183 protein-coding genes, 1 tRNA gene and 1 pseudogene (1 of these 185 only partly in view) are annotated in these 202,447 nt (G+C 72.0%); 100 read left to right on the top strand and 85 right to left on the bottom strand.

Annotated elements, in window-relative coordinates:
• Together IO20_RS0123095 and IO20_RS0123090 are read right to left on the bottom strand one after the other, a co-directional pair.
• Positions 1-460 (bottom strand): 6-phosphogluconolactonase (locus IO20_RS0123095; RefSeq protein ID WP_030553373.1); only part of this gene is annotated, 460 nt, incomplete at its 3' end.
• A gap of 242 nt (positions 461-702) precedes the next feature.
• A complete protein-coding gene (locus IO20_RS0123090) occupies positions 703-1,464 on the bottom strand; it encodes an SDR family oxidoreductase (protein ID WP_030553375.1) in 762 nt (253 codons plus the stop codon).
• Between the two features lie 84 nt (positions 1,465-1,548).
• On the opposite strand from IO20_RS0123090, the gene IO20_RS0123085 reads away from it, so the two are divergent.
• The gene (locus tag IO20_RS0123085) at positions 1,549-2,178 is read left to right on the top strand and encodes a TetR/AcrR family transcriptional regulator (protein WP_030553377.1); all 630 of its coding nucleotides are present in this window, start codon (positions 1,549-1,551) and stop codon (positions 2,176-2,178) included.
• A gap of 379 nt (positions 2,179-2,557) precedes the next feature.
• The gene (locus IO20_RS0123080; RefSeq protein ID WP_030553379.1) at positions 2,558-4,024 is read left to right on the top strand and encodes a sensor histidine kinase; all 1,467 of its coding nucleotides are present in this window, start codon (positions 2,558-2,560) and stop codon (positions 4,022-4,024) included.
• 148 nt (positions 4,025-4,172) lie between these two features.
• Here the strand turns inward: IO20_RS0123080 and IO20_RS0123075 are convergent, their stop codons facing one another.
• Together IO20_RS0123075 and IO20_RS0123070 are read right to left on the bottom strand one after the other, a co-directional pair.
• Positions 4,173-4,430, bottom strand: a complete 258-nt coding sequence (locus IO20_RS0123075; RefSeq protein WP_003953983.1) for a WhiB family transcriptional regulator — start codon at positions 4,428-4,430, stop codon at positions 4,173-4,175.
• A gap of 318 nt (positions 4,431-4,748) precedes the next feature.
• Positions 4,749-5,717 carry a diacylglycerol/lipid kinase family protein gene (locus IO20_RS0123070; protein ID WP_030553382.1) on the bottom strand — a complete coding sequence of 323 codons (969 nt, stop codon included), beginning with the start codon at positions 5,715-5,717 and terminating at the stop codon, positions 4,749-4,751.
• A gap of 87 nt (positions 5,718-5,804) precedes the next feature.
• Between IO20_RS0123070 and IO20_RS0123065 the strand changes: the two genes are divergently transcribed.
• A complete protein-coding gene (locus IO20_RS0123065) occupies positions 5,805-6,224 on the top strand; it encodes a hypothetical protein (protein ID WP_030553384.1) in 420 nt (139 codons plus the stop codon).
• A gap of 6 nt (positions 6,225-6,230) precedes the next feature.
• On the opposite strand, the gene IO20_RS0123060 is transcribed toward IO20_RS0123065, so the two are convergent.
• From IO20_RS0123060 to IO20_RS0123050, 3 genes are all read right to left on the bottom strand, one after another.
• The gene (locus IO20_RS0123060) at positions 6,231-7,241 is read right to left on the bottom strand and encodes an RNA polymerase sigma factor SigF (protein WP_030553386.1); all 1,011 of its coding nucleotides are present in this window, start codon (positions 7,239-7,241) and stop codon (positions 6,231-6,233) included.
• Positions 7,238-7,651, bottom strand: a complete 414-nt coding sequence (locus tag IO20_RS0123055) for an ATP-binding protein (RefSeq protein WP_019889334.1) — start codon at positions 7,649-7,651, stop codon at positions 7,238-7,240. The genes IO20_RS0123060 and IO20_RS0123055 overlap by 4 nt, the downstream gene beginning before the upstream one ends.
• Before the next feature lie 424 nt (positions 7,652-8,075).
• Positions 8,076-8,336, bottom strand: coding sequence for a UBP-type zinc finger domain-containing protein (locus IO20_RS0123050; RefSeq protein ID WP_030553388.1), 261 nt, complete (start codon positions 8,334-8,336; stop codon positions 8,076-8,078).
• A 39-nt stretch (positions 8,337-8,375) separates the two neighbouring features.
• On the opposite strand from IO20_RS0123050, the gene IO20_RS0123045 reads away from it, so the two are divergent.
• Positions 8,376-9,974, top strand: a complete 1,599-nt coding sequence (locus IO20_RS0123045; RefSeq protein WP_030553390.1) for a Na+/H+ antiporter — start codon at positions 8,376-8,378, stop codon at positions 9,972-9,974.
• Positions 9,975-10,010: 36 nt separating this feature from the next.
• Here IO20_RS0123045 and IO20_RS0123040 read toward each other — a convergent pair whose 3' ends face one another.
• Together IO20_RS0123040 and IO20_RS0123035 are read right to left on the bottom strand one after the other, a co-directional pair.
• A complete protein-coding gene (locus tag IO20_RS0123040; protein ID WP_030553392.1) occupies positions 10,011-10,910 on the bottom strand; it encodes a 1-aminocyclopropane-1-carboxylate deaminase/D-cysteine desulfhydrase in 900 nt (299 codons plus the stop codon).
• 58 nt (positions 10,911-10,968) lie between these two features.
• On the bottom strand, positions 10,969-11,559 hold the full coding sequence (locus tag IO20_RS0123035) for an N-acetylmuramoyl-L-alanine amidase (protein ID WP_030553394.1): 591 nt from the start codon (positions 11,557-11,559) through the stop codon (positions 10,969-10,971).
• Between the two features lie 254 nt (positions 11,560-11,813).
• On the opposite strand from IO20_RS0123035, the gene IO20_RS0123030 reads away from it, so the two are divergent.
• Both IO20_RS0123030 and IO20_RS0123025 read left to right on the top strand, forming a co-directional pair.
• The gene (locus IO20_RS0123030) at positions 11,814-13,229 is read left to right on the top strand and encodes a family 2B encapsulin nanocompartment shell protein (protein ID WP_030207318.1); all 1,416 of its coding nucleotides are present in this window, start codon (positions 11,814-11,816) and stop codon (positions 13,227-13,229) included.
• Positions 13,230-13,338: 109 nt separating this feature from the next.
• Positions 13,339-14,388 carry a family 2 encapsulin nanocompartment cargo protein polyprenyl transferase gene (locus IO20_RS0123025; RefSeq protein ID WP_030553396.1) on the top strand — a complete coding sequence of 350 codons (1,050 nt, stop codon included), beginning with the start codon at positions 13,339-13,341 and terminating at the stop codon, positions 14,386-14,388.
• Positions 14,389-14,431: 43 nt separating this feature from the next.
• Here the strand turns inward: IO20_RS0123025 and IO20_RS0123020 are convergent, their stop codons facing one another.
• Positions 14,432-15,007: a TetR/AcrR family transcriptional regulator gene (locus tag IO20_RS0123020; protein WP_030553398.1), complete on the bottom strand. Its 576-nt coding sequence runs from the start codon at positions 15,005-15,007 to the stop codon at positions 14,432-14,434.
• 102 nt (positions 15,008-15,109) lie between these two features.
• Between IO20_RS0123020 and IO20_RS0123015 the strand changes: the two genes are divergently transcribed.
• From IO20_RS0123015 to IO20_RS0123005, 3 genes are all read left to right on the top strand, one after another.
• Entirely contained in the window at positions 15,110-15,691 is a 582-nt protein-coding gene (locus IO20_RS0123015; protein ID WP_030553400.1) for a dihydrofolate reductase family protein, read from the top strand.
• Between the two features lie 79 nt (positions 15,692-15,770).
• Positions 15,771-16,010, top strand: coding sequence for a hypothetical protein (locus IO20_RS36810; protein ID WP_037636065.1), 240 nt, complete (start codon positions 15,771-15,773; stop codon positions 16,008-16,010).
• A 42-nt stretch (positions 16,011-16,052) separates the two neighbouring features.
• Positions 16,053-16,472, top strand: coding sequence for a DUF6304 family protein (locus tag IO20_RS0123005; RefSeq protein ID WP_030207306.1), 420 nt, complete (start codon positions 16,053-16,055; stop codon positions 16,470-16,472).
• Positions 16,473-16,580: 108 nt separating this feature from the next.
• On the opposite strand, the gene snpA is transcribed toward IO20_RS0123005, so the two are convergent.
• Positions 16,581-17,225: a snapalysin gene (gene snpA, locus IO20_RS0123000; RefSeq protein ID WP_030553401.1), complete on the bottom strand. Its 645-nt coding sequence runs from the start codon at positions 17,223-17,225 to the stop codon at positions 16,581-16,583.
• A gap of 186 nt (positions 17,226-17,411) precedes the next feature.
• Between snpA and IO20_RS0122995 the strand changes: the two genes are divergently transcribed.
• From IO20_RS0122995 to IO20_RS0122985, 3 genes are all read left to right on the top strand, one after another.
• Entirely contained in the window at positions 17,412-18,380 is a 969-nt protein-coding gene (locus IO20_RS0122995; protein ID WP_030553402.1) for a LysR family transcriptional regulator, read from the top strand.
• 92 nt (positions 18,381-18,472) lie between these two features.
• Positions 18,473-18,910: a GNAT family N-acetyltransferase gene (locus tag IO20_RS0122990; RefSeq protein ID WP_051874640.1), complete on the top strand. Its 438-nt coding sequence runs from the start codon at positions 18,473-18,475 to the stop codon at positions 18,908-18,910.
• A 134-nt stretch (positions 18,911-19,044) separates the two neighbouring features.
• The gene (locus IO20_RS0122985; protein ID WP_030553404.1) at positions 19,045-19,863 is read left to right on the top strand and encodes a class I SAM-dependent methyltransferase; all 819 of its coding nucleotides are present in this window, start codon (positions 19,045-19,047) and stop codon (positions 19,861-19,863) included.
• 4 nt (positions 19,864-19,867) lie between these two features.
• On the opposite strand, the gene IO20_RS38775 is transcribed toward IO20_RS0122985, so the two are convergent.
• Together IO20_RS38775 and sodN are read right to left on the bottom strand one after the other, a co-directional pair.
• Entirely contained in the window at positions 19,868-20,125 is a 258-nt protein-coding gene (locus tag IO20_RS38775; protein ID WP_211270407.1) for a hypothetical protein, read from the bottom strand.
• 139 nt (positions 20,126-20,264) lie between these two features.
• On the bottom strand, positions 20,265-20,660 hold the full coding sequence (gene sodN / locus IO20_RS0122975; protein ID WP_015036129.1) for a superoxide dismutase, Ni: 396 nt from the start codon (positions 20,658-20,660) through the stop codon (positions 20,265-20,267).
• Between the two features lie 173 nt (positions 20,661-20,833).
• Here sodN and sodX point away from each other — a divergent pair, with 173 nt between their 5' ends.
• Complete coding sequence (sodX, locus tag IO20_RS38770) at positions 20,834-21,268, top strand: nickel-type superoxide dismutase maturation protease (RefSeq protein ID WP_030553406.1); 435 nt, start codon at positions 20,834-20,836, stop codon at positions 21,266-21,268.
• Here sodX and IO20_RS0122970 read toward each other — a convergent pair.
• The gene (locus tag IO20_RS0122970) at positions 21,172-21,801 is read right to left on the bottom strand and encodes a CGNR zinc finger domain-containing protein (RefSeq protein WP_030553407.1); all 630 of its coding nucleotides are present in this window, start codon (positions 21,799-21,801) and stop codon (positions 21,172-21,174) included. The genes sodX and IO20_RS0122970 overlap by 97 nt on opposite strands.
• Positions 21,802-21,894: 93 nt before the next feature.
• Here IO20_RS0122970 and IO20_RS0122965 point away from each other — a divergent pair, with 93 nt between their 5' ends.
• Complete coding sequence (locus IO20_RS0122965) at positions 21,895-22,644, top strand: class I SAM-dependent methyltransferase (RefSeq protein ID WP_030553408.1); 750 nt, start codon at positions 21,895-21,897, stop codon at positions 22,642-22,644.
• 60 nt (positions 22,645-22,704) lie between these two features.
• Here the strand turns inward: IO20_RS0122965 and IO20_RS0122960 are convergent, their stop codons facing one another.
• The 3 genes from IO20_RS0122960 to IO20_RS0122950 are packed head-to-tail and all read right to left on the bottom strand — an operon-like array spanning position 22,705 to position 25,437.
• Positions 22,705-23,472: an amino acid ABC transporter ATP-binding protein gene (locus IO20_RS0122960; protein ID WP_030553409.1), complete on the bottom strand. Its 768-nt coding sequence runs from the start codon at positions 23,470-23,472 to the stop codon at positions 22,705-22,707.
• Positions 23,469-24,419 (bottom strand): amino acid ABC transporter permease, encoded by a 951-nt coding sequence (locus tag IO20_RS0122955; RefSeq protein WP_030207207.1) that lies wholly within the window; start codon positions 24,417-24,419, stop codon positions 23,469-23,471. The genes IO20_RS0122960 and IO20_RS0122955 overlap by 4 nt, the downstream gene beginning before the upstream one ends.
• Before the next feature lie 49 nt (positions 24,420-24,468).
• The gene (locus IO20_RS0122950; protein ID WP_030553411.1) at positions 24,469-25,437 is read right to left on the bottom strand and encodes an ABC transporter substrate-binding protein; all 969 of its coding nucleotides are present in this window, start codon (positions 25,435-25,437) and stop codon (positions 24,469-24,471) included.
• Between the two features lie 538 nt (positions 25,438-25,975).
• On the opposite strand from IO20_RS0122950, the gene IO20_RS0122945 reads away from it, so the two are divergent.
• From IO20_RS0122945 to IO20_RS0122935, 3 genes are all read left to right on the top strand, one after another.
• Entirely contained in the window at positions 25,976-27,187 is a 1,212-nt protein-coding gene (locus IO20_RS0122945) for an NAD(P)-dependent malic enzyme (protein WP_030207205.1), read from the top strand.
• A 140-nt stretch (positions 27,188-27,327) separates the two neighbouring features.
• Positions 27,328-28,293 (top strand): zinc-binding dehydrogenase, encoded by a 966-nt coding sequence (locus IO20_RS0122940; RefSeq protein ID WP_030553412.1) that lies wholly within the window; start codon positions 27,328-27,330, stop codon positions 28,291-28,293.
• Between the two features lie 121 nt (positions 28,294-28,414).
• On the top strand, positions 28,415-29,782 hold the full coding sequence (locus IO20_RS0122935; protein WP_030553414.1) for a cellulase family glycosylhydrolase: 1,368 nt from the start codon (positions 28,415-28,417) through the stop codon (positions 29,780-29,782).
• A gap of 125 nt (positions 29,783-29,907) precedes the next feature.
• Here the strand turns inward: IO20_RS0122935 and IO20_RS0122930 are convergent, their stop codons facing one another.
• Together IO20_RS0122930 and IO20_RS0122925 are read right to left on the bottom strand one after the other, a co-directional pair.
• Entirely contained in the window at positions 29,908-30,807 is a 900-nt protein-coding gene (locus tag IO20_RS0122930; RefSeq protein WP_030553417.1) for a PadR family transcriptional regulator, read from the bottom strand.
• Position 30,808: 1 nt separating this feature from the next.
• A complete protein-coding gene (locus tag IO20_RS0122925) occupies positions 30,809-31,684 on the bottom strand; it encodes a DUF4097 family beta strand repeat-containing protein (RefSeq protein ID WP_030553419.1) in 876 nt (291 codons plus the stop codon).
• Between the two features lie 147 nt (positions 31,685-31,831).
• On the opposite strand from IO20_RS0122925, the gene IO20_RS0122920 reads away from it, so the two are divergent.
• The gene (locus IO20_RS0122920; protein WP_030553421.1) at positions 31,832-32,647 is read left to right on the top strand and encodes a hypothetical protein; all 816 of its coding nucleotides are present in this window, start codon (positions 31,832-31,834) and stop codon (positions 32,645-32,647) included.
• A gap of 105 nt (positions 32,648-32,752) precedes the next feature.
• Here IO20_RS0122920 and IO20_RS0122915 read toward each other — a convergent pair whose 3' ends face one another.
• Positions 32,753-32,938: a DUF6104 family protein gene (locus IO20_RS0122915; RefSeq protein WP_030207192.1), complete on the bottom strand. Its 186-nt coding sequence runs from the start codon at positions 32,936-32,938 to the stop codon at positions 32,753-32,755.
• A gap of 139 nt (positions 32,939-33,077) precedes the next feature.
• Between IO20_RS0122915 and IO20_RS0122910 the strand changes: the two genes are divergently transcribed.
• The 7 genes from IO20_RS0122910 (at position 33,078) to fxsT (ending at position 44,809) form a co-directional block, all read left to right on the top strand.
• Positions 33,078-33,527, top strand: coding sequence for a CU044_2847 family protein (locus IO20_RS0122910; RefSeq protein WP_245685012.1), 450 nt, complete (start codon positions 33,078-33,080; stop codon positions 33,525-33,527).
• Complete coding sequence (locus IO20_RS0122905) at positions 33,524-35,572, top strand: VMAP-C domain-containing protein (RefSeq protein ID WP_030553425.1); 2,049 nt, start codon at positions 33,524-33,526, stop codon at positions 35,570-35,572. The genes IO20_RS0122910 and IO20_RS0122905 overlap by 4 nt, the downstream gene beginning before the upstream one ends.
• Positions 35,573-35,693: 121 nt before the next feature.
• Complete coding sequence (locus IO20_RS0122900) at positions 35,694-36,710, top strand: AAA family ATPase (RefSeq protein ID WP_030207184.1); 1,017 nt, start codon at positions 35,694-35,696, stop codon at positions 36,708-36,710.
• A gap of 7 nt (positions 36,711-36,717) precedes the next feature.
• Positions 36,718-39,948, top strand: a complete 3,231-nt coding sequence (locus IO20_RS0122895; protein ID WP_030553426.1) for an SAV_2336 N-terminal domain-related protein — start codon at positions 36,718-36,720, stop codon at positions 39,946-39,948.
• Positions 39,949-40,086: 138 nt separating this feature from the next.
• Complete coding sequence (locus tag IO20_RS0122890; protein ID WP_030207171.1) at positions 40,087-40,284, top strand: hypothetical protein; 198 nt, start codon at positions 40,087-40,089, stop codon at positions 40,282-40,284.
• A gap of 105 nt (positions 40,285-40,389) precedes the next feature.
• A complete protein-coding gene (locus IO20_RS42025) occupies positions 40,390-41,727 on the top strand; it encodes an HEXXH motif domain-containing protein (protein ID WP_051874629.1) in 1,338 nt (445 codons plus the stop codon).
• Positions 41,728-41,785: 58 nt separating this feature from the next.
• Positions 41,786-44,809 carry an FxSxx-COOH system tetratricopeptide repeat protein gene (fxsT, locus tag IO20_RS0122880; RefSeq protein ID WP_030553430.1) on the top strand — a complete coding sequence of 1,008 codons (3,024 nt, stop codon included), beginning with the start codon at positions 41,786-41,788 and terminating at the stop codon, positions 44,807-44,809.
• A 78-nt stretch (positions 44,810-44,887) separates the two neighbouring features.
• Here the strand turns inward: fxsT and IO20_RS0122875 are convergent, their stop codons facing one another.
• The 11 genes from IO20_RS0122875 to IO20_RS0122825 all read right to left on the bottom strand — a co-directional run bounded on the left by IO20_RS0122875 (position 44,888) and on the right by IO20_RS0122825 (position 57,429).
• Positions 44,888-48,697: a multifunctional oxoglutarate decarboxylase/oxoglutarate dehydrogenase thiamine pyrophosphate-binding subunit/dihydrolipoyllysine-residue succinyltransferase subunit gene (locus IO20_RS0122875; RefSeq protein ID WP_030553432.1), complete on the bottom strand. Its 3,810-nt coding sequence runs from the start codon at positions 48,695-48,697 to the stop codon at positions 44,888-44,890.
• A 290-nt stretch (positions 48,698-48,987) separates the two neighbouring features.
• Positions 48,988-50,040, bottom strand: coding sequence for a HAMP domain-containing sensor histidine kinase (locus IO20_RS0122870; RefSeq protein ID WP_030553433.1), 1,053 nt, complete (start codon positions 50,038-50,040; stop codon positions 48,988-48,990).
• A gap of 77 nt (positions 50,041-50,117) precedes the next feature.
• The gene (locus IO20_RS0122865) at positions 50,118-50,855 is read right to left on the bottom strand and encodes a response regulator transcription factor (protein WP_030207163.1); all 738 of its coding nucleotides are present in this window, start codon (positions 50,853-50,855) and stop codon (positions 50,118-50,120) included.
• An 82-nt stretch (positions 50,856-50,937) separates the two neighbouring features.
• Positions 50,938-51,609, bottom strand: a complete 672-nt coding sequence (locus IO20_RS0122860) for a spermidine synthase family protein (RefSeq protein WP_030553435.1) — start codon at positions 51,607-51,609, stop codon at positions 50,938-50,940.
• An 84-nt stretch (positions 51,610-51,693) separates the two neighbouring features.
• Positions 51,694-52,293, bottom strand: coding sequence for a hypothetical protein (locus IO20_RS0122855; RefSeq protein WP_245685011.1), 600 nt, complete (start codon positions 52,291-52,293; stop codon positions 51,694-51,696).
• The gene (locus tag IO20_RS0122850; RefSeq protein ID WP_030553439.1) at positions 52,290-53,618 is read right to left on the bottom strand and encodes a hypothetical protein; all 1,329 of its coding nucleotides are present in this window, start codon (positions 53,616-53,618) and stop codon (positions 52,290-52,292) included. The genes IO20_RS0122855 and IO20_RS0122850 overlap by 4 nt, the downstream gene beginning before the upstream one ends.
• On the bottom strand, positions 53,615-54,430 hold the full coding sequence (locus IO20_RS0122845; RefSeq protein ID WP_030553441.1) for an ABC transporter ATP-binding protein: 816 nt from the start codon (positions 54,428-54,430) through the stop codon (positions 53,615-53,617). The genes IO20_RS0122850 and IO20_RS0122845 overlap by 4 nt, the downstream gene beginning before the upstream one ends.
• Positions 54,427-55,422 carry a zf-HC2 domain-containing protein gene (locus IO20_RS0122840; RefSeq protein WP_245685010.1) on the bottom strand — a complete coding sequence of 332 codons (996 nt, stop codon included), beginning with the start codon at positions 55,420-55,422 and terminating at the stop codon, positions 54,427-54,429. The genes IO20_RS0122845 and IO20_RS0122840 overlap by 4 nt, the downstream gene beginning before the upstream one ends.
• Positions 55,419-56,114, bottom strand: coding sequence for an RNA polymerase sigma factor (locus tag IO20_RS0122835; RefSeq protein WP_051874630.1), 696 nt, complete (start codon positions 56,112-56,114; stop codon positions 55,419-55,421). Before IO20_RS0122835 ends, IO20_RS0122840 begins: the two co-directional genes overlap by 4 nt.
• 33 nt (positions 56,115-56,147) lie before the next feature.
• On the bottom strand, positions 56,148-56,723 hold the full coding sequence (locus IO20_RS37700) for a hypothetical protein (protein WP_157850797.1): 576 nt from the start codon (positions 56,721-56,723) through the stop codon (positions 56,148-56,150).
• A gap of 64 nt (positions 56,724-56,787) precedes the next feature.
• Positions 56,788-57,429: a GNAT family N-acetyltransferase gene (locus IO20_RS0122825; RefSeq protein ID WP_030553449.1), complete on the bottom strand. Its 642-nt coding sequence runs from the start codon at positions 57,427-57,429 to the stop codon at positions 56,788-56,790.
• 130 nt (positions 57,430-57,559) lie between these two features.
• On the opposite strand from IO20_RS0122825, the gene lon reads away from it, so the two are divergent.
• Both lon and IO20_RS0122815 read left to right on the top strand, forming a co-directional pair.
• On the top strand, positions 57,560-59,971 hold the full coding sequence (gene lon, locus IO20_RS0122820; protein ID WP_030553452.1) for an endopeptidase La: 2,412 nt from the start codon (positions 57,560-57,562) through the stop codon (positions 59,969-59,971).
• A gap of 119 nt (positions 59,972-60,090) precedes the next feature.
• Entirely contained in the window at positions 60,091-60,684 is a 594-nt protein-coding gene (locus IO20_RS0122815; RefSeq protein ID WP_030553454.1) for a DUF4240 domain-containing protein, read from the top strand.
• 17 nt (positions 60,685-60,701) lie between these two features.
• Here IO20_RS0122815 and IO20_RS0122810 read toward each other — a convergent pair whose 3' ends face one another.
• Together IO20_RS0122810 and IO20_RS0122805 are read right to left on the bottom strand one after the other, a co-directional pair.
• Positions 60,702-61,574 (bottom strand): lytic polysaccharide monooxygenase auxiliary activity family 9 protein, encoded by an 873-nt coding sequence (locus tag IO20_RS0122810; protein ID WP_030553456.1) that lies wholly within the window; start codon positions 61,572-61,574, stop codon positions 60,702-60,704.
• 192 nt (positions 61,575-61,766) lie between these two features.
• The gene (locus IO20_RS0122805) at positions 61,767-62,597 is read right to left on the bottom strand and encodes a lysozyme (protein ID WP_030553458.1); all 831 of its coding nucleotides are present in this window, start codon (positions 62,595-62,597) and stop codon (positions 61,767-61,769) included.
• Between the two features lie 295 nt (positions 62,598-62,892).
• Here IO20_RS0122805 and IO20_RS0122800 point away from each other — a divergent pair, with 295 nt between their 5' ends.
• Positions 62,893-63,396, top strand: coding sequence for a MarR family winged helix-turn-helix transcriptional regulator (locus IO20_RS0122800; protein WP_030553460.1), 504 nt, complete (start codon positions 62,893-62,895; stop codon positions 63,394-63,396).
• A 4-nt stretch (positions 63,397-63,400) separates the two neighbouring features.
• Here the strand turns inward: IO20_RS0122800 and IO20_RS0122795 are convergent, their stop codons facing one another.
• Positions 63,401-64,192, bottom strand: coding sequence for a protein phosphatase 2C domain-containing protein (locus tag IO20_RS0122795; protein WP_030553462.1), 792 nt, complete (start codon positions 64,190-64,192; stop codon positions 63,401-63,403).
• A 359-nt stretch (positions 64,193-64,551) separates the two neighbouring features.
• Here IO20_RS0122795 and IO20_RS0122790 point away from each other — a divergent pair, with 359 nt between their 5' ends.
• From IO20_RS0122790 to IO20_RS39830, 6 genes are all read left to right on the top strand, one after another.
• On the top strand, positions 64,552-67,593 hold the full coding sequence (locus tag IO20_RS0122790) for a sensor histidine kinase (RefSeq protein ID WP_030553464.1): 3,042 nt from the start codon (positions 64,552-64,554) through the stop codon (positions 67,591-67,593).
• Positions 67,590-68,081, top strand: a complete 492-nt coding sequence (locus IO20_RS0122785; RefSeq protein ID WP_078946129.1) for a roadblock/LC7 domain-containing protein — start codon at positions 67,590-67,592, stop codon at positions 68,079-68,081. Before IO20_RS0122790 ends, IO20_RS0122785 begins: the two co-directional genes overlap by 4 nt.
• The gene (locus tag IO20_RS0122780) at positions 68,078-68,509 is read left to right on the top strand and encodes a DUF742 domain-containing protein (protein WP_030553468.1); all 432 of its coding nucleotides are present in this window, start codon (positions 68,078-68,080) and stop codon (positions 68,507-68,509) included. The genes IO20_RS0122785 and IO20_RS0122780 overlap by 4 nt, the downstream gene beginning before the upstream one ends.
• On the top strand, positions 68,490-69,221 hold the full coding sequence (locus tag IO20_RS0122775; RefSeq protein ID WP_078946130.1) for a GTP-binding protein: 732 nt from the start codon (positions 68,490-68,492) through the stop codon (positions 69,219-69,221). Before IO20_RS0122780 ends, IO20_RS0122775 begins: the two co-directional genes overlap by 20 nt.
• Before the next feature lie 47 nt (positions 69,222-69,268).
• On the top strand, positions 69,269-70,504 hold the full coding sequence (locus IO20_RS0122770) for a styrene monooxygenase/indole monooxygenase family protein (RefSeq protein ID WP_030553472.1): 1,236 nt from the start codon (positions 69,269-69,271) through the stop codon (positions 70,502-70,504).
• A gap of 317 nt (positions 70,505-70,821) precedes the next feature.
• Positions 70,822-71,349, top strand: coding sequence for a DUF6584 family protein (locus IO20_RS39830; RefSeq protein WP_030553474.1), 528 nt, complete (start codon positions 70,822-70,824; stop codon positions 71,347-71,349).
• 17 nt (positions 71,350-71,366) lie between these two features.
• Here the strand turns inward: IO20_RS39830 and IO20_RS0122760 are convergent.
• The 5 genes and pseudogenes from IO20_RS0122760 to IO20_RS0122740 form a co-directional block, all read right to left on the bottom strand.
• Positions 71,367-72,557 (bottom strand): annotated as a pseudogene (locus tag IO20_RS0122760) (MFS transporter); the annotation flags it as partial.
• A gap of 112 nt (positions 72,558-72,669) precedes the next feature.
• Positions 72,670-74,088 (bottom strand): C40 family peptidase, encoded by a 1,419-nt coding sequence (locus tag IO20_RS0122755; RefSeq protein ID WP_030553482.1) that lies wholly within the window; start codon positions 74,086-74,088, stop codon positions 72,670-72,672.
• A 74-nt stretch (positions 74,089-74,162) separates the two neighbouring features.
• A complete protein-coding gene (locus IO20_RS0122750) occupies positions 74,163-74,465 on the bottom strand; it encodes a hypothetical protein (RefSeq protein WP_030553485.1) in 303 nt (100 codons plus the stop codon).
• A gap of 37 nt (positions 74,466-74,502) precedes the next feature.
• Complete coding sequence (locus IO20_RS0122745) at positions 74,503-75,225, bottom strand: TetR/AcrR family transcriptional regulator (RefSeq protein ID WP_030553486.1); 723 nt, start codon at positions 75,223-75,225, stop codon at positions 74,503-74,505.
• A gap of 168 nt (positions 75,226-75,393) precedes the next feature.
• Positions 75,394-76,329: an AurF N-oxygenase family protein gene (locus IO20_RS0122740; RefSeq protein ID WP_030553487.1), complete on the bottom strand. Its 936-nt coding sequence runs from the start codon at positions 76,327-76,329 to the stop codon at positions 75,394-75,396.
• A gap of 205 nt (positions 76,330-76,534) precedes the next feature.
• Here IO20_RS0122740 and IO20_RS0122735 point away from each other — a divergent pair, with 205 nt between their 5' ends.
• Positions 76,535-77,644, top strand: coding sequence for a ferritin-like domain-containing protein (locus tag IO20_RS0122735; RefSeq protein ID WP_030553488.1), 1,110 nt, complete (start codon positions 76,535-76,537; stop codon positions 77,642-77,644).
• 130 nt (positions 77,645-77,774) lie between these two features.
• Here IO20_RS0122735 and IO20_RS0122730 read toward each other — a convergent pair whose 3' ends face one another.
• The 7 genes from IO20_RS0122730 to ligD all read right to left on the bottom strand — a co-directional run bounded on the left by IO20_RS0122730 (position 77,775) and on the right by ligD (position 87,223).
• On the bottom strand, positions 77,775-79,253 hold the full coding sequence (locus IO20_RS0122730) for a penicillin-binding transpeptidase domain-containing protein (protein ID WP_030553489.1): 1,479 nt from the start codon (positions 79,251-79,253) through the stop codon (positions 77,775-77,777).
• 72 nt (positions 79,254-79,325) lie between these two features.
• Positions 79,326-80,705: an FtsW/RodA/SpoVE family cell cycle protein gene (locus tag IO20_RS0122725; RefSeq protein ID WP_030553490.1), complete on the bottom strand. Its 1,380-nt coding sequence runs from the start codon at positions 80,703-80,705 to the stop codon at positions 79,326-79,328.
• A 60-nt stretch (positions 80,706-80,765) separates the two neighbouring features.
• On the bottom strand, positions 80,766-82,037 hold the full coding sequence (locus IO20_RS0122720; RefSeq protein ID WP_030553491.1) for a sensor histidine kinase: 1,272 nt from the start codon (positions 82,035-82,037) through the stop codon (positions 80,766-80,768).
• Entirely contained in the window at positions 82,034-82,756 is a 723-nt protein-coding gene (locus IO20_RS0122715; protein WP_051874631.1) for a hypothetical protein, read from the bottom strand. The genes IO20_RS0122720 and IO20_RS0122715 overlap by 4 nt, the downstream gene beginning before the upstream one ends.
• A gap of 274 nt (positions 82,757-83,030) precedes the next feature.
• Positions 83,031-85,163: a hypothetical protein gene (locus tag IO20_RS0122710; protein ID WP_030553495.1), complete on the bottom strand. Its 2,133-nt coding sequence runs from the start codon at positions 85,161-85,163 to the stop codon at positions 83,031-83,033.
• A 201-nt stretch (positions 85,164-85,364) separates the two neighbouring features.
• Positions 85,365-86,330, bottom strand: a complete 966-nt coding sequence (locus IO20_RS0122705; protein ID WP_245685009.1) for an ATP-dependent DNA ligase — start codon at positions 86,328-86,330, stop codon at positions 85,365-85,367.
• Positions 86,327-87,223 (bottom strand): non-homologous end-joining DNA ligase, encoded by an 897-nt coding sequence (gene ligD, locus IO20_RS0122700; protein ID WP_030553499.1) that lies wholly within the window; start codon positions 87,221-87,223, stop codon positions 86,327-86,329. Before ligD ends, IO20_RS0122705 begins: the two co-directional genes overlap by 4 nt.
• Before the next feature lie 50 nt (positions 87,224-87,273).
• On the opposite strand from ligD, the gene ku reads away from it, so the two are divergent.
• From ku to IO20_RS0122685, 3 genes are all read left to right on the top strand, one after another.
• Positions 87,274-88,356 carry a non-homologous end joining protein Ku gene (gene ku, locus IO20_RS0122695; protein WP_030553500.1) on the top strand — a complete coding sequence of 361 codons (1,083 nt, stop codon included), beginning with the start codon at positions 87,274-87,276 and terminating at the stop codon, positions 88,354-88,356.
• Between the two features lie 288 nt (positions 88,357-88,644).
• On the top strand, positions 88,645-90,255 hold the full coding sequence (locus IO20_RS0122690) for a M4 family metallopeptidase (protein ID WP_030553502.1): 1,611 nt from the start codon (positions 88,645-88,647) through the stop codon (positions 90,253-90,255).
• A 270-nt stretch (positions 90,256-90,525) separates the two neighbouring features.
• Positions 90,526-91,326: a bestrophin-like domain gene (locus IO20_RS0122685; RefSeq protein WP_030553504.1), complete on the top strand. Its 801-nt coding sequence runs from the start codon at positions 90,526-90,528 to the stop codon at positions 91,324-91,326.
• 638 nt (positions 91,327-91,964) lie between these two features.
• Here IO20_RS0122685 and IO20_RS0122680 read toward each other — a convergent pair.
• Together IO20_RS0122680 and IO20_RS0122675 are read right to left on the bottom strand one after the other, a co-directional pair.
• Positions 91,965-93,092: a beta propeller repeat protein gene (locus IO20_RS0122680; RefSeq protein ID WP_030553505.1), complete on the bottom strand. Its 1,128-nt coding sequence runs from the start codon at positions 93,090-93,092 to the stop codon at positions 91,965-91,967.
• Between the two features lie 768 nt (positions 93,093-93,860).
• Positions 93,861-93,932: transfer RNA gene (locus IO20_RS0122675), tRNA-Arg, on the bottom strand.
• Positions 93,933-94,091: 159 nt separating this feature from the next.
• Here IO20_RS0122675 and IO20_RS0122670 point away from each other — a divergent pair.
• The 25 genes from IO20_RS0122670 (at position 94,092) to IO20_RS0122550 (ending at position 120,134) form a co-directional block, all read left to right on the top strand.
• A complete protein-coding gene (locus IO20_RS0122670; RefSeq protein ID WP_030553507.1) occupies positions 94,092-94,592 on the top strand; it encodes a response regulator in 501 nt (166 codons plus the stop codon).
• A 163-nt stretch (positions 94,593-94,755) separates the two neighbouring features.
• Positions 94,756-95,736: an ArgS-related anticodon-binding protein NrtL gene (gene nrtL / locus IO20_RS0122665; RefSeq protein WP_030553509.1), complete on the top strand. Its 981-nt coding sequence runs from the start codon at positions 94,756-94,758 to the stop codon at positions 95,734-95,736.
• 18 nt (positions 95,737-95,754) lie between these two features.
• Positions 95,755-97,146, top strand: coding sequence for a diaminopimelate decarboxylase (gene lysA / locus IO20_RS0122660; protein ID WP_030553511.1), 1,392 nt, complete (start codon positions 95,755-95,757; stop codon positions 97,144-97,146).
• A 170-nt stretch (positions 97,147-97,316) separates the two neighbouring features.
• Entirely contained in the window at positions 97,317-98,615 is a 1,299-nt protein-coding gene (locus tag IO20_RS0122655; RefSeq protein ID WP_030553513.1) for a homoserine dehydrogenase, read from the top strand.
• A 6-nt stretch (positions 98,616-98,621) separates the two neighbouring features.
• Positions 98,622-99,692 carry a threonine synthase gene (thrC, locus tag IO20_RS0122650; protein ID WP_030210655.1) on the top strand — a complete coding sequence of 357 codons (1,071 nt, stop codon included), beginning with the start codon at positions 98,622-98,624 and terminating at the stop codon, positions 99,690-99,692.
• Positions 99,693-99,993: 301 nt separating this feature from the next.
• Positions 99,994-100,911 (top strand): homoserine kinase, encoded by a 918-nt coding sequence (gene thrB, locus IO20_RS0122645; protein WP_030210653.1) that lies wholly within the window; start codon positions 99,994-99,996, stop codon positions 100,909-100,911.
• A 418-nt stretch (positions 100,912-101,329) separates the two neighbouring features.
• Positions 101,330-103,405, top strand: a complete 2,076-nt coding sequence (gene rho / locus IO20_RS0122640) for a transcription termination factor Rho (RefSeq protein ID WP_030553515.1) — start codon at positions 101,330-101,332, stop codon at positions 103,403-103,405.
• Between the two features lie 204 nt (positions 103,406-103,609).
• Positions 103,610-104,707, top strand: coding sequence for an LCP family glycopolymer transferase (locus IO20_RS0122635; protein WP_030553517.1), 1,098 nt, complete (start codon positions 103,610-103,612; stop codon positions 104,705-104,707).
• 134 nt (positions 104,708-104,841) lie between these two features.
• Positions 104,842-105,063, top strand: coding sequence for a 50S ribosomal protein L31 (gene rpmE, locus IO20_RS0122630; RefSeq protein WP_030210647.1), 222 nt, complete (start codon positions 104,842-104,844; stop codon positions 105,061-105,063).
• Positions 105,064-105,161: 98 nt separating this feature from the next.
• Positions 105,162-106,238: a peptide chain release factor 1 gene (prfA, locus tag IO20_RS0122625; protein WP_030553519.1), complete on the top strand. Its 1,077-nt coding sequence runs from the start codon at positions 105,162-105,164 to the stop codon at positions 106,236-106,238.
• A gap of 49 nt (positions 106,239-106,287) precedes the next feature.
• A complete protein-coding gene (gene prmC, locus IO20_RS0122620; RefSeq protein WP_211270406.1) occupies positions 106,288-107,169 on the top strand; it encodes a peptide chain release factor N(5)-glutamine methyltransferase in 882 nt (293 codons plus the stop codon).
• Between the two features lie 76 nt (positions 107,170-107,245).
• Positions 107,246-107,893 (top strand): L-threonylcarbamoyladenylate synthase, encoded by a 648-nt coding sequence (locus IO20_RS0122615; protein ID WP_030553520.1) that lies wholly within the window; start codon positions 107,246-107,248, stop codon positions 107,891-107,893.
• Positions 107,890-108,537, top strand: a complete 648-nt coding sequence (locus IO20_RS0122610; RefSeq protein ID WP_030553522.1) for an arsenate reductase/protein-tyrosine-phosphatase family protein — start codon at positions 107,890-107,892, stop codon at positions 108,535-108,537. The genes IO20_RS0122615 and IO20_RS0122610 overlap by 4 nt, the downstream gene beginning before the upstream one ends.
• Positions 108,538-108,830: 293 nt before the next feature.
• Positions 108,831-110,078, top strand: coding sequence for a serine hydroxymethyltransferase (locus tag IO20_RS0122605; protein ID WP_030553524.1), 1,248 nt, complete (start codon positions 108,831-108,833; stop codon positions 110,076-110,078).
• Positions 110,079-110,196: 118 nt separating this feature from the next.
• Positions 110,197-111,510: an MraY family glycosyltransferase gene (locus IO20_RS0122600; RefSeq protein ID WP_030553526.1), complete on the top strand. Its 1,314-nt coding sequence runs from the start codon at positions 110,197-110,199 to the stop codon at positions 111,508-111,510.
• Positions 111,511-111,772: 262 nt separating this feature from the next.
• Complete coding sequence (locus tag IO20_RS0122595; RefSeq protein WP_030553528.1) at positions 111,773-112,186, top strand: Cg1360 family ATP-synthase-associated protein; 414 nt, start codon at positions 111,773-111,775, stop codon at positions 112,184-112,186.
• 222 nt (positions 112,187-112,408) lie between these two features.
• Positions 112,409-113,218: a F0F1 ATP synthase subunit A gene (atpB, locus tag IO20_RS0122590; RefSeq protein WP_030553529.1), complete on the top strand. Its 810-nt coding sequence runs from the start codon at positions 112,409-112,411 to the stop codon at positions 113,216-113,218.
• 89 nt (positions 113,219-113,307) lie between these two features.
• Positions 113,308-113,541 (top strand): ATP synthase F0 subunit C, encoded by a 234-nt coding sequence (gene atpE, locus IO20_RS0122585; RefSeq protein ID WP_030553531.1) that lies wholly within the window; start codon positions 113,308-113,310, stop codon positions 113,539-113,541.
• 41 nt (positions 113,542-113,582) lie between these two features.
• Entirely contained in the window at positions 113,583-114,128 is a 546-nt protein-coding gene (locus IO20_RS0122580; protein WP_030553533.1) for a F0F1 ATP synthase subunit B, read from the top strand.
• Positions 114,125-114,940: a F0F1 ATP synthase subunit delta gene (locus IO20_RS0122575; RefSeq protein ID WP_030210626.1), complete on the top strand. Its 816-nt coding sequence runs from the start codon at positions 114,125-114,127 to the stop codon at positions 114,938-114,940. The genes IO20_RS0122580 and IO20_RS0122575 overlap by 4 nt, the downstream gene beginning before the upstream one ends.
• A gap of 137 nt (positions 114,941-115,077) precedes the next feature.
• Positions 115,078-116,676: a F0F1 ATP synthase subunit alpha gene (gene atpA / locus IO20_RS0122570; protein WP_031127583.1), complete on the top strand. Its 1,599-nt coding sequence runs from the start codon at positions 115,078-115,080 to the stop codon at positions 116,674-116,676.
• Positions 116,677-116,696: 20 nt separating this feature from the next.
• Complete coding sequence (locus IO20_RS0122565) at positions 116,697-117,614, top strand: F0F1 ATP synthase subunit gamma (protein ID WP_030553535.1); 918 nt, start codon at positions 116,697-116,699, stop codon at positions 117,612-117,614.
• A complete protein-coding gene (gene atpD, locus IO20_RS0122560; protein WP_030210618.1) occupies positions 117,614-119,056 on the top strand; it encodes a F0F1 ATP synthase subunit beta in 1,443 nt (480 codons plus the stop codon). Before IO20_RS0122565 ends, atpD begins: the two co-directional genes overlap by 1 nt.
• Positions 119,057-119,167: 111 nt before the next feature.
• Positions 119,168-119,542, top strand: coding sequence for a F0F1 ATP synthase subunit epsilon (locus IO20_RS0122555; protein WP_030210616.1), 375 nt, complete (start codon positions 119,168-119,170; stop codon positions 119,540-119,542).
• A 145-nt stretch (positions 119,543-119,687) separates the two neighbouring features.
• On the top strand, positions 119,688-120,134 hold the full coding sequence (locus tag IO20_RS0122550; RefSeq protein ID WP_030553537.1) for a DUF2550 domain-containing protein: 447 nt from the start codon (positions 119,688-119,690) through the stop codon (positions 120,132-120,134).
• A 136-nt stretch (positions 120,135-120,270) separates the two neighbouring features.
• Here IO20_RS0122550 and IO20_RS0122545 read toward each other — a convergent pair whose 3' ends face one another.
• From IO20_RS0122545 to IO20_RS0122535, 3 genes are all read right to left on the bottom strand, one after another.
• Positions 120,271-122,118, bottom strand: coding sequence for a glycosyl hydrolase family 18 protein (locus IO20_RS0122545; protein ID WP_397787417.1), 1,848 nt, complete (start codon positions 122,116-122,118; stop codon positions 120,271-120,273).
• Between the two features lie 124 nt (positions 122,119-122,242).
• On the bottom strand, positions 122,243-122,887 hold the full coding sequence (locus tag IO20_RS0122540; protein WP_030553541.1) for a response regulator: 645 nt from the start codon (positions 122,885-122,887) through the stop codon (positions 122,243-122,245).
• Positions 122,884-124,107, bottom strand: a complete 1,224-nt coding sequence (locus IO20_RS0122535) for a sensor histidine kinase (RefSeq protein WP_425423741.1) — start codon at positions 124,105-124,107, stop codon at positions 122,884-122,886. Before IO20_RS0122535 ends, IO20_RS0122540 begins: the two co-directional genes overlap by 4 nt.
• Before the next feature lie 140 nt (positions 124,108-124,247).
• Here IO20_RS0122535 and IO20_RS36800 point away from each other — a divergent pair, with 140 nt between their 5' ends.
• A complete protein-coding gene (locus tag IO20_RS36800; protein WP_037636052.1) occupies positions 124,248-124,976 on the top strand; it encodes a hypothetical protein in 729 nt (242 codons plus the stop codon).
• On the opposite strand, the gene IO20_RS0122525 is transcribed toward IO20_RS36800, so the two are convergent.
• The 3 genes from IO20_RS0122525 to IO20_RS0122515 form a co-directional block, all read right to left on the bottom strand.
• On the bottom strand, positions 124,896-125,468 hold the full coding sequence (locus tag IO20_RS0122525) for a cob(I)yrinic acid a,c-diamide adenosyltransferase (RefSeq protein WP_030210599.1): 573 nt from the start codon (positions 125,466-125,468) through the stop codon (positions 124,896-124,898). The genes IO20_RS36800 and IO20_RS0122525 overlap by 81 nt on opposite strands.
• A 68-nt stretch (positions 125,469-125,536) precedes the next feature.
• Complete coding sequence (locus IO20_RS0122520; protein ID WP_030553544.1) at positions 125,537-126,295, bottom strand: ABC transporter permease; 759 nt, start codon at positions 126,293-126,295, stop codon at positions 125,537-125,539.
• A 34-nt stretch (positions 126,296-126,329) separates the two neighbouring features.
• On the bottom strand, positions 126,330-127,103 hold the full coding sequence (locus IO20_RS0122515) for an ABC transporter ATP-binding protein (protein ID WP_030553545.1): 774 nt from the start codon (positions 127,101-127,103) through the stop codon (positions 126,330-126,332).
• An 88-nt stretch (positions 127,104-127,191) separates the two neighbouring features.
• On the opposite strand from IO20_RS0122515, the gene IO20_RS0122510 reads away from it, so the two are divergent.
• From IO20_RS0122510 to IO20_RS0122490, 4 genes are all read left to right on the top strand, one after another.
• Positions 127,192-127,830, top strand: coding sequence for a TetR/AcrR family transcriptional regulator (locus tag IO20_RS0122510; RefSeq protein WP_030553546.1), 639 nt, complete (start codon positions 127,192-127,194; stop codon positions 127,828-127,830).
• A 334-nt stretch (positions 127,831-128,164) separates the two neighbouring features.
• Positions 128,165-129,013, top strand: coding sequence for a 3-hydroxyacyl-CoA dehydrogenase family protein (locus tag IO20_RS0122500; protein ID WP_030553548.1), 849 nt, complete (start codon positions 128,165-128,167; stop codon positions 129,011-129,013).
• A gap of 126 nt (positions 129,014-129,139) precedes the next feature.
• On the top strand, positions 129,140-129,463 hold the full coding sequence (locus tag IO20_RS0122495; protein WP_030210572.1) for an STAS domain-containing protein: 324 nt from the start codon (positions 129,140-129,142) through the stop codon (positions 129,461-129,463).
• Between the two features lie 276 nt (positions 129,464-129,739).
• Positions 129,740-132,406 carry an ATPase AAA gene (locus IO20_RS0122490; RefSeq protein ID WP_030553550.1) on the top strand — a complete coding sequence of 889 codons (2,667 nt, stop codon included), beginning with the start codon at positions 129,740-129,742 and terminating at the stop codon, positions 132,404-132,406.
• Between the two features lie 88 nt (positions 132,407-132,494).
• On the opposite strand, the gene nucS is transcribed toward IO20_RS0122490, so the two are convergent.
• Complete coding sequence (nucS, locus tag IO20_RS0122485) at positions 132,495-133,166, bottom strand: endonuclease NucS (protein WP_030553552.1); 672 nt, start codon at positions 133,164-133,166, stop codon at positions 132,495-132,497.
• A 249-nt stretch (positions 133,167-133,415) separates the two neighbouring features.
• Here nucS and IO20_RS0122480 point away from each other — a divergent pair, with 249 nt between their 5' ends.
• A complete protein-coding gene (locus IO20_RS0122480; RefSeq protein WP_030210566.1) occupies positions 133,416-133,808 on the top strand; it encodes an SCO5389 family protein in 393 nt (130 codons plus the stop codon).
• Between the two features lie 160 nt (positions 133,809-133,968).
• Here the strand turns inward: IO20_RS0122480 and IO20_RS0122475 are convergent, their stop codons facing one another.
• Positions 133,969-135,003 carry an LLM class flavin-dependent oxidoreductase gene (locus tag IO20_RS0122475; RefSeq protein WP_030553554.1) on the bottom strand — a complete coding sequence of 345 codons (1,035 nt, stop codon included), beginning with the start codon at positions 135,001-135,003 and terminating at the stop codon, positions 133,969-133,971.
• Between the two features lie 198 nt (positions 135,004-135,201).
• Here IO20_RS0122475 and IO20_RS0122470 point away from each other — a divergent pair, with 198 nt between their 5' ends.
• On the top strand, positions 135,202-135,534 hold the full coding sequence (locus IO20_RS0122470; protein WP_030553555.1) for a hypothetical protein: 333 nt from the start codon (positions 135,202-135,204) through the stop codon (positions 135,532-135,534).
• Between the two features lie 6 nt (positions 135,535-135,540).
• Here the strand turns inward: IO20_RS0122470 and IO20_RS0122465 are convergent, their stop codons facing one another.
• The 8 genes from IO20_RS0122465 to mce all read right to left on the bottom strand — a co-directional run bounded on the left by IO20_RS0122465 (position 135,541) and on the right by mce (position 145,598).
• Positions 135,541-136,371, bottom strand: coding sequence for a DUF2705 family protein (locus IO20_RS0122465; protein ID WP_030553557.1), 831 nt, complete (start codon positions 136,369-136,371; stop codon positions 135,541-135,543).
• The gene (locus IO20_RS0122460) at positions 136,368-137,483 is read right to left on the bottom strand and encodes an ATP-binding cassette domain-containing protein (protein ID WP_030553558.1); all 1,116 of its coding nucleotides are present in this window, start codon (positions 137,481-137,483) and stop codon (positions 136,368-136,370) included. The genes IO20_RS0122465 and IO20_RS0122460 overlap by 4 nt, the downstream gene beginning before the upstream one ends.
• A 256-nt stretch (positions 137,484-137,739) precedes the next feature.
• The gene (locus tag IO20_RS0122455) at positions 137,740-138,519 is read right to left on the bottom strand and encodes an ABC transporter permease (RefSeq protein WP_030553560.1); all 780 of its coding nucleotides are present in this window, start codon (positions 138,517-138,519) and stop codon (positions 137,740-137,742) included.
• A 2-nt stretch (positions 138,520-138,521) separates the two neighbouring features.
• Complete coding sequence (locus IO20_RS0122450; protein WP_030553562.1) at positions 138,522-139,526, bottom strand: ABC transporter ATP-binding protein; 1,005 nt, start codon at positions 139,524-139,526, stop codon at positions 138,522-138,524.
• An 84-nt stretch (positions 139,527-139,610) separates the two neighbouring features.
• Positions 139,611-140,546 (bottom strand): coiled-coil domain-containing protein, encoded by a 936-nt coding sequence (locus IO20_RS0122445; protein ID WP_030210548.1) that lies wholly within the window; start codon positions 140,544-140,546, stop codon positions 139,611-139,613.
• A 114-nt stretch (positions 140,547-140,660) separates the two neighbouring features.
• Complete coding sequence (locus tag IO20_RS42390; RefSeq protein ID WP_281181670.1) at positions 140,661-141,515, bottom strand: hypothetical protein; 855 nt, start codon at positions 141,513-141,515, stop codon at positions 140,661-140,663.
• A gap of 142 nt (positions 141,516-141,657) precedes the next feature.
• The gene (gene scy / locus IO20_RS36795; protein WP_281181671.1) at positions 141,658-144,960 is read right to left on the bottom strand and encodes a polarized growth protein Scy; all 3,303 of its coding nucleotides are present in this window, start codon (positions 144,958-144,960) and stop codon (positions 141,658-141,660) included.
• A gap of 185 nt (positions 144,961-145,145) precedes the next feature.
• Complete coding sequence (gene mce / locus IO20_RS0122430) at positions 145,146-145,598, bottom strand: methylmalonyl-CoA epimerase (RefSeq protein ID WP_030210541.1); 453 nt, start codon at positions 145,596-145,598, stop codon at positions 145,146-145,148.
• Between the two features lie 137 nt (positions 145,599-145,735).
• Between mce and IO20_RS0122425 the strand changes: the two genes are divergently transcribed.
• Together IO20_RS0122425 and meaB are read left to right on the top strand one after the other, a co-directional pair.
• Positions 145,736-146,938, top strand: a complete 1,203-nt coding sequence (locus IO20_RS0122425; protein WP_030553565.1) for an acetyl-CoA C-acetyltransferase — start codon at positions 145,736-145,738, stop codon at positions 146,936-146,938.
• 25 nt (positions 146,939-146,963) lie between these two features.
• The gene (gene meaB, locus IO20_RS0122420) at positions 146,964-147,920 is read left to right on the top strand and encodes a methylmalonyl Co-A mutase-associated GTPase MeaB (protein WP_030553566.1); all 957 of its coding nucleotides are present in this window, start codon (positions 146,964-146,966) and stop codon (positions 147,918-147,920) included.
• A gap of 64 nt (positions 147,921-147,984) precedes the next feature.
• On the opposite strand, the gene IO20_RS0122415 is transcribed toward meaB, so the two are convergent.
• The 4 genes from IO20_RS0122415 to IO20_RS0122400 all read right to left on the bottom strand — a co-directional run bounded on the left by IO20_RS0122415 (position 147,985) and on the right by IO20_RS0122400 (position 150,615).
• Positions 147,985-148,467, bottom strand: coding sequence for a MarR family winged helix-turn-helix transcriptional regulator (locus tag IO20_RS0122415; protein ID WP_030553568.1), 483 nt, complete (start codon positions 148,465-148,467; stop codon positions 147,985-147,987).
• A gap of 83 nt (positions 148,468-148,550) precedes the next feature.
• Complete coding sequence (locus tag IO20_RS0122410; protein WP_030553570.1) at positions 148,551-149,336, bottom strand: AIM24 family protein; 786 nt, start codon at positions 149,334-149,336, stop codon at positions 148,551-148,553.
• Positions 149,333-149,983 carry an AIM24 family protein gene (locus IO20_RS0122405; protein WP_030553572.1) on the bottom strand — a complete coding sequence of 217 codons (651 nt, stop codon included), beginning with the start codon at positions 149,981-149,983 and terminating at the stop codon, positions 149,333-149,335. The genes IO20_RS0122410 and IO20_RS0122405 overlap by 4 nt, the downstream gene beginning before the upstream one ends.
• A complete protein-coding gene (locus IO20_RS0122400) occupies positions 149,983-150,615 on the bottom strand; it encodes an AIM24 family protein (RefSeq protein ID WP_030553574.1) in 633 nt (210 codons plus the stop codon). The genes IO20_RS0122405 and IO20_RS0122400 overlap by 1 nt, the downstream gene beginning before the upstream one ends.
• 138 nt (positions 150,616-150,753) lie before the next feature.
• Between IO20_RS0122400 and IO20_RS0122395 the strand changes: the two genes are divergently transcribed.
• The 7 genes from IO20_RS0122395 (at position 150,754) to glxA (ending at position 157,518) form a co-directional block, all read left to right on the top strand.
• Positions 150,754-151,095 (top strand): DUF3817 domain-containing protein, encoded by a 342-nt coding sequence (locus IO20_RS0122395; RefSeq protein ID WP_030553576.1) that lies wholly within the window; start codon positions 150,754-150,756, stop codon positions 151,093-151,095.
• A complete protein-coding gene (locus tag IO20_RS0122390) occupies positions 151,092-151,385 on the top strand; it encodes an MTH1187 family thiamine-binding protein (RefSeq protein ID WP_030553578.1) in 294 nt (97 codons plus the stop codon). The genes IO20_RS0122395 and IO20_RS0122390 overlap by 4 nt, the downstream gene beginning before the upstream one ends.
• A gap of 168 nt (positions 151,386-151,553) precedes the next feature.
• Positions 151,554-152,276, top strand: a complete 723-nt coding sequence (locus IO20_RS0122385) for a hypothetical protein (RefSeq protein ID WP_030553579.1) — start codon at positions 151,554-151,556, stop codon at positions 152,274-152,276.
• The gene (locus IO20_RS0122380; RefSeq protein ID WP_030553580.1) at positions 152,273-152,956 is read left to right on the top strand and encodes a DUF4166 domain-containing protein; all 684 of its coding nucleotides are present in this window, start codon (positions 152,273-152,275) and stop codon (positions 152,954-152,956) included. The genes IO20_RS0122385 and IO20_RS0122380 overlap by 4 nt, the downstream gene beginning before the upstream one ends.
• A gap of 20 nt (positions 152,957-152,976) precedes the next feature.
• Positions 152,977-153,648 (top strand): TetR/AcrR family transcriptional regulator, encoded by a 672-nt coding sequence (locus IO20_RS0122375; protein ID WP_051874645.1) that lies wholly within the window; start codon positions 152,977-152,979, stop codon positions 153,646-153,648.
• 90 nt (positions 153,649-153,738) lie between these two features.
• Positions 153,739-155,553 (top strand): glycosyltransferase family 2 protein, encoded by a 1,815-nt coding sequence (locus IO20_RS0122370; protein WP_030553587.1) that lies wholly within the window; start codon positions 153,739-153,741, stop codon positions 155,551-155,553.
• 3 nt (positions 155,554-155,556) lie between these two features.
• A complete protein-coding gene (gene glxA / locus IO20_RS0122365) occupies positions 155,557-157,518 on the top strand; it encodes a radical copper oxidase GlxA (RefSeq protein ID WP_030553589.1) in 1,962 nt (653 codons plus the stop codon).
• A gap of 11 nt (positions 157,519-157,529) precedes the next feature.
• Here glxA and IO20_RS0122360 read toward each other — a convergent pair whose 3' ends face one another.
• Positions 157,530-158,546, bottom strand: a complete 1,017-nt coding sequence (locus IO20_RS0122360; RefSeq protein WP_030553591.1) for a glycoside hydrolase family 6 protein — start codon at positions 158,544-158,546, stop codon at positions 157,530-157,532.
• 205 nt (positions 158,547-158,751) lie between these two features.
• Between IO20_RS0122360 and IO20_RS0122355 the strand changes: the two genes are divergently transcribed.
• From IO20_RS0122355 to icmA, 3 genes are all read left to right on the top strand, one after another.
• Positions 158,752-159,261 (top strand): MarR family winged helix-turn-helix transcriptional regulator, encoded by a 510-nt coding sequence (locus tag IO20_RS0122355; protein WP_030553593.1) that lies wholly within the window; start codon positions 158,752-158,754, stop codon positions 159,259-159,261.
• Positions 159,262-159,304: 43 nt separating this feature from the next.
• Positions 159,305-159,637: a DUF3817 domain-containing protein gene (locus IO20_RS0122350; protein ID WP_030210502.1), complete on the top strand. Its 333-nt coding sequence runs from the start codon at positions 159,305-159,307 to the stop codon at positions 159,635-159,637.
• A gap of 71 nt (positions 159,638-159,708) precedes the next feature.
• Complete coding sequence (gene icmA / locus IO20_RS0122345) at positions 159,709-161,409, top strand: coenzyme B12-dependent isobutyryl-CoA mutase large subunit (protein WP_030553595.1); 1,701 nt, start codon at positions 159,709-159,711, stop codon at positions 161,407-161,409.
• A 78-nt stretch (positions 161,410-161,487) separates the two neighbouring features.
• Here the strand turns inward: icmA and IO20_RS0122340 are convergent, their stop codons facing one another.
• Together IO20_RS0122340 and IO20_RS0122335 are read right to left on the bottom strand one after the other, a co-directional pair.
• Complete coding sequence (locus tag IO20_RS0122340; protein WP_030553597.1) at positions 161,488-161,898, bottom strand: PPOX class F420-dependent oxidoreductase; 411 nt, start codon at positions 161,896-161,898, stop codon at positions 161,488-161,490.
• A 34-nt stretch (positions 161,899-161,932) separates the two neighbouring features.
• Complete coding sequence (locus IO20_RS0122335) at positions 161,933-162,565, bottom strand: TetR/AcrR family transcriptional regulator (protein ID WP_030553599.1); 633 nt, start codon at positions 162,563-162,565, stop codon at positions 161,933-161,935.
• Between the two features lie 298 nt (positions 162,566-162,863).
• Here IO20_RS0122335 and IO20_RS0122330 point away from each other — a divergent pair, with 298 nt between their 5' ends.
• The 4 genes from IO20_RS0122330 to IO20_RS0122315 all read left to right on the top strand — a co-directional run bounded on the left by IO20_RS0122330 (position 162,864) and on the right by IO20_RS0122315 (position 167,012).
• Positions 162,864-163,835, top strand: coding sequence for a tetratricopeptide repeat protein (locus IO20_RS0122330; protein WP_030553601.1), 972 nt, complete (start codon positions 162,864-162,866; stop codon positions 163,833-163,835).
• Positions 163,836-164,396: 561 nt separating this feature from the next.
• Entirely contained in the window at positions 164,397-165,089 is a 693-nt protein-coding gene (locus IO20_RS0122325) for a DUF6230 family protein (RefSeq protein WP_030553603.1), read from the top strand.
• A 110-nt stretch (positions 165,090-165,199) separates the two neighbouring features.
• The gene (locus tag IO20_RS0122320) at positions 165,200-165,748 is read left to right on the top strand and encodes a DUF6114 domain-containing protein (RefSeq protein WP_030553605.1); all 549 of its coding nucleotides are present in this window, start codon (positions 165,200-165,202) and stop codon (positions 165,746-165,748) included.
• A complete protein-coding gene (locus tag IO20_RS0122315; RefSeq protein ID WP_030553607.1) occupies positions 165,738-167,012 on the top strand; it encodes a hypothetical protein in 1,275 nt (424 codons plus the stop codon). Before IO20_RS0122320 ends, IO20_RS0122315 begins: the two co-directional genes overlap by 11 nt.
• An 83-nt stretch (positions 167,013-167,095) precedes the next feature.
• Here the strand turns inward: IO20_RS0122315 and pyk are convergent, their stop codons facing one another.
• The 3 genes from pyk to pta all read right to left on the bottom strand — a co-directional run bounded on the left by pyk (position 167,096) and on the right by pta (position 171,910).
• Positions 167,096-168,526 carry a pyruvate kinase gene (pyk, locus tag IO20_RS0122310; RefSeq protein ID WP_030553609.1) on the bottom strand — a complete coding sequence of 477 codons (1,431 nt, stop codon included), beginning with the start codon at positions 168,524-168,526 and terminating at the stop codon, positions 167,096-167,098.
• Between the two features lie 82 nt (positions 168,527-168,608).
• The gene (locus IO20_RS0122305; protein WP_030553610.1) at positions 168,609-169,832 is read right to left on the bottom strand and encodes an acetate kinase; all 1,224 of its coding nucleotides are present in this window, start codon (positions 169,830-169,832) and stop codon (positions 168,609-168,611) included.
• A complete protein-coding gene (gene pta / locus IO20_RS0122300; RefSeq protein ID WP_030553611.1) occupies positions 169,829-171,910 on the bottom strand; it encodes a phosphate acetyltransferase in 2,082 nt (693 codons plus the stop codon). The genes IO20_RS0122305 and pta overlap by 4 nt, the downstream gene beginning before the upstream one ends.
• Positions 171,911-172,289: 379 nt before the next feature.
• Between pta and IO20_RS0122295 the strand changes: the two genes are divergently transcribed.
• Together IO20_RS0122295 and IO20_RS39825 are read left to right on the top strand one after the other, a co-directional pair.
• Positions 172,290-173,315, top strand: coding sequence for an ATP-dependent 6-phosphofructokinase (locus tag IO20_RS0122295; protein ID WP_030553613.1), 1,026 nt, complete (start codon positions 172,290-172,292; stop codon positions 173,313-173,315).
• Between the two features lie 174 nt (positions 173,316-173,489).
• Complete coding sequence (locus IO20_RS39825) at positions 173,490-174,569, top strand: helix-turn-helix domain-containing protein (protein WP_037636045.1); 1,080 nt, start codon at positions 173,490-173,492, stop codon at positions 174,567-174,569.
• Here IO20_RS39825 and IO20_RS0122285 read toward each other — a convergent pair.
• The 4 genes from IO20_RS0122285 to IO20_RS0122270 all read right to left on the bottom strand — a co-directional run bounded on the left by IO20_RS0122285 (position 174,566) and on the right by IO20_RS0122270 (position 178,533).
• Positions 174,566-175,309, bottom strand: a complete 744-nt coding sequence (locus IO20_RS0122285) for a tyrosine-protein phosphatase (RefSeq protein ID WP_030553615.1) — start codon at positions 175,307-175,309, stop codon at positions 174,566-174,568. The genes IO20_RS39825 and IO20_RS0122285 overlap by 4 nt on opposite strands.
• Before the next feature lie 64 nt (positions 175,310-175,373).
• Positions 175,374-175,982, bottom strand: coding sequence for a helix-turn-helix transcriptional regulator (locus IO20_RS0122280; RefSeq protein ID WP_037629574.1), 609 nt, complete (start codon positions 175,980-175,982; stop codon positions 175,374-175,376).
• Positions 175,983-176,191: 209 nt separating this feature from the next.
• Positions 176,192-176,887 (bottom strand): response regulator, encoded by a 696-nt coding sequence (locus IO20_RS0122275; protein WP_030553617.1) that lies wholly within the window; start codon positions 176,885-176,887, stop codon positions 176,192-176,194.
• Positions 176,884-178,533 (bottom strand): sensor histidine kinase, encoded by a 1,650-nt coding sequence (locus IO20_RS0122270; protein ID WP_030553619.1) that lies wholly within the window; start codon positions 178,531-178,533, stop codon positions 176,884-176,886. The genes IO20_RS0122275 and IO20_RS0122270 overlap by 4 nt, the downstream gene beginning before the upstream one ends.
• Before the next feature lie 131 nt (positions 178,534-178,664).
• Here IO20_RS0122270 and IO20_RS0122265 point away from each other — a divergent pair, with 131 nt between their 5' ends.
• Entirely contained in the window at positions 178,665-180,074 is a 1,410-nt protein-coding gene (locus IO20_RS0122265) for a cation:dicarboxylate symporter family transporter (RefSeq protein WP_051874632.1), read from the top strand.
• Between the two features lie 263 nt (positions 180,075-180,337).
• Here the strand turns inward: IO20_RS0122265 and IO20_RS0122260 are convergent, their stop codons facing one another.
• Together IO20_RS0122260 and IO20_RS0122255 are read right to left on the bottom strand one after the other, a co-directional pair.
• Positions 180,338-181,219 (bottom strand): aldo/keto reductase, encoded by an 882-nt coding sequence (locus tag IO20_RS0122260; protein WP_030553622.1) that lies wholly within the window; start codon positions 181,217-181,219, stop codon positions 180,338-180,340.
• The gene (locus tag IO20_RS0122255) at positions 181,219-182,115 is read right to left on the bottom strand and encodes an NAD-dependent epimerase/dehydratase family protein (RefSeq protein ID WP_030553624.1); all 897 of its coding nucleotides are present in this window, start codon (positions 182,113-182,115) and stop codon (positions 181,219-181,221) included. The genes IO20_RS0122260 and IO20_RS0122255 overlap by 1 nt, the downstream gene beginning before the upstream one ends.
• A gap of 67 nt (positions 182,116-182,182) precedes the next feature.
• Between IO20_RS0122255 and IO20_RS0122250 the strand changes: the two genes are divergently transcribed.
• From IO20_RS0122250 to IO20_RS0122230, 5 genes are all read left to right on the top strand, one after another.
• Positions 182,183-182,707: an Lrp/AsnC family transcriptional regulator gene (locus tag IO20_RS0122250; protein WP_030553626.1), complete on the top strand. Its 525-nt coding sequence runs from the start codon at positions 182,183-182,185 to the stop codon at positions 182,705-182,707.
• A gap of 69 nt (positions 182,708-182,776) precedes the next feature.
• Positions 182,777-183,193, top strand: coding sequence for a MerR family transcriptional regulator (locus IO20_RS0122245; RefSeq protein WP_030553628.1), 417 nt, complete (start codon positions 182,777-182,779; stop codon positions 183,191-183,193).
• 5 nt (positions 183,194-183,198) lie between these two features.
• A complete protein-coding gene (locus IO20_RS0122240; protein ID WP_030553630.1) occupies positions 183,199-183,540 on the top strand; it encodes a thioredoxin family protein in 342 nt (113 codons plus the stop codon).
• Positions 183,541-183,598: 58 nt separating this feature from the next.
• Positions 183,599-184,027, top strand: coding sequence for a hypothetical protein (locus IO20_RS0122235; RefSeq protein WP_030553632.1), 429 nt, complete (start codon positions 183,599-183,601; stop codon positions 184,025-184,027).
• Positions 184,028-184,170: 143 nt separating this feature from the next.
• The gene (locus tag IO20_RS0122230) at positions 184,171-186,414 is read left to right on the top strand and encodes a HelD family protein (RefSeq protein WP_030553633.1); all 2,244 of its coding nucleotides are present in this window, start codon (positions 184,171-184,173) and stop codon (positions 186,412-186,414) included.
• 70 nt (positions 186,415-186,484) lie between these two features.
• Here IO20_RS0122230 and glgB read toward each other — a convergent pair whose 3' ends face one another.
• The 5 genes from glgB to IO20_RS0122205 all read right to left on the bottom strand — a co-directional run bounded on the left by glgB (position 186,485) and on the right by IO20_RS0122205 (position 195,517).
• Positions 186,485-188,740, bottom strand: coding sequence for a 1,4-alpha-glucan branching enzyme (glgB, locus tag IO20_RS0122225; RefSeq protein WP_051874633.1), 2,256 nt, complete (start codon positions 188,738-188,740; stop codon positions 186,485-186,487).
• Positions 188,741-188,956: 216 nt separating this feature from the next.
• Positions 188,957-190,306, bottom strand: coding sequence for a maltokinase N-terminal cap-like domain-containing protein (locus IO20_RS0122220; RefSeq protein ID WP_030553637.1), 1,350 nt, complete (start codon positions 190,304-190,306; stop codon positions 188,957-188,959).
• A 246-nt stretch (positions 190,307-190,552) separates the two neighbouring features.
• The gene (gene treS, locus IO20_RS0122215; RefSeq protein ID WP_030553639.1) at positions 190,553-192,247 is read right to left on the bottom strand and encodes a maltose alpha-D-glucosyltransferase; all 1,695 of its coding nucleotides are present in this window, start codon (positions 192,245-192,247) and stop codon (positions 190,553-190,555) included.
• The gene (locus tag IO20_RS0122210; RefSeq protein ID WP_030553641.1) at positions 192,244-194,238 is read right to left on the bottom strand and encodes an alpha-1,4-glucan--maltose-1-phosphate maltosyltransferase; all 1,995 of its coding nucleotides are present in this window, start codon (positions 194,236-194,238) and stop codon (positions 192,244-192,246) included. Before IO20_RS0122210 ends, treS begins: the two co-directional genes overlap by 4 nt.
• A 337-nt stretch (positions 194,239-194,575) precedes the next feature.
• Positions 194,576-195,517 (bottom strand): SDR family oxidoreductase, encoded by a 942-nt coding sequence (locus tag IO20_RS0122205; RefSeq protein WP_030553643.1) that lies wholly within the window; start codon positions 195,515-195,517, stop codon positions 194,576-194,578.
• A gap of 118 nt (positions 195,518-195,635) precedes the next feature.
• Between IO20_RS0122205 and IO20_RS0122200 the strand changes: the two genes are divergently transcribed.
• The 6 genes from IO20_RS0122200 to glgP all read left to right on the top strand — a co-directional run.
• On the top strand, positions 195,636-196,616 hold the full coding sequence (locus tag IO20_RS0122200; protein ID WP_030553644.1) for an AraC family transcriptional regulator: 981 nt from the start codon (positions 195,636-195,638) through the stop codon (positions 196,614-196,616).
• A 148-nt stretch (positions 196,617-196,764) separates the two neighbouring features.
• A complete protein-coding gene (locus IO20_RS0122195; protein ID WP_030553646.1) occupies positions 196,765-198,195 on the top strand; it encodes a 4-hydroxyphenylacetate 3-hydroxylase family protein in 1,431 nt (476 codons plus the stop codon).
• Positions 198,192-199,604, top strand: coding sequence for an MFS transporter (locus IO20_RS0122190; RefSeq protein ID WP_245685007.1), 1,413 nt, complete (start codon positions 198,192-198,194; stop codon positions 199,602-199,604). Before IO20_RS0122195 ends, IO20_RS0122190 begins: the two co-directional genes overlap by 4 nt.
• 40 nt (positions 199,605-199,644) lie before the next feature.
• Complete coding sequence (locus IO20_RS0122185) at positions 199,645-200,751, top strand: monodechloroaminopyrrolnitrin synthase PrnB family protein (RefSeq protein ID WP_030553650.1); 1,107 nt, start codon at positions 199,645-199,647, stop codon at positions 200,749-200,751.
• A 22-nt stretch (positions 200,752-200,773) separates the two neighbouring features.
• Positions 200,774-202,099, top strand: coding sequence for an FAD-dependent monooxygenase (locus IO20_RS0122180; RefSeq protein WP_030553652.1), 1,326 nt, complete (start codon positions 200,774-200,776; stop codon positions 202,097-202,099).
• Positions 202,100-202,226: 127 nt separating this feature from the next.
• Positions 202,227-202,447 carry the start of an alpha-glucan family phosphorylase gene (gene glgP / locus IO20_RS0122175; protein WP_030553653.1) on the top strand. The gene runs 2,332 nt beyond the window's last position, so only the first 221 of its 2,553 coding nucleotides appear in the window; its start codon is at positions 202,227-202,229; its stop codon lies off the right edge, out of view.

The raw sequence follows: 202,447 nt of genomic DNA, 5'->3' as shown, positions 1-202,447 counted from the left end.
TCCGGGTGCGGGAGGCGAGCGAGGAGCACGGCTCGTTGAAGCCGATGTGCCCGTCGGTGCCGATGCCGAGGATCTGCAGGTCCACGCCACCGGCCTCGGTCAGCGCCCTGTCGTACGCCTCGCAGGCGGCCAGGACGTCCTCGGCGGAGCCGTCCGGGCCCATGAACGCCTCGGGGGAGAGCCCCAGCGGCTCGACGACCTGGCGGAGCACGGTCGAGCGGTACGACTCCGGGTGCCCGGCCGGCAGTCCGACGTACTCGTCGAGCTGGGCGATCCGGGCCCGGGAGGCGTCCACGCCGCCGGCCTGGACCTGGGCGATCAGGGCGTCGTAGATCGGGATCGGAGTCGATCCGGTGGCCACGCCGAGCAGCGCGTCGGGCTTGCGGCGCAGGAGGTCGGCGATGCCGTCCGCGATGAGTTCGCCGCCCGCCTTGGCGTCCTTGACGATGACAACTTCCACGCTGTGCCTGCCGATCTGGTGAGGGGCTGGTGAGGGGCCGTGTGGTATAGACCAATCTAAGGCCAAATCTAGCAGAGGAGAGGCCCTCTCCTCATGCCGTTCCACCCCACGGACGGCCACCGCCTCCATCGTCGGCCGCCCCCGCCCCACCAGCCACTCGGAGCCCTCCCGCCCCGCCGGTCGAGCCCCTCTCGACCCCTCCTCGCAACCCCTCCCTGAGGCGCCTCCCGCCCTCTTGCCGTTCAGGCGAGCGAGCCGCCCGTGGCGTCGATCCAGTGGCCCGTCACCCAGCGCGCGTCCTCGGAGGCGAGGAAGGCCACCACGTCCGCTATCTCCGCCGGGGTGCCGACCCCGCCGAGCGCCGACATCGCCGCCGCCCCGGCCCAGGCCTGCTCGTCGGCCCGCAGCCAGTCCGCGTTGATGTCCGTGTCGATGATTCCCGGCGCCACCGCGTTGACCGTGATCCGCCGGGGGCCGAGGACCTTGGACAGGTCGCGGGTGAATACGTCGAGCGCGGCTTTCGACATCGAGTACGCGATCAGGTCCGGCATGAGCGCCGTCTTGGTCAGGCCGGTCGAGATGTTGATGATCCGGCCGCCGTCCCGCAGTCGCCCCGCCCCCAGCTGGGCGAGGAAGAACGGCGCCCGGGCGTTGACGGCGAAGACCCGGTCGTACTCCTCCTCGTCGAGCGTCGCGAACGGCTTCGATGCCGCGATCCCCGCGTTGTTCACCAGGATGTCCAGGCCGCCCTCGCCGCCGACGGCCGCGTCGAACGACTCCCACAGGGCCGCCGCGTCCCCCGGCACCCCCAGCTCCTGGCCGAGCGCGAAGGCCTCCCCGCCGGCCTCCTCGATCGCCGCGACCGTCTCCTTGGCCGCCGTCTCGTTGCTCCCGTAGTGCACCGCGACCCGCGCCCCTTCGCGGCCCAGCCGCTCGGCGATCCCCCGCCCGATGCCCCGGCTTCCGCCCGTGACCAGTGCCGTCTTCCCCGCGAGCACGCCCATGACGACGCCCCCCTCACTTGTGTAGTGGTCGTTACGAAAAGACCGTACCCCACCTTTCGTATCGAGCGCTATAGAATTCACTCCATGGTGACGAGACAGCGCGGCCGCCCCCGCTCCTTCGACCGGCTCACGGCCCTCGAACAGGCCACGATGACCTTCTGGGAGCACGGCTACGAGACGACCTCCGTCTCCGACCTCACGCGCGCCATGGGCATCAGCGCACCCAGCCTCTACGCCGCCTTCGGCGACAAGAAGACCCTGTTCGAGGAGGTCGTCGAGACCTACGCCGTGTCCTACGGCGCCTACGGCGGCCGGGCCCTCGCGGAGGAGAGGAGTGCGCGCGAGGCCATCGGGCGCCTGCTGCGCGAGGCCGCCACGCTCTTCACGGAACCGGGCCACCCCCGCGGCTGCCTGATGATCTCGGCGGCGACCAACTGCTCGACCCCCGAGGTCGAGGAGGCCCTCAGGACGCGTCGGAACGAGAACCTGGCGACCTTCGAGGCCAGGATCCGCCGGGACGTCGAATCGGGCGACCTGCCCCCCGACGTGGACGCCCGGGCGCTCGCCCGCTTCAGCGGCGCCGTCCTCCAGGGCCTGTCGCAGCAGGCCAGGGACGGCGCGACGGCGGAGGAGCTCACGGTCGTGGCCGAGACGGCGATGCGGGCCTGGCCGTCGGCCGCCGCGCCGACGGCACCGCGGGAAGAGGCCCGGTAAGCACCCGCAAGGCACCAGTGCCATCCGCAAAGGCCCCGGAACTACCCGAAAAGGCCCCGGAAACACCCGCGGGCCGCGGCGCCTGACGGGACCCTCAGCCCGCCCGGCACCGCAGCCCGGAGTTTCTCCGGCCGGGGGTGTGCGGTCCCTCGGCCGTTGTGGGAGGTCTCGACGCAGTCAGGGCAGAGAGCGTCGGGTACCTCGGTCCATCCTCCTGTGCGGGGAGGATGGAGGTCTATTGCGTCATTGTGGACTAGACCATTCTTGTCTGTCCATCCACAGGAACGCGGTGCTTCCTGGCCCATCCTCCAGCACGGAGCCGGATAGATCCAGGTTCACCGCCCCTTTATTCCGCGGGTACGCTCGCACCGTGCCCTCCATGAACGACCTCGTGCGCCAGCACACCGCCCTGAGCGACTCGGACCTCGAGTGGCTCCACCTGCTGGTGTCGGAGTGGCAGCTGCTCTCCGACCTCTCCTTCGCCGACCTCGTCCTCTGGGTCCCGACCCTCGACGGCACGCGGTACGTGTCCGTCGCCCAGATGCGGCCCAACACCGGCCCCACCTCCTACCAGGACGACATGGTCGGCCACCTCGTGCCGCGCGGGCGCCGCCCGCTGCTCGACGCCGCGCTCGACGAGGGCAGGATCGTCCGCGAGGGCGACCCGGAGTGGCGCGAGGAGGTCCCGGTACGGGTCGAGTCCATCCCCGTGCGCCGCGAGGGCCGGGTCCTCGGCGTCATCGCGCGCAACACCAACCTGCTCACCGTCCGCACCCCCTCCCGACTGGAGCTCACCTACCTCCAGTCGGCGTCGGACCTGGCCCAGATGATCGCCGCCGGAACGTTCCCCTTCCCCGGCGAGCAGGTCGACATGGACTCCTCGCCCCGGGCCGGCGACGGCCTCGTCCGCCTGGACGCCGAGGGTGTCGTCCAGTACGCCTCGCCCAACGCCCTCTCCGCGTACCACCGGCTCGGCCTCGCCGCCGACCTCGTGGGCCAGCACCTCGGCCAGATCACCGCCGAACTGGCCCCCTCCCGCGGCCCGGTGGACGAGGCCCTGGTCACGCTGGCCTCCGGCTACGCGCCGCGCGAGTTCGAGGTCGAGGGCAACAGCGGGGTGATCCAGCTGCGGGCCATCCCGCTCAAGCCCAAGGGCACCCGCATCGGTTCGCTGGTCCTGCTCAGGGACGTCACCGAACTGCGTCGCCGCGAGCGCGAGTTGATCACCAAGGACGCCACCATCCGGGAGATCCACCACCGGGTGAAGAACAACCTCCAGACGGTGGCCGCCCTGTTGCGCCTCCAGGCCCGCCGGATGGATTCCGACCAGGGTCGCGAGGCGCTCAACGAGGCCGTCCGGCGCGTCGGTTCGATCGCCATCGTCCATGAGACGCTGTCCCAGAACCTGGACGAGCGGGTGGAGTTCGACGAGATCGCCGACCGGGTGATCGCGATGGTCGCCGAGATCTCCCCGGGCAAGGTCACCTGCCGGCGCAACGGCCGTTTCGGCATTCTCGACGCCCAGGTCGCGACCCCGCTCTCCATGGTCCTCACCGAAGTCCTGCAGAACGCGCTGGAGCACGCGTTCGCCCCGGGCGACGAGGGCGCCGTCGAGGTCACCGCCGTACGCGGCGAGCCGAGGGCGGATGCCCGGCTCCTGATCACGGTCCAGGACGACGGTCGTGGTCTGCCCGAGGGCTTCGACCCGCAGCGGGCCGGCAACCTCGGGCTCCAGATCGTACGGACCCTGGTGGAGGGGGAGTTGGGCGGTTCCTTCGACATGCTTCCCGGCGCCGAGCGCGGTACGAAGGTGGTTCTCGACATCCCCGTGCAGCCGCAGAAGTAGGACACGACGGAAGAACAGCAGCGAGCCCCGGACCGAAGGGAATCGGTCCGGGGCTCGAATGCTGTGGGTTACTGCTGCGCGCTGCGGCTCAAGGGCGGTGATTGCATACGCGATGTATGCGCCGTCGGCCTCAGGCTGTCGGTGGGCGTCAGGCGCTGGCGTTACGCGCCCGGTTGCGAGCGGCGCGGCGCTTCATCGCGCGGCGCTCGTCCTCGCTGAGGCCACCCCAGACGCCGGAGTCCTGGCCGGACTCGAGCGCCCACTGCAGGCACTGCTCCATGACGGGGCAGCGGCGGCAGACGGCCTTGGCTTCCTCGATCTGCAGCAGCGCAGGACCGGTGTTGCCGATGGGGAAGAACAGCTCGGGGTCTTCCTCACGACAAACGGCGTTGTGACGCCAGTCCATGGCTGCTACCTCTCTCAGTGTTTCGTGCGAGTTGCTTGTGAATGTGAACGCTTTCACGAATCCCCCCGCAAGGGAAGGGCCGACTGCCAGGTGAACTGGTGTGGTCCTTGTTACTGAGGAGGGGTTCTGGCTCTCAGTGGAGGCCGGTGTTGCGGGCCGTCCCGATCGCCAAGAAGAGACTCCCAAACCCCAGCAACGGATACAACCCCTTCCGGAAAGTTTTTTTTGATTCCTCGGTGTCGGCTAGGTCACAGCCGTACTTCGTAGGGGTGGATGCGCGCCTAAACGTTCGAGTGAAAGGACTTTGGGCCCTTCCACTCACACAATCACACGCAGTGCACGGCGTACGCCTGTGAACGCGACGCTCGTACGCAGTCCAAGGTGGTCTCCGTCCATCTGCAGGGGGAGGGGAACCTTCGAATGCAAGGTGAAGTCGGTCAGGTCGTGCAGAGTCGTCGCATGCTTGCCGCGCGGGCCCCGCTCGGGGGTCGAGGTGAGCAGCTGAGTGGCGTAACGGGCCACCGCCGGAGTGGAGAGACGACGCAGTCCGAGCACGTCGAGCGCGGTCTCGAAGGAAGCCTCCGGGGACGCGTACACCGGACGATTGCCCAGGTAGGTCCAGGGGGAGGTGTTGCAGATTATGGAGAGGACGAGGTCCTCGACCGGCTCGGCGCCGGGGCGCTCCAGGGTGATCGTGCCGTGCCGGCGGTTCGGTTCCTCCAGGAACTGGCGGAACACCTGGCGCAGATAGAGGGCGTGCGTGGACCTCTTCCCGCGTTCCCTCTGCTGTTCGACCCGGCCGATGACGCTGGCGTCGAAACCGAGCCCGGCGCAGAAGGTGAACCAGCGCGACGGCACCGATTCGTCCTCCGTGCCCGGCGCTCCCGAGGCCAGCCCGAGGCTCACCGTGCGTGTCCGGCGCTCACGCAGTGCGTCGAGCAGGGCGCCGGTCGCCTCCACCGCGTCGTTCGGCAGCCCGAGGGCGCGGGCGAACACGTTCGTCGACCCGCCGGGGACCATCGCGAGGCTGGGCAGCCGGTCGGGGTCGGGCCCGTCGTGCAGCAGTCCGTTGACGACCTCGTTCACCGTGCCGTCGCCGCCGAGGGCCACGACGAGGTCGATGTTGCCGGCATCGGCGGCGCGCCGGCCCAGGTCCCGGGCGTGCCCGCGGTACTCGGTGGTGACCGCTTCGAGCTTCATCTCGCTCGCGAGCGCGTGGATGAGCACGTCGCGGGTGCGGGCACTGGTGGTGGTGGCTGCCGGATTGACCACGAGAAGTGCGCGCATGGGCGCCAGCGTACCTACCCGGCGGTACCGGAGCCCAGCCCAGGGCGCCTCGGCGGGCCTGGCCGAGCCCCCGATACCCTGCCTTGTATGAGCAGTACGGAGCAGACCCCCCGCCCCGCCCGCCTCGCCGCCGCCGCGGCCGTGGCCGGTATCGAGGCCCTCGGGCTCGTCGCCGGGGGCGTCTACATGCTGGTGGACGCCCTGACCGGAAAGTCCGGCGATCTCACCGGTGCCGTGACCGGCGCCGTGACGCTCGTCGCACTCGGTCTGATTCCGCTCGCCGCCGCCCGGGGCCTGTGGCTGCGCCGCTCCTGGAGCCGCGGCCCGGCGGTGATCACCCAGATCCTGGCCCTGCCGGTCGCCTGGCAGATGCTCCAGGCGAACAGCGTGATGATCCCGGCCGGTGTCGTCCTCGGCGTCCTGGCCGTCACCGGGCTCGTCCTGCTGGTGAACCCGGCCACGACCGAGGCGCTCGGCATCCGGCGCCCCGGTCAGGACACCGCGTAACCGGTCCTACTCCTCCACCAGGAGCTTCTCCCGCAGCTGCGCGAGCGTCCGGGCGAGCAGTCGGGAGACGTGCATCTGCGAGATGCCCACCTCCTGCGCGATCTGCGACTGGGTCATGTTCCCGAAGAAGCGAAGCAGCAGAATCCGCTTCTCCCGGGGCGGCAGGTCCTCCAGGAGCGGTTTGAGCGACTCGCGGTACTCGACCCCCTCCAGGGCCTCGTCCTCCGCGCCCAGCGTGTCCGCCACCGCGGGAGACTCGTCGTCCGTGTCCGGGACGTCGAGGGAGAGCGTCGAGTAGGCGTTCGCCGACTCCAGACCCTCCAGGACCTCCTCCTCCGAGATCCCGAGCCGCTCGGCCAGCTCGTGCACCGTCGGTGAACGGCCGTGCTGCTGGGACAGCTCCGCCGTCGCCGTGGTCAGCGAGAGCCGCAGCTCCTGGAGCCGGCGCGGAACCCGTACCGCCCACCCCTTGTCACGGAAGTGGCGCTTGATCTCGCCGACCACCGTCGGGGTCGCGTACGTCGAGAACTCGACACCGCGCTCCGGGTCGAACCGGTCCACCGACTTGATCAGGCCGATCGTCGCCACCTGGGTCAGGTCGTCCAGCGGCTCGCCGCGATTGCGGAAGCGCCGGGCCAGGTGCTCCACCAGCGGCAGGTGCATCCGCACCAGCCGGTTGCGCAGCTCCGCCTTTTCCGGGGAGCCCTCGGGCAGCTCGCGCAGCGTGACGAAGAGAGCGCGGGCGGCGCTCCGGTCGTGCGGATCCGGAACGGTGGGGGCGACGTCCGGAGCCTCGTCGGCTCCTTCGCCGTCGCGGTCACCGTCCTCGGCCTTGACCGCTGAGGCCTCCGCCTCGGGCTCGGGCTCCTGCGCCGCCTCGGAGACCCCTGGTGTCCCCGGAACATCGTGGTGCTGCTCGTGCTCGCTCATCTGGTCCGCCTGCTCCGTAGCGACCTCGACCTCGTGCGGCCGCGCCTGCTGCTCAGGGATGCCGGCCGTCGCGTCCCCGCTCCTCACGCCGGGCCTGGCCCCGCGCCGCGCTGTTTGTACAGGCTGATCGAGACCGTACGGTCGTCGGCCACCGACGATTCCACCTTCCCGGCCAGTGCCGACAGCACCGTCCAGGCGAAGGTGTCCCGCTCGGGCGCCCGGCCGTCGGTCGTCGGGGCGGAGACGGTCACGTCGAGGGAGTCGTCGACCAGCCGGAACACGCAGCTGAGGACGGATCCGGGCACGGCCTGCTGGAGCAGGATGGCGCAGGCCTCGTCGACCGCGATCCGCAAGTCCTCGATCTCGTCGAGGGTGAAGTCCAAGCGCGCCGCGAGGCCGGCCGTGGCCGTACGCAGCACGGACAGATAGGCACCCGCAGCGGGCAGCCGGACTTCCACGAAGTCCTGGGTCCCGGGCTCGCCTGCGATCTGGGACACCCTCACCTCCAAGGTGGCACAAGCTCATTCGGGGTTCGGGGGGAGAGACCCCGAACCGGGCGGTGCGCAGGGGGCTGCGCGGTCCGCCGTGACGCTATCGCGATCCGTCCCGCCGTGTCGCCGCGAGTTCCCCGCCCCTGTCGACCCCCCGGCCACTGATCATCACCCATGGTAGGGCCATGGACGCGGACGGTGGTCAGGGGTCTGCGGGGGCCGGAAGCGCGCGACCGGCGGAGGGGTGACGTACCCAACCGGAGAGCGGGCGAATCACCGGACGGCCGAATCGCCGGACGGTCGTACGGTCGGAGGATCGAACCGGTCCCGCAAAGGGGGTGAAGGGGGGCTTTTCGGTCGCCCCTGGCCCAGCCCCCGGCCCAGCCCCCGGCCCAGCCTCCGGCCCAGCCTCCGGCCCAGCCTCCGGAGCTCAGACGATCGAGCCGTCCACGAAGCACCAGCGCCAGGCCTCGCCCGGCTCGAACGTCCGCATCACCGGGTGCCCGGTCGAGGTGAAGTGCCCCGTCGCGTGCCGCCCCGCCGAGGAGTCGCAGCAGCCGACGTGGCCACACGTCAGGCACAGGCGCAGCTGGACGGGGTGCGTGCCGTCCGCCAGGCACTCGGGGCAGGTGTCGGCCGCCGGCGCCGGTTCGGGGCGCGGCATTTCGGCAACGTGCGGGCACTCACTCATGATGGCCAGGTTACGTTGCGGATCAGGACAGGGACGGGCATGAACGCACTGCAGCTGGTGGCACTGGTGGCGGCGAGCGCCGCCATCGCGGGACTCGCCCGCAGGACCCCGGTGCCCGCTCCGCTGCTCCTGGTCGCCGTGGGCCTCGTCGCCTCGTACGTCCCCGGGGTGCCCGACTACACCCTCGACCCGCACATCGTGCTGCCGCTGATCCTGCCGCCGCTCCTCTACACGGCGGCGGTCGACTCCTCGTACCTCGATCTGCGGGCCAACATCCGGCCCGTGGCCCTGCTCTCCGTCGGCTACGTCCTCTTCGCCACCGTGGCCGTGGGCTGGCTCGCGTACGTCCTCGTGCCCGACCTCCCGCTGACCGCGGCGCTCGTGCTCGGCGCGGTCGTCGCCCCGCCGGACGCGGTCGCCGCCACCGCCATCGCCCGCAAGCTCGGCCTGCCCCACCGGATCACCACGATCCTCCAGGGCGAGTCCCTCGTGAACGACGCCACCGCCATCACCGCCTACAAGGTGGCCCTCGCCGCGGCCGTCGGCGAGGGCGTGAGCTGGGCCGGCGGCATCGGGGAGTTCGCGCTCGCGGCGCTCGGCGGCATCGGCGTCGGCCTGGTCCTCATGGTTCCCATCCACTGGCTGCGCCGGTGCCTCGGCGACTCCCTCCTCCAGAACACGCTCTCCCTCCTGATCCCCTTCGTCGCCTACGCGGCGGCCGAGGAGGTCCATGCCTCAGGAGTCCTCGCCGTCGTCGTGGTCGGCCTCTTCCTCGGGCACCGGGCCTGGCAGGTCGACTTCGCGACCAGGCTCCAGGAGGAGGCCGTCTGGAAGATGGTCGCCTTCATCCTGGAATCCGCCGTCTTCGCCCTGATCGGTCTTCAGCTGCCGTACGTCGTCCAGGGCCTCGGGCGGTACGGCGTCGGCGAGGCGATCTGGTACGCGGTCGGGGTGTTCGTCGCCGTGGTCGTCGTCCGGTTCGTCTGGGTCTATCCGGCGACCTTCCTGCCACGGTGGCTCTCCGCCGGCGTCAGGGAACGGGAGCCCGGAGTCGACTGGAAGGCGCCGCTCGTCGTCGGCTGGGCCGGCATGCGCGGTGTGGTCTCCCTCGCCATCGCCTTCTCCATCCCCGTCGTCACCGACGGCGAGGAGTTCCCCGCCCGCAACCTCGTCCTGTTCCTCACCTTCACCACGGTCATCGGCACCCTGGTGGTCCAGGGCCTCACCCTGCCGCCCCTCATCCGGTTCCTGAAGCTCCCCGGGCGGGACAGGTACGCCGAGACCCTGGCCGAGGCGCAGGCACAGAGCGAGGCCTCACGGGCCGCCGAGGAACGCCTCGACGCCCTCCTCGCCGACGACCGCAACGCGCTGCCGCAGCCCCTCGCCGACCGGCTGCGCACGGTCCTGGAACGGCGGCGCAACGCGGTCTGGGAGCGGCTCGGGGCCGTCAACGAGGCCACGGGGGAGAACGCCGACGACACCTATCGGCGTCTCTCCCGCGAGTTGATCGAGGCCGAGCGGGAGGTCTTCGTGCGACTGCGCGACGCCCGCCGGATCGACGACGAGATGATGCGGACCCTGCTCCGCCGGCTCGACCTGGAGGAGGCCGCCGCCTTCCGCGAGGAGGCGGACGGCTGAGCGGCCGCGGCCTCCGCCGGGTCGTCTCCCGGGACGTCACGGTCCGGCGGGAGCGCCCGTCACCACCGCCACGAGCCGGGTGCCCGCCGGGAACGCGCCCTCCTCCGCCAGGGTCGTGAGGCCGAGGAGCATTTTGGCCACATACAGTCGCTCGATGGCGAGTCCGTGCCGTTCCTCGAAGTCGCGTGCGAACGCCTCCAGAACGGGGGACACGCGCGCGTACCCCCCGAGGTGAAAACGCTCGTCCAGCGTCCAGTCGCCCCGCGGCCCGCCGAACGCCGCCTCCTGGAGGGCGTGGACGTCCCCGCCCAGGAAACCGCCCTTGAGGACCGGGACGCCGAGCGCGCGCTGCCCGGGGGAGAGACCGGCCGCGAGGCCCGCGAGGGTGCCACCCGTGCCGCAGGCGACGGCCACCGTGTCCGCCGCACCGGCGAGCTCGCGGCCCAGCTCCACGCACCCCCGGACGGCGAGTGTGTTGCTGCCGCCCTCAGGGACCACGTACGCGCCCGCGGGGGCCCGTTCCAGGAGCGCCGCGAGGACCGCCGGGTCGTTCTTCGCGCGGTACGTGGCCCGGTCCACGAACTCCAGACGCATGCCGTCCGCCGCGCACCGCGCGAGGGAGGGGTTGAGCGGGCGCCCGGCCAGCTCGTCGCCGCGGACGACGCCGACCGTGGGGAAGCCGAGCAGCCGCCCGGCGGCCGCCGTGGCCCGCAGGTGGTTGGAGTACGCGCCGCCGAAGGTGAGCACGGGACGCCCTTCCGCCGCCGCCAGGTTGAGGGCGAGCTTGCGCCACTTGTTGCCCGGCAGGTCGGGGTGGATGAGGTCCTCGCGCTTGAGCAGCAGCGTGAGCCCGCGCCGGGCGAAGCGCTCGTCCTCCACCGGTTCCAGGGGCGAGGGGAGCCGGGGCCGCAGGTGGGAGAGGTCGAACGCGTTCACCCGGCCATTGTCCCGGCCACGCGCGCGCGTGGCGCGGCCGGTCCGGCGCCGTCGGCGGTCAGCGCAGCAGGTCGGCCACCCGGTCCCGCATCGAGGCCATCGTGAAGCCGCGCGGGTCGACCTTCCCGGGCTGCCACTCCCGGTGCCCGATGACCGAGCGGTGGGTCCAGCCGTGCACGCGGCACAGCGCGGCCGCCGCCTTCGCGATGGCGTCCAGCTGGACCTTGGGCCACGGGTCCACGCCGTCCCCGAGGTTCTCGCACTCGAAGCCGTAGAAGTGCCGGTTGCCGTCCGTGGTGGCCTCGTCGTCCGGCGGCAGGCCCCGCTCGGCGATGACCGCCCGGAGCACCTCGTCGTCGCCGAGCCCGGCGTGGTTCGCGCGCCCGTAGCCGACGAGGTGGACCGTGCCGTCCTTGGCGATGACGCCGTGACAGAGCGGCCCCGGCAGGCCCTGGTAGCCGTCCCGGCAGATCCGGACGGTGTTCGCGGTGCCGCGGGTCACGGTGTGGTGGACCATCACGCCGTGCACCGGGCCCCAGGGGCCCTTGTGGTTGCGGTTGTGGGTGGACCAGTCGCCGACCTGGACCACCGTGAGGCCCTCGTCGCGCAGCGCGTCGAGGAACCTGCTCGCCGACATGGGTGTGGACATGACCGACTCCCTTCGGGGGACGGGGTGAGCTTCCGGAGTACCGGAGTCCGCTACTCCGCCGCCATCCCCTCGAACCGTGTGCGAGTCGATCCGGACAGGGGCCGCCGGGACGGGTGGGGCTCCGCTGTTCGGATGGAAATCACGTGACATGCCCCGAAGATCGTCGAACAGTCCCACTCGAATGTGTAATGGCGTCGACACGCTCCGTGCTGAAAGGCTTGGTGTCGCAAGTCAGTCATACGAGAGGGAGTTCCATGTCCGTTGGTTCGGTTGGCGACGACGTACGCGCGGAGCAGCAGGCGCCGCAGCAGAGTCTCGGCACCGCCGCCGCGCGGAACCTCGCCACGACCACCAAGTCGGCACCGCAGATGCAGGAGATCACCTCACGGTGGCTGCTGCGGGCGCTGCCGTGGGTCCAGGTGCAGGGCGGTACGTACCGGGTGAACCGGAGGCTCAGCTACTCCGTCGGTGACGGCAAGGTCACCTTCGTCCAGACCGGAGAGCGCGTCGCGGTCATCCCCGCCGAACTCGGCGAACTCTCCGTCCTGCGCGGCTACGAGGACGAGGAGGCCCTGGCCGAGCTGGCGTCCCGCTGCCGCCAGCGGGAGTACGCGGCCGGCGAGGTGATCGCCGTCGCTGGCGAGCCGACCGACCGGGTCCACCTCCTCGCACACGGCAGGATCGAGCAGGTCGGTGAGGGACCGTACGGCGACGAGGCCGTCCTCGGCGTCCTCGCCGACGGCGCCCACTTCGGCGACGTCGCCCTCGTCGACCCGGAGGCCACCTGGGAGTGGAGCGCCCGCGCCGCCACCGCCTGTACGGTCCTCGAACTCACCCGGGACGACGTGCGCAACCTCGCGGAGCGGGCCGGTTCGCTCGCCGCCCACCTCGCGAGCGTGGCGGCGCTGCCCCACCAGCGGACCAACAAGTACGGCGAGGCCGAGATCGACCTCTCCGCCGGTCACGTCGGCGAGGCCGTCGTCCCGCACACGTACGTCGACTACGACGCCTCGCCCCGAGAGTACGAGCTGAGCGTCGCCCAGACCGTGCTGAAGGTGCACAGCCGGGTCGCCGACCTCTACAACCAGCCGATGAACCAGACCGAGCAGCAGTTGCGGCTCACGGTCGAGGCGCTCCGCGAGCGCCAGGAGTACGAGCTCGTCAACAACAAGGAGTTCGGCCTCCTCTCCAACTGCGACTACGGGCAGCGGCTCCAGCCCCACGACGGCGCTCCCAGCCCCGACGACATGGACGAGCTGCTCTCACGCCGCCGGGGCTCCAAGCTGTTCCTCGCCCACCCGCGGGCCATCGCCGCCTTCGGCCGCGAGCTCAACAAGCGCGGCCTCGTGCCCGAGACGATCGACGTCAACGGCAACCGCATCCCGACCTGGCGCGGCGTCCCGATCTACCCGTGCAACAAGATCCCGGTCTCGGACGCCCGCACCACGTCCATCATCTGCATGCGTACCGGCGAGGCCGACCAGGGCGTCATCGGTCTGCACCAGACCGGGATCCCCGACGAGATCGAGCCCAGCCTCTCCGTCCGCTTCATGGGCATCGACGAGCAGGCGATCATCTCGTACCTCGTCACGGCCTACTACTCGGCGGCGATCCTCGTCCCGGACGCGCTCGGCGTCCTGGAGAACGTCGAGGTCAGCCGCTGGCGCTGAGCCGACGGCGCGCCCGGGTGCGGGAACCGAACCCTCCCGCCCCCGGGCGTTCCCGGCTCGCCGCCGCAGCCCGGACACGACTGCCACGGAGGATACGAAGGAAGTGACCGTGACCATAGCCAGCGCGGATGCCGTCGCCGACGGCCAGGGGGCCGTGATGCTCCTGGAGCGGACGCGCACCGCTGTCGACCCACAACTGCGCTCGACCGTCGAGACCCTGCCCGGTTCCATGCGGCGGGTCGCGATGTACCACTTCGGCTGGGAGCACGCCGACGGCAGCCCGGCCGCCGAGCAGGCGGGCAAGGCGATCCGGCCCGCCCTCGTCCTCGCGGCGGCCCGTGCTCTGGGCGCCGAGGAGGCGGGGGCCGTGAAGGCCGCGGCGGCGGTGGAGCTGGCGCACAACTTCACCCTGCTCCACGACGACATCGTCGACGAGGACGTGACCCGCAGGCACCGGCCCACCGCCTGGACCGTCTTCGGAATCCCGGACGCGCTGATCGCCGGGGACGCGATGTGCGCGCTCGCCCTGCGGATGCTCGCCGAGGACCCGCATCCCGTCTCGGCGGCGGCCTCCGCGCGCCTGGCGGCCTGCATCATCGAGCTGTGCGCCGGGCAGCAGGCGGACTGCGCCTTCGAGGGGCGCGGCCCCCGGGACGTCTCCCTCGACGAGTGCGTGGCCATGGCCACCGCCAAGACCGGCGCCCTGCTGGGGTGTTCCTGCGCCCTCGGCGCGCTCTACGCGGGCGCGGGGGAGGAGGAGGTCGCGGCGCTGGACGCGTTCGGCCGGGAGGCCGGCCTCGCCTTCCAGCTGATCGACGACCTCATCGGGATCTGGGGTGACCCCGACCGTACGGGCAAGCCGGCCGGAGCTGATCTCGTCGCCCACAAGAAGTCGCTCCCGGTCGTGGCGGCGCTCGCCTCGGGCACCCCCGCGGGCGAGGAGCTGGCCGAGTTGTACGCGCTTCCGGCGCTCGACGCGGCGGCGGTACGGGCGGCGGCGGACGCGGTCGAGCGGGCCGGCGGGCGCGACTGGGCCCAGGCCCAGGCGGCCGAGCGCATGGGGCGCGCCGTCGAGCACCTGGCACAGGCGGTTCCCGACCTGGCGGCGGCGGGCGACCTGCTCGCCCTCGCGGAGTTCGTCACGCGGCGCTCGCGCTGAGACCGAGGCCGTCACCCGGCGTCCGTGCCGACGGCCCCGGGTCTCACCGCTCGGGCACGATGCGGTTGACCACCGTCTCGATCAGCTCGTCCAGATCCCGGTCGCCGTGCAGACCGGGGACGGTGAAGTGGTCGAACAGCAGCCCGGTGAGGGCGAAGTAGAGCAGCCGGACCGTGTCCGCGTCCCCAGGCATCCCGGAGTCGAGGTGCAACCGGACGTTCTCGTCCAGGTCGGCGCGGAGCACCTTGGTGAGCTGGGTCCGCAGCTCCGGGCGGCGTGCGGCCTCCAGCCGCAGCTCGAAGAGGCCGAGGTAGCAGGTGCGTTCGGCCGCGAGCCGCTGGGCGAGCTGCTTCATCAGCTCGACGACCAGGGAGCGGCTCGGCGGTGGCAGCAGGGCGGTGTCGATGACGCCGGGCTCCGGGGTGAGGCGTACGAAGATCCGGTCGGCGACCTGCGAGAGCACCTGGTCCCGGTCGCGGAAGTAGTTGGACGAGGTGCCCGTGGGGACCCCCGCCCGGGCGTCGACCGCCCGGAAGGTCAGCCCACGGGCGCCTTCGTCCGCCAGGACCTCGATCGCGGCGTCGAGCAGTGCCGTACGCCGCTCCGGATTTCTCGCCATGTCGATCCCTTTCGGAAGAGGGCTTGCGTAACCACTACAAGTGAAGCACTATAGCCGTCGTGGTTGCGGCAGCGGCCACGTACCCAGTGGAAGAGGACCGGCTTGCGCAAGCTCACGTACTACATCGCCTGCACCATCGACGGATTCATCGGTGACCCCGACGGCGATGCCAGCTCCATGTTCAAGTACACGGAGGGCTCGTACGCGGCGACCATGGCCGCCGAGTACCCCGAGACCTTCCCGACGCACGCCCGGGAGATCCTCGGGGTCGACGGCGAGAACAGGCACTTCGACACGGTCGTCCAGGGAGTGGCCTCGTACCGGCTGGCTCTGGACATCGGCATCACCAGCCCGTACAACCACCTGCGCGAGTTCGTCGCCACGCGCTCGCTCACCGAGTCGCCCCACCCGAACGTCGAGCTGATCGCCGACGACCTCGTCGGCCGCATCCGCGAGCTCAAGGCCGAGGACAGCCCTCTGGGCGTCTGGCTCTGCGGCGGCTCCACCATCGCGGGTGAGCTCATCGAGGAGATCGACGAGCTGATCATCAAGACGTATCCGCAGGTCTATGGCTCCGGCATGCCGATGTTCGGCGCCGGCTTCGAGCCCCGCGACTTCGAGCTCGGCGCGGTGCGCACCTTCGACAACGGCGTGCTCGTCCGTACGTACACCCGGAAGCGGTAGTCGTACGCCGGTGGGACGGGGGGCGGGGCGGCGCCCGTGGCGGGAAGCGCTCCCGTGCGGGGCGTCCTACCCTGGACGTATGGGTGACGAGGCGCATCACACGACGCGGGACCCCCTGGGCGAGCACAAGTGCCCGGCCTGCGGGCGTCCGCTTGCCACGCTGGCCACCCGGCACAAGGTCCTCGGGGCCTGGGTGCCGGAGTGGGAAGTGCAGCCCTGCCGCAACCGCGCGTGCCCGCTCTACGAGAGCGCGGAAGCCCCGAGCACGCACGTGACCGGCAAGAACGACGAGATCGGGAGAAGTCCGGCCTCTGGGTGACCGGACGCGCGCCGGAGCCGGTCATACCGCTACAGTCCGCGCATGTCATCGGAGTCGACAGAAGTCTGGACCGGCTGGTACCGGGACCGCAGCGGCGCGGAAGCGATCGTCATCACGGCCGACGGGCGGCACGTCGCCACCCGGATCAGGGGGATCGAGTACACGGGCGAGAGCTTCGCCGCGCTCAGCGCGGCCGACGAGGGCGGGCAGGCCCTCACCGGCTGCGTCCTGGAGTGGGACCTGCCGCTCCCGGTCGTCGTGGACGGCGCCACCCAGCCGGCCACCCTGGGCTGCCTGCTGACGCTCGGCGAGCGCGCGGACCTCAGCCTGACGCTGCACTACGGGGGCGCGGCCTTCGAATCGTGCGTCGCCGGAGGTGACTTCGACGGGGCTCTGGAGCGGGTCCGGCGGCAGCTCCCGCCGGGGGCGGACTTCGCCCGCCGCCTGCTCCAGACGGCCTGAGAACGAGGACGGCGGCCGCTGTCGGCTTCCGGGAACGAGGACGGCGGCGCCCCCAAGGGGGCGCCGCCGCCGTGTTTCCCGGGCGGGCCGCTCGGCTCCGGCCGCTCGTCAGCTCTTGAAGGCGGACGCGAGACCGTAGCGCCACAGCTGGTCGACGCGGGAACGCTCCTGGCTGTTCGGCTGGGCGTTCTGGCAGGACGTACCGGGTCCGCCGCCCGACATCAGCTCGCTGCACGGACCGCTGTAGTGGTCCGGGAGCCCCAGGACGTGCCCGGTCTCGTGGGCGGTCACCCGGGTGGAGTTGTACTGCTGGTTCTGCCGGTAGTCGAGGAAGATGTAACCGCTGCCGTGACCGTCGGTGCTCGCGTACGAGCCACGGGAGTCGTTGCCCTCGTAGTACCGGAAGTCGGGGTTGCTGCCCTCGACGAGCCGGACGTTCACCACCGAGCTGTTCCATATCTGGGTGGAGCGGGCGATCTGGGTGCGGAAGGTCGGCGCGTTGGCGGTGCTGTAGACGACGGTGACGGCCAGCGCGCCGGGGTTGGCGGCCCGCTTCTTCGCGACCGACTTCACGACGGCCTCGAAGAAGGCCTGATTGGCCTTGGCCTCCTCGGCCGAACCGGCGTACGCCACAGCGGCGTCGACCTGGCGGTCGGTGCTCACGGCCGCCGCAGGCGCCGTACCGAGCGAGACGGCGAGACCGAGACCGAGGGTGGCGGTCAGGACGGAGGTGAGGACCTTGGGGTGACGCATGGGGGGGCTCCTCCTCTAGGGGACTGGAGAGAGTCTCGGGGGAGGCGGGGCGCGCGGGGATGATGTCAACCGCCGATAACCCCACGACATCACCGCGGTGACCTGGCCCAACTGCCTTGCGATCAAAGGCGATTGACGTGCTCACGGCATCTGGTGCGACCCGGGGAGCCGCCCTACCCTCGGGGCATGGAGCTGGAGGTCAGACACCTGCGCGTGCTCTGCGCCATCGCGGACACGGGCAGCCTGCACAAGGCGGCGCGCCAACTGGGCATGAGCCAGCCCTCGCTGACCACCCAGCTGCGGCGCATAGAGAACTCCCTGGGCGCGGAGCTCTTCTCCCGCGGCCGCACCGGCTGCCGCCCCACCCCGCTCGGCCGCTCGCTGCTCAGCCGGGCCCGCCCGCTCGTCGCCGACATGGCCGCACTCGTCACCGAGACCCGCGCCGCGGCCGCCCGCACCGAAGGGCCGGGGCTCCGCGTCGGCTCCACCGCGAGCCGGGCCCTCCCCGGCTGGCTCCGCCGGCTCCGCGAGCGCCTGCCCGGCACCGACATCGCCCTCCGGATGGACGTCTCCGCGAACGCACTGCTGCGCACCGTCGCAGCGGGCCGGCTCGACGTGGCCTTCGTGCACGAGGTGGAGGGCTGCCCCTTACGGGTCCCCGAAGGCCTGGAGCGGCGGGTCCTGGTCGCCAGGGAACCGCAGTTCGTCTCGATGGCCCGCGACCACCCGGCGGCCGGCAGGCCCGTGGTCGACCTCGCCGACCTGGCCGATGACCACTGGATGGTCGACCCGACCGTGGACGGCGAATGGGACGGCCTCCGCCGCGTCCTGGCCGCCGCCGGCATCGACCCGCCCCTGCTGCACGGCGACTACCACACGGCCGCCTCGCTCATCGTCCTCGGCGAGGCCGTGGCGCCCTGCCAGCCCACCTCGGTCCCGCGCGAGGACATGGCCGTCCGCCCCCTGCGCGGCGACCCCCTGGCGGTCCGGCTCCTCCTGTACGCGCGGCCCGGGGCGCCCCTGGACACCCTGTACGCGGAACTCGCCACGGCGTACCGGGAGGTGGCCCTACGGGCGGCCCCGTACCGGGAGTGGCTCCACCGCCAGGGGACGGCGGCGGCGCTGTCGGTGGGGCCGTGCATGATGACGGCATGAACGAACGCGAGGTCGGCACAGTCCGGACCAGGGCAGGGGGCGGGCCGAGGGGCGCCGGCCAGGCGGTGGTACGTCACGCGCGCCCCGAGGACATGACCCGGATCGTCGAACTCATCGCCGAGCACGCGGCGTACGAGAAGGCGTCACCCCCGGCCCCGGGCCTCGCGGACCGTCTGAGCCGCCTCCTCTTCGGCCCCGGGCAGCCCCGCCTCCGCTGCCTCGTCGCGGCCCTTCCCGACGGCATCCTGGCGGGCTACGCCACCTGCGCCCCGGAACTCTCCACCTGGGACGGCACGGAGTACCTCCACATGGACTGCCTCTACCTCACGGAAACCTCCCGCGGCCACGGCCTGGGTCCCCTCCTGATGGCCGAGGTCGCGGCCGAGGCCCGCGCCCTGGGCCTCTCCGAGATCCAGTGGCAGACGCCGGCGTGGAACGAGAACGCGATCCGCTTCTACGACCGCCTCGGTGCCACCTCCAAGGCGAAGCGCCGCTACACCCTCCCCGTGGATCCGGCCACCGGCCCCTGATCGTGTGACGGGCCGTCGTGGACGGGGTGCCCGCAGTACGGTGGGTCCGCGCGGGCGGTGCGTCCGCGTGAACGACTCCCGTACAAGGCCGTCCGTGCGTCCCCGCCCGCTGCCGACCCTCCGGAGTTGCCGACATGACCGACCTGTCCGCCGCCCACGACGCCGCCGCCACCGACCGGGCCCGCCTGGCGGGGAGCGCGTACAACGGAGAGCGGGACCTCGCGGCCCGGCAGTCGCTCTACCGGTGGCAGACGCCCCGGTACGACCTCCCCGGCCTCGTCGCCGAGCGGCTGGGCGATGTACGCGGCCGGGTCGTCGACATCGGCTGCGGCAACGGCACGTTCATCCAGCGGCTCCGCCAGGACCGTCCGGACCTGTCCCTGCTCGGCCTCGACATCGCTCCCGGCATCCTCGCCCATGTCCCCGGGCCGGTCGCCGTGGCGGACGCCACGAGCCTGCCGCTGGCGGCGGGGAGCGTCGACGGCGCTCTCGCACTCCACATGCTCTACCACGTGCCCGACATCCCCCAGGCGGTCAGGGAACTGGCGCGGGTCGTGACCCGGGACGGGGTGGTCGTGGCCTCCACCAACAGCGACCGCGACAAGGCCGAGCTCGACGAGCTGTGGCGGCTGGCCGCCGGCGACGTCCTCGGCGTCGGTCGTGGCCCGGCCCGGATCTCGCTCGGTTCCCGCTTCACCCTGGAGGGGGCTCCGGCCCTCCTCGGCGAGGAGTTCGGCCGCGTGGAGGTCGTCGAACTGCCCGCGACCGTCACGGTCCGCGACCCCGAACCCGTCATCGCCCACATGGCCTCGTACCGCGCCTGGGCGGACCAGCAGGACGTCCCCTTCGACGCGACCATCGACCGGGCCCGCACACGCGTCGCCGACCACATCGCCCGCCACGGCGCCTTCGAGATCACCTCCCGGGCGGGCGTCCTCGTCTGCCGCCGGTGAGAGATCAGCCGAGCGGCGGCCAGGGCCCGGCGAGCAGACGTCCTGCCTCCGTGACGATCGAGTCCGCCAAGGGCTTCCGGTCGCCGCGTCGGGTCGCCGCCCGGTCGTTGTAGGCCTCGGTCTTGTCGACCAGCGGCCTGAGCGTCTGCGGTCGGGCCAGAGCGCCCCACCCTTCGTACGTGATCAGGTCACCGCCGGTGCAGGTGGGTGGTGTCGGCCGGAAGGTCCTGTGCCGGGCCGAGTTCGTCGGCGGCGCCCCCACGGCCTGCGGCCTGTGGCCCCGCCGAAAGCAGAACGCACCCGGGCCGTCATGGACGCCGTGTTCGGCGGCCCGCGGACCGGGTGCGGACTGGTGGGCGGAGTGACCTGCGAGAGTGCGGATCACGTCACCCGGAGGGAGATCAGGCCTTCTTGGTCTCCCAGAAGATGCGGTCGATCTCGGCGATGAGTTCCAGCGCCTTCTCGCCCGTCTTCGGGTCAGTCGACGCCTTCGCGGCCGAGAGGGCCTTCAGGGTGTCGTTGACCAGCTGGTTGAGCTCGGGGTACTTCTCGAAGTGCGGGGCCTTGAAGTAGTCGCTCCAGAGCACCGACACGTGGTGCTTGGCGAGCTCCGCGCGCTGCTCCTTGATGACCGTGGCGCGGGCGCGGAAGTGCGCGTCCTCGTTCGCCAGGTACTTCTCCTGGACAGCCTTGACCGACTCGGCCTCGATGCGGGCCTGGGCGGGGTCGTACACGCCGCACGGGAGGTCGCAGTGGGCGCTGACCTTCACCTTGGGGGCAAACAGGCGGGAGAGCATTGTGCCGTCCTTCCTCGTGATCGTCTTCTCAGGTGGGACATTACTCGGTGAGAAGGGCGATTTCGCGGGCGCCCCCTGGGGCTTAGGTCAAAAGTCCAGGGTCACCATGGGACTCGTGTACGAGTGGACGAGCGGACGCGCGAGCGGACCGGGAGCGGATCGGGAGGTGCCGGATGAGGGGATCGGGGTCGGAGCGGGTGGCGGAGGCCGGGGCTCCGTTCGGGATCGCCGAGGTGACGGGGGTGTCGATGGTGCCCACGCTGTTGCACGGCGATCAGCTGCTGGTGCACTACGGGGCGCGGCTGCGGGCCGGTTGTGTGGCCGTGCTGCGGCATCCGCTCCAGCAGGATCTGCTCATCGTGAAGCGGCTGATCGAGCGACGCGACGGCGGCTGGTGGGTGCTGGGGGACAACCCCGACGCCGAGGGTGACAGCCGGGTCTTCGGGGCCGTACCGCCCGAGCTGGTTCTCGGGCGGGTGCGGGCGCGCTACCGGCCGGTGACGCCGGGGCGTCAGTGGTCGGCCGGTGTGGTGCTCTCCTGGCTGTTCTCTGCGGTCAGGCCCGTGTCGTCCGGCCGGTCGGCCTCCAGGCGTTTGCGGGCCCGGTAGGCGGCGACGTTGGCGCGGGTCGCGCAGCGGTCCGAGCAGTAGCGGCGGGAGCGGTTGGTGGAGGTGTCCAGGTAGGCGTTGCGGCAGGGCGGGGCCTGGCACAGGCCGAGCCGGTCGGCGCCGAACTCCGTCAGGTGGAAGGCGAGGCCCATCGCCGCGATGGCCGCGTAACCCGCGGTCGCGTTCGACGGGTGGTCGGCGAGGTGCATGTGCCACCGCGGCCGGCCGTCCTCGTCGAGGGTGTCGTGGCCGGAGATCTGGGGGCTGACCGGGAACTCCAGGAGCAGGGAGTTCAGCAGGTCCACCGCACCCGTGTGGTCGCCCTCGTCGGCCGCGGTGAAGACCGCCCGCAGCCGGGCGCGGACCGCGCGGAAGCGGGTCACGTCGGAGTCGGTGGCCCGGCGGGCCATCTGGGTGGCGGGCCCGAAGAGTTCGCGGATGACCTCGACGGAGGTGAGGGCGTCCTTGTTGCGGACCGGCTCCTCGGTGTTGACCAGACGCACGGCGTAATCCGAGTAATAGGCCAGTTCCACTTGTAGTCCTTACTCTGGCGGTCTAGTGTCTTGGTCGGAAGGGGTAACGAGTGTTTCCCCTGTCAGGGTATTACGCGAGCGGGAGGATCGGCGATGACCGGGACCGACTGGGCGGGCTGGCAGCAGAGCTGGGACCGTCAGCAGGAGTGGTACATGCCGGACCGTGAGGAGCGGTTCCGGGTGATGCTCGACATGGTCGAGGCCTTGGTGGGACCGAAGCCCCGCATCCTCGACCTCGCGTGCGGTACGGGAAGTATCACGGATCGCGTCCTCAAGAGGTTCCCCGAGGCGACAAGCGTCGGCGTCGACCTCGACCCCGCCCTGCTCGCCATCGCCGAGGGGTACTTCGCCGGCGACGAGCGCGTCACCTTCGTGACCGCCGACCTCAAGGACCCCGCCTGGACCGCGCGGCTGCCCCACGGCCCGTACGACGCCGTCCTCACCGCCACCGCCCTCCACTGGCTCCACAGCGAGCCCCTGACCGCCCTCTACGGTCAGCTCGCCGGTCTCGTCCGGGACGGCGGCGTCTTCATGAACGCCGACCACATGATCGACGGGACCACTCCCCGTATCAACGCCGCCGAGCGCGCCCAGCGGCACGCACGCATGGACCTGGAGAAGGCCGCCGGGGTCCTCGACTGGGCGGACTGGTGGGCGCTCGCCGCCAAGGACCCCGTCCTCGCCGAACCCACCGCCCGCCGCTTCGAGATCTACGGCGAGCACGCCGACGGCGACATGCCGTCCCCGGCCTGGCACGCCGACACCCTCCGTGCCGCCGGCTTCGGCGAGGCCAGGGCCGTCTGGGCCTCGCCCTCCGACACACTCCTCCTCGCCGTGAAGTAGCCAGGACAGGGAAAGGGGCGGTACGGGTCACCCGTACCGCCCCTTCCTCCGTTCCGCGCCTTACAGCACCTTCGACAGGAACGCCTTCGTCCGGTCGTGCTGCGGGTTGCCCAGGACGTCCCGCGGGTTGCCCGACTCGACCACCACGCCGCCGTCCATGAAGACCAGCGAATCGCCGACCTCGCGGGCGAAGCCCATCTCGTGGGTGACGACGATCATCGTCATGCCCGACTCGGCGAGGTCCCGCATGACGTCGAGGACGTCACCGACCAGCTCCGGGTCGAGCGCCGAGGTCGGCTCGTCGAAGAGCATCAGCTTCGGCTCCATCGCCAGCGCGCGGGCGATGGCGACGCGCTGCTGCTGGCCGCCGGAGAGCTGCGACGGGTAGTTGCCCATCTTGTCCCGCAGGCCGACCCGGTCGAGCAGACGCTCGGCGCGCTCGCGCGCCACCGCCTTGGACTCGCCCTTCACCTGGATCGGGGCCTCCATGACGTTGCCCAGGGCCGTCATGTGCGGGAAGAGGTTGAAGCGCTGGAAGACCATGCCGATGTCACGGCGCTGGACCGCGACCTCGCTGTCCTTCAGCTCGTAGAGCTTGTCGCCCTTCTGCCGGTAGCCGACCAGGTGGCCGTCGACCGACAGCCGGCCGCCGTCGATCCGCTCCAGGTGGTTGATGCAGCGGAGGAAGGTCGACTTGCCGGAGCCGGAGGGGCCGACGAGGCAGAAGACCTCGCCGTTCTGCACCTCCAGGTCGATGCCGCGGAGGATGTGGGCGGCGCCGTACGACTTGTGGACGCCCTCCGCCTTGACCATGGGCTGACCGGTCATGCCGATGCCTCCGGGGAACGCTTGAACGTGGTGAGGTTCGCCTTGACCCGCTGCAGGGGGGTGGGCGGCAGGTTACGGGTCGAACCGCGGGCGAAACGGCGCTCCAGGTAGTACTGGCCGACGCTGAAGACGCTGGTCAGCGCGAGGTACCAGATGGAGGCGACGAAGAGCATCTCCATCACGGCGCCGGCCGTGTTGCCGATGTTCGAGGAGGCCCGCAGCAACTCGGTGTACTGCACCGCCGAGACCAGCGACGAGGTCTTCAGCATGTTGATGAACTCGTTGCCCGTCGGCGGCACGATCACCCGCATGGCCTGGGGAAGAACGATGCGACCCATGGTCTTCGTCTGGGACATGCCGAGCGCGTGCGCCGCCTCGGTCTGGCCCTCGTCGACGGACTGGATGCCCGCGCGGACGATCTCCGCCATGTAGGCGCCCTCGTTGAGGCCGAGGCCGAGCAGCGCCACCATGAACGGCGTCATGACGTCCACGGTCTCGTTCTTGTAGATCGGCCCGAGGTCGATGTACTGGAAGATCAGCGACAGGTTGAACCAGACGAGGAGCTGGACGTAGACCGGGGTGCCGCGGAAGAACCAGATGTAGAGCCAGGCGACCGCGCCTGTCACCGGGTTCTTGGACAGGCGCATCACCGCGAAGACGATGCCCAGGACCAGGCCCAGGGCCATCGAGGCGACGCTGATGAGGATCGTGTTCCACAGGCCGCTGATGACCGAGGGGTCGAACACCTTGTCCCACACCGTGTCCCAGAGGATGTTGCCCTGGGAGAAGGCGTAGACGAGCCAGCCGAGCAGCGCGACGACCACGACGGCGCTGATCCAGCGCCCGTAGTGCCGCACGGGGATGGCCTTGATCGCCTCGTACGGATTGCCCGAGGCGCCGGACCCGGCCGGAGCGGCGGCCGGGTCCTTGCTGATCTTGTCAGTCACGACGACTGCCCTTCAGTGGAGCGGGGAGGTTCTGCCGGCGTCGGGGAGGTCACTTGCCGGCGTTGATGGTGGCCGACTTGACGGCGCTGCCCTCGACGTTCCACTTCTTCAGAGCCTCGGCGTAGGTGCCGTCCTTGATGATCGCGTCGAGCGCTTCCTTGACGGCGTCGCGCAGCTGGGTGTTCTCCTTCGAGACACCGATGCCGAAGAGGCCGACGTCGCTCTGGCTGCCGACGACCTCGAAGTCGTTGCCGCCGCCCGAGGTCTTCGCGATGTACGCGGCCACCGGGTAGTCGTTCAGGTCGGCCACGGCGCCGCCGGCCTTGACGCGGGTCTGCGCCTCGGCGTCGCTGTCGAAGGCCTGGATCGTCAGCTTGTTGGCGCCGCACTTCGTGGCCTGGGCCTTGAAGGTGTCCTCGTAGATCGTGCCGCGCTGGACGGCCACGGTCTTGCCGCACAGGTCGTCGAGGGAGTTGATGCCCTGCGGGTTGCCCTTCTTGACCAGGAGGGAGACGCCGGAGCTGAAGTAGTCGACGAAGTCGATGCCCTTGCCGATCTTCTTCCCGCTGTCGTCCAGGCCCTCCTGGCGCTTCTTGTTGTCCGTCATCGAGGACATGATCAGATCCTGGCGGCCGGTGTAGATCGAGGTGATCAGACCGTCGAAGGTGCCGGACGTGAACTTGAACTCGACGCCGAGCTGCTTGCTCAGGGCCGCGGCGATGTCGGGGTCGACGCCGACGATCTTGCCGCCCTCGGTGAACTCCATCGGAGCGTACGAGGCGTCGGTGCCGACCTTGATGACACCGGCCTTCTGGATGTCGGCGGGGAGCTTCGAGAAGAGCGGCGCGGCGTTGGTCGACGGCGAGCCGCCTTCCTTCGTCGGCGTCGCGGAGCCGCCTTCGGTCTGGTCACCGCAGGCGGTCAGCAGCACGGAGCCGGCGACCGCGATGGCGGCGACCGCGGCAAGACGGGAGGTGCGGGTCTTGGCGGTCGTACAGCGCGTGGTGCGTGCGGTCATGATCGGGTTCCTCCGGCGTGTGAGGGAGTTGCCAGGCGGCCACGTACATCTCTTCGAGTGTCGCGACCTCGTGTGATTACGGCATCTTGCCATTCGGACCGCCTCAAACCGACGGCCACGGATGTCAAAATCGGGTAACGGGTGACGGCCGAATGCCGACAGGCCGGTACATCCGGGCCGGATCATCTTCTGAATCTCTTCCCCGCTGCCGGAAAATCTCCTGTTGATCTCGCCATTCGGACGAGCGGAACGCGGCCAATCGGGTGGGGGCGAGATCTATCGGGACATGGGGTGACGTGTCGCTCTCCGTCCATGTCCGGATGCACTCGGTATGAGTCGCGTCACCGAGGGGTTATGGACTCGTCTGCGGTGCCGTCCGTCCGGTAAGAAGGATCCTTACACCCCTCATCCGGGGCTCAGGGCGCGTTGTGCGGCGCGCCCGCGCGGCTGCCAGACACGGCGGGCGCGGTGCCTCCCCACCCCTCCTCAACCGGGAGTGGACCACCCTCAAATGAAGAAGACTTAAGGGGTCAACCCAATGGCAGCGGAGATCGTCAATCCTCGCAATGACAGCGGTACGGAAGGAGCTCCGGAGGAGCTCTTCGATCCTGTCTTCGCCCTCCACAGGGGCGGCAAGATGGCCGTGCAGGCCACCGTCCCCCTGCGGGACAAGGACGACCTGTCCCTCGCGTACACGCCCGGCGTCGCCAAGGTGTGCACCGCGATCGCCGAGCAGCCCGAGCTGGTCAACGACTACACCTGGAAGTCCCAGGTCGTCGCGGTCGTGACCGACGGTACGGCAGTGCTCGGCCTCGGCGACATCGGCCCGGAGGCCTCCCTCCCGGTCATGGAGGGGAAGGCCATCCTCTTCAAGCAGTTCGGCGGCGTGGACGCGGTCCCGATCGCCCTCGCCACCACCGACACCGACGAGATCGTCGAGACCGTCGTCCGGCTCGCCCCGTCCTTCGGCGGCGTGAACCTGGAGGACATCTCGGCGCCGCGGTGCTTCGAGATCGAGCGCAAGCTCCAGGAGCGCCTCGACATCCCCGTCTTCCACGACGACCAGCACGGCACCGCGATCGTCACCCTCGCCGCCCTCCGTAACGCGGCGAAGCTGACCGGCCGGACCCTCGGCGAGCTGCGCGCGGTCATCTCCGGCGCGGGTGCCGCCGGCGTCGCCATCGCGAAGTTCCTCCTGGAGGCGGGCCTCGGAGACGTCGCCGTCGCCGACCGCAAGGGCATCGTCAGCCGCGACCGCGAGGACCTCACGGACGTCAAGCGCGAGATCGCCGAGCTCACCAACAAGGCCGGTCTCTCCGGCTCCCTGGAGAGCGCCCTGGCCGGCGCGGACGTCTTCATCGGCGTCTCCGGCGGTACGGTCCCCGAGGCCGCCGTCGCGGCCATGGCTCCGAACGCCTTCGTGTTCGCCATGGCCAACCCGAACCCCGAGGTCCACCCCGACGTCGCGCACAAGTACGCGGCCGTCGTGGCGACCGGCCGTTCGGACTACCCGAACCAGATCAACAACGTGCTCGCGTTCCCCGGCATCTTCGCCGGCGCGCTCCAGGTCCGGGCCTCCCGGATCACCGAGGGCATGAAGATCGCCGCGGCCAACGCGATCGCGGACGTGGTGAAGGACGAGCTCGCCGCCGACTGCGTCATCCCGTCGCCGTTCGACGAGCGGGTCGCCCCGGCCGTCGCGGCCGCGGTCGCCGCCGCCGCCCGCGCCGAGGGCGTCGCCCGCCGCTGACGCGCGCACCTGGCGTCGTGCCCACGGGTACGCGAAGGGCCCCGTTCCGTACGCCGGGACGGGGCCCTTCCGTGTGGGCGACACGGGTCACACCGGGGCGTGGTTCCCCTCGCCGTCCGCGGCGGCCTAGGGTCGGGGCCATGTTCGCTGCCTACGCTGCCCGAATCGACCGCGACCAGCCCCTGAACGGCCTCGAATTGGGTGAACGCCCCGAGCCGGTGGAGCGGCCCGGCTGGACCACCGTCACCGTCAAGGCCGCCTCGCTCAACCACCACGACCTGTGGTCGCTGCGCGGGGTCGGGCTGCCCGAGGAGAAGCTGCCGATGATCCTCGGCTGCGACGCCGCCGGCATCGACGAGGACGGCAACGAGGTCGTCCTGCACTCCGTGATCGGCCAGACGGGGCACGGTGTCGGGCCCGACGAGCCCCGGTCCATCCTCACCGAGCGCTACCAGGGCACCTTCGCCGAGCGGGTCAGCGTGCCCCGCTGGAACGTGCTGCCCAAGCCGAAGGAACTCTCCTTCGAGGAGGCCGCCTGCCTGCCCACCGCCTGGCTGACCGCCTACCGGATGCTCTTCACCAACGCCGGGGTACGGCCCGGGGACTCGGTGCTCGTGCAGGGCGCGGGCGGCGGTGTCGCCACCGCCGCCATCGCTCTCGGCAAGGCGGCCGGCCTCCGGGTCTTCGCCACCAGCCGCGACGAGGCCAAGCGCAAGCGGGCCGTGGAGCTGGGTGCCGTCGAGGCCTTCGAGCCGGGCGCCCGGCTCCCGCAGCGGGTGGACGCGGTCATCGAGACCGTCGGCGCCGCCACCTGGTCCCACTCGGTCAAGTCGCTGCGGCCGGGCGGCACGCTCGTCATCTCGGGCGCCACGAGCGGCGACCGGCCCGCACACGCCGAGCTGACCCGGATCTTCTTCCTGGAGCTGAAGGTCGTCGGCTCGACGATGGGTTCCAAGGACGAACTGGAGGACCTGCTGTCCTTCTGCGCGGCCACGGGCGTCCGTCCGGTGATCGACGAGGTCCTGCCGCTGGACCGGGCGCGGGAGGGCTTCGAGAAGATCGCCTCCGGCGAACTCTTCGGCAAGATCGTCCTCACGACCTCGTGAATCCCCGGGCGACTTCGTGAATACCTCCTGACGACCTCTTGATGACTCGTCAGGACTGCTGATGGTATCTCCGGCACGCGAAACATGAACAATCCTCACCTCGTCGTGCCGGAGGTCTCCCTTGCTGCGCACCATCCTGACGGCCGGTGCCGTCGTCGCCGCACTGCTCGCCCCGACCGCCGCCCACGCGGAACCGGTCCCGGCCGGCATCCCCGCACTCACCGACGAACACGGCCGCACCCTCACCCTGCGCGGCTGGAACGTCGAGGACAAGGCGAACCGTGGCGCCGCCGCCCTCTCCGCGATCACCGAACGGCACTTCCGCGACATGCGGGCCAAGGGCTTCAACTTCGCCCGCCTCCTGGTCTTCTGGGACGACCTGGAACCCCGGCCGGGCGAGTACAGCCAGGACTACCTGCGGAAGATCGAACGGATCCTGGACTGGGCCAGGAAACATGACGTCAAGGTCCTCATCGACGCCCACCAGGACGTGTTCGGCCCCGCGTTCGGCCACCGGGGCGTGCCCGCGTGGGCGACCAGGACCGACGGGCTGCCCTTCACCCCGCATCCGGACGACTGGTTCTCCGAGTACTTCGAACCCGCCGTCCAGCGTGCCTTCACCCACCTCTACCAGGACGAGGACCTGCGGCGCGCCCAGGCCCGCATGTGGCGGGTGCTCGCGGACCGCTTCGAGGACCACCCGGCCGTCCTCGGCTACGACCTGATCAACGAGCCGATGGGCGAGATACGGGAGGGCGAGGACCTGGCGACGGCGGCCCGCCGCGTCGAACGGGACCACCTCACCCCGATGTACAACCGCCTCGCGGACGCCGTCCGTTCGGTCGACCCCTCCACCTGGGTCTTCGTCGAGCCGACCCCGATCGTCGGCGAGGGGGTGCCCACCGGGCTCGGGCGGATCGACGACCCGAAGGTCGTCTACGCCCCCCACTTCTACAACACCGCCATGGAGGCGGGTGCCGACTACGACCCGGCCGCCGGCTGGATCGAGAACTACGAGCGGGCCGTCACCCGGTACCCCGAGGAGTACAAGGTGCCCGTCGTGGTGGGCGAATGGGGTCCGCTCAACAACTCCCTTCCGAACATGAACCGCTTCTACCGAGAGGCGATGGCCTCCCTGGGCCGCTACGGCTCCGGCTGGGCCGGCTACGTCTGGTGCTACGGCGGCGGCTACTGCGCGGTGGACGGCGCCGGGACCTTCCGTACGAACAAGGAGCTCACCGCCGAGCCGTACGCGGAGGCGGTCGCGGGCACGGTCCGCTCCGCCGCCTACGACGGCGCGGCAGGCGTCTACCGCCTCTCGTACGACTCCGCCCGGCGCGGCCCCCGGGTCACCGAACTCTCCCTGCCGCCCGGCACCTGGCGGGTGACGGCCGGCGGAGGGGCGATGGTGCTCCGCACGTCGCCGGGCAGGGCCTGGATCCTCGCGGCCCCGGGCACCCGGGTGACGGTGACCGCCGACCGGGGCTGAGGCCCGCTGTCGGCCGGACGGGGCGGTGACGCCGACCGGGGCTGAGGCTCGCTGTCGGCCGGACCGGGCGGGGCCGCCGGGCCCGATCCCGGCCCGGCCCCGGCCCTGGCTCCCGCCCCGTCCGGCTACGGCGTGGGGCGGGACCGCAGCATGCCCGTGATCCGGATCGCCGCCGCCGACAGCTGGTCGCGGGCCTCGGCCAGTTGGTCCTGGCTCACGCCGTGGTCACGGGCCGCGTCGCGGATCTCGTCGCGGAAACGGTCGAGGAGCCGGTCGAGGTCACGGGCCGGGTCGCCCGAGCCCTCCGTGTCCCGCGCCCACTCCGGCACCTCGTCGACCGGGGCCGTCATGAACGACGGCTCCTGGGCGGCCGCCTTCGGGTGGGTCGTACCCGCCACCAGGCCGCCGAGCTGGGCCGTGATGTCCGAGAGGCCCTCCCAGACCCCCTTCGGCCAGTCGCCCCGCGAGAAGCGGTCCTGGACCTCCTCCTGCACCTGCTGGGCGATCCGCTGGAACTCCTTCGCTTGGTGGCGGGCGGACTTCGCCTCGGCGCGGGCCTGGCGGGCCTGCTCCTTCCACTCCTGCCCGACCCGGCGCAGCTCCTCCCTGGCGTCGGCGAACGAGGAGGGCTCCGCCGTGCGGGTCCGGCCCGCCGCCGCGCGCATCTCGCTGCGCACCCGGCCGGCCGCGCCGCGCACGTCGTCCCGCATCTCCGCAGCGAGTTCCGACACCGACTCGCGGATCTCCCGCTCCAGGTCGTCCAGTTCGGCGCCGCGCCCGGCCAGCTCGGCACGTCCCGCGTCGGTGATCGAGTAGACCTTCCGGCCGCCCTCGCTGGCATGGGTGACGAGGCCTTCGGCCTCCAGTTTGGCGAGCCGCGGGTAGACCGTGCCCGCCGAGGGGGCGTAGAGCCCCTGGAAGCGCTCCTCCAGGAGGCGGATCACCTCGTAGCCGTGGCGCGGGGCCTCGTCGAGCAGCTTGAGCAGGTAGAGGCGGAGGCGGCCGTGCGCGAAGACGGGCGGCATGTCAGAGCACCTTTCCGGTCGCGGAGGTGGTGGGGGAGGAGGTGGAGCCGGTGTCCCCGTCGGCCTCGGGGCGCCGCAGCAGGGCGATGGAGCCGGAGACGGTGGTCGCCTTGAGAGTGCCCCGGCCCGCACCGAGGGTGCCCGTGACGGACTTGGTGCCCCACTGACCGTCCACGCGCAGGTCCTCGAAGGCGTTCGCCACGGAACCGCTCGTGGTGCTCGCCTCGACCCGCGCGTCCGCCGGGTGCGGGAGCCGGATGGCGACCTCGCCGGAGACGCTGGCGAGCCGGATGTCGGCGGGCGGCCCGTCCAGGTCGGCCGGGTCGAGGTCGATGACCATGTCACCGCTGACCGTCTCCGCCTTCACGGAGGCGCCCGCGCCCTCGATGACCGTCACGTCGCCGGTCACGGTGTTGATCCGGAGGGCGCCGGTGACCGACTGGGCCTCCAGATTGCCCGAGACGCTCTCGGCGCGGACCGGTCCCGAGAGGCCGAGGAGGGTGGTGTCGCCGGTGACGCCCCGCACCTCCGTACGCCCTCTGATGCCGGTGACGACGGCCTCGGCGCCGACCACCCCCACCTCGACGTCGACGCCCGCGGGAACGGCGACGGAGACGACGGCCCGGCGCCGGTACTCCTTGCGGTCGAGCCACTTGAGGATGCTCTTCCACTGCAGGTCCTCGTAGCTCACCGTCAGGGTGGAGCCGTCCTGCGACACGATGAGCGGTGGGCCCTCGATCTCCGAGATCTCCACGCGGGCGGAACTCTCCTCCGTCCCCACCACGTTCACCGTGCCGTTGACGATGCGGACCTGCAGACGGGTCACGGGGTCGGCCGGTGCCAGCTTCGTCGGCTCGGTGACGGACCACTCTGTCATGGTGCTGACCTCCCGTTCGGCAACGCAACATATCGCGTCTTTCGAGAGACACGCTATATCGCGGTGAAAGGAAGTCAACCCTGACTCTTCCCTGACAGGGATGACCATCCCCGTCGTACACGGACAAACTGCCCTAGCGTAGGGCCCATGAACGCGACATCCGGACCGCGCCCCGTCGGCGCACTGCTGCTCTGCCGTGCCGACCCCTCGGCGGTCCGGCCGCCCGCTCAGCTGCTCAGGGAACAGCTGCTCCTCGCCCCGGCGGGCGACGACTGGAGCGTGCTCGTCCCGGAGGGGAAACCGTGGCTCCACGGCGGGGAACCCGTCGAACAGGTCGTCACCGGCTGGGCCACGGCCCTCGCCGTCTCCGCCGCCACCTGGCCCGTCGTCGCGCTCTGGTGGGACCGCGACAGGGCAGGACTCACGCTCGCCGCCGGCTTCCGCCGTACGGTCGGCTACACCTGGCTCGCGGACGGCACGCCCGTCGGCGAGGACGAGGCCATGCGCACCTTCGCCGCGCGGCTCGCCCTCGACCCGGTCCTGGACGTGCAGGCCCTGGAACCGCTCACCGTGCCCGACCCGGAGGCCGACGCCCACAGCCGGCTCGTCGGCGTCGTCGCCGTCCTCACCCGCACCGGCCTCGCCCTGCCGACCGGGCTCCTGCCCGGCGAGAACCCCGACCGGCTCCGCTCCGTCGCCCTGGCCCAGGGCGCGGAACAGCTCGAATGGTCCGGCTGGAGGGACGCGGTGCGCGCGGAACTCGACGCGGTGGAAGGCAGTCCCCTCGGGCCGTACCTGCGCGGCCCCAGGGCGCGCGTCCTGGGTGCGGCGCAGCTCGCGGCGGGGGTGCCGCTCCTGCTCTGGGGCGTCGGCCGGCGCAGCGGCGGCTGGGCGGCGGCCGGGGCCCTGCTCGTCGCGCACGGCGCGCTCGGACTCGCCTACGACCGGCTGCGGGAGGGATGACCCGGGGCGCGGCAGGATTCTCCACGCGCGCGTGCGACGGCAGACCCCTCGAAGACCCCGCTACGCGCGCGTGCGACGCAGGTGGTCATCCGCGCGCGCGTGCCCCTACTCCTCGTCGTCCTCGTCGTCGTCCAGACGGGCCAGCCAGGTCGCGAGGCGCTCGACGGGCACCTCGAAGTCGGGGTTGAGGTCGACGAACGTCCGCAGCTGCTCGGCGAGCCACTCGAAGGTGACCTCCTCCTCGCCTCGCCGCTTCTCCAGTTCCTCGATGCCACGGTCGGTGAAGTACATGCGATCAGGATAGGCCGTACCTCTCCCGTCCCCTGTCGCCCGTCAGTCCCACCGACTAGCCTTCCTCATCATCGTTTCGGGGAGCGGGGGCGCTGTGACTCACGGGATCGCTCGAATTCGGCTGGACGACGGTACGCCGGTGTGGGCACGGGTCAGTGACGTGCAGGAACTGGGCAGGGGCGGCGGGTTCCAGGACACCGGTGTCAGGGACCGGGTCGTCTCGATGACCGGCGGGCTCACGGACGTGGTCCGCGGGGTGGTCGGCTCGCTGCGCGCCGGACTCGACCCGCAGGGTCCCGTGGAGGTCGCCGTCAGCTTCGGCATCGAGCTGTCGGCGCAGTCCGGCAAGGTCATCGGGGTCCTCGCGGACGGCTCGGGCAAGGCCTCCGTGAGCGTCTCCCTCACCTGGACCGAACCCGGCAGGTCCCCCGCGACGGACCCCGAACCGGCCCCGGCGCCCGCGGCGGAGGCGGCGTGCGGCGCGGCGCCCGCGACCGGCCCCGCCCGCCCGATCCCGGCCCCCGCCCACGGCCAGGACGCGCCCGACAGAGCCCCTCGGACACACCCGGCGGCCGACGAGCCCGCATGAGCGCCTTCGACGCTCTCGTGCGCCCCGCACTCGTACGCATCGCGGCTCCCGGCTGCGGGTATGACCCGCACGGCGACCGGTACTGGGGCACCGGCTTCTTCATCGCCCCCGGCTGGGTGCTGACCTGCGCCCATGTCGTGGCCGAGGGGGGAAGCGCGGTGTGGAGGAGCGAGCCGGCCGTCGGCGTCACCTGGGAGGACGGCAAGACCACCCGGGAGACCACCGGCACCGTCGTGCTCGCCATGCCGCGCCCCGAGAGGCCCGACGACCCGCCGGACCGGTGGGCCTTCCCCGACCTCGCGCTCGTGCGGGTGCCCGGCGCGCACCAGGCGTCCTGCGTGCGCCTCAGCGAGCGCCCGCCCGTCCCGCCGACCGCCGTCGGACTGCACGGCTGGTCCCGGGAGACGGGCGAGCTCGGCATCCGGCACGTCCACGGCACCCTGATCGGCAGCGACGGCAAGGCCCTCATCACCGACTGGGTGATGCCCGTCGAAGGCTGCTCCGGCGGGCCCGTCGTCGACCACCGGCAGGGCGCCGTCATCGGCCTCAACAAAGGCCGTGGGCGCGACGGCGGCGCGGTCGTCCCCGTCACCGCCCTGCGCCGGCTGCACGACCTTCCCGGCGGCGAGGCCATGGGCGAGGCGTTGCGCGCCCACGACCGCTACCACCTGGCCAGCTACCGGTCCCTCGACGACCGGCCCGACTGGACCCGCGTACAGGGGAAGCTGACGGGCACCCAGGGCGGCGTGAGCCCCGGCCTGCGCACCCGGCTGTACGGGCACTTCGCCGAGCTGCCCGCGGCCACCGCGCCCGGCGAGATCCTGGATCTGATCGACCAGGTCAAGGCCTGGATCAGGGACGACGACCTGCCGGACGCCCTGGAGGACGACCCGCGCACCTGGAGCGAGGGAGCCGGGCTCCTTCGCGGCCTGCGGGCGCCCGGCAGGGACGGCGTCCGCGACCTCGACCTGGACGCGGTGCTCCTGTACGCGGCCCATGTCGTCCGGCACGTCGGCGGGCGGTACGGCGAGCGGGCCGACACCGCCGCCCTCACCGGTTGGATCGTCAACCAGTCGGGAGACGCCGACCGGCACCTCCGGCGCGAGATCGACCGGCTCGTCACCCCCGGCAGGCCCGCGCCCCTCTCCGTACGCGAACCCCGCGCGCGTGCCGACGTCCTCCTGGAGATCGGCCTCCCCCTCTACGACCGCCGGTACCCGTGGCGGGTCAAGCTCCTCCTCGACGGCCACACCGTCAGCCCGCTCCACTTCGACGACCGGGGCGTCGAGCGGGCCCGCCTCGGCGAGGCCCTCCGCGAACCGCTCGCGGACGCCCTGCGGCGCGGCGACAGCGGACCCCACCTGGCCGCCGTGCAGGCGGTGCTGCCGCGCGAGCTCTTCGACGAGCCCCTGGACACCTGGCGGATCGACCCCCCGCAGGGCCCCGACGACGCCTGGGCGACCACCCTCGGCCAGCGCAGGATCGTGGTCATCCGCGACGCCCACCGCCACGGCAGGGAACCGGCGCCCGAATGGCGGGAGCGCTGGGAGGCGGAGGAGCGCGGACCGCTCCGTGCCGTCCCGCTGCGCGGCGAGGTGCCCGGCGCCGGCCCGGACGCCCACACCGCGCGCGTACGCAGGGAGACCTGGGCGGAGACGTACGACCGGCTCCGGGAGGCCAACGGCGCGGCCGTCCCGGTCTACTGCGGTCACGTGGGCAGCGGCGACGGGCTGATGGCGATGAACGCGGCCCTCGCCGCCGGCCACCCGCTCGCCCTCTGGCGGACCGGCGCCCACGACCACACCGACTGCGCGGAGTTCCACGAGCAGGCCGATCTGCTGCTCGCCACCGGATCCGCCGCATGGGGGGTGCCCGGGCCCGTCCGCTCCCTGCGCACGCGCGCGGCCGACCCGGCGGCCGGGCCCGAGGCCCGCGCCCGGTACGCCTGGGCCCGGAGCATCGCGGTCCTGTTCGACCCGCCCGACCGCCCGCCGTACGGCGGGCCCCTGGAGCCGCCGCCGCTGCTCGGGGAGGGGGAGCAGTGACCCGAGCGGCCACCGGGGCGACCGGCTCTCGATCCGGCCGGTTACGGCATCGGCAGGCCCCGCCCCCGGGCGGTACCTTCGACGGACCCGGCATCGACACCACAGCCAGGAGGAGTCCATCGTGAACGATTGGCGGATCTACCGTGGTGCCGGTCTTCCGCACGACGAGATACAGCGGCTGCCCGCCCCGCCGCCCTGGCGCGACTTCTCGACGGGCAGCGCCGACGACACGCTCGCCGGTTCCGACCGGCGGCTCGGCGTCAAGCGCAGACTCGTCCAGAACCACCACCCCCGGCCCGCCGAGACCGACGCCGTCAACGCCGCCCTCTACCTCCGGCGTCCGCTGCTGGTCACCGGCAACCCCGGCACCGGCAAGTCCACCCTCGCGCACGCCGTCGCCCACGAGCTGGGCCTCGGCCGGGTGCTGCGCTGGCCGATCGTCAGCCGCACCACCCTCCAGGACGGTCTCTACCGGTACGACGCCATCGGCCGCCTCCAGGACGTGCAGCTGGAGCGCGCCCAGGCCGGATCTCCCGGCTCCGCCGCCGCGGCTCCGGCCGGCATCGGCTCGTACATCCGGCTCGGACCGCTCGGCACCGCGCTGCTTCCCTCCGAGCAGCCGCGGGTGCTGCTCATCGACGAGCTGGACAAGAGCGACCTCGACCTGCCGAACGACCTCCTGAACGCCCTGGAGGAGGGCGAGTTCGCCATTCCCGAGCTGGAGCGGCTCGCGGACCGGGAGCCCGTCGTGGAGGTGCTCAGCGACGACGGCCGCAAGGTGCGGGTGTTCGGCGGCCGGGTCCGCTGCACCACCTTCCCCTTCATCGTGCTCACCTCCAACGGCGAACGGGACTTCCCCGCCGCCCTGTTGCGCCGCTGCATCCGGCTCGAGCTCGAACCGCCCGGTGAGGAGCAGCTCCGCGCCATGATCGAGGCCCACCTCGGGACCGAGGCCGCCGCGGGCGAAGGGGAGCAGGGTCTCGTCCAGCGCTTCCTCAACCGCGAACCGGGCGAGGTGATCGCCACCGACCAGCTCCTGAACGCGCTCTACCTGACCCAGCACGCCTCCCGCGCCGAACGGGTCACCAGGGAACGCATCGCCGACATGCTCATGCAACCGCTCGATCAGCCGAGGTGACGGTCGGATGCACCGGATGCATCTGGAAGAGATCACCCGCAGACTGCGGGCCGGCGGCCAGGACCCCACCGCCGAGGACCTCGCGGACGCCCTCTGGCTGTCCCAGTGGCTCCCCGGCCCCTCCGCGCGGGATCCGGGCCTGGCGGACGGGTCGGCGGCCGGACCGTCCGCGGAGACGGCGGACGGCACCTCCGACCGTCGGCGCCGGTCCGCCGGGCACCAGGAGCAGGGCGAGAGCGATGATGCGCGCGACGGCGGGGGCACGGCAGGCGTGACCGACCGACCGCCGGACGGCGGCGCCGCCCACGAGTCCGTCTCCCTCCACATGACCACCACCACCGGAACCACCGGAGCCACCGGAGCCGTGGGTGCCGCCGGTGCCGACGGCCGAGTCGGGCGTACGGAGCGGGGCGCGACGCTGCCGGTACGCGCCCCCGGCGCCAACGCCCTGCCCGGACTCCTCGGTCTCCAGAAGGCCCTCCGCCCCCTGCGCGGCTACGCCCTCGCGCCGCACCGCCCCGGCGAGGGCACCCTCGACGAGGAGGCCACCGCCGAACGCAGCGCCGCCGCCGGCTTCCTCATCCCCGTCCTGCGCCCCGCCACCGGCCTCCGCCCCGACATCCAGCTCCTCATGGACACCGGCCCCGCCATGGTCGTCTGGGACCGGATGGTCGAGGAACTCCGCCAGGCCTGCCAGCAGTCCGGCGCCTTCCGGGACGTGCAGGTGCACCGCCTGTACGACACCGGCGAAGGACCCCCGCTCGTCACCACCACCTCGGGCGCCGACGGCCGGCCGCGGCTGCGCCCCGTCGACCAGCTCCACGACCCCACCGGCCGCCGCCTCACCCTCGTCGTCAGCGACTGCGTCGGCCCCCTGTGGCAGTCCGGCGCCGCCCAGCGCTTCCTGCGCCGGTGGCCCCGCCACTCCCCGCTCGCCCTCGTCCAACCCCTGCCGCCCCGCCTCTGGTCCCGGACCGCGCTCCCCGCCGAACCCGGCACCTTCCAGCGCTCCGCGACCCCCGGCGGCCACACCGTCTTCCGCTCCGACGACGAGCCCTGGGGACCGCGGGACCCCGGCCGCCGGGCCGTGCCCGTGCTCACCCCGACCCCCGAGGCCTTCGCCTCCTGGACCCGGCTCCACACCGGGCACGGCGGCGACGCCGTACGCGGCTGGGCCGCCTGGCTCACCCCAGGACCGGCGGAGCCGCCCGCGCCCAGGACACCCCGCGCCCGGCGGAGCGACGACGAACTCCTCCGCGCCTTCCGGGCCGCCGCCTCGCCCGGTGCGCTCCTGCTCGCCGTCCACCTCGCGGCTGCCCCGCTGACCCTGCCGGTCATGCAGCTCGTCCAGCGCGCCATGCTGCCCGACACCGGCCCCATGGAGCTGGCGGAGGTCCTGCTCAGCGGGCTCTTACGACGGCTGCCCGGCCCCACCCCGTACCCCTGCTACAGCTATCCGCCCGGCATCCAGCAGCACCTCCTCGGCTCGCTCGACCCCAGCGCCGCCGCCCTCGTCCTCAAACACTGCTCCGCCTATGTGGAGCGCAATTTCGGCCAGGGCATGCGCAACTTCCCTGCGCTCGCCGCCGCCCGTCTCGCGGGAGCGGAGCCGGGAGCGGCAACGGAAGCGGCAGCGGAAGCAGGGACCGGCACCGACCGGGACACCGGCCTCCCTCGCGAGTACCACGCGACCCACGCGACCGACCGGACCGACCGGGCCCACGAGACCGACGCGACCGACGAACCCATCGGGCCGAACGGCGCCGAGACCGAGCTCTTCGCCCGCATCCCCGCGCGCGTCCTCCGCTTCTACCACCCCGACCTGGTCACCCCCGACCCGCTCACCGAGGCCCGCCGGCTCCTGGCCCAGGGCCGGGCACAGTCCGACCCGGCGCTCCTCGCCGGCGCCCGCGAACGCGCCGAGGCCGCGCTCCCCGCCGAGCCGGTCGAGGCCCGGATCGTCCTCGCGGGCGCCCTGTACGCCGAAGCGGGCACCGCCGCGGCCCGGCGCACCGGCCGCCGCCCGGAGCTCCTCGGCCAGGCCGCCGACACCCTCGTACAGGCCGGGGAGCTCGCCCCGCCCGGCGAGGAGGCATGGGCCGACGCCCGGCTCGAACTCGCCGTCGTCCACCACGCCCTGTGGCGCGACACCGACGAAACCGGCCATCTCGACGCGGCCCTCGCCGCCCTCGCCGAGGAAGCCGACCGTTGGCCCGGGACCGCCCGCCACACCCTTCACCTGCGCCGCGGCCGCCTGCTCCTCGCGCGGGGCGACGGCGAGGCCGCGGTCGGCGAACTCACCGCCGCCCTCACCCTCCACGAGAGCGCCGCCGTCCTCCTCGACCTCGCCGACGCCCTGCGTCTCGCCGGGGCCGAGCCCGGCCGCATCCACCTCGTGCTCGACCGGGCCGAACCCCTCATCAGTCACGGCCGTGCCCTGCGGCTGCGCTTCACCACGGCACGCGCGCGGCTGTACGACTCCGAGGGCGACGGAGCCGCCGCCGACGCGGCGTACGAGGAGGCGACCCTGCTGGCCCCCGCCGACAGCGAACAGCGCGGGCCGCTCCTGCTCACCTGGGGCGGATCGCTCCTTCGGCGCGCGGCGGCCGGTACCGGCACCGCGCCCGTGGACCGGGCCGAGGGCGTCCTGCGCGAGGCTCTCACCCGGCTGCCCGCGGGGGCGCCGGAGCGGGCGAGGGCGAGGACCCTGATCGGTAGTGTCCTCGCGCTCCGCTTCCACCGCGCCGGATTCCTTCCGGACCTCTTCGAGAGCCGTCACCTGCTCGAACAGGCGCTCCGGGGCACCGACGACCCGGGGGAGCGTGCCGAGGTGTGGCTGCAACTCGGGCGGGTGAGGCTGGAGTTGGCCGAAACGGCGCGGGACGGGCTGATCGGCGACGCGCTCACCGCGTACCGCAACGCGGACGAGGACTCCCGTACCGCCCACGGAGACGACCCGGGCACGGTCACCGGCGCCCGCGCGCTCCACGCCCAGGGAGCCGTCCTGTGGCTGATGGGCCGCCCGGCCCGGGCCGGCACCGCGCTGCTCGCCGCGACCGAGCGGTGGCGGCGGCTCACCGGGCGGCTCGTGGAGGTGGACTGGGCGGACGTGGAGCGGACCAGAGCCCTGCTGGGGGAGGTCGAGAGCGCGGCGGGAGGGGGCCGGGTGAGGGTCTCCGCCGAGGACTGGCGCAGGATCGCACCGCCCTGGTGGGCGTGGAGCGGCACCACCGGATGAGCTTGTCATGGGACGGCTGAATAACGGGGGCGTGAATGGGCGCAGTTGAATCGAAAGGGTTTCCGGTCTCCCGGGGTCGGGAAGAACCGCTGCGCCGCTACGACCGTGGGGGACAGCGTCGGTGAGGAGGAGCCGAGAGTGTTCGAGCGTACGGAGTGGGCGACCGGTGTCGGCCGGAGTGCCGGCCGGTCCCCGCGTCTGCCCGATCTCGCGGCCGTTGATCTGCGGACCTTGCGCGTCACGGACGACGCCGTCGTCGGCGCGGCGGTCGAGAGAGTGCTGCGCCACCCCTCGGACCTGGTCGTCTCCTGGCCGGAGGACGCCCTCGTCGACTGACGAACGAGCGGCCCGAGCCGTTCGGTCCTGGCCGCCCCGCATCCGCCCCGACCACTCGATTCCGGCCGTATCCGGCAAGCCCCCCGCGTCCATCGGTGGCGCCGGATGCGGCACGTACCGGGCGGACACGCGCTCGCCGAGGCCGATCCGCTCCAGGAGCCGGGAGTGATCGCCACGCCCCCGCGCCCCGCGGCCTTCGCCGCCCTGGCCGCCACCCGGCCCGCCCCGGCGGGCGCCGCCTTCCTGCGGTCCGGGGTGCACGCCCGCCGCCTGCTGCTGCTCAAGGCCCTGCTCGTCCGGGTGCGGCGCCACCGCGACGAGGTCGCCCCCGAGACCCTGCGCGGCTTCGAGGCCGCCTGGCGCCTCCTCGAAAGGACCGAGCGCGCCGCCCCCGGAGTGGTCCGCGCGGTCCTCGACTACCCGACCACCGGCGCCTGGCTCGCCGCCGCCCTCACCGAGCCCGCGGGCCCCGCCCTCGACCGGCACCTGACCCGCCTCGAACTGGTCGCCGCCACCGCCGCCCTGCGGGCGGGCCGGCCGCTCGACCTCGTCGTCCAGGCACCCGGCGGCGTGCTCTCGCTCCCGGGCGTCGGCAGCGTCCTGGTGGCCCCGGGCCCGGTCCGGCTGACCTCCCGCGCCCAGGCGGTGAGGGTCCGCTCCGACGACGCCCGAGGGGCCCCCGCGGCGCTCCTCCGGCTCGTCGACGCCCGCACCGGCGCCGTCACCGGCAGCGGCCCCGGCTGGCGCGGTCTGCGCGGCCTCACCGGCGGGGCCGCCCGCCTGGAGGACCTGGATCCGTACCGGGTGCCGCCCGGCGGGGTCGGAACGCCCGCCAGGGTCGCGGCCGAGCGGCCCGACATCGACCACGCCGCCTGGTCCGCGCACTGGCGGGCCGCAGGGGAGCTGCTGCGGCGGACCGACCGGGAGCGGGCGACGGAGGTCGGGCGGACGGTCGGCGCGCTCGTGCCGCTGCTCCCGCACGGGCCGCGCTCCGTCGGCGCCACCCTGAGCGTCGCCCCCGGGGCCGTCCTGATGACACCGTCGGCCGGCGCCTTCGACATGGCGGAGACGCTCGTCCACGAGCTGCACCACAGCAAGCTCTCCACGCTCCACGAGCTCGTCCCGCTCTACCGCCCCGGCCGTGCCGCGCTGTACCGGGTCGGCTGGCGCACCGACGCTCGCCCGGTCGCCGGGGTCTTCCAAGGGGCCTACGCCCACCTGGCGTTGGCCGATCTGTGGCGGCGGGCGATGGCCGCCCCCGGGGTGCCGGGACCGTGGAGCGTACGGGCCGTGCAGCAGTTCGACCATGTCCACGATCAGGTGGGCGAAGCGCTCGCGATGCTGCTTGAATCCGATGAACTGACCAATGAGGGGCGGGAGTTCGCACGGCAAATGAGGCAGCTCCATGCGAGCCTCGGCGCGAGCCCCAGGGCCCGTGGGTAACACTGTGCCCACGGCACATGACACTGCGTTGCGCGTGAGCGGGACGGGAGACGTACAGATGGCGGAACAGCGGTCGGGCGGAGGCGCGGAGAGCCACGGGGGCAGGGCCGCGCCCGAACACGTCCTGGTGGTCTTCCCCGGATACCACCGGCCCTGGGCGGCCTGGATCAACCAGCGCCTCGAAGCCCACGGCGTACGCGCCACCCTCCAGCGCTGGGACCCGCCCCGCGAAGTCCCCCTGGAGGACTCCCTCGGCGACCTGCTGCTCGCCCGCGGCCAGGTCCTCCTCGTCCTCAACGACTGGTTCTTCGAACTCGGCCCCCGGCCCGCCGGCGAGTGGAACGACGTCCTGCGCGGCTTCGTCGCCGCCCACGCCGAGCGCTTCGCCGCCGTCAACCTCACCAACCGCACCCTGCTGCCGTCCACGGCGGTCCTCGAACCCGTCAGCCTCTGGGGCGTCGGCGAGGAGGAGGCCGAGGTCCGGCTCCTCAGCAGGCTCGCCATCGAGCCCCGCAGGAACGCGGGCCGACGCCTCCCGGCGAGCGCCCTCGCCCGCTACCCGGACACCCCGCCGGAGATCTGGGGCGACATCCCCCGCCGAAACCCCCGCTTCACCGGCCGCGACGACCTCCTCACCGAGCTGCAGGAACGGCTCATGGACGCCGAGCGCGGCAGCGCCGCCTGCACCCTGCTCGGCATGTCCGGCATCGGCAAGACCCAGATCGCCGCCGAGTACGCCCACCGCTTCAGCCCCGACTACGACGTCATCTGGTGGGTCAACTCCGACGACCGCAACGTCCAGCGCGACCGCCTCGGCGAACTCGCCGTCAAACTCGCCCTGCCCACCGGCAGCGAGCCCGGCGAACGCATCCGCGCCGTCCGCGAAGCCCTCCGCCGCGGCGACCCGCACGCCCGCTGGCTCGTCGTCTTCGACGGCTGGGACGACACCGACGGCATCGACGTCATGCTGCCGCAGGGCCCCGGCCACGTCCTCATCACCTCCCGCAACCGCGGCTGGCGGGAGCACACCGACTTCCTGGAGATCCCCAGCTTCGACCGGGCGGAGTCCACCGGCTACCTGATGCGCCGCGCCCCCCAGATCAACGCGGCCGAGGCCGACGAGGTCGCCGCCGAGTTCGGAGACGTACCCCTGCCGCTCGTCCAGGCAGCCGCCTGGCTCGGCGAGTCCGGCATGGACGCCCCCGAATACCTGCGCATGGTCCGCGACGGACGGCTCTCCACCGTCGACGACCCCACGGCGGGCGACGGCATGCCCAACGCCTCGCTCACCTCCTGGTCGATACTGATCAACCGACTCCGCCGCGCCCAGCCGCAGGCCATCGACATCCTCAGCCTGTGCGCCTCCTTCGCCCCCGGCCGCATCCCGCTCGGCATCGTCCGCGCCTACCCCCAGGCGCAACTGCCCGAGGACCTGCGCTGGATGGCCACCGACCTGCCCGCCTGGACCCGCGCGCTCGACACCCTCGTCAACTACTCGGTGCTCACCCGCGAGACCCGCGGCCCCATGACCACCGACGAGATCGGCCCCCACCAGGAGTCGATCCACATGCACCGCCTGGTCCACGACATCGTCGCCCGGCTCACCGACGGCGATCACCGCGACGCCCACCGCAAGGCCGTCCGCACCCTGCTCGCCGAGGCCGACCCCGGCAACCCCACCGACAGCAGGCACTGGCCCCGCTACTCCGAACTCCTGCCCCACCTGGAGCCGTCCGGCGCCCTGCGCAGCACCGACCCGCGCATCCAGGTCGCCGTCCTCAACTGCCTGCGGTTCTGCGACCGCAGCGGCGAGTACAAGGCGGGCATCCGGCTCGCCGGGCGCATCCGGGACGAGTGGACGTCCTTCATGGACCCGCTGGCCCCGCACATGCAGGAACTCACCACCCTCGAAGGGGACATCCTCCGCCGCTACGGCCGGTTCCGGGAGGCGTACGACCTCGACCTCGCCCAGCGCGAGCGCCTCGCCGCCGCGGGCAACAGCGACCGGCTCGGCACGCTCCAGAGCAAGATCTCCATCGCCCGCGACCTGCGCTTCCTCGGCCAGTACCAGGAATCCGAGCAGCTCCAGCGGGAAGCCCTCGCCGAGGCCAGGAGCCTCCTCGGCGACACGCAGTTCCTCACCCTCGTCGCCCGCCACAACCTCGGCGTGGTGCTGCGGATGCTGGGCCGCTACCAGGAGGCGTACGAGCAGGACACCGACACCCTCGCCACCTGCGAGACGGTCCTGCGCCCCCACCACGCCTCCACGCTCAACTCCAACAACGCCGTCGCCCAGGACCTCAGGCTGCTCGGCCGCTACCGCGAGGCGCTCGGCCGCCAGGAGGCCAACGTCAAGCTGCACGTGAAGATCCTCGGCCCCCAGCACCTCCACACCCTGTACGCGCGCAGCCAGCTGGCCCTCTGCCGCCGCCGCGAAGGCGGCTTCAAGGAGGACATCGGCACGATGATGGCCTCCGTACTCGACCACCTGGAACAGGCCTACGGCCGCGACCACTACGTGACGCTGTCGGCCGTCACCAACTACGCCAACTTCCTCCGCGAACACGGCGACCTCGACCTGGCGAGGGAACTCATCACGGAGGCCGAGGCCGGCTACCGCGCCCTCCTCGGCCCCGCCCACCCCGTCTCCACCGGAGTCCTCGCCAACACCGCCCTCGTCATGCAGGCCTCCGGCGAACGGGCCTCGGCCCTGACCATGCTGGAGTCCGCGCTCGCCGGACTCACCGCCACCCTCGGCTCCGACCACCCGTGGGTCTTCGGCTGCGCCCTCAACGCCACCGCCGCCCGCAACTTCAACGGCAGGGTCGTCGAGGCCGCCGAACTCAGCCGCGACACCCTCCGCAGGGCCCGGCACGTCCTCGGCAACGAGCACCCGCTGACCCTCTCCTGTCAGGTCGCGCTCGCCACCGACCTGCGCGGCCTGCGCGAGACCGAGGAGGCGGGGAAGCTGGAGGAGGACGCGCTGCTCACCCTCACCAGGACCCTCGGCGCCCAGCATCCGCACACCCTCTCGGCCCGTCAGCGCAACCGCCCCTACTGGGACTTCGAGGCCAACCTCTGACCGTCGGGGGAAACGCCGGAGGCCCGGCACCCCACTCGGGGTGCCGGGCCTCCTTCCGTACGTGTACGAAGCGACAGGTCAGGCGTCGAAGACCTCGTTGACCAGCTGCTGCTGCTCCGCCTGGTGGCGCTTGGCCGAGCCGACCGCCGGGGAGGAGGAGTGCGGACGCGAGATCCGGCGCAGGCGCTCGCCCGCCGGGATGTCCGCGCCGACCGCCAGGTCCAGGTGGTCGATCAGGTTGAGCGCGATGAACGGCCAGGCACCCTGGTTCGCCGGCTCCTCCTGCGCCCAGATGTACTTCGCCGCGTTCGGGTACTTGGCGATCTCGGCCTGCAGCTCGGCACCCGGCAGCGGGTACAGACGCTCCAGACGGATGATCGCGGTCTCCGTGTCGCCGCGCTTCTGACGCTCGGCCTCCAGGTCGTAGTAGACCTTGCCGGCGCAGAAGACGACCTTGCGGACGTCGGCGGCCTGCACCGTCGTGTCGCCGATCACCGGGCGGAAGCCGCCGGTGGTGAACTCCTCCACCTTGGACGCCGCGGCCTTCAGACGCAGCATCGACTTCGGGGTGAAGACGATCAGCGGCTTGTGGTGCGGGTTGTGGACCTGCCAGCGCAGCAGGTGGAAGTAGTTCGACGGCAGCGTCGGCATGGCGACCGTCATGTTGTCCTGGGCGCACATCTGGAGGAAGCGCTCCGGGCGCGCGGACGAGTGGTCCGGGCCCTGGCCCTCGTAGCCGTGCGGCAGGAGGAGCGTGACGCCGGAGGTCTGGCCCCACTTCTGCTCGGCCGAGGAGATGAACTCGTCGACGACGGTCTGCGCGCCGTTGACGAAGTCACCGAACTGGGCCTCCCAGATGACCAGGGAGTCCGGGCGGGCCAGCGAGTAGCCGTACTCGAAGCCCATCGCCGCGTACTCGCTGAGCAGCGAGTCGTAGACGTTGTAGTGGGCCTGGTCCTCGGTCAGGTAGAGCAGCGGGGTGTAGTCCTCGCCGGTCTCCTGGTCGACCAGGACCGCGTGACGCTGGCCGAAGGTGCCGCGGCGGGAGTCCTGGCCCGAGAGGCGGACCGGGGTGCCCTCCATGAGCAGGGAGCCGATGGCGAGGGTCTCGCCGAAGCCCCAGTCGATGGTGCCGTCGTCGATGGACGCGGCGCGGCGCTGCATCTGCGGCAGCAGGCGCGGGTGGACCGTGATCCGCTCCGGGACGCTGACCTGCGACTCGGCGATCCGCTTCACGACCTCCTGGGAGACCGCGGTGGTGACGCCGACCGGGAAGGCGGCCTTGGCGTCCGGCACGGTCGCCGCGGCGGGGGCGGTGGTGGCCTCGCGGACCTCCGCGAACACCTTCTCCAGCTGGCCCTGGAAGTCCTGGAGCGACTGCTCCGCCTCTTCGAGGGTGATGTCGCCGCGACCGATGAGCGACTCGGTGTACAGCTTGCGCACCGAACGCTTCTTGTCGATCAGGTTGTACATCTGCGGGTTGGTGAACGAGGGGTTGTCGCCCTCGTTGTGACCGCGGCGGCGGTAGCAGATGAGGTCGATCACGACGTCCTTGTTGAACGTCTGGCGGAACTCGAAGGCGAGCCGCGCGACGCGGACCACGGCCTCCGGGTCGTCGCCGTTCACGTGGAAGATCGGCGCCTCGATCATGCGGGCCACGTCGGTCGCGTACATCGAGGAACGCGAGGACTCCGGGGCGGCGGTGAAGCCGACCTGGTTGTTGATGACGATGTGGACCGTGCCGCCGGTGCGGTAGCCGCGCAGCTGCGACATGTTGAGCGTCTCGGCGACGACACCCTGGCCGGCGAAGGCCGCGTCACCGTGCAGGGCGACGGGCAGGACGGTGAAGTCCGTGCCGCCCTTGTTGATGACGTCCTGCTTGGCGCGGACGATGCCCTCCAGGACCGGGTCGACCGCCTCCAGGTGCGAGGGGTTGGCGGCCAGGGAGACCGTGATCTCCTCGCCGTCGAGACCGGTGAAGATGCCCTCGGCGCCCAGGTGGTACTTGACGTCGCCGGAGCCGTGCATCGACTTCGGGTCGAGGTTGCCCTCGAACTCGCGGAAGATCTGCGCGTACGACTTGCCCACGATGTTCGCGAGGACGTTCAGGCGGCCGCGGTGGGCCATGCCGATGACGACCTCGTCGAGGCGCGACTCGGCGGCCGAGTCGATGACCGCGTCGAGCAGCGGGATGACGGACTCGCCGCCCTCCAGGGAGAAGCGCTTCTGGCCGACGTACTTGGTCTGCAGGAAGGTCTCGAAGGCCTCCGCCGCGTTCAGCCGGCGCAGGATCCGCAGCTGCTCCTCGCGCTCCACACGGGAGTGCGGGCGCTCGACGCGGTCCTGGATCCACTTGCGCTGCTTCGGGTCCTGGATGTGCATGAACTCGACGCCGGTGGTGCGGCAGTACGAGTCGCGGAGCACGCCGAGGATGTCGCGGAGCTTCATCATCGACTTGCCGGCGAAGCCGCCGACCGCGAACTCCCGCTCCAGGTCCCACAGGGTGAGGCCGTGCTCGGTGATGTCCAGGTCGGGGTGCTTGCGCTGCTTGTACTCCAGCGGGTCGGTGTCGGCCATGACGTGGCCGCGGACCCGGTAGGAGTGGATGAGCTCGAAGACCCGCGCGGCCTTGGTGACGTCGTCGTCGTGCGACGCGTCGATGTCCTTGAGCCAGCGGACCGGCTCGTAGGGGATGCGCAGGGCCTTGAAGATGTCGTCGTAGAAGCCCTGCTCGCCGAGGAGGTAGTTCGCGACGACGCGCAGGAACTCGCCGGAGGCGGCACCCTGGATGACCCGGTGGTCGTACGTCGAGGTCAGGGTCATGACCTTCGAGATGCCCAGCTTGTTCAGGGTGTCCTGGGAGGTGCCCTGGAACTCGGCCGGGTAGTCCATCGAGCCGACGCCCATGATGACCGACTGCCCGGGCATCAGACGCGGCACGGAGTGGACGGTGCCGAGGCCGCCGGGGTTGGTCAGGGAGACCGTGACGCCGGTGAAGTCCTCCATCGTCAGCTTGCCCACGCGGGCCCGCTTGACGATGTCCTCGTACGCCTGCCAGAACTCGAAGAAGTTGAGCGTCTCCGCCTTCTTGATGCCCGCGACGACGAGCTGGCGGTCGCCGTTGGGCTTCACCAGGTCGATCGCGAGGCCGAAGTTCACGTGCTCCGGCTTGACCAGGGTCGGCTTGCCGTCCTTCTCCGCGAAGGAGTAGTTCATCGACGGCATGGCCTTGATCGCCTGCACCATCGCGTAGCCGATGAGGTGCGTGAAGGAGATCTTCCCGCCCCGGGCGCGCTTCAGGTGGTTGTTGATCACGATCCGGTTGTCGAAGAGCAGCTTCACCGGGACGGCGCGGACGGACGTGGCCGTCGGCACCTCCAGGGAGGCGTTCATGTTCTTCGCGACCGCGGCGGCGGGACCGCGCAGCGTGACCAGCTCGGGGCCGGCGGGGGCCTCGGTCGCCGGAGCGGCGGCAGCGGGCTTGGCCGGGGCCGGAGCGGCGGCGGGCTTCGCGGCGGCCGGGGCGACCGGAGCCGCGGCGGGCTTCGGGGCGACCGGGGCCGGAGCGGCCGGAGCGGGCACGGTGGCCGGGGCGGCTACCGGAGCGGCAGGCGCGGCCTGTGCGGGGCCCGTCTGCGTCGCGGCGGGCACGGCCTGGCCGGTGCTCTGCGTGGTGGGTGCCGGGGCGGCCGGGGTGTCCGACGCTCCGGGCTTGTAGTCGGCGAAGAAGTCCCACCAGGCACGATCGACCGAATTCGGGTCCTGGAGGTACTGCTGGTAGATCTCGTCGACGAGCCACTCATTGGCACCGAAGGCGGTCGCAGGGTTCTGGCCCTGCCCGTCTTGGTCGGTCGGGGAGCTCGGGGTACTGGGGGACTGAGACGACACGGCGGCAACCGCCCTCTTCCGCTTCACAAGGTGATGGACAGCGGAAATAAAGGCTACGCCTGTCCGGCCGAGAGGTGCAGGCCGGGCGCTCCAACGTCGCGCAAGTCACACTTGACGAGGTGTTTCGGAGCCGTGAATGGCGGGAAACAAGCGTGGTTCCGCTGCTGTGAGGGTACGGAAAAGCGCAGGCACGGCCCTCTTCGGCCGCACCCCTGATCGCGTCCCGCTCACGTGCACGCAGGTCCCGCTCACGTACACGCAGAACGCGCTCTTCCGGTTCGAACCCTACGTCAATCTCTCGGAGGAAGGCTGCCCGGAAGGGTGACCCTGATGCGGCACCCACGTGAGGATTCGGCCACACCGATCCCGCCGCCGTGCAGATCCACCGCCCAGCGGGCGATCGCGAGCCCGAGCCCCGTGCCGCCGTCGCTGCCCGGCCCCTGCCGCAGCGGCACCGTGCCCCGGTTGAAGCGCTCGAAGACCTTGTGCCGCTCCGACTCCGGGATGCCGGGGCCCTCGTCCTCGACCTCCAGCTCCAGCGAGTCCGGATACGGGCCGCGCCGCGCCCTGACCGTGACCCGGCCGTGCGGCGGCGAGTGCTTCACCGCGTTGTCGATCAGGTTCGCCATCACCTGGTGCAGCCGCTCCGCGTCCGCGACCGCGACCAGCTCGGGCGGCGACACGTCCAGGTGCAGATGCACGTCCGTACGGTTGTGCAGACCCGAGGTGGACGAGAGACCGCGCTGCGACGCGGCCAGGTTCGCCTCCCGCAGCACCCCCGACAGATACGGCCACACCTCGAAACGGCTCGCCCTCAGTGCGACGACACCGTTGTCGAGACGTGACAGGTCGAGCAGTGTCTCCACCAGCCGGCCGAGGCGTTCGGTCTGCTTGAGCGCCGACCGCATGGTCTCCGGATCCGCCTCGGACACCCCGTCCACGACGTTCTCCAGTACGGCCCTGAGCGCGGCGATCGGCGTGCGCAGCTCGTGCGACACATTGGCGACCAGCTCCTTGCGGTGCCGGTCGACGGCCTCCAGGTCGTCCGCCATCCGGTTGATCGTCGAGGCCAGGTCGCCCAGCTCGTCCCGCCGGTCCGCGCCCCGCACCCGGCGGCTGAAGTCGCCGCGCGAGATCGTCCCGGCCACCGTCGTCATCTCGTCGAGGGGAGCCGTCAGGGACTGGGCCACGAACTGGGTGATCAGCAGGGTCGCGATCATCGCGAAGATCGTGATGTACCGGAACTCCGTCGACGTGCGGATCGCCACCAGGGCCAGGCACGAGGTCAGCAGGACCGCCCCGACGACCAGCGCGCCGAGCTTGGTCTTGATCGAGATCACGATCCGGCGCGGCCCGGGGGCCCCGCCGCCCGCTCCTCGCGGTCCTCGCCGTCCCCGCGGCCCCCTGGGCCCCCGCCGGCTCACAGCGCCGGGGTCTCCAGGGCGTAACCGACACCGTGGACCGTACGGATCCGCTCGGCCCCGATCTTCCGGCGCAGCGCCTTGATGTGGCTGTCCACCGTCCGGGTCCCCGAGGCGTCCGCCCAGTCCCACACCTCGGCGAGGAGCTGCTCACGGGAGAGCACCGCCCGGGGCGTGCTCGCCAGGCAGACGAGCAGGTCGAACTCCGTCGGGGTCAGGTGCACGTCCTCGGAACGCACCCGGACCCGGCGCTGCGCGTGGTCGATCTCCAGCTCGCCCAGCCGCAGGATGCCGCTGCGCGGGGTGACCGCCGCGAGCGCGGCCCGCTCCACCCGGCGGAGCAGGACGTGCACCCGGGCGGCCAGCTCGCGCATCGAGAACGGCTTGGTCATGTAGTCGTCCGCCCCGACGCCGAGGCCGACCAGCATGTCGGTCTCGTCGTCGCGGGCGGTCAGCATGAGGACCGGGACGGGGCGCTGGGCCTGGACCCGGCGGCACACCTCCAGGCCGTCGAAACCGGGCAGCATCACGTCCAGGACCATCAGGTCCGGCTGCCAGGCCTCGGCCGCGTCCACGGCGGCGGGGCCGTCGGTCGCGGTCTGCACGAGGAAGCCCTCGGCGCGCAGCCGCGCGGAGATCGCCTCCACGATCGTCGCGTCGTCCTCGACCACCAGGACACGTCGCTGAGCCCCCGGAGTGGCCGCCGCACCGTGGTGAGTGGTGTGTGTCTGCTCCATTGCCCCGCCTCGCGTCGCCGATGTCGGCTCAGCAGCCTAGAGGTACCGGCGGCGTCCCGGCTATCCAGGAGCTGTTCAGCGGCTATCCGGGACGGACGGCGAGGTGCACCACGTCGGGGACGCCCCGGGCAACGGGGATCTCTTCGGTCCGTACCGCGCTGAATCCGGCATTCCGCAACGACTCTTCGAAATCGCCGGACGGCTGGGCGGACCACACGGCGAGCACTCCGCCCGGATTCAGACGGGCCGCACAGGTGGCCAACCCCTCGGCGGAGTACAGGGATTCGTTGTCCTCGGTCACCGTCCAGTCCGGGCCGTTGTCGATGTCCAGACAGAGAGCGTCATAGGTGTCCGACGAGGTACGGAGGTACTCCACGAGGTCCGTGTGCAGGATCACCGTCCTCGGATCGGCGAGCGCCCTCCCGGAGATCGAGGCGAGCGGCCCCTGCCGGTGCCAGTCGATGATCGCCCCCTCACGCTCGGCGACGGCGATCCGGCCCCAGCGGGGCTCGGCGGCGGCATGCGCGAGCGAGAAGCCCACGCCGAGGCCGCCGACCAGGACGGAGGCGCCGGCGCGCGTCTGCTCGGGCAGTGCGGCCAGGGCCGCGTCGATCAGAAGCCGCTCGGAGCGCCCGTCGGAGGTGTCCATCAGGAAGGTGCCGTTGGCGATGATCTCGTAGTGCTCGTCGCGGCGGCGCAGCACCACTTCTCCGTACGGCCCTTCCCGGCGGTCGAGGGTCACGGTTTCCGACATCGTTCGTCACTCCGTCCGTTCTTGTCGTGTCGTGGTCGTCCACCACACGTTACGAAGCCGCGGGGTCACGGATCCTGGATTTCCTCAGGATCCGCCGGTCACGTACCGCGCACCCCGCCACCCGTACGCACACGTACCCGCCACGAAGACGGCAACCGCCACCGTCCACGCGCCGCCCTGCGAACCCGGCTGCATCACCCACGCCCACCACTGCGCCGCACCGCCCGGCTCCGAGGGGGCCGCGAGGTAGACCGCGCCGACGAGGAAGGTCGGCGGCAGCCAGCTCAGCCGGGCGCCGACGACCACGGCGGCGCCCGCCGTCAGCCCCACGAGCCCGAGCGTGTTCCGTACCGCGGCGGGCGCCCCGTACGCCTCCGCGTGCCCCGGCAGCGCGAGGGCGAACAGGGCGACGGCGAGCACGGTCGGGGCCAGCGCGTGGGCGAGGCGGCGGGGCCACCACGCGCGGACCGCCGTACGGTCCAGCTCGTCGCTCGGCGCGTGCAGGCTCGCCCCGACCGCCGCCGCGGCGAACAGCGGGCCGAAGACGACGACCGGGAGGCGGGCCGTGTGGTCGAAGCCGGGCAGGGAGACCAGCCACCGGGCCGCCCAGGCGGCGACCGCCGCTGCGCCGGCGAGAGCGGCGAGCGTGCCGGGCAGCGCACGGGAGCGCAGATAGAGCCTCACGGGACCGGCACCTCGTCCGGGTGGCAGCTGTCCGCAGCCAGGTAGCGGGCGAGGTAGTCGCGCTGCTCGGCGGGGGACTTGGCGGTGAGCCGGTCGATGTACGGCCGGGCGGCGGTGGGATCGGGGCCGTAGTCGTCAGGGGTGGGCGCCAGCCACTCGCTGACGGCGAGGTGGATGGCGCTCGCCCGCTCGGCGTTCGGGCCCGTGCCGTCGCCGGGTTGGCAGGTGTCCGAGAACAGCCAGTTCACGGCCGAGTTCAGATACAGATCGGCGCGCACGAGCCGGCCGCGCACCGCCTCCCTCTCCGTGCTGGGCAGGGCGACGTCACCCGCCCGGGCGGGACCGCCCGGGCCGCTCACCCAGCGGACCGGGGCGCCGGGCAGCCCCTTGACGCGGGCGTTCAACGGGGAGAGGGCCGCCGACACGTCCGGCAGCAGGCTCTCGTCCACGGCCGTCAGGCACACCTGCGGGGCGCCGTCGTCGCACACCCACCGGGCCAGGGCCGGGTCATGGCGCCACGGCCCCTCGTCCCCCGGCAGGCGCAGGATCAGGCCGGCGGCGGCGACCGCCACGGCCAGCGGCACGAGGGCGACCGGGAGCAGCCGGGTCCCGCGCAGCCCGTACGCGAGGAGCACGGCGAGGGCGATCCCCGCCGTCCACGCCATCGACACCGGCCCGAACCACCACACCGGCCGGTCCCAGAAGAACTGGTGCTCGCCGGCGGGACCGAGCCAGCGCACCGGGCCCTCCCGGTAGGCGCTCACGGCCAGGCCGAGGTACCCGACGATCCCCAGGAGCGGGGCCGTGAGGCGCCGGCGGACGACCCGCCCGACGACATGGCCGAGCGCCCCGAGGGCGGCGACGGCGACCACGTCGGCGGCGACGAGCTCCAGGTACGGGCGGCCCGCGGAGACGTACGGCCAGGTCATGAGGAGACAGACGGCGTCGGCGAGCAGCAGCCCGGCGGCCGGCCAGAGCGCGGACGGCGCGACCGCGACGAACAGGCGGCGCAGGGGCGAGCGGGGCACGGACTCCCACAGGTCCGTCGTCCCGCGCCGCCGGTCCCGGCCGCCCTGCCAGCCGCCCGCCGCGAGCGCGAGCGGCCCGGCGAGCAGCCCTGCGACGACGTGCAGCATGTTCGTGGCGTCGGCCCAGCGGCCCTGCCAGTCGGGAGCCTTGCCGTACATCGTGACGAGGACGGTGACGGCGACGGCGGCCCCGGTCCAGGGGCCGAGCCCGCGCCGCAGCTCGGTGCGGAGCGGGGAGGCGGCCCGTGTGGGCGTGGCTCCGTCGGTGCGGGGCGGGGGGACGAGGGTGGTGGTCACCGGAGCGCCTCCTTCGGGTGGGTGCCGGACGCCCGGTGGACGCCGGACGCCCGGTGGACGCGCAGGGCCGCCGTGTAGCCGCGTTCGACGGCGTGGGTCGTGGAGTCGTCCGGCGCGCCGGACTCCCCGCCGAGTGAGGTCAGTTCGGCCGTGGTGCCCTGGAAGGCGAGCCGCCCCGCCTCGATGAGGGCGACATCGGTGCAGGCGGCGGCCACGTCCTCCACCAGGTGCGTGGAGACCACCACCGTCGTCTCCCGGCCCAACTCGCGCAGCAGCTCACGGAAGTCGACCCGCTGCTCCGGGTCGAGGCCGGCGGTCGGCTCGTCGAGCAGCAGGAGGTCGGGATCGTTCACGATGGCCTGGGCGATCCCGGCACGCCGGACCATGCCGCCGGACAGCGTCTTCATCCTCGCGTCGATCCGGTCGGCGAGGCCGACCCGCCGCACCGCGCGCTCCACCGCCGCCGGGACCCGGTCGGCCGGCAGCTCCTTGAGCCAGGCCACGTACGCGACGAACTCGCGCACCGTGAAGGACGGGTAGTAGCCGAACTCCTGCGGCAGATAGCCGAGCCTGCGCCGGATACCGGTCCGGTCGCGGTGGCTCGCGACATCTCCGCCGAGCAGCTCCACCCGGCCGGAGGAAGGCGCGGCGACGGTCGCGAGGACCCGGATGAGGGAGGTCTTCCCGGCTCCGTTCGGGCCGAGCAGTCCGTGCACGCCGGGCCCCAGGGACAGATCGAGCCGGTCGAGTGCGACGGTACGGCGGTGGCGGACGGTCAGTCCGGTCACCGCGACGGCGGGCGAGGGGTTCATCGGGGCTCCAGGTGGTCGAAGGAACGGCGCCGCAGCACGAGGAGGGCCGCACAGGCGAGCGCGGCGGCGGCCCACCCCCCTTGCGCGGCGGAGCCGGACAAATACGAGGCGAGCACCGCGGCTCCCGCGTCGGCCGCGTCCGGCCCCGCGAGGAGGGGGCCCGTCACGGCGAGCAGCCAGCCGCCGCCGAGCGTCGCGGCCGCCGCCCGGCAGCCGACGAAGGAGCCGAGCGCGAGGGCGGCCAGGGTCAGCGCCAGGCCGGGAAGCAGCCAGGCCGCCGCCCCCGGGAACCCGGCCACCCGCGGCAGCAGCGCCGCGCCCGCCGTCAGCAGCGGTACGCACACGGCGAGCACGGCGGCGGTACGGGTGAGCAGCAGCCGCAGTCCGCCCGAGGGCGTGGCGGCGGTGATCTCGTACAGCGGGTCGGCGTGCCGTCCGTACGAGACGGCGACACCGGCGAGCGGAAGGATCGGGGAGACCGCGAGGAGCAGGCTGCCCGCTCCCTGGAACCCGGCTCCGTGGGCGAGACCGAAGGCCCCGCCGACGACGAGGACCACGGCCACCACCCAGGACCCCCGGAGGGCGGGCCCGACGGCCCACCACAGCCGCGCCCACCTTCCGAGGGGGCTTCTTCCGGCGGACACGGGCACGGGGGTGGACGCGGAGACGGACGCGGAAACGGGCACGGGGGCGGGCCGGTGGCCCAGCGAGGTCAGGAGCTCGGCGCGGACGGCCGCGAGTACGGGGCCGGCGGCGCTCGCGCGGACGGCGGCCGACACACGGGCCGCGCAGGGCGTGCAGGACTCGACGTGCTTCTCCAGGGACCAGGCGTCCGTCTCGGGGGCGCTGCCCTCCGCGTACCGCAGCGCCAGGGCGTCGGTGACGTGCCAGGGGGGTCGAGGGGAGCCGGCGTCGCGTGAAGGTACGGGGCCGGGTTCGGGTCGGGGTCCGGGCCCGGGCGTGGCACGGGCTTCGGGTCGCGGTGTCGTCATGCGGTGCCTCCCAGGGCGTGCGGGCCCCCGGGGTGCCCGGCGGCGAGGGCGGCGCGCAGCTCGCGGCGGGCGCGCAGGGCGCGGGTCTTGACGGTGCCCTCGGGTATGCCGAGGAGACGGGCCGTCTCGCGCGTCGTCAGGCCGTCGACGACGGTGGCCCGGAGGACCTCGGCGAGTTCGGGCGAGATCCGGTCGAGGGCGGCGCCGACCTCCGCGTACTCCAGGCCCGCGAGGACCCGCTCCTCGGCGGAGGGCGCGACGACCGGCGGCGCGGGGAACGCGGCGTGCGCGGAGGCGTGTGCACCGGCCTGAGCGGTGACGTGTGCGGCGGCGTGGGTGGCGGCGTGTGCGGCGGCCCGTTCGGCGCGGGCCCGGGCCCGCTGGGCGTCCACCAGGCGCCGGGCGGCGATCACCCACAGCCAGCCGCCGGCCTCGCCCCGGCCGCGGTGGCCGCCGGCCGAGCGCCAGACGGTGACGAAGGTGTCCTGCAGGACCTCCCTCACGGTCTCCTCGTCGGGGCAGCGGCGGGCCAGGCGCGCGTGCAGCCAGCCGGCGTGCCGGTCGTAGAGGACGGCGAGCGCCTCGGTGTCCCCCCGGGCGACCGCGCGCAGCAGCGCCGCGTCGTCGGCCGCGTCGGCCTCGTCTTCGTCGCCCCCTGAGGGGCCTCCCCCTGTGGGGCGCGACAGTCTCACGCCCTCTCTATCGCCGGGCGGACCCCGAACGGTTCACGGGCCGGTGGGCGGCCCGCCCTCGGGGAGGGCGTCGAAGACGCGCTGGAGGGCGGGCGGGCGTTCGCCGTCGTCCGCGACGACGAGGCGGTGGCGGTAGGTGATGAAGTACTGGAAGCCGTCCGGGAGCGGGGCGCCGGTCGGCCGGCCCGGTACGCGCGCGTAGGCGGGGTCTTCGAGCGCGGCCCGCAGTTCCGCGGCCTCGGCGGGGGTCATGCGGCCGGTGCGGGGTGGCTTCGTGCCGGACCGGCTGGTCCAGGTGCCGTCGTGGTGGACGACCAGCTGGTTGCGGACACCGGCGAGGCCGCCGTTGACGACCACCTCGACGAGGACCTCCTGCCCCTGTGGCTCCTCCGGTCCATCGGGAGGCGCGACCGTCCCGGCCGGGGTGGTCGGCGCGGGCGGCGTGCTGACGCCCGACGCGGGTCCGCCGGGCGCGGGCGGGGTCCCGGGACCGCAGCCGCTCGCGCCGGCGGCGCCGCCGAGGACGAGGGCCGCCACGAGGAGCAGGGCGCCGCGCCGCCTCGCCCGTACGGGAGGCAGGGCTCGTACGGCTCGTCCAGCTCGTGTCATGGACCGAGCATGCACGGGCGAACGCCCCCGCGCAGCCGGAGGGGAGGAGTCCGCGTCCGGGCGGTCAGATCTCCTCCGCCCGGACGATGCCCGTGAGCGGGCCCCGGTAGCGCCAGTCCAGCGAGTCGTACAGCGCGAGGCCGTCCGTGGTCGCGGAGAGCACCCCGGTCTCGGCGCCCGCCTGGGCGGCGGCGGCCTCCAGGGTGCGCATGACGTTGGCGCCGAGGCCGCGCCGCCGGTGCGCGGGGTCGGTCTCGATCTGGTCGGCGACGGCGGTGGAGCCCGTCGGGGCGATCTGGCCGCGCGCGGCGAGGGTGCCGTCGGGGGCGAGGACGCGGACCCGGATGACGCCGTCCCTGACCTCGGTGGTCCGTGCGTACCCCTCCGGCGGCGCGGGCCGGGCGCCGGGGTCGAGCGGCTTGACCATCATGAAGCCCGGGTCGTCGGGGACCGTCCATCCCTCGGTGATCCACGAGGCCGCCTCCTCGGGGCCCGCCATGATCTTGAGCCAGCTGTACGGGGCGGTGAGCCGGGCGCAGAGCGCGCCGACGGAGGCCGCGTCGGGGGCGGGCAGGACGTGCCGTACGACGTGCCGGGCGAGGCCCACGTCGATCCGGTAGCCCCAGGGCTCGGGGACGGCGGCCGGGGTGCCCCGGGACACCGTCCAGCCCGCCACCCACGCCGATGTAATAGATGCCATATCCATAGAGGCATTACAGGCCCTGAACGCGCCTGGTGGGGAAGTGATCGCTCAGAGCGAACGCGCGTCCGGGAACATTCATCGGCTCAGGTGCATTGAGTCCACATAGCTCAACTTGACTGCCGAAGGGGAGATCATGGCTTCTGAGTCCAAGCCGTCCGTGCTGCTCACACTGCCCGTACTGCCGCTCGACGACGAGGTCGTGCTGCCCGGGATGGTGGTACCCCTGGACCTCTCCGACAACGACGTACGCGCCGCCGTCGAAGCCGCCCAGGCCGCCGCCCGCTCCGGCACCGGAAAGCCCCGGGTGCTGCTCGTGCCCCGCGTCGACGGGACCTACGCCGCCACCGGCGTCCTCGGCACCGTCGAGCAGGTCGGCCGCCTCTCCGACGGCGACCCCGGCGCGCTCATCCGCGCCCTCGGACGGGTGCGCATCGGCGCCGGTACGACCGGGCCCGGCGCGGCCCTGTGGGTCGAGGGCAGCACCGTCGAGGAGACCCTGCCCGACCCGCTGCCCGGCCAGGTCACCGACCTGGTCAAGGAGTACAAGGCACTCGCCACCAGCTGGCTCAAGAAGCGCGGCGCCTGGCAGGTCGTCGACCGCGTCCAGCAGATCGACGGCGTCGGCGCCCTCGCCGACAACGCCGGCTACTCGCCCTTCCTCACCGTCGAGCAGAAGGTCGCGCTCCTGGAGACCGCCGACCCGGTCGCCCGCCTCAAGCTCGCCACCGCCCAGCTCCGCGAGCACCTCGCCGAGCAGGACGTCGCCGAGACCATCGCCAAGGACGTCCAGGAAGGCGTCGACAAGCAGCAGCGCGAGTTCCTGCTCCGCCGCCAGCTCGAAGCCGTCCGCAAGGAACTCCGCGACCTCAACGGCGAGGCCGAGGGCGACGAGTCCGACGACTACCGCGCCCGCGTGGAGGCCGCCGACCTGCCCGAGAAGGTCAGGGAGGCCGCCCTCAAGGAGGTCGAGAAGCTGGAGCGGTCCAGCGACCAGTCCCCCGAGGGCTCCTGGATCCGCACCTGGCTCGACACCGTCCTCGAACTGCCCTGGAACGCGCGCACGGAGGACCGGTACGACATCCGCGGCGCCCGCGCCGTCCTCGACGCCGAGCACGCGGGCCTGGACGACGTGAAGGAACGGATCACCGAGTACCTGGCCGTGCGCAAGCGCCGCTCCGAGCGGGGCCTCGGCGTCGTCGGCGGTCGCCGCGGCGGAGCCGTACTCGCCCTCGTCGGCCCGCCCGGCGTCGGCAAGACCTCCCTCGGCGAGTCCGTCGCGCACGCGATGGGACGCGAGTTCGTCCGGGTCGCCCTCGGCGGCGTACGGGACGAGGCGGAGATCCGCGGCCACCGGCGCACGTACGTCGGCGCGCTGCCCGGCCGGATCGTACGCGCCATCAAGGAGGCCGGCTCCATGAACCCGGTCGTCCTCCTCGACGAGATCGACAAGGTCGGCTCCGACTTCCGCGGCGACCCCGCGGCGGCCCTCCTCGAAGTCCTCGACCCGGCGCAGAACCACACCTTCCGCGACCACTACCTGGAGGTCGAACTCGACCTCTCCGACGTCGTCTTCCTCGCCACCGCCAACGTCCTCGAAGCCATCCCCGAGGCCCTTCTCGACCGCATGGAACTGGTCAGGCTCGACGGCTACACCGAGGACGAGAAGGTCGTCATCGCCCGCGACCACCTGCTGCCCCGGCAGCTGGAGCGGGCGGGCCTGGAGCCCGGCGAGGTCGTCCTGACGGACGCGAGCCTGCGCAAGCTGGCCGGCGAGTACACCCGTGAGGCGGGCGTCCGCACCCTGGAGCGGTCCATCTCCCGGCTGCTCCGCAAGGTCGCCGCCCAGCACGAACTGGGCGACCGCGAACTGCCCTTCACGGTCGCACCGGACAACCTGCGGGAACTCATCGGGCGGCCGCACCACGTGCCGGAGTCCGCGCAGGACCCGGCGGAGCGCCGCACCGCGGTGCCGGGTGTCGCCACCGGGCTCGCCGTGACGGGCGCGGGCGGTGACGTCCTCTTCGTCGAGGCGTCCCTCGCCGACCCGGAGACCGGCGCCGCCGGCCTCACCCTCACCGGCCAGCTGGGCGACGTGATGAAGGAGTCGGCGCAGATCGCGCTCTCCTTCCTCCGTTCGCACGGCGCGGAACTGGAGCTGCCCGTCACCGGCCTGAAGGACCGGGGCGTGCACATCCACTTCCCGGCGGGCGCGGTCCCCAAGGACGGGCCGAGCGCGGGCGTCACCATGACGACCGCACTCGCCTCGCTCCTGAGCGGCCGACAGGTCCGCACGGACGTGGCCATGACCGGCGAGGTCTCCCTCACCGGCCGGGTCCTGCCGATCGGCGGGGTGAAGCAGAAGCTGCTCGCCGCGCACCGGGCGGGCATCACGACGGTCGTGATCCCCAAGCGGAACGAGGCCGACCTGGACGACGTCCCGGCCGAGATCCTGGAGAAGCTGGAGGTCCACCCGGTGACGGACGTCCGGCAGGTACTGGAGATCGCACTGGCGCCGGCGGCGGTGCCGGTGGGCGTGGCGGCGTAACCCCTTACGGCTCCACACGCGGCTTCTCGAAGGGCTCGGTACGGCGGAGCGGGGTGTCCCTGGCGGGCACCCCGCTCCGCCGTACCGAGTTGTCGGTGCGAAGTGTCATGCTCGTACGCATGAACGACGACGCCTTCTGGGCTCTCATCGACGAGTTGAGCCGCCGTCCCGGCGACCGGGACGAGCGGCTGGAGTGGCTGGGTGAGCAGCTGCTGCTGCGGCCCGCCACCGAGAGCGCGGAGTTCCAGGTACGGCTGGAGCGGGCGTGCGAGGCCGCCGACACCAAGGGGGTGTGGACCGCGGCGGACCGCGTCGAGAGCGGCTCCTGCACCGACGACGGCTTCCACTACTTCACGCTCTGGCTGGTGGCGCAGGGCCGCAAGGTGTACGAGTCGGTCCTCGCCGACCCCGACGCGCTGGCCGACGTGCCGGGGATCCGGCTCCTGGTGGGGCGGCCCCGTGACGACTGGCACGACGACGAGTGGCCGGAGTGGGAGGAGCTCGACTACGTCGCCCAGGACGCGTACGACGAGCTGACCGGCCAGGAGGACGACGACGGCGAGGAGTTCCTCGACGCGGTGGAGGAGGCGGAGGCGGCGGCCGAGGCCGCGGGGGAGTGGGAAGAGGACGACGAGCTCCGCGGGGCTCGTCAGGAGGGGGTGGCGATCCCCCGGCTCACCGCCCTCTTCCCGCTCGGGACGTCCGTCTCCTGAGGCCTGTCTCGCAGGCCCTAGGAGGCGGACGGGTTCCGGCGGCGGCCGATCAGCAGGCTGCCCGCCGCGAAGGCGGTGAGGGCGCCCGCGCCCGCGAGGGCCAGGGGAAGCGGCGAGGAGGGGGCCTCGGCCGTCCCGGCGGAGAGGGCCGGCGCCTGCTCGTCGCCGCCGTGGCCCGCGTGGCTCACGGTGGACAGCTCGGCGCCGGCCGCGATCTTCGCCTCGGTCGGGGCCTGGGCCCGCGCGGCCGTCCCGGTTCCGAAGGTGACGTCCGAGCAGCTGTAGAAGGCCTCGGGGCTGTCGTTGCGCTGCCACACCTTGTAGACGATGTGCCGTCCCGTACGGGCGGGCAGGTTGCCCGTGAAGGCGTAGTAGCCGTCGGTCGCGGTGCGGGGGGTGGCGTACACCGCGACGGGGGTCGCGTCGAGGTCCGACCACTTCAGCGGCTGCGTGGGGTCGAAGCCGGGCTTGGTGAGGTAGACGGTCATCGTGCCGGAGTGGGCGGCCGTCACCCGGACCTTGAAGTCGAAGGAGCCCGCGGTGACCGCCGTCGCGGGCCAGTCGGTGCGCGCCCAGTCCAGGGCGCGGTACTTCTCGCGGTTGGCCGAGCAGAGCTTGCCGTCCGGGATGAGGGCCTGGTGCTGCCCCGCGGCGTTCGCGATGTTGACCTCGTTCCAGTCGTAGAGCGGCTGGGTGCCGGAGTCGGCGACGAGGTCCTTGCAGACCTGGGACCTGGGCGTCTCGGGGCCCTCGGCGTAACAGGCGGCCACCCGGCTGACGGGGTTGAAGACGGCCCCGTGGGCGCTCGCGGTGGTGGGGGTGAGGCTGACGAGTGCGGCCGCGGCGGACAGGGCGGCGACGCCGGTGGCGGTACGGCGGGAGGACGGCATGCGGGGGCTCTCTCTCGTGCGTGGGGGAGGACGGGACGAGCAACGCGCGCTGACCGCAAGGAAGTTGAACTCCGTGCGATCGTCGAAGAGCCTCGCATTGGTCCATACCAATAGGCAAGGGGGTGGACCGGGAAAGCCGAAGCGGCCCCCGGGGTGCCGCCCACCGGGGACCGCTTCGGAGCAGCGGGGGCGTCAGCCGTTCGCGAGCGCCTGCACGCGCGAGAGGTCGCCGTTGAAGTGGTTGTGGTCGCCGACCGTCGGGCCGGAGGAGGTGTACTGCCACATCGTGTAGTACAGCCAGCCGGCCGGGAGTTCGCCCACCGTGGAGGCGTACCGCGCGACCCACAGCGGGTTGGTCGACCCGAAGCCGGAGTAGTTGCCGGTGCACTGCGTCCACCAGCTGGTCGCCGTGTAGATCACGGCGTCCCGGCCGGTGCGGTACTTGTAGCGGTTCACGAAGTCGCGGATCCAGGCCACCATCCCGGCCTGGGTCTTGCCGTAACAGGTCGCCCCGTACGGGTTCCACTCGATGTCGAGCACGCCGGGCAGCGTCCTGCCGTCCTTCGACCAGCCGCCGCCGTTGTTGACGAAGTAGTCGGCCTGGGCGGCGCCGGTCGTCGTGTCCGGGGTCGCGAAGTGGTACGAGCCGCGGATCATGCCGACGTTGTACGAGCCGTTGTACTGCTGCGCGAAGTAGGTGTTCTTGTAGTAGGTGCCCTCCGTCGCCTTGACGTAGGCCCACTTGACGCCGCTGTTCCACAGCGTGGACCAGGCGACGTTGCCCTGGTGGCTGGAGACGTCCACGCCTTCCGTCTGGACGGCCTGGATCGAGATGCCGCCCGGCGCGCCGTCGCGCCCGTCGTGTTCGAGGACGCCCATGCCCATGCTGGCGGACCCCCGCTCGGGCACCTGGCGGGCGCCCGGGTCCTGGGCGGCACCGGCGGGCCCGGCGAGGGGGAGGAGGAGGGCCAGGGCCGCGAGGGCGGCACCGGCGAGGGTCGTTCCGGATCTGTGCACACGCATTCCGTGCCTCCGAAAGGATCGGTGGGGGAGCGAGGTCGACAGCCTCTGGTGTGGACATGTCATCGGCGAGGCCGGAGATGACGCTACGCACGTAGACCCGGGCGGCGGAAGGGGGCCCGGATACCGCCGTTGGTCTACTCCTGCGAAATACTGAAGGAGCTGCGGCGATGGCCTCGGCCGGCAGAAACTTTCAGCGGCCGGAAAGCCGCGGGGAGTCACCGGAGAACGCGTGGGAGGTGCTGACGTGCACGGAAGCGGTACGGGAGGCGAAGACCGGGTCGCACCGCCCGCCGGCGTGCGCGCGGGAGAGCCGCCCGCGGCAGCGGTCGAGCCGCCCGCCGGGCCGGGCACCCCCTCCGCCGGTGCCGTCGACCCGGAGTTCCTCGCGCTCGAACGCGAGCTGGCGGTCTTCCTGCGGCGGGCGCGCGCCCAGTCCGGCGAGATGGCCAGGGAGGTCCACCCGGAGCTGGAGCCCGCCGCCTACGGCCTCTTCGTACGCCTCGACGACACCGGCCCCCAGCGGGCCACCGAACTCGCCGGGTACTTCGGCGTCGGCAAGGCCACCATGAGCCGCCAGCTCCGCGCCCTCGAGGACCTCGGGCTCGTCGCCCGCGACCCCGACCCCGCCGACGGGCGCGCCTCGCTGGTCCGGCTCACCGAGGAGGGCCGCCGGCGGTTCCGGCGCGTACGTGACGCCCGGCGCGAGCGGTACGTCCGCAAGCTCACCGACTGGGACCGCGCCGAGGTCGCCGAACTCGCCCGGCTCCTGAACCACTTCAACGTCCGGTTCGAGGGGTGACCGCTCAGGGAGCGGGCAGTTCCGCGTAGGCGGCCGTGGCGTCGTCGTGCCGCTTCCAGCGGCGCACCCCACCCGCCTCCCCGTCCGCCGCCTCCAGGGCGCGCACCCGGCGGAGCAGGCCGAGCGGCCCCTCCTTGCGCAGGACGCGGTGGCAGTCCGTCCAGTCGCCCTCGCCGAACAGGTCCACCCAGCGGCTCGCCCCGTCCGTGAGCGCGGCCAGGGACCGTACCTCCGCGCGCGGGGTCGTCCCCGTCACCGCCCGCCCCGCGACCGCCGGATCGGCCGCCGCGGTGAAGAAGCCGCCCTCCCGGTTCCGCAGCCGGTCCGTCGCCGCCAGGGACCGCAGGACCTCTACCGGCACCCGGTCGAGCCGGTCGTCGAGCACGGCCCGTACCGACCCGTCCGGGGACTCCAGGAGGAGGACGGAGTCGGACAGGACGAGGTGTTCGACCCGGGTCTCGTCCCAGCGGACGAGCACCACGGTTGCCTGGGGCGTACGTACGTGAGAAAGGTCACAGGTGCTCCGGTGGGCGTCCGCGGTGCGCCGGATTGCGACGGAGAGGATCTCCGGCAGGGGCATGTCCGGTCGGGAAGCGGACAGTTCGGTCAAAGCCCCGCCCAGTCGCGCGGTGAACCACGGCACGGTGTGCACACAACCGTCATCACCCGCCGGTGGTGTGACGCCGTCGAGGAGGACGACGGTCCCGCCGCTGCCCGAGGCGGGCAGGGCGGTGGCCACCCAGTCCTCGTTGGGGCGTTCGGGGCTGCCGGGGAGGGAGGCGGCTTCACTGCGCATGGCGACCAGTGTGCCCGGCCCGGTGCACTCCTTCACGAGACCTGCAAATGACCGTAAATGGCCTGTACCAACCCGGCGAGGGCGGTTCGAGAGGCGGAACGGGCACTTCCGTGGAGCTGCGGGCGGGCATCTTGCCAAAGCCCGCGCGGAAGATCCAACCGGGGGCCCTCCGGGGCCCCTCGCGCCCGCCCGGAGAAGTTGTTCGCCAACTCATGAGTGTTGTTCACTCGTTCGGGTGGCGGAGCGGCCGATGCACGCCCCCTTCCCAGAAGCGCTGGAATGGTCGGAAGCCGTACCAGGGGTGGGGGCGCTCCATGTGACCGGCCGTCACCTCTGCTTTGTGGCTGGACGAGTCAAGAATGCGAGCACCGGTGCAGATGAAGCGGCCTCGGAGCAAGAACGGCGCGCGGAGCCAGACCCCCGGTGTGATCCCGACCCCGGACGCGAGCGCCGCCACGGCGCCCCACGGCAACGCCCCCTCCGGTGACCCCGTTTCCGGAAGCGTCACCACCCCCGGCAGCGCGCCCTCCGTACAGGCCCCCACCGGCCGTTCGAAGCGCGTCCGCAACCGGCTGGTCGCCGGCGTCGCCCTCGTCGGCGTCACCGTCCTCGCCGCCGGAGCCCCCGCGGTCCTCGCCGCCTCCACCCAGCTCACCGACTCCCAGCGACTGGTCACCCTCGCCGAACTCGACCGGCAGGCCGTCACCCTGGCCCACTCCCTCGCCGACGAGCGCGACGAGGTCGTCGCGTACATCGCCGCCGGCCGGGACGCCCAGAGCGGCGACGCCAAGGACAAGCGCCAGGTCACCAGCGTCCGGTCCACCCGGGTCGACCGGCAGATCGACGAGATCCGGCCCGCCGCATCCGCCGAACTCCGCCGTGACCTCGCCGGAGTCCCCTCCGTCCGCCGCGCCGCCCTCACCGGCAAGGGCACGGCCCTGGAGGCCCACCGGGCGTACTCCGAGGTCATCACCAAGCTCCAGGCCCTCGCCGACGAACTGGCCGACGAGACCCCGCCCCGCGCCTCCGACACCGCGCTCACCGAGGCCACCCGCGCCCCGGCCGCCCTCGGCCGCGCCGTCGAACAGGCCTCCGCCACCCGCGGCCTGCTCCTCGCCGCGCTCTCCGTGGCACAGCCCGAGCCCACCGGGGACGTCCACTACGACCCCGAGACCGGCACCTACGTCCCCGACGTCCCCGAAGGCACCGCGGAGGCCGAGCGGGCCCGCGACGCCCTCACCGCCGCCGCCCAGCAGGCCAGGGTCCGTGAACTCGCCGCCCTGGGCGACTTCGACCAGGCCGCCGGCTCCACCGCCCGCGACTCCCTCGCCGCCACCGTCGCCGGACCCGACGTCAAGAGCGCCGAACGCCTCCTCGCCTCCCTCACCGACCAGCCCCGCCTCACGGAGACCGAGCGCGAGACCGACCGGGCCGGCCTGGAGTCCGCCCTCTCCGCCCGCGTCGAGCAGATGCGAGGCGTCGAGTCCGCCCTCGCCGCCGAGCGGGTCGAACGGCTCGGCGCGCTCCGCGACGACGACGTCACCGCCCTCGAACTGCGCATCGCCTTCCTCGGCGGCTGCCTGCTCGTCGCGATCGGCATCTCCACCTACGTCGCCCGCACCCTCACCCGGCCGCTCGCGGTCCTCCGCATCGGCGCCGCCAGGCTCGCCGCCGCCCCCGCGCCGCAGACGGAGGAGCCGGTCCGCTTCACCGGCCGCAACGACGAGTTCGCGCAGGTCGTCCGCTCCCTCAACACCCTGCACGGCAAGCTCCACGGTCTCGCCGCGCACACCGAGCGGCTCACCGCGGGGCAGGCCGACCTCACCTCCGCCAAGGACGCCCTCGGCGCCGAGCTGGCCACCCAGCGCGCCGAACTCCAGGGCCGGGTCGCCCTCCTCACCGCCGACCTCGAACGGCTCAGGAGTACCGTCCACCACACCTTCGTCAACCTCTCGCTGCGCAGCCTCGGGCTCGTCGAGCGGCAGCTCGGCGTCATCGAGAAGCTGGAGGAGCGCGAGCAGGACCCGGACCGCCTCGCGACCCTCTTCAAGCTCGACCACATGGCGACCGTCATGCGCCGCCACAGCGAGAACCTGCTCGTCCTCGCCGGGCACGAGCACGTCCACGGCCACGCCGGGCCCGTCCCGCTCGTCGACGTGCTGCGCGCCGCCGTCAGCGAGATCGAGCGGTACGAGCGGGTCACGATCCAGTCGCTGCCGCCGCACGCCCAGATCGCCGGGTTCGCCGCGGACGACCTAAGCCACCTGATCGCGGAACTCCTGGAGAACGCCACCTCCTTCTCGCCGCCCGACGCGGAGGTCCAGCTCTCCGGCTGGCTCCTGGAGTCCGGCGAGGTGATGCTCTCCGTGCAGGACGCGGGCATCGGCGTGACCCCGTCCCGCCTCGCCGAACTCAACGGGCGGCTGGCCGAGGCCGATCCGGCCGCCTTCGACGGCGAGGGCCTCGGCATGCGCGTCATCGCCATGCTCGCCGCCCGCCACGGCGTCCGCGTCGAGCTGCGCGAGCAGAAGCCGGGCGGCACGGCGGCCGTCGTGGTCCTGCCGCGGGCCCTGCTCCCCACCGCCCCGCCGACCACCGTGACGGAGCCGGTACGGGTGGCGGGCGCGGCGCCCGTGATCCAGCTGCCCGGCTCGGCCGCGGAGGCCAACTCCAACACGCTGCCGTCCCGGAACCGCGACCCGCTCGTGGAGGCGGCGGAGCGGGCGTTCCTCGCGGCGGAGGGGGACGCGGCGAGGGACGCGGGGACGCCCCGGGAGTCGACTCCCGAGCAGACCCGGGAGCCGGCCCCCGAGCCGGCGTCTCACCAGGACCCGGAACCGACTCCGGAGCCGGCGTACGAGGAGCCCGAGCCGGCCGCCCAGGGCGCGTCGGTCTCCGAGACCACGCTCCAGGTCCGGCTGCCCGACCCGCCGCCGGAGCCGGACGCCCACGGCCGCGTCGCCGACGAGCCGTTCACGGACCAGCCGGCCACCGCCGAGCCGGACACTGACCAGCCGGTCACCGCCCCGCCGTTCACCGAACAGCCGGCCACCGCCGAGCCGCTCATCGGCCAGCCGGTCACCGACCAGCCGGTCACCGACGAGCCGGTCACCGACGAACAGGTTCCCGGCCCGCGCCCCGCCCAGTGGGAGCGGATCACCGACAAGGGCCTGCCCAAGCGCACCCCGCAGGTGGTCCGCCCGGCCGGTGCCGCCACCGCCCCCCGGCAGGGCGGCGTGGACGCGGAGGCCCTGCGCCGCCGCCTCGGCGGCTTCCACCAGGGCGCCAAGGCCGGGCGCCGCGACGTGGAGGCGGAGATCGACACGGCGCGGATAGATGCCGCGAGGACCGCACGTACAGAGGAGTTGACGGGGGACACAGTCGAGGAGGCACGCAGTTGACTGCGACGGGAACGTTCGGACTGAGCACGGAAGCCCGCAACCTGCAATGGCTGCTGGGGAATCTGGTGGAGGAGGTACCCGGCGTCCGCTCGGTCGCCGTCGTCTCCTCCGACGGCCTGCTGCTGCTCTCGTCCGACCCGGCCGCCCAGCAGAGCACGACGGCCGCCGCCGAAGCCGGCCGTCCTGACGGGCCGCGCGGCTCCAGCGCCGACCTGGCCACCATCGTCTCCGGCATCGGCAGCCTGACCATCGGCGCCGCCCGCCTGATGGACGGCGGCGGGGTCAAGCAGACCATGGTGGCGATGGAGGAGGGCAGCGTCTTCGTGATGTCGATCAGCGACGGTTCGCTGCTCGGCGTACACGCCACGCCCGACTGCGACATGAGCGTCGTGGCGTACCACATGGCGCTCTTCGTGGGCCGCGCCGGTCACGTACTCACCCCCGAAGTCCGCAGCGAGCTGCGCAAATCGATGGAGAGCCCCCAGTGACCTCAGCTTCTTCGGCCTACCCGGGGCCCCACGCCCACCGGCTGCCGGTACGCGGAGACGGCCGGCGCCCCGCGCGCGTACGCCCGTATTCGCTGACCGGCGGTCGTACCCGCTTCGGCCACGTCCTGCTCGTCGAGACCTTCGTGGCGGCGCTCGAAGCGCCCGCCGCCCGCAAGGTCCTGACGGACGGCGGGCCCGGCGCCCGCGGTCTGATGCCGGAGATGCGGGCGATCGTCGAGATCTGCCGCCGGATGCGGACGGTCGCGGAGGTCTCGGCGCTGTTGAAGATGCCGTTGGGGGTCGTCCGGGTGCTCCTCAGCGACCTGGCCGACCAGGGAAAGATCCGTGTGTACGGGACCGGTCACGGCACCGGCCAGCCCGACCGCGCGCTCCTCGAAAGGGTGCTGAGTGGACTCCGTCGTCTCTGACGCCTCCGCCGTCTCCGATTCTCCGTCGGTCGCCGGCATCCCCGCGCAGCCCAAGGCCGATCCGTTCGAACGGGATACCGCCGGCTCGCACACCCCGACCCCTGTTCCGGCCCCCGTCCCGGACGCCGACGACGGGGCCCAGGACTGGCAGCTCGACCACACCCGCGCCCCGATAGCGACGAAGATCGTCGTCGCGGGCGGCTTCGGCGTGGGCAAGACCACCTTCGTCCGCGCGGTCTCGGAGATCACCCCGCTCCAGACCGAGGCGCTGATGACGCGGGCGAGCGAGGACACCGACGACCTCAGCGCCACCCCGGACAAGCTCACCACCACGGTGGCGATGGACTTCGGCCGGATCACGCTCGACAACGACCTGGTGCTGTACGTCTTCGGCACGCCGGGACAGCAGCGCTTCTGGTTCATGTGGGACGACCTGGTGCGCGGCGCGATCGGCGCGATCGTGCTCGCCGACACCCGCAGGCTCACCGACTGCTTCCCGGCCCTCGACTACTTCGAGAGCTGTGGACTTCCGTACATCGTGGCCGTCAACCACTTCGAGGGCACCGAGGTGTTCGAGGCGGAGGACGTCAGGGAAGCTTTGACCGTGCCGCCGCACGTACCCGTGGTGATCATGGACGCGCGCAAGCGGTACAGCGTCGTCGAGAGCCTGCTCGCGATGGTCGCGCACGCGCTCGAAGCAACCCCCGAATAGTCCTCCCCGTCACGACTGACACGACCGTCACGCCAGGAGCACCACCCATGCGGAAGATACTCATAGTCGGCGCGGGCCAGTCAGGCCTGCAGCTCGCCCTCGGACTCCAGTCGCGGGGGTACGAGGTCACCCTCATGTCGAACCGGACGGCGGACGAGATCCGGTCCGGCCGGGTCATGTCCACCCAGTGCATGTTCGACACCGCGCTCCAGCACGAGCGTGATCTCGGCCTCGACTTCTGGGAGTCCCAGGCCCCGCGCATCGAGGGCCTCGGCGTCTCCGTCGCGGGCCCCGACTCCGGCCGGTTGATCGACTGGGTCGGGAAGCTCGACGGGTACGCCCAGTCCGTCGACCAGCGGGTCAAGATGGCCGGCTGGATGGAGACCTTCGCCCAGCGCGGCGGCCAGCTGGTCATACACGGCGCGGCCGTCGGCGACCTGGACTACTTCTCCCGCAGCTACGACCTGGTGCTCGTCGCGGCGGGCAAGGGCGAACTGGTCTCCATGTTCGGCCGGGACGCCTCCCGCTCCCCGTACAGCGAGCCGCAGCGCGCGCTGGCCGTCGCGTACGTCCACGGCCTCGGCCCGCGCCCCGAGCACCCGGACTTCGACGCGGTCCGCTGCAACATCGTCCCGGGCGTCGGCGAACTCTTCGTCATGCCGACGCTGACCACCGGCGGCCGTGCCGACATCCTCTTCTGGGAGGGCGTCCCGGGCGGCCCGCTCGACGCCTTCCAGGGCGTGAAGGACCCGGCGGAGCACCTGTCGCTGACCCTGGAGCTGATGGAGAAGTTCACGCCCTGGGAGTACGCGCGGGCCACCAAGGTCGAACTGACCGACGCCGGCGGCACCCTCGCCGGCCGGTACGCGCCGACCGTCCGCAACCCGATCGGCCGCCTCCCCGGCGGCGGACTGGTCCTCGGCGTCGCCGACGTCGTCGTCGCCAACGACCCGATCACGGGACAGGGCTCCAACTCGGCGTCCAAGTGCGCCGCCGCGTACCTCGCCGCCATCGTCGAGCACGGCGAGAAGCCCTTCGACGAGGAGTGGATGCGGGGCGCCTTCGACCGCTACTGGCAGACGGCCCAGCACGTCACCAAGTGGACGAACGCGATGCTCGCCCCGCCGCCGGAGCACGTCCTCAACCTGCTCGGCGCGGCCGGCCAGCTCCAGCCGATCGCCGACCGCTTCGCGAACGGCTTCAACGACCCGTCGGACTTCGAGAACTTCTTCTTCGACCCGGAGAAGACGAACGCCTACCTGGCCTCGCTCACCGGAAACTGACCGCCCGCCGGCGCGTGCCGGAGTGGGACCGGAGGGGTACTGGTGGTCGTAGCCGATGACCAGTACCCCTCCGGCCCATCGGAACTCACCCTCCGGGCCGCCTCGGCGGCGGGAAGGCACCGGGCAGGAAGAGGCCCCCGAACACGTCCACTCCGAACGCCACCACCGTCGCGAGCACCAGGTTCAGGAACGACCACCATCAGCCTCCCTTGAGCGGGTCCACCGTCCGGCCGAGGGCCGTGAAGACGCCGACCTGTGCGTGGAAGCCCGCCGTAAAGGGCTCGAACCGTCCGGCCTCCGTGTTCGATGATGTGCGCATGCCCCTCTCGAACACCCTGGACCGCGTGGACGCGGACCTGGCCGCCGGCCGTGTGCCGATGGCGCGCCAGCGCCTGCGCGGCCTCGTCTCGTCCTTCCCGTCCGACCTGACCCTCCGCCGCCGTCTGGCCGAGGTGTACCGGCTCTACGGCGACGCCGCGGAGGCGGGGCGCTGGATGTACCTCGAAGAGGACCGGAGCGAGGACGAGACCGCCGCCTTCGAGGCGCGCTACAGGTCCACGGGTCGGCGGATGAAGGCCCTCGCGTGGCGCGGTCCCGAGACGCTCGCCGCCACTGCGTTCGCGGAGGAACAGCTCGCGGCACTGAGGACGGCCCGCGACGAGGAGACCCGGCGCCCGGTCGACTGGGACGACCCCGCCTCCTACGAGGAGGACGAGGACGAGGCGGACGAGGCGCCCGCCGAGCCCTGGACGGTCGGTGGCGTCCTCGCGGGCATCGGCTGCGTGGTGGGCGTCGCCGCCTTCGTGACGGTCTGGATCATCGGTGTCGTCGCCCTCTTCGACTGAGAGACACGGCTCGCGGCCCCGGCGCGGCCCGCCTCCGCCCGGCGGACCGCGAGCGGAGTCAGCAGGCCCGTGAGCGCGAAGAGAGCGCCCACGGCGAACCAGCCGGGGCGGCCCCAGCCGACGCACAGCGCGATGAGCAGGCCGGGTCCCACCGCCTCGGACAGCCCGGCGCCGAGACCGAAGACGCCTAGGTACTGCCCGGTGGCGTGGGGTGGGGCGAGTGCGTACGACACCTCGAAGCCGCCCGCCGAGTGCCACAGTTCGCCGACGGTGTGGACCACCACGGCGGTCAGCAGCAGCCCGACCGCCACCACCCCCGGCGTCCCCGCCGAGAGCGCGACGAGCGCGCAGGAGACGAGGAAGGCCGCTCCGGCACGGCGGTACGCGCGCCCGCCCGCGCGGGGGGAGTCGATGCCGCGGCTCGCGCGCACCTGGAGGGCGACGACGAGCACGGTGTTGGCGAGCATCGTGCCCGAGACGAGCCAGTGCGGGGCGCTGGTGGACCCCACCAGCCACAGCGGGATCGCCACCGTCAGCACCTTGAACTGGATGGCCATGACCCCGTCGAGCGCGGTGAGGGCGAGATACGGCCCGTCCCGCAGCGCGATCCACCGCGGCCCGCGCGTGACGGGCGCCGGCGCGACGGGTGGCAGCAGGAGCAGGACGACGGCGGAGGCCGCGAACGCCACCGCGTTGCCGAGGACGAGGAGCCGGTACGCGTCGAGCGTGCCGACCTGGACCGCCCACCCCGCGAGCAGCGCGCCCAGGGAGATGCCGACGTTGGTGACGGCCCGCAGGTAGGCACGGAACTCCTGCGGCCGGTCCCCTCCGTAGTGTCGTACGAGCGGCGCGCGAGCCGCCCCGCCGGCCGCCTTCGCACCGGTGGCGGCCGAGACGGCGAGGACGAACGGCCAGAAACCGTCGGCGAACACGAAGGCGCCCGTGGCCAGCGCCTGCACCACCAGGGTGGCCACGTACACGCCCCGCGCCCCCCGCCGGTCCGCGAGATGGCCGACGCCGATGCCCACCGCGAGCGAGAGCAGCCCGGCGATCCCGAGCCCGAGGCCCACGGTCGCGGCCGGGAGGCGTACGGCCTGGGTGAAGTAGAGAACGCCGGCGGTCAGGAAGAGCCCGCTGCCGACGGTGTTCACGAAGTTCGAGGCGGCGAGCGTGCGTTGAGGTCCGGTGTCCGGCAAGAGCTTGGGCATGACGGGGCTCCGCGTCCGTGACAGGGCGGCAAGTAAGGACCCGTCAAGCTTGTTGCATATTACTTGCAAGAACAAGGGGTGTGCGGAACGTGGGAGTTGAGCCCAGGGGGGTTCAGGTGCGGTCGTACCCCTCGTCCTCGCCGTCCCTGGCACCCGCCGGAAGCGCGGGCGGGCTGTACGCGGCCAGGGGCTCGCCGCCCGGGTCGGGGCGCACGGCACCGAGCAGCGGGTTCGCCGCGATCGGGGAGACCTTCACCTTCCCGCCGGGACGCGGGGCCTGGACCACAAGGCCTTCGCCCAGGTAGACCGCCACATGAGTGGCGCCCGGGAAGTAGACCACCAGGTCCCCGGGGCGCAGCTCGGACAGCGGCACCCGGGGCAGGGTCGCCCACTGCTCCTGGCTGGTGCGCGGTACCTCCCGGCCGGCCGCCGCCCACGACCGCTGGGTGAGGCCCGAGCAGTCGTACGTCTCCGGGCCCTCCGCCCCCCACTCGTACGGCTTGCCGATCTGGCCCACCGCGAACCGCAGCGCCTCCGCGCCCGCCCGGGAGGGGGTCCGCCGGCCGTCCAGGACGCCGGAGTCGAGGAGTTCGCGCTGCGCGCCCGCCGTCTCGGCCCGCTCGAGCTCGGTGAGCCGGGCCAGCTGCTCCGGCGAGAGCCCGGCGAGCAGCTTCTCGACCTCGGCGAGACGGGCCCGCACCTCGTCGCGGCGGGTGCGCTGGGCGGCGGCGAGGGTCTGCTGCCGGTCCAGGGCCTTCCGGGAGGCGCTCGCCAGGGCGGCCGCCTGCCGCTCGGCCCCTTCGAGCCGGGGCAGGGCCGCGGCGCGGTCGCGTGCCGCCCGGGCCATCAGATGTCCCTGGTCCAGGGCGGACCGGGGGTCCGGCGCGAAGAGCAGCCGCAGGTAGGAGGAGAGTTCGGACCTGCCCTGGTACTGGTGCCGGGCGATCCGCCCGGCCGCGGCGCGCCCCTTCTCCAGGGCGGTACGGGCGGCGGTGAGCCGGGCGGTGAGCTTCTTGGTGTCGGCGGTCTGGAGCTTCAGCGCCTCCTCGGCGGCGTTGAACCGCTCGGTGGCCTCCTCGGCCTGCCGGTACAGCGTCCGCAGACGCGTGAGCAGGGCGGTGACGGAGTCGCCGCCGGGGGGAGGGAGAGCGGCGCCGTCATCGAGTGCGGCAGGGCTCTCGGGGGCGTCGGGGCCGTCGGCCGCGTCGGCCGCGTCGGGTCCGGCCGGCGCAGCCGACGCGGCCTCGCCCGCGCCCGCGTCCTCGACCTTGCCCTCGCCCGCGCCCGCGCCCTCGACATCGTCCTCGCCCTCGTCCCCGCCCTCGGCGGGATCCACCGGCCCGGCCTCCGGATCGACGGGCTCCACCGGCTCCGCCGCCGGGTCGGCCCAGGCGATCGGGGCCTCCGCCGGAGGTTCCACCGGCGGCTCCGGCGCGCCGGCGGCGCCCGCGGGAGCAGTCACCCCGGTGAACGCCGTCGCCGCGGCGAGCACCCCCGTGCAGACCGTACGCAGCAGCAGCCTCCGCGACACGTCACCACCTCCACGGGGATGATGACGCCTCACTTCATCTGATTACCGTACGAATAGTGGCGCGTCCGGCGTGCTCACCCGTTCGGCTCAGCCTCCGTGGGCCTCGGCTTCGGCTTCGGCCTCGACCACGGCCACTTCAGCTCGCGCCGCTCGCGGCCCTCCGGCGCGTACTGGTAGACCCAGCCGCGCTGGAGCCCGAGCCGCTTCGTGTAGCCCGAGGGCTCGCGCCGGTACGTGTACAGGGTGGGCGGACGCCCGTCGTGTGCCGGGACCGGGACCTCGTACCACTTCGGCGGGTGGCCGGTCGGGCCGAGCAGGATCGGCAGGACCCGGCCGTCGAGCGGGCCGCCGCGGAAGGGGGTGTTCTCGCTTCTCACCTCTCCAGTCTCTCCCGTTCAGAGCAGGCCCGAGGGCTCACAGCAGGCGGGCCGCCTCGCCCACCACCGGAATCACCCGCCGGGCCAGCCTCGCGACCGGCCCCTCCGGCGTCTCCTGGGTGAGCAGCCGGCCGACGACCCGTGCCGTCTCCTCGTCGCTCGCCGCGGTCGCCGCCAACAGCGCGACGAGATGGTCGACGAGCCAGTCCCGCAGCTCCCCGGCAGGGGACCGCACGTCCTCGTCGAGCCAGATGAGCGACGCCGCCTCCACGGCGGCGATCCACGTCCTGACCAGCATGCCGAGCCGGGGCCCCGGGCGTTCCACCCCCAGGTGGACGAAGATCTGCTCGGCGGCGGCCCGCCGCACCTCGTCGACGATCGCGGTGGTCCGGGAGGTCTCGGCGACGCTGCCGCCGCGCAGCAGCGCGCTGAACCCCGCGTCGTGCTCGTCGACGAAGGCGAGATACCGGTCGAGCACCCGGCCGAGCCGCTCCGTGGGCGGACCGTCCGGCGGCTCGGTGAAGCAGTGGTTCAGCGCGTCGGCGGAGGAGCGCAGGGCGGCCTCGTACAACTGCTGCTTGCCGCCGGGGAAGTAGCGGTAGACGAGGGGCCGCGAGACACCGGCCGCCTCGGCGACGTCGTCGAGCGAGACGTCTTCGGGCGTCCGGTGGGCGAAGAGCTCCTGGGCGGCGTCGAGGAGCTGCCCGCGCCGCTCCTCGACACTGAGCCTGCGGTACGCGGGAGTGGCGGCGCTCGTCATGGTCCGCAGCGTAACCGCGGAACGCGCCGGTCAGGCGACCGGTCCGGAACCGGCCGCCTGACCGACCGCGAACCGGCTCGGAACGGTCCCTAACCGGCTCGCTACGGGTCTCGCACCGGCTCGGCGGGGTCCCTGACCGCCTCGCAACGGGTCTCGCACCCGCTCGGGTCAGGCCAGGAGCCCGGAGGACTTCCAGAGCCGGCGCCCCGGCCCGCGCAGCACGCCGATGTCGTCGAGGAAGTCCGTGAGCCGCCGCGCCCCGGACTGCATGACCTCGCGCCGGTGCCCGCTCGCCCGCACCTGGGCCACGGCCTCCCGCCGGTCCAGGCCGACCGCCTCGTACACCTGGGGGTTGACGAAGCAGGTGGAGAAGACCCGGGCGGCCTCGCCGCAGCTGAGCCGGGTGAACTCCTGCTCCCAGCGCGGCGCCGTCACCATCTGGCGCCGCAGTTCCTCCCGGGCGTACCGCACGTGGCGGGCCTCCTCCACCACATGGATGCGGGTCACGCCGCGCACGAGGGTCTGCACCCGCTCGTCGGGGAAGGTCAGCCGCTGCATCCAGTCGAGGATCTCCTCGCCGAGCAGGGTCGAGGCGAAGGAGCCCGGGGTGGTGGAGACGGTCTTCAGGATCCGGGCGAGGTTGTGGTAGATCCTCGGCACCGGGTACGCGGGCGTGCCGCCCCGCTGGATCAACCGGGCGAACATCATCGAATGCCGGCACTCGTCGGCGATCTCGGTCAGCGCGTAACGCACGTGATGGCTGGTCAGCGACTTGTCGTAGATGTGGCGGACGAGCAGCTGCATGAGGATGATCTCGAACCAGATGCCCAGCGAGGCGAGTGAGGCCGCCTCGTGGCGCGAGAGCGTGATCCGCTGCTCCTCTGACATCCGCCGCCACAGCGGGGTGTCGTAGAGCGAGACCAGCTCGGGCGGCCAGAACCACTTGCCGTCCTCGAACGGCGCATCCCAGTCCAGTTCGGTGTCCGGGTCGTAGGAGTGCTTGCGGGAGGACTCCAGAAGGCGCTCGGCGACCTGCTCACGATCGCGCAGCGGCCCCAGGGCGTCCCGCAGGAGGCTGAAGTCGGGCTCGGTGAAAGGGGTCATGGTGGAGGCACCTCGCTGCGCTCGCCGTCGCGTACCTGTCATTCAGCCTTATGAGACTGCCCGTCAGCAGCACCGTCAATCCCTCGTGCGCGACTTGTTGACGACCCGTCTAGCAGCGTGTGAGCCTGACCGGAGGCGCGTACGAAGGAATCGTACGAACGACTCGCACCACGGGAACGGCCATCCGACCCCCAAGGAGGCGTCAGTGTCGACGCGCGACCTCTACACCACGGCCCCGCCCGCCCTCTCCTGGCAGGTGCCCGCCACGGGCGCCGCCCGCTTCTCCTGGGAGTACGAGGAAGGCCGCGAGCGCCTCCTCGCCCTCTACCAGAAGGGCAAGGACAAGCAGTGGGACGGCGCCACCCGGATCGACTGGGACCTGGAGGTCGACCCGTACGACCCGCTCGGCACCCCCGACGAGGTCCTCACCCTCCACGGCACCCGCCACTGGGCGAAGATGACCGAGAAGGACAAGGGCGACCTGCGCCGGCACTACGCCTCCTGGCAGTTCAGCCAGTTCCTCCACGGCGAGCAGGGCGCCATGATCTGCGCCGCCCGGATCGTCGAGTCCGTCCCCGACCTCGACGCCAAGTTCTACTCGGCCACCCAGACCATGGACGAGGCCCGGCACGCCGAGATCTACGGCCGCTTCCTCCACGACAAGATCGGCATGCTCTACCCGATCAACGACAACCTCAAGGGCCTCCTCGATGACACCCTGCGCGACTCCCGCTGGGACATGCCCTACCTCGGCATGCAGGTCCTCATCGAAGGCCTCGCCCTCGCTGCCTTCGGCATGATCCGCGACACCACCGACAAGCCGCTCCCCAAGCAGATCCTCGCGTACGTCATGCAGGACGAGGCCCGGCACGTGGCCTTCGGCCGGATGGCCCTGCGCGACTACTACCAGCAGCTGTCCGACGCCGAACTGCGCGAACGCGAGGAGTTCGTCATCGAGGGCTGCTACCTGATGCGGGACCGGCTGCGCGGCGTCGAGGTCCTGGAGGACTTCGGCATCCCGAGGAAGGAGGCGGAGGAACTCAGCGAGCAGAGCGAGTTCCTGCACCTCTTCCGCAAGCTCCTCTTCAGTCGCATCGTCCCCTGCGTCAAGGACATCGGCCTCTGGGGCGAACGCCTCCAGAAGGCCTACCTCGACATGGGCGTCTTCGACCTCGGCGACTCCAACCTCGATCTGCTCATGACCCAGGACGAGGAGATCGCGGAGGCGCTGGACCGCGAACGGTTCGCGGCGGAGGAGCGGGAGCGGGTCGCGGAGGTGGCCGAGGCGATCGCGGAGGGAGAGACGATGCCCTGACGGGACATCGGATCCGACATCCAGGATCCGACATCCAGGATCTGACATCCAGGATCTGACATCCTGGATCCAGCTTCCAGGATCCGGCTGTCGGCCACCGGACATCGGATACCGAATCCAGCTCCCACCCCTACGGATTCCGCCTCTCCGCCTCCAGCCGCAGCGCCTCCGCCATCACCGCCCGGGCGATCGGCGCCGCGCTGCCGCCCCCGCTGATGTCCGTACGGGAGGCCTCGGCGTCCTCGATGACCACGGCGACGGCGACGGCCGGCTGGGCCGTGTTGTCGGCCTGGGCCCAGGCGATGAACCAGGCGTACGGGGTGCCGGTGTTGCCGAAGCCGTGCTGCGCGGTGCCGGTCTTGCCTCCGACCCGGGCGCCGGGGATCGCCGCGTTGGAGCCCGTGCCTTCTTCCACGGCCTTCACCATCAGGCGCTGGAGCTGGAGGGCGGTCGAGGGGTTCATCGCCTGCCGGTAGCTGCGGCGGCCGGTGCGGTCGACCGTGGTGCCGCCGGAGGTGGTCGTGCGGTCGACGAGGTACGGCTGGGCGATCTCCCCGTTGTTGGCGACGGCCGCCGCCACCATGGCCATCTGGAGCGGGGTCGCCGTCGTGTCGAACTGCCCGATCGACGAGAGCGCGAGCTGGTCCGGGCTCATCTCCCGGTCGAAGTTGGACTTCGCGACCCAGGAGGGGACCCGGAGCCCGGTGTCGTTGAAGCCGAAGCGTTCCACGGCGTCGACCATGCCCGTCAGGCCGACCTTCACCCCGAGCCCGGCCATCACGGTGTTGCAGGACCACTGGATCGCGTACCCGAGGGACGCGTCCGCGCACCCCCGCGCCTCGTTCGGCAGCACCTGCCGGGTGCCGGGCAGGACGAACGGGTCGGGCGTGTCCGTCGGCGCGTCCACGTCCCGTACCGCCCCCGCGTCCAGGGCCGCCGCGGCCGTCACGATCTTGAACGTGGAGCCCGGCGGGTACGTCTGCCGCAGCGCGCGGTTCAGCATCGGCTGGTTCGGCGAGGTGTTCAGCCGCTTCCAGGCGTCCTTGACCCCCCGGCCCGTACCGGAGAGGACGCCCGGGTCGTACGAGGGCGAGCTGACGAGCGCCAGGATCCGGCCGCTGTACGGCTCGACCGCCACGACCGCCCCGCGCTTCCCGGCGAGTCCCCGGTAGGCCGCCTCCTGCATCGGGGACCGGATCGTCGTGACGACGTCACCGCCCGCCTGCCGGCCCCGTGTGAGGTCGTTCCAGAGCGGCAGCGGCGCCAGCATCGGTTCGGTGCCGGCCAGGACCGCGTCCTCGGCGTGCTCGACGAGGGTCGTGCCGTAGGTCTGCGAGGAGTAGCCGGTCAGCGGTGCGTACAACGGCCCCTGGCGGTAGGTGCGTTCCCAGCGCAGCTGCTGCCCGCTGTCCCGGGAGCCGGTCACCGGCTTTCCGTCGACGACGATCTCGCCGCGCGGCTGCGCGTACCGGTTGATGGCGATCCGCCGGTTGGCCGGGTTGTCGTCGAGGGACTCTGCCTCGAAGAGCATCACGCGCGCGGAGTTGACGAGGAGGGCCACGAGCAGGACGAGACAGAGCGCGGCGGCCCGCCGGGCGTACCGGATCACGAGGCGCCGCCCTTCCGCGTGGCGTAGGGCCGGATCACGAGGCGCCGCCCTTCCGCGTGGCGTACGGCCGGGTCACGCGGCGCCCTCCTTCACCGGGGCGAGCGTCCCGGTGTCGGCGGAGTCGGGCTGCGGGGCGCGCGCCGAGTCGCTGACGCGGATGAGCAGCGCCACGATCACCCAGTTGGTGACCACCGAAGAACCTCCCTGGGCGAGGAACGGCATGGCCATGCCCGTCAGCGGGATGAGCCCCATCACCCCGCCCGCGATGACGAAGACCTGGAGCGCCACGATCGACGCGAGCCCGATGGCGAGGAGCCGCCCGAAGGGGTCGCGCAGCGACAGGCCGGCGCGGTACCCCCGGGCGACGAGCAGCGCGTACAGCAGGAAGAGCGCCGTCAGGCCGACGAGCCCCAGTTCCTCGCCCGCCGTGGCCAGGATGAAGTCGGACTTGACGGCGAAGCCGATGAGGACGGAATGGCCGAGTCCGAGCCCGCTGCCGAGCATGCCCCCGGCGGCGAAGGAGAACAGCGACTGCGCCAGCTGCCCCGGCCCCTCGCCGGCCCGGATGGAGGCGTACGGGTCGAGCCAGTCCTGCACCCTGCTGTGGACGTGGGGTTCGAGCGAGCCGACGAGGAAGGCTCCGGCGGAGGCGAGGACGAGACCGACGGCGATCCAGCCGATCCGGCCGGTGGCCACGTACAGCATGATCACGAAGAGCCCGAAGAAGAGCAGTGAGGTGCCGAGGTCCCGTTCCAGGACCAGTACGCCGACGCTGAGCAGCCAGATGGCGACGATCGGCCCGAGCACCCGCCCGGCCGGGAACTGGAACTTCCAGATCCGGCGGCCGGTGTACGCGAGCGCGTTGCGGTTGGCGGCGAGGTAGGCGGCGAAGAAGACGGCGAGCAGGATCTTGGCGAACTCGCCCGGCTGGAAGGAGAGGCCGCCGATCCGGATCCAGATCCTGGCGCCGTTCACGGCGGGGAAGAAGATCGGCAGGATCATCAGCCCGAGCGCGGCGGCCACGGACACATACGCGTAGCCCTGAAGGACGCGATGGTCGCGCAGCAGCAGCACGACCACGATGAAGAGCGCGACCCCGAGCGTCGACCACACCAGCTGCGTCGCCGCCGCGTGGTCGTGGGGCGTCTCCAGGTCGAGGCGGTAGATGAGCACCAGGCCGAGTCCGTTGAGCAGGACCGCGATCGGCAGCAGCAGCGGATCGGCGTACGGGGCGCGGAACCGGACCGCGAGATGGGCGACGAGCGCGAGCAGGCCGAGCCCGGCCCCGTAGCGGGCGGCGTCCGGAGGTACGGCGCCGCTGCGGGCGAGGCCGACCTCGGCGTAGCCGTAGACGGAGATGAGGACGGCGCAGACGAGGAGGGAGAGTTCCACGCCGCGGCGCTTCGGGATGCGTACCCCGGGAGGGGGAGCGTCCGTGCGCGGTGCGGTCATGGCCGCAACGTAGCAAGCGGTATGCCCTATGTCCCTTTTGTGTGACGGTGTGCCGTCCGCTCAGTCGGCCGACCCGTCCTCTTCGAGAGGTACGTACGCGGGAAGCCGCAGCCGGGCGACGGCGCCCCCTCCTTCCGCGTCGGCGAACACGAGCTCGGCGCCGATCACCTCGGCCTGCCCCGCGGCGATCGTCAACCCCAGGCCATGTCCCTTGCCCCCGCCCTCGGTCCGAAAGCGCTGTGGTCCCGTCTCGATCAGATAGCGGGGATACCCACTCCCGTGGTCCCGCACGGACACCACGGACCCGTCGACGGTGACGACCACCGGCGGGGCCCCATGCTTGTGGGCGTTGGCCACGAGATTGCCGAGGACCCGCTCGAGCCGCCGCCGGTCCGTCTCCACCATGGCGTCCCGCGCGACCCGCACCTCGGTCTCCGTGCCCGAGACCCGAACCACCCGCTCGACAAGCTCACCGAGCGGGTGCACGGCCAGATCCACGGTCTCGTTGCCTGCGTCGAGCCGCGAGATCTCCAGAAGATCCTCGGTCAGCCCCCGCATGGCCCGCACCCGGTCCCGCACGAGCTCCGAAGGACGCCCCTCCGGCAGCAGCTCGGCGGCGGCCGAAAGCCCGGTCAACGGCGTGCGCAGCTCATGGGCCACATCGGCGGTGAACCGCTGCTCGCTCTGCAGCTTGCGCTGCAGTGAGGAGGCCATGGTGTCGAGCGCCCCCGAGACCGTCGCCACCTCGTCCTGCGGGCGCGAGGGGTCCCTGGTCCGGGGATCGTCCACGCGCGCGTCGAGATCACCGGCGCTGATCCGGCGGGCCACCTGGGCCGTCAGGTGCAGCCGGCGGGTGACCCTGGTGACGGCGAAGGCGCCCACCAGCAGCGTCGCCCCGATCGCGAGGACGGAGGAGCCGAGGATCGAACGGTCGAGCGCGTCGATCGTCTCGGCGCTCTGGGTGTAGTCGACGCGTACGGCGAGGGCGCGCCCGTCGGCGGGCCCCGCCGCCCACATCGTCGGCCGGCCCTCGTGGTCACCGACCACCGTGCCCCGCTCGCCCCGGACGGCGAGCGCCCGCAAGGACGCCGGAAGCCCCACCGGATCGATCCCGGAGAACCGGGGGATCGGTTCGCCCGACTCGTACAGCCGAGTGACCTCGTCAAGCCGCGCGAGCGCCTTCTCCCGGGAGTCGTCGACCGTCTGCCCGGCCACGGAGACGTGCACCAGAACACCGAGCAGAGCCGCGAGGGCGCAACACATCACTCCGATGAAGACGGCGGCCTTCCACGTGAGGGTCGCGGTCCAGGCGGGCAGCCGGGGCGCCCTCACGGGCCGGTCTCGACGGGCGAGGGGATGCCCGTGGGCGTCGGACCGACAAGACGGGGAACGGCCCCGGCCGAGGGCCTCACCCGCACGATCTCGTCCCGGGTGGGCAGCATGCTGTGCTGCTGCTCGTCCCAGGACCACGCGGTGCGGTACTCGTACCCGGGGATGCCGGCCGAAGCGACCCGCATGATCAGATCCCGCCCTGCCAACTCGACGCTGACGACCTGGTCGACGGTGGACATGATCCGGGTGAGCCCACCGTTCTCGGCGAGGTAGACCCGGATCCCGACCTGCTGCTCGGGCATGCGGATCCCCACGATCAGCTCGTCCCGCCCGTTGCCGGTGAGATCCCGGTAGTACGGCCGCATGACGGGACAGCCGGCGGGCGCGCTGCCGCACGCCGCAATGGCGCGAGCGGTCTCCTCGTACATCCCGTCGGGACCGCTGTACACGCCGGGCCGGGCCCGCACCTCGGCGCGGACGACCGCCACGGCATCGACCGAACGGACGTCGTCGCCGGAGACCCTGAGGCCGGGTACGCGCGAGGTGTCCGACTCCCCGTAGTCGAACGGAGGATCGGTGGCGGGCGGAAGATCGGGCCAGAGCCGTACGGGCCCCACGGCGGCAGGAGTGGCACCGGCACTCTCGAGGGCACCCTCACCACACCCCGCGACGAGCAGCAGACCACAGACGGCGACAAACACCCGACGAGGCTTCTCCACAGGGAGACCTTATTCGGAGGAAAGCCCCTTTTGCTCGCCGCTGGAAGGGCAAGCCGCAGACGACCGAGGGCGGGAGTGGGGGACGTGGAGGGGGTCGCGTTCGGGACGTAAAGCGCGATTTGTGGCGCATGAGAAACGGCTACAACGACAGGCCGGAAGCGCCGTAAATCATGCAGTCCCGAACGCGACCCCCGGAACGGCCCCCACGCAGGCCCACCGGCCAGGCGCAAGGCCCACCGGCCAGGCGCACCCCCCCAGCGCACGCCCGCCACCTCTAGAAGACCCCGAGCTCCATCCGGGCCAACGCGGCCCGGCACAAGGTCAGCAGCTTCTCGTCGAGGTGGACGTCATGACTCCCCGAGGCGCCCTCGCGGGCGTTGTGCCGCCGCCGACGGGTCAGCTCCGTGAGGACCACGAGCTGCGCGGACGCCGCCGCGGGCCCCATCTCCGCCAGACATTCGGCGACGTCCACGCGCGCGTGCCGGTTCTCCTCCCAGGCGCCCAGCAGCACGGGCAGGGCCGCCGCCGTGTCCCCGGACACCCGCCACAGGGCCGCGGCGCTGCGGACCCGCACCCACAGGTCCCGCGAGGCAAGCCCGGGCCGGAGGGCGGGGGCGGCCGCGCCGGCGGCCGGGCCGATCTCGCCGAGGGCCTGGGCCGCGGCGCACCGGTCGGCGCCCGAGACGCCCGGCCGCAGCCACCGTTCCAGGGCCGGCAGGACCTCCGCCAGGTCGCCCTCGGCCGCCCACAGCGCACGTGCCGCAGCGGTGGCGACGGCGGCCGATTCGGAGGCCATGAGTCTTCGCATGTCGGGTACGGCCTCCCGGGCGGCGGGCCCGAAGGCCGCCAGGGTCCGCAGGGCGGCCTCGCGCACCCCGTCGCGCCGGTTGGGCGGCGCCCCGCGCAGGACCCGCAGGACCTCCGGCAGGGCCTGGCCGCCGCGTACGGCCCCGAGGGCGAACAGCAGGGGCGCGGCCCGGTCGTGGAGCCGCTCGTCGAGCTCGACCTCGGAGAGCCGGCGACGCAGCAGCGGGGCGAGCATGGCGGCGGAGGGCCCGAGCCCGTCCGTGGCGTACAGCAGCTCCCGCCGCACCTCGCCCTCCTCCAGGGCGCGCGCGAGCAGCGGAACGGCACGGGCGTCCCCCGCGCGGGCCAGCGCGAGGAGCGCCCCGTCCCGCCCGGACCGCCCGACACCCCCACGCGCACCGGCACCACCGGGCCGACGGGAATCCCCGAACCCGCGCCCAGACCCAGCCCCAGCCCCGGCGCCGAGGCGCGCGACGAGCGCGTCCGCGGCGGGCGCGCCCAGCTCGAAGAGCCGCTCGAGGAAGGAGGCGGCGGCCTCGCGGAGCCGCGGCTCGGGGTCCTGGAGCTGCGCGCCGACGAGCCGGACGACTTCCTCGTACCGCCCGCGCCAGATCCGTATCAACCCGCCGCACAGCCAGATCGCGTCGGAGCGCTGCCCCCAGTCGGGGCTGCGCAGCTGCGCGAGGATGAGGGCGATGCGGTCGTCGACCCGGTCGTCGAGGGCGGTGTGCAGGGTGCGCAGCAGCTCCTCGGTCCAGGGCGCGGGACGCCCGGCGGCGTGTTCCTCCAGGAGCTCCCGGAACTGTCCGATCAGCGTCGAGGTGGCCGGCCGCTCCGGTGTCGCGGGCTCGGGCCGGTGCGCGGTGGTCCTGATCTCCTCCAGGAGCCCGGTCACGCGGGGCACGACGTCGTCGGGGATGTCGCCGGGGGCGCACCGGGCCCGCTGGGCGAGGGCGGCGAGGCGGAGCCCGGGGTCCTGGGCGGCGCGGGCGAGCCAGCCGAGCCAGTCGACGGTCTCGGTGCGCAGCGAGGCGTGCCGCAGGGCGATGCGCCCGACGGCGGCGACGAGGGCGAGCCGTACCTCGGTGTCCCGCTCGACGGTGAGCCGCTCCCGCAGGAGGGTCAGGACGCGGGCGGGCTCGGGGTGGAGGGAGGCGAGGGCGCAGGGCGCGGTGAGCCGTACCTCCGGGTCGCGGTCGGAGACGAGCCCGAGGAAGACGTCGGCGCCTGCGGCGATGGCGGCGGCGGCCATCGCGTAGTTGGCGGCGGGGATGAACTCCTCGTCGTCGGCGCCGAGTTCGTCCAGTTCGTCGTCGTCGTCGAGTTCGATCCCGCCGATGCTGGTGAGCAGTTCGACGATGCAGCCGCGGTCCTGGACGGCGGGGTCGGCGACGAGTTCGAGGAGGAAGGGGATGCAGGCGAGGGTGGAGTCGTAGACGTCGCCCTGGTGGTGCACGGCCCCGTACATGCCGTCGAGGGCGGTCTCCCGCTCCGCGGGGTCGGCGGAGGCGAGTCCGCGGAGCAGCTCTGGCACGTCGTCCGCGGGGCCGTACGCGTGCCCCAATGAGGCCCAGTCGACCTCCTCGATCCCCGTCAGCATGTACCAGGCCGCCTTCCCCGTGAGCGCTGTACCAGGCAGCAAGTGTGCACCACGGGAGGGGTGACGAGGCGGTAGCGGCGACACCGGCCGCGCGGGAGGCTTCCGTTGCGTTCTCTTTGCGCCATGTACGGTACGCAGCAGGGTAGTTGCTCTGCGTATACGACCCGATGACGGTTCCGCGCGGTATCGCCGGAGGGTGGTTCACCCTTCGCCCCGTACGCGCACGAAGGTCGGGTTCTCCTGCCGCTGCCGCCCCGCGATCTGCCGGAGTTCGACGGGTACCGGGGGGTCGACCCACCGTACGGGCCCGTGTTCCGGCTCCTGGACGAGCGGCCCCGCGCGGTCGCCCACGACGGCGCCGACCTCGCGCGACTGGGCGGGGGTGAGCCGGGGCGAGGTGGTCACGGTGCGGCCGTCGGGGAGCCGTACGACCAGGGTCCGGGGCCGGTCGGCGGGGCCGAGGACGCCGAGGAGGACGCCGTCGCTGGTGTCCGCGTGCCGGATCTTCCGCCAGGCCCAGGTGGGCCCGGCGCGGTAGGGCGAGCCGAGGAGCTTCGCGACGATCCCCTCGACGCCCGCTTCCCGCAGGTCGTGGAACCAGCTGCGCGCGGTCTCCTCGTCGAGGGTGGCCAGGACGCGCTGGATCGGCGGCCGGGCCTCCCGCAGGGCCGTTCCGAGCAGCTCCCACCGGTCGCGGAGCGGCAGGCTCCGTACGTCCCGGCCGGGGACGGCGAGGAGGTCGAAGGCGATGTACGAGACAGGGACCCCGGCCCGTACCCGGTCGGGGTGCGAGCGCAGCAGGTCGGTGAAGCTGAGCCGCCCCTCCCGGTAGGCGCAGAGCTCCCCGTCGAGGACGATCCCGGGCGGCAGCTGGTCGCGCAGGTGGGCGGCGATGTCGGGGAACTCGGGGGCGAGGTCGCGGCGGGAGCGGGACTGGAGGACGACCCGCCCGTCGGCGAGGACGAAGGCGAGCGCGCGGAACCCGTCCAGCTTGAGCGAGTACTGCAGCTCCCGGGGCGGCTGGGCCTGGACGGGGATCTCGTCGGCGGGCCGCGGCCGCATGACGTCGACGGGCGGGAACAGCACGACGGCCGCGGGGCCCGGGGCGCCCGAGCCGCCGGCGCCCCCCGAGCCCCCGGCACCACCCGGGCCATCGGCGTCCCTCACGGCAGCCTCCCCGCCCGTTCGGGTGCGAAAAGGGGCGCCAGGAGGTCCCCGTACCGCTCAAGACGTGGCGTGATGTCGTCCATCAGGAGGACGAGGGCCTCCGGGGTCGCGGTGCGGTGGGCCCCGTCCTCCACCTCCTCCCAGGTGACGGGGGCGGAGACGGCGGGCCGGGCCCGGGCCCGCAGGGTGTAGGGGGTGGCGGTGGTCTTGGCGGCGGCGTTCTGGCTGTGGTCGACGAAGACCTTCCCGGGCCGCAGCGCCTTGGCCATCCGGTGCACGACCAGCTTGGGCAGTGCCGCCTCCGCCTCGACGGCGAGCTGCCTCGCGTACGCAGAGACCTGCGCGGACGGGGTCGGCACCACGGGTACGAGCAGGTGCAGGCCCTTGGACCCGGAGGTCTTGGCGAAGGCCTGGAGACCGTCGGCGGCGAGCCGCTCGCGCAGGTGCAGCGCGACCCGGCAGCACTCGACGACCGTCGCGGGCGGCCCGGGGTCGAGGTCGAGGACGAGACGGTCGGCGACGGCGGGGGAGGAGGTCCGCCACTGGGGCGTGTGGAACTCCACGACGAGGTTCGCCGCCCACATCAGGGAGGCCAGGTCCTGGATCACCACCTGCCGGGCGCCGGGGTCCTCGGAGCGGGGGACGGGGGTGGTCGTCACCCAGGCGGGTGTGCCGGGCGGCGGATTCTTCGTGAAGAAGAGCTGCCCGTCGGGACCGTCCGGATAGCGGAGGAAGGACACGGGCCGGTCCCGCAGATGCGGCAGGATCGCGGCCCCGACGGTCGCGTAGTAGTGGAGCACCTCCCCCTTGGTGGTGCCGGTGACCGGGTGGAGCACCTTGTGCAGGTTGCTGAGCGCCAGGCGCCGTCCGTCCACCTCTGTGAGGGGCGTCATACGATGAGAATCCCACGTTTTCGGATGATTCGGCTCGAAAGGGAAGAACCGTGAGATCCATCTGGAACGGTGCCATATCCTTCGGCCTGGTCAGCATCCCGATCAAGCTCGTGAACGCCACGGAGAGCCGGTCCGTCTCCTTCCGTCAGATCCACACCGAGGACGGCGGCCGCGTCCGCTACAAGAAGGTGTGCGAGGTCGACGGCGAGGAGCTCTCGGCGGCGGAGATCGGCAAGGCGTACGAGGACGCGGACGGGAGCATGATCCCGATCACCGACGAGGACCTGGCCGCCCTGCCGCTGCCCACGGCGAAGACGATCGAGATCGTGTCCTTCGTGCCAGCCGGTGAGATCGATCCGCTCCAGATGGACGCCGCGTACTACCTCTCGGCGAACGGCGTACCCGCCGCCAAGCCGTACACGCTGCTCCGCGAGGCGCTCAAGCGCAGCGACAAGGTGGCCGTGGCCAAGTTCGCGCTCAGGGGGCGGGAGCGCCTCGGCATGCTCAGGGTCGTGGACGACGTGATCGCGATGCACGGCCTGCTCTGGCCGGACGAGATCCGCGCCCCGGAAGGGGTGGCCCCGGAGACCCCGGTCGCCGTACGTGAGGCCGAACTCGACCTGGCGGACGCCCTGATGGCCACGCTCGGAGAGGTCGACATCGGCACCCTGCACGACGACTACCGCGCCGCGGTCGAGGAGATGATCGCGGCGAAGGCGGAGGGCGGCGAGGGTGTCGCGGCGCCGGAGCCGGGAGAGCCGGCCGGTGGCCAGGTCATCGACCTGATGGCGGCCCTGGAGAGCAGTGTCAGGGCGGCGAAGGAGGCGCGTGGCGAGGGGGACGCCGTGGTGACGGAGTTCAAGCCGCGCGGGACGCCGAAGGAGACGGGCGGCAAGAAGTCCACGTCGAGGGCGCCCACGAAGGAGACGGCGGCCCCGGCCCGCAAGTCGACGTCGAAGGCCACGGGCGGGACGGCGAGGAAGACGGCGACGAAGGTCACCGCGAAGAGCACGGCGAAGACGGCAGCGAAGAAGACGGCGGCGAAGGAGGAGCCGAAGGCCGCGGCGAAGAAGACGGCGGCGAAGAAGGCCGCCCCGGCCAAGAAGGCGACGCCGCGCAAGCGCACGGCCTGAAACACCACCAGCCACCGCTCCCCACCCACACACGCGCACCCGCACCCGCACCCGCACACGAAGCCCCCCGGCCCTCCCTCCGGGGGGCTTTCCACTGCCCGCTTCCGGGCAAATGTCGCCCCTGCCCCCGCCCAACACCCCGCATACCGAACACACTTCACTGTCCTTCGGACAACACATGGTCAAATTCTTGTTGCAGACCTGTCAAACGGGCTGATTCGCTGGCACGCTCTCACCCGCGCCACCACCCCCCCCACAATCCCCACGCTTTTCAGCGAAGGAGCCCGCGTGACCCGCCAGCAGTCCTCGCACCGCCGCACCGCCACCACCGCCGCCGCCCTGATCGCATCGGCCGCGATGGTCGTCGTCGGAGTCCAGACCGGATCCGCCAGCGCCGACGTCCAGCGCGAGGCCGGCGCCACCGCGCTCGTGCTCACCGGCTCCGAGCGCGCCGCCGCCGTCCAGGAGGCGCAGTCCGGAGCGGCCGCGACGGCCAGGGCCATCGGCCTCTCCGGCCAGGAGAAGCTCGTCGTCAGGGACGTCGTCAAGGACGCCGACGGCACCGTCCACACGCGCTACGAGCGCACGTACGAGGGCCTGCCCGTCCTCGGTGGCGACCTCGTCGTCCACCAGAAGAAGAACGGCTCGCGCGCCACGACGAAGGCGACCGAGGCCCGTATATCGGTGGCGAGCACGACCGCGAAGGTCACCGCCGCGACCGCGGGCAAGGCCGCCGCGGCCTCCTCCGACGCGAGGTCCGCCGCCCCGGCCTCGTCCCGCAAGGTGATCTGGGCGGCCACCGGCAAGCCGGCCCTCGCCTGGGAGACGACCGTCACGGGCGTCCAGGCCGACGGCACCCCGAGCGAGCGCCACGTCATCACCGACGCCGCCACGGGCAAGGAGCTGTACGCGTACGAGGCGATCGAGACGGGCACCGGTCACACCCAGTACGCGGGCACGGTCACGCTCGGCACGGCCCCCTCGTACAGCCTCACGGACACGGCCCGCGGCGGCCACAAGACGTACGACCTGAAGGGCGCCACCAGCGGTACCGGCACCCTCTTCACCAACAGCACCGACACCTGGGGCAACGGCCTGGCGACGAACCGCGAGACCGCCGCCGCGGACGCCCACTACGGCGCGGCCCTCACCTGGGACTTCTACAAGAACGAGCTGGGCCGCAACGGCATCCGCGGCGACGGCGTCGCCGCCTACTCCCGCGTCCACTACGGCAACGCGTACGTCAACGCCTTCTGGTCCGACTCCTGCTTCTGCATGACGTACGGCGACGGCGCGGGCAACGCCAAGCCGCTGACGTCCATCGACGTGGCCGGCCACGAGATGACCCACGGCCTGACCGCCGCCACCGCCAACCTGCGCTACAGCAAGGAGTCGGGCGGCCTCAACGAAGCCACCTCGGACATCCTCGGCACCTCGGTCGAGTTCTACGCGGCCAACGCCTCGGACGTCGGCGACTACCTCGTCGGCGAGAAGATCGACATCCGCGGCAACGGCACCCCGCTCCGCTACATGGACAAGCCGAGCCGCGACGGCAACTCCGCCGACTACTGGTCCAGCAGCCTCGGCCGCCTCGACGTCCACTACTCCTCGGGCCCGGCCAACCACTTCTTCTACCTGCTGGCCGAGGGCAGCGGCGCCAAGACGCTCAACGGCGTCTCCTACAACTCCCCGACCTTCGACGGCTCCACCGTCACGGGCATCGGCCGCGCCGCCGCCTACAAGATCTGGTACAAGGCCCTCTCCACCTACATGACCTCCTCCACCAACTACGCCGGCGCCCGCGTGGCCACCCTCTCGGCCGCCGCCGACCTCTACGGCGCGGGCAGCCCTGAGCACACCGCCGTGGCCGCGGCCTGGACGGCGATCAACGTCAAGTAACCACCCTCACCGTCCAGGGGTCGCCCGGCGCGAACGCGCCGGGCGACCCCTTCTGTTCGCCGGGGCAGCCGGCGTCAACCTCGCGACACACGAGCGCCGCCTCGGCCGGGGGACGCCCGAGCGCCGGGGAACGAGGAGAGCGAACGACGGGGTGAGAGGGCACGCGACCGGGTGGGACCGGGTGAAGCCGAGCGAGACCGGGCGAGACGGGGCTGGGCGCGCCGTCGCGGCGGCGCCACCGTGATCACCGCGTCCCTAGACTTCCCGCACATGTCGCTCTGGCTGCTCAACTACTTCAGCACCTTCACCCTGGCCCTGATCACCGTCGGCGGTACGGTCGCCCTGGCCGCCGCCGGCAGCGTGCTGGCACGCCGCAAGTACCCGTCGCTGGCCGAGGGCGAGCACAACGACATGGTCGGGGTGACGCTGGGGATGTTCGGCGCCATCTACGGGATCATCCTCGCCTTCGTCATCGTCACCCTCTGGACCCAACTGGACAGCACCCAGACCATCGTGGCCACCGAAGCCACCGACATCGCTCTCATCGCACGCGACGCCGGCGCCTTCCCGGCCCCGGTCCGCGCCGACCTGGACGCGGCCCTCAGCAGCTACGTCCACGCGGTCGTCGAGGACCAGTGGCCCCGCATGCGCGCCGGGCAGCCCACCTACGGCGCCACGGAACGGCACCTCCAGACCGCCTTCGGCGTCCTCCAGGCGTACGAGCCGAGGACGGTCCGCGAGGAGGTCTTCTACGAGGAGGCCGTCGCCCGCCTCAACGACGTCGCCGGCCAGCGCCGCTCCCGCCTGACCATGGCCGAGCAGGAACTCCCGCCGCTGCTCCAGGTCCTGGCCTTCGGCGGCGCGCTCGTCCTCATCCCGCTCACCTTCCTGTACGGCATGCGCAGACTGCGGATCCAGCTCCTCTTCGTCGCCTCGGTCGCCGCCCTCATCGGCTTCAGCCTGCTCCTCGTCCTCGTCCTCGACCGTCCCTTCGCCGGCGAACTGAGCGTGAGCCCCGCCCCGTACCAGGAGGGCGCGCTCGCCCGGTACTGGGAGCCGGTGAGCCGCTGACAGGCACAGCGACAGCCGTGACAGCGGTCAGGTGACCGGCTCCGGAGCGGGCGCGGGACCGGGCAGAGGCCCCGGACGGGGGCCCGGTTCCGGGGAAGGTCCCCCGGGCTGAGGATCCGGCTCGGGCTGCGGCGGCGCCGGCGGCACCGGATCAGGCCCGCCGGGCCCGGGCACCGGACCGGGAACGGGCCCGGGCTGCGGGCCGGGCCCGGGACCCGGCGCCGGGGTGGGACTCGGCGGAACCGGATCGCTGGGCGGATGTCCCATCACCCCTCCAGCCGCCCGGGGCCCAAGGCCGGGCTTCGGCCCCGGCCCCGGACCCGGCCCTGGCTTCGGCCCGGGCGTCGGCTTCGGGGACCGCGGGTCGACCGGGAACGGGTGGGTCGGGGGCGCGGGGGGCGGTTCCGCGGGGTCGTGGGGGAGTGGACGGGTGGGTGGCCCGCTCTTCGTGCTCATCATGGTGATCGGCCTCCTTCGACCTTGCCACCCACCGGCTACCCGCGAGCGTCCGCGTCACGCGTGGGGTCCTGACGACGGCCCGCGCCCCCTCCCGCGCGGGGCGGGAGGGGACGCGGGCGGGGCACCACGATGACCTCGTGTCACGGGGCGTGACGACGCAGTGACCCAGTGCGTCCGGTTCAGCGACGGATGCCCGCGTACGCCGACGGGGAGACGCCACCCTCCGCGCCCGCCGTGCCGCCCACGGTCCATATCCGGCCCGCCGCGTCGGCGGCGGCCCCGTACAGGTAGCCGGCGCCGGCCGGATCCTCGGTACGGGTGAGGAAGCCCTGGGGGCCGGGGGTCAGGACGTAATTCCCGGCCGGGTTGACGGCGGGGTCCATGGTCTCGCCCACCGCCACCGGGCGGCCCGAGCCGTCGAAGGCGATGTCGAAGAGCTGGCCCGTCTCGGCGGGGGTACGGACCGTGCGCCACGCGCGACCGTCGTAGCGCACGATCACGGGACGCCGCCACAGCCTGTCGTCCCTGATGTGGCCGACGGCCCAGATGTCGTTGGCCGCCCGCTCCTCGATCCCGTCGAAGATCGCCCCGTCGAGCGCGGGCGGCAGACTCTGCTTGGTCCACGACGTGCCGTCGAAGCGGGAGACGCCGTCGCCGACGGCGAGGACGACGCCGCCGGGTCGCGCCTCCAGCTGCGAGACCCAGTTGAGCCCCGTGTTCGCGGGCAGCCGGGTCCAGCCGCCGCCCCCGTCCGCGTCCCCGTGGAACAGGACCGGCACGTACTCCCCGGCCGTGTCGGCGTAGCCGCCGTACACCCAGACCGAGCCGCCCGCGTCCACGTCGACGGCCGACAGCGACGTCACGTCGGCGGCCTCGGGGAACGGCAGGGCGACCTCGCTCCACGCGGTGCCGTTCCAGTGCTGGAGCAGTGCGCGCCCCCGGTCCCAGTCCGACTCGCCCACGAGTTCGTTGCGCGAGCCGACGGCCCAGACCTGGTCGGGCGCTCCGACGGCGAGCTCCTCCAGGCGGCCGTGGTCGGCGGGCTGTGGGGGCGCCTGCCAGCCCGTACCGGTCCAGCGCAACGCCACCGGCGCGAAGGGACGGGTGGTCGCGTCGCTGCGCGAGCCGACCGCCCAGGTGGCACCTCCCGCGGTCTCGATGTCGAACAGGACGCTGCCGTTGCTGTCGGGCGGGCTGACGTCCCGCCAGGTCCGGGTGTCCGCGGCGGCGGGTGAGACGGCGGTGGCGACGACCGCCGTCAGTCCGACGGCAAGGGCGGTCGCCGCCCGGGGCAGGGAAAGAAGCATGAAGGGGCATCCTCGGATCGGAGTGATCGACGTGACGTGCTTGCTCTCGATACGTTCGATGCGCCGGGCCCCCGGAAATGTTTCACCCTCCCTGCCTCCCTACCCGATCGGCTCGTTTCAACGGCCGGGCGAGGAGAGACGCTTCGCGAGAGCCTCAGGCCCCGTGCGGGAAGGGACGCCCGACATGGGAGACGACCACCGGGCGAGAGGCCTGCTCAAGGACCCCGACCTGACATCCGACCGAGCGGATCGCCCTGCAGGCCCCTCCGGTGGAGAACGGAGAGGGCCGCGCCCGCGTATCCGGCCCAATGACGGAGACGTGCCGGTGCCTCAACAGGCCGGGCTCGTCGGGCAGTTCCTTGATCCCGAGGACGTGACTCTCCGCGGGGCAGAGGCTCGGCCAGCTGCCCTGCGGCGCGATCTCGCAGCCGGCGGCGGCGTACTCGTGGACCGGAAAGACGTGCTGTGTGGACTCCTCGACGGTCAGCCGAACCCGGTGCTCGATTCAATCTGCGGGCATCCGCCGGGGTGAGGGCCGCACGCTGCTCGCTCCGCCGGATCCAGTGTCGCATCCACAGCCACAGGGTGGCGGGCACCGGGCGAGTGTCCGACGCCCCCGCCCATCTGAACGCCACGCCTCACCGTCGGCCCCACACGCGGCCCGTTCGCGTGGCAGCCGTTCGGCCCGGCACACGCCTGCACACACAACAAGACCCCGCGTTCAGCGTTTCCGCTGATCACGGGGTCTGTGTGGCACTTCCTGCGAAGTGCCCCCGGCAGGATTCGAACCTGCGCACACGGCTCCGGAGGCCGTTGCTCTATCCCCTGAGCTACGGGGGCGTTGCCGCGTTCAGCGGCGACGGGTAGAACCCTACCAGCTCTCCGGGAGTGGCTGTGAACAGGTATTTCCGGGGCGTCACCAGGGGGTCGGTCCCCCGCGCGGGTCAGAAGTGGGTAAAACCCGGACGCGGCCGTCGGGGGCGCCCTACTCTCGTTCGTGTGTCAGGCGTGTCCGGTCGGGTGCTCGTTGTCGATGACAACAAGGTGATCCGGCAGTTGATCAGGGTCAATCTCGAACTCGAGGGGTTCGAGGTCGTGACCGCGGCCGATGGTGCCGAGTGTCTGGATGTCGTGCATCGGGTTCGTCCTGATGTCGTCACCCTGGACGTCGTCATGCCCCGACTCGACGGGATCAAGACGGCCGAGCGGCTGCGGGCCGATCCCCGCACCAGTCATCTGCCGGTCGCGATCATCAGTGCCTGTGGTGAGCACGAGGTGGCCGGCGTCGCCGGTTCCGGTGCCGACGCCTTCCTCGCCAAGCCCTTCGAGCCCGCCGAGCTCGTCCGCGTCGTGCACCAGCTCATGCAGCGGGAGCCCCGTGAGCGGCGCGAGCGGCCGGAGTCGGGCGGGCCCGACGGGGGCGACGAACCTGCCGCAGCGGAGGGACGGCAGGACGAGCCGGGGACCCGACGCGCCGGCAGCACGCCCGGGACGCACTGAGCACGGTTCCGGATTCACGTTCCGCCCGTTCCGCATTCACGGTTTCCGAATCACGGTTCCGGATCCGCGTTCCCGGCGTCCCCGCGCCCCCGCCCGCCCCCCAGGTGCCCGCATGGCGAAACCCGTTCGCGTTTCGACCCCCCTCCTCCCCTAGGCTTGACCCGTGACCCCCGCGGACCTCTCCCTCACCGTGCTGCACGCCGTGCGCCGTGCGGTCGACGACGGTGCGCTGAGGGTCGACGTGCCCCCGCGGGTGAAGGTCGAGCGGGCCCGGCCCGGTGGCACCGGGGAGTACGCCAGCAACATCGCGCTCACCCTCGCCCGGCCCGCCGGGCGCAGCGCCCTCGACGTCGCCGGAATCCTGGAGGAGCGGCTCCGTGACGCGCCCGGGCTGCGGGGCGTCGAGATCACCGGGCCCGGGTTCCTGAACTTCACCCTCCGGCGGGACGCCGGTGGCGAGCTGGTGCGCGAGATCCTCGCCGCCGGGACCGGGCAGGGTTCCGCGTACGGGAGTGGCAGCGCCCTCGCGGGGACCACCGTCCGTTTCGCCAGCCCCGCCGAACCGCGGGCCGTCCTCGTCACCGAGACCGTCGTCCGGCTCCTGCGGGCGCACGGGGCCGACGCCGGCTTCGGCGGTGCCGAGCGGATCCACGTACGGCCCGGGGCCTACGAGCCCGACGCCCTCGGCGTCGACGCCGCCCGCTGGGCCCTGCTCCGTTCCGCTCCGCAGGACCGCCCGCTCGACGGGCCGCCCCTCCTCGTCCAGCACGAGCGAAACTCCCTCTTCCGCGTCCGGTACGCGTACTCCCGGGTGCGTCGGCTGCTCGTCAACGGCGCGCAGCTCGGCATCACCCCCTTCTACGAGGACGAGACGCCCGTCGACGCGCCCGCACTCCTCGGTCTCCTCGGCGACCATCCCGCCGTCCTCCTCGCCGCCGCCCGCCACCGCGCCCCCGACCGGGTCGCACGGCACGTGGAAGCGACCGCCGACGCGCTGCTCGCGTTCCAGCACACCGTTCTGCCGCTCGGCGACGAGAAACCCTCGGCCGCCCACCGTTCCCGGCTCGCGCTCGCCGAAGCCGCCGGGACGGTGCTCGCCGGTGGCCTCTCCGTGCTCGGCATCAGCGCACCCGATCGGATCTGAGAGAGCAGAAGAACAGACATGAGCCGTTCCGCCCACCCCGCAGGGCCCCGCCACGCCGACGTCCTCCCCGAGGGGCACTACACCGCACCCGCGGCCGACCTCAACGTCCTCGACCCGAAGGTCTGGTCCCGGACCGTCGACCGGGACGAGCGGGGGGTCGTCACCGTCGGCGGCATCGGCGTCGACGCGCTCGCCGAGGAGTTCGGCACGCCCGCCTACTTCCTCGACGAGACCGACTTCCGCGCCCGCTGCCGCGCCTGGGCCGAGGCCTTCGGCAAGGACGCGGACGTCTTCTACGCCGGGAAGGCGTTCCTCTCGCGGGCCGTCGTGCGGTGGCTCAAGGAGGAGGGGCTGAACCTCGACGTGTGCTCCGGCGGCGAGCTCGCCACCGCCCTGTCCGCCGGGATGCCCGCCGAGCGGATCGCCTTCCACGGCAACAACAAGAGCGAGGAGGAGATCCGTACCGCCGTCGAGGTCGGCGTCGGACGGATCGTTCTCGACTCCTTCCAGGAGATCGTGCGCGTCGCCCACATCGCGCAGTCCCTCGGCAAGCGGCAGCGCGTACAGATCCGGGTGACGGTCGGCGTCGAGGCCCACACCCACGAGTTCATCGCCACCGCGCACGAGGACCAGAAGTTCGGCATCGCGCTCGCCGGCGGGCAGGCCGCGGAGGCCGTACGGCGTGCGCTGAAGCTCGACGGACTGGAGCTCATCGGCATCCACTCGCACATCGGGTCCCAGATCTTCGACATGGCCGGCTTCGAGGTCTCCGCCCGCCGCGTCGTGCAGCTGCTCGCCGAGGTCCGCGACGAGCACGGCGTCGAGCTGCCCGAGATCGACCTCGGCGGCGGCCTCGGCATCGCGTACACCTCCGAGGACGACCCGCGCGAGCCGCACGAGATCGCCAAGGCGCTCGGCGAGATCGTGACGCGCGAGTGCGAGGCGGCCGGGCTCACCACCCCGCGCATCTCCGTCGAGCCGGGCCGCGCGATCGTCGGCCCGACGGCCTTCACGCTCTACCGGGTCGGCACGGTCAAGCCGCTCGAAGGGCTGCGTACGTACGTGAGCGTCGACGGCGGCATGTCGGACAACATCCGTACGGCCCTGTACGACGCCGAGTACAGCGTCAGCCTGGTCTCGCGGACCAGCGACGCCGCGCCGATGCTCTCCCGGGTCGTCGGCAAGCACTGCGAGAGCGGTGACATCGTCGTACGGGACGCCTTCCTGCCCGCCGACGTGGCGCCCGGCGACCTCATCGCCGTGCCGGCCACCGGCGCGTACTGCCGGTCCATGGCCAGCAACTACAACCACGCGCTCCGGCCGCCCGTCGTCGCCGTCCAGGAGGGCGAGGCGCGGGTGATCGTCCGGCGCGAGACGGAGGAAGATCTCCTGCGTCTCGACGTCGGATGATGAAATAGTCGAGCGATGGTCGAGTGATGAAATAGATGTCTCAGGATCCGGACAGGGGGCGGAAACCCCCGTCCGGTGAGTGAGACTGGTTCCACCGCGGACCGCGGAGACACGAACCGCAGAGACACGAAACGTAGAGATACGAAGCAGGACGGGAAAGAGGTCGGATGATGCGTACGCGTCCGCTGAAGGTGGCGCTGCTGGGCTGTGGAGTGGTCGGCTCAGAGGTGGCGCGCATCATGACGACGCACGCCGACGACCTCGCCGCGCGCATCGGCGCCCCGGTCGAGCTCGCCGGCGTGGCCGTCCGCCGCCCGGACAAGGTCCGCGAGGGCATTGCCGCGGAGCTGATCACCACCGACGCCACGGCCCTGGTCGAACGGGACGACATCGACGTCGTCGTCGAGGTCATCGGCGGGGTCGAGCCGGCCCGCACCCTCATTACCACCGCCTTCGAGCACGGCGCCTCCGTCGTCTCGGCGAACAAGGCCCTGCTCGCCCAGGACGGCGCGAGCCTCTACGCCGCCGCCGAGAAGCACGGCCAGGACCTCTACTACGAGGCCGCCGTCGCCGGCGCCATCCCGCTGGTCCGGCCGCTGCGCGAGTCCCTCGCCGGCGACAAGATCAACCGGGTCATGGGCATCGTCAACGGCACCACGAACTTCATCCTCGACAAGATGGACACGTCCGGCGCCGGCTACTCCGAGGCGCTCGACGAGGCCACCGCCCTCGGGTACGCCGAGGCCGACCCGACCGCCGACGTCGAGGGCTTCGACGCCGCCGCCAAGGCCGCCATCCTCGCCGGGATCGCCTTCCACACGCGCGTGCGCCTCGACGACGTGTACCGCGAGGGCATGACCGAGGTCACCGCCGCCGACTTCGCCTCCGCCCGGCAGATGGGCTGCACCATCAAGCTGCTCGCCATCTGCGAGCGGGCCGCCGACGGCGGCTCCGTCACCGCGCGCGTGCACCCCGCGATGATCCCGCTCAGCCACCCGCTCGCCTCCGTCCGTGAGGCGTACAACGCGGTGTTCGTCGAGGCGGACGCGGCCGGGCAGCTCATGTTCTACGGCCCCGGCGCCGGCGGCTCTCCGACCGCCTCGGCCGTCCTCGGCGACCTCGTCGCCGTGTGCCGCAACAAGCTCAACGAGGCCACCGGCCCCGGCGAGTCCGCGTACACCCAGCTGCCCGTGAGCTCCATGGGCGAGGTCGTCACGCGCTACCACATCAGCCTCGACGTGGCCGACAAGCCGGGCGTCCTCGCCCAGGTCGCGACGGTCTTCGCCGAGCACGGTGTATCCATCGACACCGTCCGCCAGCACGGCCGACAGGACGGAGACGGCGAGGCCTCCCTCGTCGTCGTCACCCACCGCGCGCCCGACGCCGCCCTCTCCGGGACCGTCGAGGCACTGCGCAAGCTCGACACCGTGCGCGGTGTCGCCAGCATCATGCGTGTTGAAGGGGAGTAAGGACCCATGACCAGCAAGGGCACCCACCAGTGGCGCGGCATCATCGAGGAGTACCGGGACCGCCTTCCGGTCACGGACACGACGCCGGTCGTCACGCTCCGTGAGGGCGGTACGCCGCTCGTTCCCGCTCAGGTCCTCTCCGAGCGCACGGGCTGCGAGGTGCACCTCAAGGTCGAGGGCGCCAACCCCACCGGCTCCTTCAAGGACCGGGGCATGACCATGGCCATCTCGAAGGCCAAGGAGGAGGGGGCCAAGGCCGTCATCTGCGCCTCCACCGGCAACACCTCCGCCTCCGCCGCGGCCTACGCGGTGCGCGCCGGCATGGTGTCGGCCGTCCTCGTGCCGCAGGGCAAGATCGCGCTCGGCAAGATGGGCCAGGCCCTCGTGCACGGCGCGAAGATCCTCCAGGTCGACGGCAACTTCGACGACTGCCTGACGCTGGCCCGCGCGCTCTCCGAGAACTACCCGGTGGCGCTGGTCAATTCGGTCAACCCGGTCCGCATCGAGGGCCAGAAGACCGCCGCGTTCGAGATCGTGGACATGCTCGGCGACGCTCCCGACATCCACGTGCTGCCCGTCGGCAACGCCGGCAACATCACGGCGTACTGGAAGGGGTACCGCGAGTACGCCACCGACGGTCTCGCGACGCACCGGCCGCGCATGTGGGGCTTCCAGGCCTCCGGTTCCGCCCCGCTGGTGCGCGGCGAGGTCGTCAAGGACCCGTCGACGATCGCCACCGCGATCCGCATCGGTAACCCGGCCTCGTGGGACTACGCGATCGCCGCGCGCGACGAGTCGGGCGGCTTCATCGACGAGGTGACGGACCGTGAGATCCTGCGCGCCTACCGTCTGTTGGCCGCGCAGGAGGGCGTCTTCGTCGAGCCCGCGTCGGCCGCGTCCGTCGCCGGTCTGCTGAAGGCCGCCGAGCAGGGCAAGGTCGACCCCGGTCAGCGGATCGTCTGCACGGTCACCGGCAACGGCCTCAAGGACCCCGACTGGGCCGTCGCCGGCGCGCCGCAGCCGGTCACCGTCCCGGTCGACGCGGCCACCGCCGCCGAGCGCCTCGGTCTGGCCTGATCCCGATCCCCCGAGTGGGGCAGCGGCACTGATCGAAACCCGATCAGGAACGTACATAGGCGCACAGGTTGGCTCGCGACACGCATCGTGCGCCTCCTGTGCGCCCTATGTCGCGGCAGAACCTTCCTTCGATAGGCTGTACCGAACCCGCCCCGACGCATATGCGCGGTGTCGTTGCCGTTGTCGCCTTCGTGGCCGAAACGGCCCCCGGGTTCTCGTGTACTTCCCCTGAAACACCCGCTGTTCTGAGTACCCGCTGTTCTGAAACACCGTTGTCGCAATCAAGGAGAGTCATCGAGCGATGGCCGGTCCAGCGTTCCGCGCCGCCGCCGTACGGGTGCGCGTCCCCGCCACCAGCGCCAATCTCGGTCCGGGCTTCGACGCCTTCGGCCTGTCGCTGGGCCTCTACGACGACGTCGTCGTCCGTGTCGCCGACTCCGGGCTGCACGTCGACATCGCCGGCGAGGGTGCCGAGACGCTCCCGCGCGACGAGAGCCACCTGCTCGTACGCTCCCTGCGCACGGCCTTCGACCTGCTCGGCGGGCAGCCGCGAGGCCTCGAGGTCGTCTGCGCCAACCGCATCCCGCACGGCCGCGGCCTCGGCTCCTCCTCCGCCGCCATCTGCGCCGGCATCGTCGCCGCCCGCGCCGTGACCATAGGCGGGGACGCCCGGCTCGACGAGGCCGCCCTCCTGGAGCTGGCCACCGAGATCGAGGGTCACCCCGACAACGTCGCCGCCTGTCTGCTCGGCGGATTCACGCTCGCCTGGACCGAGTCCGGTGCCGCGCGGGCGATCAGGATGGATCCCTCGGATTCCATCGTTCCGGTGGTTTTCGTCCCCGGGAAGCCGGTGCTGACCGAGACCGCCCGCGGTCTCCTCCCGCGCACCGTCCCGCACGTGGACGCCGCCGCCAACGCGGGACGCGCCGCCCTCCTCGTCGAGGCCCTGACCCGCCGCCCCGAGCTGCTGCTCGCGGCCACCGAGGACAGGCTGCACCAGGAGTACCGGGCTCCCGCGATGCCGGAGAGCCTCGCCCTGGTGAACCGGCTGCGGGCGGACGGCGTCCCCGCGGTCATCTCCGGCGCGGGCCCCACGGTGCTCGCGCTGGCCGAACACGGTACGGCCGACAAGGTCGCCCGACTGGCGGGCGAGGGCTGGGCCGCCAACCGGCTCGACCTCGACGCGCACGGAGCGAGCGTCCTGCCGCTGGCGCCCTAGGGGCGCCGCGGCACGGACGCCGGGCAGCGTCCGTGCCAGGAGATTGCCGGTGAGGGAGAGGGGGAATGTTTGTTGGAGCCGGTAGTGTTAACCTCAAGTCAGCACCCGGCGCCTTTGTGGCGCGGTGCTGAGTGTCCCCATCAGGGACCACCGATTCTTCCGGGAGCCTCCCCAACTGCCTGAGCAGCCTGCCTGAGCAGTTTCGAGCACGCTCCGGAACCGGCACGACACCCCTCGCTCTTCTGCAGTGAGGGCCGAGCAGGGGGCGCTCGGGCCGGACCCACAGCACGTTCTCTTCTCCGCCGCACCCGGCGGGACCACCGCCCCGGACACGGTCCACCCACACGGGACCGCTGCCGGACAGCACAACCGGTCGCCGAGCCAGATGGCCGACGTCCGCTCCAGGGAAGGACCCTTCGTGAGCGACACCACCGATCTGATGGGCGTGACTGCCGACAGCAGTGTCGACGCCGCGCCCGCCGCAGGTGCTGCCACCGGCGGCACCGCCCGGCGCCGCCGCTCCGGCACCGGCCTCGACGGCATGGTCCTGGCCGAGCTGCAGCAGGTCGCGTCCGGCCTCGGTATCAGGGGCACCGCGCGGATGCGCAAGAGCCAGCTGATCGAGGTCATCAAGGAGGCCCAGGCCGGTGGAGGCTCCGCCGCCCCCGCCAAGGCCGCCGACGCCACCGAGACCAAGCCGAAGCGCCGCGCCACCGCCAAGACCCGTACGGGCGAGACCGCCACCGAGGCCCCCGCGCCCAAGGCGGAGAAGGCCGAGAAGGCCGTCGCCCAGCAGCAGATCGACATCCCGGGTCAGCCGGCGTCGGACGACCAGCCGGCCGGTGAGCGCCGTCGTCGCCGCGCCACCGCCCCCGCCGGTTCGCCGGAGGGCGAGGTCAAGGCCGAGGCACCGCAGGTCGTCAAGACCGAGGCCCGCGCCGAGACCCGTACCGAGGTCAAGGCCGACACGCAGACCGACACCAAGGCCGACGCCGCCGTCGACGGCGCCGAGGGCCGTGGCCGCCGTGACCGCGGCGAGCGGGGCGAGCGCGGGGAGCGCGGGGAGCGCGGCGAGCGCCGTGACCGCCGTGACCGTCAGCGCGACCGCGGCAAGGGCGACGAGCAGCAGGGCGGTGGCCAGGGCGGCCAGCGTCAGCGCCAGGGCGGCCAGGGCCAGGGTCAGGGCCAGCAGGTCCAGAGCCAGGGTCAGCAGGGCGGCCCGCAGGCCGGTCCGCAGGACGACTACGACGACGAGGCCGGCGGCCGCCGCGGGCGCCGCGGCCGTTACCGCGACCGTCGTGGGCGTCGTGGGCGTGACGACTTCCAGGCCGGCGAGCCGCAGGTCGCGGACGACGACGTCCTGATCCCCGTCGCGGGCATCCTCGACATCCTCGACAACTACGCGTTCATCCGGACCTCCGGCTACCTGCCCGGTCCGAACGACGTGTACGTCTCCCTCGCCCAGGTCCGCAAGAACGGCCTGCGCAAGGGTGACCACGTCACCGGCGCCGTTCGGCAGCCGAAGGACGGCGAGCGCCGCGAGAAGTTCAACGCGCTGGTCCGCCTCGACTCGGCGAACGGCATGGCCGCCGACTCCGGCCGCGGCCGCCCCGAGTTCAACAAGCTGACCCCGCTGTACCCGCAGGACCGGCTCCGTCTGGAGACCGACCCGGGCGTGCTGACCACCCGGATCATCGACCTCGTGTCGCCGATCGGCAAGGGCCAGCGCGGTCTGATCGTGGCCCCGCCGAAGACCGGCAAGACCATGATCATGCAGGCGATCGCCAACGCGATCACCACGAACAACCCCGAGTGCCACCTGATGGTCGTCCTGGTCGACGAGCGTCCGGAAGAGGTCACCGACATGCAGCGGTCGGTCAAGGGCGAGGTCATCTCCTCGACCTTCGACCGTCCGGCCGAGGACCACACCACCGTCGCCGAGCTGGCCATCGAGCGCGCCAAGCGTCTCGTGGAGCTGGGTCACGACGTGGTCGTCCTGCTCGACTCGATCACCCGCCTGGGCCGCGCGTACAACCTCGCGGCGCCGGCCTCCGGCCGCATCCTGTCCGGTGGTGTCGACTCGACCGCGCTCTACCCGCCGAAGCGCTTCTTCGGTGCCGCGCGCAACATCGAGGACGGCGGCTCGCTGACCATCCTCGCGACCGCGCTGGTCGACACCGGTTCGCGCATGGACGAGGTGATCTTCGAGGAGTTCAAGGGCACCGGCAACATGGAGCTCAAGCTCGACCGGAAGCTCGCCGACAAGCGCATCTTCCCGGCGGTGGACGTCGACGCGTCCGGTACCCGCAAGGAAGAGATCCTGCTCGGCGCCGACGAGCTCGCCGTCACCTGGAAGCTGCGTCGCGTGCTGCACGCGCTCGACCAGCAGCAGGCGATCGAGCTGCTGCTCGACAAGATGAAGCAGACGAAGTCGAACGGCGAGTTCCTGCTCCAGATCCAGAAGACGACGCCTGGCGGCAAGAACGACGACTGACGCGAGACCCGCGTCACACGACGAGAACCGGGCCCGGTGCCCGTAACCCCGCCGTGACCTGCGTGAACACTGCGCCCACCGTGCCCCGCACGGTGGGCGCAGCGCTGTCTCCGACGTCGCTCACCGAAACCTCACAGGTCCGTATGCAACCCTTTCGGGTGCTTCGCCGTCACATATGGTGAACCCAGGGCCCGAGGGATGACGATGACCGAGCAGAGCAAGAGCGCCCGAACAGGCGGCGCGGGAAGCGGCCGCCGCCGCAAGCCGCGCGCCCCGCGCAGCCGCAGAACGGCGGTCCTCGTCTCCGGGGCCGTCGCGGTCCTCGTCCTCGGCGGCGCCGGACTCGGATACGTGTACGTCAAGCTCGACGGCAACATCAAGGGCGTCGACATCAACGCCCAGCTGGGCGACGACCGCCCCGACGACGTCGACGACGGCTCCATGGACATCCTCGTCCTCGGCTCCGACTCGCGCGCCGGCGACAACGGCGCCTACGGCAAGGACGAGGGCGGCGCCCGCTCCGACACCGCGATGGTCGTCCACGTCTACGAGGGCCACAAGAAGGCGAGCGTCGTCTCCATACCCCGCGACACCCTCGTCGACCGGCCCTCCTGCACCGACGGCCGCGGCGGCGCCGTCGGCGGCGAGCAGCGGGCCATGTTCAACACCGCGTACGAGGCCGGCGGCCCCGCCTGCGCCGTCAAGACGGTCGAGTCGATGTCGGGCATCCGCATGGACCACTACATCGAGGTCGACTTCACCGGCTTCAAGAAGCTCATCGACGAACTCGGCGGGGTGGAGATCACCACCACCACGGCCATCAAGGACGACAAGAGCCACCTCGACCTCCGGCCGGGCACCCACACCCTCGACGGCGAGCAGTCCCTCGGCCTCGTCCGCACCCGCAAGAGCGTCGGCGACGGCAGCGACCTCGGCCGCATCCAGCTCCAGCAGGCCTTCATGAAGGCCTTCATCGACCAGGTCAAGGACGTCGGCGTCCTCGGCGACCCGACGAAGCTCCTCGGCCTCGCCGACGCCGCCACCAAGGCCATCACACCCGACTCCGAACTCGACTCGGTCAAGGAACTCATGGGCTTCGCGAAGGGCCTCTCCGGCATCGGCGCCCAGAACGTCCACATGGTCACCCTGCCCGTCGAGTACGACCCCCGGGACCCCAACCGCGTCATCCCCCTCGAAGCCCAGTCGCGGCAGGTCTGGACCGCCCTGAAGAACGACCGGCCGATCCCCGCGTCGGCGACCCGGGACGCGGCCACGGGCAAGGCCGACGGCGTCGTGAGGTAGCCGGGGAATACTTCCGCCCGGACCCCGGTTTGGGCAGATGCGGCCAGTCCTGGCAGACTGGTACGTCGGCCCCGGTTCACGCTCGTCGCAACCCGCGGAAGCGACCCGGAGCCCTCCCGAAACTAGGAGACACCTTGAAGCGCGAGATTCACCCCGAGTACGTCGAGACCCAGGTCAGCTGCACCTGTGGCGCGTCGTTCACCACCCGTAGCACCCTCACCGAAGGCACCATCCGTGCCGAGGTCTGCTCCGAGTGCCACCCGTTCTACACGGGCAAGCAGAAGATCCTCGACACCGGCGGCCGCGTGGCCCGCTTCGAGGCCCGCTTCGGCAAGGCCGGCTCCGCCGCGAAGTAGCGAGCCCCTGCGCCGGTCCACGGTCGCCCCGCGCGGGTGGCCGGGACCGGCGCTTTGCCGTCCCCGTAGCAACTGACGAAAAGACCAGGAGCCCCCCGATGTTCGAGGCGGTCGAGGAACTGGTCGGCGAGCACGCCGACCTGGAGACGAAGCTCGCGGACCCCTCGGTCCACGCCGACCAGGCGAACGCGCGCAAGCTCAACAAGCGCTACGCCGAGCTGACCCCGATCGTCGCCACCTACCGGGCCTGGAAGCGGACCGGTGACGACATCGAGACCGCCCGCGAGTTCGCGCACGACGACCCCGACTTCGCCGCCGAGGTCAAGCAGCTGGAGAAGGACCGGGAGGAGCTCACCGAGAAGCTCCGCCTGCTCCTCGTCCCGCGCGACCCGAGCGACGACAAGGACGTCATCCTGGAGATCAAGGCGGGCGCGGGCGGCGACGAGTCCGCACTCTTCGCCGGCGACCTGCTCCGCATGTACCTCCGGTACGCCGAGCGCGTCGGCTGGAAGACCGAGATCATCGACGCCACCGAGTCCGAGCTGGGCGGCTACAAGGACGTCCAGGTCGCCGTGAAGACCAAGGGCGGCAACGGCGCCACCGAGCCCGGCCAGGGCGTCTGGGCCCGCCTCAAGTACGAGGGCGGGGTGCACCGCGTCCAGCGCGTCCCCGCGACCGAGTCCGCCGGCCGCATCCACACCTCCGCCGCCGGCGTGCTCGTCACGCCCGAGGCCGAGGAGGTCGAGGTCGAGGTCCACGCCAACGACCTGCGCATCGACGTCTACCGCTCGTCGGGCCCCGGCGGCCAGTCGGTCAACACCACCGACTCCGCCGTCCGCATCACGCACCTGCCGACCGGCATCGTCGCCTCCTGCCAGAACGAGAAGAGCCAGCTCCAGAACAAGGAGCAGGCCATGCGCATCCTGCGCTCCCGGCTGCTCGCCGCCGCGCAGGAGGAGGCCGAGTCCAAGGCCGCCGACGCCCGCCGCAGCCAGGTCCGCACCGTCGACCGGTCCGAGAAGATCCGTACGTACAACTTCCCGGAGAACCGGATCTCGGACCACCGGGTCGGCTTCAAGGCGTACAACCTCGACCAGGTGCTCGACGGCGAGCTCGACCCGATGATCCAGGCATGCGTCGACGCCGACTCGGCCGCCAAGCTCGCAGCGGCGTAAGCAGCGGCGTAAGTTCCGTAAGTCCCACCCCGCACCACGGAGGACCAGCGTGCAGTCACTTTCTGGGGGGCGACCCCCAGGCCCCCGAAGTCTGCTGCTCGCCGAGGTGGCCCAGGCCACCCAGCGGCTGGCCGACGCCGGCGTCCCCTCCCCGCGTTTCGACGCGGAGGAGCTCGCCGCGTTCGTCCACGGCGTCAAGCGGGGGGAGCTGCACAACGTCAAGGACGTCGACTTCGACGCCCGCTACTGGGAGACCGTCGCCCGCCGCGAGGCCCGCGAGCCGCTCCAGCACATCACCGGGCGCGCTTTCTTCCGCTACCTGGAGCTCCAGGTGGGACCCGGGGTCTTCGTGCCCCGCCCTGAGACCGAGTCGGTCGTCGGCTGGGCCATAGACGCCGTACGCGCCATGGACGTCGTCGAACCCCTCATCGTCGACCTCTGCACCGGCTCGGGCGCCATCGCGCTCGCCATGGCCCAGGAGGTGCCGCGCTCGCGCGTGCACGCCGTCGAGCTCTCCGACGACGCCCTCGTCTGGACCCGCAAGAACGCCGAGGGCTCCCGCGTCAGCGTCCACCAGGGCGACGCGCTCAGCGCCCTCCCGGAGCTGGACGGCCAGGTCGACCTGGTCATCTCCAACCCGCCTTACATCCCCCTCACCGAGTGGGAGTACGTGGCGCCCGAGGCCCGCGACCACGACCCGGAGATGGCCCTCTTCTCCGGCGAGGACGGCCTCGACACCATCCGTGGCATCGAGCGCACCGCCCACCGGCTGCTCCGCCCCGGCGGCCTCGTCGTCATCGAGCACGCGGACACCCAGGGCGGGCAGGTGCCGTGGATCTTCAACGAAGAGGCCGGCTGGGCCGACGCCGCCGACCACCCGGACCTGAACAACCGGCCGCGCTTCGCGACCGCCCGCAAGGCCATGCCATGACCGGCATGACGGCGACGACTGGCATGACTGCGACGACTGCGATGACGAACCACGCGTACGAGGAGGCCGGGAACTGATGGCACGGCGATACGACTGCAACGAGGCGACCGACCGCGTGACCGGTCTGCGCGAGGCCGCGTCCGCCGTCCGCCGGGGCGAGCTGGTCGTGCTGCCCACCGACACCGTGTACGGGATCGGGGCGGACGCCTTCAGCAGCGAGGCCGTGGCGGACCTGCTGGCCGCCAAGGGCCGTGGCCGCAACATGCCCACGCCCGTGCTCATCGGCTCCCCGAACACCCTCCACGGCCTGGTCACGGACTTCTCCGAGCAGGCCTGGGAGCTCGTCGACGCCTTCTGGCCCGGCGCGCTCACCCTCGTCGCCCGGCACCAGCCGTCCCTCCAGTGGGACCTCGGCGACACCCGCGGCACCGTCGCCATCCGCATGCCCCTGCACCCGGTCGCCATCGAGCTGCTCACCGAGGTCGGTCCGATGGCCGTGTCCTCGGCCAACCTGACGGGCCACCCGTCCCCCGAGGACTGCGACGCGGCCCAGCAGATGCTGGGGGACTCCGTCTCCGTCTACCTCGACGGCGGACCCACGCCCGGCATCGTCCCCTCGTCCATCGTCGACGTCACGGGCAAGGTCCCGGTGCTGCTGCGTCAGGGCGCGCTGTCCCCGGAGGAGCTCCGGAAGGTCGTACCCGACCTCGAGGTGGCGAATTGACCGCCCCTGAGGGGCGTGGCATAGCGGGGTTCGACGACAGCAACACCTTCCGCATCCTCCACGTCAGCACCGGCAACGTCTGCCGCTCGCCCATCACCGAGCGGCTGACCCGCCATGCCCTGTGCGACCGCCTCGGCGACCCTCTCGGGGGCGGCCTGATCGTGGAGAGCGCGGGCACCTGGGGCCACGAGGGCGCCCCGATGGAAGCCAACGCCGAACTGGTCCTCGCCGACTTCGGCGCGGACTACAGCGGCTTCGTGGGGCGCGAGCTCCTCGACGAGCACGTCATCCGCGCCGACCTGGTCCTGACCGCGACCCGCGACCACCGGGCCCAGGTCATCTCGATGGGCCATTCGGCGGGCCTGCGCACCTTCACCCTGAAGGAGTTCACCCGCCTGGTCCGCGCGATCGACCCCGCCACGCTCCCGGACGCCCACGACGAGGGCATGGTGGAACGCGCGCGTGCCCTGGTCCGCGCGGCAGCGGCTCTACGCGGGTGGCTCCTGGCCCCGTCGGTCGACGCGGACGAGGTCAACGACCCGTACGGGGCGCCCATCACCTTCTTCCGCTCGATCGGCGACGAGATCAACCAGGCGCTGGAGCCGGTGGTGACGGCGCTGACGGGTGTGTCGGCGCGGGATTGACTGCGCGGCCACGTCCGGCGGTCGGAGGCCGTCGCGGCGGTCCGACGCCCGGGAGGCCCCTGGGGCCGAGTGGTGCGAGGGGCGCGTTTGGTGGGGGCTCGACCAGGCGCTGGAGCCGGTGGTGACGGCGCTGACGGGTGTGTCGGCGCGGGATTGACTGCGCGGCCACGTCCGGCGGTCGGAGGCCGCCGCGGCGGCCCGAGGCCCGGGAGGCCCCTGGGGCCGAGTGGTGCGAGGGGCGCGTCGGGAGGAGTCGACGGGCGGGCTGGGGGGCCGGTGCCTACATTGGTGACATGTCGGTCACCGTGCCCCTCCATGAGGACCTCGACGTCCTGCGCCGTCAGGACCCCGAGATCGCCGACGTGCTGCTCGGCGAGGTGCGCCGGCAGACCGACAGCCTGCAGTTGATCGCGGCCGAGAACTTCACCTCGGCCGCCGTCCTCGCGGCTCTCGGCTCCCCGCTCGCCAACAAGTACGCCGAGGGCTACCCCGGCGCCCGTCACCACGGCGGCTGCGAGTACGCCGACGCCGCCGAGCGGATCGCCGTGGAACGGGCCACCGCGCTCTTCGGAGCCGACCACGCGAACGTCCAGGCGCACTCGGGCTCCTCGGCCGTCCTGGCGGCGTACGCGGCCCTTCTGAGGCCTGGTGACACGGTCCTGGCCATGGGCCTGAACCACGGCGGGCACCTCACCCACGGTTCACCGGCCAACTTCTCCGGGCGCTGGTTCGACTTCGTCCCGTACGGCGTGGACGCCGAGACCGGGCTCGTCGACTACGAACAGGTCGCCGCGCTCGCCCGCCATCACCGCCCCAAGGCGATCGTGTGCGGCTCCATCTCGTACCCCCGCCACCTCGACCACGCGATCTTCCGTGAGATCGCCGACGAGGTCGGCGCCTACCTCATCGCCGACGCGGCCCACCCCATCGGCCTGGTCGCCGGGGGAGCGGCCCCCAACCCGGTGCCGTACGCCGACGTGGTCTGCGCGACCACCCACAAGGTGCTGCGGGGCCCGCGCGGCGGCATGATCCTCTGCGGTGACGACCTCGCGGGGCGGATCGACCGGGCGGTGTTCCCGTTCACGCAGGGCGGCGCCCAGATGCACACCATCGCGGCCAAGGCGGTGGCCTTCGGAGAGGCGTCCACCGCGGCGTTCACCGGGTACGCCCATCAGGTGGTCGAGAACGCCCGGGTGCTGGCCGCCGCGCTCGCCGACGAGGGCTTCGCCCTGACCACCGGCGGCACCGACACCCATCTCATCACCGCCGACCCGGCGCCCCTCGGCGTCGACGGCCGCACGGCCCGCGCCCGGCTGGCCGCCGCCGGCATGGTGCTCGACACCTGCGCCCTGCCCCACGGGGAGGCGCGCGGCATCCGGCTCGGCACCGCGGCCGTCACCACGCAGGGGATGGGCGCGGTCGAGATGGCCCGGATCGCCACCCTGTTCACCGCGGCGCTGCGCGACGACGCCGGCGAGACCGCGCGGGTGCGGGCGGAGGTACGGGCACTGACGGGGCGTTTTCCCCCGTATGGACGCTGAGGAAAGGCCGGGGAAAGACCGAGCGCAACCGTTCGGGTGCCCCCGGTGTCTCAAACCACATGGACGGCACGGCTAGGGTGTGGGGCTGAGATGGCCAGCGATTCCTGTGGGGCAGCCCGTGCGTGATTACCTGCTGACGCTCTGTGTCACGGCCGCGGTGACCTATCTGCTCACCGGTCCGGTGCGGAAGTTCGCCATCGCGACCGGGGCGATGCCGGAGATCCGTGCCCGCGACGTACACCGAGAACCGACACCGAGGCTCGGTGGCATCGCCATGTTCTTCGGGCTGTGCGCGGGACTCCTCGTCGCCGACCACCTGCAGAACCTGAACAGCGTCTTCGAGCTGTCCAACGAACCGCGCGCGCTGCTCTCCGGTGCCGCCCTGATCTGGCTGATCGGTGTCCTCGACGACAAGTTCGAGCTGGACGCGCTGATCAAGCTGGGCGCGCAGATGATCTCGGCGGGCGTGATGGTCGTCCAGGGTCTGACGATCCTGTGGCTGCCGATCCCGGGCGTCGGCGTGGTCCTCCTGACCCCGGCGCAGGGCACGCTCCTGACCGTCGCCCTGGTCGTCCTCACCATCAACGCCGTCAACTTCGTGGACGGTCTCGACGGCCTCGCGGCCGGCATGGTCTGCATCGCCGCCGCCGCCTTCTTCCTGTACGCGTACCGCCTCTGGTACGGCTACACGATCGAGGCCGCCGCCCCCGCGACGCTGTTCACGGTCATCCTCATGGGCATGTGCCTGGGCTTCCTGCCCCACAACATGCACCCGGCGCGGATCTTCATGGGCGACTCCGGCTCGATGCTGATCGGGCTGATCCTGGCGGCCTCCGCCATCTCGATCACCGGCCAGGTCGACCCGGACGCGCTGAAGATCTTCGAGGGATCGACCCGTGAGGCCACGCACGCCGCCCTGCCGGTCTTCATCCCGCTGCTGCTGCCGCTGACGATCATCGCGATCCCGATGGCGGACCTGGTCCTGGCGATCGTGCGCCGTACCTGGAAGGGCCAGTCGCCGTTCGCGGCCGACCGCGGGCACCTGCACCACCGTCTCCTGGAGATCGGCCACTCGCACAGCCGCGCGGTGCTGATCATGTACTTCTGGTCGGCGCTGATCGCCTTCGGGACGCTGGCGTACTCGGTGCACTCGGCCTCGATGTGGATCGTCCTCTGCGTCGTCGCGCTGAGCGCGATCGGCCTGGTGCTGCTCCTGCTGCCGCGCTTCACCCCGCGCGCGCCCCGCTGGGCCGAGTCGGTCGTACCGCCCCGCTACCGCCGGCGCAAGAGGGTTGTCGCCGCGGAGGCCGTTCCCGAGCCCGCCGTGGACGAGGAGGAGCGCGTTCCGGTGCCCGCGGGCCTCCACGGCTCCACGGCCATCGGCAACCGCGCGCGCTTCACCGACCGGCGGAAGGCCGGAACGCCAAGTTGACGAAAGCCGCATCCGCGGCCATTACCAGACAGGACGCCCTCCTGTCGCGCACACACGCGCGGAGTAACTCTCATGTGTGACAGTTGGCACACCTTCTGGGTAAAGACCTATTCAAATAGTTTGTGATACCGTTCACGAGACCCGGCGACAGAGCCGAAAGACCGTAGTGCGACGGTCCGTTGGCCCCGAGACCCACCTCGGACCGGGCTTACGCTCGTCCATGACGACACCATCGCCCCCTCCATCAAGCGGAGACACCGCCATGCCGTCCAACGACGCACGCCTTCTTCTGCACATCGCCGTACCCACCGCAGCTGTCGGCGCCGTCGCCGCAGTCATCAGCGGGGTGGTCGCCGGTGGCAAGGGCGCGATCGGCGCCGTCGTCGGCACCCTGGTGGTGATTCTCTTCATGGGGATCGGGCAGGTGGTTCTCCAGCGGACGGCGAAGTCTCTCCCGCACCTCTTCCAGGCCATGGGGCTGATGCTCTACACGGCCCAGCTGCTGGTGCTCTTCATCTTCCTGGCCTTGCTCAAGAAGACCACGCTGTTCGACTTCAAGGCCTTCGCCTTCACGTTGCTCGCGACGACCGTGGTGTGGGTCGCCGCACAGGCTCGGGCCTACATGAAGGCCAAGATCGCGTACATCGACCCCGGAAATACGGGGTCCAAGTCGTGAAGGGTAGGGCCGGGATAAAGCCGCGTTCGGCTTCCTGCTATCGTCCGGTGCCAACTGCGGCACTGCGGGCGCGGGCATCCGAGACGCCTGTCCCAGCGCGAGGCTCGATGCCGAACCGCCGCCCCCTTATCCGTAAGACCAGTCCAGTGCCGACCCGCGGCTGCGTGCCGCGCCGACACAACGAGGTTGCCGTACCTATGCGCCACGCTGAAGGAGCCCGCGGTGAGTGCTGACCAGACGCTTGCCTTCGACCCGGATTGCCACATCTTCACCGGATGTGGCTTCCCGGCGCCGGGCCTGCACACGTTCATGTACGAGCCCATGTTCTCCGTGGGTGGCTTCGACTTCTCCAAGCCGATGCTGCTCGCCATCCTGGGTTCGCTCGTGGTCGTCGGGTTCTTCTGGGCCGCCTTCAACAAGCCCAAGCTGATCCCCGGCAAGATGCAGATGGTCGGTGAGGCCGGCTACGACTTCGTGCGCCGCGGCATCGTCTACGAGATCATCGGCAAGAAGGACGGCGAGAAGTACGTCCCCTTCATGGTGTCGCTGTTCTTCTTCGTCTGGATCATGAACCTCTGGTCGATCGTTCCGCTCGCCCAGTTCCCGGTCACCTCGCTGATCGCGTTCCCGGCGGCACTCGCACTGATCGTCTACGTGCTCTGGGTCTCCCTGACCTTCAAGAAGCACGGGTTCGTCGGCGGCTGGAAGAACATCGTCGGCTGGGACAAGTCCCTCGGCCCGATCCTGCCGCTCATCGTGGTCCTCGAATTCTTCTCGAACCTGATCATCCGGCCTTTCACGCACGCGGTCCGACTGTTCGCGAACATGTTCGCCGGTCACCTGCTCATCGTGATGTTCTCGCTGGCCTCCTGGTACCTGCTGAACGGCATCGGCATCGTCTACGCCGGTACGTCGTTCGTGATGGTCGTGGTGATGACCGGCTTCGAGCTCTTCATCCAGGCTGTCCAGGCGTACGTCTTCGTCCTCCTTGCCTGCAGCTACATCCAGGGCGCTCTCTCCGAGCACCACTGAGTCCGGTCCTGACCGGCAGCACCCCCCAAACCAACAGTCGTCCGGTGGCCAACCCCCACCGGGTCCTTGAAAGAGAAGGAAGAACCGGCATGTCCCAGACCCTCGCCGCTGTGACCGGCAACGTCGCCTCCATCGGCTACGGCCTCGCGGCCATCGGCCCCGGCGTCGGCGTCGGCATCATCTTCGGTAACGGCACCCAGGCCCTCGCCCGTCAGCCCGAGGCGGCCGGCCTGATCCGCACCAACCAGATCATGGGTTTCGCCTTCTGTGAGGCGCTCGCCCTCATCGGCATCGTCATGGGCTTCGTCTACCCGTCTGCCTGAGACGGAACTGACAGCCCGACTTTTTCACGGAAGGCACTGATGTGAACGCTCTGCTTCTTGCGGCAGCGGAGGAGCCCCAGCCTCCTCTGATCCCGCATCTCGACGAGCTCGTCATCGGCCTGATCGCCTTCGTCATCGTCTTCGGCTTCCTCGCCAAGAAGCTCCTCCCGAACATCAACAAGGTTCTGGAGCAGCGTCGCGAGGCCATCGAGGGTGGCATCGAGAAGGCCGAGTCGGCCCAGATCGAGGCTCAGAGTGTGCTGGAGCAGTACAAGGCCCAGCTCGCCGAGGCCCGCCACGAGGCCGCGCGTCTTCGCCAGGAGGCGACGGAGCAGGGCACCGCGATCATCCAGGAGATGAAGGCGGAGGGCCAGCGCCAGCGCGAGGAGATCATCGCGGCCGGTCACGCGCAGATCGAGGCCGACCGCAAGGCCGCCTCCGCGTCGCTGCGCCAGGACGTGGGCAAGCTCGCCACCGACCTGGCCGGCAAGCTGGTCGGCGAGTCCCTCGAGGACACCGCCCGCCAGAGCCGCACGATCGACCGCTTCCTCGACGAGCTCGAGGAGAAGGCCGAGGCCGTCCGATGAACGGAGCGAGCCGCGAGGCACTGTCCGCCGCCCGCGAGTCCCTCGACGCGCTGACCGACAACACCTCGGTCGACGCGACGAAGCTCGCGGACGAGCTGACGTCCGTCACCGCGCTGCTCGACCGCGAGGTGTCGCTGCGCCGGGTCCTGACCGACCCCGCTCAGTCGGGTGAGGCCAAGGCCGAGCTCGCGCAGCGACTCCTGAGCGGTCAGGTGGGCGGCGAGACCGTCGACCTGGTCTCCGGCATGGTGCGTTCTCGCTGGTCGCGCTCGCGTGACCTGGTCGACGCGGCCGAGGAACTGGCGAACATCGCCGACCTCACCGCGGCGCAGAAGGCGGGCGCGCTCGACGACGTCGAGGACGAGCTGTTCCGGTTCGGCCGGATCGTGTCCTCCAGCCCCGAGCTCCGCTCGGCGCTGACGGACAAGGCCGCCAAGGCCACCGCCAAGGGCGAGCTGCTCCGCAGCCTGCTCGGCGGCAAGGCCCACGCCACCACCGAGCGTCTGGTCGTCCGTCTGGTGACCCAGCCCCGTGGACGTAGCCTGGAAGCGGGACTCGAGTCCCTGTCCAAGCTCGCCGCGGCGCGCCGGAACCGGATGGTCGCCGTCGTCACCTCGGCGGTGCCGCTGTCCGACCAGCAGAAGCAGCGCCTCGGTGCCGTCCTGGCCAAGCTGTACGGCCGTGCGATGCACCTGAACCTGGACGTGGACCCGACGGTCCTCGGCGGGATCACCGTGCAGGTCGGCGACGAGGTCATCAACGGTTCCATCGCGGAGCGCCTCGACGAGGCGACCCGTCGACTGGCCGGCTGACGGCAGCCACAGAACACAGCATCACAGCATCACCAGCGGCCCGGTTGGGCCGTGCAGAGATTGCAGAAGATTCCTGGGGGTCGGCCCCCAGACCCCTTAAGAAACTTCGGGCCCAACAAGGAGAGCAGGGAACCCAGATGGCGGAGCTCACGATCCGGCCGGAGGAGATCCGGGACGCACTGGAGAACTTCGTCCAGTCGTACCAGCCGGACGCGGCCTCGCGCGAGGAGGTCGGCACGGTCAGCCTGGCCGGTGACGGTATCGCGAAGGTCGAGGGTCTTCCCTCGGCCATGGCGAACGAGCTGCTGAAGTTCGAGGACGGGACCCTGGGTCTCGCGCTGAACCTCGAAGAGCGCGAGATCGGCGCGATCGTCCTCGGCGAGTTCAACGGCATCGAGGAGGGGCAGTCGGTGCAGCGCACCGGCGAGGTCCTCTCCGTCGGCGTCGGTGAGGGTTACCTGGGTCGCGTCGTCGACCCGCTGGGCAACCCGATCGACGGTCTCGGCGAGATCGCGACCGAGGGCCGCCGCGCCCTCGAGCTGCAGGCCCCGGGCGTTATGGCCCGTAAGTCGGTGCACGAGCCGATGGAGACCGGCTACAAGGCCGTCGACGCCATGACGCCGGTCGGCCGTGGTCAGCGTCAGCTGATCATCGGTGACCGTCAGACCGGCAAGACCGCGCTGTGCGTCGACACGATCATCAACCAGCGTGACAACTGGCGCTCGGGCGACGTGAACAAGCAGGTCCGCTGCATCTACGTCGCCATCGGCCAGAAGGGCTCGACCATCGCGTCCGTTCGCGGCGCCCTGGAAGAGGCCGGCGCGCTCGAGTACACGACGATCGTCGCCGCCCCGGCGTCCGACCCGGCCGGCTTCAAGTACCTGGCGCCGTACACCGGTTCCGCCATCGGTCAGCACTGGATGTACCAGGGCAAGCACGTCCTGATCGTCTTCGACGACCTGTCGAAGCAGGCCGACGCCTACCGCGCCGTGTCGCTGCTGCTGCGCCGCCCGCCGGGCCGTGAGGCCTACCCGGGTGACGTCTTCTACCTGCACTCGCGTCTCCTCGAGCGCTGCGCGAAGCTCTCGGACGAGCTGGGTGCCGGTTCGATGACCGGTCTCCCGATCGTCGAGACCAAGGCGAACGACGTGTCGGCGTTCATCCCGACCAACGTCATCTCCATCACCGACGGCCAGTGCTTCCTGGAGTCCGACCTGTTCAACGCCGGCCAGCGTCCGGCCCTGAACGTCGGTATCTCGGTCTCGCGTGTCGGTGGCTCCGCCCAGCACAAGGCGATGAAGCAGATCTCCGGCCGCCTTCGCGTGGACCTGGCCCAGTTCCGTGAGCTGGAGGCGTTCGCCGCCTTCGGTTCCGACCTGGACGCCGCCTCCAAGGCGCAGCTGGAGCGTGGACAGCGCATGGTCGAGCTGCTCAAGCAGGCTCAGTACCAGCCGATGCCCACCGAGAACCAGGTCGTCTCCGTCTGGGCCGGTACCACCGGCAAGATGGACGACGTCCCGGTCGTCGACATCCGTCGCTTCGAGGCCGAGATGCTGGCGTACCTCCGCCAGAGCCACTCGGGCCTCATGACCTCCATTCGTGAGGGCGGCAAGATGTCGGACGACACCCTGCAGGCCGTGGGCGACGCCATCGCGGAGTTCAAGAAGCAGTTCGAGACCTCTGACGGCAAGCTGCTGGGCGAGGACGCTCCTGCCGCCGTCAACGTCTCGAAGTGACGACGGAAGGGACCTGACTCATGGGAGCGCAGCTCCGGGTCTACAAGCGTCGCATCAAATCCGTCACCGCGACGAAGAAGATCACCAAGGCGATGGAGATGATCGCCGCCTCGCGTGTCGTCAAGGCGCAGCGCAAGGTACAGGCGTCGACTCCGTACGCGACCGAGCTGACCCGCGCGGTGACGGCGGTGGCCACGGGTGCCAATGACAAGCACCCGCTGACCACCGAGGCGGAGAACCCGATCCGTGCCGCGGTCCTGCTCCTCTCGAGCGACCGCGGTCTGGCCGGCGCCTTCAACTCCAACGCCATCAAGGCGGCGGAGAAGCTGACGGCGAAGCTGGAGGGCGAAGGCCGCGAGGTCGCCGTCTACGTCGTCGGCCGTCGTGGCATCGCGCACTACAACTTCCGCGAGCGGAAGCTGGCCGGTACGTGGACCGGGTTCACGGACCAGCCGTCGTACGGCGACGCCAAGACGATCGCGGCACCGCTGATCGAGGCGATCGAGAAGGACACGGCGGAGGGTGGTGTGGACGAGCTCCACATCGTCTACACCGAGTTCGTCTCGATGATGACGCAGACGGCGGTCGAGGCCCGGCTGCTGCCCCTCAGCCTCGATGAGGTGGCGAAGGAAGCAGGCGACACGGACACGCTCCGTCCGCTGTACGACTTCGAGCCGTCGGCGGAGGACGTCCTCGACGCCCTGCTGCCCCGGTACGTCGAGAGCCGGATCTACAACGCGCTGCTCCAGTCGGCTGCCTCCAAGCACGCCGCCACGCGCCGCGCGATGAAGTCGGCCACCGACAACGCGGGAGACTTGATCAACAATCTCTCCCGACTTGCCAACGCGGCCCGCCAGGCCGAAATCACCCAGGAAATCAGCGAGATCGTCGGTGGCACCGCAGCCCTGGCCGACGCGACCGCGGGGAGTGACAAGTAATGACGACCACTGTTGAGACGGCCGCCGCCACGGGCCGCGTCGCCCGGGTCATCGGCCCGGTCGTCGACGTGGAGTTCCCCGTCGACGCGATGCCGGCGATCTACAACGCGCTGCACGTCGAGGTCATGGACCCGACCGAGGAGGGCGCGACCAAGACGCTGACCCTCGAGGTCGCCCAGCACCTCGGTGACGGCGTCGTCCGCGCCATCTCCATGCAGCCCACCGACGGTCTGGTCCGCCAGGCCCCGGTGACCGACACGGGCACGGGCATCACCGTTCCGGTCGGCGACGTCACCAAGGGTCGCGTGTTCAACACGCTCGGCCAGGTGCTGAACGACGACGAGTCCACCGTGGCCGACGCGCCGCGCTGGACCATCCACCGCAAGGCCCCGGCCTTCGACCAGCTCGAGTCCAAGACCGAGATGTTCGAGACCGGCCTGAAGGTCGTCGACCTTCTCACCCCGTACGTCAAGGGTGGAAAGATCGGTCTGTTCGGTGGTGCCGGTGTCGGCAAGACCGTTCTGATCCAGGAAATGATCGTCCGTGTGGCCAAGCTGCACGACGGTGTGTCGGTCTTCGCGGGCGTCGGCGAGCGCACCCGTGAGGGCAACGACCTCATGGTGGAGATGGAGGAGGCCGGCGTTCTGGACAAGACCGCGCTGGTCTTCGGCCAGATGGACGAGCCCCCGGGCACCCGTCTGCGCGTGGCCCTCGCCGGTCTGACCATGGCGGAGTACTTCCGCGATGTGCAGAAGCAGGACGTGCTGTTCTTCATCGACAACATCTTCCGCTTCACCCAGGCCGGTTCCGAGGTGTCGACCCTGCTCGGCCGTATGCCCTCCGCGGTGGGTTACCAGCCGAACCTGGCCGACGAGATGGGTCTCCTCCAGGAGCGCATCACCTCGACCCGTGGTCACTCGATCACCTCGATGCAGGCGATCTACGTCCCCGCGGACGACCTGACCGACCCGGCTCCGGCCACCACCTTCGCCCACCTCGACGCGACGACGGTTCTCTCCCGTCCGATCTCCGAGAAGGGCATCTACCCGGCCGTGGACCCGCTGGACTCCACGTCCCGGATCCTGGACCCGCGCTACATCGCGCAGGACCACTACGACGCCGCCACGCGCGTCAAGGGAATCCTGCAGAAGTACAAGGACCTCCAGGACATCATCGCGATCCTCGGTATCGACGAGCTGAGCGAGGAGGACAAGCTCGTTGTCCACCGCGCCCGGCGTGTCGAGCGCTTCCTGTCCCAGAACACCCACGCGGCGAAGCAGTTCACCGGTGTGGACGGTTCGGACGTTCCGCTCGACGAGTCGATCGCCGCGTTCAACGCGATCTGCGACGGTGAGTACGACCACTTCCCCGAGCAGGCGTTCTTCATGTGTGGTGGCCTCGAGGACCTCAAGGCCAACGCCAAGGAGCTCGGCGTCTCCTGAGCCCCGTGCTCTCCCGAGGGGGGCGGGTCCGTCCCGCCCCCCTCACCACGCCCACTAGAATTGACCCCAACACCCGGCACGACCGCCGGGTGGTGACCCGAGGAGCCACCCTTGGCTGCTGAGCTGCACGTCGAGCTGGTCGCCGCGGACCGGAGTGTCTGGTCCGGCGAGGCCACCCTGGTCATCGCGCGTACCACCTCCGGCGACATCGGCGTCATGCCCGGCCACCAGCCGCTGCTCGGTGTGCTGGAGTCGGGCCCGGTGACCATCCGTACCAGCGAGGGCGCGACCGTCGTCGCCGCCGTCCACGGCGGATTCATCTCCTTCGCCGACGACAAGCTGTCTCTGCTCGCGGAGATCTGCGAGCTGGCGGACGAGATCGACGCCCAGCGCGCCGAGCGCGCGCTGGAGCGTGCGAAGGCGGACTCCGACGCTGCCGCCGAGCGGCGCGCCGATGTCCGGCTGCGCGCGGTAGCGGTCCGCTGACGGTCCGCGCCGAGTAGTAGTGCCCTCAGCCGCGGCACGGTTGGAATTTTCCAGACCGTGTCGCGGCTGAGGCGATGCAGATGCAGGTTGTATTCGGTTGTGCCGGCGGTGCCGGCTACGGGACGCAGCGAGGAGGTCGGTGAAGATGTTCCTCGCTCTGCTCGTGTGCGGCCTGGTCGTCGCACTGGTGGTGATCGGGCTCTTCGTCTTCGGCTTGCGCCGCAGGCTGATCCAGCGGGCCGGCGGCACCTTCGACTGCTCCCTGCACTGGAACGTCCCCGACGAACCGGACCCGACCGGCAAGGGCTGGGTCTACGGTGTCGCCCGCTACAGCGGTGACGAGATCGCCTGGTTCCGTGTCTTCTCGTACGCTCCCCGGCCGCGCCGGGTCCTGGAGCGCTCGTCCATCGTGGCCCTGGAGCGCCGGATGCCGGAGGGCGAGGAGGAGCTCGCGCTGCTCTCCGACGCGGTGATCCAGCCCTGTATGTACGAGGGCGTGCGGCTGGAGCTGGCGATGAGCGAGGACGCGCGGACCGGTTTCATGGCCTGGCTGGAGGCGGCGCCTCCCGGGCAACGGGTGAATGTCGCCTGATCCTCGCCTGTTGATCGGGGGTCCCCCGGACGAAGTCTGGGGGAGGGTGAATGTCGCGTAGACGTGATGCGTGAAGAAGCGGGGGTCGGCGTGCTGCGCCGGCCCCCGCTTCGTCGTTCGCGGCCTGTCGTACGTGCTAGTTCAGGCCGTTGTTGATGGCGCCGACGAGTTCGCCGTTGCCGGTGTCGCCGCTGAACTCCCAGAAGAAGGCACCGCCCAGGCCCTGGTTCTTCGCCCAGCTCATCTTGGACGTGACCGTGGCCGGGGTGTCGTAGCTCCACCAGTTGGTGCCGCAGTGGGCGTACGCGGTGCCCGCGACGGTGCCGGTGGCCGGGCAGGAGGCCTTGAGGACCTTGTAGTCCTCGATGCCCTGCTCGTAGGTGCCCGCCGCGGGGCCGGTCGCCGTGCCGCCGGGGGCGGCCTGGGTGACGCCGGTCCAGCCGCGGCCGTAGAAGCCGATGCCGAGGAGCAGCTTGTTGGCGGGGATGCCCTTCGCCTTGAACTTGGCGATGGCCTCGGCGGAGTTGAAGCCGGCCTGGGGGATGCCGGCGTACGAGGTGAGCGGGGAGTGCGGGGCCGTCGGGCCCTTGGCCGCCCAGGCGCCGAAGAAGTCGTACGTCATCACGTTGAACCAGTTCATGTACTGCGCGGCGCCCGCGTAGTCGGCGGCGTCGATCTTGCCGCCGGCGGAGGCGTCGGCGGTGACGGCCGCGGTGACCAGGTTGTTGGCACCGAACTTGGCGCGCATGGCCTGCATCATGTTCTTGAAGGACGCGGCGCCGCTGGTGTCGCACGACAGACCGCAGGCGTTCGGGTACTCCCAGTCGAGGTCGATGCCGTCGAAGACGTCGGCCCAGCGGGGGTCCTCGACCAGGTCGTAGCAGGACTGGGCGAAGGCGGCCGGGTTCTGGACGGCCTGGCCGAAGCCGCCGGACCAGGTCCAGCCGCCGAAGGACCAGAGGATCTTGATGTTCGGGTAGGCCTTCTTCAGCTTGCGCAGCTGGTTGAAGTTGCCGCGCAGCGGCTGGTCCCAGGTGTCGGCGACGCCGTCGACGGACTGGTCGGCGGTGTAGGCCTTGTCGTAGTCGGCGTAGGCGTCACCGATGGTGCACTTGCCGCCCGTGACGTTGCCGAAGGCGTAGTTGATGTGGGTGATCTTGGACGCGGAGCCCGAGGTCACGATGTTCTTCACGTGGTAGTTGCGGCCGTAGACGCCCCAGTTGGTGAAGTAGCCCATCTTCACGGTGTTGCCGACGGGCGGGTTGGTCCCGCCGCCCGTCGTGCGGACGGAGGCCGTCCCGCTCGCCGGGCCGGTCTGGTCGATGGTGTCGCGGGCGACGACCGTGTAGCTGTAGTCGGTGCCGGCGGTCAGGCCGGTGTTGGTGTACGTGAGCCCGGTGACCGTGGCGATCGTGGCGCCGTCGCGCTTGACGTCGTAGTTCTTGACGCCCTTGTCGTCGGTGGCGGCGGTCCAGGTGAGCTTCACCGAGGTGTCGGTGATGGACGAGGCGACGGGGGTGCCGGGGGCCGAGGGGGCGTTGTCGCCGGGCTGGCTGGTGCCGTCACAGGGGCCGCCGTTGACCTTGCAGCCGGTCGGGGAGCCGGACCCCGTGCCGTTGAAGCCGAAGGAGATGCTGGCGCCGGGGGCGAGGGTGCCGTTCCAGCCGACGTTCTTGGCGGTCCAGTGGGTGCCGGAGCCGGTGACGGTGGCGTCCCAGGCGGAGGTGACGGCCGTGCCGGCGGGGTAGTCCCACTCGACGGTCCAGGAGGAGAGGGTGGTGGTGCCGGTGTTCTTCACCGTCCACCTGCCCTCGAAGCCGGTGCCCCAGTCGGAGGCCTTGGTGTACGTGGCGGTGGCCGAGGCGGCGGCTTCGGCGGGGGTGGCGAGGCCGACCATGGCGGCCAGCGGCAGGATCAGGGCGGTCAGACCGGCGGCGGCCCGGTGTCTGAACCCTGTTCTGCGCGTCGGTGCTTGAGTGCTCAACGGTGCTCCTCAAGTTGCGGACGGACATAGGTGGGGGTGGTCCGTGAAGATGCGCGCGCCCCGCGAGCGTAGGAAGGTCTGTACCAATCGTCAAGAGGTCCAGACCAACGTCACCGCCGTTCTGTCAGACACCCAACTCCTGGGCCAACACCGCCGCTTGGACCCTGCTCCGCAGCTCCAGCTTCCCCAGCACCTTGCTGACGTGCGTCTTCACGGTCGCCTCCGCCATGTCGAGCCGTACCGCGATCTCCGCGTTCGACAGACCCCGCCCCAGGGCGGAGAGCACCTCGCGCTCCCGGGGCGTGAGCGACGCGAGGATCCCGGGATCCGACGTCCGTACGGGACGGCTCGGCGCGGCGAACTCGGCGATGAGACGCCGGGTCACCGCGGGGGCGATCAGGCCCTCGCCGCGCGCCACCGTCCGTACCGCCTCGATCAGCTCGCGCGCGTCCGCGTTCTTCAGCAGGAAACCCGACGCGCCCGCCCGCAGCGCCCCGAACACGTACTCGTCCAGATCGAAGGTGGTCAGGACGAGGACGTCCGCGAGGCCCTCCGCGACCACGATCCCCGTCGCCGTCACCCCGTCCATCCGCGGCATCTGCACATCCATCAGGACCAGATCCGGACGGAGCTCGCGGGCCAGCTCCACCGCGCGCTCGCCGTCCGGGGCCTCCCCGACCACCTCGATGTCCGGCGCGCTGCCGAGGATGAGGACGAGCCCCGCCCGCACCGCGCTCTGGTCCTCGGCGACCACCACCCGCACCGTCATGTCCGGTCCTCCTCGTTCCTGTCCACGGGCAGCTCCGCCCGTACCCGCCATCGCTTCCGCCCCTCGCCGTCCGACACCGGACCGGCCTCGAAGACCCCGTCGAGCAGGGCCACCCGTTCCCGCATCCCCACCAGACCGGCCCCCGAACCCGGAGCGGTCGGCCCCGGGCGCTCCCCGTACGGACTCGTCACCTCCACGGAGAGGGCGTCCGGGCCCTGGGCGAGCGTGATGCGCACCTCGCCGGGGGCCGCGTGCTTGAGGGCGTTCGTCAGCGCCTCCTGCACGATCCGGTACGCGGCCAGCTCCACCGGAGCCGGCAGCGCTCCCGCCGACTCCCGCGTGTCGTCCAGGACGAAGGACAGCCCGGCGGGGTCGCCGTTCGGCCCCGCCTGCGCGACCAGCGCGTCGAGGGCGGCCAGGGTGGGCGCGGCGGCCGGCTCCGTCTCCGCGCCGCTGTCCCTGAGCAGCCCGATGAGCCGCCGCATCTCCGCCAGACCCGCCACGCTGTTCTCCCGGATCACCGTGAGGGCCTGCCGGGTCGTCCCCGGATCGTCGAGGGAGAGCGCCGCCGTCGAGTGGATCGCGATCGCCGAGAGGTGGTTCGCCACCATGTCGTGCAGCTCCCGTGCCATCCGGGCCCGCTCCGCCACCACCGCCTGCGCCCGGTCCATCTCGGCGAGCAGCGCCGTCTGCTCGGCGCGCAGCCGGGCGGCCTCCGCCGCGTTCCGGTGGTTGCGGACGATCGAGCCCGTCACCGCGGGCAGGAAGGAGATCATGCCGGTGAGCGCGCCCACGAGCAGCGCGATCGCGTTCTGCCACCAGACCAGGCAGACGACCGTCGTCGCGACGGTGATCAGCCCCATGACGTACGGGATGCGCCGGGCCTGGGCGGGCGTGCCGTACAGCACCGCCGCGTAGACCACGTCCGTGAACATCAGGACCGTGGCGAGATTGCCGTTGGTGAGCTGGTCGCCGACGATCGCGAGGGTGGCGACGATCAGGGCGAACCGCGGAGCGGTACGGCGCAGCGCCTCCGTCCCGGCCATCACGGTCAGCGGGATCAGAGTCGCCCAGCGCTGCCCGAAGACGTGGTCGCCCGTCACGTAAAGACCGAACGACCACAGGAGCAGCCCGCCGGCGAGTCCGCAGACCGCGATGAGCAGGTCGACGCGGTGCGGGCGGGGGAGCGCGGGGCGGGGGAGCGTCACGTACTCATCCAACACGGCCGCCCGCCGGGCGACCTCCTCGTCCGGGCCGATCCGGCCCTCCGTCGAAGGATGTAGACGCACTTCGTCACCGGCGACGACGAACGGGGCCGGATCCCACGGGACGCTGAGGGGGAACCGAAAGGGGAACCGTCGTGATCGTCACGCTGATCGTCGTCTGTGAGATCGGATTCTGGGTCCTGCTCGCCGCGGGCCTCGGCGCCCGCTACCTCCTGAAGATGCCCCGGACGGGTGTCGCGCTGCTGCTGTGCGAACCGCTCCTGGAGGTGCTGCTCCTCGTCGTCACCGCGATCGACCTGAAGAACGGCGCCGACCCCAGCTGGAAGCACGGCCTCGCCGCCGTCTACATCGGCTACACCGTCGGCCACGGCCACCGGACCGTGAAGTGGCTCGACGGCCACGCCGCCCACCGCTTCGGCGACGCGCCGCCGCCCGTGAAGCCGCCGCGGTACGGCATGGCGCGCGCCCGGCACGAGGGCGCGGTCTGGCTGGGTTCGGTGGTCGCCGCGGCCGTCGCCTCGGGCCTGCTGCTCCTGGCGATCTGGTACGTCGGCGACGACGGGAACACGGACGGGCTGCGGAGCTGGATCTCCTTCGCCTGGCGAGCGGCGGGCATCCACGGCCTGATCGCGCTCAGCTACGCGATCTGGCCGAAGAAGGCCCCGCACGGCCTCTCGCACGACCTGCCGCACGGTCGCGCGCACGGCACTTCGCACGGCACTTCGCCTGGCACGTCGGGCGACGCCGCGCACGGCACTTCGCGCGACGCCTCACGCCATGGTTCAGCGGTCCCCGCCCGGGACCCAGAGCACGTCCCCGACCTCCTTGTTCGCCGTACGGGCAAGGATGAAGAGCAGGTCTGAGAGGCGGTTGAGGTAGGTCGCGGTGAGGGTGTTCATCGTCTCCCCGTGGATCTCCAGAGCCGCCCAGGTGGAGCGCTCCGCCCGCCGGACCACCGTGCACGCCTGGTGCAGCAGGGCAGCACCGGGCGTGCCGCCCGGCAGGATGAAGGAGCGCAGCTTCTCCAGCTCCTCCAGGAAGCGGTCGCAGTCGGCCTCCAGCTTGTCGACGTAACTCTGCTCGACGCGGAGCGGGGGGTACTTCGGGTCCTCCACCACCGGCGTGCAGAGGTCGGCTCCCACGTCGAACAGGTCGTTCTGGACCCGGACGAGGACCTTCACGACCTCCTCGTCGAGCTGCCCGAGGGCGATCGCCGTACCGATGGCGGCGTTGGCCTCGTTGGCGTCGGCGTAGGCCGAGATCCGCGGATCCGTCTTTGCGGTCCGGCTCATGTCGCCGAGGGCGGTGGTGCCCTGGTCGCCGGTACGGGTGTAGATGCGCGTCAGATTGACCATGGGGCCAGCGTAGGGCCTGTCGTTCGGGTCACCCCGCGAGCCCGGCGTGACCCGAACGACAGGCCCTGCTACGCGCCGGCGCTTCGGAACGTCCTGGTGCCCACCGTCACCGCCAGTGCCGCCACACCCAGGGCGACGAGCACCCCGTACAGCAGGGCCGGTGTCGTGTAGTGGCCGACGTACGCCTCGCGGACCGCGTCCACCAGGTAGCGGAACGGCATGAGGTGCGAGAGCGCGTCGAGCCAGCCGGGGGCGAGCGTCATCGGCAGCATCAGGCCCGACAGCAGCATCGCCGGCATCGCGAGCGTGTTGATCGCGGGGCCGAACGACTGCGGGGTGGGCAGCTTGAGAGCCAGCGCGTACGAGAGCGAGGCGAGCGCCACCGACAGCAGGGCCACGAAGCCGAAGCCGATCAGGATCCCGGCGAGCGGAGCCCGCAGGCCCATCGGCAGCGCCACCAGGACGAGCAGGACCGCCTGGAAGACGAAGAGCGCGGCGTCGCGCAGGACCCGGCCGAGGAGCAGGGCGAGACGGCTGACCGGGGTGACCCGCATCCGGTCGAACACGCCCCAGTTCTTCTCCATGATGATCGAGAACCCGGCGAACGAGGCGCCGAAGAGACCGAGTTGGAGCAGCAGGCCGGGGACGAGCACCTGCCAGGAGTCGCCCTCGCGGCCCAGCGGGAGGCCGGTGAGCAGCGGCCCGAAGAAGAAGAGGTAGAGCAGCGGCATCAGGACGCCGAAGAAGATCTGGAAGGGGGAGCGCAGGGTCTGGCGGGCGTAGCGCCCGAAGAGGAGCGCGGTGTCGCGGAGGAGCGTCGGTGGCATCGGTAGTCCTAGGGGGCTGCGGGGGTCGTGGGGGCTAGACGGCCACGGGGGTGGTGTCGACGGGGGTCGGGCCGCGGCCGGTGATGGCGAGGAAGGCGTCCTGGAGCGTCGCCGCGCCGTGAGCGGCCTTGAGTGCGGCGGGGCTGCCCTCGGCGACGACCGTGCCCTTGTCGACGATCACCAGCCGGTCGGCGAGGGCGTCGGCCTCGTCCAGGTAATGCGTGGTGAGGACGACGGTGGTGCCGTACTCGTCGCGCAGCCTGCGCACCAGGGCCCACAGGTCGGCGCGACTGCCCGGGTCGAGCCCCGTCGTCGGTTCGTCGAGGAGGAGGAGCTCCGGCCGGTGGGTGAGCCCCATCGCGAGGTCGAGCCGTCGCCGCTGGCCGCCGGAGAGCGCCGGGGTCGCGCGGTCGAGGAGTTCGGTGAGGCCCAGGTCGGCGGCGAGTTCCTCGGCGCGGGCCGCCGCGCGGGCCCGGTTCATGCCGTAGAGCCGGCCCTGGGCGACGAGTTCCGACCGGACGGTCTCCTGGGGGTCGAGGCCGCCTGACTGGGCGACGTACCCGATGCGCCGGCGTACGGCGGCGGGGTCCCGTACGAGGTCGTGGCCGGCGACGGTGGCGGCGCCGGCGGTGGGCGGGAGGAGCGTGGTGAGCATCCGGAGGGTGGTGGTCTTCCCGGCGCCGTTGGGTCCGAGCAGTCCGAGGATCTCGCCGGGCCGGACGGTCAGGTCGATCCCGCGGACGGCCTCGACGGGGCCGTTCCTGGTGGTGAAGGTCCGGGCGAGCCCGGCCGTACTGATGATGGGCATGACGACTACAAAAACAGAGTCACTGAAATTTTGCAATGTCACCAAAAATGCAGCGCCACCGAAGTTTCAGGGAGCCTAGGATGGGCGCATGGCCGAGGGACTCAGGGAACGCAAGAAGCGCGAGACGAAGCAGCGGATCTCGGACATCGCGACCGGGCTCTTCCTGGAACGGGGCTTCGCCCACGTGACCGTCGCGGACGTCGCCGAGGCGGCGGACGTCTCCGTCAACACCGTCTACAACTACTTCCCGGCCAAGGAGGACCTCTTCCTCGACCGGATGGACGGCGTCACCCAGCGCCTCGCCCGGATGATCCGGGGGCGCGACCGGGGGGAGTCCGCCGCCCGTGCCGTGCTGCGCGGACTGCGTCAGGACATCGGCGCCGTCTCGCCCGCGTACGGACTCATGGACGGCTTCGACGCCTTCATGAACGTCATCGAGCACGCCCCCACCCTCAAGGCCCGGCTCTTCCACGTCCAGGAACAGGTGCAGGACGCCGTGGTCGCCGTGCTCCGCGAGGAGACCGGCGCGCCCGCCGACGACCCGCTCCCGCTGCTCGTCGGCGGGCAGCTCGCCTGGATCGAGAACACCGTCGTCGGCTGCATCACCCGCGAGATGACCACGGGAGGCAAGGCGACCGCCGTCTCACGCAAGGCCCTCGTGCTCCTCGACGAGATCGAGGAGCTCCTGAGCGAGCGGGTGCTGACGTACGCCGTACGCGAGGGCTGACGGATACGGGGGCCCAGGGTCTTTCGTCTGGATCATGCCGGGCTCCGGAGGCTGGCCATGCCGGTGAGCAGGAGCAGTGGGGCGAGGGCGGTCCCCGGGGCGTACGGGCGCATGACGGCACCTCCTCCCGGACGACGGCCGCCGGACGAGCGCGCTCGACCGCGTACCCCAACGGGGTATATGGCGACCGTGCGGGTGCCCGAACGGGGTGTTGTGAGTGTGACGTCCGTCAAAGAGGGCGTGACGCGCATTACTTCACGGTCACATGGCGGCTCCCGACCGCTAATCTCCGCCGGAGAGCCAGAAGTGAACAGGCGTTAAGGGGTGGAACATCGTGGCCAGGAAGCTCGCCGTCATCGGGGCCGGACTCATGGGGTCCGGCATCGCGCAGGTCTCGGCACAGGCGGGCTGGGACGTCGTCCTGCGTGACGTCACCGACGCCGCCCTCACCCGCGGCACCGACGGCATCAAGGCGTCGTACGAGCGGTTCGTCGCCAAGGGCAAGATGGACGCCGCCGACGCCGAGGCCGCGCTCGGCCGGATCACCGCCACCACCGAGCTCGAAGCCGTCGCCGACGCGGACATCGTCGTCGAGGCCGTCTTCGAGAACCTCGACGTCAAGCACGAGATCTTCCGTTCGCTCGACAAGATCGTCAAGGACGGCGCCGTCCTCGCCTCCAACACCTCCGCGATCCCGATCACCAAGATCGCCGCGGTGACGGAGCGTCCCGAGGCCGTCGTCGGCGTCCACTTCTTCTCGCCGGTGCCGATGATGCAGCTCGTCGAGCTCGTCCGCGGCTACAAGACCAGCGACGAGACCCTCGCCACCGCCCGGGAGTTCGCCGAGTCCGTCGGCAAGACCTGCATCGTCGTCAACCGCGACGTCGCCGGCTTCGTCACCACCCGGCTCATCTCCGCCCTCGTCGTCGAGGCCGCCAAGCTCCACGAGTCGGGCGTCGCCACCGCCGAGGACATCGACATCGCCTGCAAGCTCGGCTTCGGCCACGCCATGGGCCCGCTCGCCACGGCCGACCTCACCGGCATCGACATCCTGGTGAACGCCGCCAACAACATCTACACGGAGTCCCAGGACGAGAAGTTCGCGCCGCCGGAGCTGATGCGCCGGATGGTGGACGCGGGTGACATCGGCCGCAAGAGCGGGCAGGGCTTCTACAAGTACTGAGCCGGACCCGCCGCCCCGCCTCACCCCGTGGGGTGAATTCAGGTACCGGTTCGCTGACAAGGCGCAACGCTTCTGCTGTCACGGCAGTCAGTTGTTGCGAAGACGGAGCACTCTCGGGGAGCACATATGCATATCAGGGGCGACCACGTCGAGCTGGTCGTCGGGGGCCGCCTCGACGTCCGCAGCGCGGCGGACGCCCGTACGGTCCTGCACTCGGCGGTCGACGACGGTGTCGGCGATCTGGTACTCGACCTGACCGGCCTCGACTCCTGGGACGCGACCGGACTCGGCGTGATCATGGGTGCTCACCGACGGGCCGGCCGCTGCGGCAGGCGCCTCGTGCTGCGCGGGGTGCCACCCCAGATGCAGCGGCTGCTCGTCGCCACCCGGCTGCACCGCATCCTCGCCATCGAGGGCGGCCTCGCCCTGGAGTCCCTGCCCCGGGTCTGACGGACCTCGCGGTGGCGGCCCCCGGCGGGGACCGCACGGGTGCGGGCGTGAGCCGGCGTACGGGCACGGGCGTGTGAAGCAGCTGCACGGGTACGGGCGTGTGAAGCAGCTGTGTGAACCAGGCGTCACGCTCAATCCTCACAAGACCATGACGTCTTGGTCTCCTGGGCACCCCACCTGTTCCCGGGCGCCTGACCACGGTCTAGGGTTCGGTCGCCTGCACATTGACGGAACCACCCGGCGGGCACCGGACACCGCTTCTTGGGGGCTTGGACCATGGACCCGATCAACCGGGGGCCGGAGGAGTACGGACACGACTCCGAGGGCGACGGCGCCCGCCAGGGACGCGGCACGCCCGCACCCGCGCCCGCACCCGCGCGTGCCCGCGTCGTGCGGATCCTCTCCGGCGACCTGCTCGTCACCGTCAACCCCGTCGACGGCAGCGAGATCGAGCCCTGCCCGCCCGGACGGGAATCCGCCGCCCCCCGCCCCCGTACCCCCGAGGAGCGCGCCGAGGCCGCCCGCGCCGCCGCCCCGGCCGTCCCGCCCGGCCCGCCCGCGCCCGCCCTGCCCCTCCTCGAACGCCAGGAGGAGCGCGAGCGCCTCGCCGGCATCCTCGGCCGCGGCCGCTCCGCGCGTCTGACCGGCCCCGCCGGATCCGGCCGCACCGCCCTCCTCGACGCGGTCGCCGCCGACTGCGCGGACCTCGCCCCCGACGGAGTCGTCCGGCTGTCCGGCCACCACCGCACCCCGGCCGAACTCCTCCACGAGCTCTTCGCCGCCGTCCGGTACGCCCCCGAGCACCGGCCCGGTCGCGCCGAACTCCCCGACCGGCTCCGCGACGTCGGCGCCGTCGTCGTCGTCGACGACCTGGAGTTCGGCGGCGCCGCCCTCGACGAGCTCCTCGCCGCCGCCCCCGAATGCGCCTTCCTCCTCGCCGCGGGACCCGACGTCCCCGCGCCCTCGCCCGAAGCCCACGTCGAGGAGCTCCACCTCGCGGGCCTCGGCCGCGGCTCCGCCCTGAAGCTCCTGGAGAGCGCGGCGGGACGCACCCTCACCGACGACGAGGCCAACTGGGCCGGCGACCTGTGGTTCGAGTCCGAGGGCCTGCCGCTACGGTTCGTCCAGGCCGGGGCGCTGCTCAGACAGCGTGACCGGCTCCGCGTCACCCCGGCCGAGTTCGACGCCTTCGGCGCCCTCGAAGAGGCCTTCGGGCCCACCGACCCCGCCGCGGCGGCCGCCGTCGCGGCCGCGGCCTTCGACGGAGTCGACGACCACGACGTCGAACTGCGCGAGATACCTCTCCCCAGCCTCGGCGAGGGCGCCGCGCCCGCAGCCCTGCTCGCCTCCCGGCTCAGCCGCTCCGCCCAGACCACCCTGCGCTTCGCCGTCGCCCTCGGCGGCGAGGTCCCGCACCAGGCCCATCTGCCGGCCCTGGTCGGTGACACCCACGCCGACGCCGCCCTCGGCGAACTCATGGCCTGCGGTCTGCTCTCCCCGGTCGGCCCCCGCTACCGGCTCGCCGTCGGCGTCCTCACCCAGCTGCTCGCCCAGGGGTACGGGACCGAGGCCGCCGACCGGGCCCACACCGTCGCCCAGCACTACGTCTGGTGGACGACCCATCCCTCCGTCACCCCGGAGCGGGCCGCCGCCGAGTCCGACGCCCTCCTCGCCGCCCTGGCCGTCTGCGTCGGTTCCGGGACCGCCGCCCCGGCCGACGCCGAGGTGACCGCCGAACACCGCGCCACCGCCGTCCGGCTCGCCCGCGCCGCCGCCCCCGCCTTCGCCGCGGGGCTGCACTGGGGCGCCTGGGAACGCGCCCTGCGCGCCGGACAGGAGGCCGCCCGGCTCACCGGAGAGGTCGCCGAGGAGGCCTACTTCCACCACGAGCTCGGTGTCCTGGCCCTCTGCACCGGCAACCTGGAGCGGGCCCGCGCCGAGCTGGAGGCCTCCATCGGCATGCGCGGGGTGCTCGCCGACAAGCGCGGCACCGTCGCCGGCCGCCGGGCGCTCGCCCTCGTCGCCGACCTCGCCGGAGACCACGGCGCCCCGGCCGTCGCCCGCGCCGAGGGGCCCGTCTCGCCGCCCCGCGGCACCCCGGCCCTGCGCGGCCCGGCCGCACGCCAGGGCAGGGAAGCCGTCACGGCCGCTCTGCCGCTCGGCCCGGTACAGCCGGCTCCGCCGGTCGGCCCCGTGGGGCAGACCAAGCCCGCCGCGGCCCCGGCGTTCGCGTTCCCGGACTTCGCCGACAAGGGCCCGACACTCGTCACCCGCCCCGACACCGACCACGGCGAGGGCCGCCGCAGCCTCAAGAGCGGCATCCTCACCGGCGCGCGCCGCAACCTCGCCGCCGTCGGCGCGGGCGCCCTCCTCGTGGCCGTCCTCGGCACCGTGGTGACCCTCGGAGCCACCTCCGGCAACGGCGACGACCCGGCCGTCAACCGCGTCACCTCCGACAGCACCGCGACCGAGGATCCCGCCGACGGCGGGGCGGACGGCGCGGACGGCGAGGAGCCGCCGGCCGAGGGCGAGGCGGGGGAGCCGGGCGAGACCGGCGACCCCACCCACTCCGGCTCCCCGAGCCCGTCCGGCTCCGGGAGCGGGTCGCCGTCCTCCTCCACGAGCCCCGGCACCACCGGCTCGTCGTCGCCGTCGGACTCCCCGACGGCGACGACGTCCCCCACGGGGACCACGGCGCCGACGACGGCTCCCACCACGACGAGCGGGCCGCGCCCGACGACCACGCGCCCGGCGCCGACGACCGCCTCGCCGAAACCGCCGACGACCACCACCCCGCCTCCGACGACCGAGCCGCCCACGACGCCCCCGCCGACGACGACCAGCCCGCCGACGACGACGCAGGCCCCCAGCAACTCCGCCTCGTCGACTCTCGGCGCCTCGCCCGCCCCCGGCGACTCCACGAGCGCGGAGACGCCCGCCTGACGGTCGTACCCCGACGGCGTACGACCGACGGGTACGGCGACGGCCCCGGGTGCGTTCCACCGCACCCGGGGCCGTCGCCGTACACCGCTCAGAACAGCCGCAGCTTGTCGTCCTTGATGCCGCGCATCGCGTTGTAGTCCAGGACCACGCAGCCGATGCCGCGGTCCGTCGCGAGCACCCGCGCCTGCGGCTTGATCTCCTGCGCGGCGAAGACGCCCCGCACCGGCGCCAGGTGCGGATCGCGGTTGAGCAGCTCCAGGTAGCGGGTCAGCTGCTCGACGCCGTCGATCTCGCCGCGCCGCTTGATCTCCACCGCGACCGTCGCGCCGTCCGAGTCCCGGCACAGGATGTCCACCGGGCCGATGGCGGTCGGGTACTCGCGGCGGATCAGGGTGTACCCCTCGCCGAGGGTCTCGATGCGATCGGCCAGGAGCTCCTGCAGGTGCGCCTCGACGCCGTCCTTGATCAGACCCGGGTCCACACCCAGCTCGTGCGAGGAGTCGTGGAGGATCTCCTCCATCGTGATGATCAGTTTCTCGCCCGCTTTGTTGATCACGGTCCAGATGCCCGCCTCACCGTCGGCACCCTCCTTGAGCGTGCACGGCGGCGACATCCAGTTGAGCGGTTTGTACGCCCGGTCGTCCGCGTGGATGGAGACGCTGCCGTCTGCCTTGATGAGGATCAGACGGGGCGCGGAGGGCAGGTGGGCCGTGAGCCGGCCCGCGTAGTCCACGGAGCAACGGGCGATGACGAGACGCATGGTCCGCAACGCTACAAGACGGGCGCTCTTCCGCGCGATTCGGGCATCGACCGGAGGGCGCCGGGGCATGATCCTGAGCCGAACACCCGTCGGTTATCAGCCGGTTGTGTTCCCAATCTCCTGGTGCGGGCAGGACCGCGCGCTTACCGTGGAAGCTGGAGGTCGTCGTCCGCGCACGCTGCGTGTTCGGCCGACCGGTCCTCGCCCTGCCCGCAAGACCCCGTCCGCGGGGTCGCGAGAGGAGAACCCATGTCGCTCGACGTCTCACCGGCACTGTTGGAACAGGCCGAGCGAGGCGAGGTCGACGAAGCCGACTTCGTCGACTGCGTCCGGACCTCCCTGCCCTACGCATGGGAGATGATCAGTTCTCTGGTGGCCCAGCTGAAGGTCGACGGCGGAGAGTTCGCCGACAACCAGACGCCGCCGCCGAATGAGCAGGCACGTGGTCAGCTGCTGCGCGCGCTCGCGAGCGACGCCATTCGTGGTGCGCTGCAGCGGCATTTCGGGGTGCGTCTCGCCTTCCAGAACTGCCACCGCGTGGCGGTGTTCCCGCTGGACCCGGCGGTGGACGAGCGGCTCGCCCGCTTCACGTCCGTACGGGGGCAGCTGCTGAACCAGTCGCCGACACTGCGCGACTGCTGAGACATGGTGCCGCCGCTCCGCGTCGCGGGAGACGTGGCCGACGCGTGCCGACACGCGTCGACCACGGAGCGATGCCGGAGCGGCGGCACGGTCCCGGCCCTGACAGCCCTCCCGGACGGGCCTCCCGGACAGCCGCACGGTCGGCCTCGCGGGCGCGGCCTCACACCAGGAGGGGCAGGACCTCCGCGCCGAGCCGCCGGACGTTCTCCTCGGTCGCCGCGAGGTCGCCCGAGCCCTCGGCGAGCAGGGCGAAGCGCGTGATGCCCGTGCGCTCCGCCGTCGCCGCCAGCCGGTCCGCGGCCCGCCGGGGCGTGCCCACCGGATGCAGACCGCACAGCAGCTCCGTGTACGCCACGGGGTCCCGCATCGACCGGTGCCGGCCGTCGACCGTGACATGCGCGTCGAGCCCCTGCTTCAGCCAGCCCGGCATCGCTTTCACCAGCGCCTCCGCCGCGTCCGCCCCCCGGTCCGCGAGCTGCGCCACCCCCGCCGAGACGTGGCAGGACCCGATCCGCGCGATGTCGTCGGGACTCCGCCCGGCCTCCCGCGCGTACCGCCCCCAGGCCGCGACCATGTCGGCCTTGTCCTCGTCACCGCAGTGCATGCCGAGCAGCATCGGGAGACCGCGCTCCGCGGCGAGTCGCACGCTCTTCGGCGAGGTGCAGGCCACCACGACCTCGGGCGAAGGGTCCCCGCCGATCAGCTCGTCGGGACGGGGCACCACCGCGACCTCGCGGAAGGAGAATCGTTCGCCCTCGGCGCCGACGCGCGGCTCGGTGAGCCAGCGCAGCAGCAGATCGAGCGACTCGGGGAACCCGTTCTCGTACGCGTCGAGACCCGCGCCGAACACCTCCAGGTCGACCCAGGGACCGCCCCTGCCCACCCCCAGGGTGAACCTGCCGCCCGAGGTGAGGTGCAGCAGCGCCGCCTGCTCGCCCAGGGAGACCGGGTGGACGGTCGGCAGCACGCTCACCGCCGTGCCCACCCGCAGTCGCCGGGTGCGGCCCAGGAGCAGCGCGGCCAGCGTCACGGCCGACGGGCAGACCCCGTACGGCACGAAATGGTGCTCGGCCAGCCAGACCGAGTCGAGCCCCGCCTCCTCGGCGACCTCGGCGGTCCGCACCGCCCGGTGCAGTGCCTCACCCTGTCCCTGGCCCGGGAACTGGGCGGCCAGAACGAACGTACCCACGCGCATCGCCTTCTGCCTCCTTGCGGCCGACGCGTATCTCCCCTCGCACTGGCAACAACGTCTGACACGTGCCAAAGGCAACGGCCGTTCATGAAGTTCTTGCGATTTTCGGCTAAGCCGTCCCGGACGGGGCCCGGGGCACCGCGTCGCGGCCCGTAGGCTTGGAAGAACGGTCCGTGTTCCCAGACCCAGTGAGGTGTGCCCGTGTCCCCGCGCCACAACCGCTCCCGAGGCGGCGAGAAGCCCGAACAGCAGCAACAGGGCGACCACGGCGACCGGTACGGCGGCGTACAGCGCACGGAGACCTGGCAGGGCGAGGAGTGGTTCGTACGCCTCGTCGCCGGGGCGAGCGCACCCGGCAAGCGCTACCGCTGCCCCGGCTGCGACCAGGAGATCCCCGGCGGAGCCCCGCACCTCGTGGCCTGGCCCGAGTACGGCGGGGTGGACGACCGGCGCCATTGGCACAAGGCCTGCTGGAACGCGAAGGACCGCCGCACCAGCAGGGTGCAGCGGTCCCGGAACGCGCCGAAGTACTGAGGGCGGTTACACGTCGCGCTTGTTCAGCAGGGCGAGCGCGCCGCCGAACACCACCGTCGCGCACGCCAACATGATCAGCAGCGGCTCCCAGCCCGCCGGGCCGTCCTCGCCGAACGGCGCGGCGTCGCTGTACAGGGAGATCATCTGCGACGGGATCGAGTACGTCAGCAGGAACTCCTGCACCGACCTGAGCGACTCGGAGAACATGAACATCGCCGCGACCAGCGGCAGCAGCAGCACGCCGATCATCACCGTGATCGCGCCCGCCGAGTGCCGGACGAGGGTGCCGACCGCCATCGACAGCAGTCCGAGCAGCGCCAGGTAGGCGCCCGCGCCGACCGTCGCCCGCAGCCACTCCATGGCCGTCGGCTCCGCCGCGTCGACGATGGAGACCTGCGCCACTGCCACGAGCGCGGCGATCACCGTGGTGAGCGAGAAGACCAGCAGGAAGAAGACGATGGCCTTCGCCGTGAGCACCCGGGTCCGGCTGGGGCAGGCCGTCAGGGTCGTACGGATCATGCCCGTGCCGTACTCGGAGGAGATCGTCAGCACCCCGAGGGTGATCACGCAGATCGACGCGGGCAGCATCCCGAAGAAGCCGAAGCCGAGCGCGGCCTCGTCGCCCATCGGCGCCTCGGAGGCCGCGGCGATCGCCGCCACACCCAGGCCGATGCCGACCATGAGCAGGATCGTCACCCCCAGCGTCCACATCGTCGACCGCACCGAGCGGATCTTCGTCCACTCGGAGGCCAGCGCGTCACCGAGGTGCGCCCGGCGCACCGGGATGGGGGAGACATAGCCCTGCGGGGCGTGGTGGTACGGAGCGGGGGCGGTCATCGGGCGTCCTTGGGGGTGTCGCTCGGCTGAGGCTGCTGCTGCGGGGAGGTGTACGGGTTCTGTCCGGGCGGCGGCGGGGCGTACCAGCCCTGCTGCGGCACGTCCTGGACCACCGGCGGCTGGGGCGGCATCCCGTACCCCGGCTGCCCCGGGTGCGGCTGCTGCACGGGCGGCTGGAGGTGCGCGAGCTTGTCGTCGGTGGAGCGGTAGTCCACCGCGCCCTGCGTCAGACGCATGTACGCCTCCTCGAGGGAGGCCTGGTGCGGGGACAGCTCCCAGAGCCGTACGTCCGCGTCGTGCGCCAGGTCGCTGATCCTCGGCAGCGGCAGGCCCGTCACCCGCAGTGCGCCGTCCGGCTCGGACATCACCTGGCCGCCGGCCTCCATCAGCGCCGCCGTCAGCTTCTCGCGCTGCCCCGGCTCGGTCGCCGGGGTCCGCACCCGGGCGAAGTCGGCGGAGTTCGCCGAGATGAAGTCCGTGACGCTCATGTCCGCGAGCAGCTGCCCGCGGCCGATCACGATCAGGTGGTCCGCCGTCAGCGCCATCTCGCTCATGAGGTGGCTGGAGACGAAGACCGTCCGGCCCTCGGAGGCCAGCTTCTTCATCAGGTTCCTGACCCAGAGGATGCCCTCCGGGTCCAGGCCGTTGACCGGCTCGTCGAAGAGCAGCACCTGCGGGTCGCCGAGGAGCGCCGCCGCGATGCCGAGCCGCTGGCCCATGCCGAGCGAGAAGCCGTTGGAGCGCCGCTTGGCCACGTCCTGGAGGCCGACCACGCCGAGGACCTCGTCGACGCGCTGCGCCGGGATGCCGGCGAGCTGCGCGAGCGACAGCAGATGGCTGCGCGCGCTCCGTCCGCCGTGCACGGCCTTGGCGTCGAGGAGCGCGCCGACCTGCCGGGGAGCGTTCGGCAGCTGCCGGAAGGGGTGGCCGCCGATCGTCACGTGTCCGGCGGTGGGCTGGTCGAGGCCCAGGATCATGCGCATCGTGGTCGACTTGCCGGAGCCGTTGGGCCCCAGGAAGCCGGTGACGACACCGGGCCTCACCTGGAAGGAAAGGTTGTACACGGCCGTCTTGGCGCCGTAGCGCTTCGTCAGGCCGACTGCCTCGATCATTCTGCAGCCCCATCGACAGGTCGGTCGCATCCATGTCGGGGCGTGGCGGCCTTCGGCCGGAGCCCCCCGTATGAGCTAGGAGCTTATCCAGCCATTGACGGTTCCGGCGAAGCGGAGGGAAACCTCCGGGAGAATCCCTGGTCATCCCCTACGGGGTCCGACGTCCCGCTTCTTCCACGGGTCCGGCGTCTCCCTTCTTCCACAGGTCAGGCGTCCCGCTTCTTCCACAGGTCAGGCGTCCCGCTTCCTCCGCGGGTCAGGCGTCCCGCTTCTTCAGCACCAGGTAGCCGCCGATCAGCGCGGCAGCCACCCAGATCAGCATGATCCCGAGCCCGCCCCAGGGGCCGTACGGAGCCTCCTCCGAGTTCATCGCGTTCGGCACGACCTGCATGATCTTCGCCCCGGCCTGGTCGGGGAAGTAGGCGGCGACCTCCTTCGCCTTCGGCACCGCCGACAGGATCTGCGAGACCAGGAAGAAGAACGGCACCAGGATGCCGAGCGACAGCATCGACGAGCGCAGCATCGCCGCCACGCCCATGGAGAACAGCGCGATCAGGCCCATGTAGAGGCCGCCGCCGATCACCGCCCGCAGCACGTTGTCCGCGCCGATCGAGGTCCGGTGCTCGCCGAGCAGCGCCTGCCCGAGGAAGAAGGAGAGGAAGCTCGTCGCCAGACCCACCACCAGCGCGAGGGCGCCCGCCACCGCGATCTTGGAGAAGAGGAAGGTCGCGCGCTGCGGCACGGCGGCGAGCGAGGTGCGGATCATGCCGGAGGAGTACTCGGTCCCCACCACCAGGACACCGAAGACCACCATCGCCAGCTGCCCGAGGATCATCCCGGAGAAGCTGATCAGGGTCGGGTCGAAGGTGGCCCGTTCCAGGTCGCTCAGGTCGTCGAAGGTGGAACTCATCAGGGCGCACAGCGCCGCGCTCATCGCCACCGTGACGAGGAGGGCGCTCGCCAGCGTCCAGACGGTCGACGACACCGTCCGGATCTTGGTCCACTCGGACTGCAGGACCGCGGATGCCGCTGCCATCGTCAGGCTCCCTGGGAGGTCGGGTCGGAGGCCGGAGGGGAGGGCGGGCCGGAGGGCGTGCCCCACCGGGGGCCGGGTGCCGGCCCGGCGCCGTGCACGTCCGTGCCGTGCGCGTGGTACTCCACCGCAGCGGCCGTCATCTGCATGAACGCCTCTTCGAGCGAGGCGCGCTGGGAGCTCAGCTCGTGCAGTACGAGGCCGTGCTCCGCCGCCAGTTCGCCCAGCTTCTCGATCGCCACCCCGTCCACCTCGAGGGTGCCGTTGCCGGCCTCGACCGCGATGAACCCGTTGGCGTGCAGCAGGTCCCTGAGCCGTTCCTGCTGCGGTGAACGGAGCCTCACATAACTGCGGGAATTCTGCTGGATGAAATCCGCCATCGACGTGTCGGCCAGCAGTTTTCCCTGCCCGATCACGATCAGATGATCTGCCGTCAGCGCCATTTCACTCATCAGATGGCTGGAAACGAAGATCGTTCTGCCCTCGGCCGCCAACGCCTTCATGAGATTGCGGATCCAGTGAATTCCCTCTGGATCAAGTCCGTTGACGGGTTCGTCGAACATCAGGATCTCGGGATCGCCGAGCAGCGCGGACGCGATCCCGAGCCGCTGCCCCATGCCGAGGGAGAAACCCTTCGACTTCTTCCGCGCCACCGGCGTCAGACCCACCAGGTCCAGCACCTCGCCCACCCGGCGCTCCGGGATGCGGTTGGACTGCGCGAGGCACAGCAGGTTGTTGTACGCCGACCGGCCGCCGTGCATCGCCTTGGCGTCGAGGAGCGCCCCGATGTACTTCAGCGGCTCGTCCAGGTCCCGGTAGTGCCGGCCGTCGATCCGGACCGTCCCGCTCGTGGGGTTGTCCAGGTCGAGCATCATCCGCATGGTCGTCGACTTGCCCGCCCCGTTCGGCCCGAGGAAGCCGGTGATCACGCCGGGACGCACCTGGAAAGAGAGGTCGTCGACCGCCGTCTTCGGCCCGTACCGCTTGGTCAGGCCCTCAAGCTCGATCATGCGTACCAACCTAAGGGCGCGCAAAACCCCCCGCCACCGGAGTGACGGGGGGCTTCGGGCGACGCTGCGGAGCCGTCGGGAGTGTCAGCGGGTCTGCTGGGCAGGAACGCCCGCCGGGCGCTCGTCGTCGATCGGGGAGCCGGCCGCCGCCACCGCGGCACCGGTCAGAGTCGCCAGCATCTCGCGGACGTTGGTCAGCTGGGCGTTGATCGAGTCGCGGCGGTTCGTCAGGGCCGCGAGCTCGCGCTCCGACTCCGAACGGATCCGGTCGGCCTTGGCGTTCGCGTCGGCCACGATGTCCTCGGCCTGGCGCTGCGCGGTCTCCACCGTCTGACGGGCCCGGCGCTCCGCGTCCGTCCGCAGCTTCTCGGCCTCCAGGCGGAGCTGCTCGGCGCGGTGCTCGATCTCCGCGAGGCGCTTCTCGGCCTTCGCCTGACGCGAGGCCAGGTCCCGCTCCGACTGCTCGCGGCGCTTCGCCAGGTTGGTCTCGAAGTCCGCGGCGGCCTGGGCGGCCTTGGCGCGGGTCTCCTCGAAGAGGGCGTCCGCCTCCTCACGCTTCGACTGCGCGTCCTTCTGCGCCTCGGCGCGCAGCGTGTTGGCCTCGCCCTGCGCCTTCTCGACGATCCGGACGCCCTCGTCCTCGGCCTTCGACTTGCGCTCGGCCGCGAAGGACTCCGCGTCGTTGCGCACCTGCTGGGCGGCCGACTCGGCCAGCTCGCGGTGCTGCTCGGCGGCGCGACGGGCCTCCTCGCGCAGGTCCTTCGCCTCCTCCTCGGCGAGCCGCAGGATCTTCTCGACCCGGGCGCCGAGTCCCGCGTACGACGGCTCGGCGTCGGTGACCTGCGCCTGGGCGTTCTGCGTCTCGAGGTGGAGTTCCTCGATGCGCTTCTCCAGAGAGGTGATGCGGGACAGAGCACTGTCACGGTCGGACACGAGCTTGGTAATGCGGTCGTCCACCTGACCGCGGTCGTAACCGCGCCGCACGAGCTCGAAGCCGAAGGGGGAGGATGTGTCGCTCATGGGTTTCCTGTCGAATGAGACCGGTGAGGTGTTAGAGGGAATCCTAGGGGCCGAAGCGGCGTGTCATCGAGCGTATGCCCGTTTGATCTGGAGAATGTCCAGCCTTTTGAGTGGCTAGCCGTCCTGGGGCTTGCCACCCGAACGAGTGGAGCCCGCCGACGCGCCCGCCTTGGCTCCCACCGCCCCGGCCGACTTCGTCCCGGCGGAAGGCGTCTCGAAAGACTCCAACGCCTCCAGGACGTCCTGGACACGGGAGATCTCCGCATTGATGTCCTTGCGTCGCCGCACCAGCACCTCCAGCTCCCGCTGCCCCTCCTCGACCGTCCGCTCGGCCTCCGCCTGCGCCTCGGCCCTGATGCGTTCGGCCTCCGCCTTGATCTCCTCGGCCTCCGCGATGAGCGAGGCCTTCTTCTGCGAGGCCTCCTTGAGGAGCGCCTCCGCCTTGCGGACCGCGGCGATACGGACCTTGCTCGCCTCCGAACTCGCCTCGGAGACCAGCTCCTTGGCCTTCTCCTCGGCCTCGGCGCGCTGCTCCGTCGCGGCCTTCACGAGGTTGTCGACCCGTTCGCCCGCCGTCCGCATCTGCTCGGCGCTCTCGCGGCGCGCCCGCTCGTGCAGCTCCTCGATCTCGCCCTCGACCCGGCTGCGCAGCTCCTCGGCCCTGTCCCGTATGGCCGTCGCGTCACCGCGCGCCCCGACGAGGAGCTCGTCCGCGTCCGTACGGGCCTTCTCGACCAGTGAGTTGCCCTCGACGGTCGCCTCGGCGACGATCCGCTCGGCCTCCTTGCGGGCCGCGCCGACCATCGTGTCCGCCTGCGTCTCGGCCTCGGTGGTGGCGCGCAGCGCCTCCTCCTGGGCCTTGGCGATGAGCTGGTCCGCCTGCTCGGCCGCGTCGGAACGCTTCCGGGCGCCGGCCTCGCGCGCCTCGTCGAGCGTGCGGTCCGCCTCCTCGCGGGCCTCCGACCGCATCCGCTCGGCCGCCGCCTCCGCGTCGGCCCGCAGCCGCTCCGACTCGGTACGGATCCGCTCGGCGTCCTGCCGCGCGGATCCGACGGTCGACTCGGCCTCGGCGCGCGCGTCCGCCGTGACGGCGTCGGCGAGCTCGCCGGCCTCACGGGTGACGCGCTCGGCCTCGGCGTTCGCGCGTCGGCCTGTTCGGCGGCGTCGGAGCGCCGCTTGTCGGCGGCCTTGCGGGCCTCGTCGAGGACCTGCTCGCCGTCGGCGAGTGCCGCGGCCCGCAGGGCCTGGGCGTGCGCCTCTCCGTCGATCTTGACCTGTTCGGCCTCGGCACGGAGGCGCTGGGCGCGTCGGCCTGTTCGGCGGCGTCGGAGCGCCGCTTGTCGGCGGCCTTGCGGGCCTCGTCGAGGACCTGCTCGCCGTCGGCGAGTGCCGCGGCCCGCAGCGCCTCAGCGTGCGCCTCCCCGTCGGCCTTGACCTGTTCGGCCTCGGCACGCAGCCGCTGGGCGTCCTGCTCGGCGGTGTCCATGAGCTCGACCGCCTCGGCGGTGAGCCGCTCGGCCTCGCTCGTCGCCTGCGCGAGGAGCGCGTCGGCCTGTTCGGCGGCGTCGCTGCGCCGCTTGTCGGCGGCCTTGCGGGCCTCGTCCAGGACCTGCTCCGCCTCGGCGGCGATCCGCTCCGCCTCCGCACGCGCCTCGCCGACCAGCGACTCGGCGCGCTCCGCGGCCTCCGAACGGATCCGGTTCGCGTCGTCCCGGGCGTCCGCCCGGGTCCGCGCCGCGTCCTGCTCGGCGGAGGCGAGGGAGTCCGTCGCCTCCGTCCGTACCCGCTGGGCGTACTCCGCGGTGTCCGACCGCAGCTTCTCCGCCTCGGCGATCGCGTCCGTGACGGTCCGCTCGGCCAGCGCCTTCGCGGCCTCCGTCTCCTCGTGGGCGCGCGCCCTGACCCGGCCGGCGTCCTCGGTGGCCCGCTCCCGCTCCTCGTGGGCGTCGGCGCGGACCCGGTCCGCCTCCTCCTGCGCCTCGGTACGCGTCCGCTCGGCCGCGTGCTCGGCGGCGCTGCGCAGCCCGGCGATCTCCTCCTCGGCCTGCTCCCGCAGGCCCGCCACCGAGTCCCGTACCTCCTGGGCGGCTCGCGAGGCGGCGGTGACCACCTCGGTCGCCCGCGCGTCCGCCTCCTCGACCAGGCGCTGCGCCTCGACCTGCGCGTCCTCGACCCGCTTGCGGGCGGCGGCGAGGAGTTCCTCGGACTGCTCGCGGGCGTGCTCGCGTTCCCGGCCGGCCTCGGAACGGGCCGACTCGAGGGTCTCCTCGGCCTCCCGGCGGCGCCGGACGGCCTCCTCCTGCGCGGCGGCGAGCGCTTCGGCGGCCTCGGCGGCCACCCGCTCGGCGGCCGCGGCGGCCTCGGCCCGCATCCGGTCGGCGGTCTCCTGGGCCTCCGACCGGAGACGCTCGGCCTCGTCGGCGGCCTCCTTGCGGAGCCGTACCGCCGCGGTCTCCGCCTCCGTACGGGTGGTGGAAGCGTCCGACGCGGCCTCGGCGCGCAGCCGCTCGGCCTCCTGCTCCGCCTGCTCCTGGAGGGTACGGATGCGCTCCGCGGCCTCGGTCCGCAGCCGCTCCGTCTCCTCGGCGGCCTCGCGCCGCATCCGCTCGCCCTCGGCCCGCGCGTCGGTGAGCTCCTCGCCGGCCGCCGCCACCTTCGCCTCGGCGTCGGTGTGCAGCCGGGTCAGCTCCTCTGCGGCCTCCGCGCGGCGCGCCTCCGCGGCCCGCTCGGCGTCCGCGCGCAGCGCGGCGGCGGCCTTCTCGGCCGCGTCCCTGACCGACTCGGCCTGCTCCTCGGCCTCGGCGCGCAGCCGCTCGGCCTCGGCGCGGGTGCGCTCAAGGGTCTCCTCGGCCTGCGTGCGGAGCGTCTGGGCGCGCTCCATCGCCTCCGACTTGACCCGCTCGCTCTCGGCGCCGGCCTTGGTGCGCAGCCCGTCGGCGTCGGTACGCGCCTTGGTCAGGAGCTCCTCGGCGGTCTTCGCCGCCTCCTCGATCTGCTGGACGGCCTCGCGGCGGGCCTCGCCGCGGATCCGCTCGCCCTCGTCGATGGCCTCGGCGCGCAGCTGCTCGGCCTCGCCGCGCAGCCGCCGTGCCTCCTCCTGGAGTTCGACGGTCTTGGCGCGGTACTCCTTGGTGTCGTCCTTGGCGGAGCCGAGCAGTTCGTCGGCCTGCTCCTCGGCCTGGGCGCGGAGCCGGTCGGCCTCGGTCTCGGCCTCGCGGCGGACCCGCTCGGCCTCCTCCGAGGCCTTGCGGGTGGTCTCGCGGGCGTCCTCCGACGCCTTGGTGAGGATCTCCTCGGCGTTGCGCGCGGCCTTGGCGAGCGCGGCGGCGGAGTCCTCCGCGGCGGCGGTACGGGCCTTCTCGGAGGCCTCGGTGACGAGCTTCTCCGCGTGGGCGGTCGCCTCGCGGAGCTTCTCCTCGGCCTCGGCCTTGAGTGCTTCGGCGTCCTTGGTGGCCTCGCCGACGAGCCGGGCGATCTCGGTCTTGGCGGTGCGGGTGCGCTGCTCGTTGACCGCCTCGGCGGAGGCGAGCTGGCGGGCGGCGGCGTCCTTGGCCTCGGAGAGGGCCTTCTCGGCCTCGGCGCGGGCGAGCCGGAGCTTCTCCTCGGCCTCCTGCATGCGCTGCTCGGCGGCGCGGGACAGCTCGGTGGCCTGGCGGCGGGCCTGGTCGGTCTCCGCGGTGGTGGTCGAGCGGAGCTGCTCGGCGTGGCTGGTGGCCTCCTGCGCCTGGCTGGAGGCGGCGCTCAGGAGGCGCTCGGCGTCCTTGCGGGCACGCAGCAGAATCGCTTCGGCCTCGGCGCGGGCCGCTTCGGCCTCGGCGCCGACCCGACGGCTGGTCTCCTCGGCGAGGCGGCCGGCCTCGGCGCGGGCGGCGGCGAGCGACTGCTCGGCCTCCGCGCGGGACTCCTCCATCAGGCGGCGGGCCTGGGACTCCGTACGGGCGCGGAGCTGCTCGGCCCAGGCGACGTTCTCGTTGACGTGCGCCTCGACGGTCTGGCGGCGCTCGTTGAGCTCCTGGTCCAGCTGCTGGCGCCGCTGGACGGCCTCGTTGTGCAGCTCGGCCTGGAGCCGGGCCTGGTGCTCGGCGTGCTCCTGGAGGATGCGCTGGGTCTGGGCGCGGGCCTCGCGCAGCTCGCGCTCGGCGTCCTGGCGCAGCTGCTCGGCCTGCGCCTGGGCGTTCCGCAGCAGCTGCTCGGCCTGGTAGCCGATGTCCGCGCTGTCGTACGCGGGCCGGGACGCGATGGTGCGGCGCGCCTCGTGGAGCTTGGCGCGCAAGACCTCGACCTGGTATCCGAGGTCCTCGGCGTGCTGGACGGCCTTCTCGCGCTCGGTCTTCAGCCGGTCCATCTCGGCTTCGAACCTGGCGAGATGGTCGTCTTCAGCTCGGTGGCTCTCCTGGCGTTCGTAGCCCCGCACTGCGCGGTCCATCCGTCCCCTGGTCGCAACACTCCAACGAGCACCGCCCTCACGGCCGAGGACGGACCCCCGGGGGATCGTGACAGATCGGACGACCCCGACATCCCGACTTCGGTGCCGCACGGAGCGGCCCCGACCGGCCCCGGCCCGGAGTCGCCCACTCTACCGGGCCGGGAATCCGGAGGTCAGTGCTCCGCTGAGGAGTGGTCAGCGGACGGCTCGGCCGAGGTGACCAGTTCGGTGAGCACTCCGTGGCAGTCCTTGGGGTGCAGGAAGGTGATCCGGGAGCCCATCGAGCCGATCCGGGGCTGGTCGTAGAGGACCCGGACACCCTTGCCGCGGATGGCCTCGGCGTCCCCGTCGACGTCCGCCGTCCCGAAGGCGATGTGGTGCACGCCCTCGCCGTTCTTGGCGAGCCACTTGCCCACCGCCGAGTCCTCCCGGGTCGGCTCCAGGAGCTGGAGGTAGGAGGCCCCGCCGTCCGAGGTGTCGTTGATCTTGAGCATGGCCTCGCGGACGCCCTGCTCCTCGTTGACCTCGGAGTGGAAGACCTCGAACCCGTACGTCGCACGGTAGAACTCGACAGTCTTGTCCAGGTCGAAACAGGCGATCCCGATGTGGTCGATTCGCGTCAGCATGCCTCCAGTGCAGCGCCGGGAGGGTGGTTACGCAACGTGCGCGCCGTCACACCGGCCGACCGGTGACCGCGCGCGGCGCCCCTCAGTACATTGGCGGTAAACCCTCGTTCACTTCTCATCCCTAGGGGCCGTGCCTCATGTCTGGAACGACCGGTACCACCTCAGTGATCGTCGCGGGCGCCCGCACGCCCATGGGTCGCCTGCTCGGTTCGCTCAAGTCCTTCTCGGGCGCGGACCTCGGCGGCTTCGCCATCAAGGCGGCCCTCGACCGGGCCGGCATCGACGGCCGTCAGGTCCAGTACGTGATCATGGGCCAGGTGCTCCAGGCGGGTGCCGGCCAGATCCCCGCCCGCCAGGCCGCCGTCAAGGCCGGCATCCCCATGAACGTCCCCGCGCTGACCATCAACAAGGTGTGTCTGTCGGGTCTGGACGCCATCGCGCTGGCCGACCAGCTGATCCGTGCCGGCGAGTTCGACATCGTCGTGGCCGGCGGCCAGGAGTCGATGACCAACGCCCCGCACCTGCTCCCGAAGTCCCGCGAGGGCTACAAGTACGGCGCGATCGAGATGCTCGACGCGATGGCGTACGACGGCCTCACCGACGCCTTCGAGAACATCGCCATGGGCGAGTCGACCGAGAAGCACAACACCCGCCTGGGCATCCAGCGCCCGGAGCAGGACGAGATCGCCGCCCTCTCGCACCAGCGCGCCGCCGCGGCCCAGAAGAACGGCATCTTCGAGGCCGAGATCACCCCGGTCGAGATCCCGCAGCGCAAGGGCGAGCCGGTCGTCTTCTCCAAGGACGAGGGCATCCGCGCGGAGACCACCGCCGAGTCCCTCGGCAAGCTCCGTCCCGCCTTCGCCAAGGACGGCACGATCACCGCCGGCACCTCCTCGCAGATCTCCGACGGCGCCGCCGCCGTCGTCGTCATGAGCAAGGCCAAGGCCGAGGAGCTGGGCCTCGAGTGGATCGCCGAGATCGGCGCCCACGGCAACGTGGCGGGACCGGACAACTCGCTCCAGTCGCAGCCGTCCAACGCGATCCAGCACGCCCTGAAGAAGGACGGCCTGACGGTCGACGACCTCGACCTGATCGAGATCAACGAGGCCTTCGCCGCGGTCGCCGTCCAGTCAATGAAGGACCTCGGCGTTACCCCCGAGAAGGTGAACGTCAACGGCGGCGCCATCGCCCTCGGCCACCCGATCGGCATGTCCGGCGCCCGCGTGGTGCTCCACCTGGCCCTGGAGCTCAAGCGGCGCGGCGGCGGCATCGGCGCCGCGGCCCTCTGCGGAGGCGGCGGTCAGGGCGACGCGCTGATCATCCGCGTCGCCGGCAAGTAAGTCACCCAACCGAGGAGCAGCGCAGATGGTGGACGTCCCCGAACTCGTCGCCCAGGCACGGGAGGGCAGGCCACGGGCCGTGGCCCGGCTGATCTCGCTCGTGGAGGGGGCGTCCCCCCAGCTGCGCGAGGTGATGGCGGCCCTCGCGCCGCTCACCGGCGGCGCGTACGTGGTCGGCCTGACGGGCTCGCCCGGCGTCGGCAAGTCGACGTCGACGTCCGCCCTCGTCTCCGCCTACCGGCGGGCGGGCAAGCGGGTCGGCGTCCTGGCCGTCGACCCGTCCTCGCCGTTCAGCGGGGGAGCGCTCCTCGGCGACCGGGTCCGGATGTCGGAGCACGCCTCCGACCCGGGCGTCTACATCCGCTCCATGGCGACCCGCGGCCATCTGGGCGGCCTCGCCTGGTCCGCCCCGCAGGCCATCCGCGTCCTGGACGCGGCCGGCTGCGAGGTGATCCTCGTGGAGACCGTCGGCGTCGGGCAGTCGGAGGTCGAGATCGCCTCCCAGGCCGACACCTCGGTGGTCCTCCTCGCGCCGGGCATGGGCGACGGGATCCAGGCCGCGAAGGCGGGCATCCTGGAGATCGGCGACGTGTACGTGGTGAACAAGGCCGACCGGGACGGCGCGGACGCCACCGCCCGAGAGCTCAACCACATGCTGGGCCTGGGCGAGGCGCGCGGTCCCGGCGACTGGCGGCCGCCGATCGTCAAGACGGTCGCGGCGCGCGGCGAGGGCATCGACGAGGTCGTGGAGGCCCTGGAGAAGCACCGCGCGTGGATGGAGGAGCACGGGGTCCTGGCGGAGCGCCGCCGCTCCCGTGCCGCGCGCGAGGTCGAGACCATCGCGGTCACGGCCCTGCGCGAGAAGATCGGGGACCTGCACGGCGACCGGCGCCTGGACGCGCTCGCGGAGCGGATCGTGGCCGGCGACCTCGACCCGTACGCGGCCTCGGACGAACTGGTCGCGAGCCTGACCGGAAACTGATCGGTACGGAAAAGGGCCTCCCCGGAGTGCGCCGGGGAGGCCCTTTCGTCCGTTCTCTGTCAGGTCACGGCTTCCCGCGCCGTCCGCGGAGCTGCTCCGCGACCGGCTTCAGGGACTCGTGGAGGTCTCCGAGGGCCTCCGCGCCGATCTGGTCGATGAAGTGCCTGCGCACCGACTCGACGTGGTGCGGGGCGACCTTGCGCATGGTCTCCATGCCGTCGTCGGTGAGGACGGCGTACAGCCCGCGCCGGTCGGACTCGCAGTTCTCGCGCCGGACGAGCCCGGCGTTCTCCATGCGGGTGATCTGGTGGGAGAGCCGGCTCTTCGACTGGAGGGTGGCCGCGGCCAGGTCGCTCATGCGCAGCCGCCGCTCCGCCGACTCCGAGAGGTTCACGAGGATCTCGTAGTCGTTCATCGTCAGACCGAACGGCTGGAGGTCCCTCTCCAGCTGGTACGTCAGCATTCTCTGTACGTCCAGGAAGGTGCGCCAGGCGCACTGCTCGCCATCGGTGAGCCACGGGGTGGCGGTCTCGGTCTCGGTCTCCATATATGGATTCTACCTAAGAAGTTGAATACTTGACGAAGTCTGGGAGCGCGCGTTCGAAGGCGTCACCCTCCGCAGACTACCGCTCACAGACCGAAGCGACGCTGAAGGTCTCCCAGCTGGCCGGGAAGGCGCGGTGCCGAGCCCTGGACCGCCTGGCCTGAACCGTGCGATCCATGACCGCCCGGGACGCCCGCCTGGGCCGGCGGGCCGCCGATCGCGCGGTCCGCCATCATCAGCTCCGTCGACTGGAGCAGGACCGTGCCCGCGCCCACGAACTCGAACTGGTGCTCCTCGCCCGAGGTGCCGCCGATGCCCGTCAGGGCCCGTACGCCGCCCATCACGCCCGTCATGTAGCCGTGGTCGTAATGGTGGCAGGGGGACGGGCAGTCCGCCCAGCCGACCAGCGCCTGCGGGTCCACCCGCATCGGCGGCTCCATGAAGACCACGGGTCCGTTCGACGCGGCCACGAACTTGCCGGTGCCGATCAGCGTCACGAAGCCCGGCACGATCGACTGCTTCAGCGCGAGGGTCGGCTCGTAGGCGAGGAGGTTGCCCGAGCGGATCGTCAGGTTCCCCTGGTCCAGGTCGAACGAGTTCACGTCGAACGCCCGGTCCGCGAGCAGCATCTTCCCGCTGCCCTCCGCGACGACCCAGTCGCTCGCGTGCAGCGGCGAGTGGAAGGACGTACGGACCAGGCGGTCGAGCCGCCCGTGCCCGATGCCGTTGAACTCGATCCGCCCGTAGTAGGCGATCATCTTGCCCTTCTGCAGGAACCACTGGGAGCCCTTCAGCTCCACGCAGAAGGTGTACGGGTTCACGTTGTCGTCCGACGGAAGGGTCGTCGGGTCGTGGATCACCGGGGTGCTCACAGCTTCTCCTCCGAGGCCTGGACGTACACCGCTCCGCTGCCGCTCAGCTCCAGCTGGAACGCCTCGCCCGAGCCGCGCCCCACCATGTCGCGCCAGCCGAGCGCGGTGGAGAGCTTGTTCCGCACGTCGCCGTGGTGGGCCACGTACGCCTGCGGGTCGACGTGCACCGGGCGGCCCGGGGTGATCGGCAGTTCGATGACCCCGCCGTGCGCCATGACGGCCACCGCGCCGTGGCCCTTCAGGGTCGTGGTGAAGAGGCCCTGCCCGGTCACCTGGCCGCGGACCATGCCCATGACCCCGCCCTGCGAGCCCATGAACATCGTGCCCTGCTCCAGGGTGCCGTCGAAGGCGAGCAGCCGGTCGGCCTCCACGTACAGGGTGTCGCCCGTCAGGCCGATCACCTGGATGTGGTGGCCGCCGTGCCCGAACATCACCGTGCCGTTGCCCTCGACGGTCATCAGGGGAGTCGCCTCGCCGGCCACCCGGCGGCCGATCATCGACATCAGGCCGCCCTGACCGCCCGCCATGTTCGGCGTGAATGTGACGTCGCCGCGGTACGCCAGCATCGCGCCGCGCTGGCTGAACATCCGCTGCCCGGGGATGACGGTCGCCTCGACCATCTTCGAGTTGATCTCGCGGAACGGCATCAGACGTCGCCCCCGATCGTGTTCCGCTCGCTGGGCTGGACGTACACCAGGCCGTCTCCCTCGAAGCGGATCTGGAAGGCCTCGCCGCCGCCCTCGCCCATGAGGGTGCGGAAGGTCACACCCGACTGGAAGTGCTGCTGGAGGTTGCCCTGGTGGGCGATGTACGCGCCGGGGTCGACCTGGAGCGGGTACTGCGGGGTCACCCGCAGCACGACCGCCGGGCCGTCGGACATGATCGCCGCCTGGCCCGTGCCCTCGACCGTGGTCGTGAACAGGCCGTTGCCGGTGGCGCCGCCGCGCATGCCGGTGAAGGTCGTGCCGGTGCGCAGGCCCGCGTCGGTGCAGAGCAGGTTGCTCGCCTCGACCCAGAGCTTGTCGCCGTGCAGGGAAACGAGGTTGATCTCGGAGGCCCGGTCGGCGAACCAGCAGGTCCCCTGGCCGCGCACCTCCATCACCTCCATCTGCTCGCCGGTGAGCCGGCGGGTGACCATGCCGCGCAGGCCCTCACCGCCGCCGCTCATCTTCTTGAACGCCATCTGGCCGTCGTAGGCGACCATCGAGCCGTTCTTCGCCTTGACGGCGTCGCCTGTCAGGGAGACGGCGAGCACTTTGCTGCCTTGGAGCCGGAACATTGCCACCGGTAGAAGGTACTGGGGACCCGGATAAAGAGACAGCAAAGTCGCCGTGCACAATGGGCAGGCCCTTGTGCATCCGTTCACAAGATCCCGTCACAGAGCCCGTCGCTCGATCGAACGAAGGTGACCCCCTCCGTGGACATCAAGACCGCTTCCTCCCTCCACCGGCTCCGGCTCGTCTCCGCGCCGGAGGCCGTCTCCTTCCTGCTCCTGCTGGTCTGCTCGGTGCTCAAGCGGACGACGGACTTCAACGCGGTGCCGGTCATGGGCGCGGTCCACGGCGTGCTGTTCATCCTGTACGTCCTCTTCTGGCTGGACGCCTGGAACCGCACCAAGTGGAGCTTCGGCACCGCCGCGCTCTACTTCGTCCTCTCGGTGCTGCCCTTCGGCGGCTTCTACGCCGAGCGGAAGCTGAAGCGCGAGGCCGCCGACGCGGTCATCGCCTCCCGCGCCCGCGCCGAGGGCGTGAAGGCGTGATCGTCGCGTTCTCGGTCACACCGCTGGGCGTGGGGGAGGAGGTCGGCGAGTACGTCGCCGACGCCGTCCGGGTCGTCCGCGAGTCCGGCCTCCCGAACCGCACCGACGCGATGTTCACCTCCATCGAGGGCGAGTGGGACGAGGTCATGGACGTCGTGAAGCGCGCCGTCGCCGCCGTGGAGGCGCGGGCGCCCCGCGTCTCCCTGGTCCTCAAGGCCGACATCCGCCCGGGTGTGACGGACGGTCTGACCTCGAAGGTCGAGACGGTGGAGCGCCACCTCGGCGCCTGACGCCACCCCCCTTCGTACGAGAAGCCCCCGGTCCTGATCAAGGGCCGGGGGCTTCTCGTCGTCCGGGCCGTCGTCAGGTGGTTGAGCGACTGCTCAAAATCGGCTACCTTCAGCGGCGGGGCAGTTTTGAGCACTCGCTCAAAAGCCCTGGATGAGTGGGGGACGTCCATGGGTCTCTACATCGAGACGACCGTCCGCACGGACCTGGAGACGCTCTGGGAACGCAGCCAGGAACCCGACCTCCACCAGCGGTGGGACCTGCGGTTCACCGAGATCGCCTACCTGCCGGGCGCCGAGGGCGAGCCCCGGCGCTTCCGGTACGCGACCCGCGTCCTGCCCTTCCTGACCGTCGCCGGCACCGGTGTCTCCGCGGGGGAGCGCCACCGGGCCGGCGGCGACCGGGTCTCCGCCCTCCGCTTCTTCTCCGGCCATCCGCTCTCGCTCCTCGCCGAGGGCAGCGGCTACTGGCGGTACGTCCCCACCCCCGACGGCATCCGCTTCCTCACCGGTTACGACTACCGGCCGCGCTGGGGGCGCTTCGGCCGCGCCGCCGACCGGCTCCTCTTCCGGCCCCTGATGGGCTGGGCCACCGCCTGGTCCTTCGACCGGCTGCGGCTCTGGTGCGAACAGGGCGTCACCCCGGAGCGCTCCCGCGACCGCTGGCTCCTCGAAGCCGCCGCCCGGCTGCTGCTCGTGGTCGTGCCCTGGGCCGTCGCCTCCCTGCCGCTGGGCGGGCTGTCGCTCGCCGCCCTGCCGCTCACCGTCCTCGGGCTCGGCGCCGCCGTCCTCGTACCGCCGTCGTCGCGGACCCCCGCGGCCCGGCGCTGTCTGCGCGTCCCGCCCGCCCGCACCCGGGAGCCCCGGCTCCTCGCCACCCTGGAGCAGCCGTGACCTCGATCTTCCGCACCGCCATGGGCGACGACGCCTTCGGGCGGCTGCACCCGGAGCTCCAGCGGCGCTTCTCGGTGGGGCTCGCGAGCGGCGAGCTGTGCGTCGGGCGGGGCGTCATGGACCGCGTCTGGCACGGCCGGGCGTTCGTGAAGCCGTTCCTCGCCGTCGGCGGGCTGCGGAACATCCTGCTGCCGCGTACCGGCCGGGACGTCCCCTTCGTCATCGAGAACGTGCCGTACACCGACTCGTACGGGCGGGAGACCGTCACCTTCGTCCGGACCTTCGCGCTGCCCGGCGGGCCCCGGCGCTTCGACGCGACCATGGTCCACAGCCCGGAGCGGAACTGCGTCCTCGACTACCTCGGCACCCACCAGCACCTCGCCAGCGATCTCCACCTGTCCGCCGAAGACGACGGCTCGCTCCTCATCACCTCCGGCGAACACCGCTTCCGCGAGGGGCCGTTGGACGTGCGCGTCCCCGAACTCCTCGGGGGCCGCGCCGAGGTCCGCGAGTCCTTCGACGAGCGCACCGGCCGCTTCCGGATCAATGTCCGGGTGGACAACAGGTACTTCGGACCCGTCTTCGGGTACGAGGGATCGTTTGCCGCCGAGTACATGGACCTACGATCCCGGGGGGTGCGCGCAGGGCTGCGCCCGGTGCGCGAGGAGGTACGGGTGTGAGCGGGAACGCGGGCGGCGACGTGAAGAGCCGCAAGGGCGCGGCGCAGGACGCCCGCACCCGGGAGACCCGGGAGAAGCTGCTCGAAGGGGCCCTGCGCACCCTCGTCGAGCAGGGCATCGCCAAGGCCTCCGCGCGCGCCATCGCGACCACCGCCGGGGTGAACCAGGCCCTCGTCTTCTACCACTTCGGGTCCGTCGACGAGCTGCTCGCCGCCGCCTGCCGCCACGGCGCCGAGCAGCGGGTCGCCCGGCACCGCGAGCGGCTCCGCTCCGTCGGGAGCCTCACCGAGCTGCTCGCCTTCGGGCGCGCGCTGCACGCCGAGGAGCGCGAGGCCGGCCACGTCGACTTCCTCGGGCAGCTGCTCGCCGGGGCGCGGGCGCACCCCCGGCTCGTGCCGGCCACCGCCGCCGGGCTCGACCTGTGGATCGCCGAGATCGAGCAGGTGCTCGTCCGGGTCCTCGCGGGGACCCCGCTCGCCGAGTTCACCGACCCCGCCGGGCTGGCCCGCGCGGTCGCCGCCTCGTTCGTCGGCCTCGAACTGTACGAGGGCGTCGACCCCGCCGGCGCGGAGGCGGCCTTCGCGGCCCTCGAGCAGCTCGGGGCTCTGATGACGGCCGTCGAGGAGCTGAACCCGGTCGCCCGAAAGGCCGTCACGTACACACTGCGGCGGCAGAGCGGCCGCGCCCGGTAAAACCGCTCACTCGGACTACTCCAGTCGACACGCCGAACGATGTCCCCTTTTGTTGGGGTATCGACCCGTTCGACGACAGCTGGAGGCACCGTGCGGCCGGGAGGCTACGACTACGACACCTACAGCCGACTCGCCGGTCCGCTCACGGAGCCGGACCCGGCCGCCTACACGGTGCAGTACCGAAGTCTGCTCTCGAAGGAGCCGCACCGAATACGAGCCGTCCTCCTGATGAGCCTCGCGCCGGTCCTCTCGGCGCTGCTCCTCGCCTATCTCGTCTGGCCCAGCCACTGGACCGTCCGCGAGGGCGACGAACGCTGGCTCGTCCACCTCGACACCGTGATGCTCGTGTCGATCGGACTCATCTGCCTCTTCATGCTGGTGAACGTCACGTCGATCGCCCACGCCACCATGGTCGCCCGCGACCCGATACCCGTGTACGCCGAGAAGGGCACCCGCGTCGCCTTCCTCACCACGTACGTCCCGGGCAAGGAACCGCTCTCCATGGTCCGCGGCACCCTCGAAGGCGCCACCCGGCTGCGCCACGACGGCACGCTCGACGTCTGGCTCCTCGACGAGGGCGACGCCGACGAGGCCAAGGCGCTCTGTGCCGAACTCGGGGTGCGCCACTTCACCCGCGCCGGGGTCCCCGAGTGGAACCGGAAGAAGGGCGTGCACAAGGCGAAGACCAAGCACGGCAACTACAACGCCTGGCTCGCCATGCACGGCGACGACTACGACTACTTCGCCTCCGTGGACACCGACCACATCCCGCTCCCGAACTTCCTGGAGCGGATGCTCGGCTACTTCCGCGACCCCGACATCGCCTTCGTCGTCGGACCGCAGGTGTACGGCAACTACACCAACATCGTCACCAAGGCCGCCGAGTCCCAGCAGTTCCTCTTCCACGCGCTCATCCAGCGGGCCGGCAACCGCTACCACGCGCCCATGTTCGTCGGCACGAACAACGTCGTCCGGATCTCCGCCCTCAAGCAGATCGGCGGCCTGTGCGACTCCATCACCGAGGACATGGCCACCGGCTTCGAACTGCACCGCAGGAAGAACCCGCGGACCGGCCGTTACTGGCGCTCCGTCTACACCCCGGACGTCCTCGCGGTCGGCGAGGGCCCCGCCTCCTGGACGGACTTCTTCACCCAGCAGCTGCGCTGGTCCCGGGGCACGTACGAGACGATCGTCAAGCAGTACTGGAAGGCGCCCTTCCGCACCCCTCCGGGCCGCTTCCTCAACTACACCCTGATGCTCGTCTACTACCCGATGACGGCGATCAACTGGCTGCTCGGCATCCTCAGCGGCGTCCTCTACCTGTGGCTCGGCGCCTCCGGCACCCAGGTCGCCACCTCCGTGTGGCTGATGATCTACAGCGACGCCGTCGCCCTCCAGATCGGCCTCTACCTCTGGAACCGGCGGCACAACGTCTCGCCCCACGAACCCGAGGGCTCCGGCGGCCTGGCCGGCATGGCGATGTCCGCGATCTCCGCGCCCATCTACCTGAAGTCCCTCGGCTCGGCCGTCCTGCGGACCCGCGGCCGCTTCGTCGTCACCCCCAAGGGCGGCGAGGCCAGCCCCGACCGCGTCCTCACCTTCCGCATCCACCTCTACTGGGCCGTGATCCTCATCGCCTCCCTCGCCGCCTCCGTGCACTTCGGCCACACCCACGCCGCCATGCGCACCTGGGCCGCCCTCGCGCTCGTCATCGCCCTCGCCCCGATCTCCCTCTGGGCCTGGACGACGGTACGGGCCCGCCGCCTGCAGCGGCTCCGCGACCGGGCCAGGGACCGCGCCCGCAAGCGCGGCCTCGCCGACGCCCGCGAAGGGGTCGGTGTCCTTCCCGCCGCGCTCCCGCCCGCCGCGCCCGCGCCCGCCCCCACGACCACCGGAGGGAACTGAACCATGGCCTACCGGCCGTCGAAGAAGTTCAAGAAGACGCTGCTCGGCAGCGGCGCGGTCCTCGTCCTCGCCGCGCTCAACGCCCCCGCCGCGGTCTCCTTCGCCGAGGAGAAGTACCACGCGTACAAGATCGCCCAGCCCGCCTACAAGCGGGCCTTCGGCTCCTGGGCGCCGGTGAACGTCCCCTCCCCGTACAGCGTCAACGCCATCCACGCGGCTCTCCTGCACACCGGCAAGGTGCTGCTCATCGCCGGCTCCGGCAACAGCCAGAAGAACTTCGACGCCGGCACCTTCACGACCGTCCTGTGGGACCCGGTGAAGAACACCTTCAAGAAGATCCCCACCCCCGAGGACTTCTTCTGCGCCGGCCACACCCAGCTGCCCGACGGCCGGCTGCTCGTCGCCGGCGGCACCGCCCGGTACGAGATCCTCAACGGCGAGGTCAAGAAGGCCGGCGGCGGCATGCGGGTCAAGAACGAGAGCCCCGACAAGGCGGTCACCCTCAAGAAGGGCACCGTCTTCCGCTCCCCTTCCGGCGTCGAGTACGTCTCCAAGTTCGACGTGACCGTCCCCAAGGCCAAGCGCGAGTTCGAGATCTCGTACTTCAAGAGCGGCCAGATGAAGCCGTGGAAGACGAAGGTCACCGCCGCCGAGGTACGCGTCTTCGTCGAGGCCCGCAAGGAGGGCCCGCAGGCCCTCACCACCGAGGCCGCCCAGTACGAGGTCGTCGGCCTCAAGGGCGACGCGGCCGACGACGTCTACGGCCTCGCGCAGAAGCTCACCACCGAGAAGCAGGACTTCCAGGGCATCAAGAGCGCCTACGAGTTCGACCCGAAGGCCGAGAAGTACATCCCGGTCGCCCCCATGAAGGACGCCCGCTGGTACCCCACCCTCGTCACCCTGGAGGATGGCAAGGTCCTCGCCGTCTCCGGGCTCAACGACGTCGGCGACGTCGTCCCCGGCGACAACGAGATCTACGACCCCGAGACCAAGAAGTGGTCCAAGGGCCCCTTCCGCTACTTCCCCACCTACCCCTCCCTCTTCCTCACCAAGGGCGGCAAGCTCCTCTACAGCGGCTCCAACGCCGGCTACGGGCCCGCCGAGAAGGGCCGCGAACCGGGCCTGTGGGACCTGAAGAAGAACTCCTTCACCAAGCTCGGCGGGCTCACCGACCCCGACCAGCTGGAGACCTCCGCCTCCCTGCTGCTGCCGCCCGTCCAGAACCAGAAGGTCATGGTCCTCGGCGGCGGCGGCGTCGGCGAGTCGTCCAAGTCCACCGCCCGCACCTCCATCATCGACCTCTCCAAGGAGAGCCCCGTCTTCACCGACGGCCCGGCGCTCCCGCAGGGCACCCGCTACCTCAGCAGCGTCCTGCTGCCCGACGACACCGTCTTCACGACCGGCGGCTCCGAGGACTACCGGGGCCGCAGCGGCAGCGACATCCTCAAGGCGCAGTTCTACGACCCGAAGGCCAACGCCTTCGCCGAGGCCGCCGAACCCACCGTCGGCCGCAACTACCACTCCGAGGCGCTGCTGCTGCCCGACGGCCGGGTCGCCACCTTCGGCTCCGACCCGCTCTTCGACGACAAGGACAACACCCGGCTCGGCACCTTCGAGCAGCGCATCGAGGTCTTCACCCCGCCCTACCTCCACAAGGCGGGCGACGACCGGCCCGTCCTCGGCGAGGGCTCACGGGAACTCGACCAGAACGGCCGCGCCACCTTCAAGACCAAGGACGCCGGCCGGATCGTGAAGGCCCGGCTGATGCGGCCCAGCGCCGTCACCCACACCACGGACGTCGAACAGCGCTCGGTGGCGCTCGGCCTGACGAAGAGCCGCGACGGGATGACCGTCACCGTCGACGTACCGCAGGACCGGACCCTCGTCCCGCCCGGCTGGTACATGCTCTTCGTCACCGACGACAAGGGCATCCCGTCCGAGGCGAAGTGGATCCAGGTGAACTGACCGGACGGCGGCTAGGACTCCGCCCTGCGCGCCAGGCCCAGGGCGTAGTCCGGCCACCAGGTCCCGGCCGCCGGGCCGCCCCTGCACTGGCCGTCCGACTCGCCCGGCCGCTTGATCCACAGATACGCGTCGACCAGCTCGTCCCCGGTCCGGTCCGTCGGCGGTACGCCGAGGGCCCGGCCCGGCGGATTGCACCAGGCCTCCGCCCGGTCACCCGGGAGGGGGCCGTCGCCGTTGCGGCTGGTGTCGACCGTGAAGTGGGTGCCGCCGAGCAGTCCGGAGAGCGTCGCGCCGAAGCTCCGCACCGATTCGTTCGTCTGGAAGTTGGACACGTTCAGCGAGAAGCCGTCCGCCCGGGCGACACCCGCCCGGCGCAGCGGCTCCACCAGCTTGCCCGGATCGTCGATCCAGGCCGGATTGCCCGCGTCCAGATAGACCCGGGTGCGCGGCTGCCGCTTGAGCCGCTCGATCGCCCCGGCGAGCAGCTCGTACCGCTCGTCGTGGTACTGCGCGGGGGTGCAGCCGTCCACGATGTGCGGTACCGCGTCCGGCTCCAGGACGACGATCGCCGAGGTCTCCCCGAGCGCGGTCGCGAAGGAGTCGATCCAGTTCCGGTAGGCCTGGGCGTCGTGCGAGCCGCCCGCCGAGTACATCCCGCAGTCGCGGTGCGGGATGTTGTACGCGACGAAGACGGCCGTACGGTTCTCCGCCGCCGCGCCGCGCACCGCCCGCGTGACGTCGGGTACGGGATCGTCCCCGGCCGGCCAGTCCGCCACCGGCCGGTCCGCGATCCGCTTCAGGACCTGGGCGTCCTCGGTCCTGCCCTGTGCCTCGTACTGGCGGACCTGCTTCGCCGCGTCGCTCTCCGGGTCGACCCAGAACGGCGAGCCGCTCGCCGGGGCCACGGTCTCACCGCGCGAGGACGGCGGGCCGACGGGACCCTTCGGGGGCGCGTCCTCGCCGCAGCCGGTCAGGAGCAGCGCGGAGAGCAGGGTCAGGGCGACGGCGGTGACGGTGCGGCGGGACATCCGGCCCCCAGGGTCGGGTACGGGACGGTACGAAACCGTGTCTTATGCAGCATTCCGGGCCATCGTGGCATGAGGGCAGGTCCGTGCCGGGCTGCGACACCGCGATCCCGGGCGCACGGCACCCGCCGGTCGCACTCGCGCCGGCGGGCCGACCGAAAGGCGAGACGGGGCTGACCGGCATGTGGCCAGTCGGTAAGGTCGACGGGTGCCGAAGCCGCTCAGTCTCCCCTTCGACCCCATCGCCCGAGCCGACGAACTCTGGCAGAAGCGCTGGGGCCCGGTCCCCTCGATGGCCGCGATCACCTCGATCATGCGCGCCCACCAGATCCTCCTCGCGGAGGTCGACGCCGTCGTCAAGCCGTACGGGCTGACCTTCGCGCGGTACGAGGCCCTGGTGCTGCTCACCTTCTCGAAGGCGGGCGAGCTGCCGATGTCGAAGATCGGCGAGCGGCTGATGGTCCACCCCACCTCGGTGACGAACACGGTGGACCGGCTCGTGAAGTCAGGCCTGGTGGCCAAGCGCCCCAACCCCAACGACGGCCGCGGCACCCTCGCCACCATCACGGAGAAGGGCCGCGAGGTGGTCGAGGCCGCGACCCGCGACCTGATGGAGATGGAGTTCGGGCTCGGGGCGTACGACGCGGAGGAGTGCGCCGAGATCTTCGCGATGCTGCGGCCGCTGCGGGTCGCGGCGCACGATTTCGAGGAGTCCTGACCCGCGCGAAGATCGCCCGGATCGTGCGGTTACGCTCGACGGCATGAAATCCAGCGTGCTGACCCGCTACCGCGTCATGGCGTACATCACCGCCGTCATGCTCCTCGTGCTCTGCACGTGCATGGTCTTCAAGTACGGGTTCGACATGGGCGAGGACGTGACCTTCGCGGTCTCCCAGGCCCACGGCGTTCTCTACATCATCTACCTCGTCTTCGCCTTCGACCTGGGCTCCAAGGCGCGCTGGCCGTTCGGCAAGCTGCTCTGGGTGCTGCTGTCCGGGACGATTCCCTTCGCCGCGTTCTTCGTCGAGCGCAAGATCGTCGCCGAGACGCTTCCGCTGGTCAGCGGCGCGCAGCCGCAGCCGGCCAAGGCCTGACCCGAACCCCCGCACTGATGTGCGGGGGTTTGCCATCGACATTTACTAGGACGTCCTAGTAAATTCGAAGCATGGACGCTGACGCGATCGAGGAAGGCCGCCGACGCTGGCAGGCCCGTTACGACAAGGCCCGCAAGCGGGACGCCGACTTCACCACGCTCTCCGGTGACGACGTCGAGCCCGTCTACGGGCCCCGGCCCGGCGACACCTACGAGGGGTTCGAGCGCATCGGCTGGCCCGGCGAGTACCCCTTCACCCGGGGACTCCACGCCACCGGCTACCGGGGCCGGACCTGGACCATCCGCCAGTTCGCCGGCTTCGGCAACGCCGAGCAGACCAACGAGCGCTACAAGATGATCCTGGAGGCGGGCGGCGGCGGCCTCTCCGTCGCCTTCGACATGCCGACCCTCATGGGCCGCGACTCCGACGACCCCCGCTCCCTCGGCGAGGTCGGCCACTGCGGCGTCGCCATCGACTCCGCCGCCGACATGGAGGTCCTCTTCAAGGACATCCCGCTCGGCGACGTCACGACCTCCATGACGATCTCCGGGCCCGCCGTCCCGGTCTTCTGCATGTACCTGGTCGCCGCCGAGCGCCAGGGCGTCGACCCGGCCCTGCTCAACGGCACGCTCCAGACCGACATCTTCAAGGAGTACATCGCGCAGAAGGAGTGGCTCTTCGAGCCCGAGCCCCATCTGCGTCTGATCGGCGACCTCATGGAGCACTGCGCGCAGGGCATCCCCGCGTACAAGCCGCTCTCCGTCTCCGGCTACCACATCCGCGAGGCCGGGGCGACGGCCGCGCAGGAGCTCGCGTACACCCTCGCCGACGGCTTCGGCTACGTCGAGCTCGGCCTCAGCCGCGGCCTCGACGTGGACGTCTTCGCCCCCGGCCTCTCCTTCTTCTTCGACGCCCACCTCGACTTCTTCGAGGAGATCGCCAAGTTCCGCGCCGCCCGCCGCATCTGGGCGCGCTGGATGAAGGAGGTCTACGGCGCCAAGACCGACAAGGCGCAGTGGCTCCGCTTCCACACCCAGACCGCCGGCGTCTCCCTCACCGCCCAGCAGCCGTACAACAACGTCGTACGGACCGCCGTCGAGGCCCTCTCCGCCGTCCTCGGCGGCACCAACTCCCTCCACACCAACGCCCTCGACGAGACCCTCGCGCTCCCCAGCGCGCAGGCCGCCGAGATCGCGCTGCGCACCCAGCAGGTGCTGATGGAGGAGACCGGCGTCGCCAACGTCGCCGACCCGCTGGGCGGCTCCTGGTACGTCGAGCAGCTCACCGACCGCATCGAGGCCGACGCCGAGAAGATCTTCGACCAGATCAAGGAGCGCGGCCGCCGCGCCCACCCGGACGGGCAGCACCCGATCGGCCCCATCACCTCCGGCATCCTGCGCGGCATCGAGGACGGCTGGTTCACCGGCGAGATCGCCGAGTCCGCCTTCCAGTACCAGCGGTCCCTGGAGAAGGGCGACAAGCGGGTCGTCGGCGTCAACGTCCACCACGGCTCGGTCACCGGCGACCTGGAGATCCTGCGGGTCAGCCACGAGGTCGAGCGGGACCAGGTGCGGACCCTCGGCGAGCGCAGGGAGCGCCGGGACGACGCCAAGGTACGCGCCTCGATCGACGCGATGCTGAAGGCCGCCCGCGACGGCTCGAACATGATCGCCCCGATGCTGGAGGCCGTACGGGCCGAGGCCACGCTCGGCGAGATCTGCGACGCGCTGCGCGACGAGTGGGGCGTCTACACGGAGCCCCCGGGCTTCTGACCGGCACACCTGACGCGGCAGGGGCGGTACGGGATTCCCGTACCGCCCCTGCCGTATGCGGACGGACCGCGAGGTGACTTACCTGGTGGCCGTGCCCACGATCTTCGTCGGGGTGATCCGGACGGCCACCCGGACCTTCTCCGGAGGCAGATCCAGGTACTCCTGGCCGGCGCCCTCGCCCTCGTAGCTCTCCGCGAGCGCCACGGCCAGCGCGCGGCCGGCGTCCTCGGCGACCGTCGCCGTACCCCGTATCTCCGCGTAGACGTCCGGGTCGTCGCGGTCGTGGACGGTGAGGCTGACCCGGGCGTCGGCCCGGATGTTCTTGATCTTGCGGCGGCCCTCCTGGCTGGAGATCAGCACGTCGTCGCCGTCGCGGCCGACCCACACGACCGAGGTCTGCGGGGAGCCGTCGGGCTGGATCGTGGCCAGCACGGCCGGGTTGACGTCGTCGAGCAGGGCGCGGACGGCGTCCGGGAGGTGAAGGATCATGGCCGTCACGGTAGGGGGTCCCGGCCGACGGCGCTCAGCCGAGGGCCGCCACCGCTCCCAGGCCACCCACCAGGAGGGCCGAGAGGCGGGCCACCCACGCCTCGTCGACCGGCTCGGCGCTGACCAGGGCGCGATGGACGACCGCGCCCGCGATGACGTCGAAGATCAGGTCGTCCGTGGCGTCCACGGCGTCCGGGTCGCGGTCCGCGGGGAGTTCGCCGCGCTCCTGCGCCCGCCGCCGGCCCGTCAGGACGAGCCGCTTCTGGCGGTCGACGATCGAGGCGCGGATGCGCTCGCGCAGCGGCGCGTCCCGGGTCGACTCGGCGACCACCGCCATCAGGGCGGTCTTGGTCTCGGGGCGTTCGAGGAGGGCCGCGAACTGCAGGACGACGTGCTCGATGTCGGCCTGGAGGGAACCCAGGTCGGGCAGTTCGAGTTCATCGAAGAGGACGGCGACGGCGTCCACGACCAGTTCGCTCTTGTTGGCCCAGCGGCGGTACAGGGTCGTCTTCGCAACCCCCGCGCGGCCGGCGACGTCCCCCATCGTGAGCTTGGACCAGCCCAGCTCGACCAGGGCCGCGCGGGTCGCCTTCAGGATGGCCGTGTCGGCCTCGGGGGAGCGGGGGCGCCCGGTACGGCTGCTGCGGGGGTTGGTGCGGCTACACATGAACGTCGACCATACCCGCCGGTAGGTAGGGCGCCAGAGGCGCGTGATGTGAGGCAGTTCACCGGGCGGATCACCTCCCGGCTCTCCCCGCCGATCCCCCGGGAGAGTTACGCTACGACCCGTAGCGAAAGGCTTTGAGCGGCCCGAGCGACAACCTGGCGCCGGGTGGGGACCCGGCGCGAACCGAAGACGAAGAACCGTGTCGCCCCCATGTCTCGCACACCGGCGGGAGACGTGTGGACGGCACGGTTCAGCCATGACTTACCGGTTACGCGCGCGGAAGGGGGAGGATGTACGCATGCAGCCCCGAAACATGTCCATGAGCGGTGTCGTCGACCTCGCCGCGGTGAAGGCGGCCGGAGAGGCCAAGGCGAAGGCGGAGCAGGCGCGCGCCGAAGCCGCCCGGCAGGGTGGCTCCGCCGCGGTGCCCCCGTCCGCCCTGGTGATCGACGTCGACGAGGCCGGCTTCGAGCGCGATGTGCTCCAGCGTTCCGCCGAGGTCCCGGTCGTCCTCGACTTCTGGGCCGAGTGGTGTGAGCCCTGCAAGCAGCTCGGCCCCCTCCTGGAGCGGCTCGCCGTCGAGTACAACGGCCGCTTCCTGCTCGCGAAGATCGACGTCGACGCCAACCAGATGCTGATGCAGCAGTTCGGCATCCAGGGAATTCCGGCCGTTTTCGCGGTGGTCGCCGGTCAGGCGCTGCCGCTCTTCCAGGGCGCGGTGCCCGAGGCCCAGATCCGCGAGACCCTCGACCAGCTGATCCAGATCGGCGAGGAGCGCTTCGGTCTCACCGGCATCGCCGTCGACGCGGGCGCCTCCGAGGGCGGCCCGGTCGCCGAGCGTCAGGTCGTCGGCCCGTACGACGCCCTCCTCGAAGCGGCCCTGTCCGCGCTCGACGCGGGTGACCTGGCCGGCGCGGTCCAGGCGTACAAGAACGTGCTCGCCGACGACCCGGCGCACCCGGAGGCCAAGCTCGGCCTGGCCCAGGCCGAACTCCTCGCCCGGGTGCAGGACCTCGACCCGGGTGTCGTCCGCAAGAACGCCGCGGAGAACCCGGCCGACGTCACCGCGCAGATCGCCGCCGCCGACCTCGATCTGGTGGGCGGTCATGTGCAGGACGCCTTCGGGCGCCTCGTCGAGACCGTGCGCCGCACGGTCGGCGAGGACCGGGACGCGGCGCGGCTGCGGCTCCTGGAACTGTTCGAGGTGATCGGCGCCGAGGACCCGAGGGTCACGGCCGCCCGACAGGCCCTGGCCCGGGTGCTGTTCTGACGATTTGGCAACAGGGTGACAAACGGCGGCCGCGCTTTACCAAAACTTGGTAATCGCGGCCGCTGTTACTTGCAGTAAGCCGAACTCGGCCTTCTGTCTGGATTCATGCGGCGATCTGCTGATATTCCCGGGCGCGTGAACGCACCCTGTGTGGCCGTCCGGCGCCGCCCCGCCATCGCGTGGTTATCCACCCGTTACTAGCCAGTAACGAACCCCCTTGTGCCCGGGCCCGGAATGGACCACGATCGGCGACGCTCGGTCCGAACCGCACCTCCCCGGAAACCAACCGGAGACCGCGGCGAAGGTCCCCACCGGGCGGACCGGTGCACGCACCGGTCGTGGACAGGGGGGTTCCCGCTCTCACCGAACGGGGCCTGTCCATCAGGCCGCGCGCCGAAGCGCGGTCCAGGTTGTCGCTCGGGGGTGATCGCCGGTGATTCGGACGCGCGTCGCGCCGCCTGATGCCTCGGCGCTCTCCTTCCCGAGGACGTAGCTCTTCTCCCATCCCGGGGCGGGCCCCCGGCCCCTCCGGAGATGTACGTCCGAGAAGGAGGAATTCTCATGAAGTCCCAGGTTCGTGGCGGGACCCGATGGAAGCGGTTCGCCGTCGTCATGGTCCCGAGCGTGGCCGCGACGGCCGCGATCGGCGTCGGCCTGGCCCAGGGCGCGCTGGCCGCGTCCTTCAGCATCTCCGGCCAGGAGTTCAAGGTCTCCACCGACAAGCTCGTGGGCACCGAGTTCGTCCAGTACGGCAGCGTTGCCGAGGGCCACAAGCTGGACGGTACGCCGTTCGCGGCTCCGGTCGCGGTCTCCGGCTTCGACACTGCCAAGATCACAAACATGTGCCAGTCGGTCGTGACGCCGGTTCTGGGTCTCGGCGACATCACCCTCCGCCTGGAGGCGGGTGGCAGCGACGCTGCCAAGGCCGGCAACGAGGGCAAGCAGGTCAACGCCAAGGACCTTTACCTCGACGTCTCGTACCTTGAGGCCGACGCCGAGTTCACCAACATCGACATCGGCATCGCGGCCGGCAAGCTCAACACGGCGCCGGGTGTTGACGGCAAGCCGACGGACAGGCAGGGCATCCAGCCCAACACCAAGGCCAATCCGTTCGGCTTCGGCCAGCGCGCCGAGGACGTCACGCTGACCAAGGTGAGGCAGAAGGCGTGGGCCACCACGGCCGCCACCTTCAAGCTCCCTGACCTGAAGCTGTCCCTGCACCGGGGCACTGACAAGGAGTGCTTCAAGGGCTGACCAGGCCCTGAAGGTGCGGGCCGCCCCGGCGGCCCGCACACACTCCGGGGCCCGGCTCCGTTTCTCTCCACATCTTTCTCAGCAACACCGCTTCCAGGGAGCTGTTTTCCATGAGCGCCGAGACCCCTGCCTCCCGCGAAGTCCCCCAGGACAACCGGTTCAAGATCTGGCGGCAGACCCGGCCTTTCTGGGCGGGGCTGTTCACCCTGCTCGGTGGTCTGCCGATCGCCTACCTCCCCTACGGGGACATGCGACTCGGCAACATCACCCTCGCGATGAAGACGACCGCCGGATCCAGCGCGCTGATCATCGGGGTCCTGCTGATCACGCTCGGCCTGACGATGTGGTTCCACCCCATCGTGCGGGTCTTCGCGGGTGTCGCGTCGATCATCCTGGGCCTGGTCTCCATCCCGGTGTCGAACTTCGGCGGTCTGCTCGTCGGGTTCCTGCTTGCCCTCGTCGGAGGCGGCATGTCCATCGCCTGGGCGCCAGCGCCACCGGTCGAGGAGGTCCTGGACTCCGAGGACGACGGCGAGGGGGAGGCGTCAGCCGAGACCGAGGCCCTGTGGGCCGACGGCGTCCCGGAGCAGCGCGAGGCGGAGCACCACGCGACCGAAACGACGATCGACGCCAACGGCGGGAGGAACAGTGCGGGGTGACGAGACTCAGTCGGCGCTCGCGAAAGGTGGCCCGCGGCACGCGGCCCCGCGCAAGTCGCTGCTGAACATGATCCAGGGCCCCGCCGGCAAGGCGATGGCGCTCGCCGCCATGCCGACCGCGGTGTTCGTGGGCATGGGCCTCACGCCCAAGCTCGCCCTCGCCGACGAGGGGGACCTCCCCTTCGCCCCCGGCCCCTGCGTGACCCGCTCGGACGAGCCGGTGACCGAGGAGCCGACGAAGCCCGCCGAGACGGCGAAGCCGACCCCGTCCGCGACTCCTTCGGCGACCGCGTCGGCCACGCCGAGCGCCACCGCGACCCCGGGCGCCACCGCCGCGCCGACGCCGACCGCGACGGAGACCGGGCAGGCGACGACCCAGCAGACCCAGGAGCAGGCGAAGGCCACCGCCGCGCCGACCGCGACGCCGACGGCCACGCCCACCCCGACGAAGTCGGTGAACCCGCTGGACCCGCTGGGCGTGGGCGACGCGCTCAGGGACCTCTTCGACGGCCCGGACCCGGAGCCGACGGCGACGCCGACGACGGCGGCCCCGACGACGGCCCCCACCACCACGGCTCCGACGACCGCGGCCCCCGCCCCGAAGGCGACGACCACCACCGCGCCGAAGGCGACCGCCGACGCGGCCGCCGAGGGGACGAAGGCCGCGATCGAGGAGGCCGCCGAGAAGGCGGGTCTCCCGGTCGAGGAACTGCCGGAGAGCGTCAAGGGCCTCGACGCCAAGAAGGACGAGGACATACCCGACGGCGCGAAGCCCCGCTTCCCGTGCCCCGAGCGCGACGACGCGGCGCTCGCGGCGGCCGAACTGGAGCCGGGGATCCCGCTGCTCCCGGACGAGCCGTGGCGGCTGGAGAGCACGAAGCTCAGCCTCAGCGGCCTGAAGTACCACGGCATCGTCGAGGTGAAGACCTACAGCGGCAAGATCAAGAAGGTGCTGAAGTTCACCGCGACCGAGGTGGGCATCAGGGACCTGCACCAGTTGACGGAGCACTCCGAGGGGTACACGGGCCACGTCCGCTCCGCGCAGGGCAAGACGTCGACCATCACCGAGGGCACGGTGACGATGTACACGGAGGAGCTGAAGGGCAACCTCATCGGCTTGATCCCGATCACCTTCAGCGCGGAGTCCCCGCCGCCGCTCGACCTCCCCGAGGTCTTCTTCACCCACGTGAAGCTCAAGCAGGCCGGTCAGTTCGGCGGCACCCTCAGGGTTCCGGGCCTCCGCAACACGATCGAGCCCAGCTGACCCCCCGTACCACTCCGGGAGCCGCACACGGCGAAGCCCCCGTCCATCGGACGGGGGCTTCGCCGTGCGTCAGGCGTGCGCGATCAGACGCGCTCGCTGCCGCCCAGGTGGTGGACCCGGACCATGTTCGTGGTGCCGGGGACGCCGGGGGGCGAGCCGGCGGTGATGATCATGGTGTCGCCCTCGTTGTGGCGCTGGAGCTTCAGGAGCTCGGCGTCCACGAGGTCGACCATCGCGTCCGTGGTCTCCACGAACGGGACGAGGAAGGACTCGACGCCCCAGCTCAGGGTGAGCTGGTTGCGGGTGTTCTCGTCGGTCGTGAAGGCGAGGATCGGCTGCTGCGTCCGGTAGCGGGACAGGCGGCGGGCCGTGTCGCCGGACTGGGTGAAGGCGATCAGCGCCTTGCCGCCGAGGAAGTCGGCGATCTCGCAGGCCGCGCGGGCGACGGAGCCGCCCTGGGTGCGCGGCTTCTTGCCCGGGACCAGGGGCTGCAGGCCCTTGGAGAGCAGCTCCTCCTCGGCCGCGGCGACGATCTTCGACATCGTCTTCACGGTCTCGATCGGGTACGCGCCGACCGAGGACTCGGCCGACAGCATGACCGCGTCCGCGCCGTCCAGGATCGCGTTGGCGACGTCGCTCGCCTCGGCGCGGGTCGGCCGCGAGTTGGTGATCATCGACTCCATCATCTGGGTCGCGACGATGACCGGCTTGGCGTTGCGGCGGCAGAGTTCCACGAGGCGCTTCTGCACCATCGGGACCTTCTCCAGCGGGTACTCGACGGCGAGGTCGCCACGGGCCACCATGACCGCGTCGAAGGCCGCGACGACGGCCTCCATGTTCTCGACGGCCTGCGGCTTCTCGACCTTGGCGATGACGGGGACCCGGCGGCCCTCCTCGTCCATCACCTTGTGGACGTCCTTGACGTCGTTGGCGTCGCGGACGAAGGAGAGCGCGACCATGTCGCAGCCCATGCGGAGCGCGAAGCGGAGGTCGTCGACGTCCTTCTCCGACAGGGCGGGGACGTTGACGGCCGCGCCGGGCAGGTTGATGCCCTTGTGGTCGGAGATGACACCGCCCTCGACGACGATGGTCTTGACCCGGGAGCCCTCGACCTCGACGACCCGCAGCTCGACGTTGCCGTCGTTGATGAGGATCTGGTCGCCCTTGGAGACGTCGCCGGGCAGACCCTTGTAGGTGGTGCCGCAGATCGACTTGTCGCCGGGGACGTCGTCGGTGGTGATGGTGAACTCGTCACCGCGCACCAGCTCGACCGGTCCCTCGGCGAAGGTCTCGAGGCGGATCTTGGGGCCCTGGAGGTCGGCGAGGACGCCGACGGCGTGCCCGGTGTCCGCGGAGACCTGTCGGACGCGGTCGTACCGCTCCTGGTGCTCTGCCTGGGATCCGTGGCTGAAGTTGAATCGGGCCACGTTCATGCCGGCCTCGATGAGAGCCTTCAGCTGCTCATACGAGTCGACGGCGGGGCCCAGCGTGCAGACGATTTTGGAACGGCGCATGAGGCGGATCCTATCGGTTTGTTTCACTGCGGAATATTCCGACTGGCGGAAAGTACAAATGGGCGCGAGGCCGCTCAGGCGTTCACTCGTTCGAGCTCGCGATGCTCTGAACGAGCGCGTGACTCTGGCGCGCGATCTCCAGCTCCTCGTCCGTCGGCACCACGGCCACCGCCACCCGCGCGTAGACCGGCGAGATCACCCGGGCCTCGTCGGAACGCACGGAGTTGAGGTCCGCGTCCACCGCGAGCCCCAGCTCCTCCAGGCCCGCGATGGCAGCCTCCCGCACCGGGGCCGCGTTCTCACCGACCCCCGCCGTGAACGCCACCGCGTCCACCCGGCCGAGCACCGCGTAGTACGCGCCGATGTACTTCTTCAGCCGGTGGACGTAGATGTCGAAGGCGAGCGCCGCCCGCTCGTCGCCCTCGTCGATCCGGCGCCGGATCTCCCGCATGTCGTTGTCGCCGCACAGTCCGACGAGACCGGACTTCTTGTTCAGCAGGACGTCGACCTCGTCCTCGTCCATGCCCGCCACCCGCTTCAGGTGGAAGGTGACCGCCGGGTCGATGTCGCCCGAGCGGGTGCCCATGACCAGTCCCTCCAGCGGGGTCAGGCCCATCGAGGTGTCCACGCACCGGCCGCCCCGCACGGCCGAGGCGGAGGCGCCGTTCCCCAGGTGCAGCACGATCACGTTCACCTCCTCCGGCTCCTTGCCGAGCAGCCTCGCCGTCTCGCGCGAGACGTACGCGTGCGAGGTGCCGTGGAAGCCGTACCGCCGGATCCGGTGCGCGTCGGCGGTCTCCACGTCGATCGCGTACCGGGCGGCCGACTCCGGCATCGTCGTGTGGAACGCCGTGTCGAAGACCGCCACCTGCGGCAGGTCGGGCCGCATCGCCATCGCCGTACGGATGCCGACGAGGTTCGCCGGGTTGTGCAGCGGCGCCACCGGCACCAGCCGTTCGATCTCCGCGAGCACCTCGTCGTCGATCACGGTCGGGGCGGTGAAACGCAGCCCGCCGTGCACCACCCGGTGGCCGATCGCCGCCAGCTCGGGCGAGTCCAGGCCGAGACCGTCCGCCGCCAGCTCCGCGGCGACCGCCTTCAGGGCGGCCGCGTGGTCGGCGATCGGGCCGGTCGTCTCGCGCTTCGCGCCGCCCTGCAGCGGGGTGTGCACGAGCCGCGAGGACGCCTCGCCGATGCGCTCCACGAGCCCCTGGGCGAGACGGCTGTCGTCGCGCATGTCGAGCAGTTGGTACTTCACCGAGGAGGAACCGGAGTTGAGGACGAGCACACGGGTGGGGGTGGTCATGCCGGGAGCTCCTGAGCCTGGGACTGGATCGCCGTGATGGCGACCGTGTTGACGATGTCGCTGACGAGCGCGCCGCGCGAGAGGTCGTTCACGGGTTTGCGCAGCCCCTGGAGCACCGGGCCGACGGCCACGGCGCCGGCCGAGCGCTGCACGGCCTTGTACGTGTTGTTGCCGGTGTTGAGGTCCGGGAAGATCAGGACGGACGCCTGACCCGCCACCTCCGAGTCCGGCAGCTTCGTCGCCGCGACCGAGGGCTCCACGGCCGCGTCGTACTGGATCGGGCCCTCGATCCGCAGCTCGGGACGCGCCTCGCGGACCAGCTTGGTCGCCTCCCGCACCTTGTCGACGTCCGCGCCCGAACCGGAGGTGCCGGTGGAGTACGAGAGCATCGCGATCCGCGGCTCCACGCCGAAACGGGCGGCGGTGGCCGCCGACTGGACCGCGATGTCCGCGAGCTGCTCCGCGTTCGGGTCCGGATTGACCGCGCAGTCGCCGTACACCAGGACCTTGTCGGCGAGGCACATGAAGAACACCGAGGAGACGATCGAGGCGTCCGGCTTGGTCTTGATGATCTCGAAGGCGGGACGGATCGTCGCCGCCGTCGAGTGCACCGAGCCCGACACCATGCCGTCGGCCAGGCCCTCCTGGACCATCAGCGTGCCGAAGTAGTTGACGTCGGAGACGACGTCGTACGCCAGCTCCACGGTGACGCCCTTGTGGGCGCGCAGCGCCGCGTACTTCTCCGCGAACGAGTCCCGCAGCTCCGAGGTCTGCGGGTCGATCAGCTGCGTACCGCGCAGGTCCACGCTCAGGTCGGCGGCCTTCTTGCGGATGGTCTCGATGTCGCCGAGCAGCGTCAGGTCGCAGACGTCACGCCGCACCAGCACGTCGGCGGCGCGCAGCACCCGCTCCTCGGTGCCCTCGGGGAGCACCACCCGGCGCCGGTCGGCGCGGGCCTGCTCGATCAGCTCGTGCTCGAACATCATCGGGGTGACCCGGCCGCTGCGGGCGACCGAGACCCGCTTGAGCAGGTCGGCCGTGTCCACATGCCGCTCGAAGAGGCCGAGGGCCGTCTCCGCCTTCCGCGGGGTGGCCGCGTTCAGCTTGCCTTCGAGGGCGAAGAGCTCGGCGGCGGTCGGGAAGCTGTTGCCCGGTACGGAGATGACCGGGGTGCCCGGCGCGAGGCGGGCCGCCAGGGTCAGGATCTCCTTGCGGGGCCGCTCGTCGAGGGTCAGCAGCACCCCCGCGATCGGCGGGGTGCCGGCCGAGTGCGCGGCCATCGCGCCGATGACGAGGTCGGCCCGGTCCCCGGGGGTGACGACCAGACAGCCGGGGGTCAGCGCGTTGAGGAAGTTCGGCAGCATCGCGCCGCCGAAGACGAAGTCCAGGGCGTCGCGCGCGAGGCCCGCGTCGTCGCCGAGGACGACGGAGGCGCCGAGGGCGTGGGTGATCTGGGCGACGGTCGGCGCGGCGAGCGCCGGCTCGTCCGGCAGGACGTAGCAGGGCACCGGAAGCCGGGCGGTGAGCCGCTCGGCGATGGCGTCCCGGTCCTCGCCCGCCACCCGGTTGACGACCACCGCGAGCACGTCGCAGCCGAGTCCGGCGTACGCCCGGAACGCGTTGCGCGTCTCGGCCCGTACGGACTCCGCCGGCTGGCCCTTGCCGCCGACGACGGGGATGACGGAGGCGCCGAACTCGTTGGCGAGCCGGGCGTTGAGCGCCAGCTCGTCGGGGAGCTGGGTGGCGGCGAAGTCGGTGCCGAGGACGAGGACGACCTCGTAGTCGCGGGCGACGGCGTGGAAGCGGTCGACGAGCCGCGAGACCAGCTCGTCGGTGCCCCGCTCGGCCTGCAGGTCCGAGGCCTCGTGGTAGTCCATGCCGTAGACCGTCGAGGGGTCCTGCGAGAGTCGGTATCGGGAGCGCAGGAGTTCGAAGAGCCGGTCGGGACCGTCGTGCACCAGCGGCCGGAACACCCCCACCCGGTCCACCTGGCGGGTGAGGAGCTCCATGACTCCCAGCTCGACGACCTGGCGGCCGTCACCGCGGTCGATCCCGGTCACGTACACGCTGCGCGTCACGCCGTGGTCTCCTGTCCAGTCCTGCGGAACTCGGGGTCTGCCTCAGTCCACCGCCGGCCGGTCCTTCGCCGGTCCGTAGCCGGTCCCTCGCCGGTCCCCGGCCGGTCAGTCGCCGGTCGGTCCCCTGCCGGTGTCCTCCGCTGCCCGTCAATCCACTGCCCTCAGAAAGCCCCGATAGGGCGGCATTACCCCCTTGACAATACCCCCGCCGATAGTTAGGTCGCCCGCCGGACAAAGGGCCCGGAAACCCGGGACGAAAGGCCTCCGCGGGGCCCGGCGGAGGGACGCGCGGAACAGCGGCGAACGCGCCCCTCAGGTCCGGCGTGTGAGAATTGCGATGGCTCACCACGGACCGCGACCGAGCAGGAGACACAGCACGATGCGCATCGGAGTTCTCACCGCAGGCGGAGACTGCCCCGGCCTGAACGCAGTGATCCGGTCGGTCGTGCACCGGGCGCTCACCGGTCACGGCGACGAAGTCATCGGCTTCGAGGACGGGTTCAAGGGCCTCCTCGACGGCCACTACCGGCCCCTCGACCTGAACGCCGTCAGCGGCATCCTGGCCCGCGGCGGCACCATCCTCGGCTCTGCCCGCCTGGAGCGGAACCGGCTGGCCGAGGCCGCCGAGTCCGCCCCCGACCTGGCCCGCGAGTACGGCATCGACGTCCTCATCCCCATCGGCGGCGAAGGCACCCTCACCGCCGCCCGGATGCTCTCCGACGCCGGCATGCCCGTCGTCGGCGTGCCGAAGACGATCGACAACGACATCTCCTCCACGGACCGCACCTTCGGCTTCGACACCGCCGTCGGCGTCGCCACCGAGGCCATGGACCGCCTCAAGACCACCGCCGAGTCCCACCAGCGGGTGATGGTCGTCGAGGTGATGGGCCGCCACGCCGGCTGGATCGCCCTGGAGTCCGGCATGGCCGGCGGCGCGCACGGCATCTGCCTGCCCGAGCGGCCCTTCCAGATCGACGACCTCGTCAAGATGGTCGAGGAGCGCTTCGCCCGCGGCAAGAAGTTCGCCGTCATCTGCGTCGCCGAGGGCGCCCATCCGGCCGAGGGCTCGATGGAGTACAAGAAGGGCGAGATCGACCAGTTCGGTCACGAGCGCTTCCAGGGCATCGGCAACCAGCTCGCCGTCGAGCTGGAGCGGCGCCTCGGCAAGGAGGCCCGCCCGGTCATCCTCGGCCACGTCCAGCGCGGCGGCACGCCGACCGCGTACGACCGGGTGCTCGCCACCCGCTTCGGCTGGCACGCGGTGGAGGCCGCGCACCGCGGCGATTTCGGACGCATGACGGCGCTGCGCGGCACGGGCGTCGAGATGGTGCCGCTCGCCGAGGCCGTCACCCAGCTCAAGACGGTCCCCGAGGACCGCATGCGCGAGGCGGAGTCCGTCTTCTGACACCGGCCGAAGTGGCCCCGACCGTCCCCCCGTGGACGGTCGGGGCCACTTCGCCGTGTCCGGCATCCCCCCGGAAACGCCGGATTCCACTCTTGAGCCGGAGCGCGGGATCAACAAGGCTGGGGGCCTGTCCCGGACATGTCCCAACCCTGTCCGGGGGAAGGAGGGCCGCGGATGACACCGGGGGAGCACACCCCTGACCCGCGCGGGGCCCGGACCCCCGCCGAGTTCCTCGCGCGCCTCCAGGCCCTCAAGGACCGGTCCGGCTTCACCTACCGCGAGCTCTCGGCGCGGGCGGAGGCACGCGGCGACCTCCTGCCCCGCTCCACCGTGGCGAACATGCTGTCCCGCGCCACCCTGCCCCGCGAGGAACTGCTGACCGCGTTCGTCCGCGCGTGCGGGGTCGCGCCGGCGGAGCTGGAGAGCTGGCGGAAGGTACGGAGGGAGCTCGCGGGGCGGGGGGCGTACGCGCCGGCGGAGGAGGCCGGGACGGAGGCGGCCGGGACGGACGAGCCGGGGCCGGAGGGGGCGGGGAGCGAGGCGGACCAGGTGCCCGGATCTCCCGCGCCGCCCTCCTCCTGGCCGGAGGCCGCCGAACCGCCGGCGACGCCGCCCCCGGGGACCCGGTTCCGGATACGGCGGGCTGTCGTCGCCACGGTCGCGGTCGCCGGCCTCGTCCTCGCCGGGGTCAGTGTCGTCGCCGCCTTCCGGGACGGCCGCACCGGGCACGCCGGGCACGGGGGACAGGCGGGGCAGCCGTCCGGTACGCCTGCCGCGCCGGCCGCCCCCGCCGCCGGGGACGTACGCATCCGGGTGACCGGTACCGACTTCTGCCTCGGCGAGCGGCGCGGCACCCGGTCCGGCCGGATCCACCAGCTGCCGTGCGCCGAGGCGGGCGTTCCGCTGTACTCCCTCGCGGCGGTGGCCGGCGGCCGGTGGAGGATCGTTTCGGACCACCCCGACTACGGCCCCGGCTGCTCCGGCATCCCCTCCGGCGGGCGGATACCGGGAGCCGCGTACGAGGACTCCGAGTGCGGTGACCCGAGCCGGGTCGAGACGTTCGCGCTCCAGCCGTACGGCACCCCCGTGCGGGGCCACCGGATCGTCCCGGTGGGCTCCGCGACGCCCGGCACCTGCGTCACCGTCACCGGTGACCGCACGGCCGCCGGGGCGCGTCTCGCCCAGGCGCCCTGCGCGCCGGACGCCGCGGGCCAGCTCTTCGTCTTCGAGAGACGTCCGGCCTCGGGAGGCTAGCGGGGGGTCTCGACCAGCCGGTCCCTGAGCGTCTCCACCACCGACGGGTCGAGCCCGACGTGGCCGGTGACGTACGCGTCCACCGAGCCGTACCGGGCGCGCAGGTCCGCGAGGAACAGTCGGATGATGTCGGCGGGGGCCCGGCCGTAGCCCGGCCAGCGGAGCTCGCGGCCCGGATGGGAGGCCCGCCAGTCGGCGATCAGCCGCTCCGTGGCCAGCTCGGTGAGCGCGAAGTCCGCGAGGATCTCCTCGTCCGGGACCCCGATGAGGGCGAGGACGACGGCCGCGAGCAGGCCCGTACGGTCCTTGCCCGACGCGCAGTGGAAGACGAGCGGCCCCTCGGCCGAGGCGATGAGCTCGAGGGCGGTACGGAGTTCCACCGCCCCGTCCTCCGCGACCTCCGCGAACCGGTCGGCGAGGTAGCGCCAGGGGTCGAGGTCCGGGTCGATCTCCGCCTGGTCGTAGGGGCGGTGCTCGATGGAGAGGTTGTGCCAGGAGACGTCCTCGGTCTCCGGCAGCCGGCCCTTGGCGGCGATCTCCCACGGGTAGCGCAGGTCGATCACCGTGGCCACGCGCAGCGCGCGGAAGCGTTGCAGGTCGGCGGGGTCGGCGTCCGCCAGCTTGGCGAGGGAGTCGGAGCGGTAGAGGGTCTCCCACCGCACGGTTCCGCCGCCGGCGGTCCGATAGCCGCCCAGGTCACGGAAGTTGTGGAGTCGTTCGAAGGGTATGTGTCGTCTCACCGCGCCAACCTACGGCCGCGGCGTCCGATGATCCAGGAACCAGCCAGGAGCCCGAAGGCACCCGCTAGGAACCGACCGCCGTCCAGAAGTGGCCGGTGATCCCGTCCAGGTACGCGCGCCCCTCGTCGCCGGTCGCGCCCGAGGCGCCCCAGCTGCTGGTCGCCGCCATCCGGGCGTGGTACTCGGTGTGGAGCCGCTGGAGGGCGGACTCCAGGATCCGCTTGGGCAGCGGCACCATCTTCACCGCCGGTTTCACGTACGCCTGCCAGCGGGTGGTGGCGGCGTCGCGCAGCAGCTCGGCGAGACGTTCGTCGCCGCCCGTCGCGGTGATCAGGGCGCGTGGACCGAGGCCGAGGACGTCGGCGAGGGCCGCCGTCTGGCGTTCGGTGCCGCGCCAGCTGCCCTCGTCCTCCATCCGCTGGTACGCGTGGGCCGCCACGCCCACCATCCTGGCCAGGTCCTCGGCGGCGAGTCCGCGGGCCATCCGGTGCTCGCGCAGGCTGGAGGCGGCGGCGATCAGCTCGGCGGGGGAGCACCAGAGGACGCCCGCGAGGGCGGTGAGCTCCTGGTCGCCTGGCGCGGCGCGGCCGCGTTCCCAGGCGACGACGGTGTCGGGGGTGACGAAGAGGCCGTACTGGGCGCGCAGGCCGTAGGCGACGTGATCGGGGGCCATGCCGAGGCCCTCACGCAGACGGCGGGCGGCCAGGGCGTTGAAGGGTGGGGAGGGTTGGTGCACCCGGCCACGGTAGGTGCGGAGGGTGACGGCTGGCTACGGTGCGTTCCGCCAAGGTCCGGCGTCGTAGGAACGTGGGAACCGATCAGTAACTGGGTGTCGAGACCATGGAAACGATCAGTCACCGACCGTGGTCGCCTTGGAAACCGTCAGTGCCCCCGGGCCGGGCCGTCGAGCCAGCGGTACTGGAGCTCGGGCCGCCCGATCTGCCCGTACTGCGGTGCGCGTACGGCCCGGCCCCCGGTGACCAGATGCTCCAGGTAGCGCCGCGCGGTGATCCTGGAGATGCCGACCGCCGCGCCCGCCTCGGCGGCGGTCAGACCCGCCGGGGTGGCCCGGAGGGTGCGGGTGACGGCCTCCAGGGTGGGGGCGCTCAGGCCCTTGGGGAGCGTGGCGGGGTGCGGGGCCCGGAGCGTGGCCAGCGCCCGGTCCACCTCGTCCTGGCCGGAGGCCTCCCCGGCGGTCGCCCGGAACTCGGCGTACCGGGCGAGCCGGTCTCGCAGGGTCGCGAAGGCGAAGGGCTTCAGGACGTACTGGACGACGCCGAGCGACACGCCCTCGCGGACGATCGCCAGGTCGCGGGCCGAGGTGACGGCGATGACGTCGGCCGAGTGCCCGGCGGCGCGCAGCGCGCGCAGCAGCTGGAGGCCGTGACCGTCGGGCAGGTAGAGGTCGAGGAGGATCAGGTCGACCGGTGTCCGGTCGAGCAGCCGCAGGGCGGCGGCCCGGGAGTGCGCGACCCCGACGACGGTGAAGCCCTCGACCCGCCCGGCGTAGAGGGCGTGCGCGTCGGCGGCGACGGGATCGTCCTCGACGACGAGCACCCGCAGGGCCGGCGCGCTCACGCGGACACCTCCGTCACGGTGCCGACCGTCGCCGCGGGCTCGGGCGGTGGCCCCGACGGGCGGGGCAGGGGCAGTCGTACGGTGAACTCCGCCCCGCCCTCCGCGGCGTCCGTGAGGTCGAGCGTGCCCGACGCGCGGGTGACCGCCTGGCCCACCAGGGCGAGGCCGATGCCACGCCCCGGGCCCCGGGTCGACCAGCCGCGGCCCAGGACCGCGTCCCGGTCGGCCGCGCGCACGCCGGGCCCGCTGTCGCCGACGCGGAGCAGCAGCTCGCCGTCGCCCGAACGGGCCGCGACCGTCACCGTCACGCGCGCGTGCGGGGTGCCGCCCACCGCCTCCACCGCGTTGTCGATCAGGTTGCCCAGGATCGTCACCAGGTCCCGGGCCGGAAGGGCGGCCGGCACGAGCCCGTCGTCGATGCGGCTGTCCTCGGTGAGGACCAGCTCCACGCCCCGCTCGTTGGCCTGCGCCGCCTTGCCGAGGAGCAGTGCCGCGAGGACGGGCTCCCCGACGGCGTCCACGACCCGGTCGGTCAGCGCCTGCGCGAGCTCAAGCTCCGCCGTCGCGAACTCCACCGCCTCGGCCACCCGGCCCAGTTCGATGAGCGACACGACCGTGTGCAGCCGGTTCGCCGCCTCGTGGGCCTGCGAGCGCAGCGCCTCCGTGAACCCGCGCTCGGAGTCCAACTCGCCGGACAGCGCCTGGAGTTCCGTACGGTCCCGGAGTGTGACGACCGTGCCGCGCCGCTCTCCGCCCACCACCGGACGGGTGTTGACCACGAGGACCCGGTCGGCCGTCAGGTGCGTCTCGTCCACGCGCGGCTCCGAGGACAGCAGGGCGCCCGTCAGCGGCGCCGGCAGCCCGAGATCCGCCGCCGGCCGGCCGACGACCCCCTCGTCCAGGCCGAGCAGCTCGCGCGCGCCGTCGTTGATGAGGGCGATCCGCCGCCGTCCGTCGAGCATCACGAGCCCTTCGCGGACCGCGTGCAGCGCGGCCTCGTGGTAGTCGTGCAGCCGGCTCAGCTCCGTCGCGTTCATGCCGTGCGTGTGGCGGCGGAGGCGCGCGTTGATGACGTACGTCCCGGCGCCGCCGAGCGCGAGCGCCGCGCCCGCCATGCCGAGCAGCGCGGTCACCTGCTCCCGTACCTGCTGACTGATCCTCTCGATCGTGATGCCCGCGCTGACCAGGGCGACGACCCGGCCGTCGTCGAAGACGGGCGCCACGGTCCGCACGGAGGGACCGAGTATCCCCAGGTGCGTCTCCGAGTACGTGCGGCCCGCCGCCGCCTCCTCGATGTGGCCGAGGTACGTGCGGCCGATCTGCGCGGGCTCGGGGTGGGTCCAGCGGGTGCCGTCCGGCGACATGATCACCACGAAGGCGACACCCGCGTGGCGGCGCAGGGACTCGGCGTACGGCTGGAGCGCAGCCGACGGGTCGGCGGAGCGGGCCGCGGCGACCACCGAAGGCGAGTCGGCGACGGCCGCGGCGGTCGCGGTCGCCTGGCGCCGCGCGGTCTCCTCGGCCTGCGCCCGGTCCGTGACGTACGCGAAGACCGCGCACCCCGCCACGACGACGGCCACGAGCACGACCTGCATCGCGAAGAGCTGGCCGGCCAGGCTGCGGGGGCGGGGGAGGGGGAGGCGCATGCGGGTAAGTGTGCACGTCGGAGTGTGCGGCGACGCGTTGCGTTCCCGAATCGTTCTCTTCCCCGGACCCTTCTCCGAAACGGTCTCGGCGTGAACGAAACGTACGTAACGGTGACCCCGGTCACAGGCTGATGGATAGTCGCGGAGTCCACCGGGACGTGGACACCCATCAGCACGAGGAGGACCCCGTGGCCGCACGACGGGACCGTACCCACTATCTGTATCTGGCCGTCATCGGAGCCGTGGTGCTCGGCATCGCGGTCGGCTTCCTGGCGCCCGGCGTCGCCGTCGAGCTCAAGCCGCTGGGCACCGGCTTCGTCAATCTGATCAAGATGATGATCTCGCCGATCATCTTCTGCACGATCGTGCTCGGCGTCGGATCGGTCCGGAAGGCCGCGAAGGTCGGCGCCGTCGGCGGCCTCGCCCTGGGCTACTTCATGGTCATGTCGACCGTCGCCCTCGCCATCGGCCTGGTCGTCGGCAACATCCTGGAGCCCGGGTCCGGGCTCCACCTCACCAAGGAGCTGGCCGAGGCCGGCGCCAAGCAGGCCGAGGGGGCGAGCGAGTCCACGCCGGACTTCCTGCTCGGGATCATCCCCAAGACCCTCGTCTCCGCCTTCACCGAGGGCGAGGTCCTCCAGACCCTCCTGGTCGCCCTGCTCGCCGGGTTCGCGCTCCAGGCCATGGGCGCGGCGGGGGAGCCGGTCCTGCGCGGGATCGGGCACATCCAGCGGCTCGTCTTCCGCATCCTCGGCATGATCATGTGGGCGGCCCCCGTCGGCGCGTTCGGCGCGATCGCCGCCGTCGTCGGCGCGACCGGCATCGATGCCCTCAAGTCCCTCGCCGTCATCATGATCGGCTTCTACGCGACCTGCGCGATCTTCGTCTTCGTGGTGCTGGGCGCGCTCCTCAAGCTGGTCGCCGGGCTCAACATCTGGACCCTCCTGAAGTACCTGGGCCGCGAGTTCCTGCTGATCCTCTCCACCTCGTCCTCGGAGTCCGCGCTCCCGCGGCTCATCGCGAAGATGGAGCACCTGGGTGTCAGCAAGCCCGTCGTCGGCATCACCGTGCCGACCGGCTACTCCTTCAACCTCGACGGCACCGCGATCTACCTGACGATGGCGTCGCTGTTCGTCGCCGAGGCGATGGGCGACCCGCTCTCGGTCGGCGAGCAGATCTCGCTCCTCGTGTTCATGATCATCGCCTCGAAGGGGGCCGCGGGCGTCACCGGCGCCGGTCTCGCCACCCTCGCGGGCGGCCTCCAGTCGCACCGGCCCGAACTGGTCGACGGCGTGGGCCTCATCGTCGGCATCGACCGCTTCATGAGCGAGGCCCGCGCCCTCACCAACTTCGCGGGCAACGCCGTCGCGACGGTGCTCGTCGGCACCTGGACGAAGGAGATCGACAAGGCGCGGGTCGCCGAGGTCCTCGCCGGCCGGGTCCCGTTCGACGAGAAGACCCTGGTCGACGACCACGCCCCGGCCTCGGTCCCGGACCAGCGGGCCGAGGAGGGCGAGGAGAAGGCGCGGGCGGGGGTGTGAAATCCGGGGGAAGGGTGCCGCTGCGCGGGTCTCCTCCCCACCCCGCCCCTTCCCGAACCGGGGGCTCCGCCCCCGGACCCCCGCCCCTCGAACTCCCCCTACGCCCTTGCGGGCGTGGGGGCCCCGGGCGGGGCTGAATTTCGGCCCGCCCTCAGCGCAGCGGCACCAACCCCCAACCAGTGCCAGGTCCCGGGCCTTGAGCCGGATCCGGGGCCCGGGGGGGAGGGCGTCCCCACCGGGGGCGCCCTTCTCGTGACGCATCCTCAGCGGCCGTTCAGCGCCGCCAACTCCTCACCCGTCAGCACGAGCGAGGACGCTCCCGCCGAGTCCCGTACCGTCTCCGGCCGGCTCGCCCCCGGGATCGGCAGCACCGTCTCCGAGCGGGCGAGCAGCCAGGCCAGTGCCACCCGCTGTGGGCTGACCCCGCGCTCCCGCGCCACCCGGTGGAAGCCCCCGAAGCCGGGGTCCTCCTCCAGGGCGGACGCCCCGTCGAGCGAGCTGCGCGAGATCCCGCCCAGCGGGCTCCACGGCAGGAAGGCCAGACCGAGTTCCGCGCAGAGCCGCAGCTCCGGCTCGCTCTCCCGGACGGCCGGCGAGTAGCGGTTCTGTACGGAGACGAGCCGGTCGCCGAGGATCTCGCGGGCCAGCAGGATCTGCGCCGTGTCCACGTTCGAGACGCCGGCGAGCCGGATCGTGCCCGCGTCCAGCAACTCCCTTATCGCGCCGAGTGATTCGGCGTACGGGACGGCCGGGTCCGGCTTGTGCAGCTGGTACAGGCCGATCGGGGTGGTCCCGAGCCGTCGGGCCGAGTCCTCCGCCGCCCTCCGCAGGTGCTCGGGCCGTCCGTCCACGGTCCAGCCGCCGTCGGCCGTCCGGCCACGGCCGCCCTTCGTCGCCACGAGGACGTCGTCCGTGCGGCCCCCGTACGCGGCCAGCGCGCGGGCCACGAGCCGCTCGCCCTCGCCGGGCGCGCCGCCCGGCGGATGGTAGGAGTCGGCGGTGTCGAGCAGGGTCACCCCCGCGTCGAGCGCCGCGTGCACGGTGGCGAGGGCCCGTGCCTCGTCCGGCCGGCCCTCGATGGAGAGCGGCATGGTGCCGAACCCGACCGCCCCGACCCGTACGTCGCCCAGCATCCTGAACCGCATCAGCGCACCTCCCCGACCGTCTCGGCCACGGCCCGCGCCAGCCACTCGGAGGAGTGCGAGAAGGAGTAACCGAGGCTGGTCGCACGGGCGTTGTCCATCCCGTACGAGCGGGCGAAGGAGAACGGCGACACCTCGCCGACCTCCACCTCCTGGAAGACCGTCCGGCCGCCGGTCCTCTTCTCGACCGCCGCGCACAGGTCGGCGGTGGTGAGCGGGCCGTGGGAGTGGGCGTTCACCGGGCCGGTGAAGTCGGCCCCGACGGCCCAGGCGAGGAAGGCGGCGATCTCCTCCACGTACACGTAGGTCGCCGGACGGTTCACCGCCGGGACGGCGATCGGCTCCCCGGCCCGGATGCGCCGCACGTAGTGGTCGAGCCGGCCGGTGAAGTCGTCGGCGCCGCCCAGCACATGGGCCACCCGCACCGAGGTCCAGGCGAAGGGCGCACCCGCCGCGAAGACCGCCTCCGCCTGCCGCTTGCCCTCCCCGTAGTGCGCCTCGCGGAACTCCGGGTCCTCCCAGGCGAGACCGGTGTCGACGGTGACCGCGTCCAGGTCGAGGGCGTCCTCGGCGAGCGGCGCGGCCGAGTCCTCGTACCCGTAGACCTCCACGGTCGACGTCATCACATAGCGTCCGGTGCGCGGGCCGAAGACGCGCAGGGCGATCTCGGCCTGGCGCGGCGTGTAGCAGACCTGGTCCACGACGACGTCGAAGGAACGGCCCGCCAGAACGGATTCCAGGGCGGCCTCGTCGTCGCGGTCGGCGACGAGATGCCCGATTCCCTCGGGGGCGCCGGAAGAACCCCGGTTGAGGAGCGTGACCCGGTGCCCGGATTCCCGCAGCAGGGCGATCAGCCGCTTTCCGAAATAGCGATTACCGCCGATGACCAGAACGTCCATCAATTCCAACTCCCTTGTCTCACCGCACAAGTGTTACGTTGATCCGTCGCCGTCTGAAGGGGGAGAAATGGGAGTCCTGGCCGCCGCGCCGAAAGAACCACGGCCTGCGCGCCCCGCCACCGTCGAAACGTCGGGCGCCGCTTTCGACCCGGTCGACCGGCAGATCCTGGACCTCCTGCAGAGCGACGGCCGCATCAAGCTCAGCGAGCTGGGCCGCCGCGTCCGGCTCAGCCCCGCGGCCGTCACGGAGCGGGTCCGCCGCCTGGAGGCGAGCGGCGCCGTCACCGGCTACGGCGCCCATGTCTCCCCGGCCCGGCTCGGCTACGGCATCCAGGCCTTCATCAGGGTGAACCCGCACGGCGGCTACACCCTGAAGCACCCGCGGACCCTGGAGCTGACCGCGCGCCCCGAGATCCTGGAGGTCCACCACGTGGTGGGCGAGGACTGCTGGATCCTCAAGGTCGCCGTCACCGACACCGTCCACCTCGAGGAGATCCTGGAACAGACCTCGGCGCTCGGCAGGACCACGACCTCGATCGTCCTGTCGTCCCCGGTGGTACGCAAACCCCTGCTGCCGGCCGAACGCGGCTGACCCCGCGCACCTGACCCGCGCCCCCGACGCCTTGCCTTGACGTCGGCGTCAAGGCTTACGGTCGGGGACATGCGCATCGGAGAGCTGGCCGAGCGGGTCGGGACCACCACACGGACCCTGCGGTACTACGAGTCCCGTGGTCTCCTGACCGCCCGGCGTACGGAGCAGGGGTACCGCACGTACGACGAGGACGACCTGCGGCTCCTCCAGCAGATCAGGACCCTCCAGGACTTCGGGTTCGATCTGGAGGAGACACGGCCGTTCGTCGACTGCCTGCGCGCCGGGCACCCGGCGGGAGACTCCTGTCCCGCGTCGATCGCCGTCTACCGGCGGAAGGTCGCCGAACTCGACGGACTGATCGACCGGCTCCAGGCGGTACGCGCCCAGGTGGGCGCCGAGCTGCTGCGGGCCGAGGCGGAGCTGCCGCACGGCCCCGAGCCCCGGTGCGAACTCGGTACGGAGTGGGACACGGAGCGGGAGGGATGACGGAGATGACGACACACACGCCAGCGGTGACCGAGGTCACGGACGCGGACTTCGGGACGGAGGTGCTCGGCGCGGGGCCGCCCGTCCTGGTGCAGTTCACCGCGGAGTGGTGCGGGCCGTGCCGGCAGCTGAAGCCGGTGCTCCGGGCGCTCGCCGCGGAGCAGGCGGGACGGCTCCGGATCGTCGAGATCGACGTGGACCGGAACCCGGAGACCACCCTGCGGTACGGGGTGCTCGCGACCCCGACGCTCATGGTGTTCAGGGCGGGCGAGCCGGTGAAGTCCCTCGTGGGCGCCCGCCCGAAGCGCCGGCTCCTGGAGGAGCTGGAGGACGTGCTCGGCGGGTGATCCGGGCGCCCGGCCGTGAGGCGGGGAACCGACGGCACGGGCGGAGCGTCGAAGGGCCATGACACGGAGAACCGGGCACGTCGTCCTCGCCTTCGCACTGGCCGCCGGGGTCCTCACGGGCTGTGCCACGACCGGCCGGGGTACGGAGGCCGTCCGCGCGACCCCGCCCGTCCGCGCGACATCGGCCGCACCGGCCGCGCCGACGGCACCGTCCGACCGGGCGACACCCGCCGTCCGGACGATGCTCTTCGATCTCTACACCCACTGCGGAATCGACGAGGCCCGCATCGGCTCGACGTACTTCGAGGCGGAGACCCCGCTCTCCGACGGCTCGGGGAACCCGCCCGACGGGTGGGGCAACCCCTACCAGCGGGGCACGATGACCCTGAAGTCCGCGACGGAGGCCGTCTTCACCGACGACGCCGGGCACGAGGTGCGGTTCCGTGCCAGGCCCGGCGCCACCGCCCCCAAGCACATCTGCGCCTAGCGCTCCGGCAGGGCATACGGAAATACCCCGACTAGAATTGACAGTCGGGGTATTTCATCGCGTATATTGATGGATTCCGTGTCCGGAATCAGCACGGACACAGAGAAGTTCAATAAACGCACTGTATCGCGCCGGGAGTCGAATTGTCAACCGAGGAATTTCGGAACGAGCAGCAATTCATCACCGATCTCTACTCACGACTCGACGACCTGAGGGCCGAGGCCGAGGCCGCCGTGGGGCGGGCCCTGCGCACCCCGGGGGTCGGCAGCAACCAGGGCCGGCTCGAACGGGACGTCATGGTCGCCGAGCAGTCGGGGCTGCTCGCCGCGTTCAACGCGGGGGAGAGCGGGCTCTGTTTCGGGCGTCTCGTCTTCAAGGACGGGCGCGACCACCACATCGGCCGGCTCGGCATCCGCGAGGACGACCCGAACCGCACCCCGCTCGTCGTCGACTGGCGCGCCGAGATCGCCCGCCCCTTCTACCTCGCCACCGGATACGAGCCGATGGGGCTCTCCCGCCGCCGGCACATCAGCACCCTCGGCCGCACGGTCACCGCGCTCCACGACGAGGTGCTCGACCTCGGCGACGCCACCCGCACCGGACACGAGAGCCGTGACGCCGACGAGGTGCTGCTCGCCGCGCTCGACGCCGCCCGCACCGGGCGGATGCACGACATCGTGCAGACCATCCAGGCCGAGCAGGACGCCATCATCCGCTCCCCGCACCGAGGGGTCCTCGTCGTCGAGGGCGGCCCCGGCACCGGCAAGACGGCGGTCGCCCTGCACCGGGCCGCGTACCTCCTCTACGCGCACCGCGAGCAGCTCGCGAAGCGGGCCGTGCTCATCGTCGGCCCCAACCCCGCGTTCCTCGGCTACATCGGCAACGTCCTGCCCTCCCTCGGCGAGACCGGCGTCCTCCTCGCCACCCCCGCCGAACTGTTCCCCGGCGTCCGCGCCACCGGCACCGACACCCCCCGCGCCGCCGCCGTCAAGGGCTCCGCCGCCATGGCGGAGGCGCTCGCCGCGGCCGTACGGGACCGTCAGCAGGTCCCCGAGCGCGGCGAGCCGCTGATCGTCCCGCACGAGGACGGCGACCTGGTCATCGACTGGGACATGGCCCTGGAGGCCCGCCACAAGGCCCGCGAGACGGCCCTCCCTCACAACCTGGCCCGCCCCTACTTCGTCTTCCGGATCCTGGACGCGCTCGCCGAACAGCTCGCCGACCGCATCGGCGCCGACCCCTACGGCGGCCCCAACTTCCTCGGCCCCGACGACATCGCGCTGCTCGCCAAGGGCGTCGCCGCCAACCCCGACGTCCACGCGGCGATCGACACCCTCTGGCCGGATCTCACCCCGCAGGACTTCCTCGCGGACTACCTGACCGAGCCCACCCACCTGCCCGACGCGGACGCCGCCGCGATCCGGCGCGGGCACGGACCCTGGACCCCCGCCGACGTGCCGCTGCTCGACGAGGCCGCCGAGCTCCTCGGCGCGGACGACTCGGCCGCCCGCGCCGCCGAGGAGGCCGAACGGCAGAAGCAGATCCAGTACGCGCAGGGCGTCCTCGACGTCTCCTACGCCTCGCGCACCTACGAGTTCGAGGACAAGGAGGAGCAGGACAAGGACGCCTCCGAGGTTCTCTCCGCCCACGACATCATCGACGCCGAACGCTTCGCCGAGCGGCACGAGGAGGCCGACCACAGGACCGCCGCGGAACGGGCCGCCGCCGACCGCACCTGGGCCTTCGGGCACATCATCGTCGACGAGGCCCAGGAACTCTCCGCGATGACCTGGCGGCTGCTCATGCGCCGCAGCCCGAACCGCTCGATGACCCTGGTCGGCGACCCGGCCCAGACCGGCGACCCGGCGGGCGTCGGCGCCTGGGAGCGGATCCTCGCCCCGTACGTGGACGACCGCTGGGAGCTCGTCAGGCTCGGGGTCAACTACCGCACGCCGACCGAGATCATGGCCGTCGCGGCCGAGGTGCGGCGGGCCGACGACCCGGGCTTCGAGCCGCCGAGCTCGGTACGGTCCACCGGGGTGGAGCCCTGGGACCGTACGGTCGACGACCCGGTCAAGGAGGCCGCCGACGCGGTGGCCGCCGCGCCGCGCGACGAGGGCAGGACCGCCGTGATCGCCCCGCCGGAGCTGCTTCCCGGCCTGGTCGCCGCCCTGCCGGACGCCGCGTACGGTCCGGCGCCCGACCTCACCCGGCCGGTGGTCCTGCTCGACCCCCGGCAGGCGAAGGGCCTGGAGTTCGACACGGTCCTGGTCGTCGACCCGGAGGGCATCGTGGCCGGGGCCGCGCACGGGACCAACGACCTGTACGTGGCGCTGACCCGGGCGACCCAGCGGCTCGGGATCATCCGCGCGGCGGCCCGCGCCTAGAAACCCGGATGCCTCCGCCCGAGGGCGGAGGCATCCGGTGGCGAGGCGTCCGGCGGCGCGGACGCCCGGCTCAGGCCGGCCGCAGCCAGACCGTCGCGAGCGGCGGCAGCGTCATCCGGACGCTCGCCGCACGCCCGTGGTGCGGCACCGACTCCGTCTTCAGCGGATCACGTGCCACCACGTCCCCGCCGCCGTACCGGCCGGCGTCCGTGTTCAGGACCTCCGCCCAGGCGACCACCTCGTCCGGCACGCCGAGCCGGTAGTCGTGCCGGACGACGGGGGAGAAGTTGCAGACGGCGAGCAGCGGCGAGCCGAACGCGTCGAAGCGCAGGAAGGCGAAGACGTTGTCCTCGGCCGCGTCCCCGACGACCCACTGGAAGCCCTCGGGGGAGGTGTCCCGCTCCCAGAGCGAGGGCGTCGCCGCGTAGACCGTGTTCAGGTCGCGCACGAGATCCCGCACGCCCCGGTGGTCGGCCTCCGCCCCGTACGCCGGGTCGAGCAGCCACCAGTCCGGCCCGTGGTCCGCCGACCACTCCCCGCCCTGTGCGAACTCCTGGCCCATGTAGAGCAGTTGCTTGCCGGGATGGGCCCACATGAAGCCCAGGTAGGCGCGGTGGTTGGCGCGCTGCTGCCACCAGTCGCCCGGCATCTTCGACACCAGGGACCGCTTGCCGTGCACGACCTCGTCGTGGGAGATCGGCAGGATGTAGTTCTCGCTGTACGCGTACACCATCGAGAAGGTCATCTCGTGGTGGTGGTACTTGCGGTGCACCGGCTCCTTCTGGACGTACTCCAGGGAGTCGTGCATCCAGCCCATGTTCCACTTCATGCCGAAGCCGAGACCGCCGAAGCCGCCGGGCCCCACCTGGTCCGTCGCCCGCGTCACCCCGTCCCAGGCCGTGGACTCCTCCGCGAAGGTCACGATCCCCGGGCAGCGCCGGTACACGGTGGCGTTCATCTCCTGGAGGAACGCCACCGCGTCCAGGTTCTCCCGGCCGCCGTGCTCGTTCGGCAGCCACTCGCCGTGCTCCCGCGAGTAGTCGAGATAGAGCATCGAGGCCACCGCGTCGACCCGCAGACCGTCGATGTGGAACTCCTGGCACCAGTACACGGCGTTCGCCACCAGGAAGTTCCGCACCTCCTTGCGGCCGTAGTCGAACTCCAGGGTGCCCCAGTCGGGGTGGTGCGAGCGGCGCGGGTCCTCGTGCTCGTACAGCGGACGCCCGTCGAACTCCGCGAGCGCCCAGTCGTCCTTCGGGAAGTGCGCGGGCACCCAGTCCATCAGGACCCCGATCCCCGCCCGGTGCAGCGAGTCGACCAGGAACCTGAAGTCGTCGGGGGTGCCCATGCGGGCCGTCGGCGCGTAGAAGCCGGTGACCTGGTAGCCCCACGAGCCGCCGAAGGGGTGCTCGGTGACCGGCATCAGCTCCACGTGCGTGAAGCCGAGATCGCGGACGTACGCGGGCAGCTGCTCGGCGAGCTGGCGATACGTCAGACCGGGCCGCCAGGACGGCAGGTGGACCTCGTAGACCGAGAGCGGCGCCTCGTGGTGAGGGCGCGCCCCGCGCCGAGCCATCCACTCCTGGTCGTCCCAGGTGTAGTGCGAGGCCGTGACGATCGACGCGGTGTTCGGCGGGCACTCGGTACGGCGGGCCATCGGGTCCGCGCGCAGGGTGTGCGTACCGTCGGGGCGCGTGATGTCGTACTTGTAGACCGCGCCCTCGCCGATCCCCGGCACGAACAGTTCCCACACGCCCGTCGAACCCAGCGAGCGCATCGGAAGCCCCGTGCCGTCCCAGTGCGTGAAGTCACCGGTGACCCGCACCCCGCGCGCGTTCGGCGCCCAGACCGCGAAGCGGGTGCCGGCCACGCCGCCGTGGGTCATGGGGTGCGAGCCGAGCGCCGTCCACAGCTCCTCGTGCCGGCCCTCGCCGATGAGGTGCAGATCCAGCTCGCCGAGGGACGGCAGGAAGCGGTACGGGTCGTGGACGGCGAGCTCGTCCCCGTCGTAGCGGACCCGCAGCTCGTACGGCGGCACCTTGCGCAGCCGCGGCAGGAGCCCCGAGAAGAGGCCGTCGCCGTCGTCGTGCAGCGGGATCCGCCCGCTCTTGGTGACGACGGTGACCTCCTTCGCCCACGGGCGCAGCACCCGGACCACCACCCCGCCGCGGACCGGGTGCGCGCCGAGCACGCCGTGCGGGTCGTGGTGCTCCCCGGCGAGGAGCCGGCCCCGGTCACCCGGATCGAGCGGTGGCGCCTTCCGGGGCGCGGGGGACGTGGCGGGGGTGGTGCTGCGGGCCGTCTTGCCTGCGGGGCGGGCGGTCACCGGGGTGCCTCCTAAGGGGTACGGGGTACGGATGCGCAACGGTGGGGTGCGGGAGAGGGACACTCGGCCGAACGGGGCGCGTGGCGGTTGCCGCAGGCGGGACGGCCGGGGCGGGGCGGGGGACTGGTCCGAACGGGGGGTTCGCCGTTCCCCGCACCGGCCGGGGAACGGGGTGCCGGAGAGGGTGGGTCGTCGGCTCGCCGGGTGGCGGCCAGGTCATCGGGCGGTGGCCAGACGTTCGATCGCGGACATCGGGACGGGGAGCCAGTCCGGGCGGTGTCGGGCCTCGTACACGACCTCGTAGACCGCCTTGTCGGTCTCGTAGGCCCGCAGGAGCGCCGGGTCCGCACGGGGATCGGCCCCGGCCGCCTCGGCGTAGCCGGTGCAGAACGCCGCCCGGCACCGCGTCGCCCAGTCGGCGTTCCACGGGCGGTGGGTGCGGGCCGCGTAGTCGAAGGAGCGGAGCATCCCCGCCACGTCGCGGACGGTGGGCTGCGGGCTGCGCCGTTCGTCGAGCGTCTTCGCCGGCTCGCCCTCGAAGTCGATGACGGCCCAGCCGCCGTCGGACCCCCGCAGGGTCTGCCCCAGGTGCAGATCGCCGTGGATGCGCTGGACCGCGTTACCACCGGCCGCTCCGCTCGCCGCCGCGAAGACCGCGCGCAGGCCCGGCACGTGTGGAAGGAGCGCGGGCACGGCCTGCGCGGCCGCGTGCAGCCGCCGGTCCATCGCGGCCGCCAGCTGCTCGGTCTCGGCCAGGTCGAGGCGCCGGGTGGGCAGCGCCTCGGCGAGGGCGAGGTGGACCTCTGCCGTGGCGCGGCCGAGATCGCGCGCCTCCGCGGTGAACTCGCGCCCGTCGGCGAGCGCGTCGAGCGCCAGCCGCCAGCCGTCGCGGGAGCCCCGCAGATAGGGCTGGAGGACACCGAGGGTCGCGGCCCCGGACTCGAACCAGGCGACCGGGGCGGGGACCCGCGCACAGCCGGCCCCGGCGAGGGCGAGCGGTAGCTCCAGGTCCGGATTGGCCCCCGGGCTGACCCGGCGGAAGATCTTCAGGATGAACGAATCTCCGTACACAAGAGACGAGTTGGACTGCTCCGCGTCCAGGACCCGGGGGGCCAGGGCCGGTGGCAGAGCCGTCGTCGCGTGGAAGCGCAGGGGGCCGGTCCGGCCCGGGGTGCGCAGCCGCTCGTAGAGGAGGCCGGCGAGCCGCGGGTCGCGCAGCCCCTCGTACACGGCCCGTCCGGCGAGCGGTCCCTGCCGGATCCGCCCGATCAGGGCGGGGGCGAGGCGGGGCGGCAGCTGGGTCCGTACGCCCAGGAGCAGTTGATAGCAGTCGGCGGGTGTGCCGGCCTGGCGGCTCGGCTGTTCGACCCGCACGAGCAGATGGAGGAGGCCGGGGCCCGGGCCGTCGAGGGGCAGCAGCTCGGTGGCCGCTTCCAGCGTGAATCCGGTGACCCGGCGGCCCTTGCCCGCGAACCAGCGCTGCCGGGGCAGCCATTCGTGGAGCAAGGGGGTGAGCGACGGAAGGAGGGCGTCCGGGGCCCGGGTGGTGGATGCGGTCTCCGGCATGGCATCGCGTCCTTTCCCCGGGGCGCGCAGTTGACTTTCGTATGCGTTCAAATGCGCAGAGTGTCCCGGATGGCGGCTTGGACTGTCCGGATGTGCGGGACGTGTCGGAAGGGGAAGATCCGTATGGGCCCGACAAGAAGGCCCGTATGGACCTGAATCGTGACGATGAACGTGTGTGGGTCACAGTGCCCAGAGTGGGACGGGGGAAAACCGTCCCACCCCGGACGTATCCGAACTGACCTGCGGTCAGCCCTTCTTGAGACGGAACCAGTAGAAGCCGTGTCCCGCAAGGGTCAGGAGGTACGGCAGCTGGCCGATGGCCGGGAACTGCACGCCGCCGATCAGCTCGACCGGGCGCGTGCCGTCGAAGCGGCGCAGATCGAGTTCGGTCGGCTGCGCGAACCGCGAGAAGTTGTTCACGCAGAGGACCAGATCGTCACCGTCCTCACGGAGGAACGCGAGCACCGCCGGGTTGGACGCCGGGAGTTCGGTGTACGTGCCCGTGCCGAAGGCCCGGTTCTGCTTGCGGATCTCGATCATCCGCTTCGTCCAGTGCAGCAGCGAGGACGGCGAGGCCATCCCCGCCTCCACGTTGGTCACCTGGTAGCCGTGGACCGGGTCCATGATGGTCGGCAGGTAGAGCCGCCCGGGGTCGCAGGAGGAGAAGCCCGCGTTGCGGTCGGGCGTCCACTGCATGGGCGTCCTGACCCCGTCCCGGTCGCCCAGCCAGATGTTGTCGCCCATGCCGATCTCGTCGCCGTAGTACAGCACCGGAGAACCGGGCAGCGAGAAGAGCAGCGCGGTGAACAGCTCCATCTGGTTGCGGTCGTTGTCGAGGAGCGGGGCAAGCCGCCGCCGGATGCCGATGTTGGCCCGCATCCGCGGGTCCTTGGCGTACTCCGCGTACATGTAGTCGCGTTCCTCGTCCGTGACCATCTCGAGGGTGAGCTCGTCGTGGTTGCGGAGGAAGATGCCCCACTGGCAGCCGGAGGGGATCTCCGGGGTCTTCGCCAGGATTTCCGAGACCGGGTAGCGCGACTCGCGCCGCACCGCCATGAAGATGCGCGGCATGACCGGGAAGTGGAAGGCCATGTGGCACTCGTCGCCGCCCGAGCGGAAGTCGCCGAAGTAGTCGACGACGTCCTCCGGCCACTGGTTCGCCTCGGCGAGCAGCACCGTGTCCGGGTAGTGGTCGTCGATCTCCTTGCGGACCCGCTTCAGGAAGGCGTGGGTGGCGGGCAGGTTCTCGCAGTTCGTGCCCTCCTGCTGGTACAGGTACGGCACCGCGTCCAGCCGGAAGCCGTCGATCCCCAGGTCCAGCCAGAACTTCAGCGCGGAGAGGATCTCCTCCTGCACCGCCGGGTTCTCGTAGTTGAGGTCGGGCTGGTGCGAGAAGAAGCGGTGCCAGTAGTACTGCTTGCGGACCGGGTCGAAGGTCCAGTTGGACGACTCGGTGTCGACGAAGATGATCCGGGCGTCCGCGTACTGCTTGTCGTCGTCCGCCCAGACGTAGTAGTCGCCGTACGGCCCGTCCGGGTCGCGCCGAGACTCCTGGAACCAGGGATGCTGGTCGCTCGTGTGGTTCATGACGAAGTCGATGACCACGCGCATCCCGCGCTGGTGCGCCGAGTCGACGAACTCGACGAAGTCGGCGAGGTCGCCGAACTCGGGCAGCACGGACGTGTAGTCGGCGACGTCGTAACCGCCGTCCCGTAGCGGGGACTTGAAGAACGGCGGCAGCCAGAGGCAGTCCACGCCCAGCCACTGGAGGTAGTCCAGCTTGGCCGTGATGCCCTTCAGGTCGCCGACGCCGTCCCCGTTGCTGTCCTGGAAGGACCGGACGAGGACCTCGTAGAAGACGGCCCGCTTGAACCAGTCGGGATCACGGTCCTTGGCGGGGGTGTCCTCGAAGGTGTCGGGGACGGGCTCGTTGACAGTCATGATGTGGGTGACCCTCCGGTCTGCGGGGACGGTCGCAGGACGAGGACGTGCGCGGGTGTGACACCCGGCTCTAGGCGCACGTAGCTGGCCCTGCCCCAGTGATAGGTATCGCCGGTGAGCTCGTCGCGCACCGGCACGGTCTCCTGCCAGTCGAGGCCGAGTTCCGGCATGTTCAACGAGACCGTCGCCTCCTGGGTGTGGTGCGGGTCGAGGTTGACGACCACCAGAACGGTGTTCGAACCGGAGCGCTTGCTGTACGCGATCACCTGGGCGTTGTCGGTGTCGTGGAAGGTCAGGTTCCGCAGCCGGCGCAGCGCCGGGTGACGGCGCCTGATCCGGTTCAGCGCGGTGATCAGCGGAGTGATCGTCTCCCCGGCGCGTTCCGCCGACTCCCAGTCACGAGGCCGCAGTTGGTACTTCTCCGAGTCGAGGTACTCCTCGCTGCCGTCCCGCAGCGCGGTGCCCTCGCACAGCTCGTACCCGGCGTACATGCCCCAGGACGGCGAGAGCGTCGCCGCGAGCACCGCCCGCGCCTCGAACGCGGGCCGCCCGCCCTTCTGGAGGTAGGCGTGCAGGATGTCCGGGGTGTTCACGAAGAAGTTCGGCCGCATCTGCGCCGCCGTCTCCCCGGACAGCTCCGTCAGGTACTCCGTCAGCTCCTCCTTGGTGTTCCGCCAGGTGAAGTACGTGTACGACTGCTGGAAGCCGATCGCGCCGAGCGTCCGCATCATCGCCGGCCGCGTGAAGGCCTCCGCCAGGAAGATCACGTCCGGGTCGGTCCGGTTGATCTCGCCGATCACCCGCTCCCAGAACACCACCGGCTTGGTGTGCGGGTTGTCGACCCGGAAGATCCGGATCCCGTGGTCCATCCAGTGCCGGAGCACCCGCACGGTCTCCGTGACGATCCCGTCCATGTTGTCGGCGGCCCTGTCGAAGGCGATCGGATAGATGTCCTGGTACTTCTTCGGCGGGTTCTCCGCGTACGCGATCGAACCGTCCGGCCGGTGGTGGAACCACTCCGGGTGCTTCTCCACCCACGGATGGTCAGGGGAGCACTGCAACGCGAAGTCGAGCGCGATCTCCAGGCGCAGCTCCCTGGCCCGCGCCACGAAGGCGTCGAAGTCCTCGAAGGTGCCGAGATCCGGGTGGAGCGCGTCGTGCCCGCCCTCGGGCGAACCGATCGCCCACGGCACGCCCACGTCGTTCGGTGACGCCGAGAGGGAGTTGTTGGGGCCCTTGCGGTGGGTCTCGCCGATCGGGTGCACCGGCGGCAGGTACACCACGTCGAAGCCCATCGCGGCGACCGCCGGAAGCCGCTCGGCCGCGGTGCGGAAGTTGCCCGGAACCGTACGGCCCTTGACCTTCCGTACGCCCTCCGAGCGCGGGAAGAACTCGTACCAGGAACCGAACAGGGCGCGCTCCCGCTCCACCCGCAGCGGCAACGCGGGGGAGGACGAGAGGAGTTCACGCAGCGGGTAGCGGTCGAGGGACTCGACCACGCGCGGGGCGAGCGCCGCCGCGAGCCGGACGGCGGCCGGCCGGGACGCGTCCCGCAGCGCGTCCGCCGCCGCGAGCACCGCCTCGCGGCCGCCGCCCTTCTTCGGGACGCCCTTCGCGGCCCGCTCGTGCAGCTCGGCGCCCTCGGCGAGGACGAGTTCGGAGTCGATCCCCGCCGGGATCTTGATCTTCGCGGTGTGGCGCCAGGTCGCCACCGGGTCGCTCCACGCCTCGACGGTGTACGTCCAGAGGCCCTCGGCATCGGGGGTGACCTCGGCACCCCACCGGTCGGTGCCCGGGGCCAGTTCCCGCATCGGGGTCCAGGGGCCGGGCCGGCCCGAAGGGCCGCGCAGCACGACATTGGCGGCGACGGCGTCGTGGCCTTCGCGGAAGACGGTCGCCGTCACCTCGAAGGACTCTCCGGCCACCGCCTTCGCGGGGCGCCGACCGCAGTCGACCAGTGGGCGGACGTCCAGTACGGGAATGCGTCCCATGAGCGGATTCACGGCATCACCTGAAGGGTTACGGGGGTGCGGGTGGTGGTTCGCTCTTTCTAGCTCCGTCGACGGCCGGCGGGTTGCGGGCATGGCCGCTCCTGTCCGCGTTCACTCGAATGGCGGGTGCACAGGGATGAACAGAAGTCACGGGGAGACGGGTTTCGGGGGTGTACCGGAGGAGCCTTCCCACGGTTCACGGGTGGGCAATCCCGGCGCTTTGTTAACTACTAGGGCGTAGCCGTACGGGCAAGGACAGGACCCGGACAAAGAACGGACCCCGCCCTTGTGGGGCGGGGTCCGTTTCCGGCGGTCGGGGTGGGTGCGGGGGTGATGGTCAGCGGAGGGCGGACGGGTCCGGTTCGTCCGCGTCCGTCGACCAGATCTGCCAGGGCTGACGGGCCACCCACTCCTCCACCGGGGCCGGTTCGAGAGAGAGGACCTCCGTCGACACCCCGTCGTCGTCCGCCATCAGAAGCGGATCGGCGCCGCTCGCCATGTAGTGGTAGATCCCGGCCACCCCCGCCGCGGTCTCCGGACCGAGCAACCGGGCCAGACCCCGCTCGAAAGCGGCCGGATCCAGCTCCTCGTACCGCACCGCGCGACCGAGCCCCCGGCCGAAGGCCTCCGCCAGCTCACCGCCCGTCAGCGAACGCGCGCCGCCGATGTCGAAGGTCCGCCCCTCCATGCCCTCCAGGGTCAGCGCCGCGAGCGCCGCCTCCGCGAGATCCCGGTGCGAGAGCCACGCCGTCCGCGTGGACTCCGGCAGCGGATAGGCGAGCACGCCCTCGTCGACCAGGGCCGGACCGTTCCACGGCGAGAACAGGTTGTCCAGGTACACCGGCGGCCGGATCACCACCAGCGGCACCCCGCTGTCCCGCAGCACCCGCTCGGCGAGCCGCCGCGTCTCGAACGCGGCGACGTCCGTCGGGCCGGGCGGCACCCGGGTGTTGGCGTTGAGGACCAGACGTTCCGTCCCCGCCTCCAGGGCCGCCGCCGCGACGTTCCTCGCGTACGCCTCCACCCGCTCGCTCCCGTACACCAGCGGCATCGTGACGAACGCGTGCGTCGTCCCCTCGAAGAGCCGCCGCACGTCGTCCCGCCGCCCCAGATCGCCCGCCAGGAAGAAGGCCCCGGGCAGCGGCGGACGGTCGGCCGCGGCGCGCCGCGTCAGGGTCCGCACCCGGTGGCGCCGCCCGGCGAGCAGCCGGGCCACCGCACCGCCCTGGAACCCGGTCGCCCCCACCACCGCCACCCGCATCGGAATCTCACTGGACATGTGTGTCTGAGGCCCTTCGATAGGCTGTCGCCGCTGCCGTGTCGGCGTTCCTCCAGGCTCGCCGGGGCGGCTTCGGCCGTTCAATTAACAAACCGGGGCGGAAGTTGAAGGATCGTCCATGGACACCGTGGGAACCGACCGTCACGACGAAGAACACGACGAAGAGCACGACGACCTGCTGAGCGAACTGCTCAAACCCCTCCGCCTCACCGGCGTCTTCGACAGCCGCTGGCACGTCCGCGCCCCCTGGGCCATCGAGGGCGACGCCGAACGCAGCTGCGCCGTCCTCCACTACGTCGTCGAGGGCGACTGCTGGATCACCGCGGACGGCGAGACCCCCGTCGCCCTGCACGCCGGAGACCTCGTCGTCTTCCCCACCGGCACCGCGCACCGCCTCTCCGACCGGCCCGAACGCCAGGGCGTCCCGCTCAAGGCCGTCCTGCCCGAGCGGCAGCCCGGCACCTCGGGGGAGATCGTCATCGGCGGCAGCGGGCCCGAGAGCCGGCTGCTCTGCGCCGGGCTCCACTACGACGCCAGCGCCGCCACCGGCCTCTACGGCTCCCTGCCCTGGGCCCTCGTCCTCGACGGCGCCCAGGTCGACCGCGAGCCGCTGCTCCGCGACACCCTGCGGCTTCTCGCCGACCCCGACCGGCCCGTCCGCCCCGGCGACCGCCTCATCACCCTGCGCGCCTTCGAGATGGCGCTCGTCCTCGCCCTCCGCCCGCTGCTGCGCGAACTCGCGGGGAACGCGGCCTCCCTGCCCCTGCTCAGGCACCCGGGGATCAGCCGGGCGGTCGTCATGATGGCGACCCGGTTCGCCGAACCCTGGACGATCGACTCCCTCGCCCGGGAGGTCGGCATGTCCCGCTCCGCGTTCACCGCCGCCTTCCGCGACCTGGTCGGGGAGTCACCGGCCCGGTACCTCGCGGCCCGCCGGATGCAGGAGGCCTGCCGGCTGCTCACCGAGACCTCGCTCCCGCAGTCCGCCGTGCCCGCCCGCGTCGGATACCAGAGCGCCGTCGGCTTCCACCTCGCCTTCCGCAAGTGGTTCGGAGTGACCCCCGGGGAGCACCGCGCGGGAGCCGTCCGCGCCGCCTGAGCCGCACCCGACGGGCCGACCTGACATCTTCGGGGCCGCCTGGACGGTTCTTAAGGACCCCTGGACGGTCGTTCATTGTCCGGGCGGGGTCAGCCGGACAGTCTCGGGACCGGCAGAGCCGTGACACCCGAGGAGAGGCGATACACCGGTGACGAGGTGCGGGCAGGAGTATCTGGAGGGGCTGCGCGACGGGCGCGAGATCTGGCTCGACGGGGAACGGGTCAAGGACGTCACCGCCCACCCCGCCTTCCGGTCCACCGCGGCCTCCTTCGCCGGCCTCCACGACCTCGCCGACGACCCCGCGCACCGCCCCGTCCTCGTCCAGGGCGGAGTGCGCCGGGCCTACGCCGTGCCCCGCTCGTACGAGGACCTCGTCGCCCGCCGCCACGCCTTCCGCGCGACCGCGGAGGCGAGCTACGGCTACCTGGGCCGTACCCCCGACTACATGGCGGCCGGCGCGGCCGGGTTCGCCGCCGCGCCCGACGTCTTCACGGGCGGGACCTTCGACGGCGCCGAGCACGCCCTCGCCTTCCACCGCCGACTCGCCGAGGGCGACCTGCACGCCGCCTTCACCCTCGGCAACCCCGCCCCCGGCGGCGGCGAAAACGACCGGACCCTGCGGGTCGTCGCGGAACGGGACGGCGGGATCGTCGTCCGGGGCGCCAAGACCGTCGGCACCGGCGCCGTCTTCGCCGACGAGATCCTCGTCGGCACCATCGAACCGCTCGCCCCCGACGACACCGCGCACGCGCTGACCTTCTCCGTACGCCCCGACGCCCCCGGCCTGAAACTGATCTCCCGCACCTCCTACGAGGAACGCTCCCGGTCCGTCTTCGACCACCCGCTCTCCTCCCGGTACGACGAGAACGACGCGATGCTGGTCTGCGAGGACGTCTTCGTGCCCTGGGAACGGGTCCTCACCTACCGCGACCCGGCCACCACCGGTGCCATCTGGTGGCGGACCCCCGCCTACCTCAACTTCGTCCACCAGTCCGCCACCCGCTTCTGGACGAAGCTGGAGTTCCTCACCGGTCTGGCGATCCTCATCACCCGCTCCCACGGGACCGAGCAGCTGCCGCCCGTCATCCAGGCCGTCGGCCGCCTCCTCGGCATGGTCGCCCAGGCCAAGGCGTTCGTCCTCGCCGCCGAGGCCTCGTACGAGGAGGTCGACGGCGGTCGCGGCGGCGTCCGCCCCGGGCAGGAGATCTCCCACGCCCAGCGGATCATGGCCGGCGAGCTCTACCCGCGCGCCGTCCAGGACATCAAGCTCCTCGCCGGCGGGGCCCTCGTCCAGCTCCCCGCGAGCGGCCGTGACCTCCTCCACCCCGAACTCGGGCCGCTGGTCCGTCGGTACTTCGGCACCCCCGGCCATCCCGCGGAGGACCGCGTCAAACTCCTCAAACTCGCCTGGGACGCCCTCGGTTCCGAGTTCGCGGGCCGCCACGAGCAGTACGAGCGCTTCTACCACGGAGCCCCGCACGTCTACCTGACCATGCAGACCGGGGCCGGGGCCGCCGAAAGGTGCGAAAGCCTCGCCCGGGCCTGCCTCGACGGCTACGGCCTGGGGACGACCCGGTGACGACACCCCACGTGGCGCCCCGGCGCGGGGCGCTCCTCCTGCTCGCCGCCACCCAACTGCTCCTGATCACGGACACCGCGATCGTCAACGTCGCCCTGCCCTCCGTCGGCGAGGACCTCGGCTCCGGCTCCGCCGACCTCTCCTGGGTCGCCAACGCCTACCTCATCGCCTTCGGCGGACTGCTCCTCCTCGGCGGCCGCGCCGCCGACCTCCTCGGCCACCGGCGGGTCTTCCTCGGCGGCCTCGGCGTCCTCGCCGTTGCCTCCGCCGCCGGTGGTCTCGCCCCCGGCGCCGACGCCCTCGTCGCCGCCCGCGCCGCCCAGGGCGCCGGCGCCGCCCTCGCCGCGTCCGCCGCCTTCGCCCTGCTGCTCCTGCTGTTCCCCGACGGCCCCGCCCGCCACCGGGCGCTCGGCGCGTTCGCCGCCATGGGCGGCCTCGGCGGCGTCCTCGGCACGGTCCTCGGCGGCGTCCTCACCGACCTCCTCGGCTGGCGCTCCACGTTCTGGCTGAACGTGCTGCTCGCGGCCGTGCTCGCCCTCCTCGCCCTCCGGGTCCTCGACGGCCGCCCCGGCCGGCTCCGCCCCGGAGGCCTCGACCTCGCGGGGGCGACCACCGCGACCGCGGGACTCGGCCTCCTCGCCTACGCGCTCGTCGGCGCGGCGGAGACCGGCTGGCTGTCCGCCCGCACCCTCACCACCGGAGGAGCGGGCGTCGCCCTGCTGCTCGCCTTCGCCGCCGTCGAGACCCGGGCCGCCGCGCCGCTCGTCCCGCCCGCGGTCCTCGCCCGCCCCGCGCTCCGGACCGCCAACGCCCTGGCCGCGCTCGCCCAGACGACGCTGTTCCCGATGTTCTTCCTGGTCAGCCTCCATCTGCAGAGCGTCCTCGGGTACGGGCCCCTCGGCGGCGGCCTCGGCCTGCTGCCGCTGTCGCTCGTCGTCGTCGCGGTCGCCCCGCAGACCGGCCGGATCATCTTCCGGATCGGGCTGCACCGGGCCACGACCCTCGGCTTCGTCCTGCTGTGCGCCGGCACCCTGTGGCTCGCCCTCGCGCTCACCCCGGACGGCACGTTCGCGAGCACCGTGCTCGCCCCCAGCCTCCTGATCGGCGCCGCGCTGCCCCTCGTCATGGTCACCACGAACGTGGCGGCCACTGCGGAGGCCGCGGCCGAGGAGACCGGACTCGCCTCCGGACTCGTCAACACCAGCCAGCAGTTCGGCTCCGTCCTCGGCCTCGCCGTCCTGGTCGCCGTCGCCGCCGGCCGTACCGAAGCCGTGGACGCGGCCCGCGCGACCGCCGAGACGGCGGGCCACCGCGCCGCCCTCCTCACGGGCGCCGCGTCCGCCGCCCTGGCCGCCCTGCTGTCCGTCCGCCTCCACCTGCCGAAACCAGCCCCGACCCCCGTCCCCTGACCACAGGCGAACGAGCCTCCAAGAGGAGAGGAGCGTCGCCGTGCTCGGCGATCTGCTTCACACGACCGAGGACATACGCGCCGCCGACCCCCTCGGCGCCGACGCCCTGCTCGCCGCCGTGCCCGCGATGAACGCGGCGGCCGACGTGCCCGCGCTGACCGTCGCGCTGCGCGCCCTGCTGCCGGACCTGGACCGGGCCGCCGAGTGGAGCGTCGACGGCGCCCTCGCGGCCATGCGGGACCTCGGCATCCTGCTGGGCTCGCTGAAACGGCACGGCGTGCAGCCGCTCACCGCCGTCCCCGAGGCGCTCCCCGTCCTCGAACTCCTCGCCAGGCGCACCGACATGGTGCCCCGGGACACCGTCCACCACTACACGACCTGGAACCCCGTGGGCCCCCGCCGCCGCTCCTACACCGGCCACCCCACGGAGGCCCTCCTCCAGGAATCCGTACGGATGGTGCTCCCCGGCCTCGTCGCCGCGCTCGACGACTGCGGCCGGATCGCCCGCCTCGAACCGTACGACCCGGGATTCGCGGCGGCCCTCGACCGGGTGGCCCGCCATGTCCGGGCGATGGTCGACTCGATCGACCTGACCGTGGCCCGGGTGTCGCCCGAGTACTTCGCCCTGACCCTGCGCCCGTACTACGAGGACATCGAGATCGCGGGCCGCGACTACCTGGGCCCGGCCGCCGCACAGGTGCCGCTCTGGCTGGTCGATCTGACGCTGTGGCAGTGCGACCGCCCGGACCCCGCCTACGACGCCTTCCTCGCCGAGGCGGTGCCGTACGCGCTGCCGGCCTGGCGCGCGTTCCACGCCCGGCACCGGGGCGGTGTGTCCGCGGTGAGCAAGCTGTCGGCCGCGGTGAGCTGGGAGGGCGCGGACCGGCTGCCGCCCTCGCTCACCGCCTCCGCGGAGGCACTGGGCCGGGTGCTGCGCGTCCTGAAGAGCTTCCGTGCCCGGCACCTCGGCATCGCCCGCAAGGCGTACGGCGAGGACGTGCGCCTGTACGAGGAGGGCAGCGGCGGGGCCCCGGTCGCGCTGCTGCGCTCGATCCTGGACCTGACCAGGGAGAACGAGACCATGGTGCGCCGCGCGACCGTGCGGCGCCGTCCCGCAGGGGCCCCTGTCGGGCCGTCGGCCGCGTAGCGGCGCCGAAGGAGCAGTCGAGATGTCCCCCCACGCCTACGGTCAGAGCCCGCACATCGTGATCGCCGGCGGCGGCATCGCGGGCCTCACCGCCGCCCTCGCCCTGCACGCCGCCGGTTTCGAGCGGGTGACCGTCGTCGAGGCCGCGCCCGCGATCCGCCCGCTCGGCGCCGGGCTCAACCTGATGCCGAACGCGGTCCGCGAACTGGCCGCCCTCGGCCTGCTCGACGCCCTGGAGGCGGGCGCCGTGCGCACCCGCGAGCTGCGCTACTACCACCGCTCCGGCGGCCTGATATCCCGGGAGCCGCGCGGCCTCGGCGCGGGCTACCGCTGGCCGCAGCTCTCCGTCCACCGCGGGCACCTCCAGCAGGTCCTGGCGGGCGCCGTACGGGCCAGGCTCGGGGCGGCGGCGCTCGTCACCGGCGTCCGGGTGAGCGGGATGGAGCCGCTGCCGGACGGCAGGCCCCGGCTGCGGCTCGAACACCGGGAGGGCGCCGTACGGGGCCGGGCCTCGCTCGTCCCCGACGTCCTCGTCGGCGCCGACGGCATCCGCTCGGCGGTACGGGCGGCCCTGCACCCCGCGGAGGGCGGACCGCCCTGGAACGGGATGCTGGTGTGGCGGGGAGTGTCCCGGATGCCGGCGCGGGCGGTGGGCTCGTTCATGCTCATCGCGGGCGACGACCGGCAGAAGGCCGTGGTGTACCCGATGAGCCGGCCCACCGGTCAGAGCCGGGAGGTCCTGGTGAACTGGGCGCTCGCCAGGCCCGGGGAGCCCGACGGCGCGCCACCGGAGGAACGGCTGCGCGGGGACTGGGACCGCACCGTCCCCGTGGAGACGTTCCTGCCGTTCTACGAGGGCTGGGAGTTCGACGGCGTCAGCGTCCCCGACGTGCTGCGCGCCGCCGACTCCGCGCACGAGTACCCGATGGTCGACCGCGACCCGCTCGACCGCTGGACCCACGGCCGCACCACTCTCATCGGCGACGCCGCCCACGCCATGTACCCCGTCGGCTCCAACGGGGCCACCCAGTCGATCGTCGACGCGCGCGCCCTCGCCCACGCCCTCGCCCGGCACTCCGACGACCCCTCCGAGGGCCTCGCCGCGTACGAGCGCGAACGCCGGCCCGTCACCACCGCGCTCCAGCGCGCCAACCGGGAACGCGGCCCCGAGGTCGTCATCGACCTCGCGCACGCGCGCGCCCCGCACGGCTTCACCGACATCCACGAGGTCATCCCGGCCGACGAACTCGCGGCCATCGCCGGCCGGTACGCCGCCACGGGCGCCTTCGACCCGACGACCGTCAACCAGGGCTCCCCGTACGAGGTGCCGCTCCCCGCCACCGGCTGACCGCGCCGCCGCGCCCCCCACGCGCCGTGGTCCCGCGGCGGCGCGTGCCCTAACGTCGGAGCGGAACGACGGACGCACAGCGTGGTGCGTCCACTCCGCTCCGTACTCGCCTGCGAAGGTGGACAGCGTGAAGGCAATCCGTCGATTCACCGTGCGTCCCGTCCTCCCCGACACCCTTCGACCCCTCGCCGACCTCGCGCACAACCTGCGCTGGTCCTGGCACGAACCCACCCGCGCCCTCTTCGCCGCGCTCTCCCCGCAGAGCCCGCCGGGCGCCGACCCCGTCCGGATCCTCGGCACCCTCGACGCCTCCCGGCTCACCGCGCTCGCCGCCGACCAGGACTTCCT

The sequence above is a fragment of the Streptomyces exfoliatus genome (assembly GCF_000725545.1).
Taxonomy (GTDB): Bacteria; Actinomycetota; Actinomycetes; order Streptomycetales; family Streptomycetaceae; genus Streptomyces; species Streptomyces exfoliatus.
Note: the sequence above shows the minus strand (reverse complement) of the source record. Positions and strands in the feature narration are given on the sequence as shown.

Excerpts from the sequence above, each read along its gene's own strand:
- IO20_RS0123090 (WP_030553375.1), bottom strand. The coding sequence starts at position 1,464 with ATGGGCGTGCTCGCGGGGAAGACGGCACTGGTCACGGGCGGAAGCCGG.
- IO20_RS0123085 (WP_030553377.1), top strand. The coding sequence starts at position 1,549 with ATGGTGACGAGACAGCGCGGCCGCCCCCGCTCCTTCGACCGGCTCACG.
- IO20_RS0123080 (WP_030553379.1), top strand. The coding sequence starts at position 2,558 with ATGAACGACCTCGTGCGCCAGCACACCGCCCTGAGCGACTCGGACCTC.
- IO20_RS0123075 (WP_003953983.1), bottom strand. The coding sequence starts at position 4,430 with ATGGACTGGCGTCACAACGCCGTTTGTCGTGAGGAAGACCCCGAGCTG.
- IO20_RS0123070 (WP_030553382.1), bottom strand. The coding sequence starts at position 5,717 with ATGCGCGCACTTCTCGTGGTCAATCCGGCAGCCACCACCACCAGTGCC.
- IO20_RS0123065 (WP_030553384.1), top strand. The coding sequence starts at position 5,805 with ATGAGCAGTACGGAGCAGACCCCCCGCCCCGCCCGCCTCGCCGCCGCC.
- IO20_RS0123050 (WP_030553388.1), bottom strand. The coding sequence starts at position 8,336 with ATGAGTGAGTGCCCGCACGTTGCCGAAATGCCGCGCCCCGAACCGGCG.
- IO20_RS0123045 (WP_030553390.1), top strand. The coding sequence starts at position 8,376 with ATGAACGCACTGCAGCTGGTGGCACTGGTGGCGGCGAGCGCCGCCATC.
- IO20_RS0123035 (WP_030553394.1), bottom strand. The coding sequence starts at position 11,559 with ATGTCCACACCCATGTCGGCGAGCAGGTTCCTCGACGCGCTGCGCGAC.
- IO20_RS0123030 (WP_030207318.1), top strand. The coding sequence starts at position 11,814 with ATGTCCGTTGGTTCGGTTGGCGACGACGTACGCGCGGAGCAGCAGGCG.
- IO20_RS0123020 (WP_030553398.1), bottom strand. The coding sequence starts at position 15,007 with ATGGCGAGAAATCCGGAGCGGCGTACGGCACTGCTCGACGCCGCGATC.
- IO20_RS36810 (WP_037636065.1), top strand. The coding sequence starts at position 15,771 with ATGGGTGACGAGGCGCATCACACGACGCGGGACCCCCTGGGCGAGCAC.
- IO20_RS0123005 (WP_030207306.1), top strand. The coding sequence starts at position 16,053 with ATGTCATCGGAGTCGACAGAAGTCTGGACCGGCTGGTACCGGGACCGC.
- snpA (WP_030553401.1), bottom strand. The coding sequence starts at position 17,225 with ATGCGTCACCCCAAGGTCCTCACCTCCGTCCTGACCGCCACCCTCGGT.
- IO20_RS0122995 (WP_030553402.1), top strand. The coding sequence starts at position 17,412 with ATGGAGCTGGAGGTCAGACACCTGCGCGTGCTCTGCGCCATCGCGGAC.
- IO20_RS0122990 (WP_051874640.1), top strand. The coding sequence starts at position 18,473 with ATGACCCGGATCGTCGAACTCATCGCCGAGCACGCGGCGTACGAGAAG.
- IO20_RS0122985 (WP_030553404.1), top strand. The coding sequence starts at position 19,045 with ATGACCGACCTGTCCGCCGCCCACGACGCCGCCGCCACCGACCGGGCC.
- sodN (WP_015036129.1), bottom strand. The coding sequence starts at position 20,660 with ATGCTCTCCCGCCTGTTTGCCCCCAAGGTGAAGGTCAGCGCCCACTGC.
- sodX (WP_030553406.1), top strand. The coding sequence starts at position 20,834 with ATGAGGGGATCGGGGTCGGAGCGGGTGGCGGAGGCCGGGGCTCCGTTC.
- IO20_RS0122965 (WP_030553408.1), top strand. The coding sequence starts at position 21,895 with ATGACCGGGACCGACTGGGCGGGCTGGCAGCAGAGCTGGGACCGTCAG.
- IO20_RS0122960 (WP_030553409.1), bottom strand. The coding sequence starts at position 23,472 with ATGACCGGTCAGCCCATGGTCAAGGCGGAGGGCGTCCACAAGTCGTAC.
- IO20_RS0122950 (WP_030553411.1), bottom strand. The coding sequence starts at position 25,437 with ATGACCGCACGCACCACGCGCTGTACGACCGCCAAGACCCGCACCTCC.
- IO20_RS0122945 (WP_030207205.1), top strand. The coding sequence starts at position 25,976 with ATGGCAGCGGAGATCGTCAATCCTCGCAATGACAGCGGTACGGAAGGA.
- IO20_RS0122940 (WP_030553412.1), top strand. The coding sequence starts at position 27,328 with ATGTTCGCTGCCTACGCTGCCCGAATCGACCGCGACCAGCCCCTGAAC.
- IO20_RS0122930 (WP_030553417.1), bottom strand. The coding sequence starts at position 30,807 with ATGCCGCCCGTCTTCGCGCACGGCCGCCTCCGCCTCTACCTGCTCAAG.
- IO20_RS0122925 (WP_030553419.1), bottom strand. The coding sequence starts at position 31,684 with ATGACAGAGTGGTCCGTCACCGAGCCGACGAAGCTGGCACCGGCCGAC.
- IO20_RS0122920 (WP_030553421.1), top strand. The coding sequence starts at position 31,832 with ATGAACGCGACATCCGGACCGCGCCCCGTCGGCGCACTGCTGCTCTGC.
- IO20_RS0122915 (WP_030207192.1), bottom strand. The coding sequence starts at position 32,938 with ATGTACTTCACCGACCGTGGCATCGAGGAACTGGAGAAGCGGCGAGGC.
- IO20_RS0122905 (WP_030553425.1), top strand. The coding sequence starts at position 33,524 with ATGAGCGCCTTCGACGCTCTCGTGCGCCCCGCACTCGTACGCATCGCG.
- IO20_RS0122895 (WP_030553426.1), top strand. The coding sequence starts at position 36,718 with ATGCACCGGATGCATCTGGAAGAGATCACCCGCAGACTGCGGGCCGGC.
- IO20_RS42025 (WP_051874629.1), top strand. The coding sequence starts at position 40,390 with ATGCGGCACGTACCGGGCGGACACGCGCTCGCCGAGGCCGATCCGCTC.
- fxsT (WP_030553430.1), top strand. The coding sequence starts at position 41,786 with ATGGCGGAACAGCGGTCGGGCGGAGGCGCGGAGAGCCACGGGGGCAGG.
- IO20_RS0122865 (WP_030207163.1), bottom strand. The coding sequence starts at position 50,855 with ATGGAGCAGACACACACCACTCACCACGGTGCGGCGGCCACTCCGGGG.
- IO20_RS0122860 (WP_030553435.1), bottom strand. The coding sequence starts at position 51,609 with ATGTCGGAAACCGTGACCCTCGACCGCCGGGAAGGGCCGTACGGAGAA.
- IO20_RS0122845 (WP_030553441.1), bottom strand. The coding sequence starts at position 54,430 with ATGAACCCCTCGCCCGCCGTCGCGGTGACCGGACTGACCGTCCGCCAC.
- IO20_RS0122840 (WP_245685010.1), bottom strand. The coding sequence starts at position 55,422 with ATGACGACACCGCGACCCGAAGCCCGTGCCACGCCCGGGCCCGGACCC.
- IO20_RS37700 (WP_157850797.1), bottom strand. The coding sequence starts at position 56,723 with ATGACACGAGCTGGACGAGCCGTACGAGCCCTGCCTCCCGTACGGGCG.
- IO20_RS0122825 (WP_030553449.1), bottom strand. The coding sequence starts at position 57,429 with ATGGATATGGCATCTATTACATCGGCGTGGGTGGCGGGCTGGACGGTG.
- lon (WP_030553452.1), top strand. The coding sequence starts at position 57,560 with ATGGCTTCTGAGTCCAAGCCGTCCGTGCTGCTCACACTGCCCGTACTG.
- IO20_RS0122815 (WP_030553454.1), top strand. The coding sequence starts at position 60,091 with ATGAACGACGACGCCTTCTGGGCTCTCATCGACGAGTTGAGCCGCCGT.
- IO20_RS0122810 (WP_030553456.1), bottom strand. The coding sequence starts at position 61,574 with ATGCCGTCCTCCCGCCGTACCGCCACCGGCGTCGCCGCCCTGTCCGCC.
- IO20_RS0122805 (WP_030553458.1), bottom strand. The coding sequence starts at position 62,597 with ATGCGTGTGCACAGATCCGGAACGACCCTCGCCGGTGCCGCCCTCGCG.
- IO20_RS0122795 (WP_030553462.1), bottom strand. The coding sequence starts at position 64,192 with ATGCGCAGTGAAGCCGCCTCCCTCCCCGGCAGCCCCGAACGCCCCAAC.
- IO20_RS0122790 (WP_030553464.1), top strand. The coding sequence starts at position 64,552 with ATGCGAGCACCGGTGCAGATGAAGCGGCCTCGGAGCAAGAACGGCGCG.
- IO20_RS0122770 (WP_030553472.1), top strand. The coding sequence starts at position 69,269 with ATGCGGAAGATACTCATAGTCGGCGCGGGCCAGTCAGGCCTGCAGCTC.
- IO20_RS39830 (WP_030553474.1), top strand. The coding sequence starts at position 70,822 with ATGCCCCTCTCGAACACCCTGGACCGCGTGGACGCGGACCTGGCCGCC.
- IO20_RS0122745 (WP_030553486.1), bottom strand. The coding sequence starts at position 75,225 with ATGACGAGCGCCGCCACTCCCGCGTACCGCAGGCTCAGTGTCGAGGAG.
- IO20_RS0122740 (WP_030553487.1), bottom strand. The coding sequence starts at position 76,329 with ATGACCCCTTTCACCGAGCCCGACTTCAGCCTCCTGCGGGACGCCCTG.
- IO20_RS0122725 (WP_030553490.1), bottom strand. The coding sequence starts at position 80,705 with ATGACCGCACCGCGCACGGACGCTCCCCCTCCCGGGGTACGCATCCCG.
- IO20_RS0122710 (WP_030553495.1), bottom strand. The coding sequence starts at position 85,163 with ATGCTGACGGGGATCGAGGAGGTCGACTGGGCCTCATTGGGGCACGCG.
- ligD (WP_030553499.1), bottom strand. The coding sequence starts at position 87,223 with ATGACGCCCCTCACAGAGGTGGACGGACGGCGCCTGGCGCTCAGCAAC.
- IO20_RS0122685 (WP_030553504.1), top strand. The coding sequence starts at position 90,526 with ATGTCGCTCTGGCTGCTCAACTACTTCAGCACCTTCACCCTGGCCCTG.
- IO20_RS0122680 (WP_030553505.1), bottom strand. The coding sequence starts at position 93,092 with ATGCTTCTTTCCCTGCCCCGGGCGGCGACCGCCCTTGCCGTCGGACTG.
- lysA (WP_030553511.1), top strand. The coding sequence starts at position 95,755 with ATGAGCCGTTCCGCCCACCCCGCAGGGCCCCGCCACGCCGACGTCCTC.
- IO20_RS0122655 (WP_030553513.1), top strand. The coding sequence starts at position 97,317 with ATGCGTACGCGTCCGCTGAAGGTGGCGCTGCTGGGCTGTGGAGTGGTC.
- thrC (WP_030210655.1), top strand. The coding sequence starts at position 98,622 with ATGACCAGCAAGGGCACCCACCAGTGGCGCGGCATCATCGAGGAGTAC.
- thrB (WP_030210653.1), top strand. The coding sequence starts at position 99,994 with ATGGCCGGTCCAGCGTTCCGCGCCGCCGCCGTACGGGTGCGCGTCCCC.
- IO20_RS0122635 (WP_030553517.1), top strand. The coding sequence starts at position 103,610 with ATGACCGAGCAGAGCAAGAGCGCCCGAACAGGCGGCGCGGGAAGCGGC.
- prfA (WP_030553519.1), top strand. The coding sequence starts at position 105,162 with ATGTTCGAGGCGGTCGAGGAACTGGTCGGCGAGCACGCCGACCTGGAG.
- IO20_RS0122615 (WP_030553520.1), top strand. The coding sequence starts at position 107,246 with ATGGCACGGCGATACGACTGCAACGAGGCGACCGACCGCGTGACCGGT.
- IO20_RS0122605 (WP_030553524.1), top strand. The coding sequence starts at position 108,831 with ATGTCGGTCACCGTGCCCCTCCATGAGGACCTCGACGTCCTGCGCCGT.
- IO20_RS0122595 (WP_030553528.1), top strand. The coding sequence starts at position 111,773 with ATGCCGTCCAACGACGCACGCCTTCTTCTGCACATCGCCGTACCCACC.
- atpE (WP_030553531.1), top strand. The coding sequence starts at position 113,308 with ATGTCCCAGACCCTCGCCGCTGTGACCGGCAACGTCGCCTCCATCGGC.
- IO20_RS0122575 (WP_030210626.1), top strand. The coding sequence starts at position 114,125 with ATGAACGGAGCGAGCCGCGAGGCACTGTCCGCCGCCCGCGAGTCCCTC.
- atpA (WP_031127583.1), top strand. The coding sequence starts at position 115,078 with ATGGCGGAGCTCACGATCCGGCCGGAGGAGATCCGGGACGCACTGGAG.
- IO20_RS0122565 (WP_030553535.1), top strand. The coding sequence starts at position 116,697 with ATGGGAGCGCAGCTCCGGGTCTACAAGCGTCGCATCAAATCCGTCACC.
- atpD (WP_030210618.1), top strand. The coding sequence starts at position 117,614 with ATGACGACCACTGTTGAGACGGCCGCCGCCACGGGCCGCGTCGCCCGG.
- IO20_RS0122550 (WP_030553537.1), top strand. The coding sequence starts at position 119,688 with ATGTTCCTCGCTCTGCTCGTGTGCGGCCTGGTCGTCGCACTGGTGGTG.
- IO20_RS0122540 (WP_030553541.1), bottom strand. The coding sequence starts at position 122,887 with ATGACGGTGCGGGTGGTGGTCGCCGAGGACCAGAGCGCGGTGCGGGCG.
- IO20_RS0122525 (WP_030210599.1), bottom strand. The coding sequence starts at position 125,468 with ATGGTCAATCTGACGCGCATCTACACCCGTACCGGCGACCAGGGCACC.
- IO20_RS0122520 (WP_030553544.1), bottom strand. The coding sequence starts at position 126,295 with ATGCCACCGACGCTCCTCCGCGACACCGCGCTCCTCTTCGGGCGCTAC.
- IO20_RS0122515 (WP_030553545.1), bottom strand. The coding sequence starts at position 127,103 with ATGCCCATCATCAGTACGGCCGGGCTCGCCCGGACCTTCACCACCAGG.
- IO20_RS0122510 (WP_030553546.1), top strand. The coding sequence starts at position 127,192 with ATGGCCGAGGGACTCAGGGAACGCAAGAAGCGCGAGACGAAGCAGCGG.
- IO20_RS0122495 (WP_030210572.1), top strand. The coding sequence starts at position 129,140 with ATGCATATCAGGGGCGACCACGTCGAGCTGGTCGTCGGGGGCCGCCTC.
- IO20_RS0122490 (WP_030553550.1), top strand. The coding sequence starts at position 129,740 with ATGGACCCGATCAACCGGGGGCCGGAGGAGTACGGACACGACTCCGAG.
- nucS (WP_030553552.1), bottom strand. The coding sequence starts at position 133,166 with ATGCGTCTCGTCATCGCCCGTTGCTCCGTGGACTACGCGGGCCGGCTC.
- IO20_RS0122480 (WP_030210566.1), top strand. The coding sequence starts at position 133,416 with ATGTCGCTCGACGTCTCACCGGCACTGTTGGAACAGGCCGAGCGAGGC.
- IO20_RS0122475 (WP_030553554.1), bottom strand. The coding sequence starts at position 135,003 with ATGCGCGTGGGTACGTTCGTTCTGGCCGCCCAGTTCCCGGGCCAGGGA.
- IO20_RS0122465 (WP_030553557.1), bottom strand. The coding sequence starts at position 136,371 with ATGACCGCCCCCGCTCCGTACCACCACGCCCCGCAGGGCTATGTCTCC.
- IO20_RS0122460 (WP_030553558.1), bottom strand. The coding sequence starts at position 137,483 with ATGATCGAGGCAGTCGGCCTGACGAAGCGCTACGGCGCCAAGACGGCC.
- IO20_RS0122455 (WP_030553560.1), bottom strand. The coding sequence starts at position 138,519 with ATGGCAGCGGCATCCGCGGTCCTGCAGTCCGAGTGGACCAAGATCCGG.
- IO20_RS0122450 (WP_030553562.1), bottom strand. The coding sequence starts at position 139,526 with ATGATCGAGCTTGAGGGCCTGACCAAGCGGTACGGGCCGAAGACGGCG.
- IO20_RS0122445 (WP_030210548.1), bottom strand. The coding sequence starts at position 140,546 with ATGAGCGACACATCCTCCCCCTTCGGCTTCGAGCTCGTGCGGCGCGGT.
- IO20_RS42390 (WP_281181670.1), bottom strand. The coding sequence starts at position 141,515 with ATGCGGTCGGAGGCCCGCGAGGAGGCGGACCGCACGCTCGACGAGGCG.
- mce (WP_030210541.1), bottom strand. The coding sequence starts at position 145,598 with ATGCTGACGCGAATCGACCACATCGGGATCGCCTGTTTCGACCTGGAC.
- IO20_RS0122425 (WP_030553565.1), top strand. The coding sequence starts at position 145,736 with ATGTCTGGAACGACCGGTACCACCTCAGTGATCGTCGCGGGCGCCCGC.
- meaB (WP_030553566.1), top strand. The coding sequence starts at position 146,964 with ATGGTGGACGTCCCCGAACTCGTCGCCCAGGCACGGGAGGGCAGGCCA.
- IO20_RS0122415 (WP_030553568.1), bottom strand. The coding sequence starts at position 148,467 with ATGGAGACCGAGACCGAGACCGCCACCCCGTGGCTCACCGATGGCGAG.
- IO20_RS0122405 (WP_030553572.1), bottom strand. The coding sequence starts at position 149,983 with ATGCCGTTCCGCGAGATCAACTCGAAGATGGTCGAGGCGACCGTCATC.
- IO20_RS0122400 (WP_030553574.1), bottom strand. The coding sequence starts at position 150,615 with ATGTTCCGGCTCCAAGGCAGCAAAGTGCTCGCCGTCTCCCTGACAGGC.
- IO20_RS0122385 (WP_030553579.1), top strand. The coding sequence starts at position 151,554 with ATGGGTCTCTACATCGAGACGACCGTCCGCACGGACCTGGAGACGCTC.
- glxA (WP_030553589.1), top strand. The coding sequence starts at position 155,557 with ATGGCCTACCGGCCGTCGAAGAAGTTCAAGAAGACGCTGCTCGGCAGC.
- IO20_RS0122360 (WP_030553591.1), bottom strand. The coding sequence starts at position 158,546 with ATGTCCCGCCGCACCGTCACCGCCGTCGCCCTGACCCTGCTCTCCGCG.
- IO20_RS0122350 (WP_030210502.1), top strand. The coding sequence starts at position 159,305 with ATGAAATCCAGCGTGCTGACCCGCTACCGCGTCATGGCGTACATCACC.
- icmA (WP_030553595.1), top strand. The coding sequence starts at position 159,709 with ATGGACGCTGACGCGATCGAGGAAGGCCGCCGACGCTGGCAGGCCCGT.
- IO20_RS0122340 (WP_030553597.1), bottom strand. The coding sequence starts at position 161,898 with ATGATCCTTCACCTCCCGGACGCCGTCCGCGCCCTGCTCGACGACGTC.
- IO20_RS0122335 (WP_030553599.1), bottom strand. The coding sequence starts at position 162,565 with ATGTGTAGCCGCACCAACCCCCGCAGCAGCCGTACCGGGCGCCCCCGC.
- IO20_RS0122330 (WP_030553601.1), top strand. The coding sequence starts at position 162,864 with ATGCAGCCCCGAAACATGTCCATGAGCGGTGTCGTCGACCTCGCCGCG.
- IO20_RS0122325 (WP_030553603.1), top strand. The coding sequence starts at position 164,397 with ATGAAGTCCCAGGTTCGTGGCGGGACCCGATGGAAGCGGTTCGCCGTC.
- IO20_RS0122320 (WP_030553605.1), top strand. The coding sequence starts at position 165,200 with ATGAGCGCCGAGACCCCTGCCTCCCGCGAAGTCCCCCAGGACAACCGG.
- pyk (WP_030553609.1), bottom strand. The coding sequence starts at position 168,526 with ATGCGCCGTTCCAAAATCGTCTGCACGCTGGGCCCCGCCGTCGACTCG.
- IO20_RS0122305 (WP_030553610.1), bottom strand. The coding sequence starts at position 169,832 with ATGACCACCCCCACCCGTGTGCTCGTCCTCAACTCCGGTTCCTCCTCG.
- IO20_RS0122295 (WP_030553613.1), top strand. The coding sequence starts at position 172,290 with ATGCGCATCGGAGTTCTCACCGCAGGCGGAGACTGCCCCGGCCTGAAC.
- IO20_RS39825 (WP_037636045.1), top strand. The coding sequence starts at position 173,490 with ATGACACCGGGGGAGCACACCCCTGACCCGCGCGGGGCCCGGACCCCC.
- IO20_RS0122280 (WP_037629574.1), bottom strand. The coding sequence starts at position 175,982 with ATGGCCCCCGATCACGTCGCCTACGGCCTGCGCGCCCAGTACGGCCTC.
- IO20_RS0122270 (WP_030553619.1), bottom strand. The coding sequence starts at position 178,533 with ATGCGCCTCCCCCTCCCCCGCCCCCGCAGCCTGGCCGGCCAGCTCTTC.
- IO20_RS0122265 (WP_051874632.1), top strand. The coding sequence starts at position 178,665 with ATGGATAGTCGCGGAGTCCACCGGGACGTGGACACCCATCAGCACGAG.
- IO20_RS0122260 (WP_030553622.1), bottom strand. The coding sequence starts at position 181,219 with ATGCGGTTCAGGATGCTGGGCGACGTACGGGTCGGGGCGGTCGGGTTC.
- IO20_RS0122255 (WP_030553624.1), bottom strand. The coding sequence starts at position 182,115 with ATGGACGTTCTGGTCATCGGCGGTAATCGCTATTTCGGAAAGCGGCTG.
- IO20_RS0122250 (WP_030553626.1), top strand. The coding sequence starts at position 182,183 with ATGGGAGTCCTGGCCGCCGCGCCGAAAGAACCACGGCCTGCGCGCCCC.
- IO20_RS0122245 (WP_030553628.1), top strand. The coding sequence starts at position 182,777 with ATGCGCATCGGAGAGCTGGCCGAGCGGGTCGGGACCACCACACGGACC.
- IO20_RS0122240 (WP_030553630.1), top strand. The coding sequence starts at position 183,199 with ATGACGACACACACGCCAGCGGTGACCGAGGTCACGGACGCGGACTTC.
- IO20_RS0122235 (WP_030553632.1), top strand. The coding sequence starts at position 183,599 with ATGACACGGAGAACCGGGCACGTCGTCCTCGCCTTCGCACTGGCCGCC.
- IO20_RS0122220 (WP_030553637.1), bottom strand. The coding sequence starts at position 190,306 with ATGCCGGAGACCGCATCCACCACCCGGGCCCCGGACGCCCTCCTTCCG.
- treS (WP_030553639.1), bottom strand. The coding sequence starts at position 192,247 with ATGACTGTCAACGAGCCCGTCCCCGACACCTTCGAGGACACCCCCGCC.
- IO20_RS0122210 (WP_030553641.1), bottom strand. The coding sequence starts at position 194,238 with ATGGGACGCATTCCCGTACTGGACGTCCGCCCACTGGTCGACTGCGGT.
- IO20_RS0122205 (WP_030553643.1), bottom strand. The coding sequence starts at position 195,517 with ATGTCCAGTGAGATTCCGATGCGGGTGGCGGTGGTGGGGGCGACCGGG.
- IO20_RS0122200 (WP_030553644.1), top strand. The coding sequence starts at position 195,636 with ATGGACACCGTGGGAACCGACCGTCACGACGAAGAACACGACGAAGAG.
- IO20_RS0122180 (WP_030553652.1), top strand. The coding sequence starts at position 200,774 with ATGTCCCCCCACGCCTACGGTCAGAGCCCGCACATCGTGATCGCCGGC.